The sequence below is a fragment of the Kribbella orskensis genome (assembly GCF_004342085.1).
Lineage (GTDB): Bacteria > Actinomycetota > Actinomycetes > Propionibacteriales > Kribbellaceae > Kribbella > Kribbella orskensis.
In genome coordinates this window covers 1-163536 of sequence record NZ_SLWM01000018.1, presented here as the reverse complement: position 1 = coordinate 163536, position 163536 = coordinate 1, and the positions used below count along the sequence as shown (strand labels likewise).

The 163536-nt window shown below is 68.7% G+C and carries 175 protein-coding genes and 1 pseudogene; 83 read left to right on the top strand and 93 right to left on the bottom strand.

Features of this window, described 5'->3' with window-relative positions; genetic code table 11:
- Window positions 1-794 precede the first annotated feature (794 nt).
- Together EV644_RS33755 and EV644_RS33750 are read right to left on the bottom strand one after the other, a co-directional pair.
- Window positions 795-1016 (bottom strand): annotated as a pseudogene (locus tag EV644_RS33755) (putative WhiB-interacting protein); the annotation flags it as partial.
- A gap of 38 nt (window positions 1017-1054) precedes the next feature.
- Entirely contained in the window at window positions 1055-1342 is a 288-nt protein-coding gene (locus EV644_RS33750) for a WhiB family transcriptional regulator (RefSeq protein ID WP_132193680.1), read from the bottom strand.
- 238 nt (window positions 1343-1580) lie between these two features.
- Here EV644_RS33750 and EV644_RS44820 point away from each other — a divergent pair, with 238 nt between their 5' ends.
- The gene (locus EV644_RS44820; RefSeq protein ID WP_158292993.1) at window positions 1581-1718 is read left to right on the top strand and encodes a hypothetical protein; all 138 of its coding nucleotides are present in this window, start codon (window positions 1581-1583) and stop codon (window positions 1716-1718) included.
- A 390-nt stretch (window positions 1719-2108) separates the two neighbouring features.
- Here the strand turns inward: EV644_RS44820 and EV644_RS33740 are convergent, their stop codons facing one another.
- Window positions 2109-4235, bottom strand: a complete 2127-nt coding sequence (locus EV644_RS33740) for an ATP-dependent DNA helicase UvrD2 (protein WP_132193651.1) — start codon at window positions 4233-4235, stop codon at window positions 2109-2111.
- A gap of 112 nt (window positions 4236-4347) precedes the next feature.
- On the opposite strand from EV644_RS33740, the gene EV644_RS33735 reads away from it, so the two are divergent.
- Window positions 4348-4587, top strand: coding sequence for a mycoredoxin (locus EV644_RS33735; RefSeq protein ID WP_132193649.1), 240 nt, complete (start codon window positions 4348-4350; stop codon window positions 4585-4587).
- Between the two features lie 65 nt (window positions 4588-4652).
- Here EV644_RS33735 and nudC read toward each other — a convergent pair whose 3' ends face one another.
- Complete coding sequence (nudC, locus tag EV644_RS33730; RefSeq protein ID WP_132193647.1) at window positions 4653-5576, bottom strand: NAD(+) diphosphatase; 924 nt, start codon at window positions 5574-5576, stop codon at window positions 4653-4655.
- A gap of 80 nt (window positions 5577-5656) precedes the next feature.
- On the opposite strand from nudC, the gene deoD reads away from it, so the two are divergent.
- Complete coding sequence (gene deoD, locus EV644_RS33725; RefSeq protein ID WP_132193645.1) at window positions 5657-6370, top strand: purine-nucleoside phosphorylase; 714 nt, start codon at window positions 5657-5659, stop codon at window positions 6368-6370.
- 20 nt (window positions 6371-6390) lie between these two features.
- Entirely contained in the window at window positions 6391-6936 is a 546-nt protein-coding gene (locus EV644_RS33720; RefSeq protein WP_132193643.1) for a hypothetical protein, read from the top strand.
- A 47-nt stretch (window positions 6937-6983) separates the two neighbouring features.
- Here EV644_RS33720 and EV644_RS33715 read toward each other — a convergent pair whose 3' ends face one another.
- A complete protein-coding gene (locus EV644_RS33715; protein WP_132193641.1) occupies window positions 6984-7664 on the bottom strand; it encodes a GOLPH3/VPS74 family protein in 681 nt (226 codons plus the stop codon).
- Between the two features lie 78 nt (window positions 7665-7742).
- A complete protein-coding gene (locus EV644_RS33710; protein WP_158292992.1) occupies window positions 7743-8672 on the bottom strand; it encodes a sigma-70 family RNA polymerase sigma factor in 930 nt (309 codons plus the stop codon).
- Between the two features lie 145 nt (window positions 8673-8817).
- On the opposite strand from EV644_RS33710, the gene EV644_RS33705 reads away from it, so the two are divergent.
- From EV644_RS33705 to EV644_RS33690, 4 genes are all read left to right on the top strand, one after another.
- On the top strand, window positions 8818-9423 hold the full coding sequence (locus EV644_RS33705) for a GNAT family N-acetyltransferase (protein WP_132193637.1): 606 nt from the start codon (window positions 8818-8820) through the stop codon (window positions 9421-9423).
- 2 nt (window positions 9424-9425) lie between these two features.
- Window positions 9426-11183: an IucA/IucC family protein gene (locus tag EV644_RS33700; protein ID WP_305000091.1), complete on the top strand. Its 1758-nt coding sequence runs from the start codon at window positions 9426-9428 to the stop codon at window positions 11181-11183.
- A 248-nt stretch (window positions 11184-11431) separates the two neighbouring features.
- Complete coding sequence (locus tag EV644_RS33695) at window positions 11432-11971, top strand: Uma2 family endonuclease (RefSeq protein WP_241999135.1); 540 nt, start codon at window positions 11432-11434, stop codon at window positions 11969-11971.
- 103 nt (window positions 11972-12074) lie between these two features.
- Window positions 12075-12620 carry a Uma2 family endonuclease gene (locus EV644_RS33690; protein ID WP_132193633.1) on the top strand — a complete coding sequence of 182 codons (546 nt, stop codon included), beginning with the start codon at window positions 12075-12077 and terminating at the stop codon, window positions 12618-12620.
- Here EV644_RS33690 and EV644_RS33685 read toward each other — a convergent pair.
- The 8 genes from EV644_RS33685 to EV644_RS33650 form a co-directional block, all read right to left on the bottom strand.
- A complete protein-coding gene (locus EV644_RS33685; RefSeq protein ID WP_132193631.1) occupies window positions 12617-15838 on the bottom strand; it encodes an ATP-dependent helicase in 3222 nt (1073 codons plus the stop codon). The genes EV644_RS33690 and EV644_RS33685 overlap by 4 nt on opposite strands.
- A gap of 67 nt (window positions 15839-15905) precedes the next feature.
- A complete protein-coding gene (locus EV644_RS33680; RefSeq protein ID WP_241999133.1) occupies window positions 15906-19031 on the bottom strand; it encodes an ATP-dependent helicase in 3126 nt (1041 codons plus the stop codon).
- A gap of 233 nt (window positions 19032-19264) precedes the next feature.
- Complete coding sequence (locus tag EV644_RS33675) at window positions 19265-19765, bottom strand: GNAT family N-acetyltransferase (RefSeq protein ID WP_132193627.1); 501 nt, start codon at window positions 19763-19765, stop codon at window positions 19265-19267.
- A gap of 28 nt (window positions 19766-19793) precedes the next feature.
- Complete coding sequence (locus EV644_RS33670) at window positions 19794-20099, bottom strand: MGMT family protein (RefSeq protein ID WP_132193625.1); 306 nt, start codon at window positions 20097-20099, stop codon at window positions 19794-19796.
- Window positions 20100-20141: 42 nt separating this feature from the next.
- Window positions 20142-20750: a hypothetical protein gene (locus EV644_RS33665; RefSeq protein WP_132193623.1), complete on the bottom strand. Its 609-nt coding sequence runs from the start codon at window positions 20748-20750 to the stop codon at window positions 20142-20144.
- A gap of 25 nt (window positions 20751-20775) precedes the next feature.
- Window positions 20776-21615 carry a TIGR03560 family F420-dependent LLM class oxidoreductase gene (locus EV644_RS33660; RefSeq protein ID WP_132193621.1) on the bottom strand — a complete coding sequence of 280 codons (840 nt, stop codon included), beginning with the start codon at window positions 21613-21615 and terminating at the stop codon, window positions 20776-20778.
- A 68-nt stretch (window positions 21616-21683) separates the two neighbouring features.
- Complete coding sequence (locus EV644_RS33655) at window positions 21684-22010, bottom strand: hypothetical protein (protein ID WP_132193619.1); 327 nt, start codon at window positions 22008-22010, stop codon at window positions 21684-21686.
- Between the two features lie 13 nt (window positions 22011-22023).
- Window positions 22024-22290 (bottom strand): DUF2277 domain-containing protein, encoded by a 267-nt coding sequence (locus EV644_RS33650; protein WP_132193617.1) that lies wholly within the window; start codon window positions 22288-22290, stop codon window positions 22024-22026.
- Between the two features lie 244 nt (window positions 22291-22534).
- Here EV644_RS33650 and EV644_RS33645 point away from each other — a divergent pair, with 244 nt between their 5' ends.
- Complete coding sequence (locus EV644_RS33645) at window positions 22535-22873, top strand: hypothetical protein (RefSeq protein ID WP_132193615.1); 339 nt, start codon at window positions 22535-22537, stop codon at window positions 22871-22873.
- Between the two features lie 159 nt (window positions 22874-23032).
- On the opposite strand, the gene moeZ is transcribed toward EV644_RS33645, so the two are convergent.
- Window positions 23033-24223 (bottom strand): adenylyltransferase/sulfurtransferase MoeZ, encoded by a 1191-nt coding sequence (gene moeZ / locus EV644_RS33640; RefSeq protein WP_132193613.1) that lies wholly within the window; start codon window positions 24221-24223, stop codon window positions 23033-23035.
- Window positions 24224-24488: 265 nt separating this feature from the next.
- The gene (locus EV644_RS33635) at window positions 24489-25406 is read right to left on the bottom strand and encodes an alpha/beta fold hydrolase (RefSeq protein WP_132193611.1); all 918 of its coding nucleotides are present in this window, start codon (window positions 25404-25406) and stop codon (window positions 24489-24491) included.
- 18 nt (window positions 25407-25424) lie between these two features.
- Between EV644_RS33635 and ligD the strand changes: the two genes are divergently transcribed.
- The 5 genes from ligD (at window position 25425) to EV644_RS33610 (ending at window position 28062) form a co-directional block, all read left to right on the top strand.
- On the top strand, window positions 25425-26351 hold the full coding sequence (ligD, locus tag EV644_RS33630) for a non-homologous end-joining DNA ligase (protein WP_132193609.1): 927 nt from the start codon (window positions 25425-25427) through the stop codon (window positions 26349-26351).
- A 47-nt stretch (window positions 26352-26398) separates the two neighbouring features.
- The gene (locus EV644_RS33625) at window positions 26399-26587 is read left to right on the top strand and encodes an Rv3202a family protein (RefSeq protein WP_132193607.1); all 189 of its coding nucleotides are present in this window, start codon (window positions 26399-26401) and stop codon (window positions 26585-26587) included.
- Window positions 26588-26652: 65 nt separating this feature from the next.
- On the top strand, window positions 26653-27282 hold the full coding sequence (locus EV644_RS33620; protein WP_132193605.1) for a TetR/AcrR family transcriptional regulator: 630 nt from the start codon (window positions 26653-26655) through the stop codon (window positions 27280-27282).
- A gap of 112 nt (window positions 27283-27394) precedes the next feature.
- On the top strand, window positions 27395-27622 hold the full coding sequence (locus EV644_RS33615) for a DUF3107 domain-containing protein (protein ID WP_132193603.1): 228 nt from the start codon (window positions 27395-27397) through the stop codon (window positions 27620-27622).
- Window positions 27623-27786: 164 nt separating this feature from the next.
- Window positions 27787-28062, top strand: a complete 276-nt coding sequence (locus EV644_RS33610) for a GlsB/YeaQ/YmgE family stress response membrane protein (RefSeq protein ID WP_241995113.1) — start codon at window positions 27787-27789, stop codon at window positions 28060-28062.
- 111 nt (window positions 28063-28173) lie between these two features.
- Here the strand turns inward: EV644_RS33610 and EV644_RS33605 are convergent, their stop codons facing one another.
- A complete protein-coding gene (locus EV644_RS33605; protein ID WP_132193601.1) occupies window positions 28174-28857 on the bottom strand; it encodes a ferritin-like fold-containing protein in 684 nt (227 codons plus the stop codon).
- Window positions 28858-29168: 311 nt separating this feature from the next.
- Between EV644_RS33605 and EV644_RS33600 the strand changes: the two genes are divergently transcribed.
- Complete coding sequence (locus EV644_RS33600) at window positions 29169-30959, top strand: DEAD/DEAH box helicase (RefSeq protein ID WP_241999132.1); 1791 nt, start codon at window positions 29169-29171, stop codon at window positions 30957-30959.
- A 161-nt stretch (window positions 30960-31120) separates the two neighbouring features.
- Window positions 31121-32020: a DUF4349 domain-containing protein gene (locus EV644_RS33595; protein WP_132193599.1), complete on the top strand. Its 900-nt coding sequence runs from the start codon at window positions 31121-31123 to the stop codon at window positions 32018-32020.
- A 1-nt stretch (window position 32021) separates the two neighbouring features.
- Here EV644_RS33595 and EV644_RS33590 read toward each other — a convergent pair whose 3' ends face one another.
- Window positions 32022-32780, bottom strand: coding sequence for a ParA family protein (locus EV644_RS33590; protein WP_132193597.1), 759 nt, complete (start codon window positions 32778-32780; stop codon window positions 32022-32024).
- 77 nt (window positions 32781-32857) lie between these two features.
- On the opposite strand from EV644_RS33590, the gene EV644_RS33585 reads away from it, so the two are divergent.
- Together EV644_RS33585 and EV644_RS33580 are read left to right on the top strand one after the other, a co-directional pair.
- Window positions 32858-33064, top strand: a complete 207-nt coding sequence (locus EV644_RS33585) for a hypothetical protein (protein WP_132193595.1) — start codon at window positions 32858-32860, stop codon at window positions 33062-33064.
- Window positions 33061-33918, top strand: a complete 858-nt coding sequence (locus tag EV644_RS33580; RefSeq protein WP_132193593.1) for an alpha/beta fold hydrolase — start codon at window positions 33061-33063, stop codon at window positions 33916-33918. Before EV644_RS33585 ends, EV644_RS33580 begins: the two co-directional genes overlap by 4 nt.
- 56 nt (window positions 33919-33974) lie before the next feature.
- Here the strand turns inward: EV644_RS33580 and EV644_RS33575 are convergent, their stop codons facing one another.
- Together EV644_RS33575 and EV644_RS33570 are read right to left on the bottom strand one after the other, a co-directional pair.
- Window positions 33975-35024, bottom strand: coding sequence for a hypothetical protein (locus tag EV644_RS33575; protein WP_132193591.1), 1050 nt, complete (start codon window positions 35022-35024; stop codon window positions 33975-33977).
- Complete coding sequence (locus tag EV644_RS33570; protein ID WP_241999131.1) at window positions 35021-35527, bottom strand: RNA polymerase sigma factor; 507 nt, start codon at window positions 35525-35527, stop codon at window positions 35021-35023. The genes EV644_RS33575 and EV644_RS33570 overlap by 4 nt, the downstream gene beginning before the upstream one ends.
- A gap of 187 nt (window positions 35528-35714) precedes the next feature.
- On the opposite strand from EV644_RS33570, the gene EV644_RS33565 reads away from it, so the two are divergent.
- From EV644_RS33565 to EV644_RS47300, 8 genes are all read left to right on the top strand, one after another.
- A complete protein-coding gene (locus EV644_RS33565) occupies window positions 35715-36536 on the top strand; it encodes a hypothetical protein (protein WP_132193587.1) in 822 nt (273 codons plus the stop codon).
- The gene (locus EV644_RS33560) at window positions 36533-36844 is read left to right on the top strand and encodes a hypothetical protein (protein WP_132193585.1); all 312 of its coding nucleotides are present in this window, start codon (window positions 36533-36535) and stop codon (window positions 36842-36844) included. Before EV644_RS33565 ends, EV644_RS33560 begins: the two co-directional genes overlap by 4 nt.
- A 128-nt stretch (window positions 36845-36972) precedes the next feature.
- Window positions 36973-37392: a hypothetical protein gene (locus EV644_RS33555; RefSeq protein ID WP_132193583.1), complete on the top strand. Its 420-nt coding sequence runs from the start codon at window positions 36973-36975 to the stop codon at window positions 37390-37392.
- A gap of 8 nt (window positions 37393-37400) precedes the next feature.
- Window positions 37401-37778, top strand: a complete 378-nt coding sequence (locus tag EV644_RS33550) for a hypothetical protein (protein WP_132193581.1) — start codon at window positions 37401-37403, stop codon at window positions 37776-37778.
- Window positions 37779-38093: 315 nt separating this feature from the next.
- The gene (locus EV644_RS44815) at window positions 38094-38234 is read left to right on the top strand and encodes a hypothetical protein (RefSeq protein ID WP_158292991.1); all 141 of its coding nucleotides are present in this window, start codon (window positions 38094-38096) and stop codon (window positions 38232-38234) included.
- Window positions 38235-38393: 159 nt separating this feature from the next.
- The gene (locus EV644_RS33545; protein ID WP_132193579.1) at window positions 38394-38993 is read left to right on the top strand and encodes a hypothetical protein; all 600 of its coding nucleotides are present in this window, start codon (window positions 38394-38396) and stop codon (window positions 38991-38993) included.
- Window positions 38994-39346: 353 nt separating this feature from the next.
- Entirely contained in the window at window positions 39347-40039 is a 693-nt protein-coding gene (locus tag EV644_RS33540) for a hypothetical protein (protein WP_132333421.1), read from the top strand.
- Between the two features lie 307 nt (window positions 40040-40346).
- A complete protein-coding gene (locus EV644_RS47300; protein WP_255511383.1) occupies window positions 40347-40472 on the top strand; it encodes a hypothetical protein in 126 nt (41 codons plus the stop codon).
- Between the two features lie 23 nt (window positions 40473-40495).
- Here the strand turns inward: EV644_RS47300 and EV644_RS33535 are convergent, their stop codons facing one another.
- From EV644_RS33535 to EV644_RS33505, 7 genes are all read right to left on the bottom strand, one after another.
- Entirely contained in the window at window positions 40496-41458 is a 963-nt protein-coding gene (locus EV644_RS33535; protein WP_132193575.1) for an ABC transporter ATP-binding protein, read from the bottom strand.
- Window positions 41459-41462: 4 nt separating this feature from the next.
- Window positions 41463-42293: an ABC transporter permease gene (locus EV644_RS33530; protein ID WP_241999128.1), complete on the bottom strand. Its 831-nt coding sequence runs from the start codon at window positions 42291-42293 to the stop codon at window positions 41463-41465.
- The gene (locus EV644_RS33525; protein WP_132193573.1) at window positions 42286-43083 is read right to left on the bottom strand and encodes an ABC transporter permease; all 798 of its coding nucleotides are present in this window, start codon (window positions 43081-43083) and stop codon (window positions 42286-42288) included. The genes EV644_RS33530 and EV644_RS33525 overlap by 8 nt, the downstream gene beginning before the upstream one ends.
- 217 nt (window positions 43084-43300) lie before the next feature.
- Complete coding sequence (locus tag EV644_RS33520; protein WP_132193571.1) at window positions 43301-44140, bottom strand: alpha/beta fold hydrolase; 840 nt, start codon at window positions 44138-44140, stop codon at window positions 43301-43303.
- Window positions 44141-44229: 89 nt separating this feature from the next.
- Window positions 44230-45126: a RecB family exonuclease gene (locus EV644_RS33515; protein ID WP_132193569.1), complete on the bottom strand. Its 897-nt coding sequence runs from the start codon at window positions 45124-45126 to the stop codon at window positions 44230-44232.
- A 3-nt stretch (window positions 45127-45129) separates the two neighbouring features.
- Window positions 45130-45747, bottom strand: coding sequence for a MarC family protein (locus EV644_RS33510; protein WP_132193567.1), 618 nt, complete (start codon window positions 45745-45747; stop codon window positions 45130-45132).
- Window positions 45744-46625 (bottom strand): PHP domain-containing protein, encoded by an 882-nt coding sequence (locus EV644_RS33505; RefSeq protein ID WP_132193565.1) that lies wholly within the window; start codon window positions 46623-46625, stop codon window positions 45744-45746. The genes EV644_RS33510 and EV644_RS33505 overlap by 4 nt, the downstream gene beginning before the upstream one ends.
- An 80-nt stretch (window positions 46626-46705) precedes the next feature.
- On the opposite strand from EV644_RS33505, the gene EV644_RS33500 reads away from it, so the two are divergent.
- The 3 genes from EV644_RS33500 to EV644_RS33490 all read left to right on the top strand — a co-directional run bounded on the left by EV644_RS33500 (window position 46706) and on the right by EV644_RS33490 (window position 48954).
- Window positions 46706-47110 carry an NUDIX domain-containing protein gene (locus EV644_RS33500; RefSeq protein WP_132193563.1) on the top strand — a complete coding sequence of 135 codons (405 nt, stop codon included), beginning with the start codon at window positions 46706-46708 and terminating at the stop codon, window positions 47108-47110.
- Between the two features lie 44 nt (window positions 47111-47154).
- Window positions 47155-48045, top strand: coding sequence for a GNAT family N-acetyltransferase (locus EV644_RS33495; protein WP_132193561.1), 891 nt, complete (start codon window positions 47155-47157; stop codon window positions 48043-48045).
- A gap of 126 nt (window positions 48046-48171) precedes the next feature.
- Window positions 48172-48954: a TetR/AcrR family transcriptional regulator gene (locus tag EV644_RS33490; protein WP_241999126.1), complete on the top strand. Its 783-nt coding sequence runs from the start codon at window positions 48172-48174 to the stop codon at window positions 48952-48954.
- 44 nt (window positions 48955-48998) lie between these two features.
- Here EV644_RS33490 and EV644_RS33485 read toward each other — a convergent pair whose 3' ends face one another.
- The gene (locus EV644_RS33485; protein WP_241999125.1) at window positions 48999-49586 is read right to left on the bottom strand and encodes a histidine phosphatase family protein; all 588 of its coding nucleotides are present in this window, start codon (window positions 49584-49586) and stop codon (window positions 48999-49001) included.
- 115 nt (window positions 49587-49701) lie between these two features.
- Between EV644_RS33485 and EV644_RS33480 the strand changes: the two genes are divergently transcribed.
- The 6 genes from EV644_RS33480 to EV644_RS33455 all read left to right on the top strand — a co-directional run bounded on the left by EV644_RS33480 (window position 49702) and on the right by EV644_RS33455 (window position 57382).
- On the top strand, window positions 49702-50760 hold the full coding sequence (locus tag EV644_RS33480; RefSeq protein WP_132193557.1) for a LacI family DNA-binding transcriptional regulator: 1059 nt from the start codon (window positions 49702-49704) through the stop codon (window positions 50758-50760).
- A 9-nt stretch (window positions 50761-50769) separates the two neighbouring features.
- On the top strand, window positions 50770-52065 hold the full coding sequence (locus EV644_RS33475) for a sugar ABC transporter substrate-binding protein (RefSeq protein ID WP_132193555.1): 1296 nt from the start codon (window positions 50770-50772) through the stop codon (window positions 52063-52065).
- A gap of 6 nt (window positions 52066-52071) precedes the next feature.
- The gene (locus EV644_RS33470; protein WP_241999124.1) at window positions 52072-53022 is read left to right on the top strand and encodes a carbohydrate ABC transporter permease; all 951 of its coding nucleotides are present in this window, start codon (window positions 52072-52074) and stop codon (window positions 53020-53022) included.
- The gene (locus EV644_RS33465) at window positions 53022-53834 is read left to right on the top strand and encodes a carbohydrate ABC transporter permease (protein WP_132193553.1); all 813 of its coding nucleotides are present in this window, start codon (window positions 53022-53024) and stop codon (window positions 53832-53834) included. Before EV644_RS33470 ends, EV644_RS33465 begins: the two co-directional genes overlap by 1 nt.
- Before the next feature lie 36 nt (window positions 53835-53870).
- The gene (locus tag EV644_RS33460) at window positions 53871-55463 is read left to right on the top strand and encodes a glucoamylase family protein (protein ID WP_132193551.1); all 1593 of its coding nucleotides are present in this window, start codon (window positions 53871-53873) and stop codon (window positions 55461-55463) included.
- Window positions 55464-55552: 89 nt separating this feature from the next.
- A complete protein-coding gene (locus EV644_RS33455; RefSeq protein WP_132193549.1) occupies window positions 55553-57382 on the top strand; it encodes a GH39 family glycosyl hydrolase in 1830 nt (609 codons plus the stop codon).
- Between the two features lie 23 nt (window positions 57383-57405).
- On the opposite strand, the gene EV644_RS33450 is transcribed toward EV644_RS33455, so the two are convergent.
- Together EV644_RS33450 and EV644_RS33445 are read right to left on the bottom strand one after the other, a co-directional pair.
- Complete coding sequence (locus tag EV644_RS33450) at window positions 57406-57918, bottom strand: MaoC family dehydratase (protein ID WP_132193547.1); 513 nt, start codon at window positions 57916-57918, stop codon at window positions 57406-57408.
- Between the two features lie 180 nt (window positions 57919-58098).
- The gene (locus EV644_RS33445; protein ID WP_132193545.1) at window positions 58099-58614 is read right to left on the bottom strand and encodes a YflT domain-containing protein; all 516 of its coding nucleotides are present in this window, start codon (window positions 58612-58614) and stop codon (window positions 58099-58101) included.
- 96 nt (window positions 58615-58710) lie between these two features.
- Between EV644_RS33445 and EV644_RS33440 the strand changes: the two genes are divergently transcribed.
- Window positions 58711-59799: a magnesium and cobalt transport protein CorA gene (locus EV644_RS33440; RefSeq protein ID WP_199240134.1), complete on the top strand. Its 1089-nt coding sequence runs from the start codon at window positions 58711-58713 to the stop codon at window positions 59797-59799.
- Window positions 59800-59953: 154 nt separating this feature from the next.
- Here EV644_RS33440 and EV644_RS33435 read toward each other — a convergent pair whose 3' ends face one another.
- Both EV644_RS33435 and EV644_RS33430 read right to left on the bottom strand, forming a co-directional pair.
- A complete protein-coding gene (locus tag EV644_RS33435; RefSeq protein WP_132193541.1) occupies window positions 59954-61147 on the bottom strand; it encodes an acyl-CoA dehydrogenase family protein in 1194 nt (397 codons plus the stop codon).
- A gap of 151 nt (window positions 61148-61298) precedes the next feature.
- The gene (locus tag EV644_RS33430) at window positions 61299-62840 is read right to left on the bottom strand and encodes a serine/threonine-protein kinase (protein ID WP_132193539.1); all 1542 of its coding nucleotides are present in this window, start codon (window positions 62838-62840) and stop codon (window positions 61299-61301) included.
- A gap of 229 nt (window positions 62841-63069) precedes the next feature.
- On the opposite strand from EV644_RS33430, the gene EV644_RS33425 reads away from it, so the two are divergent.
- The 3 genes from EV644_RS33425 to EV644_RS33415 are packed head-to-tail and all read left to right on the top strand — an operon-like array spanning window position 63070 to window position 65045.
- Window positions 63070-63747, top strand: a complete 678-nt coding sequence (locus tag EV644_RS33425) for a peptidylprolyl isomerase (protein ID WP_132193537.1) — start codon at window positions 63070-63072, stop codon at window positions 63745-63747.
- 32 nt (window positions 63748-63779) lie between these two features.
- Window positions 63780-64391 carry a chloramphenicol phosphotransferase CPT gene (cpt, locus tag EV644_RS33420; protein WP_132193535.1) on the top strand — a complete coding sequence of 204 codons (612 nt, stop codon included), beginning with the start codon at window positions 63780-63782 and terminating at the stop codon, window positions 64389-64391.
- Between the two features lie 9 nt (window positions 64392-64400).
- Window positions 64401-65045 (top strand): VOC family protein, encoded by a 645-nt coding sequence (locus tag EV644_RS33415; RefSeq protein WP_132193533.1) that lies wholly within the window; start codon window positions 64401-64403, stop codon window positions 65043-65045.
- On the opposite strand, the gene EV644_RS33410 is transcribed toward EV644_RS33415, so the two are convergent.
- Window positions 65046-66023, bottom strand: coding sequence for an HpcH/HpaI aldolase/citrate lyase family protein (locus tag EV644_RS33410; protein WP_132193531.1), 978 nt, complete (start codon window positions 66021-66023; stop codon window positions 65046-65048).
- A 151-nt stretch (window positions 66024-66174) separates the two neighbouring features.
- Here EV644_RS33410 and EV644_RS33405 point away from each other — a divergent pair, with 151 nt between their 5' ends.
- The 5 genes from EV644_RS33405 to EV644_RS33385 all read left to right on the top strand — a co-directional run bounded on the left by EV644_RS33405 (window position 66175) and on the right by EV644_RS33385 (window position 70986).
- Complete coding sequence (locus EV644_RS33405; RefSeq protein ID WP_132193529.1) at window positions 66175-66702, top strand: hypothetical protein; 528 nt, start codon at window positions 66175-66177, stop codon at window positions 66700-66702.
- Between the two features lie 84 nt (window positions 66703-66786).
- Window positions 66787-68049: a magnesium transporter MgtE N-terminal domain-containing protein gene (locus EV644_RS33400; protein WP_132193527.1), complete on the top strand. Its 1263-nt coding sequence runs from the start codon at window positions 66787-66789 to the stop codon at window positions 68047-68049.
- Window positions 68039-68575: a DUF1003 domain-containing protein gene (locus tag EV644_RS33395; RefSeq protein WP_132193525.1), complete on the top strand. Its 537-nt coding sequence runs from the start codon at window positions 68039-68041 to the stop codon at window positions 68573-68575. The genes EV644_RS33400 and EV644_RS33395 overlap by 11 nt, the downstream gene beginning before the upstream one ends.
- Window positions 68576-68698: 123 nt before the next feature.
- On the top strand, window positions 68699-69844 hold the full coding sequence (locus tag EV644_RS33390) for an Mrp/NBP35 family ATP-binding protein (RefSeq protein WP_132193523.1): 1146 nt from the start codon (window positions 68699-68701) through the stop codon (window positions 69842-69844).
- A 53-nt stretch (window positions 69845-69897) separates the two neighbouring features.
- Window positions 69898-70986, top strand: coding sequence for a GNAT family N-acetyltransferase (locus EV644_RS33385; RefSeq protein ID WP_241999123.1), 1089 nt, complete (start codon window positions 69898-69900; stop codon window positions 70984-70986).
- Here EV644_RS33385 and EV644_RS33380 read toward each other — a convergent pair.
- From EV644_RS33380 to EV644_RS33340, 10 genes are all read right to left on the bottom strand, one after another.
- Entirely contained in the window at window positions 70977-72833 is a 1857-nt protein-coding gene (locus EV644_RS33380) for an ABC transporter ATP-binding protein (RefSeq protein ID WP_241999122.1), read from the bottom strand. The two genes, EV644_RS33385 and EV644_RS33380, sit on opposite strands and share 10 nt — an antisense overlap.
- Complete coding sequence (locus EV644_RS33375; protein ID WP_132193521.1) at window positions 72820-74616, bottom strand: ABC transporter ATP-binding protein; 1797 nt, start codon at window positions 74614-74616, stop codon at window positions 72820-72822. The genes EV644_RS33380 and EV644_RS33375 overlap by 14 nt, the downstream gene beginning before the upstream one ends.
- Window positions 74617-74697: 81 nt before the next feature.
- Window positions 74698-75045, bottom strand: a complete 348-nt coding sequence (locus tag EV644_RS33370) for a sec-independent translocase (protein ID WP_132193519.1) — start codon at window positions 75043-75045, stop codon at window positions 74698-74700.
- Between the two features lie 97 nt (window positions 75046-75142).
- The gene (locus EV644_RS33365; protein ID WP_132193517.1) at window positions 75143-76690 is read right to left on the bottom strand and encodes a S1C family serine protease; all 1548 of its coding nucleotides are present in this window, start codon (window positions 76688-76690) and stop codon (window positions 75143-75145) included.
- Between the two features lie 78 nt (window positions 76691-76768).
- Window positions 76769-77035 carry a hypothetical protein gene (locus EV644_RS46750; RefSeq protein WP_242001035.1) on the bottom strand — a complete coding sequence of 89 codons (267 nt, stop codon included), beginning with the start codon at window positions 77033-77035 and terminating at the stop codon, window positions 76769-76771.
- Between the two features lie 69 nt (window positions 77036-77104).
- Window positions 77105-77842 carry a sigma-E factor regulatory protein RseB domain-containing protein gene (locus tag EV644_RS33360; protein ID WP_242001034.1) on the bottom strand — a complete coding sequence of 246 codons (738 nt, stop codon included), beginning with the start codon at window positions 77840-77842 and terminating at the stop codon, window positions 77105-77107.
- A gap of 3 nt (window positions 77843-77845) precedes the next feature.
- On the bottom strand, window positions 77846-78457 hold the full coding sequence (locus tag EV644_RS33355) for an anti-sigma factor family protein (protein ID WP_132193513.1): 612 nt from the start codon (window positions 78455-78457) through the stop codon (window positions 77846-77848).
- Window positions 78454-79188, bottom strand: a complete 735-nt coding sequence (gene sigE / locus EV644_RS33350) for an RNA polymerase sigma factor SigE (protein WP_132193511.1) — start codon at window positions 79186-79188, stop codon at window positions 78454-78456. Before sigE ends, EV644_RS33355 begins: the two co-directional genes overlap by 4 nt.
- Window positions 79189-79348: 160 nt before the next feature.
- Window positions 79349-79570, bottom strand: coding sequence for a biotin/lipoyl-binding carrier protein (locus tag EV644_RS33345; protein WP_112244158.1), 222 nt, complete (start codon window positions 79568-79570; stop codon window positions 79349-79351).
- Window positions 79567-80151 (bottom strand): CGNR zinc finger domain-containing protein, encoded by a 585-nt coding sequence (locus EV644_RS33340; protein ID WP_132193509.1) that lies wholly within the window; start codon window positions 80149-80151, stop codon window positions 79567-79569. The genes EV644_RS33345 and EV644_RS33340 overlap by 4 nt, the downstream gene beginning before the upstream one ends.
- An 86-nt stretch (window positions 80152-80237) precedes the next feature.
- Between EV644_RS33340 and EV644_RS33335 the strand changes: the two genes are divergently transcribed.
- Window positions 80238-81431, top strand: a complete 1194-nt coding sequence (locus EV644_RS33335; RefSeq protein WP_132193507.1) for an MFS transporter — start codon at window positions 80238-80240, stop codon at window positions 81429-81431.
- Window positions 81432-81467: 36 nt separating this feature from the next.
- Here the strand turns inward: EV644_RS33335 and EV644_RS33330 are convergent, their stop codons facing one another.
- Window positions 81468-82349, bottom strand: coding sequence for an SIS domain-containing protein (locus tag EV644_RS33330; RefSeq protein ID WP_132193505.1), 882 nt, complete (start codon window positions 82347-82349; stop codon window positions 81468-81470).
- A 101-nt stretch (window positions 82350-82450) separates the two neighbouring features.
- On the opposite strand from EV644_RS33330, the gene EV644_RS33325 reads away from it, so the two are divergent.
- Together EV644_RS33325 and EV644_RS33320 are read left to right on the top strand one after the other, a co-directional pair.
- The gene (locus tag EV644_RS33325) at window positions 82451-83233 is read left to right on the top strand and encodes a DeoR/GlpR family DNA-binding transcription regulator (RefSeq protein ID WP_112244167.1); all 783 of its coding nucleotides are present in this window, start codon (window positions 82451-82453) and stop codon (window positions 83231-83233) included.
- A 144-nt stretch (window positions 83234-83377) separates the two neighbouring features.
- Window positions 83378-84052, top strand: coding sequence for an O-methyltransferase (locus tag EV644_RS33320; protein WP_132193503.1), 675 nt, complete (start codon window positions 83378-83380; stop codon window positions 84050-84052).
- Between the two features lie 187 nt (window positions 84053-84239).
- Here the strand turns inward: EV644_RS33320 and EV644_RS33315 are convergent, their stop codons facing one another.
- Genes EV644_RS33315 through glgC form a run of 8 tightly spaced genes read right to left on the bottom strand, consistent with a single transcriptional unit; the run spans window position 84240 to window position 92317 of the window.
- Window positions 84240-84962 carry an alpha/beta hydrolase family protein gene (locus EV644_RS33315; RefSeq protein WP_132193501.1) on the bottom strand — a complete coding sequence of 241 codons (723 nt, stop codon included), beginning with the start codon at window positions 84960-84962 and terminating at the stop codon, window positions 84240-84242.
- Window positions 84955-85962: an amidohydrolase family protein gene (locus EV644_RS33310; RefSeq protein WP_132193499.1), complete on the bottom strand. Its 1008-nt coding sequence runs from the start codon at window positions 85960-85962 to the stop codon at window positions 84955-84957. The genes EV644_RS33315 and EV644_RS33310 overlap by 8 nt, the downstream gene beginning before the upstream one ends.
- A 55-nt stretch (window positions 85963-86017) precedes the next feature.
- Window positions 86018-86536, bottom strand: a complete 519-nt coding sequence (locus EV644_RS33305) for a 3-hydroxyanthranilate 3,4-dioxygenase (protein ID WP_132193497.1) — start codon at window positions 86534-86536, stop codon at window positions 86018-86020.
- A 4-nt stretch (window positions 86537-86540) separates the two neighbouring features.
- Window positions 86541-86990 carry a RidA family protein gene (locus EV644_RS33300; RefSeq protein ID WP_132193495.1) on the bottom strand — a complete coding sequence of 150 codons (450 nt, stop codon included), beginning with the start codon at window positions 86988-86990 and terminating at the stop codon, window positions 86541-86543.
- Window positions 86990-88495, bottom strand: a complete 1506-nt coding sequence (locus EV644_RS33295; RefSeq protein ID WP_132193493.1) for a 2-hydroxymuconic semialdehyde dehydrogenase — start codon at window positions 88493-88495, stop codon at window positions 86990-86992. The genes EV644_RS33300 and EV644_RS33295 overlap by 1 nt, the downstream gene beginning before the upstream one ends.
- On the bottom strand, window positions 88492-89802 hold the full coding sequence (locus EV644_RS33290; protein ID WP_132193491.1) for an FAD-dependent oxidoreductase: 1311 nt from the start codon (window positions 89800-89802) through the stop codon (window positions 88492-88494). The genes EV644_RS33295 and EV644_RS33290 overlap by 4 nt, the downstream gene beginning before the upstream one ends.
- Complete coding sequence (gene kynU / locus EV644_RS33285; protein ID WP_199240133.1) at window positions 89799-91094, bottom strand: kynureninase; 1296 nt, start codon at window positions 91092-91094, stop codon at window positions 89799-89801. Before kynU ends, EV644_RS33290 begins: the two co-directional genes overlap by 4 nt.
- A complete protein-coding gene (glgC, locus tag EV644_RS33280) occupies window positions 91091-92317 on the bottom strand; it encodes a glucose-1-phosphate adenylyltransferase (protein WP_132193488.1) in 1227 nt (408 codons plus the stop codon). The genes kynU and glgC overlap by 4 nt, the downstream gene beginning before the upstream one ends.
- Before the next feature lie 65 nt (window positions 92318-92382).
- Between glgC and EV644_RS33275 the strand changes: the two genes are divergently transcribed.
- A complete protein-coding gene (locus tag EV644_RS33275) occupies window positions 92383-92919 on the top strand; it encodes a GNAT family N-acetyltransferase (RefSeq protein WP_132193486.1) in 537 nt (178 codons plus the stop codon).
- 17 nt (window positions 92920-92936) lie between these two features.
- Window positions 92937-94094, top strand: a complete 1158-nt coding sequence (gene glgA, locus EV644_RS33270) for a glycogen synthase (RefSeq protein WP_199240132.1) — start codon at window positions 92937-92939, stop codon at window positions 94092-94094.
- 30 nt (window positions 94095-94124) lie between these two features.
- Here the strand turns inward: glgA and EV644_RS33265 are convergent, their stop codons facing one another.
- From EV644_RS33265 to EV644_RS33255, 3 genes are all read right to left on the bottom strand, one after another.
- Entirely contained in the window at window positions 94125-95072 is a 948-nt protein-coding gene (locus EV644_RS33265) for a YncE family protein (RefSeq protein WP_132193484.1), read from the bottom strand.
- A 143-nt stretch (window positions 95073-95215) separates the two neighbouring features.
- Window positions 95216-96736, bottom strand: coding sequence for a leucyl aminopeptidase family protein (locus tag EV644_RS33260; protein WP_132193482.1), 1521 nt, complete (start codon window positions 96734-96736; stop codon window positions 95216-95218).
- Window positions 96737-96868: 132 nt separating this feature from the next.
- The gene (locus EV644_RS33255; RefSeq protein WP_012923066.1) at window positions 96869-97036 is read right to left on the bottom strand and encodes a DUF3117 domain-containing protein; all 168 of its coding nucleotides are present in this window, start codon (window positions 97034-97036) and stop codon (window positions 96869-96871) included.
- 178 nt (window positions 97037-97214) lie between these two features.
- Here EV644_RS33255 and EV644_RS33250 point away from each other — a divergent pair, with 178 nt between their 5' ends.
- A complete protein-coding gene (locus EV644_RS33250; RefSeq protein WP_132193480.1) occupies window positions 97215-98012 on the top strand; it encodes a PaaX family transcriptional regulator in 798 nt (265 codons plus the stop codon).
- A gap of 32 nt (window positions 98013-98044) precedes the next feature.
- Window positions 98045-98836, top strand: coding sequence for an enoyl-CoA hydratase/isomerase family protein (locus tag EV644_RS33245; protein WP_132193478.1), 792 nt, complete (start codon window positions 98045-98047; stop codon window positions 98834-98836).
- Between the two features lie 784 nt (window positions 98837-99620).
- Here the strand turns inward: EV644_RS33245 and EV644_RS33240 are convergent.
- The 7 genes from EV644_RS33240 to EV644_RS33210 all read right to left on the bottom strand — a co-directional run bounded on the left by EV644_RS33240 (window position 99621) and on the right by EV644_RS33210 (window position 105539).
- A complete protein-coding gene (locus tag EV644_RS33240; RefSeq protein WP_132193476.1) occupies window positions 99621-100181 on the bottom strand; it encodes a DNA-3-methyladenine glycosylase I in 561 nt (186 codons plus the stop codon).
- Window positions 100178-100630, bottom strand: a complete 453-nt coding sequence (locus EV644_RS33235) for an SRPBCC family protein (protein ID WP_132193474.1) — start codon at window positions 100628-100630, stop codon at window positions 100178-100180. Before EV644_RS33235 ends, EV644_RS33240 begins: the two co-directional genes overlap by 4 nt.
- Window positions 100630-102051, bottom strand: a complete 1422-nt coding sequence (locus tag EV644_RS45635; RefSeq protein ID WP_199240138.1) for a DivIVA domain-containing protein — start codon at window positions 102049-102051, stop codon at window positions 100630-100632. The genes EV644_RS33235 and EV644_RS45635 overlap by 1 nt, the downstream gene beginning before the upstream one ends.
- Before the next feature lie 54 nt (window positions 102052-102105).
- Window positions 102106-102975, bottom strand: a complete 870-nt coding sequence (locus tag EV644_RS33225; protein ID WP_132193472.1) for an LOG family protein — start codon at window positions 102973-102975, stop codon at window positions 102106-102108.
- A 53-nt stretch (window positions 102976-103028) separates the two neighbouring features.
- The gene (gene dapE / locus EV644_RS33220) at window positions 103029-104090 is read right to left on the bottom strand and encodes a succinyl-diaminopimelate desuccinylase (protein WP_132193470.1); all 1062 of its coding nucleotides are present in this window, start codon (window positions 104088-104090) and stop codon (window positions 103029-103031) included.
- Window positions 104090-104779 carry a VOC family protein gene (locus EV644_RS33215; protein WP_132193468.1) on the bottom strand — a complete coding sequence of 230 codons (690 nt, stop codon included), beginning with the start codon at window positions 104777-104779 and terminating at the stop codon, window positions 104090-104092. The genes dapE and EV644_RS33215 overlap by 1 nt, the downstream gene beginning before the upstream one ends.
- A gap of 160 nt (window positions 104780-104939) precedes the next feature.
- Window positions 104940-105539, bottom strand: a complete 600-nt coding sequence (locus EV644_RS33210; protein WP_132193466.1) for a CGNR zinc finger domain-containing protein — start codon at window positions 105537-105539, stop codon at window positions 104940-104942.
- A 95-nt stretch (window positions 105540-105634) separates the two neighbouring features.
- Between EV644_RS33210 and EV644_RS33205 the strand changes: the two genes are divergently transcribed.
- The 3 genes from EV644_RS33205 (at window position 105635) to EV644_RS33195 (ending at window position 108133) form a co-directional block, all read left to right on the top strand.
- Window positions 105635-106309 (top strand): maleylpyruvate isomerase family mycothiol-dependent enzyme, encoded by a 675-nt coding sequence (locus tag EV644_RS33205; protein WP_132193465.1) that lies wholly within the window; start codon window positions 105635-105637, stop codon window positions 106307-106309.
- 130 nt (window positions 106310-106439) lie between these two features.
- Complete coding sequence (locus EV644_RS33200; protein WP_158292990.1) at window positions 106440-107411, top strand: ABC transporter ATP-binding protein; 972 nt, start codon at window positions 106440-106442, stop codon at window positions 107409-107411.
- Window positions 107408-108133 carry an ABC transporter permease gene (locus tag EV644_RS33195; RefSeq protein WP_132193461.1) on the top strand — a complete coding sequence of 242 codons (726 nt, stop codon included), beginning with the start codon at window positions 107408-107410 and terminating at the stop codon, window positions 108131-108133. The genes EV644_RS33200 and EV644_RS33195 overlap by 4 nt, the downstream gene beginning before the upstream one ends.
- A 39-nt stretch (window positions 108134-108172) precedes the next feature.
- Here the strand turns inward: EV644_RS33195 and EV644_RS44810 are convergent, their stop codons facing one another.
- Together EV644_RS44810 and EV644_RS33190 are read right to left on the bottom strand one after the other, a co-directional pair.
- Window positions 108173-108328, bottom strand: coding sequence for a hypothetical protein (locus EV644_RS44810; RefSeq protein WP_158292989.1), 156 nt, complete (start codon window positions 108326-108328; stop codon window positions 108173-108175).
- A 125-nt stretch (window positions 108329-108453) separates the two neighbouring features.
- Entirely contained in the window at window positions 108454-108699 is a 246-nt protein-coding gene (locus EV644_RS33190) for a hypothetical protein (protein WP_132193459.1), read from the bottom strand.
- Between the two features lie 240 nt (window positions 108700-108939).
- On the opposite strand from EV644_RS33190, the gene EV644_RS33185 reads away from it, so the two are divergent.
- The 3 genes from EV644_RS33185 to EV644_RS33175 all read left to right on the top strand — a co-directional run bounded on the left by EV644_RS33185 (window position 108940) and on the right by EV644_RS33175 (window position 111675).
- A complete protein-coding gene (locus EV644_RS33185) occupies window positions 108940-109599 on the top strand; it encodes a KpsF/GutQ family sugar-phosphate isomerase (RefSeq protein ID WP_132193457.1) in 660 nt (219 codons plus the stop codon).
- Window positions 109596-110570: a ribokinase gene (locus tag EV644_RS33180; protein ID WP_132193455.1), complete on the top strand. Its 975-nt coding sequence runs from the start codon at window positions 109596-109598 to the stop codon at window positions 110568-110570. Before EV644_RS33185 ends, EV644_RS33180 begins: the two co-directional genes overlap by 4 nt.
- Before the next feature lie 103 nt (window positions 110571-110673).
- Window positions 110674-111675 carry a LacI family DNA-binding transcriptional regulator gene (locus EV644_RS33175; protein ID WP_132193453.1) on the top strand — a complete coding sequence of 334 codons (1002 nt, stop codon included), beginning with the start codon at window positions 110674-110676 and terminating at the stop codon, window positions 111673-111675.
- Here the strand turns inward: EV644_RS33175 and EV644_RS33170 are convergent.
- From EV644_RS33170 to EV644_RS46740, 6 genes are all read right to left on the bottom strand, one after another.
- Entirely contained in the window at window positions 111620-112138 is a 519-nt protein-coding gene (locus EV644_RS33170) for a hypothetical protein (RefSeq protein WP_132193451.1), read from the bottom strand. The two genes, EV644_RS33175 and EV644_RS33170, sit on opposite strands and share 56 nt — an antisense overlap.
- A gap of 156 nt (window positions 112139-112294) precedes the next feature.
- Window positions 112295-113497 carry an MFS transporter gene (locus EV644_RS33165; RefSeq protein ID WP_241999121.1) on the bottom strand — a complete coding sequence of 401 codons (1203 nt, stop codon included), beginning with the start codon at window positions 113495-113497 and terminating at the stop codon, window positions 112295-112297.
- 103 nt (window positions 113498-113600) lie between these two features.
- Window positions 113601-114395 (bottom strand): MerR family transcriptional regulator, encoded by a 795-nt coding sequence (locus tag EV644_RS33160; RefSeq protein ID WP_199240131.1) that lies wholly within the window; start codon window positions 114393-114395, stop codon window positions 113601-113603.
- 43 nt (window positions 114396-114438) lie between these two features.
- Entirely contained in the window at window positions 114439-115335 is an 897-nt protein-coding gene (locus tag EV644_RS33155) for a Rossmann-fold NAD(P)-binding domain-containing protein (protein ID WP_132193447.1), read from the bottom strand.
- Window positions 115332-115661, bottom strand: coding sequence for a hypothetical protein (locus EV644_RS46745; protein ID WP_241999119.1), 330 nt, complete (start codon window positions 115659-115661; stop codon window positions 115332-115334). Before EV644_RS46745 ends, EV644_RS33155 begins: the two co-directional genes overlap by 4 nt.
- Before the next feature lie 65 nt (window positions 115662-115726).
- Complete coding sequence (locus EV644_RS46740) at window positions 115727-116191, bottom strand: hypothetical protein (protein WP_241999118.1); 465 nt, start codon at window positions 116189-116191, stop codon at window positions 115727-115729.
- A gap of 59 nt (window positions 116192-116250) precedes the next feature.
- Here EV644_RS46740 and EV644_RS44805 point away from each other — a divergent pair, with 59 nt between their 5' ends.
- The 3 genes from EV644_RS44805 to EV644_RS33135 all read left to right on the top strand — a co-directional run bounded on the left by EV644_RS44805 (window position 116251) and on the right by EV644_RS33135 (window position 118592).
- Window positions 116251-116559 (top strand): hypothetical protein, encoded by a 309-nt coding sequence (locus tag EV644_RS44805; RefSeq protein WP_158292988.1) that lies wholly within the window; start codon window positions 116251-116253, stop codon window positions 116557-116559.
- Complete coding sequence (gene dapD / locus EV644_RS33140) at window positions 116552-117490, top strand: 2,3,4,5-tetrahydropyridine-2,6-dicarboxylate N-succinyltransferase (RefSeq protein ID WP_132193445.1); 939 nt, start codon at window positions 116552-116554, stop codon at window positions 117488-117490. The genes EV644_RS44805 and dapD overlap by 8 nt, the downstream gene beginning before the upstream one ends.
- 124 nt (window positions 117491-117614) lie before the next feature.
- Window positions 117615-118592, top strand: coding sequence for a VldE C-terminal domain-containing protein (locus EV644_RS33135; RefSeq protein ID WP_132193443.1), 978 nt, complete (start codon window positions 117615-117617; stop codon window positions 118590-118592).
- Between the two features lie 277 nt (window positions 118593-118869).
- Here the strand turns inward: EV644_RS33135 and fdxA are convergent, their stop codons facing one another.
- Together fdxA and EV644_RS46735 are read right to left on the bottom strand one after the other, a co-directional pair.
- Window positions 118870-119196, bottom strand: coding sequence for a ferredoxin (gene fdxA, locus EV644_RS33130; protein WP_012923087.1), 327 nt, complete (start codon window positions 119194-119196; stop codon window positions 118870-118872).
- A gap of 131 nt (window positions 119197-119327) precedes the next feature.
- Complete coding sequence (locus EV644_RS46735) at window positions 119328-119471, bottom strand: hypothetical protein (protein WP_241999117.1); 144 nt, start codon at window positions 119469-119471, stop codon at window positions 119328-119330.
- Here EV644_RS46735 and EV644_RS33125 point away from each other — a divergent pair.
- Window positions 119403-120272, top strand: coding sequence for a GNAT family N-acetyltransferase (locus EV644_RS33125; protein WP_439649189.1), 870 nt, complete (start codon window positions 119403-119405; stop codon window positions 120270-120272). The two genes, EV644_RS46735 and EV644_RS33125, sit on opposite strands and share 69 nt — an antisense overlap.
- Here EV644_RS33125 and EV644_RS33120 read toward each other — a convergent pair.
- Window positions 120240-121646 carry an MFS transporter gene (locus EV644_RS33120; RefSeq protein WP_241999115.1) on the bottom strand — a complete coding sequence of 469 codons (1407 nt, stop codon included), beginning with the start codon at window positions 121644-121646 and terminating at the stop codon, window positions 120240-120242. The two genes, EV644_RS33125 and EV644_RS33120, sit on opposite strands and share 33 nt — an antisense overlap.
- A 59-nt stretch (window positions 121647-121705) precedes the next feature.
- On the opposite strand from EV644_RS33120, the gene EV644_RS33115 reads away from it, so the two are divergent.
- Window positions 121706-122137, top strand: a complete 432-nt coding sequence (locus tag EV644_RS33115; protein WP_132193439.1) for a type II toxin-antitoxin system PemK/MazF family toxin — start codon at window positions 121706-121708, stop codon at window positions 122135-122137.
- Between the two features lie 91 nt (window positions 122138-122228).
- On the opposite strand, the gene EV644_RS33110 is transcribed toward EV644_RS33115, so the two are convergent.
- The 4 genes from EV644_RS33110 to EV644_RS33095 form a co-directional block, all read right to left on the bottom strand.
- Window positions 122229-124037 carry a VanW family protein gene (locus EV644_RS33110; protein WP_241999114.1) on the bottom strand — a complete coding sequence of 603 codons (1809 nt, stop codon included), beginning with the start codon at window positions 124035-124037 and terminating at the stop codon, window positions 122229-122231.
- A 64-nt stretch (window positions 124038-124101) separates the two neighbouring features.
- A complete protein-coding gene (locus EV644_RS33105; RefSeq protein WP_132193437.1) occupies window positions 124102-124617 on the bottom strand; it encodes a flavin reductase family protein in 516 nt (171 codons plus the stop codon).
- Between the two features lie 230 nt (window positions 124618-124847).
- Window positions 124848-125759, bottom strand: coding sequence for an N-acetyl-1-D-myo-inositol-2-amino-2-deoxy-alpha-D-glucopyranoside deacetylase (gene mshB, locus EV644_RS33100; RefSeq protein WP_132193435.1), 912 nt, complete (start codon window positions 125757-125759; stop codon window positions 124848-124850).
- A gap of 35 nt (window positions 125760-125794) precedes the next feature.
- Complete coding sequence (locus EV644_RS33095; RefSeq protein WP_241999113.1) at window positions 125795-126091, bottom strand: response regulator transcription factor; 297 nt, start codon at window positions 126089-126091, stop codon at window positions 125795-125797.
- Between the two features lie 119 nt (window positions 126092-126210).
- Here EV644_RS33095 and EV644_RS33090 point away from each other — a divergent pair, with 119 nt between their 5' ends.
- Window positions 126211-126579, top strand: a complete 369-nt coding sequence (locus EV644_RS33090) for a helix-turn-helix transcriptional regulator (RefSeq protein WP_241999112.1) — start codon at window positions 126211-126213, stop codon at window positions 126577-126579.
- Window positions 126580-126582: 3 nt separating this feature from the next.
- Window positions 126583-126948, top strand: coding sequence for a tetratricopeptide repeat protein (locus EV644_RS33085; RefSeq protein ID WP_369410571.1), 366 nt, complete (start codon window positions 126583-126585; stop codon window positions 126946-126948).
- 76 nt (window positions 126949-127024) lie between these two features.
- Here the strand turns inward: EV644_RS33085 and EV644_RS33080 are convergent, their stop codons facing one another.
- The 6 genes from EV644_RS33080 to EV644_RS33055 all read right to left on the bottom strand — a co-directional run bounded on the left by EV644_RS33080 (window position 127025) and on the right by EV644_RS33055 (window position 133653).
- The gene (locus tag EV644_RS33080) at window positions 127025-128734 is read right to left on the bottom strand and encodes an ABC transporter substrate-binding protein (protein WP_132193429.1); all 1710 of its coding nucleotides are present in this window, start codon (window positions 128732-128734) and stop codon (window positions 127025-127027) included.
- Between the two features lie 175 nt (window positions 128735-128909).
- The gene (locus tag EV644_RS33075) at window positions 128910-129950 is read right to left on the bottom strand and encodes an ABC transporter ATP-binding protein (protein WP_158292987.1); all 1041 of its coding nucleotides are present in this window, start codon (window positions 129948-129950) and stop codon (window positions 128910-128912) included.
- A 23-nt stretch (window positions 129951-129973) separates the two neighbouring features.
- Window positions 129974-131044, bottom strand: a complete 1071-nt coding sequence (locus tag EV644_RS33070; RefSeq protein WP_132193425.1) for an ABC transporter ATP-binding protein — start codon at window positions 131042-131044, stop codon at window positions 129974-129976.
- A 26-nt stretch (window positions 131045-131070) separates the two neighbouring features.
- Complete coding sequence (locus EV644_RS33065) at window positions 131071-132075, bottom strand: ABC transporter permease (protein ID WP_132193423.1); 1005 nt, start codon at window positions 132073-132075, stop codon at window positions 131071-131073.
- A 3-nt stretch (window positions 132076-132078) separates the two neighbouring features.
- Window positions 132079-133125, bottom strand: a complete 1047-nt coding sequence (locus tag EV644_RS33060; protein WP_132193421.1) for an ABC transporter permease — start codon at window positions 133123-133125, stop codon at window positions 132079-132081.
- Window positions 133126-133239: 114 nt separating this feature from the next.
- Window positions 133240-133653: a (deoxy)nucleoside triphosphate pyrophosphohydrolase gene (locus tag EV644_RS33055; protein WP_132193419.1), complete on the bottom strand. Its 414-nt coding sequence runs from the start codon at window positions 133651-133653 to the stop codon at window positions 133240-133242.
- Between the two features lie 50 nt (window positions 133654-133703).
- Here EV644_RS33055 and EV644_RS33050 point away from each other — a divergent pair, with 50 nt between their 5' ends.
- From EV644_RS33050 to EV644_RS33015, 8 genes are all read left to right on the top strand, one after another.
- Entirely contained in the window at window positions 133704-134345 is a 642-nt protein-coding gene (locus EV644_RS33050; RefSeq protein WP_132193417.1) for a hypothetical protein, read from the top strand.
- A gap of 107 nt (window positions 134346-134452) precedes the next feature.
- Window positions 134453-134746: an Rv0250c family protein gene (locus EV644_RS33045; RefSeq protein WP_132193415.1), complete on the top strand. Its 294-nt coding sequence runs from the start codon at window positions 134453-134455 to the stop codon at window positions 134744-134746.
- Window positions 134746-135546: a succinate dehydrogenase subunit SdhC gene (sdhC, locus tag EV644_RS33040; RefSeq protein ID WP_132193413.1), complete on the top strand. Its 801-nt coding sequence runs from the start codon at window positions 134746-134748 to the stop codon at window positions 135544-135546. The genes EV644_RS33045 and sdhC overlap by 1 nt, the downstream gene beginning before the upstream one ends.
- Window positions 135547-135576: 30 nt before the next feature.
- The gene (locus EV644_RS33035; protein WP_132193411.1) at window positions 135577-137457 is read left to right on the top strand and encodes a fumarate reductase/succinate dehydrogenase flavoprotein subunit; all 1881 of its coding nucleotides are present in this window, start codon (window positions 135577-135579) and stop codon (window positions 137455-137457) included.
- 76 nt (window positions 137458-137533) lie between these two features.
- A complete protein-coding gene (locus EV644_RS33030; protein ID WP_132193409.1) occupies window positions 137534-138286 on the top strand; it encodes a succinate dehydrogenase/fumarate reductase iron-sulfur subunit in 753 nt (250 codons plus the stop codon).
- Between the two features lie 538 nt (window positions 138287-138824).
- Window positions 138825-140801 (top strand): ABC1 kinase family protein, encoded by a 1977-nt coding sequence (locus EV644_RS33025; protein WP_132193407.1) that lies wholly within the window; start codon window positions 138825-138827, stop codon window positions 140799-140801.
- Window positions 140802-140963: 162 nt separating this feature from the next.
- Window positions 140964-142355 carry an MFS transporter gene (locus tag EV644_RS33020; protein ID WP_132193405.1) on the top strand — a complete coding sequence of 464 codons (1392 nt, stop codon included), beginning with the start codon at window positions 140964-140966 and terminating at the stop codon, window positions 142353-142355.
- A gap of 64 nt (window positions 142356-142419) precedes the next feature.
- Complete coding sequence (locus tag EV644_RS33015) at window positions 142420-142707, top strand: 4a-hydroxytetrahydrobiopterin dehydratase (RefSeq protein ID WP_132193403.1); 288 nt, start codon at window positions 142420-142422, stop codon at window positions 142705-142707.
- An 89-nt stretch (window positions 142708-142796) separates the two neighbouring features.
- On the opposite strand, the gene EV644_RS33010 is transcribed toward EV644_RS33015, so the two are convergent.
- On the bottom strand, window positions 142797-143141 hold the full coding sequence (locus EV644_RS33010) for a VOC family protein (RefSeq protein WP_132193401.1): 345 nt from the start codon (window positions 143139-143141) through the stop codon (window positions 142797-142799).
- Window positions 143142-143178: 37 nt separating this feature from the next.
- On the bottom strand, window positions 143179-144021 hold the full coding sequence (locus EV644_RS33005) for a helix-turn-helix domain-containing protein (protein WP_132193399.1): 843 nt from the start codon (window positions 144019-144021) through the stop codon (window positions 143179-143181).
- 100 nt (window positions 144022-144121) lie between these two features.
- On the opposite strand from EV644_RS33005, the gene EV644_RS33000 reads away from it, so the two are divergent.
- From EV644_RS33000 to EV644_RS32990, 3 genes are all read left to right on the top strand, one after another.
- A complete protein-coding gene (locus EV644_RS33000) occupies window positions 144122-144829 on the top strand; it encodes a beta propeller repeat protein (protein ID WP_132193397.1) in 708 nt (235 codons plus the stop codon).
- Complete coding sequence (locus EV644_RS32995; RefSeq protein ID WP_132193395.1) at window positions 144766-145206, top strand: beta propeller repeat protein; 441 nt, start codon at window positions 144766-144768, stop codon at window positions 145204-145206. The genes EV644_RS33000 and EV644_RS32995 overlap by 64 nt, the downstream gene beginning before the upstream one ends.
- A 65-nt stretch (window positions 145207-145271) precedes the next feature.
- Window positions 145272-146096, top strand: coding sequence for an acyltransferase domain-containing protein (locus tag EV644_RS32990; protein ID WP_132193393.1), 825 nt, complete (start codon window positions 145272-145274; stop codon window positions 146094-146096).
- A gap of 66 nt (window positions 146097-146162) precedes the next feature.
- Here the strand turns inward: EV644_RS32990 and EV644_RS32985 are convergent, their stop codons facing one another.
- From EV644_RS32985 to EV644_RS32970, 4 genes are all read right to left on the bottom strand, one after another.
- Entirely contained in the window at window positions 146163-146792 is a 630-nt protein-coding gene (locus EV644_RS32985) for a DedA family protein (protein WP_132193391.1), read from the bottom strand.
- A 62-nt stretch (window positions 146793-146854) separates the two neighbouring features.
- Window positions 146855-147883, bottom strand: a complete 1029-nt coding sequence (locus tag EV644_RS32980; protein WP_132193389.1) for a phosphotransferase family protein — start codon at window positions 147881-147883, stop codon at window positions 146855-146857.
- Complete coding sequence (locus EV644_RS32975) at window positions 147880-149061, bottom strand: cytochrome P450 family protein (protein ID WP_132193387.1); 1182 nt, start codon at window positions 149059-149061, stop codon at window positions 147880-147882. Before EV644_RS32975 ends, EV644_RS32980 begins: the two co-directional genes overlap by 4 nt.
- Window positions 149062-149071: 10 nt before the next feature.
- A complete protein-coding gene (locus EV644_RS32970) occupies window positions 149072-151816 on the bottom strand; it encodes an ATP-binding protein (protein WP_132193385.1) in 2745 nt (914 codons plus the stop codon).
- Window positions 151817-151923: 107 nt separating this feature from the next.
- Here EV644_RS32970 and EV644_RS32965 point away from each other — a divergent pair, with 107 nt between their 5' ends.
- The 4 genes from EV644_RS32965 to EV644_RS32950 all read left to right on the top strand — a co-directional run bounded on the left by EV644_RS32965 (window position 151924) and on the right by EV644_RS32950 (window position 155924).
- The gene (locus tag EV644_RS32965; RefSeq protein ID WP_132193383.1) at window positions 151924-152991 is read left to right on the top strand and encodes a class I SAM-dependent methyltransferase; all 1068 of its coding nucleotides are present in this window, start codon (window positions 151924-151926) and stop codon (window positions 152989-152991) included.
- A 33-nt stretch (window positions 152992-153024) separates the two neighbouring features.
- On the top strand, window positions 153025-155130 hold the full coding sequence (locus EV644_RS32960; protein ID WP_132193381.1) for an alpha/beta hydrolase: 2106 nt from the start codon (window positions 153025-153027) through the stop codon (window positions 155128-155130).
- Between the two features lie 82 nt (window positions 155131-155212).
- Window positions 155213-155530 (top strand): ArsR/SmtB family transcription factor, encoded by a 318-nt coding sequence (locus EV644_RS32955; protein WP_132193379.1) that lies wholly within the window; start codon window positions 155213-155215, stop codon window positions 155528-155530.
- Complete coding sequence (locus EV644_RS32950) at window positions 155520-155924, top strand: SRPBCC family protein (protein ID WP_132193377.1); 405 nt, start codon at window positions 155520-155522, stop codon at window positions 155922-155924. Before EV644_RS32955 ends, EV644_RS32950 begins: the two co-directional genes overlap by 11 nt.
- Before the next feature lie 78 nt (window positions 155925-156002).
- Here the strand turns inward: EV644_RS32950 and EV644_RS32945 are convergent, their stop codons facing one another.
- Entirely contained in the window at window positions 156003-156182 is a 180-nt protein-coding gene (locus tag EV644_RS32945; protein WP_132193375.1) for a DUF5302 domain-containing protein, read from the bottom strand.
- A gap of 225 nt (window positions 156183-156407) precedes the next feature.
- Here EV644_RS32945 and EV644_RS32940 point away from each other — a divergent pair, with 225 nt between their 5' ends.
- Both EV644_RS32940 and EV644_RS32935 read left to right on the top strand, forming a co-directional pair.
- A complete protein-coding gene (locus tag EV644_RS32940) occupies window positions 156408-157055 on the top strand; it encodes a LysE family translocator (protein ID WP_199240130.1) in 648 nt (215 codons plus the stop codon).
- Window positions 157056-157453: 398 nt separating this feature from the next.
- On the top strand, window positions 157454-158473 hold the full coding sequence (locus tag EV644_RS32935; RefSeq protein WP_132193373.1) for a serine hydrolase domain-containing protein: 1020 nt from the start codon (window positions 157454-157456) through the stop codon (window positions 158471-158473).
- On the opposite strand, the gene EV644_RS32930 is transcribed toward EV644_RS32935, so the two are convergent.
- Complete coding sequence (locus EV644_RS32930; RefSeq protein ID WP_132193371.1) at window positions 158420-159187, bottom strand: class I SAM-dependent methyltransferase; 768 nt, start codon at window positions 159185-159187, stop codon at window positions 158420-158422. The two genes, EV644_RS32935 and EV644_RS32930, sit on opposite strands and share 54 nt — an antisense overlap.
- A gap of 590 nt (window positions 159188-159777) precedes the next feature.
- On the opposite strand from EV644_RS32930, the gene EV644_RS32920 reads away from it, so the two are divergent.
- Complete coding sequence (locus EV644_RS32920) at window positions 159778-160359, top strand: DinB family protein (protein ID WP_132193369.1); 582 nt, start codon at window positions 159778-159780, stop codon at window positions 160357-160359.
- Between the two features lie 297 nt (window positions 160360-160656).
- Here EV644_RS32920 and EV644_RS32915 read toward each other — a convergent pair whose 3' ends face one another.
- A complete protein-coding gene (locus EV644_RS32915; RefSeq protein ID WP_132193367.1) occupies window positions 160657-161376 on the bottom strand; it encodes a class I SAM-dependent methyltransferase in 720 nt (239 codons plus the stop codon).
- A gap of 270 nt (window positions 161377-161646) precedes the next feature.
- Entirely contained in the window at window positions 161647-162264 is a 618-nt protein-coding gene (locus EV644_RS32910) for a dihydrofolate reductase family protein (RefSeq protein WP_132193365.1), read from the bottom strand.
- A 103-nt stretch (window positions 162265-162367) separates the two neighbouring features.
- On the opposite strand from EV644_RS32910, the gene EV644_RS32905 reads away from it, so the two are divergent.
- Window positions 162368-163372 carry a serine hydrolase domain-containing protein gene (locus EV644_RS32905; protein ID WP_132193363.1) on the top strand — a complete coding sequence of 335 codons (1005 nt, stop codon included), beginning with the start codon at window positions 162368-162370 and terminating at the stop codon, window positions 163370-163372.
- Window positions 163373-163536: the final 164 nt, after the last annotated feature.

The following is a 163536-nucleotide window of genomic DNA, read 5'->3' as shown; positions in this document are numbered from 1 at the left end:
TCCGCGTAGCTGCGTCCTTCCCTGGTCGGGCTGGGGTGCGTCAAGAGTCGAGCTTGCTCGATCCCGAAGGGACGCCGAAGGCGCTCTTGACGCACCCCAGCACGACTAGCACCATCACGCAGCGGAGACCGCCAACCACCCGCACCCATACCCGGGGAACCACCCGTCCGGCCTACCGGCGAGGCTTCGGCGTTGGCGGAACCCCCGGCTCGGGCGATGGCGGATCACCCCGACAAGCCCCCGCGGGTGGCGGGGTGATATGGCTCAGCCGGACCGGATCGGGCTGATCAGGTTGGTGGCCCAGCGCCGGATGCCGCGGGCGGGGTTGGCGAGCGCGGGCTGAGCGGGCGGCGCCGGCCGGGCCCGGAACGTGCCGGGGCCCGGAACGTGCCGGGGGCCGGAACGTGCCGAGGGCGGGGTTGGCGAGCGCGGGCTGGGCCGGGCGGCGCCGCCGGGGCCGGAACCTGCCGAGAGCGGAACCTGCCGGGGCCGGAACCTGCCGAGAGCGGAACCTGCCGAGGGCGGAACCTGCCGAGGGTGGAACCTGCCGAGGGGCGGCATCCGGTGGATGCCGCCCCTGGGGGGCAGCTTCGGCCAGGTTGTCCGGTCCCCTGATCCGGGCTTGCTGGTCGGGCTGGGCCGCGGCCGAGCGGGAGGGTTAGGTCCCGGGGTGCTCGGTCGCGGAGTTGTGGCTGCTGCGGCGTCTGGAGATCGGCTCCTACCGCGGCAGCTGGTGTTTCTGGCTCAAGCCGGCCGGACCGTGCGGTCCGGCCGGTGGCTGAGAGCCGGGTGGATCAGACCAGGCGCGCGAGGGTGAGGCGCGCTTTTGCGCTGGCCCTCTCCGCACGTGCCGTGGCCCGCTCGGCGTGCTTCTGCGCCCTGGCCATCTTGGCCGCGAGGTGGAAGCGCCGGTTCTGCTCTGCGTCCTTCAGTTTAGAACGACAATGAGCACGGGCGAGATCTTCTTGAAGTAAATGCATTTCAACTCTCCTGGGTGAAGTCTGGGTCGTCATGGTTTGTAGTCTCGATTCGGGATTCGGTTCGTCGGATCAGTTCAGGCTGCGGTCACGGTGTCGCACTTACGTGGACGCCCTCGGGGCCGCTTGCGCGGAACCACAACACCCTGGACGAACAGTTCGCCTCCCCACACTCCCCACGGCTCGGAACGCTCGAGCGCTCCGGCCAGGCACTCGGCCTTCAGCGGGCAGGTGGTGCAAAGAGACTTGGCATACTCGACGTCCGCCGGCGATTCGGCGAAGAAGAGTTCCGGTGCGTAGGACCGACAGGGCAGGTCCTGCGCTGTTGCCACCTCGGTGAATGCATCGAGGAAGCTAACGCTCATTCCGGTCACCTCCTGAGTGACTGTCTTGCTCTGTTGTCGCGGCGCCGGCCACCCGGTTGGTGACCGGCAAAACTGTGTCGGACAAACAAAAGGGCCGCGGGACCCTTTTCGGGTTCCGCGGCCTTGGAGGTGCCGGCTGACTTTGAGTCAGACCGGTGGACTCCATGCTCGAGAACCCTGACCGCCGTACTTCGCATCGCCGACAGCTGCGCCCTGGAACTGGGCAGAACCGACAGCCATGAGCACAACGGTCGCGCCGTGCAGACGCGGCGAGGCACCCTGGATCGGGGCGCACGGCAGCGCGCTGACGCCGAACGGCTTCTTCGTGATGTTCGTGATCATGTCCAAGGCACCTCCTCTCGTTGTGGCGAAGTGAGCAGCTAGCTCATCGCTATGGTTTGAAGTTTTCGGCCAGCCTTCAGCCGCAGAAAGAACAGTACGCCGACCTCGTCGAGGCCCGCAAACTATTTATCCCAAGATTCTGAAGTTGGCCGGAAGTTGCCGCCGGGTGGGCGGAACTTGCTGCCAAACCAGGCTGTTCAGCACGCTCCGACGCGCTTCCGGCACCCTCCGAGATCGTTGCCTAGGTCAACTGATTGTCCTGGCAAGGACCCGGTGTCTGCCACCAGCAGAAATCCTGTCCTTCGAGTGTGCCTCTCGCTCCGCCAACCCTGCAACGGTTTTATCGGCGGTACGCCTCACACGGCCGTTTGATTCAGGCCCAGCCCGAGCCCCCGCAAGCGATACGCCCACTCCGGAAGCAGGGTCAGCGGGTGCAGATGTTGATCACGGGCTCGCCGTACTTGCTGACCTTGATGCGGCCGATGCCAGGGATCCGGAGCAGTTCGCGCTCGTCGGCCGGGCGCGTCTCGGCGATCGCGGTGAGCGTGGCATCGGTGAAGATGACGAACGCCGGCAACGACTCCTCCGCGGCCCGCTCGGCCCGCCAGGCGAACAGCGCGTCGTACAGGTCCTGGTCCATCGAGGACGGGCAGTCCTCGCAGCGGCCGAGCTTGCGGGCGGCCGGCTCGGTCAGGCCGCGGCCGCAGACCCGGCACTTCGGGATCGGCTTGTCCGAGCGCTCCGCCCGCCCGGCCCCCCGCGTCCGCGACGAGGGCTCCCACTCGCTGGTCCGGGAGGTACGGACGCCGATCGGGTCCAGGAACCGCGTCGGCCCCCTGGTACCCCGGCCGCCTGGCGAGCGCGAGGTCGACCAGCTGATCGAGAGCTGGTCCTTCGCCCGGGTCACCCCGACGTAGAACAGCCGTCGCTCCTCCTCCACCTGCGCGGGCGTCTGGGCGTAACTGATCGGCAGGGTGCCCTCGTGGGCACCGACGATGAACACGCAGCCCCACTCCAGGCCCTTCGCCGCGTGCAGCGTGGCCAGCGTGACGCCCTCGGCCAGTGGGGCGTGCTGGATCGAGGCGCGCCGGTCGAGCTCGGCCATCAGGGCGACGATCCCCGCCTCCGGGTTGGCCGCGGCGAAGTCGGACGCCATCGTGACGAGCGCGCTGAGCGACTCCCACCGGTCCCTGACCGCTCCGGTGCCGGCCGGCGGCTCCTCGGTCCACCCGGCGCCGGCCAGGATGCCTTTGATCGTGTCGAGCAGGTCGACGCCGTCAGTGTCCCCCGCCTTGGCCTGCCCCCGGAGCAGTACTGCGGCCTGCCGGATCTCCGCGCGCTCGAAGAACCGCTCGGCGCCCTTCAGCATGGCCGGGATCTTCCGCTCGGCCAGAGCCTGCTCGAAGTTCTCGGACTGCGCGTTGGTGCGGAACAGCACGGCGATGTCGCGCAGCGCGGTACCGGAGTCGCGGAGGCGGGCGATCGCGCGGGCGACGGCGTCGGCCTCGGCCACCTCGTCGGAGTACTCGCGGTAGACCGGGGCCGGCCCCGCCTCCCGCTGGGAGCGCAGCGTGACTCGGCCGGGCAGCCCGGACGGGCCCGCGGCGTCGAGCACCTTGTTGGCGACGTCGACGATCTGCGGGGTCGAGCGGTAGTCGCGGACCAGCTTGATCACCGCCGCCGTCGGGTGGCGCTGGGCGAAGCGGACCAGGTTCTCCGGGTCGGCGCCGGCCCACGAGTAGATGGTCTGGGCCGGGTCGCCGACCACGCAGACGTCCTCGCGGCCGCCGAGCCACAGGTCGAGCAGGCTCTGCTGCAGCGGGCTGACGTCCTGGTACTCGTCCACCACGAAGGTTCGGTACTGCCGCCGGATCTCGGCCGCGACCCGCTCGTCCTCGGCGAGCAGGGCGACAGCGCAGAGCAGCACGTCCTCCAGATCGATCCGGCCGCGCTCCAGCTTCACGTCCTCGTACGCCGCGAAGACGCGGGCGATCGTGGCCGGGTCGAAGGCTGCCAGCGCCCGGGCGGACTGCGGGGCGACGCGCGCGTAGTCGTCTGGGCGGACGTTGCTCACCTTCGCCCACTCGACCTCGCCGGCCAGGTCGCGCAGGGCGGGCGTGTCCACTCGCACCCGGCAGCGGGACGCCGCCTCGGTCAGCAGCGGGAACTTCCGGTCGATGATCGGCGGCAGCTCACCGCCGAACACCTTCGGCCAGAACCACTTGGCCTGGCGCAGCGCCGCGGAGTGGAAGGTCCGGGCCTGTACCCCGTTCGCGCCCAGCTGGGCGAGGCGGCCGCGCATCTCCCCGGCCGCCCGCTGGGTGAAGGTCACCGCGAGCACGCGGGCGGGGTCGTACGTGCCGGTGCGCACGCCGTACGCGATCCGGTGGGTGATGGCGCGGGTCTTGCCGGTGCCCGCGCCGGCCATCACGACGACCGGGCCGTGGAGCGCGGTCGCGACTGCTCGCTGCTCTGGGTCGAGTGCCTCGAGCAGTGCGTCGGCGGACCGGCCGGAAACGGCCTGTGTGATGTCGCTCACGGACTGAGACATGCGGGAACAGCACTCCGACCGACGAGGTTCCAGTACAAGGTAGAGCCACCCTAGACGGGTCGCCGGACAGTTTCCGAGCGCCCGCCCCTGAGCAGAGACGGAGCGAGCCACGATGGCGGCATTCACGATGTACTCGACACCCTGGTGCGGTTACTGCCACCGGTTGAAGGGGCAGTTGAAGCGTGCCGGGATCGAGTTCTCGGAGGTCGACATCGAGCAGGTCCCGGACGCGGCGAAGATCGTCGAGAAGGTCAACAACGGCAACCAGACCGTCCCGACCATCGTGTTCCCCGACGGCACCGCGATGACGAACCCGTCGCTCGCCCAGGTCGCCGAGAAGCTGGCCGCCTGACACCCAGTACGACGAGACGCGGCGCCGCGCCCGCAGGGCCGGCGCCGCGTCTTGCTGTTCTGGGACTACCAGCTGCTGGTCAGTTCTTGGCCGTACCAACCCTCGATCAGGCGGCGGGAGATCGAGATGTTGCCGGGGAGGGCCATGCTGCCGGACTCGATCAGGGCTCGGAGGTCGTCGCGGCTGAACCAGCGGGCGTCGACGATCTCGTCCTGGTCGACGGTGATGTCGTAGCCGGTGGCCGTGGCGTAGAAGCCGAGCATCAGGCTGGAGGGCAGCGGCCACGGCTGGCTGCCGGCGTACTGGATGTCGTCGCCGATCACGACACCCGCCTCCTCGAACACCTCCCGGCGTACTGCGGCCTCCAGTGACTCCCCCGGCTCGACGAAGCCCGCCAGGGTCGAGTAGCGCCCCTCCGGCCAGGCTTCGTTCCGGCCGAGCAGTGCGCGGTCCTGGTCGTCGGTGACGAGCACGATGATCGCCGGGTCGCTCCGTGGGAAGTGGCTGGTCCCGCACACCGGGCAGCGCCGTACGTGGCCCGCGTCGATCACCTCGGTGTGGGCGCCGCAGTTGGCGCAGTGGGTGTGCACGCGGTGCCAGTTGGCCAGGCCGGCCACGTTCACCGCGATCCCGGCCTCCCTGTCGTTCAGGACGCCACCGATCTCCCGCAGCCCGGCGTACGACGCGTCCGGCTCCTCATCGAGCAGTACTGCGAACACGGCCCGCCCGTCGGCGGTCTGGCCGGCTCCGGCTTCGTGGTCGATCCCCAGGAAGACGCGCAAGCCGTCAGGCGCGGCAGAGGGCGACACCAGCCGCAGGGAGGTGCGGTCGGGCTCCACCGCGAGCTTGTCGCCGGCCACTAGCGTGACCTGCGCGTCCGGAGCGGCCCACGCCTTCTCCAGCCACTCCTCGTCCCGCCGTCGGTCGGCGGCTCGGTCGAGAACGGAACGTGACAGTGCGAGGGAACCTGGGGTGATGGAGTAGGCCACGTCCTCAACGTATCTCGATCGGCCGCACGCCCGCACCGGCGTCCCGCGCCCTGCCCACCCCTCGTGAGAGCATCCCGTCCATGAGTATTCACATCGCCGCCGAGAAGGGGCAGATCGCGCCGCGCGTGCTGTTCCCCGGGGATCCGCTGAGGGCCAAGTGGATCGCCGAGACGTACCTGACCGACGTGAGCCTCTACAACGAGGTCCGGAACATGTACGGGTTCACCGGCACCTACAAGGGTGAGCGGGTCTCCGTGCAGGGCTCCGGGATGGGTCAGCCGTCTGCCTCGATCTACGCGAACGAGCTGTTCGCCGAGTACGACGTACAGACGCTGATCCGGGTCGGGACCTGCGGTGCGCTGACCGAGAAGGTGAAGCTCCGCGACGTGATCGTGGCGATGTCGGCGAGCACGGACTCGCAGATGAACCGGCTGCGCTTCCACGGCATCGACTACGCGCCCACCGCGGACTACCAGTTGCTCCGCGCGGCCGTGGACAAGGCGGAGGCCGCCGGGCTGAACGTGCACGTCGGCCAGGTGTTCTCCGGCGACCTGTTCTACAACGACCGCCCGGACCTGGTGGCGCGGACAGCGGAGTACGGCGTGCTGGGGATCGAGATGGAGGCGTCGGCGCTCTACACGCTGGCCGCGAAGTTCGGCCGCCGCGCGCTCGGCATCATGACCGTGTCGGACCACCTGATCACCAAGGAGGAGACGACCGCCGAGGAGCGGCAGACCACCTTCTCGGAGATGATCACGATCGCCCTGGACGCGGCGATCGAGGTACCGGTCTGAACCGCGTCGCCGTAGCACTGGTGAGCACTGCCCTGCTCGTCGGCACCGCGGCCTGTTCCAGCTCCGACGACAAGTCCGGCGAGACGCCGGCGCCGGGTGGAGCCAGCCCGGCGGCCTCGAGCTCGCCAGGTCAACCGACCGACCAGCCGACAGAAGCCCTACTTGCGGACCTCACCGCCGCGAACGTCGTCAAGGCGATGGCCGGCGCGGGCTACCAGTGCGCCAACGACGGCGTCTACGCCATTTGCACCCAGGGGCCGGTAGCGGTTTGGGTACTCACCGGGGACCATGAGCGGCCTCCGGTCGTCTCGCTGCACTCCACCGGCTCGGCGGCGGCCGCGACGGCCAACATCTCCACCGCGCTGCCTGCTGCGCTGGAGTACGCCCACGTCAACCCACGCAAGCAGATCACCGACTGGTTCGGACAGCAGACGGGCAAGACCACCGCCCAGCTGACCACTGGGAACTGGCAGGTCGAGTGGTCGGTCGAGATCGACACCGACGAGCCGGGCGCGCACCTGACGCTGACGGACAAGCTCTGCAAGGCGAACTGCCAGGCGGAGTGAGAACTCGCAGGGACCGTCGTCGAGAGGCGACGACGGTCCCTCGTCTGCTAGGAGCCGCCCGCGGTGGCGGCGGTGGAGCTCGCGACGATGGCGGCGGTGACCGCGGCCTGCATCTCCTGAACCGCCTTGCGGACCGCTTCGGCCGCCCAGTCGGACTCGGAGATCTCCTTGGCCCGGCGCTTCAGTGCCCTCTTGTCAACGGCATCCGTGACCACCTTCGGTACTACGTTCAGCGCGTTGAGCAGAGCGACCAGTGAGGCGGTGCGCTCGTCGGGCTGAGTGCCGAGCTTCAGCACGTTCTCCAGCGCGGCGCGGACCTGCGCCTCGTGCTGCGCGTCCTTGGCGGGCCAGCGCGCGACCGGGAACAACCCGAGCACCTTGTCCTTGTCCGCCTCGAGAACGCCACGCTCGGCCAGCCGCTGGAGCAACTCGTCGCGCAGCTTCGTCGACAGTTTGCCCATCAGGTTCTTCGGCTTCTGCCCGGCCTTGTCCGCGAGCAGGGCCAGCCGTCCGTCGAGCAGCGGGTCCCCGGTCGGCGAGGTGTCGAGCACCTTCAGCCGACCCTCCTTGGTCGCCTCCCCCGCACCGGCGATGTCCACCTTGCCGAGCAGCGTCAACTCGATCAGCACGGCCCCGGCCAGCGCGTAATCCAGCCCAGGCGACCCGGTGACGGGCTTCCCGCTCTCGTCGTCGTACAAGAGCAACAAGAGATCCTCTGCGGTCAACATGCTCCCAACGTAGGACCACCCAGCTACGTCTGCATCCGCCTCACGGGCTACCTCGCGCATCCTCCGTAGGACTGTTAGTCAGTAGTGGTGGCCGTTGGTCAGGACCGGTTCGCCCAGGGTTTCGGCCAGCTCGGTGAGGAAGTTCGGGGAGAAGAAGTACCAGCGGATCGAGCGGACCTTGCCGTCCTCCGCGGTGAGGCGCATGAGGTCGTTCACAGCCGAGGTGCCGTCCTGGACCCGGCGGATGACGAGCACCGGCTCGTCCCAGACGGTCTGGACCTGCGCTGTGTAGCGGTACGGCGTGGCGGGGTCGAGGGTGTGCTCCATCGAGCCGCGGCGGATCTGGTCGGCGCCGTACTCCGTGAGCATGCCGAGGATCTCGCTGTCCGCGTCCTCCAGCAGGAGCGCGGTCAGCCGCGGTACGTCGTACGCGGTGAAGGCGTCGGCGACAGCGTCGAGCAAGCGCCGGTCAGGCTCGGGGCGAACCGCGAGCGACCTCGCGCGGTCCTCGGCCTCGAGGCGCCCCCGACCCCGGTGCAGCGCGGCCTTCACCGCGCCGGTGGTGGTCCGCAGTACTTCGGCCACCTCGGCGAGGGTGAACCCGAACAGGTCCTTCAGCGCAAGAGCCGCACGCTCCTGTGGAGGTAGCAGCGTCACCAACTCCCTCCAGGCGTCCCGCACCTCCGCCGGATCCGCAGCGGCCGGAGCTGCCTGGTCCGGGAGTTCCGCGGGCACCGGGTGCTGCCGGCGGTAGCTGTCGACGTACGCGTTGGTGGCGACGCGGAACAACCACGCCCGGGGGTTCTCGATCGGGCTGTGTGCCTGGGCAGCCTGGTTGAAGGCGCGGGCGAGAGACTCCTGCACCAGGTCCTCGGCGTCGAAGGCGTTGCCGGTCAGCCGGCGGCAGTAGGCGTACAGGTCCTTCCGGAGCGGCTCGAGCCGATCCAGGAACTCCGTCCGCGCCTGCCGGGCCGCTCTGATCGCGCGCAGATCCAGTGGTTCCGTCACGACTACATCCTGAAGCGTCATACCTGTTCCGACGGGCAGGGACGTCCCCGGGATACGGACCGGATTCGGTGCAGGGTCAGCTGTCTACTAAGGTAAGCCTTAGCTAACAGAGCCGCTCGACTGTGCAGCCACTGGAGAGTCCGCCATGACCCGTGCACTGCCCGAGCCGAGTTTCCGGCGTTTCGCCGCCGGGATCGGCACCCTCAGCCTCCGCCCGTTCGACCTGTCCCTGGACGTGACCACCCTGCACGGCTGGGTCACCCGGCCGTACGCGCAGTACTGGGGCATGCTGACCGCGTCGCTCGCGGACGTGCGCGCGGAGTACGAGCGGATCCAGCAGACCGGCCACCACCAGGCCCTCCTCGGCGAGCACGACGGCCGCCCGGCCTTCCTGATGGAGCGCTACGACCCCGCGTACGACGCGGTGGGCGGCGCCTACACACCGGCGCCGGGTGACATCGGCATGCACGTCCTGGTCGCCCCGCCCGAGCCCGGAGAGCGCGTGCCCGGGTTCACCGGCGCGGTGTTCGAGATGATCCTCGACTACCTGTTCAGCGACCCGCTGGTGGATCGAGTGGTGGTCGAGCCGGACATCCGCAACACCAGGATCCAGGCCCTGAACGAGCGGATGGGCTTCCGCAAGCACAGCATCGTCGACCTGCCGGGCAAGCAGGCCTGGCTGAGCTTCTGCACCCGCGACCAGTACTCCGACGCCGTCTACGCGACCGTCCCGATGACCGAGGCAGGGTGACCATGACCGACCTGACCGCACATCTCCACCCGGCCGGCTGGGCCGTCGCCAACCGCGCGCTGGTCCGCAAGGCGCTCGCCGAGTTCACCCACGAGCGACTCCTCGAGCCAGTTGCCTCCGGCAAGGGCTATCGGGTCGCGGCGGGGCCGAGCGAGTACCACTTCGAGGCCAGGCTCTACCCACTGAACCACTGGGAGGTGAACGCGGCCAGCATCACCCGCACTGTCGAGGGTGCTGCCGCTGCCGTGGATGCGCTGGACTTCATCACCGAGTTCCACGAGCAGCTGGGCATCGGTGCGGAGATGCTGCCGGTGTACCTCGAGGAGATCAGCAGCACGCTGGCGAGTACGGCGTACAAGCTGTCCAAGCCGGACCTGACCGCCGACGACCTGGCCGGGGCCGACTTCCAGACGATCGAGTCCGCGATGACCGAGGGACACCCGTGCTTCGTCGCGAACAGCGGGCGGCTCGGGTTCGGCGTGACGGACTACCGCGCCTTCGCGCCCGAGGCGGGACAACCCGTCTGGCTGGCGTGGCTCGCAGTACGGAAGGACCGCGCGACGGTCTCCCACAGCGAGACGATCACGTACGAGGGCATGCTCCGCGACGAGCTCGGGGCGACGGTGCTGCAGCGCTTCGCCGAGCGGATCCGGGCCGCCGGCGCGGAGCCCGCCGACTACCACCTGATGCCCGTGCATCCGTGGCAGTGGGAGAACAAGACCTCGATCACGTTCGCCGCGGACATCGCGCAGCGGCACATCATCTACGTCGGCACCAGTGACGACGACTACCAGGCGCAGCAGTCGATCCGGACCTTCTTCAACCGGTCGCATCCGGAGCGCAACTACGTGAAGACCGCGCTGTCGGTGCTCAACGTGGGCTTCATGCGCGGCCTGTCGCCGACGTACATGGAGAAGACGCCGGCGATCAACGACTGGGTGCACGGCCTGGTGGAGAACGACGTGGTGCTCAAGCGGTACGGCTTCTCCGTACTCCGGGAGATCGCCGCCGTCGGCTACCACAACCTGTACTACGAAGCCGCGACGCCCAGGACCTCGCCGTACCGCAAGATGCTCTCGGCGTTGTGGCGGGAGAGTCCGGTGCCTGCGCTCGACGAGGGTGAGCGGCTGGCGACGATGGCCAGTCTGCTGCACGTCGACCGGCACGGGAAGTCGCTCGCGGCCGCGTTGATCCGGTCGTCGGGGCTGGCACCCGCTGACTGGCTGCGGTCCTACCTCGATGCGTATCTGGTGCCGTTGCTGCACTGCTTCTACGCCTACGAACTGGTGTACATGCCGCACGGCGAGAACCTGATCCTCGTCCTGCGGGACGGCGTGCCGGTGCGGGTGATCATGAATGACATCGCCGAGGAGATCGCCGTGACGAGCGCCGCGACCGAGATCCCGGAAGACGCGGAGCGGGTGCGGTTTGCCAACGTCCCGGACGACGAGAAACTGCTGTGCGTCTTCACCGACGTGTTCGACTGCATCTTCCGGTTCCTCTCGCCGCTGCTGGATGCGGAGGTCCTGCTGACTGCTTCGGAGTTCTGGTCCGTAGTGGGTTCGGCGGTGCGGGACTACCAGGAGGCGACCCCCGAACTGGCGGAGGCGTTCGTGAAGTACGACATGTTCGCCCCGGAGTTCGCCCTGTCCTGCCTGAACCGCCTGCAACTCCGCAACAACCAGAACATGGTCGACCTCACCGATGTCTCCAACTCCCTCCAGTTCGCCGGCACCCTGGAAAACCCGATCGCCGGCTGAGGCTTCGACGCGAGGCACGCCAGGAGTGGGTCGGCGGACCGAGGGACAGGAAGTAGTGGCCGCGTTGGTCTTCCGCCGCACGTAGACCCCACCTCGGGTCTGGCAAGGAGCCCGTGTACTACCTGTCGGTCGGTACAGCCCTCACCGATGGACGCCCTCGAGCGGCCGCCGCCACCGGCGGGCGGAGACAGGCCCTTGGCTGTGGATAACTTCCGCACCGATTGGCAGGTTTCCGCGATGCTGGTCGAGTGATCGAAGGATTGGCGAGTCTCGACGCCATCAGGGCGCCGGCGAGTGGCGAGCGAGGGCGGGACGGGCGGCGGTACGAGGTAGTGGACGGCCGTTTGCTGGTGACAGGGGTCCAGCCGCCTGCGCACCAATCGGCGGTGGTCGCGTTGATGGTGCGGTTGAAGGAGGCGTGTCCTCCGGACCAGTTGGTTGCCGTGGGCTCCCTCGACCTCCGGCCGACCCGGCGTCTGTCCCTGCGCCCTGACCTCCTCGTCTGCCGCCGTGCCGACGCAGGCCCGCAGTACGTGCAACACGCTCTGCTCGCCGTCGAGGTGCTGTCCCCCACCACCCGGATCACCAACGTAGTCCTGAAACGCGACCTTTACGAACAGTCCGGCGTCCCGTCCTACTGGCTCCTCGACCCCACCCACCAGGAACTCATCATCCTCACCCTCGCCCCCGCCGGCTACACCTGCCGGGCGGTACTACAGGGCGATGAAACCTTCACCGCCGACTTCCCCTTTCCCGTCCAGCTGAGCCCAGCCGACCTGACGAGATGAAATCCAGGGCATCACGGGGCAGATGGTGGGGCAGTTGGACATCTGGCCTCTCCGACTCGGCCGGAGGTGGGAATCCTGGTCGAATGACCGACAAGGAGGCACCATGGAATACGTGCAGACACTTGAGCCAGGGCAGTTCACCATGGCCGACCTCGACGCACTGCCAGAGGACGGAATGCGATACGAACTCGTCGATGGAACTCTGCTGGTGACCCCCGCTCCGCTGCCGATCCATCAGACCGCGGTGCTCGAACTCGGCTTCCGCCTGCGCCTCGTTTGCCCTGCGGATCTGCAAGTCTTCGTCGCACCGCTCGACTTCCGTCCCAACGGGCGGCGGTCCCTGCAGCCGGATGTGCTGGTGTGCCGGAGAGAGGATGTCGGCGAGCGGGCGATCGAGCGTCCTCTCCTACTCGCCGTCGAGATTCTGTCGCCGGCCACCAGGGCGAAGGATCTGCTACTCAAGCGAGGGCTCTATGAAGAAGCCGGCGTGACCTCGTACTGGATCTTCGATCCAGAGAGCGTCGAGCTGACGGTGCTGGAGCTGTCCGCTGGACGGTATGCCGGGCAGGCGCTCGTTCGAGGGGACGAGGTGTTCGAGGCCAAGCTTCCGTTCTCCGTGCGGATTGTTCCTTCCGAGCTGGTGGGTTAGCCGTTCAGGAGGGTGATCAACTGCTGGCGGTTGGGGAGGCTTTCGGGGTGGATGATGTCGCCGGTGCGGACGTAGTAGAAGGCGGCGCCTACCTGGTCGACGGGGATTCCTAGGAGTTCGGCCCAGGCGACTCGGTAGATGGCCAGCTGGAGGGGGTCGGCGGTTTCGGAGCGGCTGGTCTTCCAGTCGATCACGTCGTAGCCGCGGGAGCCGTCCGGGCGGATCACCTGGTAGACGGCGTCGATCCGGCCGCGGACCACCCGGCCGCCGATCGCGAGGGCGAAGGGCGCCTCGATCTCGTACGGCATCTTCTCGCCGTACGGGCCGACCCGGAACGCGTCCATCAGCTCGGTCAGGTCCGTGTCGTCGACGATGCCCTCGTCGGCCGCGCCCGGCAGGTCGTCGGGGTCGATCAGGAACTGCTGCCCGAAGTAGCTCTCCACCCAGGCGTGGAACCGGGTGCCGAAACGCGCCGCCCGGTTGGGTTTGCGCGGCATCGGCCGGGCCAGGTCGGCCGCCAGCCCGTCCGGGTCCTTCGCCAGCCGCATCACCTGGGTCGCGGACAGCGCGGCCGGCAGCTCGACGTCGTACGCCTTCCGGCTCCGGCTTTCCCTTGCCTCTGACAACAATCGTTCGAGCTCGGAGTCCCAGCGCGCCACCGTCGCCAGTTCGTCCATCAGCAACGACTCCTCGGCCTCGAGCGACGGCCCTTCCGCGCGCGCCTGCTGCACCAGCGCGACCGACTCGAGCCGCCGCTGGTACGCCGCCTGGTCGTACGGCGCGGGCCACGGCGCCAGGGTCTGCTCCGCGAGCTCGGGGTTCTCCTCGTTCAGCTCGGGTTGCGGCGCCCAGTCGATCACCCGGTCACCGGCGTGCTTCTTCAGCACCTCCAGGTACGCCGAGGGGCCGCGCGGGCGTTTCTGCGTCGGGCCCCACCAGTGCCCGGTGGCGACCAGGATCTCCTTCGCCCGGGTGAACGCGACGTACCCGAGCCGGCGTTCCTCCAGCGCGTTCACGTCCTTGCACTCGTCGGCGAACGCCTTCAGCCCGGCGTTCGACAGGTCGTGGAAGTCCGGCAGTGTGTCCGCGTCGCCCCGCAACGGCCAGGGCAGCACCTTCGCGTTGGTGGTCCACTTGTCCCGGCCGCGATCCGAGGGGAACACCTTGTTCACCAGGGTCGGCACGAACACGACCGGCCACTCGAGGCCCTTCGACCGGTGGGTGGTGAGCAGTTTCACCGAGTCCGCCTCGCTCGGCACGGCGAGGTCGAGGCCGGCCGCGTACTCCTCCTCTGCCGCCAGATACGCCAGCAACCCGTCGAGGGATCCGTCCGACTCGGTGGAGACGAAGTTGCCGACGGCATCCAGGAACGCGGCCAGGTGATCACGCCGGCCGGAGTCGACATGATCCGGTGTCGCCGTGAGCTCCACGTCGAGGCCGATCGTGCTGATCACCCGGCGTACCAGGTCGAGCAGCGGCTCGCCCGCGTGTGCGCGCAACTCCCGCAACTCGGTGGACAGTTCCTTGAAACGCACAAGCGCCTCGGGCGAGTAGCCCCAACCTGCGGGCCCCGGGTCGTCGACAGCTTCGGCGAGTGAGATCACCTCGGTGGAGTCCATGCCGGCGACGGCCGCGTCCAGCGCCGCGACCAGGTCGTCGACTGCCGGGCGATCACCCGCATCGGCCAGGATGCGGGAGCGGTTCGCCAACAGGGCCAGGTCACGGTGACCGATCCGGTAGCGCGGGCCGGTCAGGATGCGCAGCATCGCCGCGTTCGCGGTCAGGTCGTTGACCGCCTGCAGCGTCGCCACCACGTCGACCACCTCGGGCAGCGCGAGCAGGCCGCCGAGGCCGACCACCTCGACCGGCACCTTACGAGCGATCAGTGCCTCGTGCACCGCGCTGAGGTCGACGTTCGTCCGCATCAGGATGCCGATGTCCTTCCACCGGCGGTTCGGCGTCTTGTGCGCGGCGACGATCGCGTCCGCGACCCACTCGATCTCCTTCGTGCGCGTCTCGAACAACCCGACCGTGATCGCTCCCTCAGGCGCCTCGGGCGGCGCCTCCAGCGGGATCACGCCCGGGTGCTGCTCGTACAACTCGGCCGCGTGCTGGTTCGCCGCGGCCAGGATCTTGCTTCCGCAGCGACGGTTCACGCTGAGCACGTACCGCGTGGCCGGCGTACCGTCCGCGTTCTTGAAGTGCTCGGGGAACTCGTCCAGGTTCGCGACGGACGCGCCGCGCCAGCCGTAGATCGCCTGGCACGGGTCGCCCACCGCGGTGACCGGATGGCCGTGCTCGCCGAAGAGCGCCGTGAGCATCCGTCGCTGCGACACGGAGGTGTCCTGGTACTCGTCGAGCAGGACGACCTTGTACCGCGCGCGCTCGATCACCGGGACCTCGGGGCACTCCTCCGCCAACCTTGCGCCGAGCGCCATCTGATCCGCGAAGTCGACGACGCCCCGCTCGGTCTTGTAAGCCTGGTACTCCTCGACCAACTGCAGGATCTCGCCCCGCTTGAGCGCGGTCTCGGCGAGCTTCCTGACCTCGACGGTCTGCTTCCGCGCCGCGGCCACCTCAGCTCGTACGGCCTCGTCATGAGCCCGTACTTCGTCCGCCCCGAGCAGGTGGTCCGCGAGCTCACCGTCCAGCGAGAGCAGGGAGTTCACCAGGGTGGGAACGTGGTGCGACGCGAACCGGATCGGCCCGTTGGACCGCCGGACGACGCGGCCCGCGAGCTGGAACCTGGTGGCGTCGGCGAGCACGCGCACGTCCGGTTCGAGGCCGAGGCGGAGTCCGTGCTCGGCGATCAAGGTGCCGGCGAACGCGTGGTACGTCGAGACGACGGGCTCGCCTGGTTCCTCGGGCTCCCAGTTCGGGATGTTGCTGCGCAGGTGGGCCGCCAGGATCGGGTGCTGGTCGCGCGGCAGGGTCGAACCGAGCACGCCCGCCTTGGTGAGGTCGTCGCGGATCCGGACGTCGAGCTCGTTCGCCGCCTTCTTGGTGAAGGTGAGTCCGAGCACCTCCTCCGGCTGCACCTGCCCGGTGCAGATCAGCCAAACCACGCGGGCAGCCATCGCTGTCGTCTTGCCTGACCCGGCGCCGGCCACGATGACTCCAGGCGCCAACGGAGCCGTGATCGCCTGCAGTTGCTGGTCGCTGAACGGGATCTCCAGCAACTCACACAACTCAGCCGTGGTAGTCAGCTGCGCCCGCATCAGACGACCCTCCTGAAAGCTGAGGGTCGTCGGTGGAGATCGCTGGGGATTGTTGCGGTGGTGGGCATCAGACGATTTCCCGGCCTTCGGGTTGGATGGGGCACAGGCCTCGGACATCGCAGCGGTCGCAGCCGGAGTTGCGCTTGGCGACGAACTCCTCGGAGCGGACCATGGCCTCGGCTTCCTCGACGGCCTCGTCCAGCCAGGTACGGCCTTCCTCGTCGGCTTCGAGGGGTGCCTGGCCCTGGACCTTGGGGAGGCCGGTGTCGTCGTGGCGGAGCTGGACCAGTTCGGCGCCACCGCTGCGGGGATCGTCGCCGAGCTTCTTCATCTGGCGGGACTCGATCGCCCGTTGGTAGATCGCCAGCTGGACGTGCCGCTCGAGCGCGGGCTTGGTCGGCACCGTGCGGCCGGTCTTCAGGTCGACCACCCGGACCGCGCCGTCGCCGTCCTGCTCCAGCCGGTCCATCCGGCCCTTGACCCGCACTCCGGGCTTGTCCGTGTCGGGCAGCAGTACGTCGAACTCCACCTCGGTGCCGAGCAACGTGCGATCCGGGCGGCCCTTGTGCCAGGCGACGAACCGGCGCAGCGCGTGCTCCGCCTCGATCCGCTCGCGGTCGGAGATCCACGACGACTCGAACTCGAGCTGCGTCCACACCTTGTCGAGCCACCCGTTCAGCTCGTCCGTGTCCGGCGGCAGCGTGCCGGTGGCAACCGCGTCCGCCAGCGTGTGGAGAACCATGCCGAACCCAATGGCCGAGGTACTGGGTGTCTCGCCGCCCGCGCGACGTTGCAGGAACCAGCGCAGCGGGCAGTCCACGATCGTCGTCAGCGCACTCCCCGACAACGGCACCGGTAGATCCGGGTCCGTGACCGGGCGCTCCGACTTGGTCCGCTCCCGGACACCCCACCAGCGCTGGGGATCCGCGGTCGGGACCAACGGATACTCGCGATCGTCGACGGCGTCCGCGAGCTGCGCCAGCCGATCGGCGGCGACTCGTTTCAACGCGGGCGAAGATGCGGGGTCGGCAAGTACACACCGAAGATCGGCGACCAGGCCGTGCAACGACAGCGGGCGTCGCGGCCGTCCGGCCACCAGTTTCAAAGGAATGTCGAGCTCGGCCAGCAACCGCGACGGCTGATCTCCGTCAGCCTCGGGCGCCTGCACCGCTGTCACGATCAACCGCTCTCGCGCTCTCGTGATCGCCACATAGAAAAGACGTCTCTCCTCTGCCAGCAACGCACCCGCCGACAGCCGATCCACCAGACCATCTGGTCCGAGCCGGTCGGGCTCGAGCAACGATCCCCGGCGCCGGAGATCCGGCCATTGGCCTTCCTGGACGCTCGCCACGACAACCAGCCGCCACTGCAGACCCTTGGACCGATGCGCGGTCATCAGCTGAACGCCGGCCTCGCGGTACGTCCCGTCGAACCGGTTGTCGCCGGCGATGTCCAACTGCTCCAGCTCGCTGAGGAAGGCGGACACGCCCTTGAAACCGACCTGCTCCTCGGCCCGGCTGGCCGCGTCGAACAACGCGCACAGGGAATCAAGATCACGATTCGCTGTGCGCGCCACCTCGCCGCCGCTGTTCGCCTGGCCGCGGAGTCTCCGCAACCACGGCGACTCGGACCACAGCGACCACATCACCTCGTCCGGCGCGGCCCCGGCGGTCACGATATTCCTTGCCTTGAGCAACCTCTCGCCGAGCGCCACGAACCGCGCTTCCGCCGGGGACGCCTGCTCGTCGAGGAGCAAGGGGTGCATCAGCGCTTCGCGGAGCAACTCGTCGGACGAGCGCGGCAGCCGCTGACCACCCGCGGCCTCGCGATCGCGCTTCCGCAGTACGCGGGCCAGGCGGCGCAGTTGCCCGGCATCCATCGCGCCCAGCGGGGACAACGCCAGCGCCTTGACCACCTCGACGGTCAGCGTGACCGGATCCGCGACCGCCCGCAATGCCAGCAACATCGGCCGCACCGCGGGTTCGCGGGACAGCGGGAGCTCGTCGCCGGCCACGTCGACCGGGATGCCCGCGGCCGCGAGAGCACGGCGCAAGGGCGGGATCGACCTACTGCCGGATCGGACCAGCACCGCCATCTCGTGCCAGCCGACGCCGTCCTGGACGTGGGCGCGCCGGAGGAGGTCCGCGATGTGCTCGAGCTCGGCTCCGCTGGTGGAGTAGAGGTTCGCCTCGACCTTGCCGTTGCCGTAGACGCAGGAGCTCGCGTCGGGATTGCGGAACCGCTCGAAGGTGTCGCGGTCGAGCGTGCCTGGCACGCCCAGGCGGTTCACCACGTTCCGGGAGACGCGCTGCAGCGTGGTACCGAAGCGGCGGGTCGTCGCGAGGGCGATCTGCGCGGCCTCGGCGCCGTCCGCGGTACGGAACTCGTCGGTGAAGCGCAGCAGGCCGCGCACGTCGGCACCGCGGAACGTGTAGATCGACTGGTCCGGGTCTCCGACCACGACGAGGTCGCGGCCATCGCCGGCGATCGCCTGGAGCAGCTTGGTCTGACCGGGATCGGTGTCCTGGTACTCGTCGACGAAGACGATCTTGAACTCCTCGCGGAGCTTGGCCTGGACGTGCGGCTGCTGGGCGAGGATGACCGCGCGGTGGATCAGCTCGGAGTAGTCCAGCACCTGCTCGTGATCGAGGATCTGCAGGTACTCCTCGAAGAAGTCGCCGACCGCGACCCACTCGGCCCGGCTGGCGGAATGCCCGATCGCGGAAAGGTCCTCGGGGTCCAGCCCGAGCTGGCGCGCTTTGCCGATCACGGCCTGCACCTCATCGGTGAACCCGCGCGTCTTCAGAGCGGGGTGCAGGCTGCCCGGCCAATGCACCACGCCGACCTCACGACTCCCGGTGAGCGCCTCGCTCAACCGCAGCGACTGCTCGGGTCCGGAAGGCAACCGCAGCGGTACGTCGAACGCGTCGGCCGGGGTGAACCTGCGCAGCAACGCATAGCAGAACGAGTGGAAGGTCATCGACGGCATCACGCGCGTCGTCCGTCCGAGGCGTGCGGTGATCCGGTCCCGGAGTTCGGTCGCCGCCTTCCGTCCGAAGGTGAGCACGAGCACCTCGTCCGGGCTCAACCCGCGGTTGGCGACCCGATCGACGACGGCCTCGACCAGCGTCGTCGTCTTCCCTGTCCCCGGCCCGGCGAGCACGAGCAGAGGCCCGCCGGGATGATCCACCACAGCCCTCTGATCAGCGTCCAGAAGAGGTGCCTGAGTGACCCTGGCCTCCCGCCCGTCACCACGCACCAACCGATACCTGGACCCTGTTCGACTGACCACCGCCACATCCCATCAGACCCCACCGACAATCCCCTCCAGCACCCGCCGCAACCCCCGAACCGCCCGCACTGCGGACACCCCGAACGCCAACTGACAAAGACTTTTGAGCTCAAGGTCTGTCGGCGTGGGCGGGATCACACGAGGGGTTTGGAGTACCAGATCTCGGCGTACTTGTCTTGTTTGTAGGCGGGGATCTCCTGGTAGCCGGTCCTGGTGTAGAGCGTTCGGGCTTCGGTGAGGTCCAGGCGGGTGTCGAGGATGATGCGGGTGGCGCCGAGGTTACGGGCTGTCTGGTCGACGGCGGCCAGGAGGGCGCGGCCGCCGCCGGTGCCGCGGAAGGCCGGGCGGACGAAGACGCGGGTGAGTTCGACTGTGCGGTTGTCCTGGAGCCGCAGGCCGGCGCACCCCGCGAGCTCGCCCTCGTGCCAACCGAGAAGGAAGACGCCTGTCGGTGGCGCGAGGTCGTGACTGGGCGAGTCCACGAGAGCGGTCTCGATCTCCTCGGGAGTCGCCCGGCGGCCGTCGTGCAGCAGGAAGTACCGGTCGGCGACGTCGACGAAGTACTCCCGCAGGAGCCCGAGGGCTTCCGGCGACTTCACCGAGGCGAGTTCAACGGACCACTCGTCGCTTGTCACAACAAGCAGTCTGTCAACCAACGCGCACCTAGTCCTCCGGATTTTCGGGATCCCAGCGCACCACGCGCAGATCCACCTTGCCGTTCGTGACGCGGACGCCGTCACCGCGCAACAGCTGGAGCTGCTCGTCGCCGACCTCGTCCGCGGGCACCCCGCTGGCCCGGATCACCCGCCACCACGGCACTCCCCCGCCGTACTCGCGCATGATCGCGCCGACCTGCCGCGGCCCGCCCTGCCCGACGTACGCCGCGATGTCGCCGTACGTCGCGACGCTGCCCGGCGGGATCGACTCGACCGCCAGCAACACGGCCTCGACATACTCCTCCCGATCCACGCCGCTCACGCTAGCCGCTTCCGCCGACAACTTTCACGCGAGCTACCTCGGCATGAACGACGAGTCGGCCAACGTCCTCTTCAGCGTCGCGACCACCTGGTTCAGACCGACCGCAGCCTGCTCAGCGGCTGATTCCATCCGCGACTGCGTGATCGCGACATGCACGATGAATCCGTCCCAGGTCGCGAACGCCTGCGAACCACCCAGGTCGCCGGACGAACAGGTGAACCCGGTGACGCCGTCGACCTCCAGTGGCCTAGCTTCCGGGCAGGAGGTCTGAACGGCGGCGATGTCTTTCTCGGCTTGGACACGGTCTGGCTGTCGCGTGGCCACGAGCATGACACCCGGACCTTCCGCGTCGGTCGAATACTGGCAGGACAGGACGCTCCCCGCCGCGTCTTCCAATGCCTTCGACTCGTCCGTCGACTGCACGGACTCGACGCCGATCGCTGCCGCCGCGATGCCCCGATCGACCAGAGAGCAGGCGTCCAGCTTCCCTGAACTCTGGTCGTCGTCAGCGGGTCTCGCAAAGGCGCACCCCGCGAGGCTGAGCCACAGTCCGACAGCCACAGCGGCCCCGAGATAGCGCCGCCACCAACCCGTACGCCGGCCGCGAGCGGCGCGTGGTGAGCCGCGCAGGGTGTCGCTCATGCTCGGAGAGTAGCCAGGGTGAGGATCAGGCGAGGGGGGCGAGGGCCTTCGCGAGGGGTTCGAGGACGGAGGGTGGGGCGTCGAGGGGGAGGTTCATGATGGCGAGGTCGACGCCAGCTTCGCCGAAGGCCGCGGCATTTGCGACGGCCTGGTCCAGGGGCTGGTCCGGGTCGACGCGGACATTCACCGAGCAGGTGATCTCGGCCGGGTCGCGGCCGACGTCCTCGCAGTGGCCGACCAGGATCTCCTTCAGCGGCTTCCACTCCTCGGGGCTCGGCACGATCACGTGCCACTGCTGGGCCCAGCGCGCCGCCGCTCGCAGGGTGCGCTTGGGTCCCTTGCCGCCGATGGTGATCGGCGGGTGCGGGGTCTGCACGGCCTTCGGTTCGCAGTACGCGTCGGTGAGCTTGACGTACTGGCCGTCGAAGTTCGCGACCGGCTCGGTGAGCAGCGCGATCATCGCCTGCATGCCCTCGTCGAAGCGGTCGAAGCGCTCCTTCAGCGGCGGCAGGTCGATGCCGTACGCGTCGCACTCCATCTGGTTCCAGCCGGCGCCGACGCCGAGTTCGAGCCGGCCGCCGGAGATGATGTCGGTGGTCGCCGCCATGTTCGCGAGCACGGCCGGGTGGCGATAGATCATCCCCGTCACCTGGCAGCCGACCCGGATCCGCTTGGTCGCCTGTGCCAGGGCCGCCAGCGACGTCCACGCCTCCAGGTTCGGGCCGGTCATGTCGCCGCTCAGCGGGTAGAAGTGGTCCCAGTGCCAGGCGGACTCGAAGATCTCGAACTCGTCCGCCGCGATCCAGACGTCGCGCAACTGCTGCCAGGTGGTGTGCTCGGGCCGGGTCTTGATCGCGAACCGCATTCGCCGCCTCCTCGGTAACGGTTTTCCACCTGGCAACCTACCGCCCCGGCCCCCCGCTGCCCAGCGTTTCAGCCGCAGTCGGGGCGGCCTTCGAGGATCGCCGTGATCAGCACGAAGACCTCGAAGACGACGCCCGCCGCGGCGGTGACGAAGAGGACCACGACGATCGCCTGAGGCCCGCGACGGAACCAACGGGCGAGCAGCACCAGAGCGACCAGGCCGATGAACAGGGCGATGACGCCGACCACGTAGGTGGCCGGCGGCAGCACTGCGGCGCACTCGTCCGCACGGCGGCGGACCGTGTTCACGCACAGCAGCGCGAGGATCATGCCGGCGATCATCAGGGCGAAGACGAACCCCTGGCGTCGCCGGTCGTCCACCACGATGTGCCTCACATCAGGCAGTCTGTCAGTCCAGACCGAGACGTGCCCGTACTTCGGGCCGGCGCAGCGGTGGCACCGTCTGCGGGGGCACCCGTCGCTCCGGCATCTCCTCGAGCAACGCCTCGGTGATCCTGGCGACCTCGGCGGCCGCGCGTTCGATCGGGCCACGGGTGGTCGCGCTGAGCGAGCCGACGCCCGTCACCTTGCGCACGTACTGCAGAGCCGCCGCATAGATCTCTTCCGAGGTCGCCGACGGCTCCAGTCCCCGGAGAACAGTGATATTTCTGCACATGCTCCGACAGTACGTGCCGGAGGGGACAACCACGCCGCTTCCTGAACCCGTTCTGCTTCACCATGGCGGGATGGATGCGGGGCCGGTCATACGTTCCGCTCACCGCAACTGTCCGACGCCGGGACGATCCACCAGCTCGCGGCCGCCTACTTGACGAAGCTGCTCGGGCGCTCGCCGGTCAACCTGTCCGAGGTCGTCGAAAGTCTCGGCCCGCGAGCTCGGCAGTGAGAACGGTCAGCCCGAGGTGACCGTCTCGGTCGGCATCTTCCGCGAGGACGAGGCGTTGCGTGACCTGGTCAGCGGCCAGGGGTTCGAGTTCGGCACGACGTTCCAGCAGATGCGACTCGATCACCCCGGCCCGATCGCCGTACCGGACGCGCCTGCGGGGACGACGCCGCGGACCGGCGCGTACGACGACCAGACACATCGTGCGACTCATGCGGTGATGACAGCCGCCTTCATCGGACAAGCCACCAGCTCCCCGTACGACGAATGGCTGGCGGACCACGAGAACCAGTCCACCTTCGACTGGTCCCAGGTCACGCTGGTCGAGCGCGACGGTCAAGTACTGGCGGCCTGTTAGTGCACCAGCGCCTTCGTCGAGTCGGACAACTGCGGTCTCTACGAGTCGGTCGGAATGCGCACGGTCCAGATAGCCGACCAGTGGGACCTCAAGCTGTCGACCTGACAATGCAACAGCCCCGCCGCGTACCGGAGTACGCGCGGGGCTGTTGTCGGGTGATCAGTAGGAGGGCTGCGACGGGTCGATCTGGTCGACCCAGGCGACTACGCCGCCGCCCACGTGGACGGCGTCGGAGAACCCGGCGCCCTTGGCGATGGCGAGGACCTCGGCGGAGCGGACGCCGGACTTGCAGTGGAAGACCAGCTGCTTGTCCTGCGGGAGCTTCTCCAGGGCGACGCCGGTCTGGAAGTCGGCCTTCGGGATCAGCACCGAGCCCGGGATCCTGTTGATCTCGTACTCGTTGGGCTCGCGGACGTCGATCAGCACGAAGTCCTTCTCGCCGTTGTCCTTCAGCTTGATCCACTCGCTCAGCTGCCTCACCGAGATGGTGGAACCGACGGCCGCGTCGGCCGCCTCCTCGGTGATCGCGCCGCAGAAGCTCTCGTAGTCGATCAGCTCGGTGACGGTCGGGTTCTCGCCGCAGATCGCGCAGTTCGGGTCCTTGCGGACCTTCAGCGCGCGCCAGTTCAGGTCGAGCGCCTCGTAGATGTTCAGCCGGCCCAGCGACGGGTCGCCGATCCCGGTGAGCAGCTTGATCGCCTCGGTCACCTGGGCGGCGCCGATCGACGCGCACAGCACACCGAGCACACCACCCTCGGCGCAGGACGGGACCATGCCGGGCGGCGGCGGCTCGGGGTACAGGCAGCGGTAGCACGGGCCGTGCTCGGCCCAGAAGACGCTGACCTGGCCGTCGAAGCGGAAGATCGAGCCCCAGACGTACGGCTTGCCGAGCAGTACCGCGGCGTCGTTCACCAGGTACCGGGTGGCGAAGTTGTCGGTGCCGTCGACGATCAGGTCGTACTGCTCGAAGATCTCGAACACGTTGTCGTTGTCCAGCCGGGTCTCGTGCAGGACGACGTTCGTGTACGGGTTCGCCTCGAGGATCGACTCCTTGGCCGACTGGGCCTTGGACTTCCCGATGTCGGACTGGCCGTGGATGATCTGGCGCTGCAGGTTCGACTCGTCGACGGTGTCGAACTCGACGATGCCGAGGGTGCCGACACCGGCCGCGGCCAGGTAGAGCAGTGCGGGGCTGCCGAGGCCGCCGGCGCCGATCACCAGCACCTTGGCGTTCTTCAGCCGCTTCTGACCGGCCATCCCGACCTCGGGGATGATCAGGTGCCGCGAATACCGGCGGACCTCGTCTATGGTCAGCTCGTCGGCCGGTTCGACCAGCGGGGGCAGTGACACTTGTCGCTCCTCGTCAGCGGGAAAAAGGCGGATCTCCGGGTTTCAACCGTCCATCCGCTCTCCATGTTCCCGCACCACACCAACCCGCCCCCGTCAGGTCCGCATCCCGGGACGTTCGTCTCACTTGTACTGCGCTGGGTCGGCGCCCCTGGAGGTGTGTCTCACGACCGGCGCGGTGGGGTGACGGGGAGCTCCAGGAGGGCGCCGTCCAGGTGCTGGATCTCGGCGGTTGCCGAAGTCGGGTACTGCGTTCCTTCTGCCGCTGCTAGCGAATCAGCTGACGGAACGCCTGCTCGACTTCCTGCGGGTGCTCCATCTGGGCCACGTGGCCGGAGTTCGGCAGGTAGAGCAGCCGGGCATCGGGGAAGGTGCTCTGCGCCTTGGTGCGGATCCTGGCGTCGACCAGCCGGTCGCGACCGCCGTACACCAGGAGGACGGGGCAACGAACCTTCGCCGCCGCGGCCCACAACGACCTGCGCGGCGGGGTGAGGTACGCCCGCAGGATGCTGCGCGCGCCTTCCACCGTCGCCTGCGGGTACCAGGCCTCGGCGTCGCGCCGGCGCAGTTCGGCGGCGTGGGCTTCGAGCGTCTCCGGCGCCAGTGCTGCCGGATCGCCGTAGACCATCGTCAGCGACACCCGTAGCCGTCGGTCGAACGGGAGTCGCCGCGACCGATCCAGCACGACCTCACCCAGGCGCGGGGTCGCGAGTGCGAGGAACCACAGCGAGACGGCGGAGGCGCGCGGGTGCGGCAGCGCGGGCGAGATCAGGGTCAGCGACTTCACCCGGTCAGGTCGGCGCGCGGCGAACGCTACCGCGGCAGCCCCACCCATCGAGTTGCCGAACAGATGCACCGGCTCGTCGATCTCGCGGTCCACCAACTCATCAAGGACGTCCACCTGGCGGGTGAGGCCCCCGAGGCCGGGCAAGGGCGGCGTACGCCCGAAGCCAGGCAGGTCGGGAGCGATGCCGCGCACGGTGTCGCTCAGGAGCAGCCCGATCGTCGTCCAGTTCAGCGACGACCCGCCCAGCCCGTGCACGAACAGCGCAGGCGGCAGGTCCTTGCTCGCTCCAGGCACATCCCTCACCAGCAGGTCGACACCCGAGACCGGCACCGTCCGGGCCGGCCATTCCTGCGCCCCCAACGGCACCGAAGCGCCGGTTACTGCCCCGTAACTCTCCACTAGGCCATGCTAGGTCTCATGGCGGCAGCACCGAAGCAACTGACCACTGAAGTTGATGGGCAGACGATGAAGCTCACCAACCTCGGCAAGGTGCTCTATCCAGAGGTGGGCTTCACCAAGGCCGAGGTGATCGACTACTACCTGCAGGTCGCTCCGCAGTTGCTGCCGCACCTGTCCGACCGGCCGCTCACCCGCAAGCGGTGGCCCGACGGCACCGGCGCGGCGTACTTCTTCGAGAAGAACGCACCCCGCGGTACGCCGGACTGGGTGCGCACGGTGACCCTGCCGACCCCCGGGAGCTCCACCGGCCGGGACGAGGCGGACTTCGTGATCGCCGACGACATCCAAACGATCGTCTGGCTCGCCAACCTCGCCGCGCTGGAACTGCACGTCCCGCAGTGGCGGATCGGGCTGTCCGACACCGGGAAGACCCCTCACGCCGACCTCGTCGTGTTCGACCTGGACCCGGGCCCGGGAGCCACCGTCGTGGACTGCTGCGACGTTGCTCTCGCCCTGCGCGAGCTGCTGAGCCACTATGGGATGGAGGGCTGGCCGAAGACCTCCGGCAACAAAGGCATGCACCTCTACGTGCCGATCGAGCCGGCCCCGTCCCGCGACGCCAGTGCCTTCGCCAAGCAACTGGCGGAGCAACTGGCCGAGGCGTTGCCGGAGAGCGTCACGGCGAACATGACGAAGGCGCTCCGCCCCGGCAAGGTCTTCATCGACTGGAGCCAGAACGCCAGCGCCAAGACCACCCTGGCGCCGTACTCGCTACGGGGAGCGGAGGAGCCCAGGGTGTCCACACCGATCGACTGGGACGAGGTGGCCGCCGCCACCGATCCCGCCGAGCTGACCTTCCTGCCCGCCGACGTGCTCGCCCGGATCGAGGAGTACGGCGACGTGCTGGAGGGGCTGTACGACGACCCGAAACCGCTGCCTTCATAACCGCCACGACTCTGGGTACCGGAGGGTGGCCGCCCGAGAGGAGCGCGATGACCAGCAACGTGGAACTGCCCGACGAGACCCCCGAGGCCGACGTGGTGGACCAGCGCCTGCCTTCGGCTGGTTACGACCCCGAGCCGGACGACGAGAGCCCCGACGTACCGCTCGAGGCCGACCCCGCCGATGTCGGGGAGCAGCGCCGATCGGTCGGCGGGTCCGACGAGGATGACTACCGCTAGGTAGGATTCGGTTCAACTACCGTCTGCCACCGGCAGCCGGGTGCCGCACCACCGAAGGAGCCGACGTGTCGACGACACCGGAGACTGCGCCCAAGCGCGGCAGCCGCCTGCCGCGTCTGGCCCGCCGCGCGCAACTGCTCGAGGCGGCCCAGGAGGTCTTCGTCGCGAACGGCTACCACGCCGCCGCGATGGACGACATCGCCGATCGCGCCGGCGTCTCGAAGCCCGTGCTCTACCAGCACTTCCCGGGCAAGCTCGAGCTGTACCTCGCGCTGCTGGACACCTCCTGCGAGGCGATCGTGGCGTCGGTGCGGGACGCGCTGCGCTCGACCGAGGACAACAAGGAGCGGGTCGGAGCGACGATCCACGCCTTCTACGAGTACGTGGCGAACGCCCAGGGCGCCTTCCGGCTGGTGTTCGAGTCGGACCTGACCAACGAGCCGGCCGTCCGCGAGCGGGTCGACCGGGTCACCCACGCGTGCGCCGAGGCCTGTTCCGAGGTGATCAGCGCGGACGCCGGGCTGAGCAAGGAGCAGTCGATGGTGCTCGCGGTCAGCCTGGTCGGGATGGCCCAGGTGAGCGCGCGGTACTGGCTCAGCTCGGAGAACTCCTCCCTCGAGCAGCAGCAGGCCGCCGACCTGGTCGCCAGCCTCGCCTGGCGTGGCATCCGCGGCTTCCCCCGCACCGAGAGCTGACCACCGGAGGTTCTGCTGTGGGCGGACGGGTGAGAACCCCGGGCCCGCAACGGATAGGCTCGAATCGGGTACCGGCGAGAGCCGCCGGTCGGAACGTGCCCGGGAGGGTTTCGTGGAGGTCAAGATCGGCGTACAGCACGCCAATCGCGAATTGGTGCTCGAGAGCGAGCAGAGCCCCGAAGAGGTCGAGCAGGCCGTCGCGGACGCTCTCGCCGGCAAGTCCGGTCTGTTGCAGCTGACGGACGAGAAGGGCCGCAAGGTGCTCGTCCCGGCCGATCGGCTCGCCTATGTGGAGATCGGTGAGGTCTCGATCCGCAAGGTCGGTTTCGGCGCCATCTGACCCGGTTTCCGGGCTGGGTTGAGCATCGGTCCGGCAACTGTCGCGTGTCCTGGTTGCGGAGTGCGACGAAGCGAGGACCATGAGGGACAGACCTGCATGTTCGGTGGTCTGTTCGACGCTGGGCACCAGATCGCCGCAGGTCAGTCATCCCTCAAGGAGGAATCGTGGGTTTCTGGATCTGGATGATCATCGTCAGCCTCATCGCCGGAGTCATCTTCGGGCCGCTGGCCCGGCTGGTGCTCCCGGGCAAGCAGAACATCAGCCTCGGCTGGACCATCCTGGGCGGTGGCATCGGCGCCTTCCTCGGTGGCCTGATCGCCTACTTCCTGGGCGTCAAGGACACGTCGGGCCCGGACTGGATCCAGTACCTGATCCAGATCATCTGCGCCGCGATCGTGGTCGGGTTCATCTCCTCGCGCAACAGCAAGGCAAAAGTCTGAGCAGCACCACCACAGCGGCCGCCACCCCGATCGGGGCAGGCGGCCGCTCTGCTTTCCTCACGTCCGAAGAACCGCGGTGACGCCTCTCGGGTTCTTCGGACGCAAGGGTTTTCAGGCCTGCAGGCCGAGGGCGTTCATCCGGGCGGTGTGAGCCTCGGTCAGGCGGGTGAACATCCGGCCGATCGCGGCCAGGTCGAGGCCGGGGCGGTCCACACTGCCTGCCAGCAGCGCCGCCAGCGGATCGCGGTCCGCGGCGATCCGCTGTGCCTGGCTGAGCGCCTCGCCGACCAGCCGGCGGCCCCACAGCGCGAGCCGGCCACCGAGCTTCGGATCCTCCTCGATCGCGGCCCGGACCCGGTCCACCACGAACTCGGCCTGGCCGGAATCCGCGAACACCTCGAGCACTAGGGCCCGGGTCTCCGCGTCGACGTACGCCGCGACCTCGCGGTAGAAGTCGTTCGCCAGGCCGTCGCCCACGTACGCCTTCACCAGGCCCTCGAGCCAGTCCGACGGCGCGGTGTGGTCGTGGAACGCGTCGAGCGGAGTGACGAACGGCTGCATCGCGTCCATCGGGTCCACCCCGAGCGCGACCAGGCGGTCCCGCAACTGCACGAAATGGCCGAACTCGGTGGTCGCGAGCTGGGCCAGCTGGGCCTTGTCATCGAGGGTCGGGGCGAGCTTGGCGTCCTCGGCGATCCGCTCGAACGCGGTCAGTTCGCCGTACGCGAGAACTCCCAGCAGATCCACCGCCGCGGCCCGGTAGGCGGGATCGTCGAAGGCCGTTGTCTCCGTCATGGAGCGCACACTATCTGCACCGGGAAGCCGGACGCCGAAAGCGACGAGGCGGTCGTGGCGCCCGTTCCGGCTACACTGGACGGTGTTTCGCCGGTGACGCGCCCAGATGGGCAGCTGGTGCGAGCCGCTTGCACAGTGTCCCGCGCCGTGAAAAGTAGGGCAGCCACGCCCACCCGGCCACTGTTGCAACTGTCCGCACAAGCATGTGAGAGGCGATCAGCCTGACCACCTTCCGAGAGCTCGGGGTCCTGCCCGAGATCTGCGACGCGCTCGATCGCGTCAACATCATCGAGCCTTTCCCGATCCAGGAGATGACGCTCCCCGTCGCACTGATGGGGACCGACCTGATCGGCCAGGCCCGAACCGGTACCGGTAAGACCCTCGGGTTCGGTATCCCGCTGCTGCAGCGCACCATCTCCCCCGGCGAGGCCGACTACGAGGAGCTGGCCGCGCCCGGCAAGCCGCAAGCGCTGGTCGTCACCCCGACCCGCGAGCTCACCATCCAGGTCGCCAAGGACCTCGAGACCGCGTCCACCGTGCGCACCGTGCGGATCCTGACCATCTACGGCGGGGTCGCCTACGAGCCGCAGCTCGACGCCCTCAAGACCGGTGTCGACGTCGTCGTCGGTACGCCGGGCCGGCTGCTGGACCTGGCCAACCGCGGCGTGCTCGACCTCAGCCACATCAAGGTGCTGGTGCTCGACGAGGCCGACGAGATGCTGGACCTCGGCTTCCTGCCCGACGTCGAGCGGATCCTGCGCAAGACGCCCGAGCTGCGCCAGACCATGTTGTTCTCGGCAACCATGCCGTCGGCCGTGATCGGCCTGGCCCGCACCCACATGCGGCACCCGCTGAACATCCGGGCGGAGTCCCACGAGGACACCGAGATGGTGCCGACCACAGCGCAGTTCGTCTACCGCGCGCACGATCTCGACAAGCCCGAGGTGGTGGCCCGGATCCTGCAGGCCGACGACCGCGGCCGGGTGATGATCTTCTGCCGCACCAAGCGGGAGGCGTCCCGGCTCACCGACGACCTGATCGACCGGGGCTTCAAGGCCGCCGCGATCCACGGTGACCTGAACCAGCAGGCCCGCGAGCGGGCGCTGACCCGGTTCCGCGGCGACAAGATCGACGTGCTGATCTGTACCGACGTGGCCGCCCGCGGCATCGACGTCGAGGGTGTCACGCACGTCATCAACAACACCTGCCCCGAGGACGAGAAGGCCTACATCCACCGGATCGGCCGGACCGGCCGCGCAGGTGCGAGCGGCATCGCCGTCACCTTCGTCGACTGGGCGGACCTGGTCCGCTGGAAGACGATCAACAAGGCGCTCGACCTGCCCTACGACGAGCCGCAGGAGATCTACTCGACCTCCCCCGAGCTCTACCACGACCTCGGCATCCCGACCGGCGCGAAGGGCCGGATCAAGCCGGCCCGCGAGCCGGAGGACAAGCCCGCCCGCGACAGGCCGGCCCGGCGTACCCGGTCCGGCGACGGCGAGGCCAAGTCCACTACCGGATCCACTGCCGGGTCCGACGGCGACTCCGGTGAGCGCGGCGAGCGTCCGGCCCGGAAGCGGCCCAACCGCAACCGGCGACGGCTGCGGGCCGGCCAGCCGGTCGAGGGCGGCACCGAGTCGGTTGAGGGCGGCGGGACGGTCGAGGGCGGCGGGATGGTCGAGCAGAAGTCCGACGCCGACGTGACCACCAAGACCGCGGTACCGCCGACGGCCGAGTCGTCGACCGAGGCAGCGGAGGCACCGGCGGAGCGCAAGCCCCGGCAGCGCACCCGTCGCCGCCGCACCGAGGACACCACGGATCAGCAGACGGACGTGTCCGTCAGCCGGCCCGCCGAGGCCCCGGTGGTCGAGAAGTCAGCCGAGCCGACGGCCGCCGTCGAGACGGCGACCGAGGAGAAGGCGCCGGCGAAGCGGCCGGCCCGCAAGCGGACGTCGAGGGCGAAGGCTTCGGAAGAGGCCGCACCGCAGTCCGCGGAGAAGGCTGACGAGAAGACCGCAGCGAAGACCGCTGAGCAGGCCGCGAGCAACGAGCCGCAGCAGGCTCCGAGCGCGGTCATGCCGACGTTCACCGCGCCGGAGTGAACGGCGCGTAGCCGGAGCATCACCGTCCGGGGGTTCCACGGATGGGCGAGACCAGTTCGTCGCCCGTCCGTGCCTGAACGGTGACCGTCGGCCCGCAACACCCACCACCGCCGACCCGTCCTAGCCACGACGACAACCATCGTGGAGGGAAGGGTGTGGCGATGACGACGACACGTATCTCGGCCGCGGCAGCAGGAGTGATCCTGGCCGCGGCCGTTCTGCTGTCCGGCTGCAGCGGTTCCGGCAGCAGCGGCGAATCCAGTACTGCGGCCGACGGCGCGGCGGCCCCTCGGCAGGCCGACTCGGGCGGATCCGAGGGCTCCGCCAACAAGGACGGCAAGGCAGCACCCGCGGCGCAGCCGACGGTCACCCGCGCGATCATCAAGACGGGCTCCCTCAGCGTCGAGGCCGAGGACGTGGACTCGACCCGGCAGAAGGCGATCGGCATCATCACGGGCCTGCGGGGCCAGGTGGCTTCCGAGGACACCGGCAGCAACTCCGAAGGCCGGATCACCCAGGCGAACCTGGTTCTCAAGGTGCCGACCGCGTCGTACGAGACGGCCATCGACAGGTTGTCCCGTCTGGGGACGCGGACCGCGATCCACCAGGAGACGAGCGACGTCACCGAGCAGGTGGTGGACGTCGAAAGCCGCATCGCCTCGCAGCGGGCAAGCCTGGAAAGGATGCGGATTTTGCTGGCGAAGGCGAACACGATCGGCGAGATCGTCTCGGTGGAGACCGAACTGACCCGGCGCGAGGCCGATCTCGAGTCGCTGCTGGCGAAGCAGAAGAACCTGTCGCTGCAGACCGAACTCGCGACGCTGAGCCTGACCGTGGCCGAGAAGGGCAAGACTCCCGTGGTGGAGAAGGAGGATCGTGGCTTCCTGGCGGGTCTGCGCGGCGGGTGGGATGCCTTCACCGCGACGTTCTTCGCGCTGTCGGCCGTGCTCGGCGCCCTGCTGCCCTTCCTGATCGTGCTCGCGCTGATCGGCATCCCACTGTGGAAGTTCCGCGGCCGCCTCCGCCGTACTCCGGCCGCCGTGCCTCCCGACCAGGGGTGAGTCAGCGCGTTTCGAGGAGGGCCGCAGCCAGCGCGCGGTAGGCGTTGGCTCCAGTCGAACGGGGTGCCGTGCTCAGGATGGACTGCCCGATCGCGGGGGCCTCGGCGAACCGGATGGACTTCGGGATCGCCGGGGCGAGCACGGTCAGCGCGTAGGTGTCGGCGATCGTCTCGAGCACCGCCCGCGCGTGGTTGGTGCGCCCGTCGTACAGGGTCGGGAGGACGCCGAGCACCTCCAGTCCGGGGTTGGTCAGGCGCTGGACATCGTGGATGGTGTCCAGCAACTGACCGACGCCGCGGTGCGCGAGAGTCTCGCACTGCAAGGGAATCAGGACCTCCGACGCCGCCGACAACCCGTTCACCGTGAGCAGCCCCAGGGTCGGCGGGCAGTCGATCAGGATCCAGTCGTACTGCGATGTCACCGGCCGCAGGGCGATCCGGACCAGGTGCTCGGGACCACTCTCGGCGGCGAGGTTCACCTCCGCGGTGGACAGGTCGATGGTGGCCGGCACCAGGTCGGGGCCCTCCTCGGACGGCACGATCACGTCCTGCACCTTCACCCCGCCGAGCAGCACGTGGTGGATCGACTTGTCGAGGTCTTCGGGGTCGACGCCAACGGAGAAGGTCAGGCACGCCTGGGGGTCCAGGTCGACCAGCAGCACCCGCTGACCGAGCTCGACCAGGGCAGCGCCGAGCGAGGCAACCGTGGTCGTCTTGGCCACGCCGCCCTTCTGGTTGGCAACCGCAAGTGTGCGAGGCACGAGCACATTGTGCCGCACCGCGGCACCGCGACCCCACCGGGGCGAGCTTTGACTTCAAGTGTCGTTGAAGTTAGAGAGTGGTCGGAGCTGGTGACGGCTCTGGGCGTGCTGGCCGCTATGCGGGCGCGCGGGAGTTGCTGGAACTCACTCGTGGCGCGTACACGGACGGAGTACAGGCTGCTGCTCTGGTCAGTGCGGCGATCCTTGCCGTGCTGGCTGTGACCACCGCAACCCTGCTCCGGAGCCCGAAGCGAGCCGAGGTACCCGTTACCGTGGACTCGTGAGTACGCCGCGCACGTTGACGCTGCCAGACGGGGTCCACCCCGTGACACTCGAGACCGATCGTGGCTCCTTCGCCACCCTGCAGGCCAAGCCGGACATCGGTACGCCGCTGGGCACGGTCCTGCTGGTCCCGGGCTGGACCGGCAGCAAGGAGGACTTCACCCCGCTGGTGGACCACCTCGCGCGGTACGGCTGGATCGCCGTCGCGGTGGACCAGCGGGGCCAGTACGAGACGCCCGGCCCGGCCGACCCCGCGGCGTACACGCTGCCGGAGCTCGCGGCGGACGTGGTGGCGATGAGCAAGGCGCTCGGCGGCTACAGCCAGCTGGTCGGGCACTCGTTCGGCGGACTGGTCGCGCGCGAGGCGGTACTGGCCGACCCGAGCGTGTTCTCCACCATCACGCTGATGTGCTCGGGGCCCGGCGGCTTCAGCGACGAGGCGAAGCGGCAGGGTCTGCAGATGCTTGCCTTCGGGCTGGACAATCTGCCGATCGAGCAGGTGTACGACCTCAAGCTCGAGCACGACAGCAAGGAACCCCGGTACGTCGCACCGGCCCAGGACATCGCCGCCTTCCTGCGCAAGCGGTTCACCGGGAACGTACCGGCCGGCCTGGCCGCGATCACCCGGCGGCTGATGGACGCCGAGGACCGAACCGAACACCTGGCCAAGTCGGGCGTGCGGGCCCAGGTGATGTACGGCGAGACCGACGACGGCTGGCCGATCCCGATCCAGGACAAGATGGCGGACATCCTCGGCGTCAACGCCCAGATGGTCGCCGACGCGGGCCACTCCCCCGCGATCGACCAGCCCGCCGCGACCGCCCGGATGCTGGTCGACTTCTTCCACGACCGCTGAGCTTGCGTCCGAAGAACCGAGCGCTGTAGCCCTCAGTTCTTCGGACGTTCGGGCAGTCAGCGAAGGGGGGTGACGGCCGGGTTGAGGGCGAGCTTGTCCAGGCCGATCGGGGCGAGGGCGGCGCGGGTCTTCTCGTCGAACACCAGCAGGCTCACGTGGACCTTGTCGCCGCCTTCCAGGCCGGGGCCGGAGGAGCCGGTGATGCCGAGCTTCTGTTGGTGCAGCGGCGAGAGCGCGTTCTGGATGTTCTCGATGTCCTCCTGGCTGAACGTCGCCCGGACCACGCAGAGGTTGCCCTGGTAGACCTTCTCGAATTCCCGGCGGAAGGTGCCCAGGTCGCCGTGCGCGACGCCGATCCTGACCACCATCGGCTTCGTCCGGCTGGCTCCCTCCGGATACAGCATTGCCGGATTGTCGATCTGGTCGGCCCGGGCCGCGAGCCACTGGCTCACCTCCGGGCGGTCGATGTTGCTAGCGATCAACGGCCAGCCGCCGGACGGCGTCGGACACGGCACCGCGTCCTTGCGCGGACTCGGCGTCGCCGTCACCACCGTCGGGGCGGTCTGCTCCTGCACGGTCACGGTCCGGTCCTGCCAAATGCCGACCAGCCGGGCCTGCCCGCTCCGCACTCCCTTGATCGTCGACGTGTCGGCGAGCCGGTCGAGGTCGACACCGATCAGCTTGACCGAGATGTCGGCCGAGCAGGTCGGCGCCGGTTCCTTGCCCGATGGATAGCCGATCGCGACTTCCGCGTGCGGGGCGCAGTAGATCGGCGACTTCCCCGGCGCCGCGATCACCTCACCGGACATCTCCACCCGGTCGCCGTTGCGGACCAGCACTGTGTCCGGGTCACTGCCGTTGCCTTGGGCAACTGCCGGCTTCTCGGTGGACGGCGCCACCGAGGGTTCGCTGCCGCCCGGCAGCACGGTCAGCGCCGCCGTGGCGATCGCGGCGACACTCGCGGCCGCCAGTGCCGGTACCCACCGGCGGGGTCTTTTGTGGTGCAGCATCCGGTCGAGATCCGGCTCAGGCGCGGACGGCTGGTCCGCGCGCCACTGCGCGCCGGCCTTCGCCAGCAGGTCGTCGACCTTGTCGGTCGGGTTCATTCGCTGACCTCCAGCAAGGAGCGCAGGCGGGCCCGCGCATCGGAAAGAGTTGACTTGACGGTGCCCTCGGAGCAGCCCATCACTGCGGCGGTGTCCGCGATCGACAGATCGGCGAAGTAGTAGCAGTCCACCGCGAGCCGCTGCCGCGCCGACAACGCCGTGAGCGCCTGATCCACGTCCACCCGTGCCTCGACGTCGGGCCGGGCCTCGGCGGCGTCGTGGTCCTCCAGCTCGGCGACCGGCCGCAACCGCCTGGTCGCCTTCCGGGCCTGGTCCGCGGTGATCGCCAGCAACCACGCGGACGCCGTACCGCGTTCGCCGTCGTACTGGTGGCGTTTCATCCAGGCGCGCGCGAGGGACTCCTGCACGACATCGTCCCGGTCGACCCCGACCGCGAGCCGCGCCGCCAGCCGGGCCATCGCCGGCACGTGCGGTCGCACCCACTCCACGAACCCCGCCCCGTCACCAGGCAGCGCCGTCGCAGGCATCGGCCCCCCGATCATCGTCGACATACCTTGTCTACCCTCCGAACCCCCATCCGGTTGGCCCCTTCCCACAACTCAACGACCCAACCCCCACCAGCCCCACAATCCGATCACAATCCCCACTTATCCACAGATCCCAATTCCCACCCCACAGCCCCCAATCCCTTGACTACGGTCAAAGAACCCAACGCCCCAGGGGGACCGCATGCCACCGCCCGGCCAAGAGCAGCTGCCCGCCCCCTCCGAGCTACTTGCCCGCTTCTCGACCGGGCCTGCGCCGGTCCACTGGGGTGAGCGGCTGCCCTCCGCCGCTGAGATCACCCAGCTGTACGGCGCCAAAGCCACCGCAAGGAGTCTGCGACTGCTCGAGCGGACGATCAGCACTGAGCCAAGGATCACTGCCCAGTTCCTGGCAGCGATGCCGCCAAGCGCCTCCGCCTACCGGCTGGAACGCAGGATCAAGTCGCCAGAGTCGCTGGCTCGCAAGTTTCATGACATGCAACGGTCGAAGCAGCGGCATCCACCGGACGATCTGCTGCGGTACACCGCTCTCACCGAGGTCTCCGACACTCTCGTCGACGCTACCCGCGAAACCTGCGAAGAGTTGAGTCAAGCCGGCTGGCAGATCCGGTATGCCAAGCAGTCCTACACCGAAGGATCGCGCTACAAGGGAATCCACGGCTACTTCGTGACACCGTCCGACGATCGGGTCGAGGTGCAGTTCCACTCCGTCGCGTCGATGCAGGTCAAGGAAGCCACCACACCGTGGTACGAGATCGAGCGCGAGGCCCGGTCGTCTCCTGAGGAGAGGACGGCAGCACGGCGGGAATGTGTCCGGCTCTCGGCCACCTTGCAGAAGCCTCACGGCATCGACACCCTCACGCAACTGGGCGGCCTGCGGGTCGCCGTGAGCAACTACAGTGACCACCGCGAGCCAGCGAACGCTCCGGCCGGCGCCCGGAGCTCAGACAGTCGGGGCGCGCCGCAGGCACTGACGCCCACGAAAAGCGACGGGATCGGCCGATGAAGCTCTATCTGGTCAAGGAAGACGAGCAGGTTGTCTGGGTGGCGGCGCTGGCCCACGAGACGATGTACGGGTATGTGCCCAACACCGGCATGTTCCACGACAACAACGCCTTGCGCAACGACTTCTACCTGGAACGCCACTTCACGTACCAGGAGATCGGCAGCGCCGAAGCACGCAGACTGATCGCTGACGGCGTCGACGCCTTCGACGAGACCGAGGACGACGAAGCCCTGTCCGAGTGGCGCGCCGACGAGAAGGCCCTCGACCCCACTGAGGTTCTGTCCATGACAGCCGGGTTCAATCCCTGACATCACCTCGACGAGGGCGCATACTCGCTTGACAGCCCCACGATGCCTGGCGTTTCCCCTTGTGGATAAGGAGATCCGAACGCTTCGCGGTTTGCACTCCAGCCAGCAGTCACATTGCAATCGAACGCATGTTCGACTGCGATCTCAGTGAGCTCAGTGCGGCCGAGACGCTCGCCTTGGCCGCCCGGTTGCACGCGATGAAGCTCGAGATCGAGGTCGATCTGCTGCGGCATGCGCAGCGCTTCGCCGATCTGCATCCCGACCCGGCGATGATCTCAGGTCGCGAGACCGTTCCTGGTGGCGAACGTGGCCTTGTGTACGGCGGGCCGGGGTGTCCGGGGGTGGCGGAGTTCGCGCCGGCTGAGTTCGGGGCGGTGATCGGTCGGTCGAAGGGGTCTGCGGCGGCCTTGATGGGTCAAGCGCTGGCGTTGCGGCATCGGCTGCCGCGGATTTGGGCCCTGGTCGAGTCCCAGCACGCGACAGCTTGGAAGGCCTGCACCATCGCCCGGCCTGTCTTCACCTGTCGGTGGAGGCTGCCGCGATCGTAGACCGGAAGGTGGCCGGGATCGTCGACTCGATCCCGCCGCTGCGACTGGCCAACATCGTCAGGGCCGCGCTGTGGCAGGCCGACCCCGAAGCCGCCCGCGCGGCCGCGGAGACGAAGGCCGAGGAACGGGGTGTGTGGGCCGGCCGCACCGATGAACACGGCACCACCACCTTGTTCGTGAAGGCCGCCACCGGTGACGTGATCCATTTCAACGCCACCATCCGCCAGATCGCCGACGCCCTCGCCGAACTCGGCGACACCGACACCCTGGACCTGCGCCGCGCGAAGGCGATCGGCATCATCGCCGACCGCGAACTGGCCCGGGAACTCCTCGCCGTCGCTCAACACCTCACCAACACCGGGAGCAGGAAGTCGAGCACCAGTTGACGGCCGTCGCGCGGGAGCAGAACCGCCGCGAGGGTGTCCCGCTCGACCTGTGGAGGGGGCTGCGATGAAGTCCTTAGAGAGCGTGCACGCCGGGGTGCCCTGACCGCGTACGTCGAGGTCGCGACAGAACCCCACGAGATGTGCACCAAGGGGCCGGCGGCGGTGCTGCGCCGTGAGCCCCAGCATGGCGGGGACGGCCTGCGGCAGAAGGAGATCGGCATCCTCGGCTGCGAGCAGGAACCTCGCACAAGCGGAGCCCCTCGGGGTTGGGCCTGGGGGCTCCGCACCCACCAGCAAACAGGAAGGACCGTTGACATGAGCAAGGAAGTCCAGGCCGAGCACGCCTTGGCACTCAGTCGGGATGCCGGGCCGACCGCGCAGCGTTGCGTCATGCTGTGGTTCCGCACCGGGTCCGACTCGGTCGTCGACAACGCGTTCCGGGTCCTGGACGCCTGATCGTTGCTGAATAGCAAGAGGAGGACTCATGGGTGGAGAGATGCGTCTACTGCATGCGACGGTCTCGCCTCACTGATCACGACAGTCGATCGCAAGCTGTTGCGAGGTCGCGGCGCGCCACATGTGAGTGGGCGAGGCTCAGCCACTAGACATGCTCACATGACCGAGCCAACCAACCCGCGCGAACTCCTCGACCAAAAGCTAGCGCCGTACCTGCCCTACATCGGCTCGATCGCGGTCGAGGCCGCACGCATCGAATGGGGACTGTGGCAACTCGCGGCGATGCTGACGAAGCAGCCGATGAAGACCATCCTGCGCTGGAAATCCGAGAAGCACGTAGCCGAGATCAAGAAGGCTCTGCAGGCGGCGAACGTCAAGGGCACGGACCGAGAACCCTCGGCCGACGCGATCACGACCTGGGCGACGACCGCGCAGGAACTGCTCAAGAGGCGCGGCGACCTCATGCACTCATGGTGGATCCTCGGTGACACCCCCACGCCAGACGATCTCGTCCGCACCGGACAACTCACCGAGGAGCAGGCACAGAAGGCCGACCCCACCGACTACGTGAACGTCTACTCGTACCGGCTGCGCTCGCACGGGGACGATCCGGTGAGCCAGCACCGTCAGACGATCAAGCGCACGGCGACGGATATGGCCGATTTCGCGCGTTCCCTACGGGATCACGTGGACAACCATCAGCGGACGTGGATCGCAGCCGGCGTCGTGCTCGGACTCTGGCCTGCACCGGACAAGTGATGGGCGGCTCGGCAAGGCGACCTGCGGGCAGCCCCCTCTCGCTGCGAACCCGTGCAGTGGCGGATTGGTTCGTCAATCGACCTGCCGCCGGGGCTCCGGTCGTTACAGAGCGTGTATCCTCTGCGCGGAGGGGATGAGCGCGGATACGCGAGCGTAACGACTGCGGCGTTTGCGGGGTGGACCTACGCTCGCTGCATGCCGCGTGGCCCCATGAGGGGCAGCCACGTAACGCGCACCAGGGGGATCGTCGAGGGGCGATCGCGCACGGGAGGGGAAGTCTTGAGTCAGGAGTATCCGGCGCAGCTGGCCAAAGGCCAGTGGGCAGCCGCAACAGGGGGGAAGGGGATCAAAACATGATCCGACGCTTGACCGCATTGACCGCAACAATCGGCTTGGCCGTCGCCGGCCTGACGGCCATCGCGGCACCGACCGCCACGGCCGCCGGCACGTGCTCGGCGTACATCCCGAGCCGTGTAAGCATCGGCCAGCCGTATCGGGGCATCACCATCCGGGCCGGTTCCAACTGCCAATCGGCGCAGATGGACTGGGCCGCGTGGGAGGCCTACCACCCCACGCAGGGCTATCAAACGTCGGTGCTATTCGACTACCCGTCGTTCAGCGACACGTGGGACCTGTACTCGTGGGACGCGCCGCTCGGCCGGTGGCAGTGGCGGCCCGCAGGTGCTTACGATGCCAACTCCAACGAGATCTACCAGTACGGCCCGTACTACACCGACGTGCGTCTGTCGTCGTACGGCAGGGTGACAGCCACCCGCAGCGGATCGCGGGTGGTCGTCCGCACCGCCGCCGCCCGATACTGGGGGGCCGGTGAGAAGTTCGTGGGCTGGGCCTACGCGCGCGGCCAAATCCAGTACCGCACGCCCGGAACGAGCACCTGGCGCGGCCTCAAGGACGTCTACTCCAACTCGTCTGGCACCTACAGCTACACCTACCCGACCAGCGCCGCCCGGTACTACCGCGTGGTGTTGTACGACGCGGCGAACAAGACGATTTGGGGGTCCACCAGCCCTCAGGTCTACAGGTGACGTTCTAGCGCACACCCGAGACGTCAGAATCCCGACCTAAACGCTCGCGCAACCAGGGACGCCCCCCAAGCATCTGCGCTGGGGGCGTCCCTCAGTTGGTTGTCGGGTCAGGTGGCGTCGGGACTCCAGCCCGGTCCGGCAACCGGTGTCGCGCCCCGGTATGCCGCCGGTGCGCTGGAGCAGCCCGACGTGGAGGCGCCAGGCTGACGGGTTGCCTCGCCAAGCAGGTGTCCAGAACTGGATACCTGAGTCCCGTTACTAGCGCAGCACCACCAACCTCACCCCGCTGCGGCGCTACAGCCACCGGGTGAAGACCCACGGCGGCTGGAGGGTTCGCCGCTTGGCCGACGGCGCTCTGGAATGGACCACCAAGTACGGCTTCAAGTTCCGCGTCGACCACACCGGAACTCACCCCCTCCCGGACCAACGATGAGGTTCTCGCCAAAGTCGCCGGCTTCAATCCGTGACGGGGGTCGGGGTCGCGTAGATGCGGGCAATGACCGATTCGATGGTGGGTTCGGCGATGGTCAGGTCCTGGAGGGGGTAGTTGGCGGCTATCTGGGCTACCAATGGGGCTGCGCTCGTGGTGGTGGGGAAGGTGAGGTACTGGCGGGGGCCGTCGACCTTGGTGACGGTGGCTCCGTCGATGGTGATGGGTGGGAGGGAGGCGGCGAGGTCGACGACGAGGGTTCGGGGGGCCGACTGGCTGGAGCGGAGGCCGGTGAGGGTGCCGTCGTAGACCTTGTGGCCATGGTCGATCACCATCACCCGGGAGCAGAGTGCCTCGATGTCGTCCAGGTCGTGGGTGGTCAGGATGATCGTGGTCTGCCGGTCCTTGTTGACCTGGGCAAGGAACTCCCGCAGCCGGGCCTTGCTGATGATGTCGAGGCCGATCGTCGGCTCGTCCAGGTAGACGATCTCCGGGTCGTGCAGCAGCGCCGCCGCGATGTCACCGCGCATCCGCTGGCCGAGCGACAACTGCCGCACCGGTACGTCGAGCAGCTCCCCGAGGCCCAGCAGTTCCACGAAGGTGGCGAGGTTCTCGGCATGCCGTGCCCGCGGTACGCCGTACATCTTCTGCAGGACGGCGAAGGAGTCCTTCAGCGGCAGGTCCCACCACAGGGTGGTGCGCTGGCCGAAGACGACGCCGATCCGCTTGGCCAGCTTCAGCCGGTTCCGCGACGGGTCGACGCCGGCCACCCGGATCGAGCCGCCGGACGGGACCAGGATGCCGGTGAGCATCTTGATCGTGGTGGACTTGCCCGCGCCGTTCGGGCCGATGTAGCCGACCACCTCGCCGCGGCCGACGGTGAAGGACAGGTTGTCGACGGCGCGCACCTCCCGCTTGGTACGCCGCAAGCCGGTGCGGCTCGTCACGGTGAAGGCGCGGGACACGTTCTCCAGTTCGATGACGCCCATCTGCTCAACTCCCTGTACTGCGGTAACGACGGAGACCGCCCCGCCAGGCCAGCGACGCCAGCGCGATCATCGCGACGGCGACCACCGGAGCCAGCAGGCCGATCCAGGACGGCAGCCCCAGTGGGGCGGGCTTGCCCAGCACGAAGAGCACCGGGTAGTAGTTCACGAAGGCCAGCGGAACGACGAAGGTGACGGCGCGGACGATCTCCTTGCCGAAGATGGACAGCGGGTACTGCGTGAGCTGCTGCCCGCCGTAGGTGAACGAGTTGGCCAGCTCGGCCGAGTCGATCGAGATGAACTGGAAGGCGGCGCCGAGTACGAAGATCGCGCCGAAGATGATCGAACCGGTCAGCATCGACACCACCAGGACGATGCCCTTGGCAACGGTCCAGTCCAGCTCGATGTGGCCCAGGGCGATCACCAGCACGAGCCCGGCCTGGAACGGACGACCCAGCCGGCGCAGCGCGAAGTTGTCCGCGACCGCCTGGATGAAGGCCGGCACCGGGCGGATCAGCCAGACGTCCAGCTCGCCGGTCCGGATCCGCTGCCCGATCCGCTCGATCGACCCGGTGGCCAGGTCCGCGAGCCCCAGCGTCATCGATGCGGTGCCGTAGAGCAGGCCCATCTCCCCCAGGCTGAAACCGCCGAACGACTCGATGTGGCTGAACATCAGCACCACCGCGACGAAGTCGGTCCCGGTGATCAGCATCGTGCTCACCAGCGTCAGCGCGAACGACGCCGGGTAGGCCAGCGACGACCGGATCCACATCATCACCAGCATCCGGTACTGCCCGGGCCAGGCGATTGCCCTGCGCAACGAAGTGGACTCAGCCACCCTGGATCACCACCTTCCGGGTCGCGAGCACGGTGGCCATCCGTCCGGCCAGGCCGAGGACGACGATCCAGACCAGCTGGAACGCCAGCGCCCATCCCACCCCGCGCGGGTTCCGCCCGAGCCAGACGTCGATCGGCACCTGCAGGGTCGCCGCCCAGGGAGTCGCCCGGGCGACCCCGCCGACCCACCCCGGGAACACCACCAGCGGCAGGATCGCGCCGGAGAAGAACAGCGACAGCACCAGCGCCATGCTCTCCACCCCGCGCGAATCGGTGATCCAGAACCCTGACAGCGCCACGAGGTACCGGATGCCGAAGCTGACCAGAATGCCGAGCGCCACAGAGACGGCCACCGCCAGCCACTGCGTGGGCGAGGACGGGAAGTTCAGGTCGAACGCCAGCGCGCCGACGATCAGCGGAGCACCGCCGCGCGCGAGCAACTGGAAGACGGCCCGGCCGGCGTCCACCGACAACCACCAGAGCATCAGGTGGGTCGGCCGGTAGAGATCGACCGCGATCTCCCCGGTGCGGACGCGTTCGCCCAGCTCGACGGTCGTGGTCGCGCCGAAGATGCCGACCGGCGCGAGCAACCCCTGCTGCAGCCAGACGAAGGTGAGCGCGTCGGACACGTCGTACCCGCCGAGGCCGGGCCTGGTGTGCCACAGCGTCAGGTAGACGCCGCAGAAGATGAAGCCGAACACCGTGTTGGTGAACGCGCCGGACAAGGTGGCGATCCGGTACGTCGAGAACCGGCGGAACGAACGCACCGCGATCGCCCAGTACACCCCCACCGCTACCTCCTTCGCGCACTCGAGGTGGTGTCCGAAGGTAGCCGTGCCGGTCGTGGCGCACGCAGAACTACCCCGGATCCGTCAGGACCCGGGGGTTCGGACACCACTGTGGCGGCACGACGAACGTGCCGTTGTCAAGGGAAGGAGACGGACAGTACGCCGGTCCGCGGCCGGGCGTCAACCGCAATACCGCCCGGCCGCCACGCAACGGCAGAGCTCAGCTGATCTCGGCCTCGAGGACCCGGGCGAGCAAGGTGGCGAACCGGACCGGGTGGCTCGCGTAGCCGCCGTGGCCGCCGGGGAAGCTGACCACCGGCCAGCCCAGGTAGTCGGCGATCACGCTGATCGGCTGCGCCGGCAGGTGCGCCGCGGCGTCCACCCCGGCGGCCGGCACGATCTTGTGCGCGACCCGCTCCAGCGCGAGCAGCTCCGGCTGGTACCGGGTGAACGGCAACAGTTTGTGCGTGAAGTAGACCCCCGCGTTCGCGTCCATCCGCGCCATCACCTCGCGGAACTCCGGCCGCAGGTCCTCCGGCGCCGGCAGGTCGTCCTCGTCCAGCCCGGTGCCGATCTCGTACAACCGCTGCGCCGTCTCCACCCCGTCCGCGGCGCAGGTCGCGTGCACGTCCTCGTAGAACGCGCGGGGCGTCTCCGCGTCCGGCAGCACCTCCACACATGGCGGCTCGTGCGCGACGAGCATCCGCACCCGGTCGGGATGCCGGGTGATGAGCTCCAGCCCAGCGATCGCCCCGGTCCCGCTGCCGAACACGTACGCCGGCTCGTCCCCCGCCACCTCGTCGAGCAGAGTCAGCGCGTCCTCCGCGGCACGATCCACCCGCTCGTCGACGGGCGCACCGTCGTACGGGCTCCGCGAGTTGCCGCGGGGATCGTACGAGACCACGGTGTACTCCGCGGCGAGCTGGCCGACGATCCCGTCGAACACTCCGCAGTCGGCATACCCGCCGGCGATCAGCAGCAGCACAGGACCGGATCCGGTCACCTCGTAGTGCAGCGTCGCGCCCGGCACGGCCAGTTTGTTCACGGTCTTCGCGGTCATCGGTCACCCCTGGTCCTCAAACGTCGTTCGGTGACCTCAGCTTCGTCGCCCCCGCTGGTACGCCGCGCACATACCGCTGGTACGCCCGGTCAGCCGGCCTCGGCGACGTCGGGGTTGGTGACCGCCTCGGGGTCTTCGAGGGCCGCCCAGGGGTCGCGGGGCGGTGCGACCCGGCGGCCTTGCGGGCAGATCCGGGCGAAGTCGCACCAGCCGCACAGCGCGGACGGCTCCGGCGGGAAGACCTCGTCGGCCTCAGCCGGGCTGAGCCCCTCGTGCCAGCGGGCCTCGGCGGCGGCCGCGTCGTCCGCGATCGACTCGGCCCGGCGCTGGTGCCGCGCCAGGGAGGCGTCGTCGTGGTCGGCGGCGGCGATGGTGTTGGTGGGCAGGTGGTGCAGCTCGACCCGGGTGCACGGCCGGTGCAGCACCCGGCGGGCGCCGAGCACGTAGAGCGCCATCGCGAGCGACGACCTGGCGTCCGTGCTGGTCAGCGGTCGTCGCCCGGTCTTGTAGTCGACGATCGCCAGCTCGGTCCCGCCGTTGCCGTCCCGGGCCGGGCGCTCGTCGATACGGTCCACCCGGCCACGCAGACTGGCCCGTTCGGTGGTGAACGCGACCGTGCGCTCCACCCCGCGCGGTTCGAAGTACGGGTCGATCTGGTGCAGGTAGGTGCTCAGCATCTCGACCGAACGCTCCCGCCAGTCGAGCGACTGCCGCTCGTCGCGGAATCCCTCGTGCCGCCAGCTGGTGCGCAGCTTGCCGACCGCCTCGACCGTCGTACGCCGGGACGCGGGCCAGCGCCAGAACTCGGCCAGCGACTCGTGCAGCACGGCGCCGACCGTGTTGTGCGCCCACGGCGGGCCTTTAGGCGGCCGCGGGGTCTCCAGATAGGTGTAGCGGTACTTGCGCTTGCAGTCGGCGAAGTTCAGCAGCTTCGTCGGCGTCGCGACGAACAACCTCGTCGGCATCCCGGGCAGCATGTCGTTCATCTGTCAGCTCGCCTCGATGAAGTCGGTGACCGCGTCCGCGACCAGCTGGACGGCGATCGCGCTCAGTAGCAGACCGGCGATCCGGGTGACCAGGAGCACGCCGTTCTCCCCGAGGATGCGCATGATCACGCCGGAGAAGCGCAGCGTCAGCCACATCACCAGGTGGATCAGCACGATGCCGATCGAGATCGCGACCACGTCCGGCAGCGAGCCGTCCGCGCGCTGCACGAACACCATCGTGGCGACGATCGCGCCCGGGCCGGCCAGCAGCGGAGTACCGAGCGGGACAAAGGCGATGTTCACGTTCTTAGTCTGGACCGGGTCCTCCGCGGTGTCGGTCAGCAACTGCAACGCGATCAGCAGGAGCAGCAGACCACCCGCGGCCTGCAGAGCAGGCAGGGTGATGCCGAGATGGCTCAGGATCTGCTGGCCGAAGGCGGCGAACACCACGATCACGCCGAACGCGACCAGCACCGCCTGCCAGGCGGCCTTCTTCCGGACCGCCCGGGACTGTCCGGCCGTCAGCGAGATGAACACCGGCACGGTGCCCGGCGGGTCCATGATCACGAACAGTGTGACGAAGACCGAGCTGAGCAGCGACAGGTTGATGACGTCGTTCACGGCAGGTAGGCCTCGGGCACGTTCGCCGAGCTGGCCGCGGCGTTGAGCTTCGCGACCTCGAGGAGGCGGGCGAACTGCTCGGGCTCGGTGGTGTTCACACCGAGGTCGTGGTCGATCTTGCCGATCCCGTGGTGGTCGCTGGAGCCGGTGTAGATGATGCCGAGCTCGTTGGCGATCCCGCGCAGCGCGACCCGGGACTCCGGCGAGTGGTCCTGGTGGTCGACCTCGATCCCGGCCAGGCCGTGCTCGGCGACCAGCCGGGCGATCATCTCCTCGGTCATCACCTTGTAGCTGGAGCGACCCCACGGGTGCGCGATCACCGGGACTCCCCCGGCCGCGCGGACGATGTCGATCGCCCGGCCCGGCTCGATCGCGTAGTGCGAGACGTGCCCGGGGCGGCCGTCGGCCAGGAACCGGTCGAACGCCTCGCCGCGGCTCGCGACGGTGCCGTTGGCGACCAGCGCGTCCGCGACGTGCGGGCGGCCGACGGACGGGGTCCCGGTCGCCTGGGCGAGCACCTCGTCGACAGTCAGGGCGACGCCCATCCCGTTCAGCCGGGCCACGATCGACGGGATCCGGTCGGTGCGGCCGTCACGGACGGTGGCGAGCTCGACAGCGAGCGGCTGGTAGGACGGGTCGAGGAGGTAGCCGAGCAGGTGCACGCTGATGCCGTTCAGCTTGCAGGAGATCTCGATCCCGGGCACGAAGCCGATCCCGAGCTCCTCGGCGGCTCGCCGACCCTCGCCCCAGCCGTCGGCCGTGTCGTGATCGGTGAGCGCGATCACGTCCAGGCCGTCCCGCTTCGCGTGCGCGATCAGGACGTCGACCGGGTCGGTGCCGTCCGAGCGGTTCGAGTGGGTGTGCAGGTCGATGAGCACGAGTGATCGGGATCCCTTCTCTGGACATCTGTCAGCGCTGATGCTATCCGTGCGCACCTCCGGTCCTTATCGTTCTCCACATGGATGTGGACCGCGTCGACTGTGTCGGAGCTCTCGTGTACGACGAACAGCACCGCCTGCTGGTCGTCCAGCGGGCCAACGAGCCGGGCCGTGGGCTCTGGTCGCTGCCGGGCGGCCGGGTCGAGCCCGGCGAGGACGATCCGACCGCGGTGGCCCGCGAAGTGGCGGAGGAGACCGGGCTCGAGGTGATGGTCGGGCGGTTCGTCGGCGAGGTCGAGCGCGACGGCCCGAACGGCAAGCTCTACGTGATCCGCGACTACCAGGCGGCCCAGGTCGGCGGTGTCCTGGCGGCCGGTGACGACGCCTCGGACGCCCGCTTCGTCAACCGCGACGAGTTCCACAACCTCCCCACCGCCACCCTCCTCGCCTCCACCCTCGCGCAGTGGAACGCGCTACCCGGCTGAGCAAATGAGTCGTGCGGGCGGTCGGTCGGCGGGAGACTGCGGGGATGGACGACGCTGAACTGGCGCAGGCGACCGAGCACAACCCGGCCGAACTGGTGCGGGCGATCGAGGAGAACGCGGCAGAGCTGTTGATGGCGATGGGCGCGGCCGGCGGTGGTCGGCAGCGGGACGAAGCCGGCGTTCGTTGGACGATCGGTGGATCGCCGATCGACTACCACAACGCCATAGTCGCGGCCGATCTCACCGCCCAGACCGCGGACGCGGTGATCGCGGAATCGCTGCACGAGTTGAAGAACAACAACGTCCCCGGCAGCTGGCACGTCGGCCCCTCGATGCGCCCGGCTGATCTAGGCGAGCGCTTGCTAGCGGCCGGCTTCACCCACGGCGGCAGCGAGCCAGGCATGGCCATCCCCCTGGCCGAACTCACCGACCCCGCCCAACTCGCCGGCCCCGCTGAACCCGTCGATTCCGCTCGTACGACGGGGCTGCGGGTCGAGCGGGTGCGGACGGAGGAGGAGCTCGGGGTCTGGGTGGAGACGTTGGGTCGGGGCTTCGGGGAAGGGGTCAGGGAGGCCCGCTGGGTTGGTGAGGTCTATCGGCGCCTCGGTCTCGGGGATCCGTGGCGGCACTACCTCGGTTGGCTCGACGGAGAACCGGTGGCGACGACCACGATCTACCTCGCCGCCGGAGTCGCCGGCGTCTACTTCGTGATGACCATCCCCGAGGCGCGGCGACGCGGGATCGGCACCGCGATCACCCGCGCCGCCCTCGAGGACGCCCGCGACACCGACCACACCGTCACCACCGGCAGCACCGGCGTCCGGTACGGCGTACTGGGGTCGTCGCCGGCGGGACGCTCCGTGTACGCGCGGCTCGGGTTCCGCGAGTACTGCACGATCGACCTCTACGAGTGGTCCCCGACTCGGACCGACTGATCGGCGGGCGCGACCGGGACGGACTGAGCGGCCGGTGCGACCGGGACCGGCTGAGCGGCGAGTGCTCCCTGCGTGGGCTGAGCGGCGGGTGTGGCCGGGCGCTCGCGCAGGAGGGCGACCGCGGCGATGGCGACGATCACGGCGGTGAGGCCGTGGATGCCCCAGGGCGGTGGCTACCGAACCGCCGTGGGTGAGCACGGCGACCATGTCGACGATCGGGATGATCGCGGCCAGGCCCATCACCACGCCGGTTTTAGCGACGCTAGCATTGCCGACGCTAGGATGTCTAGCAGTGCTAGAGTCAGAGCCATGCCAGTCCAGGAGCGGAAACAGAAGGCTCGTGAGCAGCGCAGCCAGTTGATCGTCAGCGCGGCCCGCGAGCTGGCCGAAGCCGAGGGTTGGGACGCGGTGACGACCCGCAAGCTCGCCGACCGGGTCGAGTACAGCCAGCCCGTTCTCTACAGCCACTTCAAGAACATGGACGCCATCGCCGCCGCGGTCGCGCTCGAAGGTTTCGGAGAGCTGGCGACTGCTCTGGCGGAGGCCCGGACGGCTGCAAAAGCCGCGGCCAGAGCTGGAGAGAGATCAGCTTCGGAGGGGCTGCGCGCGGTGGCTGAGGCCTATCTCGACTTCGCGGGCGAGCACCCCGCGCTCTATCAGGCGATGTTCGTGCGACCGACCGAACTGACCTTCGCCACCGGAGAGGTGCCTGCAAGCCTGCAGGAGGCATTCGGTGCGATCCGCGGGACAGTCGAGCCATTCGCCCGGCACGGAGCAGACGGCGAGAGCCTCACCGAAGTGTTCTGGAGTTCGCTACACGGCCTGGCAACGCTGCAGGCAGGAGGACGTCTGCGGCCGAAGCAGCAGCAGGAGCGGGTGGAGATCCTGGTGGACCTGATCGCGGGTTAGCTGTTCCAGCGCTGTTGGTGGGCCTTGGCGAGGTTGGTCGTGGGTTAGCTGTTCCACTTGAGGATTGCTGGGGAGCCTCGTTCCCAGCCGAGGGTGGAGATGGTGGCTGTGTTGAGGACGAAGTGACGGCCCTCGGTGACTTCTAGTTCCAGCCAGCGGGCGGTGAGGCCGCGGAGGGCGTGGGAGTGGCCGAAGACCAGGACGTCGCCGTCGACCGCCGCGATCCGGGCGACGACGCGGTCGAGGCGGGTGGTCACCTTGGCGGGGGTTTCGCCGCTGGGCACTGGGAAGTCCCAAACAGTCCAGCCGGGCACCGTCTCGCGGATCTCCGCTGTCGTCACGCCTTCGTAGTCGCCGTAGTTCCACTCGACCAGGTCCTCGTCGACGACAGCGTCCGGGAAGCCGGCCAGCTCGGCAGTCCGGCGCGCCCGTTGGCGGGGGCTGGTGAGCACCAGGTCGAACTGGTTGTCGGCCAGCCTGTCCTTCAACGACGCGGCCGTCCGCTCACCGTCCCCGGTCAGCGGCAGATCGGTCCAGGAGGTGTGCTTGCCGGACTTGCTCCATTCGGTCTCGCCGTGGCGGACCAGCCAGAGCTGGTCCTCGCGTTCCGCTGACAGTCCGTGGGTGGTCACGGTTTCATCGTCGCAGATCGTGGCCGAAGGTGCGCGAGCCCTTGACCGATCGGGTCCGGACAGGGCAGGGTCGCAAACTGTAAGCGCTTCCATTCTGACCGGAAAGGACCGCCCGATGCCCTCCGGACCGACCGGCAGGCCCGCGACGATCTACGACGTCGCGGCGCTGGCGAAGCTGTCGATCGCGACGGTTTCGCGTGTCCTGCAAGGGACCGGTCCGGTGTCGGCGAAGGCACGAGCCCGGGTCGACCAGGCGGCGCACGAGCTGAACTACGTGCCCCTGCGAGCCGCCCGAAGCCTCGCGGTGCAACGTCACGAGGCGCACGGGCTCGTGCTGCCCGACCTGGCCGGCCCGTTCTACGGCGACCTGCTGATGGGGTACGAGCGCTGGGCCGGTGAGCACGGCCAGAGCGTGATCCTGACCGTCACGCACGGGAACCCCGAACCCCAGCGGAGCCTGCGCGACCTGGCCGGCCGGGTCGACGGGATCGTTGTCCATGGCAACGCTCTGGACCTGCCCGCGGTGCTCGACCTGCGCCGCGCGAACGTGCCGGTGGTGCTGGTCGCCCATCCCCCGGTGACCGGCTGTGACTCGATCCGGAGCGAGAGCGCCACCAGCGCGGAGCAACTCACCAGCCGGTTGCTCGACCACGGGCGGACCAACCTGCTCTTTGTCGGCGACCCCGCCAGCTCGTACGACGTGTCCGAGCGCTATGCCGGCTTCTCGGCAGCCTTGAAGGCGCACAAGCTCAAGGTGCCGGAGCCCGAGCGGGTCCCGCTGACCGAGGAAGCTGGAGCAGCCTTCGCCACGAAGTTGCTAGACGCAACCAAAGTCGGAGGCAAAGGCCGGCCGGATGGGCTGGTTTGTGCCAACGACGAGCTGGCGTTGGCGGTGTTGAAGGCGCTGGCGAAGGGCGGCGTCGCAGTACCGGGGGACATCGTGGTGACGGGGTGGGATGACGTGATGGCGGCTCGGTATGTGTCGCCAGGACTCAGCACCGTGCGGCAGCCGATGGCCGAGCTCGGCCGGCTGGCCGCCCAGAGACTGCACGAACGCATCACCGGGGAACGCACCCGGGCCAGGAACGACGTTCTGGCGACACAGCTTGTGCTGCGCGAGAGCTGCGGCACAGGACCGGGGGAAGCAGAGACAACGGCAACAAGAACCGGTTGAGGAGAAAGCATGATCACCCAGACCACCCGACGGCGCCGACTGGTGAGCGGCGGCGCGGCCGTCCTGGCCACCGCGCTCGCGCTGAGCGGCTGTGGCCGTTCCGAGGAGTCCCCCGACGCGGCACCGCAGGCCTCCACCAGCGTCGACACTGGCCCGGCGACCGGTGAGATCACCGTCTGGGCGATGGGCACCGAGGGCGAGAACCTGCCCCAGCTGACCAAGGAGTTCGAGCAGGCCAACCCCGGCGTCAAGGTGAAGATCACCCCGATCCCGTGGGACGCCGCGCACAACAAGTTCACCACCGCGATCACCGCCAAGTCGACGCCCGACGCGGCCATGGTCGGCACCACCTGGATGGGCGAGTTCGCGGACCTCGGGGCGCTCGACCCGACCCCGTCCGGCATCGACACGTCCGGCTTCTTCGAGGGCGCGAACGAGACCACCAAGGTGGGCGACACCAACTACGGCGTCCCGTGGTACGTCGAGACGCGGCTGGTGTACTACCGCAAGGACCTGGCCGCCAAGGCCGGGATCACCACGCCCCCGACCGACTGGGACGGCCTGAAGGCGATGGCCAGGGCGATGCAGGACAAGGCCGGCGCGCAGTACGGGATCAATCTGCAGCCGGGTGGCACAGGCTCCTGGCAGACCGTGATGCCGTTCTCCTGGTCCGCGGGCGCCGCGATCACCGGTGAGGACCAGAAGGAGTTCACCTTCGACACCCCGGAGATGCAGGAGGGGCTGAAGTACTACCAGAGCTTCTTCACCGACAAGCTGGCCGGCACCGACCTGCCGCCGAACCAGACCGAGGCGCAGTTCGTCAGCGGCAAGGTGCCGATGTTCATCTCCGGTCCGTGGATGGCGGGTTCGATCGCCAAGCTCGGCGGCGAGAAGATCAAGCCGAACATCGGCGTCTTCCAGCTGCCGAAGAACAAGACCGCGACCTCCTTCGTCGGCGGCAGCAACTTCGTCGTGTTCAAGGACAGCAAGAACAAGGACAGCGCCTGGAAGCTGGTCAAGTGGCTGTCCGACGCGAAGACCCAGGCCAGCTGGTTCAAGCTGTCCACCGACCTGCCCGCGGTGAAGAGCGCGTGGGAGGACCCGAGCATCGCCTCGGACCCGCTGCTGCCGGTCTTCGGCAAGCAGCTCGAGGACGCCAAGGCGCCGCCCGCGATCGTGAACTGGGAGCAGGTCGCGACCGCCTTCGACGCCGAGGTGGAGAAGATGGTCAAGGCCGGCCAGTCCCCCGCCGACACCGCCAAGGCGATCCAGACCAAGGCCACGGCGATCGGGACCGGCGGCTGATCGTCGATGTCGTCCGCCACTCTGCAGGAACCGGCCGGGCGCACTCGCCCGGCCGGTCCCCCGGCCCCGCGGTCGCGCAGTCGCTCGGTCAACCGCCAGACCGCCGCGGCCTGGCTGCTGGCGCTGCCGTTCGTCGCGCTCTTCCTCGCCTTCACCGCCGGGCCGGTGCTCGGTTCGCTCGCGATGAGCTTCACCGACATGAAGCAGCGCGACCTGCGCACCCCGTTCGCGGTGAACGGGGTCGGGATCGACAACTACGTGAAGGCGCTGTCGGACGAGACCTTCCGCAAGGCCGCGTTCAACACGGCGTACTTCGTCATCGTCGGGGTGCCGCTGACTCTCATCGCCGCGCTGGCGGCGGCGGTCCTGCTGGACCGGGGCGTGAAGAAGTTCCAGAGCCTGTTCAAGGTCGCGTACTACCTGCCGGTGATCACGTCGATCGTCGCGATCGCGGTGATCTGGCGGTTCGTGCTGGCGCCTGACTCCGGGCTGCTGAACACGGTGCTGTCCTGGGTCGGCATCGACGGGCCGAACTGGCTGGCGTCGAAGACCTGGGCGATGCCGTCGCTGATCGTGATGGCGATGTGGCGCAACTTCGGCGCCGCGATGATCATCTTCCTGGCCGGGCTGCAGGGCATCCCGCACACCGTCGAGGAGGCCGGGCAGATCGACGGGGCGAGCTCCTGGCAGCGGTTCCGGTACCTGATCCTGCCGCTGCTGCGACCGACCATCCTGTTCACCAGCGTCACCACCGGGATCGGCTACCTGCAGTTCTTCGAGGAGCCGCTGGTGATGACGCAGGGCGGTCCGCTGAACTCGACCATCTCGGTGTCGATGTACACGTACCAGCAGTTCGGCTTCGGCAACTACGGGCTTGCCACCTCGATGAGCTACATCCTGTTCGTCGTCATCGCCGTGGTCACCTTCATCCAGTTCCGGCTGCTGAGGGAGAAGTGATGCGCCGCACCTGGTGGATCTACCTGATCGCCGTCCTCGGCCTGATCGCCGTGGCGGCACCGTTCGCCTGGATGTTCCTCGGCAGCTTCAAGACCCAGGGCGAACTGCTCCGGGTCCCGCCGACCTGGTTGCCCGAGGCGCCTACCTCACAGAACTACGACGACCTGTTCAGCAAGGCGAACTTCCCGCAGTACTTCGTCAACTCGGCGATCGTCGCGATCGCGGTGACCGCGGGCAACCTGATCTTCTGCTCGATGGTCGGCTACTCGCTGGCCAAGTTGCGGTTCCGCGGCCGGAACGCGCTGTTCGTGCTGGTGCTGGCCACCCTGATGATCCCGGGCGTCGTCACGTTCGTGCCGCTGTTCGTGCTCGTCACCAACGCCGGGCTGGCGAACAGCTACCCGGGCCTGATCCTGCCGTTCCTGGTGTCGCCGTTCGGCGTCTTCCTGATGCGGCAGTTCTTCTCCGGGCTGCCGGACGACCTGATGGACGCCGGCCGGGTGGACGGCACCAGCGAGCTGGGCATCTTCGCGCGGATCATGCTCCCGCTGACCAGGCCTGCCCTGGCCACCCTCGGCATCCTCACCTTCCTCGGCTCCTGGAACAACTTCCTCTGGCCGCTGGTGATCGCCCAGACCGAGGAGATGTACACCCTGCCCGTCGCCCTGGCGCTGTACTCGACCGGACAGAACGCGCAGAACTACGGCCTGTTGATGGCCGGCGCGGTCGTGGTCGTCGTACCGGTGCTGGTGATCTTCCTGGTCTTCCAGCGCCACGTCACGCGAGGCATCGCCATCACCGGACTCAAGTAGCCGGTACCGGACTCAAATTGACTCCTGGAGGCTCAGATGACCGCCAACATCAGCCGACGCACACTATTAGCCGCAACCGGATCCGCCGCCCTGATCGGTACCACGACCGCCGCCACCGCCTCGTACGCCGGAACTCCCGATCCGGGGGTTCTGCTGAAGGGCGGGTGGAAGCCGAGCCGGCAGGAGAAGGCGCTGGTCGGCCGCTGGGCCCGGGACACCTGGCGCAGCCTGGTTGCGATGACGGACGAGCACACCGGCCTGCCCGCCGACAACATCGGGGAATCGGTCACGAACCCGGTGCGCAGCAACTACACCTCGCCGACCAACATCGGCGGCTACCTCTGGAGCACAGTGGTCGCCCGCCGGCTCGGCATCATCTCGCCGCAGGAGTCGCTGCGCCGGATCACCCAGACGCTCACCACGATGTCCCGGGTGGACCACCACGACCCGAGCGGCATGTACTTCAACTGGTACGACGAGGCCACTGGTGAGGTCCGCAAGGTCGACCCGGACGGCACCAGGGCGATCACGCCGTTCGTCTCCAGCGTCGACAACGGGTGGTTCGCGGCCGCTCTGATGGTGGTCCGCAACGCCGAGCCGCGGGCCCGCCACCTGGCCGACTCGCTGCTGGACAAGATGAACTTCGCCTACTACTACAACCCCGACGCCCGGCCCGGGGTCGGTGCGGGACTGATGCGCGGCGGCTTCTTCGAGACCCCGCCGCCGGACGAGGAGACCGACAAGGGCAACCACGCCGGTACCGGTCCGGACGTGTACTACCGCAAGTTCCACTACGACACCTGCAACACCGAGGCCCGGATCGCGCCGTACATCGGCATCGCCCGCGGCGAGGTCCCGCCGGAGCAGTACTTCGCCACCTACCGGACCTTCCCGGAGACCTGCGACTGGTCCTGGGTCGAGCAGAAGCCCGTCGGCGTGCACCGGACCTACCTGGGCATCGACGTGTTCGAGGGCGCCTACACCTACCGCGGGATGCGGCTGGTGCCGTCGTGGGGTGGCGACATGTTCGAGTCGCTGATGCCCGACCTGTTCATCCCCGAGTCGAGCTGGGCTCCCCGGAGCTGGGGGATCAACCACCCGCTCACCGTGCGCGCGCACATCGAGCACGGGCTGGACGACGCGAAGTACGGGTACTGGGGCTTCTCCCCCGCGAGCAACCCGCGCGGCGGGTACTCCGTGTACGGCGTCGACGCGATCGGGATGGACCCGGGTGGGTACCCCTCCGACCTGGAGGCGACCAACTACGACATCGGCTTCGAGGGTTGCCGCGAGGGCACGAACCCGAACCCGACCTTCGGCGACGGAGTGGTCACGCCGCACGCCGCCTTCCTGGCCATGCAGTACGCGCCGCAGCAGGCGATCCAGAACCTGGCCGGGATCGAGTCGAAGCTGCACGCGTACGGCGGTGGCGGGTTCTTCGACTCGGTGGCGGTGAAGTCCGGGTTGATCGCGCGCCGCTACCTGTCGCTGGATCAGGCGATGGTGATGGGCGCCATCGGCAACGTCTTCGGCGACGACGTGATCCGGCGCAACTTCAGCGTCGGCGACGTCGCCCGGCACGTCCGCCCGCTGATCGCGATGGAGCAGTTCTCCGCCGGCCTCGACTGATCCCCCCTCAAAATCCCGTTGCGTCCGAAGAAGTGCGGGGACGTCTCAACACTTCTTCGGACGCAACGCAACGACCTGGAGCCTTCTGTATGCAGAGCGACGCTAAGACCGACTGGGACGAGCGGATCTCGGTCCGCAGCGACGAGACCCGTGAGCTGCGGTTCCCGGACCTCGATCCGCCGGCGGAGGTGACGGCCGTCGGCGGGGTCGGGCAGGTGACGATCGACTGGACACCGGTCCGGGGAGCCGTGGGTTACCTGATCCTGCGCGGTACGGACGACGCGTCGCTCGAGCCCGTGGACCACCACAGCGGGGACGTCCTGTCGGTACCGGCGCCGCCGTATGTCGACACCACCGGCACGCCCGGCACCGAGTACAGGTATGCGGTGGCGAGCGTTCCTGAGGTGACCACGCACGGCCGTCCCAGTGCTTCGGTGGCTGCCAAGGCATTGGTTGCCGACGGCAAGGTGCCGGACGTGCGGGTGCTAGTCGATGCCGTTGCGGATGGCACCGAGCTGCACCGGCTGTGGGCGCCGATGATCGGCAGCGAACGGCTCAGTCAGCTGCTCTGCAAGGAGCTCAGCGGCGGCCGGGAGATCGGCGTCGAGCTCGAGCAGGCATTGCGCCGGATGCACGACGAGATCGGCGTCCGGACGGTCCGCGCGCACGCGATCTTCCACGACGACACCCGGGTCTACACCGAACGCGACGGCGAACCCGTCTACGACTTCACCGTGGTGGACGCGATCTACGACAAGCTGCTCGGGATCGGGCTGCGGCCGGTGGTCGAGCTCGGGTTCATGCCGCGGGACCTGGCGTCCGACCCGAAGAAGACCGTCTTCGAGTACGGCGCGATCATCTCGCCGCCGCACTCCTGGGACCGCTGGGGCGAACTGGTCCATCGGCTCGTCTCGCATCTGGTCGACCGCTACGGCCTCGACGAGGTGCTCGACTGGGACTTCGAGGTGTGGAACGAGGCCAACCTCGAGGTCTTCTGGTCCGGCACGAAGGCCGAGTGGATGCGCCTGTACGACGTGACCGCCGCCGCGGTGAAGGCCGTCGACCACCGGCTGGCCGTTGGCGGGCCGTCCTCCGCGGCGGCCGGGTGGGTCGACGATCTGCTCGCGCACGCCGCCGCTGTCGGATCACCGGTGGACTTCGTCTCCACCCACACCTACGGAAGCCCGCCCCTCGACGTACAGGCGTCGCTGGATCGGTACGGGTTCAGTGATGCGCGGATCCTGTGGACGGAGTGGGGCGTCACCCCGACGCACTTCAACCCGATCAACGACTCGGTCTTCTCAGGGGTCTTCCTGCTGCGCGGGATGCGCTCGGCGGCCGGGCGGGTGGACGCCCTTGCCTACTGGGTCGCCTCCGACCATTTCGAGGAACTCGGCCGACCACCTCGCCTGCTGCACGGCGGCTTCGGTCTGCAGACCGTGGGCGGACTCCCCAAGCCCCGGTTTCATGCCCTCTCGCTGCTCAACCGCCTCGGGTCGGACGAGCTCCCGGTGTCCATCGAGGGTGATGGCGGCGGCAGCCTGATCGAGGCCTGGGCATCCCGCGACCGCGACCGGATCGCCGTGCTCCTGTGGAACCTGACCCTCGACCAGACCAAGGCGGACGGATCCGCCGACCTCACCCGCACGGTGAAGCTGGCACTCCCCGGCCTGGACCCGAGCTGGCAGGTGACAGCCACCTCCTTGACGCCTGGCCTCCGCGCTGACGAAGGCTCGGGTGATCTGGCAGCGGAAGCGGCCGCCCTCGAGGTCGGCGACTGGCCGACCGAGGAGCAGTGGGTGGAACTGGCCGGGCTCAGCAAGCTCAGGACGGAGCCACTGGCTCGTGACGGCGACGAGGTCACCTTGACGCTGACGATGCCGTCCGCAGTACTGATCGAGGTGCGGCCGGCTCACTGACGATACTTCGAGGGTCCGTCCGATCAGTCGGTCGACGCGGCCGGCGTGGGCCGGCCCGGCTGGTCGCCGCCGCGCGCCTCGAGGTAGGAGTTCTTCGGGACCATCACCTTGCGCTTGAAGAGGCAGACGACGGTGCCGTCCTGCTTGTAGCCCTTGGTCTCCACGTAGACGACGCCCCGGTCGTCCTTGGACTTCGACTCCCACTTGTCCAGCACGGTGGTCTCGCCGTAGATGGTGTCACCGTGGAAGGTGGGGGCGATGTGGCGCAGCGACTCGATCTCCAGGTTGGCGATCGCCTTGCCGCTCACGTCGGGGACCGACATGCCGAGCAGGATCGAGTAGATGTAGTTGCCCACCACAACGTTCTTGCCGAACTGGGTAGTCTGCTCGGCGTAGTTCGCGTCCAGGTGCAGCGGATGGTGGTTCATGGTGAGCAGGCAGAACAGGTGGTCGTCCGACTCGGTGACCGTCTTGCCGGGCCAGTGCTTGTAGACGGCACCGACCTCGAACTCCTCGTAGCTGCGCCCGAACTGCATCCCGGCTCCTTCCGATCCGCCCCGTCCGGACCCATGCTGCCGAATCCGGGCCCGTCACGGCAGTACCTCGCCGCGTGGTCTACCTCTCAACCGCCCAGCAGGCACCGCGGGTCGAGACGCACGTCACCCGGAGGTGCCACCACCGATGTGGGGCACTCCGGGAGTTCATCGGCCGCGCCGCTAGTTGGACTGCTCCGGCAGGCGTGGGGCTACCTCGCCCTTGAGTGCGAGCTTGGCGAGGTGGTTCCGGGCCTCCTCGGCGAACTTGAAGTCGCACAGTACGTCGTACGTGGTGGCCACCACGGAGGTCCGCGAGGTGAAGTCGCGGCTGCCGCGCAGCTGACCGTAGCCGATCGCGCCGAACGCCATCCCGAACAGTCCGCCCAGCACCAGGCCGGTCAGCAGGGCGGCCAGCCAACCGCCGTCGGGGGCGAAGATGCCGAGCAGCACGCCGACGAACAGGCCGAACCAGGCGCCACTGGCCAGACCGGCGGTGAGCGCCCGCCCCCAGGTCAGCCGGCCGGTGATCTTCTCGACCTGGCGAAGGTTGTTGCCGACGATGGTCGTGTGCTCGACCGGGAACTTCTCGTCCGAGAGGTAGTCGACCGCTCGCTGCGCCTCTCGGTACGTGTCGTAGGTCCCGATCGTCAGACCGGTCGGCCGGGGGTCCATCGAGGGCATGCCCTGGGTGGTCATCGTCGTTCCTCTCCACTTGCTTCCAACCCCATCATTGCCGACGGCTGGTGACGGCACATTGATAGCCTCGCCGTGATGGCCGGGCGGAGGTGGGACATGGGCGCGACACGCCGGGTCGGACGTGTCTTCGCCCGGCGTTCCCAGACCGGTCCGGCGCCGGTCGATCTGGTCGGCAGCGGCAAGCTCGACGGCAGTCTGATCGACTGGGCGTACTACCGCGACGGCCACCGCGACCACCAGATCGGCTCGTACGTCGAGGCGCTGCAGCGGGCCCGCCGGGGCGAGGGATTCGTCTGGATCGGCCTGTTCGAGCCGAACGCGCTGCAACTGGAGCTGATCGGCCGGCAGTTCGGCCTGCACCCGCTGGCCGTCGAGGACGCCACCGAGGCCCACCAGCGCCCGAAGCTCGAGCGGTACGGCGACGACAGCCTGTTCGCCGTACTCAAGACCGTCCGGTACGTCCCGCACGACGACCTCACCGCAACCAGCGAGGTGGTGGAGTCCGGCGAGGTGATGGTCTTCTGCGGCCCGGGGTTCGTGATCACCGTGCGGCACGGCGACCACGGCGAGCTGTCCGGCCTGCGGCAACAGCTCGAGCAGCATGCGAAGCGGCTCAGGTCCGGGCCGGGTGGTGTCCTGCACGCCATCGCCGACCACGTGGTGGACCGCTACCTGGAGGTCGCACAGGCAGTCCAGAACGACATCGACCAGATCGAGATCGAGATCTTCAGCCCGCGCGGCTGGCGCAACATCGAGCGGGTCTACCAGCTCAAGCGCGAGGTGCTGGAACTGAAGCGGGCGGTGGCTCCGCTGACCGGGCCGATGCGGGCCCTGTCCACCCAGGAGCACTCGCTGATCACCGAGGAGACCAGGAACTACTTCCGCGACGTCGACGACCACCTGCTGCGGGTGAAGGAGCAGGTGATCTCGTTCGACGAGCTGCTCAGCTCGATCCTGCAGGCCGGACTGGCCCAGGTGCAGGTGTCGGAGAACGAGGACATGCGGCGGATCTCGGCCTGGGTCGCGATCATCGCCGTACCGACCCTGATCGCCGGGATCTACGGGATGAACTTCGAGAACATGCCCGAGACGAAGTGGAAGTACGGCTACTTCATCGTGCTCGGGGTGATGGCGCTGGCCTGCAGCGGCCTCTACCGGCTGTTCAAGCGCAACCGCTGGCTCTGAGTCCGACTCGCCCGGGGCGACCCGAACGGTTGTGCCGCGTCCGCGCCGACCGGTTCAATGCCACCATCGCGTACGGTCAGCAGCCCGCCACAGTCTGCGACCGGCGGATTCGGGATGTCAAGGCGCTGGCGGAACACCCGGCCGTCGGTGCCGATCAGCTGAGCTTGTAGTCCTCGAGGAGGCGGCGGCCGATGATCATCCGCTGGATGTCGGCCGTGCCCTCGCCGATGAGCAGCATCGGGGCCTCTCGGTAGAGGCGCTCGATCTCGTACTCCTTGGAGAAGCCGTAGCCGCCGTGGATCCGGAACGAGTCCTCGACCACCTGTGAGCAGTACTCGCTGGCCAGGTACTTCGCGACGCCGGCCTCGAAGTCGTTGCGGGAGCCGGCGTCCTTCTTCCGGGCCGCCTTCACCATCAGCTCATGCGCGGCCTCGACCTTGACCGCCATGTCGGCCAGCCGGAACAGCACCGCCTGGTGGTCGGCGATCTTCTTGCCGAAGGTCTCCCGCTGCTGCGCATAGGAGATGCCGAGCTCGAACGCGCGCCGGGCCACCCCGCAGCCGCGCGCGGCCACGTTCACCCGGCCGACCTCGACGCCGTCCATCATCTGGTAGAAGCCCTTGCCCGGCTGGCCGCCGAGGATCTGGCCGGCGTCGATCCGGTAGCCGTCGAAGATCAGCTCGGTGGTGTCGACCCCCTTGTAGCCCATCTTCTCGATCTTGCCGGGCACGGTCAGGCCCTTGTCCACCTCGCCGAAACCCGGCTCCTTCTCGACCAGGAAGGTGGTCATGTTCTTGTAGACCGAGTCGTTGCCCTCGTCGGTCTTCACCAGTACCGCGACCAGGTTGGCCGTGCCACCGTTCGTCAGCCACATCTTCTGGCCGTTGATGGTGTAGCTGTCACCGTCCTTCACGGCCTTGGTCTTGATCGCGGCGACGTCGGAGCCGCAGCCGGGCTCGGACATCGAGAACGCGCCGCGCACCTCGCCGGTCGCCATCCGCGGCAGGTACCGCTGCTTCTGCTCGTCGGTGCCGTGCTGCAGCAGCATGTATGCGACGATGAAGTGGGTGTTGATGATGCCGGACACACTCATCCAGCCGCGGGCGATCTCCTCGACGCAGAGCGCGTAGGTGAGCAGCGACTCCCCCAGCCCGCCGTACTCCTCCGGGATCATCAGGCCGAACAGCCCGAGCTCCTTGAGGCCCTCGACGATCTCGGTCGGGTACTCGTCCTTGTGCTCCAGCTCGGTGGCGACCGGCAGGATCTCGGACTCGACGAAGGAGCGGACCGTCTTCAGGATCTCCTCCTGGATGTCGGTGAGTCCCTCGGTCTGCTGCAACCTGCTCATCTGCGCTGCTCCTTCCGTCGCCCACGACGCTTACTCGTGAGTATCGCGGGTCCCAGCATCGCGGTACCGACCCGACACCCGCTGTGACACCGGCCACCCCCACACCGTCGCCTGCCTCACGCCGCAGCCAGTACTGCGCTGCGGCGCCCGGCTACTCGCCCGAGTTACGGCTGTCCCCGTCGCCCACGGGAAGGGTTCGGCCGATGCTCGCGAACAGGGCGGCGATCTGCGGGGTGCCCTGCCAGCGGTGCTGCCGCTCGGCCGCAGTCAGGCGCATCCGGGCCGACTGGAACTGCCTGACGGCTTCCTGCTCGTTTCCCTCGGCCAGCGCGTCCGCCGCCTGGTCGAGGTCCTTCGCCGCCTCCTTCACGGCCCGGCTCCCCCGGCCGTCCTGCGCACTCTCGCGCACCAGCCGGGCAAGCGTGCGCAGAGACTGCGGGCTGGCGGTCTGCGGTTCAGACGGCTTCTTGGTGGGAGTCGGCTTCGGAGTGGGCTTCTTCGACGGGGTGTTGCTCGGCGTCGGCTTCGGCTTGGCCACCGGCTCCACCGTGGCCGATGGCGTCGCCGCCGGCGGGCCGGCCTCGGCCGTGTCGTTGGAGACCCCTTGGCGGAGTAGGGCCGCGATCACCACACCCGCCAGCAGTACTCCGGCCGCCAGGAGCACCTTGGGGAAGGGCAAACCCCTGGTGGCGCGTCGGTGCGAGGCCGGCTCGGGCGCGACCTCGTACTCGTCGTCGTCAGCCGGCTCGAACCCGAGCCGCGCCAGCCCGTCGCCAGGCTCCCCGCCACCCGCCGACTCGGCGGCTCCGGGCCTCGCCCCCGCAGCGGCGGCCGGCAGGAGCGGCAGCACCCGGGTGCCGTCATCCACCGGCGCGACCATCGTCGGCTGGCTGTTGAGGAATTCCGTCACGGCAGCAACCGATGCCGGCCGGGCCGCGGGGTCCTTGGCCAGCAGCCGCATCACCAGTTCAGCGAGTCCCCCAGGCACATCGGGACGCCGTACGGCGATCGGTACCGGGGTGGCGTCCAGGTGCTGGCGCAGCACGCTCTCCACGTCGTCGGCGGCGACGAACGGCGGCCGGCCCCCGAGCAGTTCGTACAGGACACAGCCCAGCGCGTACCAGTCGCTGGCAGGCGTGGCTGTCTGGCCACGGACCTGCTCGGGCGCGACATACGAAGCAGTGCCGAGCAGTACTGCGCTGCCGGGTCCTTCCAGACCTGCTGCCTCGGCAATGCCGAAGTCGGTGATCTTGAGCGTGCCGTCAGGCGCCAGCAGGAGGTTGCCCGGCTTGACGTCCCGGTGCACGATCCCCGCGGCGTGAGCGGCGTCCAGCGCCCGAGCACCCTGCAGAGCGATATCGCCGACCAGCTTGCTGGACGGGAGGCCCTCCTTGCGGAGCAACTGCGCGAGGTCGGGGCCGTTCACCAGTTCCATCACCAGGAACACCTGGCCGGCCGCGGTCCCCACGTCGTACGTGCCGACCACGTTCGGGTGGGTCAGCCGGGCCGCCGCACGGGCCTCCGTGCGGAATCGCTCGGCGGCGTCCATCGGGTCGCCTTCCATCCGGCGCAGCAGTTTCACCGCCACCGGCCGGGCCAGAACCTGGTCCTCGGCCCGCCACACCTCGCCCGCTCCGCCGTGCCCCAGTGGGGACAACAACCGGTAGCGCCCTGCGAGTACCTCGCCGTTCACACCAACACCCCACTACGCCTCAGCTACGGCCGGATCGCCGCCGCTACCTTAGGCGGCCACGCCGAGGAGAGCGAGTGCGCGCGGAATTCCTTCAGCCTCCTCTGAGGCAACGGCGCCGCTGGGCGGGCGCAGCGTCCGCTATCCGAATGCCGCCGTCGCCGGACCCGTGCTGAGCCGGAGTACGTACATTTGCCGTGCTCATGAGCACGCGGAGTACTAGCGTGAGCGCATGATGCGATCACTCAGGTCCACTACCGCCCTGGTCGCGGCCGCACTGCTCGCCGCGACACTCACGACAACCACCGCGGCGGCCGCGCCCGAAGTATCGGCCGGCAAGTCCAAGCCCGTCGTCCGGTGCGAGTTCACCCCGACGCCGGAGAACCCGGCCGCGAAGCCGGTCCGGATCCCCTCCCCAGTCGCCAGGGCGAAGGGCACGGTCGACGTGTACTTCGTGACGAACTACGGGCCGTTCGTGGTCCGGATGGACCGGGCGAACGCGCCGTGCGGCGTGCACAACTTCGTGCACCTGACGAAGAGCCGGTTCTACGACTGGACCCAGTGCTTCCGGCTGACGAACTCGGCCCGGCTCGGCGTGCTCCAGTGCGGTGACATCTACCGGCAGGAGGAGGGCGGCCCGGGTTACAAGTTCCCGGACGAGGTCACCGGCCAGGAGACCTACCCGCGCGGCACGGTTGCCATGGGCAACCAAGGTCCTGGGACCAACGGCAGTGAGTTCTTCGTGGTGCACTCGTTCGCGAACATCCCGCCGAACTACACGGTGCTCGGCCACGTCATCTACGGCATGAGCACGTTCGACCGGATGGTCGCGGCCGGTATCGCCGACCCCGACCAGGACGGCCCGCCGGTGCACCCGATCCGGCTGCTGAAGGTCTTCACCCTCGGCTGATCACACTCTGTCCTGAAAGGCGAACCGATCAAGTGACAATCCAGGTCATCGTGCTGAACGGCGGCTCGAGCTCCGGCAAGACCGGCATCGCCCGCTGCCTGCAGGCGATCCTGCCGCGGCCGTGGCTCAGCCTCAGCGTGGACGACTTCGTCGACGCGCTGCCGCCCTCGCTGGTGGACTCGGGCTCGGGCTCGGGCTCGGGTTCGGGCATCGCGTTCGGGCAGCAGGGCGAGGTCATCGTCGGCGAAGGTTTCCGGGAGCTGGAGGCCGCCTGGATGGCCGGGATCGCAGCGATGGTCCGGGCCGGGGCGCGGGTCATCGTCGACGACGTGTTCCTGGGCGGCGCCGCCTCCCAGGAGCGCACCCGCGCGCAACTGGAAGGGCTCGAGGTGCTGTGGGTCGGGGTCCGCTGCGACGCCGCGATCGTGGCCGGCCGGGAGCTCACCCGGGGCGACCGGGCGGCCGGGATGGCCGCGTCGCAGGCGGAGATCGTGCACAAGGGCGTCGTCTACGACGTCGAGGTCGACACCGGCCACGCCGAATCCCTGGACTGCGCCCGCACCATCGCGGCGTACGTCAAGGACAGTCGAGCCTCCCCTCGAGAGCGCCCCGAGGGGAGGGTAATTCGGCGGTGCCGGGGCTAGCGTGAGGCCGTGAGCAGTAAGCGTGGCCGGCCGCGGCACCCCGACGTACTGACTCCCGCCGAGTGGCGGGTGGTGGACGCGGTCCGGCACGGGATGTCGAACCGGCAGATCGCCACCCGCCGCGAGATCAGTGTCGACGCGGTGAAGTTCCACGTCGCGAACGCGTTGCTGAAACTCGGCGTGGAGCGCCGCGCCGACCTGCGCACCTGGCGCGGCGTACCGGCCGACAGCGCCCTGCGAACCCTTCGACAAGGAGTCCCCGCGATGACCAGTGCGACCGTGCAACTCGGCGCCATCGGCCAGATCTCCCAGCCGGTCCGCGACATCACCACCGCCGTGGAGTGGTACGGCAAGGTGCTGGGCCTGCCGCACCTCTACACCTTCGGCGACCTGGCCTTCTTCGACTGCGGCGGCACCCGGCTGTTCCTCAGCGCGACCGAGGAGTCGCAGGCGAACGCCGAGCCGTCCGTCCTCTACTTCCGGGTGGACGACATCCAGACCGCGTACGACGACCTGCGCGCCCGGGGCGTCGAGTTCGAGAACGCCCCGCACCTGATCCACAAGCACGAGTCCGGCGTGGAGGAGTGGATGGCCTTCTTCCCCGACCCGGACGGCCACCTGCTCGCGATCATGGCGCAGGTGCCACCCGCCTGATCACTCGGCGGGTGGTTGCCAGACGTCGGTGCGGGTCATGCCGGCGGCGCGGCCCTTGGCGGAGATGACCAGCGCCATCTTGCGAGAGGCCTCGTCGATCATCTCGTCGCCGAGCATCACCGCGCCGCGGGCGCCACCGGCCGCGGAGGTGTAGTGGTCGTAGGCGTCGAGGATGTTCTCGGAGTGGTCGTAGTCCTCCTGCCGCGGCGAGTACACCTCGTTGGCGGCGGCGATCTGGTCCGGGTGCAGCACCCACTTGCCGTCGAAGCCGAGCGCCGCCGACCGGCCCGCCACCCGGCGGAACCCGTCGAGTTCCTTGATCTGCAGGTAGGGACCGTCGATCGCCTGCTTCCCGTGCGCCCGCGCCGCCATCAGGATCTGCATCAGGATGTAGTGGTAGGCGTCGCCGACGTCGTAGCCGGGCGGCTGCTCGCCGACCACCAGCGACTTCATGTTGATCGACGCCATGAAGTCGGCCGGGCCGAAGATGATCGTCTCCACCCGCGGAGACGCCTGGGCGATCGCGTTCACGTTGGTCAGACCGAGCGCGTTCTCGATCTGCGCCTCGATGCCGAGCCGGCCGATCTCCAGGCCGTGCACCTTCTCCAACTGGGTCAGCAGCAGGTCGAGGGCGACCACCTGCTCGGCGGTCTGCACCTTCGGCAGCATGATGCAGTCGAGGTTCGCGCCGGCGCCGGAGACCACCTCGATCACGTCGGCATACGTCCACTCGGTGGTCCAGTCGTTCACCCGCACCACCCGGGTCTTCTTGCCCCAGCCGCCCTCGTTCAGCGCGGCGACGATGTTCTTGCGGGCGTCCACCTTGGCGATCGGCGCGACCGAATCCTCCAGGTCGAGGAACACCTGGTCGGCGTCCAGGCCCTTGGCCTTCTCCAGGAACCGCGGGTTCGAGCCCGGGGTCGCCAGGCACGAACGCCTGCTGCGGAAGGCCTTGCCGGTGGTCGTCTCGTCAGCCATCTTCGCGATCCTTAGCCTCGGTTACCCGTCGGTCACTCGCAGCGTACGGCGAAAGCGCCCGCCGCAGCCCGGTGACATCCCTCACTCCCGCCGGAGCTGTGGCAGGCGTCACCGGACCTCCGCAGGTCCGGGCGTGTGGGACGCTTAGGCGGTGACGACGGAGCAGGCTGTTGCGGAGATCGCCGGGGTGATGAAGAAGGCGGGGCTCGTCTGGCTGTCCTGGGGCGGCGGACGTCCGGCGCCGGCGTGGTTCGCGGCGGTCGACGGCTCGTACGTCGTGCTCGCGGACAGGTCGGGCAGTGCGGAGCAGCCCCTGCCCGGACTGGCCGACGCAGGCGCGGCCCAGGTCGTAGTACCGGCGAAGCCTGCCACCACCCGCCTGGCCGGCTGGACCGCGCGGGTACGCCGCCTCGAGCCCGGCAGCGAGGAGTGGACGACAGCAGCCCACGTACTGCGGACCGAGCGGCTGAACGCGTCCGGCCTGGACACTCAGCTGGATCGCTGGCAGACAGAGGCCGACCTGCTCGTCCTGGAACCCACCGGGGAGATCACCGAGAACGCCGGGAACTACGACGACAGCTCGCGGCTGGAGTCACCGGCTTCTACTCCGGCCACCACCCGAGGTGCGCGCCCGATCACCTTGCACCGACGCTCCGTGCGTCGCCCGAAACTGACCTGATCATCCCGCCGGCCCGGGAAGCCGCTGCCTGCCGGGCCATGTCCTACGCCGTGAGAGGGTGACAAGGGCACTAATCTTCGAGTTATGAGCGGATCACCGTCGCGCGTCTACATCGCCCGGCTGGCCGGTCTCCCGGTGTACGACCCGAACGGGGACCAGGTCGGCAAGGTGCGCGACGTCGTGGTGATGCTCAGGCAGGGAACGCAGCCGCCCCGGGTGCTCGGGCTGGTGGTGGAGGTATTCACCAGGCGGCGGATCTTCGTGCCGATGACCCGGGTCACCTCGGTGGACGTCGGGCACGTGATCACCACCGGTCTGGTGAACATGCGGCGGTTCGAGCAGCGCCCGACCGAGGTGCTCGTGCTCGGCGAACTGCTCGACCGGACCGTCACGATCAGCGAGACCGGCGCCACGGCGGTCGTCTTCGACCTGGCGATGGAGCAGTGGCGGACCCGCGACTGGGTGCTCTCGAAGGTCGCGGTCCGGGAGGGGAGCAAGCGGTTCCGGCGCCGTGGCCAGACGCACGTGCTCGACTGGACCGACGTCAGCGGCTTCGCGCAGATGGAGGAAGGCCAGGGGGCGACGCACATCCTGGCCGCCTTCGAGTCGATGAAGGCCGCGGACCTCGCCGGCGTGCTGCACGAGCTCTCGCCCAAGCGGCGCAAGGAGATCGCCGCGGCGCTGGACGACGAGCGGCTCGCGGACGTGCTGGAGGAACTGCCCGAGGACGACCAGGTGGAGATCCTGGCCGCTCTGGACACTGAGCGCGCCGCGGACGTGCTCGAGGAGATGTCTCCCGACGACGCGGCCGACCTGATCGCCGAGCTCCCGACCGAGACCGCCGAGGCGCTGCTGACCCTGATGGAGCCGGACGAGGCCGAGGACGTCCGCCGCCTGCTGACGTACGAGGAACGCACCGCCGGTGGCCTGATGACCTCGGAGCCGGTGATCCTGCCCGCGGACGCCACCGTCGCCGATGCGCTGGCCCATGTCCGCAACGCCGAACTGAGCCCGGCCCTGGCCGCGATGATCTACGTGTGCCGGCCGCCGCTGGAGACGCCGACCGGACGGTTCATCGGGATCGGCCACATCCAGCGGCTGCTCCGCGAACCCCCGTCCGCACTCGTTTCCGGCGTACTGGACACCGACCTGGACGGGTTGCGCGCGGACGACAGCCTGACCACCGTGAGCAAGTATCTCGCCACCTACAACCTGGTCGCGGCTCCGGTGCTCGACGACCAGGGCCGCCTGCTCGGCGCGGTCACCGTCGACGACGTGCTCGACCACCTGCTACCCGACGACTGGCGCGACCCCGAACCCGAGGAGGTGGACCGCCATGCCCCGTGACGACCGCGGCACCGAGGAGCGTCGGCTGACCCGGTCCGCCGCCGCCCGGCTGGACATCCCCCGCGAACTGCGCCGCACCATCGTCCGCCGCCGCGCGTACGACGCGGACGCGTTCGGGCGGCTCTCGGAGCGGATCGCCCGATTCCTCGGCACCGGGCAGTTCCTCGTCTACATGACCGCGACGATCGTGTTATGGGTGGTCTGGAACATCTTCGCGCCGCAGAACCTGCGCTGGGACGAGTACCCGTTCATCTTCCTGACGCTGGCGCTCAGCCTGCAGGCGTCGTACGCGGCGCCACTGATCCTGCTCGCGCAGAACCGGCAGGAGTCCCGCGACCGGGTCCAGTACGAGCGGGACCGCGACGTGGACGCCCGGACCAGGGCCGACATGGAGTTCCTGGCCCGCGAGATGGCCGCGCTGCGGATGTCCGTCGGCGAGGTCGCCACCCGCGACTTCCTCCGCTCCGAGCTCCGCTCCCTGCTGGCCGAGCTCGAGCTCAAGGACCGTGAGGACGACCGGGTCTGACCCGGGTCCGGAGCCGGGCTGATCACGGACCTGATCGCCGGGATAGGTAAGGGTAGCCTTGCCGGGCCCAAGTCACAGTGGACTGCGGTCCTCCGGTGGACGGGAAGCACGTAGCCTGGTGGTATGGCCCCCACTGCTGATCAGGTGACCGCTGCGCTCGGTGGCGTGATTGACCCCGAGATCAAGAAACCGATCACCGAGCTCGGAATGGTCGAGTCCGTCCTCGTCCGCGAGGACGGGGTCGTCCACGTCCGGATCCTGCTGACCGTCGCCGGCTGTCCGATGAAGGACACGCTGCGGCGTGACACCACCGCCGCCGTGAGCGCGCTGGACGGCGTCACCGGGGTGGAGATCGACCTCGGCGTGATGTCGACCGAGCAGCGGGCGGCCCTGCAGACCCAGCTCCGTGGTGGCATGGCCGAGAAGGAGATCCCGTTCTCCCGGCCGGACTCGCTCACCAAGGTGTTCGCGATCGCCTCCGGCAAGGGTGGCGTCGGAAAGTCCTCGGTGACGGTGAACCTGGCCGTCGCGATGGCCGCCAAGGGCCTGTCGGTCGGCGTCCTCGACGCCGACATCTACGGCCACTCGATCCCGGCCATGTTCGGGGTCGCGGACGAGCGTCCGACCGCGGTCGACGACATGATCATGCCGGTGCCCGCGCACGGCGTGAAGGTGATCTCGATCGGCATGCTGAAGCCCAAGCGCGACCAGGTGGTCGCCTGGCGCGGCCCGATCCTGGACCGCGCTCTGGTGCAGATGCTCGCTGACGTCTACTGGGGCGACCTCGACGTGCTGCTGCTCGACCTGCCGCCCGGCACCGGTGACATCGCGATCTCGGTCGGCCAGCGGCTGACCAGCGCCGAGGTCATCGTGGTGACGACGCCGCAGGAGGCTGCCGCCGAGGTGGCCGAGCGGGCCGGCACGATGGCGCAGATGGTCCACCAGCGGGTCGCCGGCGTGATCGAGAACATGTCGTTCCTGCCCTGCCCGCACTGTGGTCCCGAGCACCGGATCGAGATCTTCGGCTCGGGTGGTGGCGCGCGGGTGGCCGCGACCCTGTCCCAGCGCCTCGGGTATGACATCCCCCTGCTCGGCGAGGTCCCGCTGGACGAGCGCCTGCGCAGCGGCGGCGACGTCGGTCAGCCGCTGGCGCTGTCCGACCCCGAGACCCCGGCAGCCCAGGTCCTGAGCCAGATCGCCGAACGCCTCGGCGGCAAGCCCCGCGGCCTCCTCGGCCGCCAGCTAGGCCTGTCCCCCGTCGGCCGCTAGCTGCTGTCGGCCGCTAGCTGCTGTTGGCCGTTAGCTGCTGTTGAATGGGCAGGGTGCCTTTCCCTGCCGAGACGCCTGTTCTGACCGACGGCGTGGTGACGCTGCGCGCGCCACGCCCCGAGGACCTGCCTGGCGCGATCGAACGCAACACCGAGGATCCGGACAGCACGTTCGGTGCTGACGACGCGCGGCGGTGGATGAGCTACGGGATCCCCGAGGCGTGGTCCGCCGGCACCCGGCTGGTCTTCGTCATCGAGCACCAGGGCCGGTACGCCGGCACGGTCGGGCTGGCGCCTGATGCCAACGGGAACGCGGGCGTGCACTACGGACTCGGCAGCTGGGCGCGAGGTGCGGGGGTCGCTTCCCGGGCGGTGCGGCTGGCTCTGGAGTTCGGCTTCACGGTCTGCGGGTTCCACGTCATCCACTGGTGGGCCCGGGTCGGGAACTGGCCGTCGCGCCGAGTGGCCTGGGCTGCCGGGTTCCGCCTGGGGCCGACGATTCCCGCGCTGGCGGAGGACCAGGGCCGTCGTACCGATGCGTGGACCGGGTGGATCGGACCGGGCGACCCGCGGTCGCCCCGGCAGCCGTGGCTCGTGAACCCGGTGCTCGAGACCTCCCGCCTGCGGCTGCGGACCTGGCGTGACGACGAGGTGGACCGGATCACCACCGCCCGGACGAACCAGGTGACGGCCCACTTCCTGCCGTTCCTCCCCCAGCCTTTCACCGCCGAGGACGCGCGATTCTGGCTGAAGGACATGGCCGAGCAGGCCGCCGCCGGACTCCGGTTCAACTGGTGCGTCGCCGATCGCGGCACAGATGTTGCCCTGGGCAACGTAACGCTCTACAACGTGGCCACCCGGATCGACAGTGAACTCGGGTACTGGGCCCACCCCGACGCGCAGGGCCGCGGCCTGATGGCGGAGGCCCTGCGCGGGGTCGCCGACTGGTACTTCTCCCCGGCCGGCTTCGGCGGCCGCCGCCTGGTCATCCGCACCGCCGCCGGCAACAAGGCAGCCCGCCGGGTCGCCGAGTCAGCAGGTTTCAGGTTGAGGGGCCTCGATCGCGCCGCCTTCGCCCTGGGCGACAAGACCGTCGACGACCGAGCCGTCTACGACCTCCTCCCCACGGACGATCAGCTGTAGGCGTCGGCCTGGATGCGGTAGAGGGCGGCGTACTGGCCGTTGCGGGCGAGCAGGTCCTCGTGGCTGCCGGACTCGACCAGCCGTGATCCGTCCAGGACGACGATCAGGTCGGCCATCCGGACGGTGGAGAACCGGTGCGAGATCAGGATCGTGATGCGGCCGTCCGTGTTGTCGCGTGCCGTCTCCGCATAGCGCTCGAACAGTTCGTGCTCCGTTTCGGCATCCAGCGCGGCCGTGGGCTCGTCCAGGACCAGCAGCAACGGACGGTCCCGCATGAAGCCACGAGCGAGCGCCAGCTTCTGCCACTGGCCGAAGCTGACCTCGGCTCCGTCCGGCCAGGTAGGACCGAGTTGCGTCTCCAGCCCGTCCGGCAGCCGATCGACGACATCCTCCGCTCCAGCACGACCAACCGCGGTGGAGACCGCTGACTCCTGGTCGAAGCGAGGCAGATCGCCGACCCCGACGCTGTGCTGGGCGCGGAACTCGAACCGGAAGAAGTCCTGGAACGCGCCCGCCAACCGATCCCGCCAGTTGTCGGTTCGCATCCGCGACAGCGGCCTGCCGTCCACCAGGACGCGCCCGGAGGTCGGCTCGTACATCTTGGCCAGCAGCTTCACCAAGGTCGACTTGCCCGCTCCGTTCTCACCGACGACCGCGATCACCCGGCCGGCAGGCAGGTGCACCGAGACGTCGTCGAGCACCAGGCGATCCGTGCCCGGGTAGGCGAAGGACACGTGCTCCAACCGGATCCCGTCGTCCAGCCGCTCCGGTACGTCGATGTCGGCCTGCGCGTTGAACGCCTCGGCGTAGTTCTCCAGCCAGACAAGTCGGCGGGAGCCGTCGAGCCAGATCCCGCGGAGGAAGCCGATCTCCCCCACGGTCGCCCCGACGTACGCCGACAGCCTGGCCCCGGCCGCGAGGATCAGCAGGACGTCGCCGACCGAGCCGTCGAGGCCGACAGCCACCAGCACCACGGCACCGACGTACGCGGCGCTGAAGATCGCCCAGGCGAGGGCATGCCAGGCGGCGCTGATCCAGCGGACCTTGGCGATCGGGCGGTACCAGCGCTCCCACTCGCTCCGTCGGCGGATGACCAGGTCCGGGCCGATCCCCGTCACCCGGACCTCCTTGCCGGCCGCAGCTGTGGTCGCAGTACGGAACAAGTGATCCGCCAGCCTGCTGTACGACGCGTGGCGTTCCTCGGTGACCCGCTCGATCCCCGGGCGCCAGGCGGACGTCAGCACGGTCGGCAGGGCGAAGACAACGAGCAACGCCAGGATCGGGTCGATGGAGACGAGCAGGGCGATGGTGACGCCGAGCCGGAGGATCCAGCCGCAGGTCGAGAACAGCGACATGTACATGTGGTCGAGTACGAACACCTGTTTGCGCAGGACCGACAGCCGGTCCAGGTAGTCGCGGCGCTCGTGGTGCTCGATGGTGGATACGGAGGCCTGCAGCCGGGCGACGTGCGCCTCCAACGCGATCGTCACGCGGTCGCGGAACCGCCGGGACACCCGGGTGCTGACGGTGCGGAGCAACCAGGTCGCGGTCACCGAGGTCGCCATACCGGCGGTGGCCAGGATGACCTTGGAGCGATCCTCTTCCAGCAGGCCGTCGGCGAGGATCTTCAGCAAGAGGGCGAGCAAGGCATCGGGGATCGCGGCCAGCAGGGTCATCGAGAAGGCGAACACCAGCAACCCGGGCTCGTGCTGGTAGCCGAGCTTGCACAACCGCCACATCGCCGGCAACGCCTTCGGCATCCGATCGGGGTCCGGTCCGGAGGTGCTCCCGGATGTCTGCTCGGTGGTCGGTTCGGCGGTCAGCTCGTCCGGCTCAGAGGACGTCATAGGTCAGTCCTTCCTCGTCGGTCTCGGCCGTGAACCGTCTGGCCTGCAGGTCGAACATCGTCCGGTAGCGGCCGTCCAGTGCCATCAGTTCGTCGTGGCCGCCGAGCTCGATCACCCGGCCCTGCTCCAGGACGCAGATCCGGTCGGCATGCCGGACGGTGGAGAACCGGTGCGAGATCAGGATCGTGGTGACGCCACGCGTCGCGGCCAGGATCCGGTCGAAGACCGTCGCCTCCCCGCGGACATCGAGCTGAGCGGTCGGCTCGTCGAGCAGCACCAGACCCGCGCCCTCCCGCACCGCGCAGAGCGCCCTCGCCAGCGCCACTCGCTGCCACTGCCCGCCCGAGAGATCGGTGCCACCGTCATAGCCCTTGGCCAGTGGAGTGCTGAGCTCCGCGAGCCCATCGGCACCGGCATCCCTCAACGCAGCAAGGATGTCTTCGTCCTTCGCCCCCGCCGGCGCGACGTTGTCCCGGAGCGGCAACTCGAAGCGGATGAAGTCCTGGAACACCGCGGTGACCTGCTCTCGCCAGGCATCCACGGACAGGTCGCGCAGGTCCTTGCCGTCGACCTCGATCGCGCCGCTGTCCGGGTCGTACAGGCGGCACAGGAGCTTGGCCAGCGTGGTCTTGCCGGCACCGTTGCGCCCGACCACCGCGAGCGAAGTACCGGCGGGGATCGTCAGGTCGAGGCCGTCGAACACCTTCCGCGTCGCGCCCGGGTAGGCGAAGGTCAGGTCGCGGATGCGGAGGTCGCCGGGGACGGCTGCGACTGGCGACGGGTTCATGACGAGAGCGCCCCTCGGTGCCATCGCCGGCCGCAGACGCTGCACTGCCGCCACCGGCGCCGAGGCGCCGTCCAGCGACCAGTTCAGGCCGCCGAACGCGACCATGGAGACGCCGATGGCCAGTTGCGCATTGGTGATCAGCGCGTCCAGGCCGATCCGGCCGTCGAGCGCTGCCGACGCCAGCGCCCAGAACACCAGGCCGTTCCCGACGGCGACGACGAGCAGACTCCAGGCCAGTGGTTGCTCCCGCAGCCGGGTCGCTTCATGCTGCAGGCTGAACAACCGGCGTCGCCGCTCGGTGAACCGCTCGACCGCCCAGTCGGCCAGCCCGAACAGCCGCAACTCCTTCGCCGGCTCGGGGTCGACGGCCAGCTGATAGGCGTACGACGCGTGCCGCTGGGCCGAGCGGACCTCGTCGGTGTTGCGGTCGCGCCAGACCCCGCTCTCGCGCAGCAGCCAGTGAGTCGAGCCCCAGGCCACCAGCAGCACGATCGGCGCCCACCAGGTGAAGTTGAACAGCACGACCGCGCAGGCGATCCCGCCGAACAGTTCCACCAGGCTGCCGGCGATGAAGTCGACGTTCAGGTACATCGGCGGTCCGGTCTGGCCGCGGTCGAACTCGCGAGCGACCTCCAGATCCTCGGCCAGGCCCGGGTCCTCGAGGTGGCCGATGCCCGGCGGGTCGACGCAGGCACCGGCCAGTTCGTCGTTGAGCCAGGCGGCGACCCGGCTGCCGAGGTTGGAGCTGACGGCCTGGTGGATCGGCATCAGCACCTGCATCAGCACGAAGGTGATACCGACCCCGGTGAGCGGTGCGGCCAGTTCCCCGCTGTGCTGGACGGTCCCGACCAGGTGGCCCATGGCGAGCGCGAAGAGAGCGGGGAGGGCGCCGCGGGTGAGCAGCAGCAACCACCAGAGCGCTGCCAGTGGCGCACTCGCGCGGGGCAGGACGGTGAAGAACTGCCACTCCGGGCGACTGCGGACACGGGCGATCATGCCGACAGCGTGACAGAGACCGCCGACGCTTTCTTGACGATTTGCCGGATCGCAACCGGGCTCAGGCGATGCCTGAGGAGATCAGGTGGCTTCGGGGTCGAAGGGGGCGCGGACGCCGGCGGGGAGACGCTGCGGGGTGTCCATCGCGTCCATCGACGAGACCGGCTTGTCCTCGTCGAACTCGTCGTCCATGCCGTCCAGCAGGTGCTTGCGGACGAAGCTGCGCGGATTCAGGTCGCGGACGTCGAGGTCGGCGAACTCCGGGCCGAGCTCGTTGCGTAGGTCGTTCTGGGCGTTGTTCACCATCTGGCGGACCTGGCGGAGCAGCCGCCCGGCGGTCCGCGCGAACTCCGGCAACCGGTCGGGGCCGAAAACGAGCACCGCGACGATCGCGATCACCCCGAGCTCGAGTGGCCCGATGCCGAACATGTCCCCACCTCTCCGAACGTGGAATCCAACACCGCGGGACAGCGTAGCCCGCCCCTGGTCAGCCCGCGTTTCGGGCCGACCGTTCCAGCTGTGCCGGTCAGCCCGTCTGCGTGCCCAGCGTCACCGTGACCTCGCGAGGCTTACCCGCCCGCTCGAACTCCAGCCGCACGCTCTCGCCCGGCTGGTGCGTCCGGATCGCCACGATCAGCGCCTCGGCGGTCTCCACCACCTGCTTGTTGATCGAGGTGATCACGTCTCCGGTCCGCAGCCCGGCACGCTGCGCCGGCGAGCCTGCCGTCACCTCGCTGACCCGCGCACCGCCCTCGAACTGCATGTCGACGTTCGCGCCGATCACCGGGTACGACGCCTTGCCCGACGCGATCAGTTGCTGCACGGTACGCCGTGCCTGGTCGATCGGGATGGCGAAACCGAGGCCGATGTTGCCGCTGGTGCCCTCCTGGGCGCCGCGCACGGTCGCGATCGCGGAGTTCACCCCGATCACCCGGGCGTTCATGTCGACCAGCGGACCACCGGAGTTGCCGGGGTTGATCGCGGCGTCGGTCTGGAGTGCGTTGATGTAGGAGATCTCGCCCTCGCCGCCTGCCGTGACCGGGCGGTTCTTCGCCGAGATGATGCCGGAGGTGACCGTGCCGGCCAGTCCCAGCGGCGAGCCGATCGCCACCACGTCCTGCCCGACGACCGCGAGCTCCGACTTGCCGAACTGCACCGACGGGGCGTCCAGCCCGAGCACCTGGACGACGGCCAGGTCGTACGCCGGCGAGCGGCCGACCAGCCGCGCGGTGGCGGTCTTACCCTTCTGGGTCACCACCTGGATCGCGCCACCGGTCGCCGCCGCGGCGACCACGTGGTTGTTGGTCAGGATGTGCCCGGAGCCGTCGATCACGAAGCCGGAGCCGGTCGCGTTGGAGTCGTCGGCGCCCTCGACCTTCAGCTGGACCACGCTCGGCAGCAGCGTCTCCGCCACGGACGAGACGGACCCGCTGCGGACCTTGGGGTCGGCGACACCGATCGGCGGGCCGGACTGGTCGTCGATCGTGCCGCTGTGGTCCAGCGCGACGACGGTCGCGGCCGCACCGGCACCGGCGAGCAATCCGACGATCAACGCCACGATCGCGGCGATGCCGATCAGCCGGCCACTCTTCGGCGGCGGTGCCGGGGTGTACGCGCGGGCCTGCTGCTGGTGCCAGTCGAGCGGCGGGGGAGGCGTGTACGTCGGCTGGTAGGTCGGCCAGGCCTGCCCTGGATAGACCGGCCGGAAGAGCGGATCCTGCGGCTCGGGCTTCCCGAAGCTTCGCTGGCTGGTGGAACGCATCGGCCCCTGCTGCCGGTACGGCGCATCGCCCCCGGGCAGCGGAATCGGAGCAGCCCCGACACCAGCCGTCGGCGGCGTCAACGAGGCCAACGCGGGATTCCCCGGCGCAGCCCCGTTCGAAGCAGCGCCATTCGCGGTAGGACCACCCGCAGTACCGGTGGTGGCCGCTGCGCTGGATTGCGCGGTCGTCGGATCGGACGGGGGGACTACTGGTCCGGCGGTCAGGGGGTCCTTGGGGAGCTCACGGGTGGGTTCCGGGTCCGCGGGATCCCGCGGCGTCCGCACTGTCGGCTCGGCGTCATCCCAGCTCACGGTGCCCCGCCTCACGTCGTCGTTGTCTCGTGGTCGAAGTGCCCCGCCGGGATCGCCGGGAGGTACCCCCACACTTGATTATCCCAGCTTGTGGGAGAGAGCACCCATCGGAGTGAGCCAAGACGCGATTTTGGCCAGTCCCGTGCCCATTCTCTGGACAGCCGTGACTCTCGGTGGCGGCACGTGCGGGAAAGCCGCCACCACCTGGCCGAGAACGTCGGACGGCAGGTCGCCGACCAGCGTGTAGACGATCCCTCCGGACGACCAGACCGCGTACGACGGCATGCCGTAGCGCTGGTAGACCCGGGCGCCCTCGGGCGTCGTAGTAGCCGTGTAGCCCGCCACGGCGGCCGGGTCGAGCTGCCCGCGCTGCTCGAAGAGGGAGACGTTGAAGAGGCCGTCGGAGTACGAGAACTACAGGGACTTGGTCGCGGTGTCCTGGTGCACGTCGTACAGCTGAAGGGACGCGGGCAGCGCGGCCGAGCAGGTCCAGCCCTGCGAGCGGAGGTTGTCGACCTTGCTCATGCCGACCGACTCCACTCCACCCGGCGCCATCGGCGGCAAGTGCCCGAGGAACTCGGAGTCCTCGATCTCCAGCTGTGTGAACACAGTGGCGCGCACCATCGTCTTGCCGTCGACGTTGAACAGCTGCCGCTGCAGCAGCAGCCCGGTCGTCTTGTCGATCCAGAAGCGCGCGGCGAGGGTCTGGTCGTCTCGCAGTGCCTCGATCATCACGGCGGCCCGCCCGATGGTGTCCGTGCAGCACTTGTAGACCAGCTGGTACGTCGCTTGCAGCAGTGCGAGGGGTCCGCCGTCGATGGTCGGGCCGACAGCATGGTTGGCCCGCTGCACGAACGCCTTGGCGCCCGGTGATGCAGAGGATCCGAGCACGCTGATCTCGGTCCCCTGCGAGGCGGCGTGCACGACGTCGAGCATCGCCGAGCTCGAACCCTGCGGTCCCCAGGAGGTGATGATCTGGGTGCCGTGGAAGGAGACGAGGTCCGGAGCGGCCGCGGCGCGCGCCAGCCAGGTGACGGCCGACGGCGAGTCCTCGCGCTGGCCGGAGGGCGCAGGCGTGGCTGCTGCGGGCAGGGGCAGGCCGAAGCCGATCAGCGCGGTGCCGACCAGGACGGCGAGCCGGGAGAGGCTCACTCCTCAGCGCCCCGTCAGAGCCACCGGCTGCAGCGTCGGGCTCAGCCCGGCGTAGCCAGCCCCGTTGAAGGAGTTCAGCAGGGCCACCGGATCCGCGAACGGGGTTCCGTTCGTGGCGGCGGCGTAGTCGGACGAGAAGCTCGCCACGGGCGGCTGCAGCACCGGCGGCTGCTCCTGCCGCGCCGGGTCACCCAGCACGAACGCAGTACCGAGCAGTGACGCGACGGCGGCAGCCGAGCCGGCTGCACCCAGTACTCCGGTACGCCGGCGGGAGCGGGCCGCCGTACGGGTGCCGGGGCGGGTGGCTCCGGTCCGGGCGGCGGGGAACGCGGAGCGCTGCGGGCTGAGCGAGATCGCCGGCGTGAGCACCGGGCGGACCTCCTCGCGCGGCTCCGGGGAGAACGACGGAACGCCGAGCAGGCGCTGCATCAGGTCGGTCGAGGGCTCCGGGTCCGGCGTGGCCGCCAGGCGGGTCTTCAGGCGACGCTGGGCGTCCACCTCCGACCGGCAGGCGTCGCAGCCGACCAGGTGGCTCAGCACCCTGTCGCGGGAATCGTGGTCGAGCTCACCGTCGACAACGGCGCTCAGCTTGTCCAGGGGGTGTTGCAGCGTCACCGGTCGTCACCTCCGGCACCGAACGGCCCGTCGGCGGGCGGGCCACTGACACGGGTCTGGCCGGACCGCGGCGCACGGTGCTCGAGGTGCTTGCGCAGCATCGAGCGGCCGCGGTGGATCCGGCTGCGCACGGTGCCCAGCTTCACGTCGAGCACGTCCGCGATCTCGTCGTAGGTCATGCCCTCGATGTCGCAGAGCACCACGGCGGCCCGGAAGTCCTCGGGCAGCGCGTCCAGTGCGTGCTGCACATCGTGGTCGAACAGGTCGTGGTCGAGCTTCTCCGCCGGGCCCGAGCCCTTGGACGGCAGCCGGTCGTGCGCATCGTCGGGCAGCCCGTCGAAGCGGATCCGCTGCCGGCGGCGGGCGCCGTCCAGGAAGAGGTTGGTGGTGATCCGGTAGAGCCAGCCCTCGAAGGTGCCCGGCGTGTAGGACGACAGCGACCGGAAGACCCGGACGAAGACCTCCTGGGTCAGGTCCTCGGCGTCGTGCTTGTTGCCGGTCAGGCGGTAGGCCAGCCGGTAGACGCGGGCCGAGTGGGTCCGGACGATCTCGTCCCAGGACGGCAGCACCTCGGCGTCGGCCTCGGCCTGAACCTTGGACCGGGCCTCGGCGGGGGTCTGCTGGGGGGCGAACGCAGGCGCCACGGAGGTGTCGACCGGCTTCACGGCAACGCCTCCCTGGGTACCCGTCCTGCGATCCGCACTCTGCGGGGCAACGAGCGTGACCACCATGGTGCCGTGTTCACCGTCCTCTGCGCACGTCGGGGACACCCGGGTTGAACCCTGAGATGCCGGTACGACGGGTCAACGGCCTCCGTGACCGGGAAGTTCCCCGGCCCGGTGATCGCACTCGTAGTACTGGACGCGCGAGCTGACATCAACGTTTGAGTTTCTACTTCTCTTCGATCACGGCGATGGGATCCCCGTCCCGGACGACTTCGCCCTCGGAGACCTTCATCTCGGTGATGGTGCCCGCCACCTCGGCGAGCACCGGGATCTCCATCTTCATCGACTCCAGAATGACCAGGGTGTCCTCCGGGCCCACCGTGTCCCCGGCCTTGGCGGTGACCTTCTGGACGTTCGCCACCAGCTCTGCCACCACGGTGTGACTCAACGTGCACTCCTCTGCTCCTGGATCCTCGAGTCGATCCTAGGCCCGTCGCGAGCGGCTCTGCGCGCCCGGTACGACGCTACGCGGGTGCGGCTGGAACACGTCGGCGTACAGAAGCGGCGGGGGCGTCGCTCGGCCGGGTTCACGAAGACTCGCTCACAGTCTTCGGCGGCGCACGAGTCGATCGCCGCGAACCCGTGCCCGGCGGCGAACCCCGCCAGGCCGAGCGCAGTACCGGCGGCGAGCCACTCGGCCCAGTTCGCCTCCTGCCTCGCCACGTGCAGGTGCCACGGGGCACCGTCGTGGTCGGACAGATAGGGCCGTACTGCGTACTCGGCGAGCAGGTCGTTCAGGATTCTCGCGGCGTCGCGGGGCTCGGCGTGGAAGACCGGGCGGATCCGCTCGCGGACCGCCTTCACCTGGTCGAGGTCGTCCTCGTCGACGTCCGCTGTGGGCTCGCCATGGTCGAGCAGGAACCTTTCGAGCGCCTCGGGTGAGGTCAGCTTCTCCGGGTCCAGCGACTTGGTGTTCACCAGGTCCACCGCGAGCCGGATCAGCCGGTCCGGTGTCTGCAGGGTCTCCACGCGAGCCTCCTTTCCGGTGGCGGCATCGTAACGGCTTTGTTAGCGTAACGCGTAACGACCACTTATGCGTTACAGGAGGTTGGGTGATGTCCGAGCGGCTTCCGACCGGCTACTACCTCGCCGCGACGCTGGCCCGGGTCGGGGACGAGATGGTGGCGTTCACGCTCGTGCTGCTCGTGCTGGAGCGCACGGACAGCCCGGCGCTGGCTGGTCTTACCGGAGCCGCCTACGCCCTCCCCGCCGTCGTCACCGGCCCACTGCTCGGCACCTGGCTCGACCGCACGCCATACCGGCGTACTGCGCTCGGCCTCAACCAGGCTGTCCTGGGCACGGTGATGCTGGCCATGCTCGCTGTTGTGGGCCATACCGCTCACTGGGTCACGCCGGCCCTGGCCGCTCTCGCCGGTACGACGCTACCGCTCGTGAGCGGGGGTTTTACCAGCATGCTGCCGAGCCTGGTCCCCCAGCCGCTGCTGGCGCGAGCGAACTCGCTGGAGGCCGCGAGCTTCGGTGCAGCCACGATCACCGGTCCGGCGGCGGCTGCCACGATCGCTGCGGCCGTCTCGGTCGAAGCTGCCGCAGCGGTCATTGCCGTCACCGCGACGCTCAGCATCTTCGCGATCATGCGGCTGCCCGCACTACCTGCCGCGATCGACGTTGCTGACCGAGCACCCTTCCTGGGCTCGGTAGTGGCCGGCCTGGCACACCTGGCTCGTACTCCACGGCTGCGGGCCTCCACTGTCACGACCACGCTGCTCATGGGGGTCATGGGCGTCCTGCTGATCACGCTGCCGCTGCACATGGAGTCGCTGGGCGCTCCGAGGTCCGCCGCGGGGTACCTGTGGACTGCTCTGGAGATCGGGAGCGTCGCGACAGCCCTGCTGCTCGGGCGTTGGCAGACCCGCTGGCGCCCCGAGCACGTGGTGATGGTGTCGGTGGCGCTCTACGGCTTGGCCTTCACCACTTGGCCGCTCGCATCGAGCCTTGCCGTCCTCCTGGTGCTTGCCGCTGCCACCGGTCTGCTGGAGGGGCCGATGCTGCCGGCGATGTTCTCCGCGCGTCAGCAGTACAGCCCTGTTGAACTGCAGGGCCGAGTGAGCACCACAGCCGCCAGCCTGCGCGTCGGCGCGGCTGCTCTGGGCCAGGCCGCCGGCGGACTCCTGGTGCCGGTCATCGGCACCCACGCTGCGCTCCTGGCCGTGGGAGCAGCACTCCTCGCCGCCTCGGCTCTTGGCTACCTCTCGACTCTCAGTCGGGCCGTCACCCCGGCCCGACTCTGAGCCTCGCGCAGCAGCCGCAGCGGCGTGGGCGGGGTGTCAGTCGAGGATGACCGAGCGGGTGAGGCTGCGGGGCTGGTCCGGGTTGAGGCCCAGGGCGAGGGACTTGGCGACCGCCACCCGCTGGGCCACCACCAGGGAGGCCATCGGGTCGAGGTCGGGGTGGTGGACGATCGTCGCGCCGGTCCCCGCCACGTCCTCCAGCAGGCCCTCGGGCGGAGTACCGAAGATCCAGACGCCGCGGCCGGGCTGGGCGATGGCGATCGGGCCGTGCCGGTAGTCCATCGCCGGGTACGCCTCGGTCCACGCCGACGCCGCCTCGCGCTGCTTCAGGCCGGCCTCGTGCGCCAGGCCGACGGTCCACCTGGTGCCGAGGTAGGTGACCTGCTCGAGCTTCGCCAGCTCGTCCACGTCGACCGTGAGCGCCGTCTCGGCGTCGGCCGCGGCCTGGGTCAGGTCCTCCCCCAGCGACGCCCGGAGCAAGGCCAGCGTCGTGGTGGCGAACCGGGTCTGTACGACGGACTGCTCGTCGGCGAAGTCCAGCAGGATCGTCTGGTCGGCCAGATCGACGATCGGCGACCCCGGGGTCGCGGTGATCGCGATCGTCGGAAGGCTGGTCTGCCGGATCAGCTCGAGCACCTCGGTCGTCGTACCGGACCGGCTGATCACCACCACCGCGTCGTACTCGCGGCCGGCCGGGAACTCCGACCCCGCGAACGCGTCGGTCAGACCCTGGCCGAGATCCTCCCGCAGCGCGGCGTACGCCATCGCCATGAACCAGGAGGTGCCGCAGCCGACGGCTGCAACCCGTTGACCGGGAGTGGGCAATGCGCCACCGTACTGCGCGAAACCGGTCGACACCTGCCGCCAGAGGTCCGGCTGAGTGGCGATCTCAGTGCTCACGAATGGCGTGTCGGTCATGTCGTCTCCGGAGATGTAATGGTCGAAACTGCTCGAACGTGATCGAATGGTGCCAACCGGCAGCCGTCCGGCTGACCGATTGTGTGAAGGAGGAGCCCCGGGTGAAGCGTTATGAACGTCTGAACACGTTGCTCGAGTCGCTCGCCGAGAAGGGCGCGATCGATGTCGACGAGCTCGCCGAGCAGTTGCACGTGTCCGCGGCGACGATCCGGCGCGACCTGGACCACCTGGGAAAACAGCAACTCCTGACCCGGACCCGCGGCGGCGCGGTGGCCAACGCGGTCTCGTACGACCTGCCGCTGCGCTACAAGACTGCGCGTTTCGCGTCGGAGAAGCAGCGGATCGCGCAGGCCGCGGCCACGCTGGTCCGCCGCGGCATGGTGATCGGCATGAACGGCGGCACCACGATCTCCGAGGTGGCCCGGACGCTGGCCACCCGGCCGGAGCTGTCCGCCGAGCACGGTGAGCCGGCCTTCACCCTCGTCACCAACGCGCTGAACATCGCCAACGAGCTGATCGTCCGGCCGCACGTGAAGATGGTGCTGACCGGCGGCGTCGCCCGGCCGCAGTCCTACGAGATGATCGGCCCGCTGTCGCACCGGATCCTGGCCGACCTGTCGCTGGACATCGCCTTCATCGGCGTCGACGGGATCGACGAGACCGGCGCCACCGCCCACCACGAGGGCGAGGCGAACATCAACCAGCTGATCGTCAGCCGCGCGGCCAAGGTGGTCGTGGTGGCCGACTCCAGCAAGCTCGGCCAGCGGGCCTTCGCCCGGATCTGCGAGCTGAGCGAGATCGACACCCTCGTCACCGACGCCCAGGCGGACGAGTCCCAGCTGGCCGTCTTCAAGGAAGCCGGCATCGACGTCATTCGGTCCTGACATCGCCCGCACCTCCTTCAAGGGTGATTTCTGACCTGTCAGCACGATCATATCTGCTCAAGGGCCGAAGTTACGAGCAAGAGTGCGCAGCCCCCGCGCGGGAGACGCTGGCTGAGCGCCCCGGGACGCTAGGCTTCGGCCTAGATGAGTACCGCAGCGGCATCGATCAGGGAGGGCATCATCGCCACGGGCATCGACCCCACGTCCTGGGCCTACGCCGAGGACTACACCGGTGAGGACGAGGTCGTCACCGGTGCACGGGCGAGCGCCGAGGACAGCGGCATCTCCGCGATCGGCCCCGGCGCGGCCTCCGCGCTGAGCATGCTGGCCGCCGCGGTGGGCGCCAAGGCGGTCGTCGAGATCGGCACCGGCACCGGCGTCTCCGGGCTGGCGCTGCTGCGCGGGATGCGCACCGACGGCACGCTGACCACGGTCGACATCGACGCCGAGAACCAGCGCCTCGCCCGCAAGACCTTCCTGGACGCGGGCGTCCCCTCGAACCGCTTCCGGCTGATCGCCGGCTCCGCGCTGGACGTGGTCACCCGCCTCACCGACGGCCATTACGACCTGGTCTTCTGCGACGCCGACAAGCGCGAGTACACGGCGTACCTGCACGAAGCCCTCCGCCTGCTCCGCCCCGGCGGCCTGGTCGCCTTCGACAACGCCCTCTGGGAAGGCCGCGTCGCCGACCCCTCCCACCGCGACCCCGACACCAACGCCATCCGCGACCTCATCCGCGCGATCCGCGAGAACGACGACCTGGTCTCCGCCCTCCTCCCAGCAGGCGACGGCCTCCTAACCGCCGTCAAGCGGCCCTGACCGTCCCCCGTTCGCCACTGACGACGCAGGACTCTGGCCAGCAGCATCCTGGGAGGAACTACCTAGAGAAACCCACAATGGCGCTAATCAGCCCTTCGATTAGCACCATTGTGGGTTTCTCTAGGTACTACGGGCGCCCCGTTGCGCGTCTGGAGGCTGTTGAGCCTCTGCGAGGTGACTACGCGGGTTAGCCGGAGTGTTTGGTTAGTTCTGCGGTTACCTGGTGCCAGGCGTCGGTTTCTGGGTCTATGACGTCGTAGTGGCCGGCGCCCTGGACGGGGATCAGGCGGGCGGTGGGGTGGGCGGAGACGTAGGAGTCGGCGATGGTGATCGGGACGCGGGTGTCGCCGGTGCCGTGGACGATCGAGACCGGGGTGATCGGCGCCGGGAGGTGGACCGGGTCCAGGTCGTTGCGGACGCCGCTGCCGATGAAGTCCTGTACTGCGCCGCCGTCGAGGCCGAGGCGGTCTGCCATCAGCAGGTCGGCCACCGGGGCTAGGGCGACAGTGCCGCGCAGGCGGACCGGATTCATGGTTGCCGCGGCCCACAACGCCAGCTGGCCGCCCGCCGAGTGGCCGGCGAGGACGAAGCCCGCGTGGAGGTCCATCAGATCCGGCAGCCTCTCCAGAGCGGCCCGTACGTCGTCCAGGGTGGCGTCGGGGTTCCCCGGCTCGCGCCGGTACTCGATGGACGCCACAGACCATCCCTCGGCGGTCAGGGCCTCCCCCAGCGGCCGGGCGTGCACCCGGTCGTACTCCGGCCGCCAGAACCCGCCGTGGATGAACACGATCGCGGGCCGGTACTCCTTGGCGTGCCAGACGTCGATCACCTGGTCCTCGTGGTCGCCGTACCGGAGCAGTTCGTCCGGGTCGGCGGCCTCGCGGGACAGGACAGAACGGTTCTCACTCATCTGACCTCCCTAGGAAACGCAGGGCGTTGTCAGACAGCAGCTTGACCTGCTGTACCTCGGAGAGCCAGTCGGCCCGCCGGACAACCTCCCCGACGGGCCGTTCACCGAGCGGGTACGGGTAGTCACTGCCGACCATCACCCGGTCCTCGCCGAGGGTGTCCACCAGTAACCGCAACGCTGCCTGCTCAAACACCACGGTGTCGACCGAGAACCGGTCCAGGTAGTGGCTGGGCGGATGCTGCGACCGCCCCGGTACGACGTCGCCGCGCCGGTGCCAGGCGTTCTCCACCCTGCCAAGCCAGAACGCGAAACTCCCGCCACCGTGGGCGAAACACAGCCGCAACGACGGCGGCAGTTCGTCGAAGGCGCCGCCCAGGATCATCGCCAGCAGGGACAGATGCGTCTCCGCGGGCATCCCGGTCAGCCAGCGGGCCATCCACCGGTCCAGCCGCGGGCCGCCCGGCATGTCCCACGGGTGCACCAGCACCGGCGCACCCACCTCGGCACAGTGTTTGAGGAAGGCAACGATCCCGGCGTCGTCGAGATCCTTGTCGCCGACGTGGTTGCCGATCTCCACCCCGACGTGTCCGGCGTCCAGGCAACGATCCAGCTCGGCGCAGGCCGCGTCCGGATCCTGCAGCGGCACCTGGCAGAACGGGACCAGGCTGTCGTCGCCGGCCAGCGTCTCGAGGGTCAGGTCGTTGAAGATCCGGGACACCTTCACCGCCTGGTCGGCGGGGCGGTCGTAGGCGAAGAACACCGGCGTCGGCGACACCACCTGCAGGTCGACGCCGTCGGCCGCCATGTCCTGGTGCCGCACCGCCGGGTCCCAGGTCTGCGGCCCGATCGGGCGGAACTCGTTCTCCCCCACCATGATCATCGCGGCCCGCTCGGAGTCGATCCGCAACCACGGCCAGCCCTCCCCGCCACAAGCCTGGGCCAGGTCAGGCCAGCCCTTCGGGACGAGGTGGGTGTGGACGTCGACTGTCCGCGCTGTCACGCGGACTCCGCCGCGAGAACCGCACGCTGCCGCCGAAGCTGCCCGCTCTCCCGCATCAGCCCTTGCCTGGGTGGACCGTGCCGCAGTTCGGGCAGGTGCGGGCGTCCTCGCTGTCGTAGAACGCCTTGAACACCGGCGGCAGGTCCTCGACGATGTCGTTGACCTGCAGTTCCACCTCGTGCACCACGCCGTTGCAGTTGGCGCAGTACCAGCGGAACTTCTCCAGCGTGCCCTGCTCCCGGACCCGCTCGATCACCAGGCCGATCGAGCCCGCGTCGCGCTGCGGCGAGTGCGGCATGTTGCGCGGCAGCACCCACATCTCGCCCTCGTTGATGTCGACCCGGCCCGGCCCGTCGTCCGTCATCACGTCGACGTGCATGGTGCCCTTGATCTGGTAGAAGAACTCCTCGTACGGGTCGACGTGGAAGTCGGTGCGCTGGTTCGGCCCGCCGACCACCATGGTGATGAAGTCGTCGCCGGTGGGGAACATCTGCTTGTTGCCGACCGGCGGCTTCAGCAGGTGCTTGTTGTTCTCGATCCACTCCGGGAAGTTCGTCGACTCCAGGTTGACCATCACGTCACCTCTCCAGTGTCTGCTGCGGGCTGCGTCGATCAGCCGGAATGGCCGCAACGGCTTGGATCTCGATCAGTAGTTGAGGATGGGGCAGTTGATGTACTGCGACCGTGGTGCGGGCCGGCCCGTTCTCGTCGAAGAACTCGCCGTACACCTCGTTGTAGCCGCCGAAGTCGTTCATCGACACCAGGTACGTCGTGACGCTGACCAGGTCGCTCAGGTCGGCATCGACGGCCTTCAGGATGTCCCGGATGTTCTCCAGCACCGCCCGGGTCTGCACACGGATGTCCAGCGTCGTCGTGCCGAACTCGTCGACCGAGGCGCCCGCGATCGTGTTGTCCGGCAACCGGCTCGACGTCCCCGACACATAGGCGAATCCACCTGCCACCTTCACGTGCGGGAACCGCCCGCGCGGCGTCGCCTTCCCCGCCACCAGTTTCGCCTCGGAGCTCATCACAACTCCACGCAGACGTTGGTGAGCTCGGAGTAGAAGTGAAGCGAGTGATTGCCGCCCTCGCGGCCGATCCCGGACAGCTTCACGCCGCCGAACGGAGTCCGCAGATCGCGGAGGAACCAGGTGTTCACCCAGACGATGCCGACCTCGAGCGCCGCTCCCGCGCGGTGCGCCCGGCCGACGTCGCGGGTCCAGACGGTTGCCGCGAGCCCGTACTTGCTGTTGTTGGCCAGAACGAACGCCTCCTCCTCGGTGTCGAAGGGGGCGATGTGACAGATCGGACCGAAGATCTCCTCGGTGTTCGTCCGGGCGTCCGCCGGCAGCCCGGTGACCACCGTCGGTTGCACGTAGCAACCGTTGTCGCGGGCGTCCCCGAAGGTCGGGACACCGCCGCCCGCGTGGAACTTGGCTCCCTCCGAGCGCGCCAGCTCGTAGTACCCGAGGACCTTCTCGCGGTGCTGCTGCGAGATCAGCGGCATGTTCACTGTCGCCTCGTCCGAGGGCCAGCCGAACGTCAGCTCACTCGCCCGCGCGGCCAGCCGCGAGCAGAACTCCTCGTACACAGGGCGTTCGACGTACAGCCGCTCGGTGCACAGGCAGACCTGGCCGCCGTTGGTGAAGACCGAGCGGACGGATCCCTCCACGGCCGCATCGAGGTCGGCATCCGCGAAGATCAGGCCCGCGTTCTTGCCGCCCAGCTCGAAGGACGTCGCCTTGACCCCGTCGGCCGCCGCCTTCGCGATCGCGCTGCCGGTCGCCGACTCCCCGGTGAAGGTGATCGCGTCGACCCCCGGATGCTTGGTCAGGAACTCCCCGGCCGAGGACGGACCGAAGCCATGCACGAGGTTGAAGACACCAGCCGGTACTCCGGCATCCGCCATCACCTCGGCGAGAACGGTGGCCGAGGACGGGGTCTCCTCCGAGGGCTTCACCACCACAGTGTTGCCGCAGGCAAGCGCCGGGGCCACCTTCCAGGTCAGCAGCAGCAACGGGAGGTTCCACGGCACTATGATCGCGACCACCCCGACGGGCTTGCGGACCGCATAGTTCAGTGCCCGGCGGCCGTCAGCGAGGGTGGTCGTGTACGACTCGGTGGAGGCGGTGGTCGCGAAGTCGGCGAAGGCGCGGAAGTTCGCCGCGCCGCGCGGGATGTCGAGCGTGCGGGCCTGGCTGATCGACTTCCCGGTGTCGCCCACCTCGGCGGCCACCAGGTCGTCGAAGCGCCGCTCCAACTCGTCCGCGACTCGGCGGAGGATCACCGACCGCTCCTGCTCGCTCATCCTTCCCCACGGGCCCTTCAAGGCCGCCCGGGCCGCGGTCACGGCGGCATCCACCGTCGCCGCGTCCGCCTCGCAGACATCGAAGATCTTCTGCCCGGTCACGGGGCTGAGCTTGGCGAAAGTCGACTCGCTGGAGACGAAAGCGCCATCGACGAAGTTCCGCAGCAGCCCCGCCTCGCTCGGCTCCCCGGTCAACAGTTCCGGCCGCCACAACGTCGCGTTCATCGTCGTCTCCTGCCCGCTCGGGCCGCGGCGCCGAGCACCGCCGCTCCGGCGAGGACCGCGGCGGCGAGGTACTGGTGCTGGCGGTGGACGCGGTCGCGGACCTCGGCATACGGGGTGGTGGAGAAGGAGACGAGTTCGTAGCGGGAGACGTAGCGGCCCGGGAGGTGGCGTTCGAGGGCGTGCTCGATGCGCTTGCCGAGGCGGAAGACCGGGGAGGCGACCTTGTCCCGCATCTCGACGAAGTTCGCCAGCGCCATCTCCGCGATCGCCTCGGTGTTCTCCCGCCGCCGGTGCTCGTACAACGGCAGCGCCCGCGCCCAGGATCCACCGGTGTCACCGAGGCAGCGGTCCAGTTCGACCACGTCCTCGAAGGCACAGTTCGCGCCCTGCCCGTAGAACGGCACGATCGCGTGCGCCGCGTCCCCGACCAGTGCAGTCCGCCCGTGCGCCTGCCACGGCTGGGTGTGCACGGTGCCCAGTACGCCGACCGGGTTGTGCCGGTAGTCATCGACCAGTTCAGGGGCCAATGGCAACAAATCCGGGTACTGCGTGCGGAAGTGCTCCTCGATCGCAGCGGAGGTGTTCAGCGCGTCGAAGCTGCCGGTCGGCCAGAACAAGGTGCAGGTGAAGGACCGATCCGGGTTCGGCAGGGCGATCATCATCGACGTCCCGCGCGGCCAGATGTGCAGCGCCCCCGGGTCCAGCGCGAACTCGCCGCCGGCCGCCGGGATGCTCAGCTCCTTGTACCCGTAGTCGAGGAAGTCCACCTCCTCGCTCAAGGCCCCCTCAGCCAGCAACTGCCCCCGTACTGCGGACCCGGCCCCGTCCGCACCCAGTACTACGTCCGCATGCGCCTCGACCTTGCCCGCGGGTGTCTCGAAGATCAGCTTCCCGGCCTGCGAGTCGAGTTCGAGCAGCCGGTGCTCGAAGCGGATCTCCACCCCGGGAGCAGCCTCGGCGGCGTCGAGCAGCGCGTTGTTCAGCGCACCCCGGCTGATCGAGTTGATCGCCCGCTCACCGCTCGCGCTGTACTGCTGGAAGTCCAGCGGCCCTTCCACCGGGTGGATCATCCGCCCCTTCATCGGCAGCGCGTCGGCCATCACCTGGTCGACCAGGTTGATCCGGCGCAACGCGTCCAGACCGCGCTCGGAGATCGCCAGGTTGATCGACCGCCCCCGCTCGGCCTGACCACCGCGCGGTTCCGGCCGCCGCTCGTACAGGGTGACGTTCAGACCCCGCCGCGCCAGGAAGCAGGCCAGTAGGCTCCCCGCCAGCCCAGCACCGACGATGGCAACACGCTCACTCATGCATTCTCCGGAACTGTCTCGGCCAGCGCCTGTGCCGCGCGCCAGCAATCGTGGTACGTCGAGTAGAGCGGAACCGGCGCGAGGCGCAGTACGTCGGGCTCGCGGGCGTCGGCGATCACCCCGAACTCGAAGCGGAGCACCTTCGCCAGCTCCCCCGCAGTACGGGCGCCGCCGATCCGCAGCGAGAGCTGGGCGCCGCGGCGAGCCGGGTCGGCCGGCGTGATCACCTGGAGCGGCCGGCCCGGCGTGACGCCGGCGAGCAACCTCTCCAGGTACGCCGTGAGGCGGATGCTGCGCTCGCGGAGTGTCCCGATGCCGACCTTGTCGAACAGCTCGAGGGACGTCCGGACCGGGCTCATCGAGAAGATCGGCGGGTTCGACACCTGCCAGGCGTCCACCGACGCGGGGGGACGCGACACCGCGGCCATCTCGAACCGGCTGGCCGCGTCCGTGCTCCACCACCCCTCGAACCGCTGCAGCGACGGGTCACCCAGATGGCGCTCGTGCACGAAGGCTCCGGCGAGTGCTCCCGGGCCGGAGTTCAGGTACTTGTAGGAGCACCAGGCGGCGAAGTCCACGTCCCAGTCGTGCAGCGCGAGCGGGACGTTCCCCGCGGCGTGCGCGAGATCCCACCCGACCACCGCACCGGCGGCGTGACCCGCGACGGTGATCGCCGGGATGTCCATCAGCTCGCCGGTCAGGTAGTTCACGCCGCCCAGGAGGACCAGGGCCACATCGGATCCCAGCCGCTCGACGACGTCCGCAGTACGGAGGCAGTCCTCGCCTTCGCGCGGGCGGAGGCGGACCACCGCGTCGTCCGGGTCGAAGCCGTGGAAGCGCGCCTGCGAGCGGACCGCGTAGCTGTCCGAGGGGAACGCCGAGTCCTCGATCACGATCCGGAAGCGCTCGGGCGTCGGCCGGTAGAACGACACCATCAGCAGGTGCAGGTTGACCGTCAGCGAGTTCATCACCACGGTCTCGCTCGGGAGCGCCCCGACCAGGCGGGAAGCCGGGCCGGTGAGCAGTTCGTGGTACGGCAACCACGGCCTGGCCGCGTCCAGGTGGCCCTCGACGCCCAGGGCCGCCCAAGAGTCGAGATCCTCGAGCAACTCGGTCCGGGTCGCCTTGGGCCGCAGGCCGAGGGAGTTGCCGGCGAAGTACGCCACGTCCGGGTAGGGGCCACCGTCCACCGGCGGGATGTCGAACAGCTCCCGGTGGCCCGGGTCGGCTGCGTCCAGCGACTGGGCCCTGGATTCGGACTCGGACTCGGCTGCTGCTGCTGCTGCGCTCACGCCTCGATGACCGTGCCCTTCCCGATCGCCGTCACGCCACCCTTGCTGACGGTGAAGCCGCGCTCGCGGTCCAGGTCGGGGTCGACGCCGATCTTCACCCCGTCCGGCACGATCACGTTCTTGTCCAGGATGACGTTCTTCAGCACCGCGTTGGCGCCGATCTTGCAGTTGTCCATGATGACCGCGTGGTCGATCTTCGCGCCCGCGCTGACGATCACGTTGGCGCCCAGCACCGAGTGGTCCACAACCGCGCCGGAGATGATCGAGCCGGCACAGACGATCGATTCGCCGACGGTCGCGTTGTCGGTGAACTTCGCGCCCGGAAGCTGCGGGTGCGAGGTGAAGATCGGCCAGTCGGAGTTGTAGAGGTTGAACACCGGCTGGATCGAGACCAGGTCCATGTGCGCCTCGTGGTAGGTGTCCAGCGAACCGACGTCGCGCCAGTACGAGTGGTCCCGCTCCAGCGCGCCCGGGATGTCGTTGTCCTTGAAGTCGTAGACCCCGGCCTTGCCCTCGGCAACCAGCATCGGGACGATGTCGCCGCCCATGTCGTGCCGCGAGGCCGGGTTCGCCGCGTCCTTGCGCAGTGCCTCGACCAGCACGTCCGCGGTGAACACGTAGTTGCCCATCGAGGCGAACGTCTCGTCCGGCGAGTCCGGCAGCCCGGGCGGGTCGGCCGGCTTCTCCAGGAACTCCGCGATCGTGTGCCCGTCGTCGCCGGTCTTGATCACGCCGAACTCCGACGCCTCGATCCGCGGTACCCGGATGCCGGCCACGGTGACGCCGTTGCCGCGCTCGACGTGCGCCGCCACCATCTGCGAGGCGTCCATCCGGTACACGTGGTCCGCGCCGAAGACGACGATGATGTCGGGCTGGTGGTCGTTGATCAGGTTCATCGACTGGTAGATCGCGTCGGCGCTGCCCTGGTACCACTGCGGGCCGAGCCGCTGCTGGGCCGGCACGCAGGTGACGAAGTTGCCCAGCAGGGTCGACATCCGCCAGGTGAGCGTGACGTGCCGGTCCAGCGAGTGCGACTTGTACTGCGTCAGCACGCACAGGTTGCGGTAGCCCGCGTTGACCAGGTTGGACAGCACGAAGTCGATCAGGCGATAACTACCGCCGAACGGCACGGCCGGTTTGGCCCGGTCCGCCGTCAGCGGCATCAGCCGCTTCCCCTCGCCGCCGGCCAGCACGATTCCGAGAACTCTGGGTGCCTTCGCCATGTCCGCACCTTAGCTTCGCTCGGCCCTTCGCAATAGACGGTTGCGAGTGTCGCCACACTAGGACCATGCCAACCCTCGTCGAGCCGAGCCTTGCCGTTCACCGGTCGTTCCTCGAGGCCTGGGGCGAGTTGGAGCCGCACGAGGAGCGCTGGATGGGGGCCGGGGGGCTGAACGACCAGTGGACCCGGGCCGAGGCGGAGGATCCCGAGCAGTTCGCCCAACTGATCGACGCGATCCTGGCGGAGGCGGACGAGGAGACCGAGATGCCCTCCGAACTCGTGCACCAGACCGTGCTGTGGTTCGTCGAGGCGGACCAGTGGCTGGGCCGGCTCTCCATCCGGCACCGGCTCACCCCCGCCCTGCTGGAGCTCGGCGGCCACATCGGGTACGTCGTACGCCCGTCGGCCCGGCGCAAGGGGTACGCCACCCAGATGCTGGTCCAGTCGCTGCCGTTCGCGGCCCGGCTCGGCATCGATCCCGCGCTCGTAACCTGCGACAGCGACAACGAACCGTCCCGCAAAGTCATCCAGGCGGCCGGCGGCGAGCTCGAGGACGAGCGCCACGGAAAGCTGCGTTTCTGGGTCCCCACCCGCGTGTCCTGATGCCCTATGGTCGGGGGATGAAGATCGCGATCCTGACGCGTGAGTTCCCTCCGGACGTGTACGGCGGAGCGGGGGTGCACGTGGACTTCCTGGTCCGCGAACTGCGCCGCAAGCTCGACGTCGAGGTGCACTGCATGGGCGAACCACGGCTCGGCGCGATCGCGCACTCCGAGGACGACCCGCGGATGCCGCAGGCGAACGCGGCACTGCGGATCCTGTCCACCGACCTGACCATGACCGCGGCCGTCGGCTCGGCCGAGCTGGTGCACTCCCACACCTGGTACGCGAACATGGCCGGCCACTGGGCCAAGCTCCTGTACGGCGTACCGCACGTGGTGACGGCGCACTCGCTGGAGCCCCGGCGGCCCTGGAAGGCGGAGCAACTGGGCGGCGGTTATCGCCTGTCCAGCTGGGCCGAGCGGACGGCGTACGAGGCCGCGGACGCGGTGGTCGCGGTGAGCCACGGGATGCGGGACGACGTCCTCGACTGCTACCCCGCGATCGACCCGGCCAAGGTCCAGGTGATCTCGAACGGCATCGACGCGGACTTCTACCACCCGGACCCGGCGACGCACGTGCTCGAGCGGCTCGGGGTGGACCTGAGCCGCCCGTACGTCACCTTCGTCGGGCGGATCACCCGGCAGAAGGGCGTCCCGCACCTGCTCCGCGCCGGCCTCCAGCTGGACCCGTCGGTGCAACTCGTCCTGCTGGCCGGCGCGGCCGACACGGCTGAGCTCAAGGCGGAGACCGACGCGCTGATCGACGAGCTGAAGGCCGCCCGCGACGGGGTCTTCGTCGTCTCCGAGATGCTCCCGCGCGAGGAGGTCCGCCAGGTCCTCACCCACGCCCTGGCCTTCTGCTGCCCCTCGGTCTACGAGCCCCTCGGCATCGTCAACCTGGAAGCCATGGCCTGCGAAACAGCCGTCGTCGCCAGCGCCGTCGGCGGCATCCCCGAGGTCGTCGACGACGGCGTCACCGGCACCCTCGTCCCGTACGACGAGAACGACATCCCGACCTTCGAACGCCAGCTAGCCGAAGGCATCAACGATCTGGTCGCCAACTCCTCCAGAGCGGAAGCAATGGGCAAGGCCGGGCGCGCCCGAGCCGTCTCCGAGTTCGGCTGGGACGCGGTCGCCGACCGCACGATCAGCCTGTATCAGTCGCTCATCCAGTAGGTGGAGTCCGGCGCCCTGAGGTGCTCTGCGCTATTTGTTGAGGACCACCACGTTGTAGTCGGTGCCTGGCGGCACTCCCGTGCCCAGCGGTGGCGGGAGGCCGACGTCGAAGCGGGCGTTGACAAGGGCTAGCTTGCCGTTCTGCTCGGCGACCGCGGTCGGGATGCGGAAGGCGCCCTTCACGTCCGCGTCGGTGACCGTCGCGACGATCCGCGCGGTACGGAGGTCATGGCTGAGCTTGAGCGTCACCAGTCTCTCGGCGAAGTTCTCGACCACGTACAGCTTGTTACCGCGCAGCAGGATGCCGTCCAGCGAGCCCGCGCTGAGCGCGCCGCCGGTGACCGTGACCTCGCGGCTGGAGCCGGTTCCGGGGTTGATCGTCATCAGCTTGCCGAGATCGGTGTGGTCGACGATGAGCCTGCCGTTCGCAGCCGCGATCCCGTTGAGGTTGAAGCCGCCGGGAACGATCGTCGCTGCCGGTCCACTCAGCGCGATCGCTCGCGCGCTGCCGATCTCGCCGTGGTGGCCGATCCGGACCTTGTAGATCACCGGGTTGAACGAGTCGGTGAAGTAGGCGGCGTCCTTCGTCAATGCCACGTCATTGATCAGTGAGGCACCGGCCGTGCCGAGGGCGAGGTCGGCGAGCGGCTTGCCGTTGCGCGTGTCGTAGACATAGGCGTGGCCGGTGGGACCGCCGGCGACCCAAAGCCGGTGATGGGCCTGGTCGAACTTCATCCCGCCCGCGACCCTGCCCGCGGGCGCATCGATGAACGTCGCCCCCTTGCCGGTGCGCAGATCCGCCCGATAGATGTCCCCGTCCCGCAGCGACCCGACGTACACGGTCCTTCCGGTGCCTGCCACGATGCCCTCCGGCGAGAAATCGTCCGGCAGTGGCACGGACCGCACCGACGGCGCGGCCATTCCCATCGTCAAGACAATCGCCGGCACGACAGCCAGCAGCCTGCTGATTCTGCGCACGATGCCCTCCCTGAACAGTGCCTCCCCTCTTTCGAAGCTAGGCCTGCATCGCGCACCGGTCCAGGCTCAGGTATCAGCCATCACCCACCGCCAGCCACCGCTCCCCCACCGTGGTCAGCCGTCGGCGGGCCCGACGCAGGGCACTAGCTGATGCCCGCGGTCGGGTTGTCCGTGGTGAGCCAGGTGGTGAGGAGGCGAGCACCCGCACCCGTCGCGCCCAGGGAGTACTCGTACTCGTCGCGCTGGGACTCCGCGATGCTCGACAGATCCAGGTGCGCCCAGGGAAGCCCGCCGGAGAACGCCTTCAGGAAGAGGGCTGCGGTGATGGAGCCCGGGCCCTTCGAGCTGTTCACCGAGTCGGCGATCGGGGTCGAGATCAGGTCGGTGTACACGTCCGGCAACGGCATCCGCCACAACCGCTCCCCGGCGGCATCACCCGCGCCCGCCAGGTTGTCGGCCAACGCGTCGTCCGTGGCGAAGAGCCCGCCGTACAGCATCGAGCCGAGGGACACCTTGATCGCGCCGGTGAGCGTGGCGATGTCGACGAGTGCGTCGGGCTTCAGCTCGTTCACGGCGTACGCGAGTCCGTCGGCGAGCACCAGGCGCCCTTCGGCATCGGTGTTCTTGACCTCGGTGGTGCGACCGCCGTAGTGCCGGATCACGTCGTCCGGCCGGTACGCCGTGCCTGACGGCATGTTCTCGGCCGAGCAGATCAGGCCGGTGACCTTGATCTTGGCGCCGAGCTCACGCAGGGCGGACATCGTCGCGATCACCGAGCCGCCGCCGGTCATGTCGCGCTTCATCGACACCATGCTCTCGCGCGGCTTGAGCGACAGGCCGCCGGTGTCGTAGGTGATCCCCTTGCCCACCAGGACGATGTACGGCGTGTTCTTGTTCGCGCCCTCGGGGACGTAGTCGAGGCGGATGAACCGCGGCGGCCGGGTGGAACCCTGGCCGACCGCGAGGATGCCGCCGAAGCCGTCGGCGGCGAGCTGCTTCTCGTCCCAGACGCGGACGTCGAGGCCGGTGACGCCGGCCAGCTCGGTCGCGCGGGCGGCGAGCCAGGCCGGGTCCTTCTCGTTCGACGGCGTGGTGGCGAGCTCACGGGCCAGCCAGCCGGTCCGGCCGATCACCAGACCACGGTCGAGTACGGCGGTCCGGTCGTTGCTGGTGCCGTCCGTCAGGCTGACCCGCTCGACGGCCGGCTTGCCCGGGTCGACGGTCTTGCGGTGGAAGGTGAAGGAGCCGAGCGCGACCCCCTCGGCGAACGCCTGCAGCGCCCCATCCTCGATGCCTTCGGCAACGACCGTGGTCAGCTCGTCCTTGCCGCGGCCGAACCGGGCGATCGCCGCACCGGCGTGTCGCAGGTCCGCGGGCGAGCCGTCGCCCGCGCCGACAAGCAGCACCTCGGCCACCTCGCCGGCCAGCAGCGGGTACGCCGCGGTGGCGCCGGCGGTCGGACTGAAGCCGGTCGACTGCTGGACCTCCAGCAGCCGGTCCAGGTCGACGCCCAGTCGCTTACCAGCTTCCTTGGCGGCAGCGGGCAGACCGGCTTCGCCGACCACGATCACCCAGGTGTGGGAGCCGTGGACAGGGAGCCCGGGTTGCCAGGTCAGAGCCGGCAGGGTGGGAAAGACGTTGCGCGCAGCGGTTCGGCGAGCCACCAGGGGTCCTCACTCTTTGATCAAATGTGTCGGGCCAACCGTAACGACCCCGGTCGGTGCCTCAAAAGGCACCCACCGGGGTCGTGGAGATGTCACAGGTGCGCTCTGGGTCGAGCACCCGCGGAGATCGTCTCAGCCGACGACGGCCTTGAGTGCGTTCCCGAGTTCGGTTGCCTCATCGGCGTTCAGCTCGACGACGAGCCGACCGCCGCCCTCGAGCGGAACCCGCATCACGATCCCGCGGCCCTCCTTGGTGACCTCGAGCGGACCATCGCCCGTCCGCGGCTTCATCGCCGCCATGCGCGCACCCCTTCCCTCATTGGAACAGCCCTCTTCGGTATTGAGCGACGACACCGCACAGAAACCGTCGCCGGCTCTATGCGGTGATGCGCCGTCGGCGCGTATCGCAGTGTGTGTCGCGACCCATTATCCCCGATCGCAGGCCAGAGCCGTGCACCATACGGCAGACTCCTGTGTTGTGCACGCCCGTTCAGCGCTCTTCGACCTGTACGGCGACCACCTGCGCGCGCGTGGAGCGCGTGCACCGGTGGCCGCCCTGGTCCGCCTGCTCGCACCGCTGGGCGTGCAACCACCGGCCGTCCGGACCGCCGTGTCGCGGATGGTCCGGCAGGGCTGGCTCGAGCCGGTGCGCATCGACGGACAGCCCGGATATGTACTGACCGCCCGGGCGCGTCGCCGCCTCGACGACGCGGCTGCCCGGATCTATCGCACCGAGACCGACGGAGACGGCCGCGGCAGCTGGGACCGGCACTGGCATCTCGGCATCCTCCGGGAGGTGCCGAACGCGCGCCGCCGCGAGCAGCTGGCGAGCCAACTCGCCTTCCTGGGTTGGGCTCCGCTGTCCGACGCGGCCTGGGTCGGACTGCGCAACGACGCCGAGGTGGACCAGATCCTCGGCATGGAAGGGATCGCCGCGGACCGGTTCCGCGCGCCCGTCGACGAGGGTGCCGTCGAGTTCGCCCGGCGGGTCTGGCGGCTCGACGAGCTCGGCGCGTCGTACGACACCTGGCTGAACGAGGCGAAGGCGCTGGCCGAGAGGGCCGGTGACGACGCGACCGACGAGCAGGCGTTCGCGGTCCGGTCGAACCTCGTGCACGAGTGGCGCAAGTTCCTGTTCCTCGATCCGGGTCTGCCGGCCGAACTGCTGCCGGACGACTGGGCCGGCACCCGGGCCGCCGCGTTCTTCGATTTCCATGCGACACGGCTGGGCCACGCGGCCGGGCGTTTCGTGGACAACTGCCTGACCATTCACTGACTTTTCTCACCGACTGTTGGGAGCCTGCCACGATGAGTGACTCTGTCGCGTACGACGTGTCCGAGGGGGTCGCGACGATCACCCTGAACCGACCGGAGGCGATGAACGCCCTCGACACCCCCACCAAGGTGTTGCTGCGGGACACGGTCCTGGCGGCCGCCGAGGACGAAGCGGTCCGGTGTGTCGTGCTCACCGGGACCGGTCGCGCGTTCTGCGTCGGCCAGGACCTGAAGGAGCACATCGGTCTGCTCGAGGCGAACGACATGGACGCGCTCTGGAACACCGTGCCCGTGCATTTCGCCCCGATCGCACTGGCGCTGGCCGAGATGCCGAAGCCGGTGATCGCCTCGCTGAACGGCGTGGCCGCCGGCGCCGGCGCGTCGATCGCCTTCGCCTGCGACTTCCGGGTCGTCGCGGACACGGCCGGCTTCAACCTCGCCTTCACCGGTATCGCCCTGTCCTGCGACACCGGCATCTCCTGGACCCTCCCCCGCCTGGTCGGCCACGCCCGCGCGACGGAACTCCTGTACTTCGGCCGCACGATCCCCGCCGCTGAGGCCCTGACGCTCGGCCTGGCGACGAGCGTCGTACCGGCCGATGAGCTGGCGGCGGCGACAGCCGAACTGGCGGGCCGGCTCGCGAACGGGCCGACCGTCGCCTACGGATCGGTCCGGCAGTCGCTCGGGTATTCCGCCTCCCACACGCTGGCCGAAGCACTCGAGTTCGAGGCCGGCAAGATGCGCCTGACCGGCGACACCGAAGACCACCGCAACGCGGTCGCCTCCTTCGTCGCCAAGCAGAAACCCACCTTCCACGGCAAGTAGCAGGTACCCCGCCCACGCACCTCCTCCGTCGCCGCTCAGCGAATGCCAGGTGGTCGCAGTGGAGCCAGTGATCGCTGGAGGGTCCGGGGTGGTCCAGCCGGTGATTTTCTGGTGGCGGTTGCCCGGCCGCCACGAGGAGGTCACGCGGCCGGTTCGCCTGACAAGGCGACCACCCCGACCTGCTGCTCCGGCACGGCTGTACCGAACGACAGGAAGAGGCCGCTCGCACCGTCAACCTCCACACCTACTCAGACGATTGAGGCGCAGACAGGACGCAGTACGTCCTGTCGATCCGTACGCCACTCGCCCGTCCTGAGCAATTGCCGAGCACCCTTCCGCCCAAAAGCACCCTCCACTCACCCAGGCGACCGCCCGCCTCTTGGCCTACGCGCATCCACCGTCGGCACCTCCCCTGCGCAAAGGAACTCCCGGCAGCACCCGGACGTGCCGCGGCCCGAAGCGGGGCTCCGGGCCGCGGGTGTTCTGGGGGGTCGCGGGGGTCAGTGGATGGTCTTGAAGGTGGTGGCGCCGGCGAAGCCGTTGGCCCAGAGTTGGTTGACCCGGCCTCTCGTGGGCGAGCAGATCAGTGGCGGAGAGCGATCAGTGGACTACCGATCCCTGCTGATCTGGAAGTGGCAAGCTTTGACCTGTTCGGCACCAGGCCGGGAGATAACCGAGGGTATTCATGCGCGCACGCTGGGCGCACTCCACTCGGCCGCCGGGTAATCCCGACGTTTAGTTCCGGTCAGGACCGCACTCGACACAGCCGGGCGTGGGTTGCCGGCTAGCGGGCGATGCAGTCGGCGATGTGATCGTTGACGATGCCGGTGGCCTGCATCAGGGCGTAGGCGGTGGTCGGGCCGACGAAGACGAAGCCCTTCTTTTTCAGAGCTTTGGACATCGCGACGGACTCGGGCGTGGTCGCCGGGACGTCGGCGTTCGTCTTCGGCGCCGGACGATCGACCGGCTGGAACGACCAGAGGAACTCGGTCAGCTCGCCGTCCGCCAGCTCCAGGAGAGCCCGGGCGTTGGAGATCGTGGCGTTGACCTTCAGCCGGTTGCGGACGATGCCGGGGTCGGCCATCAACCGGTCGAAGTCCTCCGGCCCGTACGCCGCGATCAGCCGCGGGTCGAAGTTGTCGAACGCCTTCCGGAAGTTCTCTCGCTTGCGCAGGATGGTGATCCAGGACAGGCCGGACTGGAACCCCTCCAGCGTCATCCGCTCGAACAGGCCGTGGTCGTCGCGGATCTCCCGGCCCCACTCCTCGTCGTGGTACCGGATGTACTCCGGGGCCGAAGTCGCCCAACTGCAACGCGGCCGACCGTCGGGGCCGACCACGGTCACCGGGTGACCTTGTTCTCGAGGCGCTTGAGGGCCGTCCGCATGATCAGCTCGAAGCCGGGCCGGACCACCGCCCAGCCGATGCGCCCGAGTCGCCCGAGCGGCAGGATGACGTCCTCGGACCAGGTGAAGGTGCTGCCGCCGGACGCGGGTGTGACTGCGAAGGTGCCGGTACCGCGGACGATGGTGCCGAGGTGTTTCACCGTGCACTCGCGCGGCGGATCCCAGTGTGTGATGACCATGTCGTCAGTGAAGCCGAGGGGACCGACACTTGTGCGCGCCGCGACTCCACCGCCGAGGCCGCGGCCCTGGTTCTCGGTCGCCCAGACGCGGGTGAGCACCATCCACTCCGACTGGGCGTCCCAGTCCACCACCGCATCCCAGGCTGCCTGCGGGTCCAGCGGCAGGTCGATCGACGCCTCGGCGTGGCAGGTCGGCTCGTCGGCGGTCATCAGTTCGGCCGCTGCGGGACGTTGACGTCAGGAGCCGCGGAGTGCCGACCTCGAGTCGTCTCGTCGCCGTTCACTCCCGGCTCATCCTCGGCTGCAACCGGTGTCTGCACGTTGGCGTGGTCCGGCGGCGGCTCCTTGGCCTGGAACCACGGCTCAGGCTCGGGCTTGTCGTCGTAGTTCGTGTGCACCAGTTCCTGCAACAACGGCGGCAACGGCACCTGAGCCGCTGGCTCCGGCTGATCATCCAGAACCGACCGTACTTCGCGCTGCTCCCGCTCGCCCTGCTGTTCCCCCTCGCCGGCAACCGGCTGCGCCTCGCTCTCGCCGCCAGCCTGCTGGACTGGGACGGCGGGCTGCGCCTCGACAACCTGCTCCGGCTCGGCAACAGGCTGAGAAGCCGACCCTGCAGCGCCGCCCCCGCTCGCCGGTACTGCGGGCGCCGCGCTAGCCGGTGCGGTGTCTTTGGGCGCCGCGCTGGCTGGTGTGGAGTCTGCGGGCGCCGCGCTCGCCGGTGTGGAGTCTGCGGGAGCCGCGCTCGCCGGTGCGATGTCTGCGGCAACCCCGGTCGCTGGTGCGGGGTCTGCGGCAGCCGCGCTCGCCTGCGCAGATTCTGCGGCAGCGGGGTCCGCTGGTACCGCGGGCTGGTCGACTGCCGTGATCTCGGCCACGCCGGGCTCGACTGAAGTCGACTCGGGTGGATTCAGGTCGGCTCCGGGTGCATCTGCCTGGGCAGGCTCGGCCGGAACGCCTTGAGCGGAAGCAGGCTCGGCCGGGACGCCTTGGGCGGCGGCGGGCTCGGCTGCAACCGCTTCGCTCTGAGCGGGCGCGGACTCGGCGGCGGCGGGCTGGACAGCTGCGGTCTCGGGCGAGACTGCCTCTGCCGGAGCGCGCTCAGCAGTCTGCTCGGCGGCCAGCGCCTCGGCCTGAGCCGACGCAGGCTGGGCAGCGGTGGGCTCGGCTGAGGCGGGGTCGGCAGTGCCAGCCTCTGCAGCGGGCGACTCGGGTGAGGCTGCTTCTGCTGGGGTGGGTTCGGGGAAGTAGCCGCCTACGAGGATGGGCTTCTGGAAGCCGGTGTCGTCGAAGTCGGCGGCGGAGTACTCGGAGCGGGAGGTGAAGCCCGCGCCTTCCGGGCCGTGCAGGATCGGGGTGACGGCGCGCTCGAGGTCGGCGATCCGGCGGTCGCGCTCGGCGACCTCCCGGGCGACCCGTTCGAGCAGGGTGTCGACCTCGTCCATCCGGTAGCCGCGCAGCCCGACGCCGAACCTGGCCGTCTCGAGATCAGCCGCGGTGAGCGCTTGCCGGGCGGGCACGGACATGTCGGGTCGGTCGTCGTACGCAGTACTCATACCGCCCCACCGCCCCGAGGCGACGACGGCAACCGCTCCGATCAGGAGCACGACAATGAGTCCGAAGAACCACATCACGTGACCGATCGTGCCATGTCGGTGGACCTCACCGCACAACCGCTACAGGAATCAGCTGCCATCCGAGCCCAGCCGGTGCGCCTCACGCCGCTCGCGGGCCTCCGGGCTGTCGGCCTCCGCGACGTCCCGGGCCGCGGCCGCGGCGGCCTCCTCGGCGGCGGCGTCGGCCATCTCGCCGGCCTTGACGATGTAGCTGATCGCCTCGTCCACGTCGTCGGTGATGGTGAACATCTCCAGGTCGGCCGCGGAAATCTTGCCGTCGGCAAGCATCGTCTCGCGCAGCCAGTCCCCCAGCCCACCCCAGTACGACGTACCGAAGAGCACCACCGGGAACGAGGTGACCTTGCGGGTCTGGGCCAGGGTGAGCGCCTCGAACAGCTCGTCCAGGGTGCCGAACCCGCCCGGCATCACCACGAAACCCTGCGCGTACTTGACGAACATCGTCTTGCGGGTGAAGAAGTAGCGGAAGTTCATCCCGATGTCGACCCACTCGTTCAGGCCGTTCTCGAAGGGCAGCTCGATCCCGAGCCCGACCGACACGCCACCGGCCTCGGAGGCACCCTTGTTCGCCGCCTCCATCACGCCCGGTCCACCACCGGTGATCACCGCGTAACCGGCGCCGACCAGCTTTCCGCCGAGCTCCTCCGCGGCGGTGTACATCGGGTCGTCCGGCTTGGTCCGGGCCGAGCCGAACACGCTGATCGCGGCCCCGAGCTCGGCGAGCATGCCGAAACCCTCGATGAACTCCGACTGGATCCGCAGTACGCGCCAGGGATCCGTATGCACCCAGTCGGACGGGCCACGGCTGTCCAGCAGCCGCTGCTCCGATGTCGACTGCTGCACCTGGTTGCGCCGCATCACTACCGGCCCGCGCTGCTTCGAGCCCGGGGGACGGTCGGGGTGGATCGATGGTTCTGCCATGCCCCCAGGTTAGTGCGCCAGGCCCACTCTGACCTGCCGAGACCGGGCGCGCCCTACGCCGTCAACCAAGTCCTCAACCTCTGTTCACACTGCTCGATCTCCGCCTCGGGCACATACTCCTCCTGCTTGTGCGCTAGCAGCGGGTCACCCGGCCCGTAGTTCACCGCGGGGACCCCCAGCAGGGTGAACCGGGCCACGTCCGTCCAGCCGAACTTCGGCTGCGGTTCACCGCCGACCACCTGCAGGAACGCCGCCGCCGCGGGCCGGTCCAGTCCCGGCAGCCCGCCCGGGGCGGTGTCGGTGAAGGCGAGCTCGAACCCCTCGAAGACCTCGCGCAGGTGCGCCTCGGCCTCCGCCTCCGACCGGCTCGGCGCGAACCGGTAGTTGACCGTCACCGTGCACAGATCCGGTACTACGTTGCCCGCGACCCCGCCGCTGATGGCGACCGCGTTCAGCCCCTCGCGGTACTCGAGGCCGTCGATCGGCACCCGCCGCGGCTCGTACGCCGCCAGCCGGGCGAGGACCTCCCCGGCGGCATGGATCGCGTTCTTCCCCATCCAGGATCGGGCGGAATGCGCTCGCTCGCCGCGGGTGGTCACCTCGACGCGCATGGTGCCCTGGCAGCCGGCCTCAACCACCGCGTTCGACGGCTCCATCACCACGGCGAACACGCCCTGCAGCAGCTCGGGGTGCGTCTGGGTCAGCTTGAACAGGCCGTTCCGCTCCGCCTCGATCTCCTCGCAGTCGTAGAAGACGTAGGTGATGTCGCGGTTCGGCTCGGTCAGCGTGGCGGCGAGCCGGAGCCCCACCGCGACGCCACCCTTCATGTCGCAGGCGCCGAGGCCGTGGATCAGCCCGTCGGCGCGACGGGACGGCAGGTTGTCGTTCAGCGGCACCGTGTCCAGGTGCCCCGCGATCACGATCCGCTCGTCCCGGCCGAGGTCGGTCCGGGCGACGACGGTGTTGCCGTGCCGCGAGACGGTCAGGTGCGCGAAGGCCGACAGCGCCGCCTCGACCGCATCCGCGAGCTCCTCCTCGGTGCCGCTCACCGACGGGATGTCGACCAGCGCCTGGGTGAGGTCCGGTCCGGAGACGGTGAGATCGAGCTTGGCCATCAGTCTTCCTCTGCAGCTGGGGGCAGGAACACGCAGAACTCGTTGCCCTCCGGATCGGCGCACACCTGCCAGCCGATCTCGTCGTCCTTGCGCCGCAGCAGTGTCGCACCCGCGTCGAGCACCGGTTGCAGGTCGTCCGCCGTCACATCCCAGTGGATCCGGTTCTTCACCGTCTTCGGCTCGGGCACCGGCACGAACACCCAGTACGGGAACGGCAGTCCGGGCACGTTCTCCAGCCAGTACCACGGCTTACCCGAGTTGTTCGCGACCTCGACGCCGAGCACGCCGGCCCACCACCGCGCCTGCGCCTCGGGATCCGCCGAGTCGACCACGAGCTCCATCAGCTTGTACGCCGGAACCTTGTCCCGCACGAATCCGCAGAACTCCCCACCCTCCGGGTCCTCCATCACCGCCCAGTGCTGCTCGTCGGTGATCGGGCTCCGCACCTTGGCCCCGAGCCGCTCGAGTTCCTCGATCGAACTGGTGAGCAGGTCGAGGTGAACCCGCTGCTTCACCGTCCGCGGCTCGGTCACCTTGTTGATCCAGATCGTCTTCTCCGGCCGATCCCCGACCAACACCTCCGGATTGTCCGCAGGCGACGTCAATCCGAGAGCCTGCCCCCAGAACGACGTCATCGCACTGGGACAAGCGACGTCCACGCACAAATCCTTGAACCGGGCCACAGCCATACCGCAAGGCTAGTGTCTCGCAAGCGACGTAGTTGCCGCCCCGGAAAGACCGACCACCCCGACCACCCACCGCGAGTCGCCACTCCTGGCCCGGCCCCTCAGAGGGCGGGACCGGTACCACGGTGGGTCGTGGGCGGCGGCGTGGTTGGGGGCGAGGTGGTCAGGCGCTGTGTTTGCGGTGGTAGTGGCGGTTTACTCGTTCTCGGTTGCCGCAGGTCGGGGAGCACCAGGTTTGGCGGGGGTCGTCCTGGAGGAAGTACTTGACGCAGCGGGCGGCTGGGCAGGCTCGGAGGCGGGGGCGGTCGGGGCCGGTGAGGAAGTCGATGCCGGAGCGGCCGATCGCGCCTAGGAGGAGTGAGAGTGGGTCCGAGGCTCGAGGGGACCAGTGGGTGATCGGGTCGCTGTCGTCGGGCCAGGCGAGGTGGGCGGTGCCGAGTTCGTCGGCGGCCCTGTTGAGGAGGCCGAGGGCTGTCGCGGGAGCGAGCAGGGTGTTCGCGTCGGCGCGGCTGGGTGGTGCCGGGCTGACGGCTCGGGCGAAGAGGGACCTGACGGCTCGGCGGATCCCGTGGAGCGGAATCCGGAGCTCATCACCTGCGGGCAGCGCGTCAGGGTCGAACGGTCGGCCGATCACGTTCTCGACGAGTGGCGTGTTGTGGTGGATCCACTCCCGTACGCCGGCATCCGCCTCCAGGCTGTCCGCGATGCCGCCGTGTCCGTCGTGGCGGATCGTGGCGGCGAGTTCGAAGGCCAGCGCGCTCATGGCGGCGAGTCTAATGGGAAAGCCTCTTGCTGCCATATGAGTCGGCCATCTAGGGTTTCTAACGGAATCAGCCAGACCTACCGTTAGGAGCAGCCGTGACCCCAGAGCCGGCCGTAATCCCCGAGGTGAGAGATGCCGGCGAGCGACTGGACGCAGTACTGGTCGAGGTCGACGACTCCGCAGTACGAGCGTCCTCGGGGCTGCCGGGGTGGTCGCGGGGGCACGTGCTGACGCACATCGCGAACTTCAGCGAGGCGATGACACGCCAGGTCGAGGAGGCGCTCGCGGGCCGGCTGATCGAGATGTACGACGGCGGCCGGCCGGCGCGGGAGGCCGCGATCGAAGCCGGAGCGGGGAGATCGGCAGAGGAGCTCAAGCAGCACGTCAGCCGGGCGACCAAGAGGTTGATCGCCGCCTGGGATCGCGTCGACGACTGGAGCCGCCCGGTCCTCCATCGGGACGGCACCCTCGCGGACACCGTTTACACAGGCTGGCGCGAGATCGAGATCCACACCGTCGACCTGGCGCTGGAGCCGACCAGCGACCAGTGGCGAACGGAGTTCTGCCTTCACCTGCTCGACTTCCTCCGCCCACGCACCCCCGAAGGCACCCACCTGATCCTCCAAGCCGGCGAAACCCGCTGGGAACACGGCGAAGGCAAACCCGTCCTCCTGACCGGCACCCTCCCCGACCTCACCGCCTGGTTCGCCGGCCGCACTCCTGTCGGCAAGCTCACCGGCACTCCCCCAGACCTCCTCCCCTGGCCCTGACCGCCCAGCGTGAACCGGCTGCCCCAGCGTGGCTCACGGGTCGGGGGTGAACCGACAGTGGATTGCCCGGCACAGGTTTAAGGTTGTCGGCGGCGGTCCACATCCATTGCGCCTGCGAGGTGAGGGCTTCGTGAGCTCGGGGAAATTGTTGTCGGCTGATCGCGCGCCGGCGCTGTCGGTCCGGGGCCTGGGCAAGCACTTCGGGGAGCGGGTCGCGTTCCAGGATGTGTTCTTCGAGGTTGGGTACGGCGAGGTCTTCGGCTTCCTGGGTCCGAACGGCGCGGGGAAGACGACGATCGTGCGGACGCTCGGCACTCTCATCGCACCGACTTCGGGCTCGGCGACTGTCGCCGGAATCCCGCTGACGGCTGAGAACGGAGTGGAGATCCGCCGGCGGATCGCGATCGTGCCTGAGTCACCGGGCCTGTATCTCCGCCTGAGCGTGACCGAGAACCTCGAATGCTTTGGCGACCTCTACGAGACGCCGGGCTTGAAAGATCGCATTCAAGATGCCCTGCGGGCCGTCGACATGACCGACCGAGCCGGCGACGCCTGCGGCACCTTGTCCAAAGGACTTCGTCAGCGGGTCGCCCTGGCGAGGGCGCTGCTCAGCGACCCGGAGGTGTTGTTCCTCGACGAGCCGACGTCCGGGCTCGACCCGGTCGGCGCCCGCGATGTCCACGAGCTGATCGACGAGCTCCGGAATCGCGGCGTGACGATCTTCCTCACGACGCACCGCCTCGAGGAGGCCGAACGCCTCTGCGACCGCGTCGCGATCCTGAACACGACCTTGCGAACGATCGGCCGGCCGGCTGACCTCCGCGAACAGCTGTTCGCCAAGACGCTGGCCGTCCGGACGCTCGTCCCGCTCCCCGAGCCGGGGCGCGTCTTTGACGGCCTCCCGGCTGTCGACGGCTGGCGCGAGAGAGATTCCGGTGCGTATGTCGTCTCCGTGTCCGACTCCACGATCGCCGCGCCGGCGGTCGCCCGCGCTCTCGTGGCTGCCGGCGCGGACGTGCTGTCGATCAGCGAGTCGTACCACTCCCTCGAGGACATCTACCTCCAGCTCATCGACGAGGACAACGAAGTAGGCCGAAGATGAGCGTGAGCTGGAGGAGGGTCCGGGCTGTCTTCCGCAAGGAGCTTCGCGAGTACCGGCGCAACACCTCGATCGTCGCGGCGATGGCCGTCCTCCCCCTGATCTTCGCCATCAACCCGCTGGTCGCCGTCTTCGCCCTGCCGGCGTCATCCGCGGACTCACTCGCGCAGGGCAACACTCTGCTGTACCTGCTGGGCATACCAGCGGTCGTGCCGGCCTTGATCGCCGCGTACCCGGTGGTCGGCGAGCGTCAGCAGGGCACGCTCGAGCCTGTGCTCACGACGCCGATCCGTGGCGAGGAGTTCCTGCTGGGCAAGGCGCTGGCATCCTTCGTTCCGTCAGTCGCGATCTCATTCGCGGTCTACGCGCTTGTTCTCGCCTGCATCGCGGTGTTCGCAGCTCCGGCTGTGGCGTCGGCGCTGTTCAAAGGCCGGGAACTCGTCGCCCAGGTGCTCTTCACGCCGCTGCTCGCCGGCTGGTCGATCTGGGTCGGCATCGCCATCTCGGCGCGATCGAGCGATGTCAGGGTCGCGCAGCAGCTCGGCATGCTCGCGAGTCTCCCGTCGGTCGCGGTGTCGACGCTCGTGGCGTACGACGTCATCCATGCCAGCCTCGGACTAGGTATCGGCCTCGCGGTGCTGCTCCTGGTGCTCGATGTTCTCGGCTGGCGGATCGTGTCAGCGATGTTCGACCGTGAGCGCCTCATCACAGGCACGAAGCCCTGAAGTGCAGCCACCTCAGGGCCGATGCGACAGCCGGATGCTCTACGAGACGGTGAAGTCGTCGACCTGGATGAACGTGTCGACGCCGGGAGCGGTGAAGCCGGCGTAGACAGTGACCTCGTGGACTCCCGCCGGAATGGTGACGGAGACCTCTTGGTGGACGTAGCCGGTGGAGGCGGCGAAGGTTTTCTCGCCCAAGACCTGACTGCCGTCGGCGCCTAGCCGTACTCCGAAGCGGCCGCCGGCTGCGGGGAGGTTGGTTGAGGCGTTGATCCAGGAGCCGAAGGTGTACTTCGTTCCTGGGGTGACCGGGACCGTCTGGGTCAGGGCACTCCAGCCGGTGTCCGAAGTGCGAATCCGACGAAGAGGTTGCCGTTGCCGGCCCAGCAGGACGGCCAGAGGTCGCCGTCGTTCTTGCTCGGCGTCCCCGTCGTCCCGACCGTCGCAGTACCGACGTAGGTGCTGGGGGCTACCGGTCCGGCCGGCGCACCACCCGCGGACGAGTCGGTGAGAATCGCGGCCGTACCGAAGACCAGCGGCAGTACGGCGAGTAGGGCCCCACGCTTCATGACTTGCCTACTCGTCCGGCCCAGACGGGCAATCGATTTCTCGCAATCTACGAGTACGGCCCGGAGCGGTCAAGAGTTACGGTCGGACGAATTTGACCGGGGATCGCGATCCGCCTTATTTGGAACAGACTCACCGCGTTTCGACCAGGGTGCAGACGTTGACACTCTCTCGTTCGGCTGCCTAGTCTTCGGAAATCGATTTCTGACGATTGACCGGAAAGCGGGTCGAGGATGCCAGTTGTGCCGCACCGTGCGAACGCCCAGCGCACGGCCGACGAGCTGCCGCGGGACCTGGTCACCCGGGGGCTCGACGCCGCCCGGAACGCGATCGAGACCGAGGCCGCCGCCGTCTCGGCGCTGGCGGATCGGCTGGACGGAGTCTTCCTGGACGTGCTCACCGCGGTCGCCGCCTGCGAGGGACACCTGGTCGTCACCGGCCTCGGCAAGTCCGGACTCGTCGGACGCAAGATCGCCGCCACGCTCGCGTCGACCGGGACGCCGGCGACGTTCATCCACTCGGGCGACGCGCTGCACGGCGACTCCGGCGCGGTCACCTCGCGGGACCTGGTGCTCGCGCTGTCCGCGTCGGGCGAGACGGCCGAGGTGTGCGCGTTCGCCCGGATGCTCGCCGAGCGGGACATTCCGGTGATCGCGATGACCGGCGCCGAGGAGTCGACCCTGGCCAAGCTGGCGACGTACACGCTCGACACGATGGTGCTGCGCGAGGCCGACCCGCTGAACCTCGCCCCCACCGCGTCGACCACCGCCGCCCTGGTGATGGGCGACGCCCTCGCCTGCGCGCTCGTAGTACTGCGCGAGTTCACTCACCACGATTTCGCGCGGTTCCATCCGTCCGGGGCGCTCGGCCGCAAGCTGCTCGGCCTCGGGGAGGATGCATGAGCCGGTACGACGTGTGCGTGCTCGGGTCGTTCATGAAGGACCTGGTGGCTAGCGCGGACCGGCGGCCGTTGCCCGGGGAGACCTTGCACGGCACCGGGTTCGCGGAGTTCCTCGGCGGCAAGGGTGTGAACCAGGCGATCGCCGCGGCCCGGATGGGAGCCCGTACTGCGATCGTCGGCACCATCGGCGACGACCGGTACGGCGAGGAGTTCCTGGACCTGCTGAAAGCCGACGGGGTCGACACCGCCTGGGTCGTCCGGCATCCCGAGCTCGGCACCGGCGTCGGGCTTCCGCTGGTGCTCCCGGACGGCAGCAACTCGATCATCATCGTGTCCCGCGCGAACTCGGCGATCACCCCGGCCGATGTCGAGGCAGCCGCCGGCCTCCTGACGTCCAGTGCAGTACTCAGTGTGCAACTGGAACTCCCGGTCGAGGCGAGCAGAGCTGCCCTCCAGCTCGCCTCGACCGCGGGCGTCACCACGATCCTGACCCCGGCTCCGGTCGGGCCGGTCGATCCGTCGCTCGCGTCCTTCGTCGACATCCTGGTTCCGAACGAGGTGGAGGCGGCCGCGCTCACCGGGCTCGACTGCGACGACGAGTCCCAGGTGCCGGCGATCGCGAAACGGCTGGCCGGCGAGTGGGACCTGCGTGGTTGCGTGATCACGCTCGGCTCACGAGGCGCCTACGTGCTCGACCTGGTCGCCGGTATCGAGGCTCGAGTGCCCGCGCATCGGGTGGCGACCGTGGACACGGTCGGCGCGGGCGACGCCTTCTGCGGATCACTCGCGGCATCACTCGCCGCGGGCGCCACACTGGCGGACGCAGTACGGCTGGCCAACGCCGCCGGGGCGCTCTCCACAACCGTGAATGGCGCGGCCGCTTCAGCCCCCGACCGGTCTACCGCCCAGGCGCTGCTCGACGCGCAACCTTTTGATCAGTCGCCTTTCCCAGTCGGACAGCCGCCGCCGTGAGATCCTAGTGTCCCCTCTCAGAGTTGCTTTGCGTGCAAAGCAACTCTGAGAGGGGACACTAGTGCCGTCCAGGCGGCAGAACGGCCTCAAGCGGGGAGCGAGCATGACGACGATCTACGACGTCGCGCGTAGATCTGGCGTATCGCCGGCCACCGTCTCGCGGGTGCTGAGCGGCCGTCGCAACGTCGACCCGGAGCTGTCGGAGAAAGTCCGGGCCGCGGTCGCCGAGCTCGGCTACCGGCCGAACGGGGTGGCGCGCAACCTGCGCCGCGCGAGCACCAACCTGTGGGCCGTGGTCATCTCCGACATCGAGAACCCGTTCTTCACCTCGCTGGTCCGCGGTCTCGAGGACGTCGCCCAGACCGAGGGCTACCACGTGGTGCTGTGCAACTCCGACGAGGACCCGGCCAAGGAGGCGGCGTACGCGTCGGCGGTACTGACCGAGCAGATGGCCGGCGTGGTGATCTCCCCGACCTCGACCGCCGAGGGCGTCCAGCTGCTCGACGGGGCGAAGACCCCGATGGTGCTGATCGACCGCCGGGTCGAAGGCGTCGAGGCGGACACCGTGCTGGTCGACAACGAGCACGGTGCTTTCGAAGGTGTCAACCACCTGATCGACGGCGGCTACCGCCGGATCGCCTGTATCACCGGCCCGCGCCGCGTCAGTACCGCGATGGACCGGCTCGCGGGATACCGCTCGGCCCTGCGCTCGGGTGGGATCCGCTACCAGAAGGACCTGGTCCGGCACGCCGACTTCCGCGAAGCCGGTGGCTACGCCGCGATGGAGAGCCTGCTCGACCTGCCCGAACCACCGGAAGCCCTCTTCGTCACCAACAACCTGATGACCGTCGGCGCGCTGGAGTGCCTGGCCAAACGAGGCATCCGCGCCCCCGACGACATCGCCATCGTCGGCTTCGACGACATCCCCTGGGCCGACCTCGTCGTCCCCTCCCTCACGACCGTCGCCCAGCCGACGTACGAGCTGGGCCGCACCGCCGGCCTCCTCCTGAAGGACCGCATAGCCTCCCCCGGCCGCCCCCCATCCACAGTCACCCTCCGCACCGAACTCCACATCCGAACCACCTCAGCCCCGAAGAAGCCCTAGCTGAAACCGCGGCCGGGGATCTGCTCGCAACGGCTAGGCTGAGTTCCACGAGGCCTTCGATGGCCGCGGAGAGAACGCCAGGTCTGCTGCCAGACCCTTCCGGCTCGGTCCGGTTGTGGCGCTCCGGACCATCGAAGGCCTCGTTCTTTTCAGAGCCCCTCCACCGGCCACCACGGATACGCCTCCATCGTTCCCGGCAACGCCAGAACCTTGAATCCGTGGCCCAGGCTCTCCCCTTCGAACCGCGGGCGAGGGTTTCGTGATGCGGGAACCCGCGCACGTGCCCGAAGGACGCCACCACGTCCCGCCTGCCACCCGGCCACTCGTCCGCTGTCTGCAGGATCGCTTCCAGGACCATGCCGGCTACGTAGTTGTAGAACACCACCTGATCGGTCCTCAGTTCGGCCTCAGCCGAGATCGCGGCCTTCTCGAAGATGACGGCGTTCACCACGATCGCGGGCACCCCCGCCAGTTGAGCTGCGACGAACTGCCGGCGCGGAAACCTCTTCACGTGCTCGGACCAGTGCAGGGACTTGCCTACCGGCACTGCCAACCGCTGACGACAGGTCCCGCCCCGAAATTCCCCGGCCCGGCCGGTGATCTGCCCCGAAGCAGCAGATCAGCCGGCCGCAACGCGCTGGGGTTCCACTGTCCGGCGGGGGTCGTAGTGCGGGACCCAGCGGGCTAGCCAGGCGGTGCCGGTGATGGTCAGGGCGCCTAGGGCGAGGCTGGCTGCGGCCAGTGGGGCGATGAAGGTGATGGCGCTGATCAGGATCGGGCCGATGACGCTGCCGAATTCGGCGCAGAAGGTCCAGCCGCCGAGGAACTGGGCGCGCAGGGTCGGTGGGGAGGCGTCGGCGCCGAGGGTCTTGACGATGCCGGAGCCGAGGCCATTGCCGATGGCCATGAAGATACCTACCGCGACGACGCCGATCATTGCCGTGGACAACGGCAACGCCAGCATGCCGAGGCCGAGCAGGAGGGTTGACGGTACGGCGATCCAGACGCGGCCGAGGCGGTCCATCACCAGGCCGGCCGGGTAGAACAGCAGCATCTCGATGCCGTTGGTGATGCCGAAGATGATCGACGTGTCGGTGGCGGAGAGGCCCAGATGCTCGCCCCACAAGGGGATCAGGCTGGTCCGGGCGGCCCGCGCGACGGCGATCACGAAGACACCAGCGCCCAGGGTGAGGAACGTACGGCGGTGGTCCCAGAGCACCTTCTTGATCGGCTGGTGTTCGGGCTGGACCGGGTCGCTCAGCTCCCGCGGCTCGCCGGCCGTCAGCAGCACGATCGCGGCCGCTGCCGAGCCGACGATCCCGACACCGTAAGCGCCGCAGATGCCCCACAGGTGACCGGCGAGCGCGCCGAGGAAGGGGCCGACGAACAAGCCGATCCGGCTGACTCCGCCCAGTGTCGACAGCGCCCGCGCACGGAGTCCGACCGGGACGACCTCGGTGACGTAGGACTGCCGCGCCAGGCTGAACACCGCACCCGCGAGCCCCGCGACCAGCAAGGCGAGGCCGAGCAGCCACGGAGTACGGATCAGCATCGCGGCTGTCCAGGCGACCATGCTCACGAGTGCTGCGACCAACAGCGCCCGCCGCTCACCAATCCGTACTACGAGCGCGCCCGCCGGAAGCGACCCCGCGAACTGCCCGATCCCCAGCACGCCGACCAGGAAAGCGGCGAACCCCACCGAGGCCCCAAGGTCCAGCGCGGATAACGCGACAACAGGAAGGACCGCCCCCTGTCCGACCGCATTCAGCACAGTCGGCCCGAACGCCGGCACCGCGATCCGCCACAAACTGAACTCCGCCACCCACCCTCCAGCCATTTATCTCGACATCAAGATACATGACCTGAAGAGACCTCGGGCATGGTGTTTCCCGGGTGACGGGATGTCGGATTGCCGGTGGGTGGTACTACTCGGCCAGGTGGTTGTCGGCGTAGGCGTTCATGGCGGCTTGCATGAACTCGACGAGTGAGTCGTCGCCGTTGCCGATCGTCCGGCGGAAGCGGTCGTCGTCCACGTACATCTGGCCCAGGCCCTTGTAGGCCTCGCGGGTCGGCGTCCAGAACAGGCAGGTGACCTCGTAGTGCAGCTGGATCAGGTCCTGCACGCTCATGTCGAGCACGTCGGCTCCTTCCGCCTTCAGGGTCGCGAGACCTTCGTGGACGCGGGTGTAGCCGGTCCGGGCGTTCTCGGCGTCGGCCTCGGTCCAGCCCTGCATCCGCTCGTTGCTCGCGTCGACGGCCTCGTCGCCCCAGCGTTCCCGGGCCTCGGCCTCGTACGGGTTGTGCTCGAATCCTTCGAATACCTTGCGTGGCTCCATCTCTCCTCCTTTCCTGAGGTTCTCGATGGTGGAATCGACGGTACGGACCAGTTGCCCGAGGCGTAGTTGTTCGCGCAGCAGCCACTCCTTGTGCCGCCCGAGCACCTGGATCGTGCTGGCGTTGCTCTGCTTCGCCAGTACGTCGGCGACCACGTCCAGGCTGAGCCCGAGCTCCCGCAGCAGCAGGATCTGCTGGAGGCGGAGGAGCTGTTCCTCTTCGTAGTAGCGCCGCCCGTTGCTCGCAGTACGGGCTGGGACCAGCAGGCCGATCGCGTGATAGTGCCGCAGGGTCCGCGACGTGACGCCCGAGTCGCGAGCCACCTCGGCGATCGACCAGGCCACGGCCGCACCGCCCTTCCACTCGTGCCCGGACTTTCCGGCCACACCTAGGACGGTAGATGTTGTCGCTACGTCAACTTCAAGTTGATCAATGCGGCGGCGGAGGCGGCGTGTTGCCGGCCTTGATCCACTCGACACACGCCCGGGCCGATTTCTCCGCCGGCCGGACCTGGAGCCCGGCTGCCACAGCGCGGGCGTTGGACAACTGGAAGGTGCCGTCGTTCGACCCATCATTCGGAAGATGGAAGCGGTCCACAGCGGGATCCCAGTCGACCGGCAGAGCATCCGGTACTGCGGAACGCCAGGCGTCGGCGAGTTCCGCCATCGTCGTTGTCGAGCTGACAGCGTTGAAGGCGCCGCCGGGCCCGTCGATGGTCAGGCGGAGGAGGAACGCGGCGAGATCGCGGGCGTCGAGGTGCTGGATCGGCTGATCGGGGCGAGCCGCGCACTCCGGAGCCTTGCCGGTGGCCAGCGCTTCGCCCCAGTTGCCGAAGTCCGGGTTGTAGGGGCCGACGACGAAGCCCGAGCGGACCGAGGCAGCGCGCTCTCCGTACACCTCAGCCAGGACGCGCTCGGCTCGCACCTTGTGGGGGCCGTAGAGGTCCATGGTGAACTCGTCGTCGCTGGTGCCTGCAGGCCATGGGAGGAGTTCAGCATCCTCGGTCATCCCGGGCTGGGTCTTGCTTGCGTAGACGGCGATCGAGGACATGAAGGTGTACCGCGCGACGCGGTGCCGCAGGAGTTCAGCAGTACGGCGTACGTCGCCGACCAGGAATCCGGACAGGTCGATCACGCCGTGCCACTCCCCCACCTCGAGCGCGTCGGGAGTGGCTCGGTCGCCGATCAACTGCTTGGCCTCGGGGAAGAGTCCCGGCTTGGTCAGCCCGCGGTTGAACAGGGTGATCTCGTGGCCGTCGCGCAGGGCTGCCTCCACCACGTGACGGCCGAGGTTCTTCGTACCGCCGAGGATCAGCAGCCTGGTCACAGCTCGTCCGTGAGGTCGGCCAGCTCGGCCAGTAGCGGCCCGATCCAGTCCTTCGACTCAGGCACGGTGCGGTGGCCTTCCTCGACGATCCAGCCGAGCGCGATCGTGATGAAGCAGATCCCTCCGACCGTCAGTTGCCGGCTCACCAGATCTTTGCCGGCGCCGGTGGCATCGAGGTAGCGGGCAACGATCGGCTCCGATTGGTGGCCGTAGGCAACGGCATCGCGGACCAGCGTATACAGATCGCTCAGGTGCGGCGCGCAGTACGACAAGGGCCAGTCGACTGCGGTCCACCGCGTGCCGTCCGTGACGAGATTCTTCGGCACGAAGTCACTGTGGATCACGGCCAGCGGCGACTGACGATGTAAGTCGTCGAGTGCCGGGACAGCCTTCACCAGCAGGTTTCCCGCAGATCCGGTTCCATCGGCTCGATCCGTTCCACCAGGTCGACGAGGCGCTCCGGGGTGAACCCGCTCGGCTCTTCCACCGGTTCGGCGTGCATCGACGCCAGCAACTCCGCCGCAGCGAGGAACCCGTCGATGGTCGGCTCCTGCTCCAGATTCACCCGCCCGACATCGGCAAGCACCAGCAGTACTGCGTCGTCCGCGCGGGCAGACCGGATCAGCTCCGGGGCGGGTAGACCGAGTGGGACGACCAGCCGCTCGTACACCTCGGCCTCACTGCTCTGGGCATCGCTGCCTCGCTTGACGATCACGCTGCGAAGCCCGTACGACAGCCGCCATACCTCGGAAGAGCCCCACTCCCGCAGCAACTCCCCCTTCAGCGCGTCGACGTCGGGCGCCTGGGTGGCCTCGAGCACGGCATCGGCGACAGGTTCCAGCCAGACGGGACGCATGCGGAAAACCCTTTCACAGGATGCGGGCTCAGCCCCACTGCTTTTCGCAGGCGGCGAGGATGCGTGCCACGATCCGGCCGGCGACCTCCGCGGGGTCGAAGTCGGTGACGATCCGATGCGGGCCGTTCTCCGCGGCGGTGAAGCGGGTGCTCGATCTGCGCCACCACCGCGCCGCCCAGGCGGATCCGCTGGGTCTGCTCGATCCCGATCGCCGTGATCGGCAGACTCGAGGCAAAGACCGCTGCAGCCGCGTCCACATCGCACTTGATGTTGTGCTCGCGGCGCCTGCGGATCCGGCGCCGGCTCTGTCCGCGAGACGCCGAGGTGAACAGGTCACCGGTCGTCTGGCAGGCTTTGGGCATGACTGAGAACGCCACCCGCGCCTGGGGCTTCGGCCTCGCCACCGTCACCGCTTCGGGCACCGTGCTGGACGTCTGGTACCCGGCCCCGGAACTGGGTGTCGCTCCCGAGGGCGCGAAGGCGCCGGCCGAGCTGATCGCTGCCGAGGGCAACGACGACCTGCGCCAGGTACGCCGGTCCGTGGTGCTCGCCGAGATCGCGCTGAACGACGCACCGGCCGACACCGCGGACGCATACCTGCGGCTGCACCTGCTGTCGCACCGGCTGGTCCGCCCGCACGGAATCAACCTGGACGGCATCTTCGCCGCGCTGCCGAACAACGCCTGGACCTCGCACGGCCCGGTCCCGGTCGAGCAGGTCGAGCAGGTCCGGCTCCGGGCCCGCGCGGCCGGGTTGCACCTGAGCGTCACGAGCGTCGACAAGTTCCCGCGGATGACGGACTACGTCGTACCGAGCGGTGTCCGGATCGGCGACGCGGACCGGGTTCGGCTGGGCGCGCACCTGGCCGAGGGCACCACGGTGATGCACGAGGGCTTCGTGAACTTCAACGCGGGAACGCTCGGCACCTCCATGGTCGAAGGCCGGATCGTGGCCGGTGTGGTGGTCGACGACGGCAGCGACATCGGCGCGGGCGCGTCGATCATGGGCACCCTGTCCGGCGGCGGCAAGGCGGTCATCTCGATCGGCAAGCGCTGCCTGCTCGGCGCCAACGGCGGGATCGGGATCTCGCTCGGCGACGACTGCGTGGTCGAGGCGGGGCTCTACGTGACCGCCGGCACCAAGGTCACCCTGCCGGACGGCAGCGTGGTGAAGGCGCGCGACCTGTCCGGTCAGCCGGGTCTGCTGTACCTGCGCAACTCCGTCACCGGTGCCGTCGAGGCGCGGCCCCGGCAGGGTGAAGGCATCACCCTCAACGAGGCCCTGCACGCCAACGCGTGACCAAAGCCCGCTGCGTGACCAACGCCCCAGGGCGCCGCGCCAACCAACGTGACGCCCGGCACGTCAACCACTTCGTGACCCGACTGACGGAACCTGCCCGCCGGTACCGCGCGTTGAGACCGGTATGCCGATGAAACGGGGCGCGGTCGTCGCCATAGGTGCGGTGGGCGTGCTCGCGCTCGCCGTCGGCGCGGGGATCTCCTGGATCGGCGGCAAGGAGTTCGGCCCGTTGCTGCCGCCCCGCGAACAGTGCGAGGCCACCGTCGGCGGCACCTCGGTCGTGGTCGACCTGGAGCAGGCGGAGTCGGCCGCGATCATTGCCGGAGTCGCCGTACGTCGCGGGCTGCCTCCGCGGGCGGCGACGATCGCCCTCGCGACGGCGTACCAGGAGTCCGGGCTGCGCAACCTGGCTCACGGGGATCGGGACTCGCTCGGATTGTTCCAGCAGCGGCCGTCGATGGGCTGGGGTACTGCGACGCAGGTGCGGGATCCGCACTACGCAGCGTCGAAGTTCTATGACGCGCTGGTGAAGGTGAAGAACTACCAGAACCTCGCGGTGACGGTCGCGGCCGACCGGGTCCAGCGCAGCGCCTTCCCCAACGCCTATGCCGACCACGAGGACGACGCGCGCATCTTGGCGTCGGCCCTGACGGGTCAGTCGAAGGCCGCGTTCAGTTGCACGGTCAACACGGCCTCACTGCCTGCGCAGACCGCCGGCAAGAACGGCCTGACGCCTCGCGCCGAGGCCGTGCGCACGGATCTCCTGGCAACGTTCGGAGAGCTGTCGACCGGGGGCTATCAACCTGGCGGCCTCACCACCGGGCACATGGAAGGCTCCGCGCACTACGAGGGTCGCGCGGTCGACATCTTCGTCAAGCCCGTCTCGGTCCCGAACACCACCAAGGGCTGGGCTCTCGCGCAGTACCTGGTCGCCCGCGCCGAACACCTCGGCATCAAGACAGTCATCTTCAGCGACCGCATCTGGACCGCCGGAGGCCGCTCCGACAGCGGCTGGCGCGACTACCAGCCCCCGGACCGCCCCGGCAACAAAGCCACCCTCCGCCACCTGGACCACGTCCACGTAGACGTCATCGACCAGTAGACCCCACGCAGTACCGGGACAGGCTGAGGACGGCGTACGGAAAGACAGGAAGTGGTTGCGGATGCCGGTACGTCGTTCGCCTGGCCGGGGCGCTCCGGCGCCCGGGAGAGGTTGTACTTCCTGTCGGTCGGTACATCCCTGGCCGCCACATACTCACTTGCCCCGGCATGCGGATGGGGTCGGGATGCAAACACCCGGGCGACCGAAGGTCACCCGGGTGATGTAGCCACCTGGTTCTTCGAGCCGCGACGTAGGAGCGGCGAACCGGATGCGGGGGTTACTCGTCGTGCTCCTGTGGGGGGAGGGCGGCGATGAAGGGGTGGTCCTTGTCGATCTTGCCGAGCTTGGAGGCGCCGCCGGGGGAACCCAGGTCGTTGAAGAAGTCGACGTTCGCGGTGTAGTAGTCCTTCCACTGCTCCGGAGTGTCGTCCTCGTAGTAGATCGCCTCGACGGGGCAGACCGGCTCGCAGGCTCCGCAGTCGACGCACTCGTCGGGGTGGATGTAAAGCATCCGGTTGCCCTCGTAGATGCAGTCGACGGGGCATTCCTCGACACACGCGAGGTCCTTCAGGTCAACACACGGCTGCGCGATGACGTAGGTCACTGGTACTCCTCCTATGGCCAGCAGGCGCAGCGGACTGGTGCTGCGGTGCGGTATTCCTGATGCTCGAAGTTGCTGCGGATACCTAGTATCACGGTAGTACCAGCCCCACTCTGCCAGGAGTCCGCATGGTGTCAGGCCTCAGTGCCCGTGATATCGGCCACCGTGTCGTAGTTCGCCACCGGCTGCCGGGCGGCCAGCTGACCGATGTGCTCGGAGTTCTGCAGTCGATCGACTCCGCCACCCTGGTTGTCCGGCATGCTGACAGTACGCTTCATCCGATCCGTTGGGAGGATGTGGCGGCCGCCAAACCGATCCCCCCGCTCCCCCTCCGGCCGGTGGACGTGGAGCAACTCTTCCTCACCACCGCGCTCGGCAGACCCGCCGTGGAGACCTCGTACGTCGGGCAGTGGCTGCTGCGGGCCTCGTCGGGGTGGACCGGCCGGGCGAATTCCCTCCTGCCCGCAGGCGATCCGGGCATGTCCCTCAGCGATGCCCTCAAGCACGCGGAGGACTTCTATGCGGAGCGAGGCCTGCCCGCGCTGGCCCTGGTACGCCTGAACAGCCCGGAGGCCAATCAGCTCCAGGAGCACGGCTGGAAGGACGCCCGCCCCTGGCAGGCCGACGTACTGGTCATGCACACCTCGCTGGACCTAGTGAATGGCGCTCCGGAGTACGAGGTGACTGTGACCCCTCAGCCGGACGCAGCGTGGTACGAGACGGCCTTTGACGGGCCTGTACCGGCTCCGGCGCCCGCGGTGATGGAGGGAGCGCCTCACGCGGCCTTCGCCTCGGTCTCGCTGGACAGGCGGGTCGTGGCGGTCGGCCGAGGCTCCATGACGGGCCACTGGCTCGGAATGGACGCCGTGCGGGTCGACCCGCAGTACCGGCGCCGCGGGCTCGCCACGGCCGTCCTGCAGGGCCTCACCCGCTGGGCAGGGCCTCTCGGCGGCCGCCGCAGCTACCTGGAAGTGGTCGAGGACAACACCCCGGCCATGACCACCTACACGAACCTCGGGTACGCAGAGGCGTACCGCTACCGGTACCTAGCCGGCCCGGGGCACCAGCCGGAGAGCTGACCCCGCCCCAATCAACGCAAGCCCAGCAAACCCCGCCAGTACTGCGCTCAGCGCGCCCGCCGGCGAGGTAGAACCACCAACCAGCGCGGCATAAACGGAGCCGACCACCGCCACCCCGAGCGCCCCGGACAGCTGCGCATTCGTGGCGACGACTCCGGACAGATCAGACGCGTACTGCGTGGGCATGGCTGAGGTGATCGCCCCGATGAGCGTGTTCGAGCTGAACCCAAGCCCCAGCCCGCCGATCCCCAGCAGAGCGAACAACAGCGGGCCAGAGCGTCCACCGAGCACCAGATAGGCCAGCACGGCCAGATAGCCCACCACCAGCAGCGCACACCCGATCACCGGCATCCAGCCGAACCGCTCGGGCAGCCGCGGCAGGATCGGCCCGGCGAGCCCGAACGCGGCCACCCACACCACCATCGCGAACCCCGAGTACGCCGGGCCCTTGCCGAGTCCTTGCTGCAGGTAGAGCGCCAGGACGAAGAGCAGCGCGAAGTACCCGGCTGTGGTGACACCGTGGGCGAGCAGACCCGCGCGCACCGCGGAGGACCGCAGTACCTGCCGGGCGATCAGCGGGCGACCACCAGCCGCGGCCGCGCGGCGCTCGCCCTGTTCGAACAGCACGATCATCGGGACGCTCAGAGCCAGGCAGATCCAGGCCCAGGCCGGCCAGCCGCGCTCTGAACCGAGCAGCAACGGCACGATTACCAGCAGGACGGCCGCGGACAAGGTGACCACGCCACGGAGGTCGATCGACTGCCGCTCGTCGTGGACCCCATCGGCCGGCAGGCGCCGCAGCGCGACCAGGGTGAGCCCGATACCGATCGGCACGTTGATCAGGAAGATCGGCCGCCAGGCGGTTCCGAACAAGTCAGCCGAGATCAGCAGACCACCGAGCACCTGTCCGGCAACTGCTCCCCCGGACAACGCGATCGAGAAGAACCCGAGCGCCTTCACCCGCTCCCGCCCGGCGAAGTGCAACTGGATGCCGCTCAGCACCTGCGGCACCATCAGCGCGGCCCCGGCGCCTTGGACGAACCGGGCCACCGTCAGCGAGTAGACCTCCGGGGCGATCCCGCAGACCAGCGAAGCCGCCGTGAACACCTGTAGCCCGAGCAGGAATACCCGGCGATACCCGAGCGACGACCCGAGCCGGGCCCCGGTGATCAGCAGTACCGCGAAGGCGACGACGTACCCGGAGACGACCAAGGCGACCTGTCCCTCCGAGGCTCCGAGCGTCTCGCCGATCGACGGCGCCGCGGTGTTCGCGACCGCGGTGTCCACGTTCGCCATGAACTGCCCGGTCAGCAGGATGGCGAGGATCGCGGTACGGCCTGTTGCGGGTCTGGTGTCAGCAGTCGTTGTCCACACGCGGGTTGAACGCGCCGCGGGTGCCGGGTGTGAGGGATGGGGATCGGTAAGGTCGGCGCATGGCAGAGGTGGCGCGGCCGGAGTACGCAGGCGACTACGAGGGCACGGTGCACGTCGAGTACACGCCGCACCCGGACGACGGGGTGGCCGATCCGGGCGAGATCGTCTGGACCTGGGTGCCGTTCGAGGAGGATCACCACCGGGGCAAGGACCGCCCGGTGCTGGTGGTCGGCTCGGACGGGCCGTGGCTGCTCGCGTTGATCCTGACCAGCAAGGACCACGACCGCGACGCCGCCGACGAGGCTCGCTGGGGACGCGTCTGGCTGGACATCGGCAACGGCGCCTGGGACAAGGAGGGTCGCAACAGCGAAGTACGGCTCGATCGCGTACTGCGGGTCGACCCGCGGCAGGTCCGGCGCGAAGGCTCGGTGATCGGCGAGGCCATGTTCGACACGGTCGCCGAAGACCTGCACGAACTCCACCGCGCCTGAGACTCCGGCGCCCGCGAACACGCCGGGAAGCAGCCCCGAGAACGACGAAGGCCGCCCCGTCAGGAGCGGCCTCGATCGGAGTGGCGGTGGTTCAGCTGGGCGGACGGGTCGTCGTCGGCGGCTTCGTCATGCCCGGGGTGGGCGGCGTGGGCGGCGTGCCCGGCTTCGGGCCGCAGCGGATGTCGTCGGCCGCGTTGTACTTCGTCAGGAAGGACTCGGTCTTGACCCGCTGGCCGTTCTTCGCGAAGTACCGGTAGATCCTGATGTCGAAGCCGCCGGTCGGCGCCTGCGGCCGGCAGTCGGCCGCGGTGTTGTAGACCAGGCCCGGCGCGCGGGGGTTGGTCCGCGCGGAGGCGCCGGCGGTGACGTCCCAGACCTTGGTGCCCCAGATCTTCACCGTGATGCTGCCTTGGCTGCCCGGCGTGGAGGCGGTGAACAGGGTCTGTACGAGAATGCCGTGGCCGGAGTCGTTCAGGAACTTCAGGTCGACCGACGGCCACGCCACGGTCGCCTCGCGACCGACCGGGTAGCGGCTGATGTAGACGCTGTGCGCCTTGTGCTCGACGTCCTTCAGGCCGGCGAAGAAGGCCGCGTTGAAGGTGGTGGTGGCCGACTGCGAGACGCCGCCGCCCAGGTCGAGGACGAACTTGCCGCCGTTGATGATGTTGCCCTCGGTGAAGCCGTTCTCCTTGGTGCGCTCACCGACGATCTTGTTCAGGCTGAACGTCTCGCCCGGCTTCAGCAGCGTGCCGTTGATCTTGTGCGCCGCGGTGCCGATGTTCACGTTGCGATAGGCGGCGTGCGGGAACTTCGTGGTGAACTCCCCCATCACCTCCTTGATCCCGAGCGCGGTGGCCGCCTCGGTGGTGACCTCTGCCTCGGACTTCGCCAGGCCGACCGCGGCCCTGCGCTCGCCCTTGGGCTTCGGCAGCACGCTCAGGATGGCCGGAACCACCTTGTCGCGGGCGACGACCATGCCGTCGACCGCGGGGACCACCTGCGGCCTGCCGGCCACGATCGCCACCGACGCGTCCTTCGGCAGCGTCTCCAGCCCCTTGAACCGCTCGGCGAACAACGGCTCGAGCATTTTCGCGTTCAGGCTCGGCGTGAACGAGCCGTCCTTGGCGACCAGCTTCAGCGCGGGCGCGAGCTCGCGCGGCTTCAGCTCCACGCTCTTGTCCCCGACGGTCAGCCGGATCGGCCCGGACATCGCCGGTACGGCGTACTCGGCCATCGCCTTGTCGATCGCGTCGGTCCCGGCCTTCGGCTTGGTGACGCCGACCGCCAGGTCCTTCGGGTTGCCGTCGGACGGGAAGCCCGAGACGACCGTCTCGGTGGCCTTGGCCTTGTCGAGCTGCAGGCCGTCCGCGGACGGGTGCTGCACCGCCTTCGCCTTCTCGAAGGTGATGGTGCCCTCGGTCGCGGGCCGGTTCACCTGGGTGGCGAGCTTGTCGATCGCCGCCTTGAGCTTGGCGTCGTCCTTCTTCACCACCGGGTCGACCGCGTCGCCGCCGGTCATCGCGTTCCAGATCCGCGCCGGGTTCAGGCTCCGCCCGGCCCCCGCGTCGGCGACGGTCGCGTCGACGTCAAGGCTGAGCCCCGCCTCGGCCGGCTTCACCTGGAACGTCGAACCGCCGGCCTTGACCTTGATCGGCAGCACCACGCGATCCTTCAGCCCGGCCTCCAGCTTGGCCTTGGCATCCTTCTCGGACAGTCCACCGACGGGAATCCCCAGTACCGTCGTGTCCCCCGGAACCTTGTCTCCGGTCAGCGCGAACGCCAGACCGTACCCGAGCACGAGCACCCCGAGTCCCGCCGCGGCGATGATCCCCGCGAGATGAGTTCTCCCCACAGAACGTCCCGCCGCGGCGATGATCCCCGCGAGCTGATTTCTCCCCACCGGACAGAGTCCTCCTGCTCGAACCAAGTGACAGCAACGGCACATACTACGGGACGGGCAGCTGTCAGCTGCCCCCGAGTTCCCGGTACTGCCCCGCGTAGTAGATCAGGGGACCGGGGTCAGTCGCCTCGTTCGCGGCCAGACTGATCACCTCGCCGACCACGATCGTGTGGTCGCCGCCGTCGTAGGTCGCCCAGGTTCGGCACTCCAGCCAGGAGAGCGCTCCCTCGATCAGCGGGCAACCCGTCTTCGGCCCCGCCGCCGTGGCAATTCCGTCGAACTGGCTGAGCAGGTTCCGGCCCGACCGGGCGAAACGTTCCGCGAGGTCACGGTGACCCTCCGCGATCACCGAGACTGCCCAGTACCCGCACTCGAGCACCGCGTCGTGCATCCGGACGCCCTTGTCGACGCAGACCAGCACCAGCGGCGGGTCCAGCGAGACCGAGGTGAAGGCGCTCGCCGTCATCGCATGAGCGACACCACTCTGCAGCGTGCTCATGATCGTGATCCCCGACGGGAACCGGCCAAGCGCAGTACGGAAATCCCTGGGCGCGATGCTGCCACTGGGATCCGACGTCACCACTGCAGCCTAGAGCCCTCTACTGGTTGATGCCTCAACAGTCGGTGTGGGGACTGTCACTCGCTTGTCGGAGATTGGTCGGGCTCAGGGAGGGAATGCAGCAACGTCTCGATGCGGGCCGCGGCGGCAGTGCGGAAACCGCGGAGCAACTCACCAACAGCCGGGGCGGTCATGGGCACAGATCGTCGCCCCGCCCTCGCTACCGGCCAGCAGCCCCGCGGCTCAGCGGCTCACAGGCCGGCGAAGAGGTCGTGCTCGAGGCCGTCCGGGCCTGGGGCGGCGGTGCCCTTCACCAGGCGGTAGGCCTCGCTGCCCCAGATCTCGCTGCCGTTGTTGTTGGAGAGGGCGAAGAACGGGCCGTCCACGGTGATCTGGGTGGCGTGCGCCTTCATCGCGTTCATCTTGCGATCGATGTAGCCGTCAGCCTTGATCACGCAGTCGATGTAGCGGTCCGGGGTGATGAACGGGCCGAGCGGTCCGTCCGGGTCCAGCCCCTCGAAGGTGGTGGTGTCACCGGACTCGCGCAGCTTGCGCAGGCTCTCCCGCATACCCGACTCCGCCATCGCCATCCAGTAGATCTTGGCGATGTCCCAGGCGGGCCCGAGGTCCTCGCGGTACGACGGGGCGGCGGCCAGGGCGGCGGCGTAGGTGGCGACCCGGTGGGCCTTCACGTGGTCGGGGTGTCCGTAGTTGCCGTACTGGTCGTACGTCACCAGCACCTGCGGGCGGAGCTCGCGGATGACCGGGACCAGATCGTTCGCCGCGGTCAGCAGGTCGGCCTGCCAGAAGCTGTCCGGCCGGGTCTCCGGCGGGACGGCGGCGTTGCCGTCGTCGTCGTAGATCATCCCGGTGTCGCGGTACTTGCCCGGGCTGCCGAGGAACCGGTGGTCCGTGACCCCGAGCTCCTCCATCGCGGCGGCCAGCTCGCCGATCCGGTGCCCGCCGAGCTGGTCGGTCTGGTCCGCGGCCAGGTGGGCCAGCTCGGGCACCAGCACCTCGCCCTCCTCGCCGAGGGTGCAGGTCACCAGCGTGACCTGGGCGCCCTCGGCCACATAGCGCGCCATCGTGACGCCGTTGTTGATCGTCTCGTCGTCAGGATGTGCGTGCACCAACAGCAGCCGGCGGTCTGGAAGCTCACTCATGGCGCCAGCGTACGTTGGCGCGGGGACAGTCCCGCTCAGCCGAAGCGGCGGACCAGCAGGCAGCCGGCCTGGAAGCGCGAACGGGCTCCGAGTCCCTCGATCAGGGCGCTGATCTCGGCCCGGACGGTGCGCAGCGAGAGACCGAGCTGCCGCGCGATCGCGGCGTCCTTGGCGCCGGTCGCCATCAGCCGGCCGATCGTCACCTGGCGGCTGGTCAGTTCCTTCGCGGCGGCCGGGGTCCGGCGCCGCGAGCCCAGCTCGTAGATCTCACAGACGACCTCCGGTGCGAAGTCCTCGCGTCGCACCGCAGGAACAGCCTGGTAAACCGACATCCACATCTCCTCCCCAGTTGTCGTGCGGGGACAATTCTGGACTGGTACAGACCGCCCCACCAGGTACAACCCATACAGTTCACCCATACAACTGCGGATTTTCCTGGAGGTGTCAGCGGGTGGATTCGCAGGTCGCGGCGCTCCTCCGCAGACACCGGACCGCCGCCGGCCTGACCCAGGACGAGCTGTCGATCGGCTCAGGCGTGAGCGTGCAGGCGATCAGCACCCTCGAGCGCGGCACCCGGCGCTACCCCCAGCTGAGCACCGTCTCCGCCCTGGCCGAGGCGCTCCATCTGGACGCCGACCAGCGGGCCTCCCTGGAGGCCGCAGCCTCCCGCCGCGGCAAAACCGCCACACCGGACTCGGCAAGACCACCCTGGCCGTGCATGCTGCGCACCAGGTGGCTGACTCCTTCCCGGACGGCCCGCTGTACCTGGACCTCTGCGGCTTCGGCATCGGCCCGCCACTGGAGCCGCTGGAGGCCCTGACCTATCTGTTGGAGGACCTGGGCGAGACGTGCACCTGCTCACTACGCCCTGCACGAGAGCCTGGATCTCTTCCGCAAGGCGGGCGCGGCCACCAGGCAGGCCGAAGCACTGAACGAGCTGGGCCGTCTCCGGATGGCGGAAGGACGCTACGACGAGGCGATCGCCCACCAGAGCGAGGGATTGGCCATCGCCGGCCAGTACGGCGACTGGCTCTGCGAGGCGGACATCCGCAAGAGCCTCGGCGAGCTCCACCGAGCCCAGGACCGCCTCCCCGAGGCCCGCCGCGAATGGCGAATCGCCCTGTCCATCCACGAGAAACACAACGCCCACGGCGCAACCGACCTCGAACGCCTACTCCGGTCCACCTGAGCTCTGCGGGGTCTTGAACGAGCGAGGGCGGTGCCGGAGAACCGGCACCGCCCAGGCTGTCAATCAGTCAGTTTGATCAGCCGACCTTCTTGAGGCCGATCTTGGTGAGGTCCGGCAGACCACCGATGTCGGGGTTCACCGTCGCGCCGGTGATGTTGCCACCGAGCACGTACACGTTGTTGTCCTCGGAGATCGGCACCAGCGGAGCCGTCTTCATCGCCTCGTCGAGCACGTCGGCCCACGCGTTGGCGGCCTCCTTCTGGTCGGCGATGCCCGGGATCTTGTTCATCTGGTCCCAGCCGATCGGCGAGCGGCCGTAGTTGTTCTGCGCGGCCTTGCCCGGCGCGGTGTTGTCCGGGCCGAGGACCGGCGCCACGATCGTCGACAGCGAGGCCCAGTCCTGGCACCAGCCCGCGGTGACCAGGTCGGTCGCCGAAGCGTCGTTCTGCTGGGTCGAGTAGTAGTTGGCGCCCGGGATCTTCTTGATGTCGACGTTGACACCGATCCGCTTCCAGGCCGCCTGAGCGGCCTCGGCCGCCTTGACCGAGACACCGGTGGCGTCGGATGCGCCGAGCACCAGCTTCTCGCCCTTGTAGCCGGACTCCGCCAGCGCGGCCTTCGCCTTGTCGAGGTCACCGGTCAGCGGCGCCGTGAAGGCCGTCGCCGGGCGGTAGCCATCGAGCTCCTTGGGGACGATCGAATCGATCGGCTTGTTCAACCGGTCGCCACCGCGGGCGGTGATGTAGGCCTGCTTGTCTATGCCGTAGGTCAGCGCCTCACGCAGCTTCTGGTCCTTCAGCAACGGCTTCTGCTGGTTGAACGCGATGTAGCGCTTGCAGACGTCGGAACCCTCGATGACGCGGTCCTTGACGTTGGCCTGCGACAGCTTGGACAGGTTCTGCGCCTGGACACCGGAGAAGCTGATCGCGTTGGCGTCGGCGCCAGAGCCCGCGATCAGGCGCTGGTCGACGATCGCCTCGTCGTCACCGAACTTGAACTCGAAGCGATCCGGCAGCGCCGTCCGGATCGGGTCCGTGGCCTGGTCCCAGTTGGTGTTGCGGACCAGCGTCAGCGTCTTGTCGCGGGTGTAGGTCTCGACCTTGTACGGACCGGAGGAGAAGACCCGGTTGTCGTACTGCGTCTTGGTGTCCTTGGCAACGGGCGTCGGTGCGAAGATCTTCATCGACGCGGTCATGTGGAACTCCGAGACCGGCTGGTTCAGCTTGAAGATGATGGTCTTGTCGTCCGGAGTCTCGATCGCGGTGCAGCCCTTGCCGCCGTTGTTGCCGGCCGGCTTGTACGGGCCTGCGTAATCCTTGCAGTCAAGGTAGTTCTTGCCGTAGGGCGCGCCCTCGGACAGGTCCGCCGAGAACGAGCGCTCGACGTTGTACTTGATGTCCTTGGTGGTGATCGGGCTGCCGTCCTCGTACTTCAGCCCGTCCTTCAGGGTGAAGGTCCAGGTCTTGAAGTCAGGAGACGACTCCCACTTCTCCGCGGTGTCGCCCTTGAGCTCGACCTTCTTGGCCTTCGGGTCCCAGGCGAACGCGGTCAGCGTGCGGTAGAGCAGCTGGCCGGACATGCCGGTGTCGGTGACGAAGGCCCGGGCCGGGTCAAGGTGCTCGAAGTCCGATGCGTGGTAAATGGTGACGGTGCCACCCTTGACGGCGTCGGTCCCCCCGGTGCCGCCCGCATCATCACTGCTGTTTTCCCCACCGCATGCCGCCAGCGTGAGGGTCATGGCTAGACCGGCGGCAACCGCGGGTCCGACTCGCTTGGCGTGTTTCATGCCATCCTTCTCTCTTCCTACATCGGGACGCCGGGGTTACGGCTTGCCCTGGTGAGTGGAATGCCCGTCATCTACTCACGACGGGTTGATTGCATCAACGGCTCCATCCCCGCAGTAACCGGATCGTGACTCCTTCACTACACAGAGGAGACCGATCAGTCACGTACGGTAGCCGTCAGACTACGTTCCGTTCCTCCGGGAAGTGGCATGCCGCCCGATGATCGGGAGCTCCGATCTGGAGCAGCGGCGGCTCCTGCTCAGCACAGATGTCCTCCGCCTTCCAGCACCGGGTGCGGAACCGGCAGCCGGTCGGAGGATTCAGCGGACTCGGTACGTCGCCGGTGAGGCGGATCCGTTCCCGGCGCTTCACCGAGTCCGGGTCCGGCTCCGGGACGGCCGAGAGCAGCGCATGGGTGTAGGGATGACGCGCGTGGTTGTACAACTCGTCCTTCGACCCGATCTCGACGATCTTGCCCAGGTACATCACCGCCACCCGGTCGGAGATGTGCCGGATCACCGACAGGTCGTGCGCGACGAACAGGTAGGCCAGGTCGAACTCGTCCTGCAGGTCGTCCAGCAGGTTCACCACCTGGGCCTGGATCGACACGTCCAGCGCCGACACCGGCTCGTCGCAGACGATCAGCCGGGGCCGCAGCGCCAGCGCCCGGGCGATCCCGATCCGCTGCCGCTGACCGCCGGAGAACTCGTGCGGATATCTGTTGTAGTGCTCGGGATTGAGGCCGACCCGGGCCATCAGGTCCTGGACCGCCTTCTTCGTGCCGCCCTCGGTCTTGATGCCCTGGATGTCGTACGGCGCGGCGATGATCGTGCCGACCGTCTGGCGTGGGTTCAACGAGGAGAACGGATCCTGGAAGATGATCTGCACGTCCCGCCGGAACGGCCGCATCTTGCGCCGGTTCAGGTGGGTGATATCCGTTCCCTGGAAGGTGATCGTGCCGTCCGTCGGCTCATCCAGCCGGGTCACCAGCCGGCCCGTCGTCGACTTGCCGCAGCCCGATTCGCCCACCAGGCCCAGGGTTTCGCCGGTGTAGAGGGTGAAGTCGATCCCGTCCACGGCCTTCACCGCTCCGGTCGCCTTCTGGAAGATGATCCCCTGGGTGATCGGGAAGTACCGCCGCAGACCCTTCACCTCGAGCAGCACGTCCCCCTTGACCGGCGGCTTGCGCTGCTCCGCCGCGGCTGGCGAAGTCGTCACATCGTCTCCTCGGAGTTGCGTGTTCACAGGTTCGGCTTGATCTGCTCGGTGAAGATCCGGCTGCGGTCAGCGGTGGGGATGTGGCACCGCACGGAGTGCCCGGCAGCCTCGACCTGCAGCAGCTCGGGGACGTCCGTCACGCACTGATCGCCGGCCACCTGGTCGCGGAAGTCGCACCGCGGGTGGAAAGGACAGCCGGTCGGCAGGTTGATCAGTGAGGGCGGGGAGCCCTTGATCGACTTGAGCCGGCCATCGCCACCGGTGATCCGTGGGATCGAGCCGAGCAGTCCCCAGGTGTAGGGGTGCTCGGGCCGGTAGAAGATGTCGCGGACCGAGCCGGCCTCGACCACCCGGCCGCCGTACATCACGACCAGCTTCTGCGCCATCTGCGCGACCACGCCGAGGTCGTGGGTGATGATGATGATCGCGGAGTTGAACTCCTTCTGCAGATCGTTCATCAGGTCGAGGATCTGGGCCTGCACGGTGACGTCGAGAGCCGTGGTCGGTTCGTCGGCGATCAGCAGCCGCGGGTCGCACATCAGCGCCATCGCGATCATCGCGCGCTGCCGCATCCCGCCGGAGAACTGGTGCGGGTAGTCGTGGAACCGGCTCGCCGGGGACGGGATGCCGACCCGGTCGAGCAGGTCGACGGCCCGCTTCTTCGCAACCGCCTTCGAGGCGTCGTTGTGCACCAGGTAGGCCTCGGTCAGCTGGTCGCCGATCCGGTAGAAGGGATGCATCGCCGACAGCGGGTCCTGGAAGATCATCGAGACCTTGTTGCCCCGCAGCCGGCGCATCTCCTCGACCCGCATCGAGACGAGCTCGTTGCCGTCCAGCCAGATCTCGCCGCTGACCTGCGCCCGGGTTCCCTTGTGCAGGCCCATGATCGCCAGGCTGGTGACGCTCTTGCCGGACCCCGACTCCCCCACGATGCCCAGCGTCTCGCCCTCGCCGAGGGAGAAGCTCAGGCCGTTCACGGCCCGGACCAGTCCGTCGTCGGTGGGGAAGCGCACCTGCAGGTCCTTGACCTCCAGGAAGGCGGTCCCGGCCGGCGGTGACCCCGGCTTCGTCTGCTTCGTCGGTGCGGTGCTCACAGTGGCTGCTCCAACCTCGGACCCGGTCACGACAGCCGGACCCGGGGGTCGATGAACGCGTAGGTGACGTCGACCACGATGTTCGCGAAGACGACGAAGAAGGCGGCGACCAGGACGACACCCATCACCACGGGCAGGTCGTTGCCGAGGACCGAGTCGATCGACAGCTTGCCCAGACCCTGGATGCTGAAGATCCGCTCGGTGATGACCGCGCCGCCCAGCAGCGCGCCGAGGTCCAGGCCGAAGATAGTCACGATCGGCGTCAGCGCGGCCCGCAGCCCGTGCTTGAAGACGACCTGGCGTTCGCCCAGGCCCTTGGCCCGCGCGGTCCGGATGAAGTCCTCGTTCATCGTGTCGATCATGTTCGCCCGGGTCAGCCGCGTGTACAGGGCGGCGTTGACGAGGGCCAGCGTGATCCACGGCAGGATGTAGAACTGCATGAACGGCACCACGCCCGCCGAGAACGGACTCGAGTTCGCCTGGTCCGGATACGGCAGCAAGCCGCCCTTGACGATGAAGATGAAGATCAGCAGGTACCCGAGCACCAGGGTCGGGAACGACACCCCGAGCAGCGCCAGCCCGACACTGAGCTTGTCGATCAATTTGCCCTTGCGGAGCGCGGCTATCAGTCCCAGCAGTACACCGGAGATCAGCCAGATGACGGCGGCCCCGGTGGCCAGCCAGAACGTCGGCCCGATCGCGTCGGAGATCGAATCGGTCACCTGCAGTCCGTTCTGCAGCGACCGGTCCAGACACGGCCACGAACAGTGCTCCAGCGAGCCCTCGGTGCCGAGCTCGCGTCCGGCCGGGTTCACCAGGCCGCTCATGTACTTGCCGTACTGCACGATCAGCGGGTCGTCGAAGCCGTACGCCGCGTTGACCTCGGCGATCCGTTCGGTGTTGCAATCCTTGCCACAGATCAGCAGGGCAGGGTTGGCCGGTGTGGCCCAGAACAGGAAGAAGGTGATGGCACTGATCGCGAAGAGGATCATGAGCATCTGCAACAGCCTGCGGACGACATAGTTGAACATGGCTCAGCCCCGTCCGGCGCGAGGGTCGAGGGCGTCCCGCACGGAGTCGCCCAGCAGGTTGAACGCGAGCACGGTGATGAACAGCATCAGGCCCGGGAAGAACAGGTACAGCGGGTCGGTCTCGTACCAGTTGGAGGCGTCGGAGATCATCCGGCCCCAGGACGAGGTCGGCTCCTTGACCCCGACGCCGAGGAAGGACAGCGCGGCCTCCGCGGTGATGTAGGTCGGGATGATCAGCGTGGAGTAGACCAGCAGGGTCGGGATCAGGTTCGGCAGGATCTGCTTGAAGATCACGTACCCCGGTCCGGCGCCGAGCGAGCGGGCCGCCTCGATGAACTCCCGCTCGCGGATCGACAGGGTCTGGCCACGCACGATCCGGGCCAGGTAGGCCCAGCCGAAGAAACCGAGCACAAAGATCAGCACGCCCATCCGCAGCCCGTTGTCGTCGGGGATCCCGAAGGTGGCCTGGGCCCGGTCCGCGATCACCGGCGTCAGCGCCAGGATGAACAGCAGCGCCGGGAAGCTCAGCAGGATGTCCATCAACCGGCTCAGCCACGAGTCCACCCAGCCACGGAAGTAGCCGGCCACCATGCCGACGATGGTGCCGAGCACCACCGCGACGATCGTTCCGCCCAGGGCCACCAGGAGTGACGCGCGGGCGCCGTAGACCAGTCGCGCGAAGATGTCGCGGCCGTTCTGCGGCTCGATGCCGAGCCAGTGCTCGGAGCTCATCCCGCTGCCGAGGAAACCACCGGCCGGAATCCCGCCGTTGAAGGTGTCCAGCAGGTCCTCGCCGTTCGGACCCTTGAAGTTCGGCTGGTCCGGCGGATACCCGCTGATCTTCACGATCAACGGCGCGAACAGAGCCATCAGGATGATCAGCAGGATGATGATGGCGCTGACCAGCGCCACTTTGTCCTTCTTCAGCCGGGCCCAGGCGATCTGGCCGAGTGAACGGCCCTCGATCTGCGTGGCCTCCGCGGTGCCGGCGATGTGATCAGCCGGGAGATCGCCATCCGCCGATGGAACCTCGGTCGCCCCCAGGGTCATGGTCTGGCCCGTCCTTCCGGTCGGATCGTCTCTCGACGAACTTCGCCGGATCATCGCCTATCTCGCAGTGTGGACGCCATGGAAGAGGCGTCGTCGTCTCCGAATCGTGACGGATCAGGTACTCGGAGGAATCTCCGCCCGGAGTGCGGACAGGAACGGCCGGTCAGCGGAGAGCCAGTCCAGCCCGTCCAGTTCGGCGGCGCCGACCCAGCGGGTGGCGGTGTGCTCGTGCAGGACCGGCTCGCCCGCGACCAGCTCAGCGGAGTACACGCGGAGCAGGTACTTGTCCCCGATCGGTACTTCGATGCCGCGGGGCCGGTCGACCCCGATCCCCAGCGGCTCCCCTAGGACGACCTCCAGGCCGAGCTCCTCCTTGAGCTCGCGCGCCCCGGCGGCCTGGTCGGACTCGCCGGGCTCGACCTTGCCGCCCGGGAACTCCCAGCCGCCCGCCGGCCCGGTCCGGAGCGCCGCCAGCACGCGGCCGTCCAGGATCACCGCGACGCCGACGACGACCTGCCTGTCACTCATGGGGAAGGACTGTGCCAGAAACTGTCGGCAGCCGACGAAAGGATGGTGCCGTGCCGTTGCAGAACAGGGTGTTGCCGACGCAGGAGATCGTGGCCGAGTCCGGTCGCGGTCTGCTGATGGGCAACCGCGGCACGCTGCACGGACCCGACCGCCGGCTCGGCACCACGCGCTGGCGGTCGAAGGCCTGGATCTGCTGCGTGCTCGACTGGAAGGGCGTTCAGCGCGACCCGATGCCACCCGGCCGCTGGACCGCGCTGTTCTTCTTCGACGAGGCCGTCGCGCTGGCCGCCGGTCACCGCCCGTGCGCCTACTGCCGCCGCCGCGACTTCCTCCTGTACGCCGGTGCGTGGGCCAGCGGGCGTGGTCTGACCGAGCGTCCCCGGGCCGCCGCGATGGACGCGCAGCTCCACCTGGAGCGGGTCGAACCGCGCACCCGGCAGCAGCGCACGACGATCGCCGACCTGGACGATCTCCCCGACGGCGCGATGATCCGGTACGACGGACGCCCGGCGCTGGTGCTCGGCGGACCCGGCGGTGACAAGTTGGTGCTCGGCTGGTCGTGGGAGGGATACGCCACACCGGCGCGACCACCCGGGCTGCGGCAGGTCGCAGTACTCACTCCGCCGGCGAATCTCGTTGTACTGAAGGCCGGATTCGCGCCCTTACTCCACCCGAGCGCCTTCGGCAACTGAGGTAGCCCTAACTAGGAACACGCCGTGCCGAGGGGTCTTCCGTTGTGCGCCTCGCGGAGGCAAAGTGTGCCCATACTTACAGCGACAAAACCATTACTGGAGTCGGTATGGGTGAAGGCAACAGCACCGTGGCAGCGGTGCAGCGTGCTCTCGAGGTGTTGCACACCACAGTCGGCAAGCTCAGCCAGGAGTACGGTGACACCCTCGGCATTCGCCGGTTGGTGTCCGACGTAGCCAGGTTGAGCGATGATCTGGCCGAGCTCGGCCCTCCCGACCCCCGTCACAGACCCGGACCTGTTCCGGAGGAACTCGAGGAGATCCCCGACGTGGAATACGACGCGTCCATGTGGACCGACGCGGAGCACGAAGGCTTCGGCGCCCCTGACCGGCACGCTCCCTGATGGCGACGGGCGTTAGCGCGCCTGGTCGCGCGCAGATCAAAGAAAAGACACTCCGGACCGATCGCTGGTGGCTCGCGCCGCTGCGGATCGGCGTGATCCTGGCCTTCTTCATCGTCTACGCGACGGTCCGGATCTTCATGAACAAGTGGTACTGGGTCGACGCCTACCACTACCTCACACCGCTGTACTCGCCGTGCGTCACCGAGTCGTGCGTCCAGGGGTCGAGTCACCTCGGCACCTGGTTCCCGAAGTTCCCTGTCTTCATCCCGTTCGGCATCATCACCTTCGCGGTGCTGGCCGGCTTCCGGGGTACTTGCTACTACTACCGCAAGGCCGGATACCGCTCGCTCTTCTTCGCGCCGGCGGCCTGCGCCGTACCGGAGCCGCACAAGAAGTACACCGGCGAGTCGAAGCTCCCGCTGGTCGCGCTGAACCTGCACCGGTACTTCTTCTACGGAGCGCTGGTCTTCGGTCTGCTCAACATCTACGACGGCATCCAGGCCTTCCACGGCAAGGACGGGGGCTTCGGCATCGGGCTGGGCACCCTGATCATCTGGATCAACCTGGTCGCACTGTGGCTGTACACGCTGTCCTGCCACGCGTGCCGCCACATCGTCGGCGGCCGGCTGAAGAACTTCGCCAAGCACCCGATGCGCTACCGGTACTGGACCTTCGTGTCCAAGCTGAACCCCAAGCACGGCACGTACGCGATGGTCTCGCTGTTCACCGTGATCCTGACCGACGCGTACATCATGTCGCTGTCGGCGGGCTGGTTCTCCGACCTGCGCTTCTTCAACTGATCTCGACACTGATACGGACGTCTGACTTCTATGACTGAGCTGGAACGACACTCCTACGACGTCGTCGTGATCGGGGCCGGCGGCGCCGGTCTGCGCGCGGCGATCGAGGCCCGCGAGCAGGGCAAGCGCACGGCGATCGTGTGCAAGTCCCTGTTCGGCAAGGCCCACACCGTGATGGCCGAGGGTGGCTGCGCGGCCGCGATGGGCAACGCGAACTCGAACGACAACTGGCAGGTGCACTACCGCGACACGATGCGCGGCGGGAAGTTCCTGAACAACTGGCGGATGGCCGAACTGCACGCGCAGGAAGCCCCCGACCGGGTCTGGGAACTGGAGTCGTACGGCGCGCTGTTCGACCGTACGCCGGACGGCCGGATCAGCCAGCGCAACTTCGGCGGTCACACCTACCCGCGGCTCGCACACGTCGGCGACCGCACCGGCCTGGAGCTGATCCGCACCCTGCAGCAGAAGATCGTCTCGCTGCAGCAGGAGGACTTCGCGGCCACCGGCGACTACGAGGCCAACCTCAAGGTGTACGGCGAGTGCACGGTGACCGAGCTGCTGAAGGACGGCGACGCGATCTCCGGCGCCTTCGGGTACTGGCGCGAGTCCGGCCGGTTCATCCTGTTCGACGCCCCCGCGGTCATCCTGGCCACCGGCGGCGTCGGCAAGTCGTTCAAGGTCACCTCGAACTCGTGGGAGTACACCGGCGACGGGCACGCGCTGGCGATGCGGGCCGGCGCGACGCTGATCAACATGGAGTTCATCCAGTTCCACCCGACCGGCATGGTCTGGCCGCCGTCGGTGAAGGGGATCCTGGTCACCGAGTCGGTCCGTGGTGACGGCGGGGTGCTGAAGAACTCCGAGGGCAAGCGGTTCATGTTCGACTACGTGCCGGACGTGTTCCGCGCGCAGTACGCGGAGACCGAGGAAGAGGCCGACCGCTGGTACAAGGACGCCGACAACAACCGGCGCCCACCGGAGCTGCTGCCCCGCGACGAGGTCGCCCGGGCAATCAACTCCGAGGTCAAGGCCGGCCGCGGTACGCCGCACGGTGGCGTCTTCCTGGACGTGTCCTCCCGGCTCCCGGCCGAGGAGATCAAGCGCCGGCTGCCGTCGATGTACCACCAGTTCAAGGAGCTCGCGGACGTCGACATCACCGCCGAGCCGATGGAGGTCGGCCCGACCTGTCACTACGTGATGGGCGGCGTCGAGGTGGACCCCGACACCGCGCAGTCCGTCGTACCGGGCCTGTTCGCGGCCGGTGAGGTCGCGGGCGGCATGCACGGCTCGAACCGGCTCGGCGGCAACTCGCTGTCCGACCTGCTCGTGTTCGGCCGGCGCGCCGGGATGGGCGCCGCGACGTACCTCGACCAGCTGGGCACCGAGCGGCCGAAGATCGCCGAGGCCGACATCGACGCCGCGGCCGCCGAGGCGCTGGCTCCGTTCGAGCTCGAGGGCGGGGAGAACCCGTACACGATCCACCAGGAACTGCAGCAGTCGATGAACGACCTGGTCGGCATCATCCGCAAGGCCGACGAGATCGAGCAGGCGCTCGGCCGGCTCGCCGAGTTCCGCGGCCGGATCGCGAAGATGACGGTCGAGGGGCACCGGCAGTTCAACCCGGGCTGGCACCTCGCACTGGACCTGCGCAACATGCTGGCCGTCTCCGAATGCGTCGCGAAGGCGGCGCTGGAGCGGCAGGAGTCCCGCGGCGGTCACACCCGCGACGACTTCCCCGGGATGAACGCGGAGTGGCGCAAGCTCCTGCTGGTCTGCGCGCTGCAGGCCGACGGCAGCGTCAACGTGGTCCGCAAGGACCAGATCCCGATGCGCGACGACCTGCTGGAACTGTTCGAGCTGGACGAGCTGAAGAAGTACATGACTGAGGAGGAGCTGCCGGCATCATGACCGAGCGAAGCGAGGGCATCAGACAACACAGCACCTCTTGTAGCTCATCGGCGCCCGCAGCGAAGCGAGGACGTCGATGAGTTATAAGGGCAAGTTCCGGGTCTGGCGTGGTGACGCCGAAGGTGGTGACCTCCAGGACTACGAGGTCGAGGTGAACGAGGGCGAGGTCGTCCTCGACGTCATCCACCGGCTGCAGGCGACCCAGACCCCGGATCTCGCGGTCCGCTGGAACTGCAAGGCCGGTAAGTGCGGCTCCTGCAGCGCCGAGATCAACGGCATGCCGAAGCTGATGTGCATGTGCCGGATGAACACGTTCGAAGAGGGCGAGACCGTCACGGTCACCCCGATGCGGACCTTCCCGGTGATCCGGGACCTGGTCACCGACGTCTCGTTCAACTACGAGAAGGCTCGCCAGATCCCCGCGTTCACGCCACCGGCCGACCTCAAGCCCGGCGAGTACCGGATGCAGCAGGTCGACGTGGAACGCTCGCAGGAGTTCCGCAAGTGCATCGAGTGTTTCCTGTGCCAGGACACCTGCCACGTGATCCGCGACCACGAGGAGAACAAGGAGTCCTTCTCCGGCCCGCGCTTCCTGATGCGGATCGCCGAGCTGGACATGCACCCGCTCGACGCCGCCGACCGGCAGAAGGCGGCCCAGGAGCAGCACGGCCTCGGTTTCTGCAACATCACCAAGTGCTGCACCGAGGTCTGCCCCGAGAACATCAAGATCACCGACAACGCCCTCATCCCGATGAAGGAACGAGTCGCCGACCGCAAGTACGACCCCATCGTCTGGCTAGGCAACAAAATCCGCCGCCGCCCAGCCTGACCGCACTCCCTCTTGCGAAGGCCGCCCCAGCTCACAGCCGGGGCGGTCTTCGCCTTTGTACGGGTGAGGCGGAAAAGGAGGTGACAGCAACAAACAAGAACGGCAAGCACAGAACGGAAAGACCGGGAGAGAGAGCTGCCGCATGCCAGATGCAGCCTCAGACCTCCGACGAGCCGTCCAACGACCGCCCCAGCCTCCGCCCGGCTTCCTCGTGGAAGCGTTCGGCAAGCGTCCAGTCCAACCGCGCCGAGCACCTCACCTGTCTCCACCCGCCACAACTCCCTGGCCGATGGCGGCAACCAACCGAACACCAGCCCCGCGCGGCATTTCATCTTGCCCCTAGCGCGTGCACATGACTGCGGCGGCAGGTGGTGAGGTGGACCTGAGATCACCTGCGAGCTTGCTGGCGAGCTCAGTGTCAGTCTGGCTGCGGCTGCGGCTGCACTCTCATTCTCTGTTCCTCAGCTGTTCTGGCGGGGGAGACGTGTCCCTCGCGTGGGTGAGTTCTGGTGGGTGGGTGAGCGCCTAGGGTCTGGGCATGGACGTGGTTGTGGTCGGGCTTGTGAACGTTGCTGTGTTCATGGTGATTTTCGTGCCGGTGTCGCAGCGGTTGCTCGGGGTGCGGTTCGGGCTCGGGCGGTTGGCTGTGGGCGCGGGGCTGACGCTGGCGGTCTTCAGTCCGTTGATGAATGCGCTGGCCGGGCCGTTGCCGTGGACTGGGTCGACTGGGGCCGCAATGGCGTTTCTGGCGTTGACTGCGCTGTGCTCGATGCTTGCCGGGCTCATCTTTCTCGTGTTGTCCGAGGCGCTGGTGCCGACCGGGTCGTTGCCTAGGACCCGGGATCTGCGGCGGGATCTGAGCGGGCGAATCGCCCGGACGCGCAGATATCTGCAGATTCTGCGCATCGCCGTCCGGCACGGGCTCGGGCCGTATCTTCGCGGTCGCCGCCGCCCGGGCCGGGAGAACGCGGCCGGCCAGGCGGACCTCGCCCGTTCGCTCCGGCTCGCCCTGGACGAGGCCGGCGTCACCTTCGTCAAGCTCGGCCAGGTGCTCTCCACTCGCAGCGACGTGATCCCCGCGTCGGTCGCGCTCGAGCTCAGCCGCCTGCAGGACCAGGTCTCCCCCGCGCCCTGGCCGCAGATCGAGGACGTCCTCACCGAGGAACTGGGCGCACCACCTCGCCAGGTGTTCACCGACCTCGCCGCCGAACCACTCGCTGCCGCTTCCGTCGCCCAGGTGTATGCCGCAGAGCTCGACGGAGTACAGGTGGTCGTCAAAGTGCAGCGTCCAGGGATCGCTTCAGTCGTCGACCGGGACCTGGACATCGTGCAGCGGCTGGCCAGGATGCTCGAGCGGAATACCGACTGGGGTCGCTCGATGGGCGTCCGCGCGCTCGCCGAGGGGTTCGCCGACGCGATGCGCGAGGAGCTCGACTTCACCGTCGAGGCAGGCAACATGGCCAGCGTCTCGGCCGGCCGATCAGTTGCCGGGAACGATGACGTGGTGGTGCCGGCACTCTTCCCGCGGTACTCGACCGGTCGCGTGCTCACGATGCAACGGCTCGACGGCGTCGGTCTCGGTACTGCGGCCGCGGCGATCGCCGAGCGCGGCCTGGACGCCGCCCGGCTTGCACGGGTGCTGTTCGACTGCCTGCTCGGCCAGGTGGCGATCGACGGCGTCTTCCACGCGGATCCGCACCCCGGCAACTTCCTGCTGCTCACCGACGGCCGGATCGGGATGCTCGACCTCGGCTCGGTCGGGCGGCTCGATCCGTCCACCCGGGAGGCCCTGCAGAGGTTCCTGCTGGCGGTCGACCACGGTGATCCAGTCGCCGCGACCGACGCGCTGCTGGAGATCGTGTACCGCCCGGACGTGATCGACGAGCAGAGCCTGGAGCGCGCGGTCGGCCAGTTCATGGCCCGCCACCTCGCCGCCGGCGCCGCTCTCGGTCCGGCCATGTTCAACGACCTGTTCAAGATCATCACCGCGCACGAACTCGGCGTACCGCCCGAGGTGGCTGCGGTGTTCCGGGCGCTGGCGACGATCGAGGGCACGATCTCGCGGATCTCCCCCGACTTCGATCTGGTCGCCGCGTCGCGCCAGTTCGCCGCCGCCCACGTGACGGACCGGCTCGCCCCCGAGGCACTTCGCCGTACGGCGACCGAGGAATTGGCGACGCTGCTGCCGATGCTGCGGCGACTCCCCCGCCGGATCGACCGGATCGCCGCGGCCGCCGAGAGCGGACGGCTCGGGCTGAACGTCCGCCTGTTCGCCGACGAACGCGACCGCCGCCATTTCACCGGGCTCCTGCACCAGGCCCTGCTGGCGGTCCTCGGCGCCACGGCGGGCCTGATGGCGGTCCTCCTGCTCGGTACGCCCGGCGGCCCGGAGGTGACCGAGTCCGTCAGCCTCTACCAGCTGTTCGCCTACAACCTACTGGTCATCTGCGCCGTCCTCGTACTACGGGTCCTGGTGCTGGTTTTCCGCCTCCCCGACAGCCGATCCCGCGTCTAGGGATACTCGGGTCGGGGCGTTGGTAACACTTGAGGCTGGAGCGCGCGGCTGGGTGATGCAGCGGACGGCCACCACTCACCAGCCTCGCCGGTAGCCACGGGCTAGGCGTCGCCAGTGCCCCGGCTTGACTTGAAGTGAGGTTGAACTTCGAGGATGGCGGGCATGTCGTCGACCGAGGTGTCCTCCCGCGCGCGGTTGTTCCATGGTGCGCATCTGCCGTTGGTGCTCGGGGTTGTGTCGTTGGTGACCCTCGGGGCGTTCGAGAACCGGGCGGTGGGGACGGCGCTCCCAACGATGGTCCGGGAGTTCGACGCGCTCGGGAGCTTCGGGCTGGCGAATGCGGCGCCGAACGCCGGATACCTGGTTTCGCTCGCTGTTGCCGGCTTGTGGGCTGATCGGCGTGGGCCGATTCCTGCGCTGCGAGCGGGAGCGATCACCTTCGGACTTGCTCAGCTCCTGGTCGGGACGGCGCAGGGGATGCCGATGGTGGTAGCCGGACGGCTGCTGAGCGGACTGGCCGAGGGCTTGCTCGACGTCGCGCTGATGGTGCTCGTCGCCAGGGCCCTTCCCGCCGTACTGCGACCGAGGATGTTCTCCCTGTTCGCGGCGATGTGGATCCTCCCGTCGGTGCTCGGACCCCTGTTGACCGGCGTGATCACCGAGCAGTTCGGCTGGCGATGGGTGTTCCTGGGTGCGTTGGCACTCCTGGTCCCGAGTTGGTTGCTGCTGCAACCGGCAATGCGGCAGTCGGCAAGCACGCCCGCGCCGGAGCGCAGCCCCGAGGACGCTGCCGAGCTGGTTGCGTCGCGGGCTGCGTTGCCCTGGGCATTCGGTGCCTCCGTCGCGCTGTTCACGATGACGCTGGCCGGCGATCAGCTCGAGGCGCATCCTCTGATCGCCGGACTGGCGATTCCCATCAGCCTGGCGGTGCTGGCCGCGGCCGCGGTACGGGTGATGCCTCGCGGGACCTTCACCGCGCGGCGTGGTTTCCCGGCCGTGGTGGCGGTGCGCGGTCTCGGCGGGGCGGCCTTCGCGGGTGCTGGCGCCTACCTGCCATTGCTGCTCACGCTGCAGCACGACTTCAGCCCGTCGCGCGCGGGTGTCACCCTCTCGATCACGGGGGTGAGCTGGGCGTTCGGCTCTTGGCTGCAGGGCCGCGACCACCGCATGCCGCGGACCTCCGTACTGCGTATCGGCCTGGCCCTGATGGCCGTCGGCCTGGCAGGCACCTCGTTGCTCGCGTGGACCGACACGACGACCTGGGCCGGGTTGGCGGGGTGGACCGTCGCGGGGATCGGGATGGGACTCAGCACGTCGAGCCTGTCCGTGCTCACCCTCGACCTGTCCGACGCGAACAACTCCGGCCGCAACAGCAGCGCGGCCCAGATGGCCAGCACCATGAGCATCGCCACCGCCCTGGCCGTCAGCGGCACCCTGCTCGCGCTGAACGCCGCTCATCCCACCCGCTGGGTCTTCGGCACGATCATCGCCGCCAGCGCCGCACTAGCCCTCGCCGGTCTCCTCACCTCCGCCCGAGTCCGGCCAGCCAGCTGAATCGCCTGGTTCGGCCCTCTGCTCGCGGTCCGGGGAGAGGGTACGGGGCACTAGAATGTCGCCTATGGCTGAGCTGCTGACGGATGACCAGATCGATCTCGCGATTCGCGACCACCTGCCGGAGTGGAAAGTGGTCGACAACGAACTGGTGCGCAGCGTCAAGAAGCCGACGTTCATGGACGGGATCCGGCTGGTCGCGACCGTCGCCCAGCTGGCCGAGTCGATGAACCACCACCCGGACATCGACATCCGCTGGACCACGATCACCTTCCGGCTCGCCACGCACGACGCCGGTGGCATCACCGACAACGACCTGGTCCTGGCCCGCCACATCGACACCGCCGCCGGCTGAGCCCAGCCTCAAGCGCGAGCCCGAGCCCGAGCCCGAAGCCGAGCCGCTGCCGCCGAAGGCCGAGCTGCCGACCGCCGGGGCCGAGCCGGCTACTGGCGGAGGCCGAGGAGGGTGCCTTCGAGGTCGCGGACGTAGGCGAGCCGCCCGACGCCCGGAAGTTCCTGTACCTCGCCCGCCCGGGTGCCGCCTGCCTTCACGACGGCGTCGAGGCTGGCGTCGAGGTCGTCCACCTCGATCCACGCGATCGTCGTCTGCTGCTGGTAGTCGCGACTCATGATGGCGCCGTCGATCCCCTCGCCCTCGCCGGTCTGCGCAACCAGGTAGCCCTCGATGAAGGGCGACGGCTCGGGCTGCCAGCCGAAGGCCTCGGCGTAGAAGGTGGCCGCCCGGCCGAGATCGGCGGCGGTCAGTTCGACATGGATGATCCGTCCCACGATGCCTGCTTCCGTTCCGGTGATGAGAGCACCAGCATCACCCGGTACCCGGCGCCGAGTCTTGGACGGATCTTCCATGCATCAACGCGGCGATCCCGTTCTGCACAGCCCGGAACGAGGTCGCGCTGACTCCCGTGAACCGCTTGAAGTCCCGCGCCGCGTGCGCCTGGTCGTAGTACCCGTGCAGAGCGGCGAGAGTGGACGCCGCGTCGGCAGGTCCACCCAGCAGTCCACCGACGAAGTGGAAGTACCGCACGATCTCCCCGAACTGCTTCGGCCCCAGACCCGTCAGGCCGGTGAATATCCGGTACAGGCTGCTGTACGAAACGCCGACCGCGCCGGCCACCTCGGCGACGGACAGAGCTCCCCGGGCCTCCTCGATCACCTTCACCGCCCGATCCACCACGTCCAAAGCCCGTACGTCGCGCAGCCTCGACCCGACGAACTCTGCGAGCCTGTCCGCGCGCGGTTGCCCGAACTCGAGTCCGACGAGCTCCCCCGCCAGGCGTTCCGCAGTACCAGGGTCTGTCCAGCGGGCCAGAGGTAGAACGGCGTCGACCAGGCGGTCGGCCAGGCCGAGGGCGGCGATTCCCCACGGCTTGAACTCCGCGCCCACGTAGCACGCCATCCCCGTCTGGGTCAGCACGTGCGGGCGCGTCATGATCCCGAACAGCGAGGCGTCGTTCGTCCAGGCGTGCCCGGTCACCGGATCTTGGCGCAGACCGGGCTCGGCAAGAGCGATGGCAAGACCCGGTCGGCCGTTGGGAATCAGGATCTCCCGCTTGACCTCCGACGGCGATCCCGGCGCTTCCACCATCCAGTAGTGCTCGACGAAGTCGCGCTGCTCAGCAGGCGGAGGAACCCTCAGATAGGAGACCACGAGACAGCATCCTCCCCGACGCGTGGCTGGTACACGTCATGGCGGGCGTCGGCCAGGGTGACTCCTGGTGGCGCGCCGGCCGGCCATCTACACATGGGGCATGACCTCACACCGCGTCCGCGCCGGCGTCGCTCTGCTGGCCTCCGCCCTGTCCGTCACCCTCGCCTCCCCCGCCGACGCCGGCACCTTGGGTGAGCCCGGCTGGTTCTGGAACACCCCGCAGTGCGACACCGTGTACGGCGACGGCTCCGTCACCATCACGTACTCCGACGGCGCCGACCTGGCTCCGACGAAGGAACAGCTGCGACCGGTCACGTACGCCAAGGTGGCCACGCTCGAGGAGCCGAACACGTTGATCGCGATCGGTCGCCAGTCGATCCAGCGCTCCAGCGACGCTGGTTGCAGTTGGCAACAGCTCGACAAGTCGCCGGACGACCTCGCGACGTACGACGTGGCGGCGGGCCCGGGTGAGACGGCGTACATCTACAGCGTGAACGACCAGCCGATCCACCGGGTGAAGGGCAACCAGGTGAGCACCGTGGCGGGTCCGGTCGCGGGCAGCGGGCTGTCGGCCTTCGTGGCCCTGCGGGACAAGCTTCGCGTGGTGGCAGGCGACGGGCAGATCCACGACTCCACCGACGACGGCGTGACCTGGAAGCGGACGGGCATCCTCCCGGCCAAGGATCTGTTCGTCTACAACGCGGTGATCGACCGCGGGATCCGGACCACCTCGTGCTCGGCGTTATGTCCGACGGCACCTACGCCACCTTCGACGGCGGCCGCAGCTGGCACCGATCCGCCGGGGTGACCCGCGTGAACGCGTTCAGCCTGGCGATCTCCCCGGCGAACCCACAGATCGTCTGGATGGAGGGCTACGAGCGCGACGAGGCGACGCGGTACATCTGGCAGTCGGACGACGGCGGCCTCAAGTTCCGGCCGGTGCTCGACCAGTCCCGGGCGACGCTCTACAACGGCAACCAGATGTGGGCCAGCCCGGTCGACCCGGACCTGCTCTACTTCTCCTACGGCACGTCCTTCGCCAACTACGGCGCCGATCTCTACCGCTTCCGCCCTTCCACCGGTGAGCTGAGCAAGCAGCACAACCACTACGACGGCATCCCGTCGCTGGCGTTCAGCCCCGCGGACCCGACCGTCCTCTACCTCGGTCTGGCCGAGGAGCGCTGACCCGTGGAGCTTAGGTCCGGAAGGCGGATGCGGGGCCGTAAGTATCTGACAGCTACGGTTGGCGGGTGACGACTGCTGACGAGTACCGCCTGCTGGGTTTCACCGATGCCGACCGGGAGGACGCCGAAAAGCTCGACGTCGACCGCCAAGCGGTGACGGAGTTCGCCGCGCAACTCCGCCGGGTGATCGGCACCTTCCCGGCCGAGGGTGACCTGACCGCTCCGGACGACCCGCTGGTCTCGCTCGCGGCGTTCCTGGAGACGCTGCCGGACATCCGCCGCTACCACCGGGAACTCGGGATCAGCGACGAGGTCAGCCGGGCCACGCTCGCCGATCTCGGCAAGCAACTTGACGTGAGCCGCCGGACCAACGGCGAGTTCGGCCTGGAGACGCACTGGTGGATGACGATCCACTGGACCGGGACGATCTACGCGCTCGGCCGGCTGCAGTTCCTGCTGCACCAGGTGCCCGACTCGCACCCGGTGCCGGGGACCGGGCCGGGCGAGTGGGTGATCGGCGTACACATTCCAGAATCGGGTCCGCTCACCCCGGAGTTGGTGGACGACAGCTTCGACCGGGCCCGGGAGTTCTTCCCGCGCGTGTTCCCGGAGCAAACGGTGAAGACGGCGACGCTCGGCTCCTGGCTGATCGACCCGTACCTGCTGGACAACCTCCCGCAGGACTCGAACATGGTCCGCTTCGGTCGCCGCTTCACGCCGTACGGCGAACCGGTGGACAGCCAGGACAGCGCGATCTTCTTCACCTTCCGCAGCCACGACCTGACGAACCTCGCGCAGTACCCACGCGAGACCCGGCTACAGCGGCTCGTGCTGGAGCGGATCGAGAACGGCGGCACCTGGCAGACCGCCTTCGGGTACCTGCGCCTCTGACCCCTGACCTAGAGCCGAACGCGGGCTTCGCCACCCGTCTCCGCAGGGGAAGCGGGAGAGTGATCGTTACGCCGCTGTGACCTTCGCGGCCTTGCGGCGGTTCACGATGCGGCGGGAGGTCTCGATCACGAGACCGATCAGCCCGGCCAGGCCGAGGCTGAACGCCAGCGCCTTCAGCGAGTCGTGCGCGAACGCATCGCCGCCCAGGTAGCCGAGCAGCGCGACGTAGGTGTAAGCCACCGTGACGCCCGCGATGGTGAAGACCAGGAACTTGCGGAACGAGTACGCCGTGGCGCCCGCGGTCAGGGTGGCCACCATCCGCGCACCCGGGATGTAGCGGACGGTCATCAGGATCAGGCCGCCGCGGGAATGCAGGGCCAGTGACACTTTCTCGAACATCGCCTGCCGGGCGTCTCGTCGGCGCATCCAGCGGTGCAACGCGGGGCCGGAACCACGGCCGAGGAAGTAGCAGACGGACTCGCCGATCACCGAACCGACCATCGCGACGACGATCACGAGCAGCAGGTTCTGGTGACCCGCCGCGGCGGCCATGCCCGCGGTGACGATCAGTCCCTCGCTCGGCACCACCGGGAAGACGGCGTCGATGGTGGCAGCCAGGAAGAGCACCAGCAGCAGCCAGTGGGAAGCCATGGCGATGCTGAGGATGTGCCTAGCGGCTTCCATCAAGTCTGTCATCGTGCCCAAGCATGCCATCCGGGACCTAGCGGAACCCAATCGAACAAAACCGCTCAGGCTGCTCAGAGCCAGGAATTCATCCTTAGTGAGCCCAGAGTTTCCAATGGGGCGCGAGCGAACTCCCCGGGGTCGCCGTGCAGTGCTCGATCCCACACCAGGGCCCGGGCGACCTTGCCGAGCCAGCAGGCCAGATCGAGCTCGGCGACCAGGTCCGCCGGGGTGCCGAACACCTCGAGGTAGGCGTCCCGCACCCGCAGTACGAGCGGGTCGTCGGGGGCCACCTCGAGCTTGCGGGTCAGGGAACCGAGGGTGACGAGCAGGCTGGAGAACGGGTGGGCCAGCACGCTGTCGCCCCAGTCGTAGAAGCGCACCTGGTCCGACGGACCGCCGAGGATGTTGTTCGAGTGCAGGTCGTTGTGGTCGAGGCTGACCCGGTCTGGCAGGTCGCGACAACGTGCCGCGAAGTCGTCCCGCCGGCTCGCGACCCAGGCATGGATCTCCCGAGCCTCGGCGTCACCGCTCGACTCGACGTACCGCCCGGTCGTCTCGAGCGCTTCCTCCAGCCGCTGCGGCATCACCGCCGGCCGCATGTCGGTGACACCCGCCGCGAGCAGGTCCTCGGTGTGCGGCAGCAGGTCCACCTGCAGTTGCGCGTACTGCGGGACCACGTTCACCAGCGCGTCGGACAGACTCCGATCACCCAGTACTTCGCGCAGGGTGGGACCGCCGTCCGGCAACAGCACCCAGCCGCGGGTGACGTCCACGGCGATCGGGTCCAGGACCCATTTGGGGGCGACGGTGGCGAGCATGCGGTAGAGCGGGACCTCGAACACCGTCTCCGGGCCGGGCGCCTTCAGCCAGACCGGACCGCGACTGGTGTCGACGCGCAGCAAAGTCCCCCACGGCCTCACCCGCGGTTGTGTCACCTCGCCAAGTCGTTCGACGCCCGCCGCAGTCAGCTGTTCGTCGATCCACGCCTCGGCCTCCGCTCGCCACTCCCTCGAGGTCCAGAGCGCGGTGAAGCTGTTTCCGGCGTACTGAGCGCCGGCCGGATCCCCGGCCTGCTGCAAGCCCCGCTGATGGTCGTTCACAGGCGGACCGGTAGCTCGGTGATGGCGTTCATCAGCAGACCCTGGCTGCGGACGGGATCCTGCGAGGGCTCCGCGAGCGCCAGGTCCGGGAACCGCTCGAAGAGCATGCCGAGCGCGACCCGCCCCTCCAGCCGGGCCAGCGGCGCGCCGAGACAGTGGTGGATGCCATGCCCGAAAGCGAGGTGCGAGCTCTCGGCGCGAGTAATGTCGAGCTGATCCGGCTTCGCGAACTTGTCGCCGTCTCGATTGGCCGCCAGCAGCGCGAACACGATCACCTCACCCGCGCCGATCGTGGTGCCGCCGACCTCGACAGGCGCCTTCGTGATGTACGGGATCGCCGCCTGCAGCGGTCCGTCGTACCGGAGCAGTTCCTCGACCGCGGCGGGCAGTCGCTCCGGCTCGGCCTTCAGGAGCGCGAGTTGGTCCGGATGCCGCAGGAGCGCGTGGACGCCGTTGGCGATCAGGCTGACGGTGGTCTCGTGCCCGGCCGCGAGCAGCAGGTAGACCATCGAGGTGAGCTCGTCCGGGCTGAGCCGGTCGCCGCCGTCGCGAACCCCGATCAGGTCGGAGAGCAGGTCGCCCGACGGCGCCACCCGCTTGTCCTCGATCAGCTCGCGGATGAACTCGACCATCGAGAGCGCGGCCTCGACGTACACGTCGGCCGGGTACACCGACGCGTTCACCACGATCGAGGACCAGCGCCGGAAGTCGTCGCGCCGGATCGCCGGGATCCCGATCAGCTCCGAGATCACCGTGATCGGCAGTGGATAGCTGTAGGAGTCGACCAGGTCCACGCGGTCCCCCGCGACCGCCATCTCGTCGAGCAACTCCGCGGCGATCTCACGGATCCGCGGTTCGAGCAGCTCGATCCGGCGCCGGGTGAAGGCGGCCGAGACCAGCTTGCGCAACCTGGTGTGGTCCGGCGGGTTGACGTTCAGCATGTGCTGGTCCAGCGCCGAGACCAGGTCGTCCGTCACGGTGTCCCGGTGCGGTCCCTCCAACGACGACCTCACCACGTCCGGATGCGCGAGCAACTCGCGCGTCTCCGGGTAGCCCGTCACCAGCCACACCGGCACCCCGGTGAACAGCATCATCCGGTGCAGCGGGCCCGCCGCACCGATCTCGGCGAGGCTCGCGTGCCGCGCGATCCCGCTGGTCTCTGTAAACGGGGAAGTCACGCCGACCACACTACGTTCGGCCCGGATCACCGTCTTCCAGCCGCGAGACCAGCTCCGCGCGGGAGTGGATGCCGAGCTTCGTGTAGACCTTGCGCAAGTGGTACTCGACGGTCTTCGGGCTGAGGAACAACCTGGCCGCCGCTCCCCGGATGCTCTGCCCGTCCGCGAGCAGCAACGCGATCTGCCGTTCCTGCGGAGTCAGCTCGTCCGCAGTACTGGGCTCTCGCCGGCGAGCGGTCTCCCCCGTCGCCTTCAGCTCTGAAGCGGCGAGATCGGCCCAGCCCGGCGCACCCAGCTGATCGAACGACTCGACAGCCAGGCGCAACTGGACCCGGGCATCCACCCGTCGCCGCGCGCGCCGCAACCAGCCTCCGTAAGCCAGGCGGGTCCGCGCCGTCTCGAACACGTCGAGCGTCCTTCCGTGCTCGCCGAGCGCCTCCTCGAACCAAGCATGGTCCTCCTCGATCAACCCGGTCACCCGAGCCGCCCGGGCCAGCGCCCAAGGTTGTCCTTTCTCCTTCGCTCGTACTGCGTACGTCCGCGCCGCCGCGGCCGCCTCCTCGCTCCGCCCCAGGCGGAGGTACACCTCGACCAACTCCGGCGCAGGTGACAGATCCGGATCCAGCACCCCCAGCGTCGAAAGCAACGCCATCAGCCGCTCGTACTGCGGCAACGCCTCCGCCGGATTGCCCCGGCCCAGCTCGAGATCACCGAGCGCGAACAACGACCAGACCACGGCGAGGTGGATCTCTCGGTCGGTGCCGATGCGCGTCGCCTCGGCCGTGAACTCCCGGCACTCCAGCTCACGCCCCCGATGCGCCGCCAGCCACCCCTGCCCGGCCAGGGTGATCGCGAGCTCGGTCGTCTGCCCCGTCTCCCGGGACAGCCGGATGCCTTCGTCGTACGAAGCGACCGCGTTCGCCCAGCGGTCGGTCGTCGCGTCATCGCGGCCGAGGTGGAACAACAGGCCGGGCAACATCCCCACTGCCACCTCGTCCCGGCGCTCCCCCATGGCCTCCTCGACCAGCGCACGACCTGTCCCGGACTCACGCAGGAACATCGGGGCCAGCACCATCCAGGTCTGCCGCCGGTCGCGCTCAATCCCCACCGCAGGGGTCAGCGCGATCGCTTCCCGGATCTGCTCGGTCCCCGGACGCCCGGCCAGGATCTTCGCCATTCCACTCGACAGCAACCCGAGGATCCGCGCCGGCGACCGCCCGACCCGACCGAGCCGCTCGTCGATCTCCCCGGCAGCCGTCAACGCGCCCGCTGCATCCCCCAGCCGGAAACAGGCATTGACCACGTCCGCCGACAACCCGATCACCAGCTCGTCGAGCTTGTCCTCCGCGCCGGTGAGTTCGGCGATAGCCGCCAGCAGGATGCCTTGAGCTCTGGCCGGCGATCCGCACTTCACCGCGATGTCCGCCCGCAGTTCGTTCGCCTGGGTGCGCACCAACAGGGGCGGTTCGAGCTTCAGCGCCTCGGCCAGCAGGCCGTCCGCGCGATCAGCCAGGCCCGCGAACCAGGCTGCCTGTCCCGCCGCGACCAAGCGGAGCGCCCGCACCTGCGCACTCTCGGTCAGGCGCGCCGACCGCTCGAAGGCCGTAGCCGCCACTGCCTGCGCGCCCCGCTCGACCGCGTGCCTGCCGGCAACCTCGAGCCCTGCGGCGACTTCGTCGTCAGTGCCGAGCACGGTCTCCGACAGGTGCCAGGCCCGCCGGTCCGCGTCGTGCACGGCTCCTGCCATCGCCCGATGGACCGTACGTCGCTCAGCCGGCTCCGCGCTCGCGTAGATCGCCGAGCGAACCAGTGGATGCCGGAACTCCACCCGTCCGTCCGCGATCGTCACCAGCGACGCCTGCTCGGCCTCACCCAGCGCCGCGACCTCAACACCCAGCTCCGTACAAGCGCGAGCCACAGCGCCCAGTTCGCCGTCCTCTACCGAGGCGACCAGCAGCGCGGTCTGCGCTGCTGTGCTGAGCCGCTTGGCCCTTGCGGCGAAGGCCTCGGCCAGCAGAGCAGGCACGGGAACGGGTACACCAGGTGGAAGTCGCTGCAACTGCTCGGGGTCGCCGGCAAGCTCCAGCAACGCCAGTGGATTGCCCGCCACAGTTCGGTGCAGCGCGGCCACCAGCTCGACCGGGAGACCGACTATCAGCCGATGCGCCGCTTCCAACCCGACTCCGCCGACCCGGAGTTGCGGCAGGTCGGCTTCCGCCAGCGGATGCGACTCGCCTTCCCGGGCTGCGATGACCAGCGCGATCGGATCCGCGACCAGCCGCCGGGCCGCGAACAACAGGGCTTCGGCCGACGGCCGATCCAGCAGATGCGCGTCGTCCACCAGAACCGCCACCGGTTTCACCTCGGCGTACCGGCAGATCAGACTCAACGTGGCCGCCCCCACTGCGAACCGGTCCACCCCCAACCGCCCCATCTCCCCCGCGCTCTCGGCCGGAGTACTGAGGGCCAGGGCGGCCGCGAGAGCTTCGCGTTGCGGGGCTGGGATGCGGCCGAGGTCGGCGAGGGCAGGGCGGAGCAGCTGGAGCAGGCCGCCGAAGGGGATCTCGCGCTCGGCCTCGGTCCCCCGGGCCCGGAGGACACGCAGGCCCACGGCGAGTGCCGCTGCCTCGTCGACGAGAGCGGTCTTGCCGATCCCCGGTTCCCCGGTGATCAGCAGCACCCCGCTGGTACCCACCCGCGCCCCCGCGACCAGCCCTTCGATCACCCGCCGCTCGGCGTCCCGCCCGATCAGCATGTCTGGCAGTACACCATCTCCTGACCAGGTGGGTCACCTGATGCGACCGGTCAGTCCGCACTCCTACGGTCACGAACAGCTAAAGCAACCCTGGGAGGGGACCTGAAATGACTACCGTCGCAGTGGACATGGACAAACTGATGGCTTTCGTCGGCCAGGCCGTGGGCGAGGTCGGCGCGACCTTGAACGCCGGACTGGTGGTGATGGGCGACAAGCTCGGCTACTACCGCGCACTCGCGGGCGCCGGGCCGACCACGCCGGCCGAACTGGCCGAGCGGACCGGGACCAGCGAGCGCTACGCCCGCGAGTGGCTGAATGCGCAGGCCGCGGGCGGTTTCGTCGAGTACGACCCGGCGACCGCCACCTACGTCCTGCCGCCCGAGCAGGCCGTCGCCCTGACGGACGAGAACAGCCCGGCGTTCCTGCCCGGCTTCTTCCAGATCGCGCTCGGCACCGTCGACCACACCAACCAGACGATCGAGGCCGCCCGCAGCGGCGCCGGGATCGGCTGGCACGAGCACAACTCCGACGTACACCTCGGCTGCGAGCGATTCTTCCGCCCGGGCTACAACGCGAACCTGGTGGCGGGCTGGCTTCCCGCGCTAGAGGGCGTCGGGCAGAAATTGCAGGACGGGGTCCGCGTCGCGGACATCGGCTGCGGCCACGGCTCCTCGACGATCCTGATGGCCCAGGCCTTCCCGCGCTCGACCTTCAGCGGTTCGGACTACCACCCGGAGTCGATCGAGACCGCCCGCCGGCGCGCGGAGGAAGCCGGTGTCGCGGATCGCGTCAGCTTCGAGGTCGCCCCGGCGACGGCGTACAGCGGCTCGGGGTTCGAACTGGTGACGACCTTCGACGCGCTGCACGACATGGGTGACCCGGTCGGCGCCGCCCGGCACGTCCGCGAGTCGCTCACCCCCGACGGCACCTGGATGGTGGTCGAACCGATGGCCGGCGACAAGGTCGAGGACAACCTGAACCCGGTCGGCCGCGCCTACTACGGCTTCTCGACGCTGCTCTGTACCCCGGGTTCGCTGTCCCAGGACGTCGGCCTCGCGCTCGGCACCCAGGCCGGTCCCGCGCGGATCCGCGACGTCACCAAGGCAGCCGGCTTCTCCCGGTTCCGCACGGCCGCCGAGACGCCGTTCAACCTGGTGTTCGAAGTACGTCCCTGAGACAGTCGATCGCAGGGGTGGGGGGCGACTCGGATGACTGACGAACGACCGGCGCGGACGGCCGATCAGGCGGGCACGATCGAGCGCGACGGCGTGACGATCGCCTACCAGGTGTACGGCGACGACGGGCCGACGGTGGTCCTGCTGCCGACCTGGTCGATCGTGCCGTCCCGCGTCTGGAAGGCCCAGGTGCCTTACCTGGCTCGTCATTTCCGGGTCGTCACCTTCGACGGCCGGGGCTCGGGGGCCTCGACCAAACCCGTCGGTGCGGCCGCCTACGCCGATGCCGAGTACGTCGCGGACACCCTGGCCGTCCTGGACGCCACCGGTACTGCGAACTGCGTGGTGGTGGGATTTTCCCGGGGGTGTCCGTGGGCCCTGCAGGTCGCGTCCGAGCAGCCCGGCCGGGTTCTCGGGGTGGTCTGCATCGGCGCGGCGGCCGGGATGGTTCCGGCGCAGGAGGAGCAGGAACGCGAGGCCTGGAACGCGCGGTATCCCACCCACGACGGCTCGGCGAAGTACAACCGTCACTACTGGCTGGAAGGCGGCTACGAGGACTTCCTGCGGTACTTCTTCGAGAACATGTTCCGCGAGCCGCACTCCAGCAAGCAGCTCGAGGACTGCATCGAGTGGGGCCGGCAGATCGGCCCGGAGCGACTTGTCGACACGGAGGCCGCCCGCCACGCCCGGCAGGCCGGGGTGCCCGACGTGCGGTGCCCGGTGCTGGTGGTCCATGGCGACAGCGACGCGATCCGGGCTTACGCGGAAGGTGTTCAGCTCGCCGAGCTGACCGGCGGCTCACTCGTCACGATCGCGGGCGGCGGGCACGCCCCGCCCGCCCGCGAACCGGTGAAGGTGAACCACCTGCTCAAGGAGTTCGTGGACCAGGTCGCCCCCCGCCCGGTACGCCGTACCTGGGTGCGGGCCGCGAACCGGCCGCGGCGGGCGCTCTACCTGTCGTCGCCGATCGGGCTCGGGCACGCGAAGCGGGACCTGGCGATCGCGCGGGAGTTGCGGCAGCACCACCCGGATCTGGAGATCGACTGGCTCGCGCAGCATCCCGTCACGCGGGTGCTCGAGGACGCCGGCGAGAGCGTGCATCCGGCGTCGGCCTGGTTGTGCAACGAGTCGGCGCACATCGAGTTCGAGGCCGACGAGCACGATCTGCACGCATTCCAGGCGATCCGGCGGATGGACGAGATCCTGGTCAACAACTTCATGGTCTTCAACGATGTGGTGGACGCCCAGTACTACGACCTGGTGATCGGCGACGAGGCCTGGGAGGTGGACCACTTCCTGCACGAGAACCCGGAGCTGAAGAGGTTCGCCTACGCCTGGCTGACGGACTTCGTCGGCTGGCTGCCGATGCCGGACGGCGGTTCCCGCGAGGCCCGGCTGACCGCGGACTACAACGCGGAGATGCTCGAACAACGCGCCCGGTACGCCCGGCTCCGGGACCGGTCGATCTTCGTCGGCGACCCGGAGGACATCGTCGACGCCAGCTTCGGTCCCGGACTTCCGTCCATTCGCGACTGGACCGAGCAGAACTTCGACTTCGCGGGCTACGTGACCGGCTTCGACCCGGCCGAGACAGCCGACCGCGAGGCTCTTCGGGAGCGCCTCGGCTACGCCCGCGACGACCTGCTCTGCGTCGTCACGGTCGGCGGGTCAGGGGTTGGTTCTTCCTTGCTCCACAGGGTTCTCGACGCAGTACCGCTGGCTCGACGGCTGGTCCCCGATCTGCAGTTCGTGATCGTCACCGGTCCTCGTATCGATCCGGCGTCCCTCCCGTCGCTGCCGGGAGTGACCGTGCACGGATATCTGGCGAACCTGCATCACCACCTCGCGGCGGCCGACCTCGCGATCACCCAGGGCGGCCTCACCACCTGCATGGAACTGACCGCCCAGCGAGTGCCGTTCATCTACGTGCCCCTGCGCCACCACTTCGAGCAGAACTTCCACGTCCGCGCCCGCCTCGACCGCTACGAGGCCGGCCAACACCTCCCCTACGAGGAAGCCTCCGACCCGGACGCACTCGCCGCGGCCATCGCCAAACAACTCACCTCCACGCCCACCTTCCGCCCGGTCGCCACCACCGGCGCCACCCGAGCCGCCTCCCTCCTAGCCCCACTCCTCTGACCGCGCACCCGCACCCCTTGGCGCATCTTCCCGGCGAGGTCTGGTGGTTGACAAACACTTCACCATTTGGTGAAGTGTTGTCGTGCTGACCACCACCTTCGCCGCGCTGGCCGATCCGACCCGGCTGGCGATCGTGACCCGGCTGAGCCGGGGCGAAGCGACGATGGGGGAACTGGCCGCGCCGCACCAGGTGACCGCGCCCGCGATGACGAAACACGTCGGCGTGCTCGTCGATGCGGGGGTCGTCACCCGCCGCAAGGTCGGCCGCACGGTGGTGTGCACCCTGCGGCCGGACGCGCTGACCGAAGTACAGACCTGGCTCGGCGACCTCACGGCGTACTGGAACAGCACCATCGACCGGCTGGAAGACCTCTTGCAAGGGAGCAGGGATGAGCACTGACGTCCGGATCGAACGGATGCTGACAGCAACCATCGAGCGGGTCTACGCGGCGTGGACCGAGCCCGGCCTGCTGACCCGGTGGTACTGCCCGAACCCCACGCTGGACCTGACCGTCGAGGCGGACGTCCGGGTCGGCGGCGAGTACCTGGTCAAGATGGGCCCGTACGTCGTCCGCGGTCGCTACACCGAGGTGGACCCGCCGAGTCTCCTCGCCTTCACCTGGCAGTGGGACCACGAGGGCGGGCCGTCCGAGGTCCGCGTCGAGCTCACCGAGGTGGACGCCGGCACCCGCCTCCTCCTCACCCAGACCGGCCTCACCCCCGAGGACGCCACCGGCCATCTCCAGGGCTGGGAACTCCAACTCCCCCGCCTCGCCGACCTCCTCGCCTCCTGACCCACCTGTACGGCGTAGGGCAAAGGTAGAGCCCCGGGCGGTGACCCGGGGCTCGGAATGGATGGATGGGCGGCGGAATCAGCTGCCGGACTTGCGCCGGAACTGGCGCTTCTGCTTGTCGTTGTGCGCCTCGCCGACACCTTCGTGCCGCGGCCCGCTACCGGGGTGCGACTCGTGATGCGCGTTCTTCTTGGCGAGCGCCTCGCGGAACTTCTTCTGCAGTTCGTCCTGCGCCGGCTCGCTGGGCTTGTCGCTCATACCGTCTCCTTCACAAACCGTCAGGCGTATGGGCTTAGCTAACCAATTGTGACCGCCCCACCGCCAGCCATTAAGCCGGGGTATCCGATCCGCCCCTCCCAGCCGCCATCTGGCCGCACGCCTCGACCATCTCAGTCTGAGAAAAACCTCTGAGCCGCAGGCGTGGCGGCTGTTAACTTCGCTGAGGCGGCAGGCGACGGCGACGTACGAGCGGAGGGATCTGCGGTGGTGGTCAGCACTGAGGCGGTGATCGGGATCGCGCTGGTCGAGCTCGGGCTGGTGGTGATTCCCGGGCCGAACATGATCTACCTGGTGTCGCGGTCGGTGGCGCAGGGGCGACGGGCCGGGTTGACCTCACTCGCCGGTGTCGGCGTCGGGTTCCTCGTGTATTTGCTGGCGGCAACCGCGGGCCTGGCGACGCTGTTCGCCCTGGTGCCGGAGATCTACGTCACGCTCAAGCTGGCCGGCGCGGCGTACCTGCTCTGGCTCGCCTGGAACGCACTCCGGCCGGGAGGCAGCTCCGCATTCACGCCGAACGAGCTCGAGCCGGACCGCCCGCGGAAGCTGTTCGGGATGGGCCTGCTGACGTGCCTGCTCAACCCGAAGATCGCGATCCTCTACATCTCCCTGCTGCCCCAGTTCGTGGACCCGTCCCGCGGTCACGTCGGCACCCAGAGCCTGCTCCTCGGCCTCACCCAGCTGGCCGTCGGCGTCCTGGTGAACGCCGTCTTCGTGATCACCGCCGGCTCGGTCGCCCTCTTCTTCAGCCGCAAGCCCCTCTGGATGCGAGTCCACCGCTACCTGACCGGTACCGCCCTGGCCGTCTTCGCCGTCCGCCTCGCCACCGACCAGGCTCGCCCGACCACGCCCTGACCGGCCTCCTGGCTCGCGCGATTCGGCGGGGCCCGGACGCCCACCACTCACCAACCGTTCCACCTGCGCCACGCTTCGCATCCGCCGAGCCGGGATCCGTTGCATATCAAGCGTTTGACGCCCTTTGGTGCGTGATGCACGCCCCCTTGGCCGTTTGGTACTCACCAGTACATTTAGTTCTACGGCCCCCGGCCCCAAAGGCACCAGGCGCGACAACCCCACTCGAGAGCGGCAGTCGCCCACCCAGCCACCGCACCACCCCGTCCGATGCGCCGTACCCACCGCACCCCGCGGTACCCCCCTGACAGGTCAGGGTGTCGGGTGAGCCCCACTCCCCTGCCCCGGCACCCTGGCCGCTCCACCCACCCCTTCGCACCGCCCCCTAGTCAACTGGGGCGGTGCGAAGCCGGATTGTGCGTGAGATCGAGCGTGGGATCGGGGCCGGATGGCATACCGGGGTGCAGGTTTACGCCTCAGTGGGCGGGCGGCCTCGGGTTGATGTCGCGCTTGGCGAGGCGCAGCCCGGAGTACCGATGACGCGGGAGACCATCGTCGAGTGGGCGTCCGCCACCAAGCCGATCACGTGTGCTGCGTTGGCGGTTCTTTGGGAGCGCGGAGCCTTGGACATTGAAGATCCGGTGCACCATCACCTGCCTGAGTTCGCGGCGGCGGGCAAGGAGCAGGTGACCGTCAAGCATCTGCTGACTCACACCGCTGGACTGACGACGAGCATCACGAAGCAGGCACCCGCGGCTGAGTTGGTTGCTGACATCTGCGCTTCGCCTCTGCGGCCCGACTGGGTGCCTGGGCAACGATGTGGTTACAACTCGATTGCGATGTGGATCGTCGCTGAGCTCGTGACTCGCCTCGATGGACGCCCTTTCGACCAGTTCGTTCGCGAGGAGATCTTCGAGGTTGCCGGCCTGGACGACTGCTGGCTCGCGATGCCGCCCGAGACCTACGAGCGGAACACGGCCCGCATCGCGCGCATCCCCGGGATCGCCCGCTCCGGTACGGCGTACTGGGTGACCTGGGGACGTCCCACCGGCGGCATCCACGGGCCGATCAGCCAACTCGGCCGCTTCTACGAGTCCCTTGGGTGCATCCTGTCACCGGACAGGCTCCGGGAGATGACCTCGCACCATCTCACCGGCGTGTACGACGAGGTGCTGGGCGCGCGGCTGGATCGTGGACTCGGCTTCGTCTTGGGATCAGCCGATCCGCAGAACGGCGATCGCGCCTCGTCCGGCACCTACGGTCATGGCGGGCAAACTTGGAGCACCGCCTTCGCCGACCCGGCCCGCGGCCTGGTCGCCGCCGTCTACTGGAACGGCGCAACGACCCCCGCTATCCACGCCGACCGCCTACTGCGCCTCCTGAACGCCCTGTACGCCGACCTCGCCGACCTCGAGCGCTGAGGTGACGAACACGAACTCCAGGCCGGGCCGGTCAGGAGCATCGCGGACCTCGTCAACCGCGAAACCGTCGGCGGCCAGGGACTGCTCCAGCTCCTCGCGAGTGCGGAAGCGGAGGGTCGAGTCCGAGGTGAGCGTCGCACCGTCGGACTCGAAGACGTAGGTCCCGCGGAAGGTGACGAGCGGGCCACTCACGTCCAGCAGATCAGACCAGTTCCTGACCACGCCCACACCTGGGATATCGGCCTCGTTGTACGTCTGCTCGCGATTCCACCCCAGCCACGCCTTGCGCTCGGGATCCCTTGTCTCAAACACAAACCGCCCACCCGGAGCCAGGGCCCGCCGTACCCCACCCAACGTCGCCGCCCAATCCTCGTCCGTCACGAACACCTGAGCCACGTTCCCCGTCATCACCGCCAGATCCACCTGCATCTCCGGCAACGACGTGGCGTCGCCCTCAACCCACCGCACTCGCTCCGCCCCAGACTTCTTCCGCGCCACCTCCAACGAGGCACCTGCTGGATCCACCCCGACGACCTCGATCCCACGCGACGCCAGCAAACACGCGAACGTCCCCGTCCCGCAGCCCACATCCAGCACCCGCCGGGCGCCGAACTCCTCGATCATCGCGGCATAGACCTCGAGATCAGGCCGCTCGGCTTCCAGCGGGTCATAAAGCCCCACCAACCGCGGCACCGCAAACAACGCATCAGGCATCCCCCGACCCTAGACACCGCCCCACCACGCCGCGACCGAATTGCCCCACCGCCACGGTCCGGCGCGCGGGATCAGGGCCCGGCCGCCCGGGATCTCTCGGGGTCCGAGCGCTCGGGATCTCTCAGCGCGCGGTGAGCGGATAGCGGGTCCCGACGACGCTCGGGGCGAAGCCGGCTGGGCTGAAGGCGTCGGCAAGTGCGGCTGCGGCCCGCCAACCGGTGCAGTGACCAGGCGCGACGATCAAGTAACAGTCGAGCCCGGAGATCCCGATGCGATCGTCATGGGAGCTGCCCGCGCTCACGTTGCTCTAGACCGGGACTCCAGGGCGTAACGCTCAACCGCGTCCTGAAACGTCCGCAAGCAGCCGAATTGAGGTTGTTTCCCGAACCGCAGAGCCGGGCTCGGGGCCGGCTCGTTACTCGTGCTCAGAATCTTCACCGGTCGGGTCTTACCGATCCCCGAAAGTTGCACGCGCGCTAACCTTTGGCCTCCTCGTTCGTGGTTTGGCCTGCAGGAAGCCATTGCCGTCGACAAGCGCCTGACTCGCGATCTGCTGCCACCTGGTGGCACTGGTGGCAGGGTGCTGTCCCATGATTGACGACGCCGCGAAGGCCAACTTGTACAACTACCTGAGGCACGAGCGCGAGGCGGTGCTTGCCAAGCTCGACGGTCTTTCCGACTACGACGTCCGTCGCCCGCTGACCGTCACCGGGACCAACCTGCTGGGCCTGGTCAAGCACCTGGCGACATGGGAGGCCAGGTACCTCGGCGAGGTCTTCGACCGTCCCTTTCCCGAACCCCTGCCTCGGTGGGACGTCGAGGCCGAGCGACTCGCCGACATGTGGGCGACCGAGCGCGAGGCCCGCAGCGACATCGTCGACCGCTACCGACGGGTGTGGGACCACAGCGACGCGACGGTGGAGGCCCTCGCCCTCGATGCCACGGGCCGCGTCGCCTGGTGGCAGGACGCCGAGGTGCCCTTGTTCAACATCCTCGTCCACCTGCTCGCCGAAACCAGTCGGCACGCCGGCCACGCCGACATCCTGCGCGAAGCGCTCGACGGAGCGGTAGGAACCGACGCGGAGGACATGGCCGAGCAGCGGCACGACCCAGCCTTCTGGAGGGAGCGCCGCGAGGAGATCGAGGCGGCCGCCAGGTCAGCAGCCGGTTGACCTGGATCGCGAGCCAAGGAATGGTGCCGCTAGTCGTTGGGCGCGTGGTCTGGAACGAGCCGCCCTAGATGCGGACCTTCGATGTCCTTGACGACCTCCACGGTCACGCGCTCGGAGCTGTCGTCCTGCCACGTTTCGCGACCTGCTCGAGTCCGCATCGTTGTCAAGCCGCTCGCAGCCTCAAACGTCCGGACCTAGCTGCTGTCCGTGGGTTCGCTCCTGCCGATGTGCGGATGTGGAGCGCGTCATGCACCAGCCGGGCAGGGCTGCCTTGGTCACAGCCAGCGCCGCACCTGTTCAGCGCGCTTCCAGCTCGAAGAACAGGAAGCAGATAAATGAGCGACCGTCCGCGGTGGGCAGCAGTTCCGCTGGGGTGTTGGCCGCGGGCGGCGGCTCAGTGACCGTCTTGATGCCGAACCCCGCATCGATGAACGTGTTGATGACGTCCTGCAGGGGTCGGTGCCAGTAGGTCATCCACACGGTCCCTTCGCCGAAGTCGTAGTCCTCGGAGTACTGCGTGAGGGCGAAGTAGTCGGCCTCGGGGTACACAATCGCGTAGACCGTGGGGTGGATGATCGAGCCGATGAGCCGACCGCCGGGTTTGAGCACACGCCGCAGCTCGGCCAGTGCCGCGGCCCAGTCCTTGACGTAGTGCAGGGACAGCGATGCGACGACGAGGTCGAACGCGTCGTCGGGATAGGGCAGGGGCGCACCAAGGTCTGCGACTCTCACGTCCGCGTCCTCGCCCAGCCTTTGGCGGGCGAGTTCGACCATGGCGGGGCTCAGGTCGAAGCCCGACACGACCGCATCCTTGCTGCGCAGAGCTTCCATCAAGGGGCCTGACCCGCATCCGGCGTCGAGAATCTCCAGGCCCGCGACGTCGCCGGCGAGACGAATCATCTCCGGACGCGCGTAGTAAGCATTGAAGAGGTTGCTCTCGTTGCTGGCCGAGTACGCGGCCGCGAAACTGTCGTAATCAGCGACTGGGGCAGCGGACTTGCTCACCGAATTTGGCATGACAGGTTTCTACCCGGGTCGCAGGTGTGCGCCAACCAGGCGCGCGGTCCAGTCGGCGACGCACTCATCTGCCGCCGTCCGGGCGTTGGCGGCCGTGGGGACTCGACCCGCCGACCCAGGGATTATGAGTGCCATGGCAACACCACCGCTGGACAAATCAGACTCCGCTAGGCCGGTTTCTCACCCCATCTAGCCCCTCTGCCACCGCTGTTTGACACCATTTCGCGTCACGAGCCGAGTCACGCCGCAGCGAGCTGTGTCGGCGCCAGGTCAGAGCTGTCCTGGTTGCCAGCTCTTCGGAGTTGGGACGTGCAGGGTGGGCCGGCAGATGAGCTCCTGGGTGTTGCCGTCGAGCGTCCGGCTCTCGATCAGCTCGAGGTCGAAGTCGGCCGCACCCTGGAAGATCGGGTCCACTCCGGTCTGACCGGTGATCACCGGGAAGATCGTCACCTGGACACGGTCGACCAGACCGGCCGCCATCAGCGCCCGGTTCAGCGACAAGCTGCCGTGCGAGCGCAACGGCACCTCGGACTCCTCCTTGAGCCGCGCGACAAGGTCGACGGCATCGCCGCTCACAAGGGTCGCATCCGGCCAGTCGAGGGGTCCTTCAAGTGTCGTCGACACCACGGTTGCCGGCAGGTCCCTCATCCGGGTGACCCATGGGTCGCGCACCTCGGACTCCTCGGTGCTCGAGGCCAGCATCCGCGCGAATGCCCGATACGTGTTGGCCCCGAAGACCATCCGCTGCTCGGCGCCGTACAAGGCGAGGCGGTGGTCGAGCAGCTCGGGGCCTTGCTTACCCCAGTAGCCGCCCCAGTCCCCCCTGCTGTTGTAGGAGCCGAAGCCGTCGAGGCTGGAGAAGATGTCGAAGGTGTAGGTAGCGGTCATGATGCTCTCCTCGAGTACGGTGGGCCGCCCTCGTGGGCGGCTACTCACCCTGCTACGAACACATCGGCCCCGATCCGACACCTTGGGTGGTAAGTTCAGCGCGATGCAGTCAGTCCCGGACGCGGTGGACGGAGCGGCGGAGCGCACCGGATTCTCCGGCGTGGTCCGCCTCGATCGCTCGGGCGAGACCGAGTTCTCCACGGCCTACGGGTACGCCGACCGGGCCCACGGGGTCCTCAACACGGTCGAGACCCTGTTCGCGACCGCGAGTGGCTCGAAGGGCCTGACGGCACTGGCGGTCATGAGCCTGGTCGAGCGTGGGACGCTCGAGCTCGGCACGACCGCCCGTTCGCTGCTCGGCAAAGACCTGCCCCTGATCGCCGACAACGTGACGATCGAGCAACTCCTGGCACATCGGTCCGGGATTGGCGACTACCTCGACGAGGACGCCGTCGGCGACATCAGCGACTACGTGATGCCGGTGTCGGTACACGAGCTCCCGACGACCGAGCTGTTCCTGCCGGTGCTGGACGGGCACGAGACCGCGTTCCCCGCCGGCGAGCGGTTCGCGTACAACAACGGCGGCTATGTCGTGCTCGCATTACTGGCCGAACGGGCGAGCGGCGTGGACTTCCAGCAGCTGGTTCGCACGCTGGTCTGCGAGCCTGCGGGCATGGTCGACACCGCGTTCCTGCGCTCCGATGAGCTCCCTGGACGCGCCGCCTTGGGCTACCTGTCTGTCGACGGCCTGAGAACGAACGTGTTTCATCTCCCCGTGCTCGGCAGCGGCGACGGGGGCATCTACTCGACCGCTGCCGACCTCAGCGCCTTCTGGGACTCACTCTTCGCCGGACGGATCGCCTCGCCGGAGCGGGTTGCCGAGATGGTGCGACCGCACAGCAACTGGCCGAAGGAGTCCAAGCGCTACGGCCTCGGGTTCCACCTCCACGCTACGGGCGACGGAGTCTGGCTGGAGGGGTACGACGCAGGCGTGTCGTTCGCCAGCCTGCACCAGCCCTGTTCATCGATCACCTACACCGTCATCTCGAACTGGTCAGACGGTGCCTGGCCGATCATCCGGCTGCTCAACGACCGGCTCGGCACCTGAACACGCCGCCATCTGCGACGGTGCATGCGGAAAAACGGACTCAGAACCGGACGGCTACCGGTCTGCCGGTGAACCGTCCTGGGTTTGATGCACCCCTCGGTTATGTGTGAGCGACCGGTTGGTCGTCACGGGTTCGTGCATAGTAGTCAGCTTCGGCTTCGGCG

Bases quoted from the DNA above. Each gene is read 5' to 3' on its own strand.
- EV644_RS44815 (WP_158292991.1), top strand. From the start codon at position 38,094: ATGAGCAAGGAAGTCCAGGCCGAGCACGCCTTGGCACTCAGTCGGGAT.
- EV644_RS33545 (WP_132193579.1), top strand. From the start codon at position 38,394: ATGACCGAGCCAACCAACCCGCGCGAACTCCTCGACCAAAAGCTAGCG.
- EV644_RS33440 (WP_199240134.1), top strand. From the start codon at position 58,711: ATGGGCGCGACACGCCGGGTCGGACGTGTCTTCGCCCGGCGTTCCCAG.
- glgC (WP_132193488.1), bottom strand. From the start codon at position 92,317: ATGGCGAAGGCACCCAGAGTTCTCGGAATCGTGCTGGCCGGCGGCGAG.
- EV644_RS33700 (WP_305000091.1), top strand. From the start codon at position 9,426: ATGACCGACCTGACCGCACATCTCCACCCGGCCGGCTGGGCCGTCGCC.
- EV644_RS32995 (WP_132193395.1), top strand. From the start codon at position 144,766: ATGTCCGACGGCACCTACGCCACCTTCGACGGCGGCCGCAGCTGGCAC.
- EV644_RS33690 (WP_132193633.1), top strand. From the start codon at position 12,075: ATGGAATACGTGCAGACACTTGAGCCAGGGCAGTTCACCATGGCCGAC.
- EV644_RS33060 (WP_132193421.1), bottom strand. From the start codon at position 133,125: ATGACCCTGGGGGCGACCGAGGTTCCATCGGCGGATGGCGATCTCCCG.
- EV644_RS33315 (WP_132193501.1), bottom strand. From the start codon at position 84,962: ATGAGTGAGAACCGTTCTGTCCTGTCCCGCGAGGCCGCCGACCCGGAC.
- EV644_RS33190 (WP_132193459.1), bottom strand. From the start codon at position 108,699: ATGAAGCGTGGGGCCCTACTCGCCGTACTGCCGCTGGTCTTCGGTACG.
- EV644_RS33180 (WP_132193455.1), top strand. From the start codon at position 109,596: ATGAGCCGGTACGACGTGTGCGTGCTCGGGTCGTTCATGAAGGACCTG.
- EV644_RS32920 (WP_132193369.1), top strand. From the start codon at position 159,778: ATGATTGACGACGCCGCGAAGGCCAACTTGTACAACTACCTGAGGCAC.
- EV644_RS33455 (WP_132193549.1), top strand. From the start codon at position 55,553: ATGCAGAGCGACGCTAAGACCGACTGGGACGAGCGGATCTCGGTCCGC.
- EV644_RS33305 (WP_132193497.1), bottom strand. From the start codon at position 86,536: ATGGTCAACCTGGAGTCGACGAACTTCCCGGAGTGGATCGAGAACAAC.
- EV644_RS33300 (WP_132193495.1), bottom strand. From the start codon at position 86,990: ATGAGCTCCGAGGCGAAACTGGTGGCGGGGAAGGCGACGCCGCGCGGG.
- EV644_RS33480 (WP_132193557.1), top strand. From the start codon at position 49,702: ATGCCCTCCGGACCGACCGGCAGGCCCGCGACGATCTACGACGTCGCG.
- EV644_RS33600 (WP_241999132.1), top strand. From the start codon at position 29,169: ATGACGCTCCCCGTCGCACTGATGGGGACCGACCTGATCGGCCAGGCC.
- EV644_RS32960 (WP_132193381.1), top strand. From the start codon at position 153,025: ATGACTGACGAACGACCGGCGCGGACGGCCGATCAGGCGGGCACGATC.
- EV644_RS33665 (WP_132193623.1), bottom strand. From the start codon at position 20,750: ATGAGCGACACCCTGCGCGGCTCACCACGCGCCGCTCGCGGCCGGCGT.
- EV644_RS33555 (WP_132193583.1), top strand. From the start codon at position 36,973: ATGTTCGACTGCGATCTCAGTGAGCTCAGTGCGGCCGAGACGCTCGCC.
- EV644_RS33255 (WP_012923066.1), bottom strand. From the start codon at position 97,036: ATGGCGGCGATGAAGCCGCGGACGGGCGATGGTCCGCTCGAGGTCACC.
- EV644_RS33535 (WP_132193575.1), bottom strand. From the start codon at position 41,458: ATGGGCGTCATCGAACTGGAGAACGTGTCCCGCGCCTTCACCGTGACG.
- sdhC (WP_132193413.1), top strand. From the start codon at position 134,746: ATGGCGACGGGCGTTAGCGCGCCTGGTCGCGCGCAGATCAAAGAAAAG.
- EV644_RS46740 (WP_241999118.1), bottom strand. From the start codon at position 116,191: ATGCGTCCCGTCTGGCTGGAACCTGTCGCCGATGCCGTGCTCGAGGCC.
- EV644_RS33380 (WP_241999122.1), bottom strand. From the start codon at position 72,833: ATGACGTCCTCTGAGCCGGACGAGCTGACCGCCGAACCGACCACCGAG.
- EV644_RS33465 (WP_132193553.1), top strand. From the start codon at position 53,022: ATGCGCCGCACCTGGTGGATCTACCTGATCGCCGTCCTCGGCCTGATC.
- EV644_RS33015 (WP_132193403.1), top strand. From the start codon at position 142,420: ATGGCTGAGCTGCTGACGGATGACCAGATCGATCTCGCGATTCGCGAC.
- EV644_RS33080 (WP_132193429.1), bottom strand. From the start codon at position 128,734: ATGAAACACGCCAAGCGAGTCGGACCCGCGGTTGCCGCCGGTCTAGCC.
- sigE (WP_132193511.1), bottom strand. From the start codon at position 79,188: ATGGTGGTCACGCTCGTTGCCCCGCAGAGTGCGGATCGCAGGACGGGT.
- EV644_RS32950 (WP_132193377.1), top strand. From the start codon at position 155,520: ATGAGCACTGACGTCCGGATCGAACGGATGCTGACAGCAACCATCGAG.
- dapD (WP_132193445.1), top strand. From the start codon at position 116,552: ATGACTGAGAACGCCACCCGCGCCTGGGGCTTCGGCCTCGCCACCGTC.
- EV644_RS33565 (WP_132193587.1), top strand. From the start codon at position 35,715: ATGCCACCGCCCGGCCAAGAGCAGCTGCCCGCCCCCTCCGAGCTACTT.
- EV644_RS33685 (WP_132193631.1), bottom strand. From the start codon at position 15,838: ATGCGGGCGCAGCTGACTACCACGGCTGAGTTGTGTGAGTTGCTGGAG.
- EV644_RS33520 (WP_132193571.1), bottom strand. From the start codon at position 44,140: ATGACCGCGAAGACCGTGAACAAACTGGCCGTGCCGGGCGCGACGCTG.
- EV644_RS32930 (WP_132193371.1), bottom strand. From the start codon at position 159,187: ATGCCTGATGCGTTGTTTGCGGTGCCGCGGTTGGTGGGGCTTTATGAC.
- deoD (WP_132193645.1), top strand. From the start codon at position 5,657: ATGAGTATTCACATCGCCGCCGAGAAGGGGCAGATCGCGCCGCGCGTG.
- EV644_RS32915 (WP_132193367.1), bottom strand. From the start codon at position 161,376: ATGCCAAATTCGGTGAGCAAGTCCGCTGCCCCAGTCGCTGATTACGAC.
- EV644_RS33295 (WP_132193493.1), bottom strand. From the start codon at position 88,495: ATGAACGCGACGTTGTGGCGGCCGGAACTGTTGACCGGGGAGCCGAGC.
- EV644_RS33400 (WP_132193527.1), top strand. From the start codon at position 66,787: ATGAGCGGATCACCGTCGCGCGTCTACATCGCCCGGCTGGCCGGTCTC.
- EV644_RS32985 (WP_132193391.1), bottom strand. From the start codon at position 146,792: ATGACAGACTTGATGGAAGCCGCTAGGCACATCCTCAGCATCGCCATG.
- EV644_RS33135 (WP_132193443.1), top strand. From the start codon at position 117,615: ATGCCGATGAAACGGGGCGCGGTCGTCGCCATAGGTGCGGTGGGCGTG.
- EV644_RS33195 (WP_132193461.1), top strand. From the start codon at position 107,408: ATGAGCGTGAGCTGGAGGAGGGTCCGGGCTGTCTTCCGCAAGGAGCTT.
- EV644_RS33320 (WP_132193503.1), top strand. From the start codon at position 83,378: ATGAGTACCGCAGCGGCATCGATCAGGGAGGGCATCATCGCCACGGGC.
- EV644_RS32945 (WP_132193375.1), bottom strand. From the start codon at position 156,182: ATGAGCGACAAGCCCAGCGAGCCGGCGCAGGACGAACTGCAGAAGAAG.
- EV644_RS44805 (WP_158292988.1), top strand. From the start codon at position 116,251: ATGCGTGCCACGATCCGGCCGGCGACCTCCGCGGGGTCGAAGTCGGTG.
- EV644_RS33735 (WP_132193649.1), top strand. From the start codon at position 4,348: ATGGCGGCATTCACGATGTACTCGACACCCTGGTGCGGTTACTGCCAC.
- EV644_RS33470 (WP_241999124.1), top strand. From the start codon at position 52,072: ATGTCGTCCGCCACTCTGCAGGAACCGGCCGGGCGCACTCGCCCGGCC.
- EV644_RS33175 (WP_132193453.1), top strand. From the start codon at position 110,674: ATGACGACGATCTACGACGTCGCGCGTAGATCTGGCGTATCGCCGGCC.
- EV644_RS33370 (WP_132193519.1), bottom strand. From the start codon at position 75,045: ATGTTCGGCATCGGGCCACTCGAGCTCGGGGTGATCGCGATCGTCGCG.
- EV644_RS32970 (WP_132193385.1), bottom strand. From the start codon at position 151,816: ATGCTGATCGGGCGGGACGCCGAGCGGCGGGTGATCGAAGGGCTGGTC.
- EV644_RS33065 (WP_132193423.1), bottom strand. From the start codon at position 132,075: ATGTTCAACTATGTCGTCCGCAGGCTGTTGCAGATGCTCATGATCCTC.
- EV644_RS33595 (WP_132193599.1), top strand. From the start codon at position 31,121: ATGACGACGACACGTATCTCGGCCGCGGCAGCAGGAGTGATCCTGGCC.
- EV644_RS33390 (WP_132193523.1), top strand. From the start codon at position 68,699: ATGGCCCCCACTGCTGATCAGGTGACCGCTGCGCTCGGTGGCGTGATT.
- EV644_RS33460 (WP_132193551.1), top strand. From the start codon at position 53,871: ATGACCGCCAACATCAGCCGACGCACACTATTAGCCGCAACCGGATCC.
- EV644_RS33290 (WP_132193491.1), bottom strand. From the start codon at position 89,802: ATGAGTGAGCGTGTTGCCATCGTCGGTGCTGGGCTGGCGGGGAGCCTA.
- EV644_RS33030 (WP_132193409.1), top strand. From the start codon at position 137,534: ATGAGTTATAAGGGCAAGTTCCGGGTCTGGCGTGGTGACGCCGAAGGT.
- EV644_RS32905 (WP_132193363.1), top strand. From the start codon at position 162,368: ATGCAGTCAGTCCCGGACGCGGTGGACGGAGCGGCGGAGCGCACCGGA.
- mshB (WP_132193435.1), bottom strand. From the start codon at position 125,759: ATGAGTGAGCTTCCAGACCGCCGGCTGCTGTTGGTGCACGCACATCCT.
- EV644_RS33705 (WP_132193637.1), top strand. From the start codon at position 8,818: ATGACCCGTGCACTGCCCGAGCCGAGTTTCCGGCGTTTCGCCGCCGGG.
- EV644_RS33605 (WP_132193601.1), bottom strand. From the start codon at position 28,857: ATGACGGAGACAACGGCCTTCGACGATCCCGCCTACCGGGCCGCGGCG.
- EV644_RS33020 (WP_132193405.1), top strand. From the start codon at position 140,964: ATGTCGTCGACCGAGGTGTCCTCCCGCGCGCGGTTGTTCCATGGTGCG.
- EV644_RS33055 (WP_132193419.1), bottom strand. From the start codon at position 133,653: ATGAGTGACAGGCAGGTCGTCGTCGGCGTCGCGGTGATCCTGGACGGC.
- EV644_RS32965 (WP_132193383.1), top strand. From the start codon at position 151,924: ATGACTACCGTCGCAGTGGACATGGACAAACTGATGGCTTTCGTCGGC.
- EV644_RS33210 (WP_132193466.1), bottom strand. From the start codon at position 105,539: ATGAGCGCGCTGGCCTTCGAACTCGCCGCCACGATCCGCCACGACGGA.
- EV644_RS33045 (WP_132193415.1), top strand. From the start codon at position 134,453: ATGGGTGAAGGCAACAGCACCGTGGCAGCGGTGCAGCGTGCTCTCGAG.
- EV644_RS33515 (WP_132193569.1), bottom strand. From the start codon at position 45,126: ATGAACGACATGCTGCCCGGGATGCCGACGAGGTTGTTCGTCGCGACG.
- EV644_RS33475 (WP_132193555.1), top strand. From the start codon at position 50,770: ATGATCACCCAGACCACCCGACGGCGCCGACTGGTGAGCGGCGGCGCG.
- EV644_RS33540 (WP_132333421.1), top strand. From the start codon at position 39,347: ATGATCCGACGCTTGACCGCATTGACCGCAACAATCGGCTTGGCCGTC.
- glgA (WP_199240132.1), top strand. From the start codon at position 92,937: ATGAAGATCGCGATCCTGACGCGTGAGTTCCCTCCGGACGTGTACGGC.
- EV644_RS33490 (WP_241999126.1), top strand. From the start codon at position 48,172: ATGGCGACGATCACGGCGGTGAGGCCGTGGATGCCCCAGGGCGGTGGC.
- EV644_RS33330 (WP_132193505.1), bottom strand. From the start codon at position 82,349: ATGACCGACACGCCATTCGTGAGCACTGAGATCGCCACTCAGCCGGAC.
- EV644_RS33560 (WP_132193585.1), top strand. From the start codon at position 36,533: ATGAAGCTCTATCTGGTCAAGGAAGACGAGCAGGTTGTCTGGGTGGCG.
- EV644_RS33035 (WP_132193411.1), top strand. From the start codon at position 135,577: ATGACTGAGCTGGAACGACACTCCTACGACGTCGTCGTGATCGGGGCC.
- EV644_RS33625 (WP_132193607.1), top strand. From the start codon at position 26,399: ATGACCAGCAACGTGGAACTGCCCGACGAGACCCCCGAGGCCGACGTG.
- EV644_RS33575 (WP_132193591.1), bottom strand. From the start codon at position 35,024: ATGAACCCGACCGACAAGGTCGACGACCTGCTGGCGAAGGCCGGCGCG.
- EV644_RS33095 (WP_241999113.1), bottom strand. From the start codon at position 126,091: ATGTCGGTTTACCAGGCTGTTCCTGCGGTGCGACGCGAGGACTTCGCA.
- EV644_RS33495 (WP_132193561.1), top strand. From the start codon at position 47,155: ATGGACGACGCTGAACTGGCGCAGGCGACCGAGCACAACCCGGCCGAA.
- EV644_RS45635 (WP_199240138.1), bottom strand. From the start codon at position 102,051: ATGTGGTTCTTCGGACTCATTGTCGTGCTCCTGATCGGAGCGGTTGCC.
- EV644_RS33245 (WP_132193478.1), top strand. From the start codon at position 98,045: ATGAGTGACTCTGTCGCGTACGACGTGTCCGAGGGGGTCGCGACGATC.
- EV644_RS33115 (WP_132193439.1), top strand. From the start codon at position 121,706: ATGGCAGAGGTGGCGCGGCCGGAGTACGCAGGCGACTACGAGGGCACG.
- EV644_RS33235 (WP_132193474.1), bottom strand. From the start codon at position 100,630: ATGACCGCCGACGAGCCGACCTGCCACGCCGAGGCGTCGATCGACCTG.
- EV644_RS33715 (WP_132193641.1), bottom strand. From the start codon at position 7,664: ATGTTGACCGCAGAGGATCTCTTGTTGCTCTTGTACGACGACGAGAGC.
- EV644_RS33215 (WP_132193468.1), bottom strand. From the start codon at position 104,779: ATGGCTGTGGCCCGGTTCAAGGATTTGTGCGTGGACGTCGCTTGTCCC.
- EV644_RS33425 (WP_132193537.1), top strand. From the start codon at position 63,070: ATGATGCGATCACTCAGGTCCACTACCGCCCTGGTCGCGGCCGCACTG.
- EV644_RS33410 (WP_132193531.1), bottom strand. From the start codon at position 66,023: ATGGCTGACGAGACGACCACCGGCAAGGCCTTCCGCAGCAGGCGTTCG.
- dapE (WP_132193470.1), bottom strand. From the start codon at position 104,090: ATGGCCAAGCTCGATCTCACCGTCTCCGGACCGGACCTCACCCAGGCG.
- EV644_RS33025 (WP_132193407.1), top strand. From the start codon at position 138,825: ATGGACGTGGTTGTGGTCGGGCTTGTGAACGTTGCTGTGTTCATGGTG.
- EV644_RS33225 (WP_132193472.1), bottom strand. From the start codon at position 102,975: ATGGCAGAACCATCGATCCACCCCGACCGTCCCCCGGGCTCGAAGCAG.
- EV644_RS33335 (WP_132193507.1), top strand. From the start codon at position 80,238: ATGTCCGAGCGGCTTCCGACCGGCTACTACCTCGCCGCGACGCTGGCC.
- EV644_RS32910 (WP_132193365.1), bottom strand. From the start codon at position 162,264: ATGACCGCTACCTACACCTTCGACATCTTCTCCAGCCTCGACGGCTTC.
- EV644_RS33445 (WP_132193545.1), bottom strand. From the start codon at position 58,614: ATGACCACCCAGGGCATGCCCTCGATGGACCCCCGGCCGACCGGTCTG.
- EV644_RS44820 (WP_158292993.1), top strand. From the start codon at position 1,581: ATGAGCACAACGGTCGCGCCGTGCAGACGCGGCGAGGCACCCTGGATC.
- EV644_RS33570 (WP_241999131.1), bottom strand. From the start codon at position 35,527: ATGATCGGGGGGCCGATGCCTGCGACGGCGCTGCCTGGTGACGGGGCG.
- EV644_RS33750 (WP_132193680.1), bottom strand. From the start codon at position 1,342: ATGAGCGTTAGCTTCCTCGATGCATTCACCGAGGTGGCAACAGCGCAG.
- EV644_RS33275 (WP_132193486.1), top strand. From the start codon at position 92,383: ATGCCAACCCTCGTCGAGCCGAGCCTTGCCGTTCACCGGTCGTTCCTC.
- EV644_RS33740 (WP_132193651.1), bottom strand. From the start codon at position 4,235: ATGTCTCAGTCCGTGAGCGACATCACACAGGCCGTTTCCGGCCGGTCC.
- ligD (WP_132193609.1), top strand. From the start codon at position 25,425: ATGGCGGCAGCACCGAAGCAACTGACCACTGAAGTTGATGGGCAGACG.
- EV644_RS46735 (WP_241999117.1), bottom strand. From the start codon at position 119,471: ATGAAGCGTACTGTCAGCATGCCGGACAACCAGGGTGGCGGAGTCGAT.
- EV644_RS33375 (WP_132193521.1), bottom strand. From the start codon at position 74,616: ATGATCGCCCGTGTCCGCAGTCGCCCGGAGTGGCAGTTCTTCACCGTC.
- EV644_RS33435 (WP_132193541.1), bottom strand. From the start codon at position 61,147: ATGAGCAGGTTGCAGCAGACCGAGGGACTCACCGACATCCAGGAGGAG.
- EV644_RS33650 (WP_132193617.1), bottom strand. From the start codon at position 22,290: ATGTGCAGAAATATCACTGTTCTCCGGGGACTGGAGCCGTCGGCGACC.
- EV644_RS33660 (WP_132193621.1), bottom strand. From the start codon at position 21,615: ATGCGGTTCGCGATCAAGACCCGGCCCGAGCACACCACCTGGCAGCAG.
- EV644_RS33000 (WP_132193397.1), top strand. From the start codon at position 144,122: ATGACCTCACACCGCGTCCGCGCCGGCGTCGCTCTGCTGGCCTCCGCC.
- EV644_RS33450 (WP_132193547.1), bottom strand. From the start codon at position 57,918: ATGCAGTTCGGGCGCAGCTACGAGGAGTTCGAGGTCGGTGCCGTCTAC.
- EV644_RS33500 (WP_132193563.1), top strand. From the start codon at position 46,706: ATGGATGTGGACCGCGTCGACTGTGTCGGAGCTCTCGTGTACGACGAA.
- EV644_RS33395 (WP_132193525.1), top strand. From the start codon at position 68,039: ATGCCCCGTGACGACCGCGGCACCGAGGAGCGTCGGCTGACCCGGTCC.